Raw genomic sequence first — 225236 nt, 5'->3', positions numbered from 1 at the left:
TGGGTGGGCAGCGGGTTTGGAGCGCCGAAAACGATGTCGCCACCCATGCCCGCGGTCAGGTTCAGCACAACATCCACATCGGCGGCGCGGATGCGGTCGGTGACCTCGCGGTAGAGCTTCAAATCACGCGAGGGCGCACCCGTCTCCGGGTCTCGCACGTGGCAGTGGACCACCGCCGCGCCCGCCTTGGCTGCCGCAATCGCGCTGTCTGCGATCTGCTTGGGCGAGCGCGGCACATGCGGGCTTTTGTCCTGCGTCGAGCCGGAGCCCGTTACGGCGCAGGTGATAAACACCTCACGGTTCATTTCCAGCGGCATGATATTCTCCCTTTTTCGTGCAGCGGACTGCATCTTGGCAGGCTTTGGCAATCCTGTTTACGCGCGGATATAGCCTGAATACGTCATAGTTTCATCTTGGCAGAAATATTCCCGCCGGAGGCTCCGACCTTTCACCTAATACGGCATCGGATACGATTTGTGCGCGGCGGTGATATCGTCCAGCACCTCTTGCCCCAACACCAGATCCTTGCCTGCGATAATGTGCTCAAGCTGCGTCATCGTCGTCGCGCCGAAGATCGGGATCACCGGAAACGGCCGTTGGCAGCACCATGCCAGTGACATATGCACCGGGTCGAGCCCATGCTTGGCGGCGATATCCAGATAGGCCTGCGCCGCCTCCAGAACGCGATCGGAATTGCGCCCACCCATCTTGTCGTTGATTGACATGCGCGATCCTTCGGGGATTTTTCCACCCTGATATTTGCCGGTCAGGAACCCCACGGCCAACGGCGAAAAGGCCAGCAGCGAGATATCCTCGTTATGACCCAGCTCGGCCAGATCGGTATCGTAGAGACGGCAAAGCAGCGAGTATTCGTTCTGGATGCTCTCCACCCGCGGCCCGCCCATCTGCTCCGCGATTTGCAGCCACATCATGGTGCCCCAAGCGCTTTCATTGCTCAGGCCGAAATGGCGAATTTTGCCTTCCTGCACCAACGCCTTCAGGGCCGCCAGCACCTCCTCCATATGCGCAACGGTCGCCGCGCGATCCTGCGAGGACGGATCATAGGTCCAGTTCTGGCGAAACATGTAGCTGCCACGATTGGGCCAGTGCAGCTGGTACAGGTCGATCACGTCCGTTTGCAGCCGCTGAAGCGAGCCCTCGACAGCTTCGCGGATGGTCTTGGCGGAAATCTCCTCGCCATCGCGGATGTAGTTGCCCTTGCCTGCCACCTTGGTGGCCAGCACCACATCGTCGCGGCGTCCGGTCTTCGCGATCCAATTGCCGATGATTTGCTCGGTGCGGCCTGCGCCCTCCTTGGTCATCGGGTTGACCGGATAGGCTTCGGCGGTGTCGATGAAGTTGATACCGGCCTCAAGGCTGGCATCGATCTGGGCGTGCGCGTCGGCCTCAGAAGTCTGGGTACCCCATGTCATGGAGCCAAGGCAAAGCTGCGATACCATCAATTCGGTGCGGCCAAGGCGAACTGTTTTCATTGTCTGGGTCTCTCGCATTTAAACTCTCGCGAGACTAACGGTGGAGCCAGCGAGGGCAACCTCAAAACCAATCCCTCCGAACCGCGATCCCATCAGATATTCTTGGTATCGACCTTCGACAGAATCGTCTGGTTCAACTCGCGGAACGGGCGGATGTAGCAGGTCACCACGGCCCAGCCGCGCTCCATGTCGGTCAGGAAAGAGGTGAAGGAATGCGGCGACGCCGTCGGCATGTTGCGCACCTTCTGGGCCATGGCCTGATGGGACTCGTCATCGTTCCAGCCACGGTTCGACGTGCCGCCTATCCGGCCAAGCGCAAGAAAATCTGCCCCCACGCCTTTCGAGCGCGGCAGCAGGTGGTCCACATCCTGCCCGTCCGAAGTGCGCGGCATCACGTCGTCAAATGCGGCGCGGTAACCGGTATAGGCGGGATTCACGTACACCGTGGCCCATTTCTTGCGCACCAGCACGAATGTATTGGACACGCTGCGCCCGCCGATCTGATAGATGGAGACTTCGGGTTGCTTTATATCTGCGGTGCCGATTGCGGGGGCGGGCCAAAGAACGCCCTGTTGGCGCATCATCGCGCCATATTGCCGTGCGGTAATCATAATCGACCTCTTGGAAATTTTGTTAATCAATGCTGCGAGTATTTCCGATCCCGTCCCCCGAATCCAGCGAATTTGCTCCGCATGCGACGCGGACTGACGCAAAACGGCTTGCAGCCCATTACGGTTGAGGCGAGCGTGAAACAACCTAAAGGGTCGATTTATGCGTCTCATGATTTCCTTCGCGGCCCTGTTCCTTTCGGTCGTTCTATTGCAGTTGTCCTCCGGCGGCGTCGGCCCGCTGGACGCATTGTCCGGATTGGCGCTCGATTTCAGCACGGCAGAAGTCGGCTTGCTGGGCTCGGCGCATTTTATGGGATTTTTCATCGGCTGCTGGTGGGCACCGCGCGCGATGGGGTCGGTCGGCCATTCCCGCGCCTTCGCGGCATTCACCGCCACCGGAGCCATCGGCTTGCTGGCGCATATGCTGATCGTCAACCCTTACGCCTGGGCGCTGATGCGGGTTGCAACAGGCCTGTGCGTTGCCGGTTGCTACACGGTGATTGAGGCATGGCTGCAAGCCAAGGTCACCAACGAGACGCGGGGCCGCGCCATGGGCACCTATCGCGGCGTGGACATGGGCGCGTCATTGGTCGCGCAACTGCTGATCGGCGTGCTGGAGCCTGCGTCCTACGTCTCCTACAACCTGCTGGCTTTGCTGTGTTGCGCAGCGATCCTGCCGCTGACCCTGACCACGGCCCGCCCGCCCGAGACCCCCTCCGCGCCGCGCTTGCGGCCGATGCTTGCCGTGACACGCTCGCCCCTCGCGGCGGCGGGCGTGATCGTGGCGGGCCTGAACAGCGCGGCCTTCCGGATGATCGGTCCAGTCTATGGCCAAGAGGTCGGGTTACGCCCAGATCAAATCGGCCTGTTTCTGGCCGCTTTCGTCGCGGGGGGCGCGTTGGCGCAGTTCCCGTCCGGCTGGCTGGCGGACAAATATGACCGCCGCTGGGTGCTGATCTGGCTCTCGGTCGCCGCGATCGTCTCAAGCATGTTCACCGTTCTATCGGCCTCTGGCGGCACCACCATGGTGATGACAGGTGCCGCGGTGTTCGGCTTCACCACCTTCCCCATATATTCTGTCGCCGCCGCCCATGCGCATGACTTCGCATCGTCCGAGGAGCGCGTGGAGCTGTCTGCCGCACTGATGTTCTGGTACGCAGTCGGTGCCATTGCCTCGCCGCTCGGCGCATCGAAGCTGATGGAGGGCTTCGGCCCCACCGCTTTATTCATGCTGATGGCCATCGGTCATGCGGTTCTGGTTATTTTCGGCCTCACGCGGATGCGCGCCCGTGCCACCCCGAGAAAACGCACATCCTATGTCTACGCGCCTCGCACCTCGTTCCTGATCGGGCGGCTGCTTCGACGGAAAAGGGAGCGCAAATAGGTCTTCATCTTGGCAAAAATATTCAAAATCCGTCACTGGCAGGACGCGCAGCCTTAGGCTAAACCAACGCAGCACCTGCCAAGGACGATCTAATGACCCGTATCCTCATCACCTCTGCCATTCCGTATATCAACGGGATCAAGCATCTTGGAAACCTCGTCGGCTCGCAGCTGCCTGCGGACCTCTACGCCCGCTACCAACGTGCGCGCGGGGCCGAGGTGATGTTCATCTGCGCCACCGACGAGCACGGCACCCCCGCCGAACTGGCCGCCGCGAAAGCGGGTAAACCGGTGGCGGAGTTTTGCGCCGAAATGTATGAGATTCAGGCGGACATCGCCAAGCGGTTCGGGCTGTCGTTCGATCACTTTGGCCGATCGTCCAGCCCGCAAAACCATAAGCTGACCCAGCATTTCGCAGGGCGCTTGAAGGCGGAAGGCTATATCGAGGAAGTTTCGGAAAAGCAGGTCTATTCCAACGCCGACGGTCGCTTTCTGCCCGACCGCTATATCGAAGGCACCTGCCCCAATTGCGGCTATGACAAAGCCCGTGGCGACCAGTGCGAGAACTGCACCAAGCAGCTGGACCCGACCGATCTGATCGAGCCGCGCTCGGCGATCTCCGGCTCCACCGATCTGGAGGTGCGCGAAACCAAGCATCTGTATCTGCGTCAGTCCAAACTGAAGGATCAGCTGGACGACTGGATCAACTCCAAGACCGACTGGCCTGTGTTGACCACCTCGATTGCCAAGAAGTGGCTGCATGACGGCGACGGGCTGAGAGACCGCGGGATCACCCGCGATCTGGATTGGGGCGTGCCGGTCAAGGACGGCGAGAATGACTGGCCCGGGATGGAGGGCAAGGTATTCTATGTCTGGTTCGACGCCCCTATTGAATACATCGCGGCCACCAAAGAATGGGCCGACGCACGCGGGCTGGACGACAGCGCTTGGGAACGCTGGTGGCGCACCGACAAAGGCGCGGACGACGTGCGCTATGTGCAATTCATGGGCAAAGACAATGTGCCCTTCCACACGTTGAGCTTCCCCGCCACGATCATGGGCTCTGGCGAGCCGTGGAAGCTGGTCGACTACATCAAATCGTTCAACTACCTCAACTATGACGGCGGGCAGTTCTCGACCAGCCAAGGGCGCGGCGTGTTTATGGATCAGGCGCTTGATATCCTGCCTGCCGATTACTGGCGCTGGTGGTTGCTCAGCCACGCGCCCGAAACATCGGACAGCGAATTCACGTGGGAGAATTTTCAAAGCTCGGTCAATAAGGATCTGGCCGATGTGCTGGGCAATTTCGTGTCCCGCGTCACCAAGTTCTGCAACTCCAAGTTCGGGCCTGCGGTGCCGGAAGGCGGCGCATATGGCGAACGGGAACAAGCGTTGATCGTGGACCTCACGACGAAAATCCGCGCCTATGAAAACCACATGGCGGCAATGGACGTGCGCAAGTCGGCGGCGGAGTTGCGGTCCATCTGGGTGGCGGGGAACGAGTATCTTCAGGATGTGGCCCCTTGGACCACATTTAAGGAAAACCCCGAACAGGCCGCCGCGCAAATCCGGTTGGCGCTGAACCTGATCCGCGTCTACGCCGTGCTATCCGCGCCGTTTATCCCGACCGCGTCCGCGCAAATGTTGTCGGGCATGAACACGCTGGATATGAGCTGGCCGGATGACGTCGAAGCGGCCCTTGGTGTTTTGCCTGTGGGGCATGAGTTCACCGTGCCGGAGGTTTTGTTTGCCAAGATCAGCGACGATCAACGCGAAGAATGGGCAGAAAAATTCTCAGGCGTGCGCAGCTAAGCACTAAATCCACGCGAGCGTTGCCATAGCCAGCACAAGGTAGCGCCCAAGCTTCGCCACGGTCACCAGCAATAGGAACGGGCCGAGCGGTTCACGCAAAACCCCGGCGACAACCGTCAGCGGATCGCCGATGACAGGCAACCAGCTTCCGAGCAGCGACCAGCGTCCATAGTGGCTGTACCAGCCCTCGGCGCGGGCAAGTTGTCTGTCGGAGGCAGGAAACCAGCGACGGTCGCGAAACCGGAGCAGGAAGCGCCCCAACCCCCAGTTGATGACGGCACCTAACACATTGCCGACGGTTGCGACCAGCAGGAGCAGCGCCACCGAGTAGTTGCCAGTGGCCAGAAGGCCAACCAGAACCGCCTCGGACTGCATCGGCAGGATTGTCGCCGCAATCAAAGCCGAGGCGAACAAACCCAGATAAGCAATCACACGTCATCCCGCATGTCGCTCGCGGTCAAAACTGGCTCGCCCGCCCGCGCGGCCATGATCGGTATCAGCACGCTCAAAACCAGCAACCGGCCCACATGGCAGGCGGCAACGAAACCGGGATTGGCCCCCAACACCGCGCCCATGACGATCATCGTCTCCAGCCCACCCGGCGCGAAGGCGACAAGGACATGGGGCAGCGGCATCTCCAAAAGCATGGACACCGGCACGGCGAAACTGATGGCGAGTACCGTGGTCAATGCGGTGATCGCCACCCCACCGCCTGCATAGCGAAACATCATGGCAGGGCTGGTGCCGCTGAAACGAGAGCCGATAAGCGTCCCCATGGCCACGAGGCAGGCCATGGTCACCTTGGGCTCCAAAACACCGGGGGCGAGGTCTGACAAGTGGCCCGCTCCTGACACCAGCATCGCACCAATCAGCAACGGCGCCGGCACGCGGAGCTTCTCCAGCAGCCACCCCGCAAGGATCGCCAGCACGACCAGAACCGCGATATGCCCGAGGCCCAATACAGAGCCCTGCGGTGCCAGCCCTTGCGACATGTCCAACCCCATGAGGGCCGCTATCGCGGGGACCGTTAAAGTCAGCAGCAACACGCGCACAGATTGGGCGACGGTCACGCGGGTCAGGTTCACGCCGTAGGTCTCACCCAACGCAATAACAAAGCTCAGATGACCGGGGGCGGATGCCAGTACCGCGCTGCGTCGGTCGAAACCGAATACTCTGATCAGCAAGGCGCGGCATAAAACCATGGCCACGACCAGCATCATAGCCAGCGCGACGAAGGCCAACGGCCAACGCAGCATTGCCGCCGCAGCCTCCGCATTCACGCCGGCCCCGATGCCGATACCGATAAACAGAAATGCGATGTCGCGAAGGAATGGCGCGATGCCAAGGCGCAAGCCACATAGCGACAGCACCGACACCAGAACCGCAGGACCAGTCAGCATATAAAGCGGCAGGTTCACGACATATCCCAAGGCCGCCCCGACACCGCCCACGGCAAGCGAGAGCAGCGAAAGCCAGAGGGCAGGTAAAGTGGGCAGGGTAAACATGGGCAATCGCTATCACCCCTGCGTACGGATGTGGAGAGCGGCCACTGCATTTCCGCGAATACAGCAGATGTGCTTGACCTGCGCTGTCAAAGGTGCACCGCTCGGCAATGCACATGTTGCTCGTTCTTGCCCTGATAGCTTCGTCTTCTGCGCTCGCAAATTGCCCCGACTACGCCGAGGGTTACAATCGACGCAGCTTCGTGAGTTTTATCCGTGAGGACTATAAGGCCGCGCCGAAGTGTTTGGACCGTGCGGTTGCCCTGACGCCGGATCATATCCGCGCAATCGTCGGGCGGGCCTTGGCGTTGATGTCGAACCCGTGGTTGCCGGAACGCAACCGCGTGACGCCGTTGCTCTCCCCCAAGAAAACGCGTCCGAGACCGACCTTTGATCTTTAAGCCCGAGCGGCACACCGTTATGGTCCGCCCACCCCTCGTGCCCGCGTGGTGGAATGGTAGACACATGGGACTTAAAATCCCTGGACCTTACGGTCGTGCCGGTTCAAGTCCGGCCGCGGGTACCATCTTCCTGACGCTTGATCTGCCATAAAAAAACGCGCCCCAGATGGGACGCGCTTCAAAATTTCTCTTGGGTCCGACCTTATGCGGCTTCGGCCTGGCTGCGGCGTTCGCTTTCTTCGCGAGACAGGGCGACAGAGGTCCGTACGCCGTTGCCGACAAATGCCATCAACCCCGATACGACACGTTCGTTCGGGTCGATGCCAGCACAACTCAGCACTTCGCGGCCATCGCGGGAGCGCGCCCAGCGAGCGATCTGCTCGGGGCCATTGCCATATTTTTTGTCATCCGCAATCGCGTCATCGAGTGCGGCCAAGACCACGGCGGCAAACAGTTTGCGTGCGCGTTGACCTTGTTCAAAGTTGAAAGCGTTGCCATCAACGAAATCAGCAGCCATTTCGTTTCCTTTGTTTTTGCTCTTGTATCTTCGGGCGTAAGCACGGTTGTGACAGATATTTTCCGATTCGTCATTGCGTATTAGGAATACCACCCATGCGACAGGCGCATAACTCTACATCACCATTAACCGTATCTAGTCTTCTTGCCTCCCCATAACTCCCCAGATATAGGATTGTTCCAACTTGTATCAACCTTTTGTCAAGGAATCGCCACAATGCCTAAAATCAACGGAAACGAAATCCGCGGTGGCAATGTTCTGGAACATAACGGCGGCCTCTGGGTCGCGGTGAAAGTGGACCACGTGAAGCCCGGAAAGGGCGGCGCGTTTGCTCAGGTCGAGATGAAAAACCTGCGCAACGGCTCAAAACTGAACGAGCGTTTCCGCAGTGCCGACAAGGTTGAGCGCGTTCGTCTGGAACAAAAAGACCAACAATTTCTTTATGAAACAGATGGCATGCTGACCTTCATGGACACCGAGACCTATGAGCAGATCGAACTACCAGCTGACCTACTGGGCGACCGCCGCCCCTTCCTGCAAGACGGTATGGTCGCGGTGGTAGAGTTCCACGAATCCGAAGCGTTGAACGCCACATTGCCTCAGAAGGTTGTCTGCAAGGTGGTGGAAACCGAACCTGTGATCAAAGGTCAGACAGCCTCCAAGAGCTTCAAGCCTGCGGTTCTGGACAACGGCGTGCGCATCATGGTGCCGCCGTTTGTGGGCGTTGACGAAGACATCATCGTCGACACCGAGTCGATGGAATATTCGGAGCGGGCTTAAACACCTAGATGGCGATCCAGCGCTCGGGCAGGATATCTGGATTAACCAATTTCGGGTTGTTGAACCATTTCGCAGGCCCGACCACCCGCGCCTCGGGCCTGCGGTCAAGCCAGCCGCCCCACCACGAAAACGTGGAATTGGCGATTACGTGATCCGAACAACATGACATAAGCCGCAAGTCCTCGTGAGGCTTGTCGGGTCCGTTATGACCAACTGGCGTGGTGTCATATGGCAGCTTCAGGTTGTCGCGCACCCATTCGGGATCGTCCGAGAAGACGAAGACCTTGAGGTCGCTTTTGCCCTCGGATAACCGCGCTAACGCGCGCAGATAATACGCCTCATCACATGTCGCGTGGGTGGAGTTGGACTTTGACGTCTCCACATAGTCCCCCCGCCGCACATGCAGCGATACGGTGTGCCCTGCGCTGGCAATCCGGTCCGCGTATTCAGCGTTTCGTGTATCCGGGGGCGTGACGATACGCAGCTCGTTTTCAAGATGGTCAAGCACATCTGCGAAGTAGCGCTCGGATTGGAAGTAGCCGTGCAGATAGGTGCCGTCAGGTGCCTGTGCGATGCGGCTCTGATAACCGAGCCCCCTTTCGCGCATGAAGGCCGGATCATGCCCGAAAGCCCGCCACATCACATACTTGAAGAAATTGTCCTTGGAAGGCGGCAACTCGGACGGCTCGGCGATACGCGCGGAGATATTGAAGTGATCGAGTCCAAACGCCCAATGCGAGCCCGGAGGCGCAAGGCGTGTATCCAAGACCAACTCGACGCCTTGCCGAAGCGATACGGCACGGGCCGTGGCATATTGGAACAGTTGGTTGCCCAAACCGCCGAAAATTCTGCTGTAGATCATGTCCTGCCCCATGGCCGCAAAGCTTGCACTGCTCCACCGCGTTTTCCAAATTATGCGCCCCAATAGCTCAGATCTGAGCGGACCTGAATTGTAAATTTCCGTCAAGCGGACCGGGCTCGATCGATTTTGCTTGGTTGGAGATCGTTCAGACGCAGTTTCACCAAAAGACGGGACGCTACCCGACAGCGAGCGGAGCGATTTGGTGAAGGCTCACCAAGAGGCGTGGTGTTACCGGTTCGTCTAAGAAGAATGGCACCGCTCTCAGGCGTAGTGGCAGGCTTTACCGCTTTGGACCGTCAGGGCGGCACGTTCTAGGTAGTCGGCATAGAATTTCGCCCGCCGGGCGTTTTCCTCGATGGCGATGCTGCGGGCGGCGTAGTCCTCAGCATTGACGCGCTGCAAAGCGTCGCGGACCTGCTCCTCGGTTTCGCAGATCAGAATGCCGTCCGTATCGAAATAATCACCGATATTAGGACATCCCCAGTAAATCGGTACAGTTCTGCACAACGCGGCATCGACGATCTTTTCGGTGAAGTAATGCCGTTCGCGAACATTCTCGATGATCAGTGAGAAACGATAGCTCTCCAATCCATCGGCCTTGCGCTCGAACGGCTTGTAGCCGCGTCCCATGACATCGACATCCAGCCCTTTTTCCCGCACGAAATCAATCATACGGTGGCGAAGTTGATGCCCCTCAAGGTCACGTTTACCTGACGCAATCAGTGACATATGGCGGGACTTTTCGGGGTTGATGCCGGAAATATCGTCAATGAACGTAGAACCAAAATAGAAGAAAATTCCATTGTCGATCTGTGCCAGCAAACTCTCCGATTTGGTTAAAATCGAACGAAATGATTTACGCCATCGGTAAGCGCGTTTCAGGTTTTTTGCGTGAACCGCATCGGGCTCTACGATCATCACTGAAACCTGAGCCCGAATGCCCAACCAGGGCGCGTAGAACAACTCTGAGTTGGGATAGGCAATCAGGTGATCTTGAGGCCCCATGTCCCGCACGGTACCGCGCGCCAACCGCTCGGGCCGCCCCAGCGGCCAATGCAGACTATCGAGTGGCGTGTTCGCCATACCGACCGCGGGCCAGCTGTTATAGGGGACGACGGCATAGGCAGGATTGTCGTTCATTTGCGTCTCCGCACGGAAGGAATGGAGGAGCGGTATTTTGCCTCGGGGTGTGGCGGATGTCCGTCGGTCACCTTCCAGTAACGCGCGCCGCCGCGTTTAAGCCATAGCGGCAGGCACAACAGCAGCCCGATCACGAAACCGCCTGCATGCGCCCAGTAGGCGACGCCGACGCCATCCGCACCGAAGTTTGCGACGCCGTTGAACACTTGCAGGCCAAACCAGATGCCTAGCATGGCCCATGCAGGCACCGGGAATATTTTGAAAAAGATCACGAAAATGAAAATGATATCGACCTTGGCGCGCGGGAAGAGCAATAGGTAGCCGCCCATGACGCCCGCTATCGCTCCTGACGCGCCCACTACGGGAACCGGACTGTAGGGATCTGCCAGAAGTTGCACCAGATCCGCACCAACGCCAGCAGCAAGATAGAACAAGGCGAAGCCGACATGACCCATCTGGTCTTCCAGATTGTCGCCGAAAATCCACAAAAACAGCATGTTCCCAGCTAAGTGCATCAGGCCGCCATGCAAAAACATGGAGGTGACGAGCGTGTAAGTCTGCGCGCCCGAGCTTACCTCGACCGGGCGCATGGCCCATATGTTGAAGAACGCGGCCAGGGCGCGTTCGTTGTCGAACAATGGCCAGTAGCTGACGAAGATCACGACATTCAGCGCGATCAGTGCGTAGGTCACATAGGGCGTGCGCTCGGACGGGTTGTGGTCGCGGATTGGAAACATGGCGCGACGCTGACCGATTGAGCGAAGGGGGTCAAGCGCCCACCTCCGCCAACAAAGCCGCGTTGCCACCCGACGCAGTGGTGTCGATGCAAACGTGCCGCTCGGCCAGCGTATCGCAGGGGCGCGGGGCTTCGGTGATTAGCTGCAAGATCGGGCCGTCGCGGCTTGCCAAGTCCTGCCGGATGCGGCGGGCGGTGTCCGCGTCTCCAAACCAGAGCACCCCCGAGATGTCGGGCGTGGTCGCGACCTCCTCGATCATGCCTTCGCGTGCGGTGCCGCCTGCGGCCTGCACAGCCGCGATTTGGGCAGCGGGGTCGGGCCCAAGACACAGGAACGGCGCGCGGGAATGGGTGGACAAACGGTTTGTCTCCCCGGTTGGTCCGGGCATGTCCTGCACCTCCGGCATCACAGGCGCGCCGTTGCTTTGGGTGAACTTGGTCAGATAAAGCGGCCCGCCCGCCTTGGGGCCGGTGCCCGAAAGCCCTTCACCACCAAAAGGTTGAGAGCCGACGACCGCGCCGATCTGGTTGCGGTTGACATAGATGTTGCCCGCGTGGACGCGGTCAACGACCTCTTGCACCCGGTCGTCAATGCGCGAGTGCAGGCCGAAGGTCAGCCCGTAGCCGGTGGCGTTGATCTGGTCGATGACCTGCTCAAGCTGGTGCGACTTAAAGGTTGCGACATGGAGGACGGGGCCGAATATCTCCTCCTTCATCTGGGCGATGCTGTCGACGCGCAACATGGTCGGCGCGATGAAGGTGCCGGATTTCGGGGTCTGAAGCTCGTGGATCACCCTGCCCTCGGCGCGGGCGATGTCGATATAGGCCGCAATCTTGTCGCGGGCGGCGGCGTCGATGATCGGGCCGACATCCGTGCTGACGTGCCACGGGTCACCGACATTGAGCGCGTCCATCGCACCTTTGATCATCTCGATCAGACCTTCGGCCACGTCTTCCTGCACATATAGGCAGCGCAGAGCGGAGCAACGCTGGCCTGCGGACTGGAAGGCGGAGGCGACGATGTCGCGCGTCGCCTGTTCGGGCAGCGCGGTGCTGTCGACGATCATGGCGTTGAGGCCGCCGGTTTCCGCAATCAGCGGTGCGGTGGCGTTGCCATCCTCCGCAAGGCTTCGGTGAACGCGCATGGCGGTGGCCGTTGAGCCGGTGAAGCAGACACCATCCACGTCTGGTTGCGCGGTCAAGGCCGCGCCCACCTCGCCGCCGCCGGGAAGGAGTTGCAGGGACGCGAGCGGCACCCCTGCCTCGTGTAGCAGCGAGGTCGCCAAGTGCGCGATAAGCGGGGTTTGCTCGGCAGGCTTGGCGAGGACCGCATTGCCTGCGGCCAAGGCTGCCGCAATCTGGCCAGTAAAAATCGCCAGCGGGAAGTTCCATGGCGAGATGCAGACGAAGCGCCCTCGCGGCGCGCCAGTGAGTTTGCCCGCCTCGCCCGCATAATAGCGCAGGAAGTCGACCGCCTCGCGGACCTCACCAATACAATCGGGCATGGTTTTGCCGGCTTCGCGGGCCAGCAGGGCGAAGATGGGGCCAATGTTGGCCTCGTAGAGGTCGGCGGCTTTGAGCAACACCTTGGAGCGCTCCGACGCGGTCGCACTCCATGGCTGCGCCGCTTTCACCGCTGCGGCAGCGTCTTCGGTGGAGGCGAGGTGCACGGTGCCCACGTGATCATCCGGCGTGGCGGGGGCATGCAGCTTGCGTTGGTCGGTGCCTGACTTTGCCGACACGATCAAAGGCGCAACCTCGGTCTGGCCGTCGCGGAATTTGTCGCGGACGGCGTCGATTGCGCCCATGTCGCGCGGGTCGGTCCAGTCCCAACCTTGGGAGTTCTTGCGGCCCGGGAAGATGTTGGCAGGCAGCGTCACAGCGGGAAAGCTCAACCCTTCGAGCTCAGCAAACGGGTCGGATGCCACTTTGGAGGCAGGCACGTCCTCGTCCACGATCTGGTTGACGAAGGAGCTGTTCGCACCGTTCTCGAGCAAACGGCGCACCAGATAGGCCAGCAAGTCACGATGCGCACCCACGGGGGCATATATCCGGCAGCGGGTCTTTTCGCGGCGCAAGACGATGTCATGAAGCCGCTCACCCATTCCATGCAGACGCTGGAACTCGAACGCATCGTAATCGGTGGCCATATCAAGGATCGCGGCGACCGTATGGGCGTTGTGCGTCGCAAATTGTGGATAGATGCGGTCGGTCAGACCCAACAGCTTGCGGGCGTTGGCGATGTAGGACACGTCGGTCGCTTGCTTATGGGTGAAGACGGGAAAACCGCTGAGACCCATGACCTGCGCACGTTTGATTTCAGTGTCCCAGTACGCGCCTTTCACGAGGCGCACCATAATGCGGCGATCAAGGCGGCTGGCGAGTGCATAAAGCCAGTCGATGACAAAGCTGGCGCGGGGCCCGTAGGCTTGCACCACGACGCCAAAACCGTCCCAACCTTTCAATGTGTCATCGGACAACGCCGCTTCGATCACGTCTAGCGACAAATCAAGGCGGTCGGCCTCCTCAGCGTCGATGTTGAGGCCGACTCCACCTTCGGCGGCCATGTGGCAAAGCTGCGACAGACGGGGGACCAGCACATCCATCACCCCGCCTTTGTGCGGTGACTCATAGCGTGGGTAGAGCGCGGACAGCTTGACAGAAATGCCGGGGTTGGAACGGATGTCGCCATGGGTCGCAGCCTTGGTGATCGCGTCAATCGCGTTGCGATAGGCGTCGAAATAGCCCCGTGCGTCGGCGTCGGTGCGTGCGGCTTCGCCGAGCATGTCGTAGGAATAGGTGTAGCCCTCCCCCTCGCGGTTTTCGGCGCGCGACATCGCTTTGGCGATCGTCTCGCCCAGTACAAACTGGCGACCCATCTCCTTCATCGCACGGGCTACGGCGGTTCGGATCACCGGCTCGCCCAACCGCTTGACCATGCCGCGCACCTGCCCTGCGATACCGCGCGACTCCTCCTCAAGAACCTTGCCGGTCAGCATCAGCGCCCATGTGGACGCGTTAACCAAGGAGGACGCCGAATGGCCTAAATGGCGGCCCCAGTCGGACGGCGCGATCTTATCCTCGATCAGCGCGTCCATCGTGTCGGCGTCTGGCACACGCAGCAAAGCTTCGGCCAAGCACATCAGCGCGACGCCCTCGTCGGTGGACAGGCCGTATTCGGCGAGGAATACCTCCATCAAACCGGGTTTGGCGGAGCTGCGGATTTGCTTGACCAGTGCGGCACCCGCATCGGCAATACGCTGGCGGTCCTCGGCGGACAGGTTGGCCGTGGCTATCAACTGGTCCAGCACGTCGCGTTCGTTAGGAAGCATATGGGCGCGCATTTCCTCGCGCAGGTCGATAGCGGTTTCACGGGTCATGGCAGGCTCCAGTATGCAGGACATTATACCACTGTACTCGCCCCATTGCCAAATTGAAGCCTGTGGTTCAGATTTGCAGCAGATTCCTTCCCGTAGATTCGAGAAATATCGGGCAAAATGACTGACGAGCTAGACACCTATGACACCGCCATCCTGAAAGCGGTTTCCGCCAACGGGCGGATCACGGTGACCGACCTCGCCGAGCGGATCAACCTTTCCAAATCCCCGACGCAAACGCGGCTTCGAAGGCTGGAAAAAGCCGGATATATTCGCGGCTACACGGCGCAGTTGAACCCGATCAAACTTGGGCTGGCGCACATCGCGTTCGTTGAGGTCAAGCTGGACGATACTCGCGAAAAGGCTCTCAAGTCATTCAACGAAGCGGTGCTTCTGGTGCCCGAGATCGAGCAATGCCACATGATCGCGGGCAAGTTCGACTATCTGCTAAAAGTGCGCACCTCCGATATGCAGACCTATCGCCAGATTCTGGGCGAGCGCGTCAGCGCCCTGCCCCATGTGGCCCACACCTCAACCCATGTGGTGATGGAAGCGGTAAAGGAAGAGGCGATCTGAGCATCGCCCTTTACTTCGCGCGCCTTTCGCGGCACCTCGGCAGGGCGTGGTGAACGGAGAGACGATGACCAAGGCGATTATGATACAGGGCGCGGGCTCTAACGTGGGCAAGTCGATGGTCGTCGCCGGATTGTGCCGCCTGTATGCGCGGCGCGGCCTGACAGTGCGCCCGTTCAAGCCGCAAAATATGTCGAACAACGCGGCCGTGACCTCTGATGGCGGCGAAATCGGGCGTGCGCAGGCCTTGCAAGCGTTGGCCTGTGGCGTGGCTCCACATACAGACATGAACCCTGTCCTGCTGAAACCGGAAAGCGATGTGGGGGCACAGGTGATTGTGCAGGGGCAGCGGTTTGCGACGCTGAAGGCACGGGACTATGCGAAGGCAAAGCCGACGCTCTTGGCTAAAACGCTGGAGAGTTTTCACAGGCTGTCGGGCAGCGCGGATCTGGTGATTGTCGAAGGAGCAGGCAGCCCGGCCGAGATCAACCTGAGGGCGGGCGATATTGCGAATATGGGGTTTGCCGAGGCCGCAAACGTGCCGGTGGTGCTGGTGGGTGACATTGATCGCGGTGGGGTTATCGCGCAGATCGTAGGAACCCATGCAGTGTTGGACGCCGAAGATCGGGACCGCATCAATGCTTTCATGATCAACAAGTTTCGCGGTGACGTCAGCCTGTTTGACGATGGTCTGGCTGAGATTGCCAAGCGCACGGACTGGCTCTCGCTCGGCGTGTTGCCGTGGTTTCCGGAGGCGTGGAAACTACCGGCGGAGGACGTGATGGACATCACCTCGACCGCTCGGGCGGGCGAGGTTCTGAAAATTGCGGTACCGAAGCTGTCGCGCATTGCAAATTTCGACGATCTCGACCCGTTGGCGATGGAGCCGGACGTCTCCGTAGAAATCATCGAACCCGGGCACCCCCTGCCCGGCGACGCGGACTTGGTGCTGATCCCCGGTACGAAATCCACTATCGGCGATCTGGCGTTCTTCCGCGCGCAGGGCTGGGATATTGACCTTTTCGCGCATGTGCGACGGGGCGGGCATGTGTTGGGTATCTGCGGCGGGTATCAGATGCTGGGTCGGGTGATCTCCGATCCGGATGCCATCGAAGGTGTGGCGGGCTCGGTCGCAGGTTTAGGGTTGCTGGACGTGGAAACCACGATGGCGCCGCTGAAGCGGCTTGCAGAGGTGACAGGGTCACACCCCGCAACTGGCGCGATGGTATCCGGCTATGAAATCCATATCGGAGTGACGGACGGACCCGACGCCGCCCGTCCATGGTTGCAAATGGACGGCGAGATGACCGGCGCTGCCTCTCCCGATGGCAGGGTTGAAGGCTGCTATATCCACGGGTTGTTCACCTCGGACACTTTTCGACGCGGTTATCTGGAACGCTTGGGTGGCAGGTCTCAGGTCAGCGATTATTCCGGCTCGGTCCAAGCGGCATTGGACAGTCTGGCTGACCATCTTGAGGCTAATCTGGACGTGGATGCACTGCTGGATCTAGCGCAAGATGTGCGCTAGCCGCTACTCGAATTCGCGGGTCACCAAAGCGCGATGGATTTCGCGGCGCACGAGTTTGCGGACGTTGCGTGTGATGCGTTCGCCCAGCTCCCCTGTCAGTTCCTGCCGCACGATCTCTGCAACCAAATCGCGCAAGACATCTTCATCAATCGTGCCGTCGTCCAGATCACCAAGATCAACTTTTTCAGCCGGCTCCGCATCATCAATAGATGTTTCGCCAACAGAGGCTGCTGCGGCAGTCGCGAATATAGTTTCTTGCTCGAATACGTCGGTTTGGACTTCTTCAGAGTCGAAGTCTTCGTCGTCGACACTTGTGTCGGAGGGGGGCACCGTCCAAGACTCTAACGATGCTTCGGCTTCCAACTCAAGGGCTTCGTCGGGATGCGCTTCTGGTTCATTGTCTTCGTCGTCAACCCGCTGTTGTAGCTGACCTTCATCCTCCACGGTCTTAGCCTGAGCGTCCACAGGCTGCGTCTTCTCATCAACCTCGTCCATCTGAGGCTGCCATGACGTCTGCTCGTCCGCGAACTCGGTGACCTTAGTGACCTCAGCCCTGCGGTTGTGCCTAACGAAATCTATGACAGGTGTTTCGGGGGGCTGCTCTTCATCCTCGTAGTACTCGTCATCTACGGGTGACCGCCAGTCGGACCGATTGGTCAATGCCCCTTCAGATTGCTCCGCGTCGTCCGTGGTCAGAACACTGCGGAAATTCGACATCTCTGTATGACGGAATTCCGGCTTGGGTTCTTCTACTGGTTGATTTACCCGCAGTGCTGACGTGAGGATCAAGGCATCCGCTGGCTTGGTTTTTTTGTCATCGTCGCTGTCGGACGCGCTAGGCCTGCCTTCACAGGTGTCTTCCCCTTCTTCCGTAGCACCATCGTCAGAGCTGGAATCCGACGATACAAGCCTGCGAATCGACGACAGAACGTCTTCCACATCTGCGTTGGATACCGGATCGGACATATGCTCAGCCTCTACATTTTACAGGTAAGATAACGGCCGTGCGCCGACGTGACAACAGATCGTTAAACTGCTCAGTTCTTTTGATAACGCTCGAGAATGCGATCCAGCTTCTTACCCGACTTGGAAATCGGAACAGGCGCGTTTTTCACGGCATTGTAATACTCGGAAGGATCGTAGCGCTCGACGTTGAGTTTGAGAGCGTCTGTGGTCAGCAACCCCATGGCGGCCAAAAGTCCATAGGCCGCCGAATAAACTTGCGTCTCTGATACGACGCGTGTCGTTCTCGCGTCAAAGAGAACCTGCTCGGCATCAAGCACATCCAACGTGGTCCGCGCACCCAATTTGGCCTCCTCGCGCACACCGTCAAAAGCGATTTGCGCGGCGCGTATCTGACGATCCGATGAAGTGACCTGAGCATTGGCGACCGCCAAGCGTGACCAAGCGTTCGCGACATTCTGATCTACTACGAGCGCCGTTTGATTCAGGACTGCTTTCGAGGCATGAACCCCGGCAAGCGATTTGCGGACCAATGCAGACAACTGACCACCCTGGTAGATCGGGACGTTCATTTGCAGGCCGACGCTCGAGTTGTTATCGGTCACCGAAGAATGGGAAAGGCTACCGCTTAGACTGATGCGGGGGCGCGTCGCAGCTTTGGCAGCGGCGTAGTTCAACTCATTAGCTTTGATCTGGTGCTGCACCTGATTGATCAGGGGGCTTATCCGTTTGGCCGTCGCCTGCGCTGCGTTAAGCGACTTCGGCAAGGAAGGCAGTTGCGAGATTGCCTGCAAATTGGATGGGGCGCGACCAACTGCCACCTTATAGAGTTCACGGCTGATCTGGAGATTGCCCTGTGCTTCCACCAGTGCACCGCGCGCTTGGGCCAGTCTGGCTTCCGCCTGCGCGACATCGGTCCGCGTGACCTCGCCCACTTCGAAACGGTCACGGGCAGCCCGCAACTCCTGCGTAATCAAACGCAGATTGCTTTCGCGAAGTTGCACGACACGTTGGTCCCGCAACACCTGCACATAAGCAGTCACCGCATCCAGCAACACATTTTGTTCCTGCTGCGTCAGGTCGGCTCGCGCCGCGAGAACGGTTTCTTTGGCGGATTCCACCGCCAATGCCGAGCGCCCAAAATCCCACAAAAGAAGCTCAAGAGTAAGGGAGACCGTGGCGGTTAGGTTGTCCCGTGCCTGCGCCGGGTCGGTATAATTGATGCTGGACCCCGCGTTGATGTTAGGTAGCAGCGACGAGAGTGCGATCGCGACATCCTCGTCCTCCGCGCGCAACAGAGCCCGGTTTTGTTCCAGCAGGTTGGAGTTGTTGTAAGCCGCAGTCAGCGCACTGGCGAGCGTTTCCGCCGTCGTCTTCAATGGGACCAAGGACAGACCTGCAACTATAAAGACAATGCCGAGATAACGTCGTTTCATGCGAACTTACCAACTCCTTGAAGCTCTGAAGAGCGGACTTTGCACCGAAGCAGGTTGCCCTGCCTACTATCCCTTACAGAGCAAATTGCCGCTCGGTCTCAAAGCCAGGAAGGACCGGAGCCCCGGCGTTGAACATTGCGTTCCAACTCACCTTGCCGTCAACCATGCGACCCAAACGCGCCTCGCCGACGGCTCCCTGCGCGAAAATCGCCAAGATGCGCCCGTCTTCCTTGAGTTGCGCCAAGATCTCATCCGGCATTTGCTCGACCGCGCCTTCGACGCATATCACGTCGTAGGGTCCATGCTTCGCCGCACCCTTAGCCAACGGTCCGGCAATCACCACCGCGTTGTCGATTCCCTGGTCCGCCAGAGCGGCCTCAGCGTCACGAGCGAGGGTTTCAATCTCCTCAACCGCGACGACAGCATCAGCCATATGCGCCAGAATAGCCGCCGAATACCCAAGTCCACATCCGATATCGAGGACGACGTCACTGCGCTGGATATCGAGAGCATCAAGCATTTTTGCAAAACTGCGCGGCTCCAAAACGACGCGGTTACCGCCGAGATCAATATTTGCGTCAGCGTAAGCCACGATGCGCTTGTTCTCGGGCACAAACGCCTCACGCCGCACTCTCAGCATCGCATCTATAATAGGGAACTTCGTAACATCTGACGGTCGCACCTGAGTGTCCACCATCATTACCCGGTTCGCAGCATTGTCGTACATACTAAACTCATCAGTCTAGTTTCAGTTATCTCGTGTTTGTCATATCTCACCCGTCTCGGCAACGACCAAGTTGCCGCGACGCCTTGCAATCCCGGCAATCGTTTCGCCGATTGCGGCCTTCAGTTTCCAGATTAGGCGCTTCGCACGTGCAAAGCATGTCTCTTTTTGGACATGTGCCAGCCGACCGGCAAAGACGCCAGCAAGGCCCTTGCAAGGCTCAAAGGCTTGGTCTAGAGAACCCCAACACCATACGGCGAGTTGGCGGAGTGGTGACGCAGCGGATTGCAAATCCGTGTACACCGGTTCGATTCCGGTACTCGCCTCCAATAAAATCAATGGGTTGCTTCTTTGGCGTCTCATTGGGGTATCACTCCTGGTATCAGTTTCATGATTTGGTCTCGTTCCGTTCCGAGCGTGAGCGCTTCTCATTTGCACGCTTGGCTCGCATCTCTTGCCGCGCCTCACCCGCGTACTTCAGGATCATGGACTTCGACATGTGGCCGGAGTAGCTGGCGATCTCATCGTCATCGCAGCCCGCATACAGCTTCATCCATTTGTACAAAGAATAGCTGCTGACGCCCAACCGCTCAGACATCTCTTGAACGGCATACCCGCGAGATGCGATGTGATGCACCGCATATCGCTTGAAATCTTCACTGGAATCCGGCTTCCACATGACGGCTTCTTTCCCTCAAAATCGGGGAAGAAGGCGTTTACAGCACCGGGGGCTAATCAGTCAGATCAATCCATACCAAGTATAGCGGCCAGATCATCCTGAGGTTCCTGCCGAGATTCCATATCAAGGCCGCTCTGAATGTGGTTCAGGTGGGATATGAGAAGCTGTTCGGCCAACTCTGCGTTTTTTGTCTGGATCGCCTTCAGGATGTTGTTGTGTTCATCATCTGGACAACTCGCGTTTTGTGACGACCCGAAGAGGCCCACGATTAGCGATGTCCGTGTGACCAACTCGCGCATCATTCTAAAGACGAATTTGTTCCCCGATGCCTGAGCGAGTTTTGTGTGAAATTCTCCAGATAACCGAATGATTTCAGTGCGTTCATTTTGTATGCGAGCGGCGTCTTCAAGGGCAATGTGATCAACGAGAACCGTCAAATCTATATCACTAGAGCTTTGAGCCAATTGCCGAACAAGCGGTGGTTCAATGAGCATCCGAGCCGCAAATACATCGTTGGCCTCGGACTTGTCAGGACAAGCGACATAAGCACCGCGATTTGACTGGAGCTCAATCAACCCTTGGCTCGAGAGTAGTAGAAGTGCCCTTCGAACCCTCATACGGCCAACACCAAAGGTCTCGCACAGCCGCGCTTCACTCAATTTGGTATTGGGTGCCAAACGTTGTTCCATGACCGCCTTGTAGATGCGCTCGACAATGAAACTTTCATCTGATTCCGGTTTCGGGTCCGACTTTCCTGTACTGTTTTTCTGAGGAATTGAGGACACGAGAGTGCTTTCAAGATGGGTTATTTATGCGGCTTTGCTGGCAGGGAACACTTAACCTTCAATCAGTTTAAGGCCAAGCTCTCGGATTTGTCGACCAAAATACCAAATATGTTGACAAAGATTGTTAACAATCGTCAAGTTACCTAGCGGCAAGCATGGAGACCCCATCAAACTGCCCGCCAAGAATGGCGCAACATGCGTCGAAATTGAATTCAACGGGAGTTAAGAATGCAACGTAGAACACTTATGAAAGCGGCTTTGACGGCCGTGACCCTGACCGCCCTTCAAACAACAACGGCACTTGCAGAAAATCCGGTTCTGAAAATTGGCTTTGTTGGTGTGACCAGTGGCCCCGCAGCGGCCTGGGGCATTTCCAACCAGCGTTCAATGGAAACCCGCGCCGCATGGATCAACGAAACCGGCGGATACGAAATCGGCGGTACCACCTATGACATCGAGATCGTGTCTTTCGACGACCAGAAAGACCCCAAGCGCGCAATTGCGGGTATGGAGAAGATGGCGCAGGAAGGCATCCACTACGTCGTCGGGCCGAACGTCGATGACGGTGCGGCGGCTGTGCGCCCCGTGGCCGAGGCCAGCGACATCATGTACTTCCCATACGCGTTCCCGAAGGAGCTGTATACCGCACCGGCCTCCAATGCTGTCCTGGGCATGATCGCAAACTACCAGTCCGGTCCCGCGATCTACAAACACCTGATGGAAAACGAAGGTGTCAAGACGGTTGCGTTTATTGCTGCCAACGAATCTGATCCGTTGAGCCAGCGCGACGGCGGTGTTGCCGCAGCCAAGGAACTGGGCCTCGACGTTGTGTCTGACTCGGTCACATATCAGGTCGACACAACAGACTTCACGCCTGTCTTGACACCGATCCTGCGCTCCCGTCCTGACCTTCTGGTCCTGTCCGGTGTGTCACCTGCAAATGCGCCTCAGTTGATCCGCTCTGCACGCGAACTGGGCTTTGAGGGTCTGATCTCGACCGAGACGGCCCAGGACGCCGGTGTTCTGGCAGAAGGTGCCGGTGATCTGGCCAACGGGTTTATCTCGGTCGGTGGCGCGTCCACACCCGAGCTGGCCTCGCCGATGATGAACGAATTTGTCGATCGCTATACCAAAATGTTTGGCGAGTATAACGACGAATCCAACACCAAGGTCTACGCGCTGGAGTATATCCTTGAAACGCTGAAAGCTACGCCCGAAGCCATCGACGATGTTTCGGCATTCAAAGCATCGATGGATAGCTTTTCCGCACCGAACCCCTACATGAACGGCGACGAGCAGCTGACCTATGTGGGCATGACGTCGTTTGGCCAAAAGCGCCAGATCGCGGTGCCTTTGGTGGTCAATGTCTATCAAGACGGCGCATTCGAAACGATGTTCATCGCGCGCGTCGACTAAACCCAACAATGTGACTGACTGCTTCCGGATGCGTCCGGGGGCAGTTTACTCCGGCGGCACAGACCGGGTTTGCCAAAGAAAGTAAAAGCTCATGGAACAGATACTGGCCAATGGGGTCTATCTGGGGTCCCAATATGCGATGATCGCCTTGGGATTGACCCTGATATTTGCGTTGATGAACGTCCTGAACTTTGCCCACGGGCAGATGTATGTCATCGGCGGCTTCGTCACCTACACGCTCTACGGGCAATGGGGCATTCCCTTTGTTCTGGCGCTACTCATGTCCTGCATAACGCTTGCGATCATTGGGGCATTGATTGAAAAATATCTGTTCGCGCCTGTCATCAAAGGGTCATCCCGCGAGGAGAGCACCATGTTGCTGGCCGCAGGGATCGCCTTTTTGCTCGATGCGCTGATCCTGCTGGTCTTCGGCGAAAAGCAGCGCGGTGTGCCCAAGATCGTGGACGGTGTCTTCAACTGGGATTTCCGGGTGATTATGCCGTATGACAGGATCCTGATCTGTGTTCTGGCGATCCTGTCGATCGTCGCTTTTATCGCCCTGATGCAATACACCAAGACAGGACGCGCGCTGCGCGCACTGGCGCAGGACCGGACGGCCGCCCAACTGATGGGTGTCAACGTCGACCGCTATTCGATGATTGGCTTCGCCCTGGGTGCGCTGTTGGCCGGCCTTGTGGGTGGCCTGCTTGTCACCATCACCGGCATCAATCTTGGCATGGGTGGTCCGACATCCATCAAGGCCTTCATGATGGTCATGATCGGCGGCGCAGGTGTGATTTCCGGTGCCATCTGGGGCGGGTTCATCCTTGGTTTCCTCGAGGCGTTTGGACTGGCCTACCTGTCGCAATACGGCGACATCACATACCTGCTGATCTTTGTCTCGCTCATGATCTTTCTAGCAATCCGGCCGCAGGGCCTGATGGGCAAACCGTGGGGCTGAACCAATGATGAACCTTTCCGCAAAACATGTCCTTGGCGTTGCCATATTTCTGCTCGTGATTTTTGTTGGGGTGCCGCTCTTTATCGCCGCGACAGGACGCTGGGACTTCTACTTCACACTTACCTCAGTGGCGCTGCTGGCCATCGCGAGTGCCGGGGTGTGGCTCACCTTTTACATCGGTCGGATCAATATCGGACAGGGTGCCTTTGCGTTGGTCGGTGCCTACGTCTCGGCCATTCTTGTGGTCAAGGCGGGCTGGTCCTTCTGGCTCTCCCTTCCGGCAGCGGGGCTATTCGCGGCTCTGGTTGCCGCATTGTTGGGCCTGCCGATCTTGCGCCTGCGTGGTGTCTACTTTGCCATGATCACCCTTGTTTTCACGCAGGTTGCGACGCTGACTGCACTGGCGTTGCCCATCACCAACGGGGCCAAGGGTATCACGAACATCCCGCTTCCTTCCGGAGTGTCTCTCTTTGGAATAACTCTGATCCCCGACTTTGGTGAGATTGAAAACGCGCGTATGGCGTTCTACTTCACCGCCTGTATTTTGATGGTCATCACATATGCCACGCTCTACCGTTTGGTGAATTCGCGGCTTGGGCATCTGTGCCGCTCGATGCAGCAGAACGAAGAGCTTGCGAGCTCTATCGGGGTGAACATCACTTATATCCGTATCCTGATCTTCTCAATCTCGAGCTTCTTCGGCGGGATTGGCGGTGCCATGTTCGGGTCCATCTCGCAATCGGTCTATCCGGCAACCTTTGTCGTCAAGGATTCCGTGGATTTCATGCTGAACTGCTTCCTCGGAGGGCTGGGATACGTCTTCGGCCCAATGCTGGGCACGCTGGTGATCTACTTTGGCTGGGACCTGCTTTTCGAGTTCGGCAAATACCAATTGTTGATCTATTCGATCATCCTGATCGTTGTGATCCGCTTCTTGCCTGACGGTTTGCTGAGTATTCGCTTCAGCAAGGGGGGCAAAAAATGAGCCCCCTTCTTCAAGTCAAGAATGTCACCAAGAAATACGGTGGCCTCACCGCAAACAACGACATCAGCTTTGACGTCTCCGAAAATGAAATCCTGTCAGTGATCGGGCCAAACGGAGCGGGCAAATCCACTTTGTTCAAGATGATCTCCTCATTTGTACCGACGACATCCGGCGAAGTGCTGTATCGCGGGGAACGGATCTCCAACCTGAAACCGCACATGGTGGCCCGAAAAGGCGTCGTGCGCACGTTTCAGGAAACGACGATCTTCAAAAGCATGACCGTCCGGGAAAGCGTGGTCGTCGCGCAGCACTTGCGCGCCAAGGCGTCGCTGGCAGGATATTTCTGGGGCTCAAAAACAGCGCAACAGGATGTGGATTCCTTTGGGCGATACGCCGATGAGCTACTCGCGTTCTTGGGCATGACCGCCATTTCCGACGAGCTGGCAAGTAATCTGCCGCAGGGCAACCTGCGTGCACTTGGCATCGCAATCGGGCTGGCGACAGACCCCAAGGTGCTTTTGCTGGACGAGCCTTTTGCGGGCATGAACCATGACGAGACCATGCGCATGGTGGATCTGGTGCGGTCCGTCCGGGACGAGCGCGGCGTGACCGTCATGCTGGTGGAACATGACATGCCTGCCGTGATGAAAATCTCTGACAGGATCGTGGTCTTGAACTTTGGCGAAAAGATCGCCGAAGGCACGCCGTCTGAAATCCAGAACAACGAAAAAGTCATAGAGGCCTATCTGGGCAGCGCCGACGACGAAATTGGGATGTAAGCCATGACGGTTATGTTGGATTTCAAAGATGTCGAACTTTACTACGATCACGTCTACGCCCTGAAAGGGGTGTCGCTGACGGTAAATGAGGGAGAAACAGTTGCCCTGATCGGGGCCAATGGGGCAGGCAAGACGTCAATCTTGCGTGCGATTACGGGCCTTGCGAAACCGGTGAAAGGGTCCGTCACCTTCGAGGGCACACGTGTCGACGGCACCGACCCCTCAAGCATCGTCGGGCGGGGGATTGCAATGGTTCCCGAAGGCCGCCGTGTATTCCCCTATATGTCGGTCAAGGACAACCTGATGATGGGGGCCTTCACCCGCAGCAACAAGGGCGAGATTCAGGATACGCTCGACAGCATCCTGACCCGTTTTCCACGGCTGAAAGAACGCTACAGCCAAGCGTCGGGAACGCTGTCCGGTGGCGAGCAGCAGATGATGGTGATCGGCCGCGCATTGATGGCCAAGCCCAAGCTGTTGCTGCTGGACGAACCAAGTTTGGGGATCGCGCCAAAGCTGGTGCAGGACATTGCGCGGTCCATCGTTGCCATCAACCGAGACGAAGGCGTATCCGTTTTGCTGGTCGAACAAAACTCCCGCATGGCGCTCAGCATTTCTAACCGCGCATATGCCATGGCAACCGGCAATGTGGTAATCGAAGGCAACTCGAAAGAGCTGCTGCATGACGACCGCATCAAGGCCGCCTACCTGGGAGGTGATGTCTAAATGAAAATCCTCGTCGTGAATCCAAACACCACCACGTCAATGACCACCAAAATCGGGGCGGCGGCGCGCGCGGTTGCCCGACCCGACACCGAGATCGTGGCGACCAATTCTCGGAACGGTCCGGCAAGCATCCAGGGGTTTTTGGATGTCGCCAATTGCGTGCCCGGCTTGTTGGAAGAAGTGGGTCGTCACACGGATGTTGATGCCATCGTCGTTGCCTGCTTCGATGACACCGGCGTCGACGCGGTACGTACACTTTCGTCTTTGCCTGTTCTGGGCATCGGAGAGGCTGCGTATCATGCAGCCAGCATGATCGCGAATAAGTTCAGCGTGATCACAACCCTGTCTCGTTCGGTGCCAGGCTTGGAAAACAACCTTCAGCGGTATGGGCTTGCTCAGAAATGCGCGCGTGTTCGAGCAACTGAAATCCCGGTCCTGAAGCTGGAAGAGGGAGACCCGGCGACTCTGGACAGGATCCGATCTGAAATCCGTGCGTCCATCGAACAGGACCACTCAGAGGCAATCGTTCTTGGCTGCGCAGGAATGGCTGACCTGATGGCGAAGTTAAGCGACGAATTCGGTTTACCCGTCATAGATGGAGTGGCTGCTGGGGTTACATTTGCTGAGGCCTTGGTGAACAACAAACTTAGCACGTCGAAAATCGGAGCCTATTCTAACAGCTAGCAGTATCAATGCTCTTGGATAACCGATTGAATTTGGAGCACGTTAGGTCTTCGCGAGGTGCCAATTGCCGACCTCGGTGCAGCCGCAGCGAATTGGTGCTTTGTCGGCCAGCACCTTGTCCGCCACAAGGTAGCCAACCAGACCTGCGCCAAGGAGGTTTTTTCAGGTTCAATGGTAAGGTTCGTGTATCCGCCTGAGAATAACCCTGTCTCAACGCTGGGACGCTCCCTCTGTTTTTTGAGACGTTTCCGCCTGTCTCATTTTGCGACACAACCCCGTTCGGACCGCTGTCCCCACCCTTCGGACACGCACCGGGGCCAAGATTGACATCGAGTTGCAATTCATAATGGTTGGACCGCATCTGCCATCGCATCCCAACGGGCATGACGCGTGACAAGGCCACATTCCGCTAACTTCATCATATGCCAAAACAGCATTGCACACGTCATTTCGAATTCATCGGCCAACCGCTTCGCACTTGGATTACATTGGCCGGATTCTTTGTCGTGGAAATCCACCAGCTGGATCAGCACGATATTGGCAGCGGGCTTCAATCCTTTGACGTTCGCAGCCACATCAATGCCGTGCCGTTCATGGTTTTGAGCCTGCAAAAGCGACGAAATCAGGTTCACTTCTTGCTCGCCAAATATCCTGATACGTTTCCACTATAAGATTCTGTTCTTATGTATAAATAAACTGAATTTCAAATTCGTGTTCGGGCGTTCGATTCTTCCACTCGCCTCCAGAACTTTTCAATCCAACGTATTTCTTCAAACGGATAGGATCCGGAGCCTGTCGATTAGGTCCAGTTTGGAATCTCCCCTCCCGGCAGAAGCTGCCGTGCGATCATAGGCTGGCGATAGTCCAAGTCGTTTGAGTCGCAGAATGCCACGACCCAGCTGTCATCCATCAGCAGAAAATCTAGAACCGAACCCAAGAAGGCAGGGTCTGCCGCCTGAGCCCGCATCGTATCTAATGACGACCCCGTAGCCCCCATGAATACGCCGATCAGGTCGTCGGATGCCGCGATCCAGCCGAGTGCGGAGAGTGCGAGTGCTTCGGCTGTCTGCGGTGTCATCATGTGGCTCCAGTGAAGTAAATGTTTCTTAACTCTTGGCAGATGAAACTGCTGTTCATCAATAGGCGATTCCCCGCAAACAGGAGAACTCCCATAAATGGCCGGCCGCGTACTCATATTGGACCCTGTTCCGACCAATCGTATGGTTTTGAAAGCAAAACTGGGACACGCCCACTATGATGTATGTGTCGCAGACAACGTCGAACAGGCCCGCAGCATGGCCAAAACGCAAATTTTTGAGGCGGTACTGATCTCCACCGCCCTATTGTCAAAGCCCGCTGGATGCGTACTGAAGTGGTTGCGAGAAACGCGTGCCGAAGCGGTTGTGCGTAGCACGGTAGTGTTCATGCAGGATGGTCGCTCAGACGAACACGGCATCGTTGATTTGCAGCGGTGCCTAGACGCTGGCGCCGATGATGTGTTGATCCGCCCATTTTCGGAAGAGGTGTTGCTTGCACGCTTAAGAAATCTCATGCGTGAAAATGCGGTAATCAGCGAAATCAATGGGCTAAACCTACCAAATAGCTGCGATACCCGAAAGGAGAACACATCGCGGTCTTCGACCGCCAAGGTCGTCGTTGCACAGGTGGGTCAGAGCTCTCAGTACGATTTGATTTCCGACGCCCAAAATCGATTGGATCAATGGAACGAATTATGCCAGCAAACCTTTTACGCAGAAGCCGCGAGTTTATCGGTCCTCACTCAGGCTGACGCAATTGCGCGGGAGCCAGATATTGTACTTCTTGTCGCCGAAACCGGCGCAGCCGAGAGAGCGCTCTCGATCATGTCACAAATGCGGTCGCGGTCACGCATGCGCGACGTTCGCGTCATTTTGATGCTAAAGGAGCCCAGAGCAGCGCAGGTTGCCCGCGCGTTTGATCTTGGTGCCCATGATGTCGTCTCGCAAGATGTCACACCTTTGGAACTTGTAAGCCGCATCAACAAGCAATGTTTCGTTCAAGGCGCAATCCAGCGAACGAAGCAAGTCGTGCACGACAGCCTGTTGCAGGCCGTCACCGACCCGCTGACGGGTCTTTATAACAGGCGTTTTGCAGCGACCAAACTTGCGCAAATGAAAGCTGATAGCCTGGCATCGGGTGAGCGTTTCGCCGTTCTCGCCTTTGACGTTGATCATTTTAAAGAGGTTAACGACCGGCATGGTCACGCAATAGGTGACGCTGTTCTGACAACGCTTGCGGACACGCTAAAAAGAAATCTGCGCGACGACGACTTGATTTGCCGCACGGGCGGTGAAGAGTTCCTTGTAGCATTGCCAAAGACAAATGACGAAGAGGCGACGGCGACTGCAAACAGGCTTCGCAAGGCCGTAGGTGAGCTCGACATCCAAGTCCATAAAAATGACGTAAAGCTGCGCGTCACAGTAAGTGTGGGGCTGTCGGTGCAGAACGGCCAAATGGCAATTTCCGACATGCTCGAACAGGCAGATCGCGGGCTCTATCTTGCCAAGGCTCGCGGGCGCAATGCCGTGGCGGTGGCCGCTGCTGCGTAGTTCCAGCGTTCTACGTCATCACCTTGCCCTACTTTCGCCGCGCTCCAATATTTCCATAAGTCGGTTCGCATAGGCGACCCGGTCGGCTTGGCTCATCAGCGCGACGTGCTCAGTCAAAGCGATCCGCATAATCTCGGATCGACCATTGATTACAGTTTGTTGGCGGTCAAGAATGTCTGCAAATGCACCTTTATCAAAGGGCGTACGCCGTAGCACATCAGCCGCTTCCAATGCGAGACCGCGCAATTCGGTCCGCGTTTCACGGCCCGCAGACTGACGCACAGTTCGCAGTCGCTGTCCAATCTCGCGGCGATCGGCCCTATCAAGGGCATGACCGTATATGCCAACCGCTCTCGCGTCTGCGGATCGCACCGAATTGGCTCGATGCCCCCGCTCTCCGCCAAGCCAAACGGCACCGACAACCGCGCCCAGAACCAGCAGGTTCAATGCCAACGATACGACCAGCACCACTTTTACACGGCGGGGAGTGCCCCCCGGGTTCTCACTCATCCGCGTCACCCTTCCTCAATCCAATATAGATCACCAAGCAACGCAGCGCTCATCACTACGTCCGTTTCCAATGCTTCGTTGATACTTGCCTCGCCCGGACCGAGAGCAAAATCAGGGTTAAGGAAACCCAAATAAATCCCGACGCATGCAGAAGCCACCAATCCGCCCGCGGCAGGCACACCACCGATATCGTTAAGAAACTGCCTCCACCAAGGCAATCTCACCTCTGGGTTCGGCTGACTCGCGTCCAGTATTTCCGCTTGTGCCAGCCTCGCGTCCTCAACTATGCGCGCCAACAAAGCCGCTGAGGGCAGCGGCGCTTCGCTACGTGCTTGAGCAAAATAAACATCGACATCACTCTCGACACCTTCAACCAAATCAGCATCTTTTTTCATAGCGACAACTCTTTCTTCTGTGGGGCAAGTATAACTGCAAGCGCCCGTCTTCCGCGCGCGGTCAGGCTTTCGACGGCCTCGACGCTGGTTTCCATGACCAAGGCAATTTCGGGGTTCGCCAAGCCTTCGATATGTCTAAGAACCACCGCTTGGCGTTGCCGGTCCGGAAGCTCCGAGAGTGCTTCATCCAAAACGGCGATGCGGTCAGCGTGAATTAGTTTCGCTTCGACCGACGGCGTGGGGTCCGCAGGCTCCGTGACATCATCCAGCCCAACGTTTGCACGCTCGCGTTTGCGGATCCTGTCAATGCATAAATTGTTGACCACTCTGTAGAGCCAAGTTGACACCCGTGCTTCACCGGGTCGCCAGTCGGGTGCTACGCGCCAAAGTTTCAACATCGCTTCCTGAACCACATCCTCGGCCTCGGCCAGATCACCCAGCATACGCCGTGCAAAACTCAGAGCTTGCGGGGCCAAACGGATGGTCAGCGTAGCGGCGGCCGCACTGTCACCATTGGCGAAGAGCACGAGCAGCGCATCATCATCAAGCTGATCCGATTGATCCAGAGCCATTTCCATCCAGCGTCACGCTACCCGAAAGCTGTATGCGGGGCGACATCAAAGCGCGCCGCCCCGTGATACATTACTTGTAGTGATTGCCGCCGTGGCGCTTGCCACCACGCCGCATCCCGCCGCGCTGCTCGAACTCCGCCTTCGTGATCACGCCGTCGCCGTCTGCATCCATACGCGTGAAGCCGCGCCCACGACGCTCGCCACCCATCTCCGCAATTTCAGCTTGGCTCAGTGACCCATCTTTGTCCGTATCAAAGCGCTCGATCATGCGGTCAAACCGTTGTGCTCGACGGCTCTCGGCAGCGGCTTGCAACTCATCGCGTGACAGCAACCCGTTTCCATCGCTGTCAGCTTGGGCGAAGCGAGCCTCACGATGGGCAAGCATCTCAGCTTCGGTAATGCGGCCATCTCCATCGGCGTCAAATTCCTCGAATGAGGCACGTGGGCTATGTGCCCCCTTCGCCTGAGCAATCATTGGCGTCACCGCAAGAGCTACGCCCAGCCCCGCCAGAAGTAGTTTCGCCTTAAGGTTTACGTTGAGTAGTGACATTCCAAATCTCCGTTATATTTTTGTCGTTCGGCCCTCATTGCCGCCGATACACATCTTTAACGTGGCAGAAGCTGCCTTCCGTCGCTGGAAACGGAATTTTTCTGGTGAACCAAGGATTGAACCCCGAGACATCCTGTCACCCTGCATTACCGCGCGACTGAATCTAAACTGTGCGCCTGTGACAAATGCATAAGTATAGTGAGAGACATGGTGGCCGAAGAATCTGAACGCGAACTCAAGCCCGCATTGCTACGCGGATGGTGCCGCCGCTGCCCCAATTGCGGGCAAGGCCCGATGTTTTCAAGCTACTTGAAGGTGCGGGACGAATGCGCCGTTTGCCAGGAACACATGAGCCATCACCGCGCGGATGACGGCCCGGCCTACCTGACGATCTTGATTGTCGGACACGTGATGGCACCCTTGCTGCTGTGGACGTTCTTCAAGTTTGAACCCGATCCGCTCGTCGTTGCTACGATCTTTACAATCGGATGCGTCGCCCTTTCGCTTTACCTGCTGCCCCGCCTCAAGGGCGCGATCGTCGCCCTTCAGTGGGCGAAGCGGATGCACGGGTTCAAACTGCATAGTGTATTGTAGTCGCCACGGGCTGTTTCTTTAATGACAGCGCATGAAAGGTCCGCATCATGTCCATGACACAACCTCCGATCCGGGACGCCGCAAGCGTGGTGCTCTTGCGAGATGCACACAGCACGCCGAAGGTGCTTATGGGTCAAAGGGGCAAGAACGCCGCATTCATGCCTGACAAGTTCGTGTTTCCGGGCGGCGCGGTGGATCCGGAAGATGCGTCGGTGGCTCTGCCGGGGGCACCCTCGCCGAAATGCCTTGCGCGGCTGGGGGGACACGGTTCGGCATTGCTCGCGGCTGCGTTGCGCGAGACTTGGGAAGAAACCGGGCTCACGCTCAAGCAATGCAACGGTCTGATATATTTCTTCAGGGCTATCACCCCCCCTGCCCGGCCACGTCGTTTTGACGCGCGGTTCTTTCTGGCTGATGCCGACAATATGATCGAAACTGATCTCGACGACTTTTCTCAGGCCAGCGACGAGTTGCGGCACCTGCATTGGGTGCCGTTAACCGAAGCGCGGTCTTTGAACCTCCCATTCATTACCGAGGTCGTTCTGGCCGAAGTCGACGCACTGGCCCGAACGATGGAGGCACCTTCAAGTGTGCCGTTCTTCGACAACAGTTCGGGCACTTCCCGGTTCTTGAGGATTGAATAGAACCGGTAGGACTAACCGTCCGTTCTGAATACGCAGCCGTCTGATACCAATTCGGGCGGCGAGAGGCACATTCCCTTGGCGACCTTCCATGCGGCAAGAACCTTCGGGACGTAGTTGCGCGTTTCCGCATACGGAGGCACGCCGCCATGTTTCTTCACGGCATTTTCGCCGGCGTTATATCCGGCAAGCGCCAGAATCGGATCGCCTTTGAATTCATCCATCAGCCACTCAAGATAAGCCACCCCGCCTTTAATGTTCTGCGCGGGGTCATTGCTATCCGTCACCCCGAAGCGCGCTGCCGTATCGGGGATAAGCTGCATCAAGCCCTGCGCGCCCTTGTGGCTTTCAGCGCTGCTGCGACCCCCGGACTCCACCGAGATGAGCGCAAGGACGAACGCGGGCGATATCCGCTTATTCAAAGTCTCCAGAAGGATCGTAGTGCCGTACTGGGATGCAATTGACTGCATGGCCTCCAGTCTGGGAGCCGCTACCCCCTTGCCTTTGGGCGCTTTGCCCAAGCTATCTACCGCGTTGGTAAAGCGCCCTGGCGCAGTCGCCTCGATAGATGGCGACACGGCTTGCCAAAACCAGTCTATTTGTGAAGGTGCAGGTGAAGGGGTCACAGCATCGGGGGCTTTGGCTGTTTTACTTTCCGCAGGCTTCGACTCGATCTGAATCGTGATCAGTTTTTTCGCGCCTTGCTTCGGGGGGCCAATCTTTTTGAAAGTGAAGTTACCGCCGAATGCTGGTTTCGCCTGCTCTGCAACTGCCGGGTAGGCCATGCTAACGCATAGCGAGATGATGAGTACGCGGATTAATGTCGACATTCGCCTGCCCGACTTGTCGTTAACTTATATATTTTTAGTGAACTTGGCAGAAAAGCCGCTCCGATACTACTGCATGCAAGCAACAATCGCGATAGCTGCGCCCGAATTGACGCAAATCCTCCAACAATTTTACGCCCAGAGATCAAATATATTAACATATTTTATATAAAAATCATATGCTTATAGATTTTTAGCTAGATTTCGCGCCCTGCTCTGAAAAGGAACCATTCGCGCCCAATTCTCGCCCCGATTGAGGGGGATACATACTGCATACCAAGACGGCGACACGGTCTAGAACAGAGGCTGGCCGGGTCGAACTAGCGTCAAGGTTAACTTGGAAACTGAACTTAACTTACATCCTTGGAGGGATACACTATGAAACTGAACACACTGATCAAGAATTTCGCAGCTGACGAATCTGGCGCCGTGACCGTTGACTGGGTTGTGCTGACCGCAGCCATCGTTGGCCTGGGCATCGCAGTTATGGCTTCGGTCTCCGACGGTCTGGAAGATCTGTCCGGCGACATCGAAAACCAGCTGACCACGCAAGGTGTTGCAGCCGCGTTCTAAGCGCAACTGCCATTACTTAGCGACTACAGAGATGAGGCCGCGTTCTTCGGGGCGCGGCCTTTTCAACGCGACTTGCAACTCGTGAATGATTCTTGAGAAAAATTCGCATTCGCATGCCGCCGGTCTTCGCGCCTGTCCTCTCAGAGGGGATGGTTAATATAGTCACGACAGCGACATAGCCTGGAGCAGAGGTTGAACGCGTTGGACAAGCTTCACGAGTGACTGAGAAACTAAGCTTATACCCTTGGATGGGATGCACTATGACACTGAACACATTAATCAAAAAATTCGCAACTGACGAAGCTGGCGCCGTGACCGTAGACTGGGTCGTGCTGACCGCAGCCATTGTCGGTTTGGGTGTCGCCGTTATGGCCCCCGTTTCCGAAGGTATGGAAGACCTGTCTGGTGACATTGAAACCCAGCTAACGACCCAAACTGTTTCGACCTCGTTTCAGTAAGGGGATGCGTATCTGAACTGAGCAGCGTCAATCGCCGCTTAACAGAACAGCCTTTTTAGCTGGTAGCATTCCGAAGGACGTGAAAGCCGACGCAAATCAGTATCTTGTTAGCAAAAAACTTGAGGAACAAACCATGACACTGAAAATACTCATAAAGAAATTCTTCCGAGAGGACGCGGGAGCGATAACTGTCGAAGTTATGGCAATGGGTGGGGTCCTTGTGGTTTTCGGTGTCTTCGCAGTGGCCGGGATCGTCGACGGCGTAGAAGAGCTGGAAGAAGAGCGAGGCTACCGGTTGGAAGCCCAAGATAAAATCTCCACATTCTGATTACGCCACCAACACGTAGACCCTGTGCCGCGCTTTCACCAGCGTGGTCTGTCTGGGTTATACTAGGCGCTTTAGCGCACTGCTTATGCAAAGCGGGAAACGGTTCGTTTCCGCGCGCCCGGCGGAATGTGGCGCAAGCGCCTTAATTTTTCTAATTTTTGCCTTATTTGCCTGCGATATGTCATAATATCGTGGTAAGATTTCTTAGATCTATGCTTCTGGAGAGTAGTATGGCGTGTTTGGCGTATAAAGTTTGGGAAGATGAGAGCGGGGCTGTAACCATCGATTGGGTTATCCTCGCAGCTGGCGTCATAGGCTTGGCTCTTGCGTCAATGGGTGTCGTCATCGACGGAACGGACGACCTGAGCGGTGATATCGAGGGCGCTCTTAGCAGTCAATCCATCAGCACCTCATTCTGATCGTCGATTTTCGGACAATGCCGTCGTAAATTCACGTCTGCTCCACCCTTTTGCCGCAATCTCCCTGCATCAAAGCTACATACGAGTGTGCCTGCACCACGCGAGCGGCAGGACGTGTTGAATAAACAAGGGGCAAAAAATGCGAATGGTTTTTGGGTTGGTACTTGTCATCGGGGTCGCGCTAGCGGGCTTCGCGGCATATATGGCAAAGAACAGATTTGATCAGTATCAGGCGAAGGTTGCGGCGCAGGAAAAGCTGCTGAAAAGCAACGTCCCGCTAGAGGCAGTGTTCACTGTCAAACGGCAGATCGCTTACGGTGAAACGCTGACCAAGGAAGATGTCCAGATCGTCTCATGGCCCAACAACGCGATTCCAGAAGGCGCGTTTCAAAAGGGTGAGGATTTGTTCCCGCCTACCGGCGCACTGCGCACCGTGCTTCGGGTAATGGAAAAAGATGAGGCTGTGTTGATCTCCAAGGTAACTGAACCCGGTGAAGATGCCGGAGTGTCGTCACGCCTGGAGAAGGGTATGCGGGCTTTTGCGTTGCGGGTGGACGTATCCTCCGGCGTTTCCGGCTTCTTGCGTCCCGGCGATCACGTGGATGTTTACTGGACAGGTGCTAGCCAAGGACGCGAAGTCACCAAATTGATTGACACGCGCCTCAAACTGTTGGCCGTTGACCAAATCGCTGACGGCGATCGCTCGGCTCCTACGATCGCGCGCACCGTAACCGTGGCCGCGTCCCCCGCAGAGGTCGGCGCACTTGCGCAAGCCCAGTCGTCAGGGCGTCTTTCCTTGTCCTTGGTCGGCGCCGGTGATGACACCGAGGTGGCCTCTGTCGAGATTGACCAGAATCAGCTTTTGGGCATTCTCGAAGAGAAGACCGTAGAGGCGAAAGCCGAAAAGGTTTGTACCATCAAAACGCGCAAAGGTGCCGAAGTGGTCGAGATCCCGATCGCTTGCAACGAATAAGCATAATATGACTCTGACGAAACTCAAGACGGCACCCTATATTGGGTGCCGAGCCTAGTTGAACACCACAATTTGCGTTGTGTTGCGACAGGCCCACATAAACGTCACGCTATAAACACCTGATTCTTGCAATAAAAACAGAATTCGCGCATGGTTCAGGAGAAAATGGGCAAAAGACCCGTTCCCCTTAGTGATCAGAGAGGCAGGATCACAATGAAATTGAAGCAGTATTTCTGCGCAGGCTTGTTCGGTCTCGCACTCACCACTTTCGTCCCGGAAACCGGCTTTGCACAGCAATTGAAGGTGACCAACCAGTCGACCGCCCGCAAACTCAATGTCGCGATCAATAGCGCGGTTGTGGTCGAAAGTGATGTGCCGTTTGCCGAGCTGTCGGTCGCAAACCCCGCCATTGCAGACATCGCCACCCTCTCCGATCGCACTATATATGTGCTTGGAAAATCGCCGGGACGGACCACACTAACCCTGCTGGGCGCCGATGGGCGCCTGATTACCAACGTGTCGGTGCGAGTGTCTCCGGACCTTTCGGAATTCAAGGAACGCCTTCGTGAAATCCTTCCGGGTGAGCAGATCGAGGTACGCACCGCAAATGACGGGCTCGTTCTTTCCGGAACCGTGTCCAGCATCGCCAAACTTGATCGCGCCTTGGACCTAGCTGAGCGTTACGCCCCTGAAGCTGTATCCAACTTGATGAGCGTGGGTGGCACACAGCAAGTCATGCTGAAGGTGCGCTTCGCAGAAATGCGCCGCTCTGTATCAAAGGACCTTTCCGCAAGCTTGGGCTTTCAGACGGCCGGAGGCTCTTTCGGGTCAAACGGCTTTACAAACACTCTTTCAAACTCAAGTAACCAAGCTGGCTCCCTTGGCTCCGGAAGTACGCCCGGCACTGTCAACTCCGCGCGTGAGCGTAACGGGGTCTTCTCGTTCGGCTTCGGCAGCGGGTCGCTCCGCGCGCTGGTCGTGCTGGAAGCCCTTGAAGAAAAAGGCATGGTACGCACCCTTGCAGAACCGAACCTGACCGCCCTTTCTGGCCAAGAGGCCACGTTCCTTGCAGGTGGCGAGTATCCGATTCCTATCGAGGACGACGGCTCGGTGCGGATCAGCTACAAGCCGTTTGGTGTTGAATTGAAATTTACGCCGACCGTATTGGACGAGGACATCATCAACCTCAAGCTTGATACTGCGGTATCTGGCTTGGATCCAACCGTCGTAGTCCAGAACAACGGCTTCTCGGTAAATGCGTTCTCGAAACGGGCATCGTCCACAGTCGTGGAAATGCGTGACGGCGAGAGTTTTGCAATCGCCGGGCTTCTTGAAGACGATTTCCGCGACGTCGCGGGCCAGGTTCCTTGGTTAGGTGACATTCCGGTTTTGGGCGCACTATTCCGCAGTGCGAACTATGAGCGTCGCCAGTCCGAACTGGTGGTGATCGTGACCGCACACCTTGTCTCCCCCACGCGTGGCAACGCACTCGTCGTCTCGACCGACCGTGTTCGTCCGCCAACCGAACGTGACTTCTTCCTCAACGGAACAGTTGCACGTGAAGTACGGACCCGCCGCACCACCACGGGCGAAGTGGCCCGCCAGGACTTCTCTGGCTCCTACGGCTATGTTTTGGAGTAATATCAGATGCTTAAAACTACTTCTCATCTCGCTATGATCGTCGCAATGACGGTTAGCCTATCGGCATGCTCCGGACCCAGCGACACGTTTGCCCGTGAAGCTGGAGGTAGTCTTGATGAGGGCGGCTTCGGCAACCCCACCATGACGAATACACTTGTCGGCAACGGCTCAATCGCGGTCGCCGAGACTCTAGGTCACCGTTTCGCATCCGATGTGAACACTCAGGTGAATTTCGAGTTCAACTCGGCAGCTCTGGACGCAAACGCGCGTGCTGCCCTGCTTGAGCAGGCAAACTGGATTAGTCAGTTCCCTGAAGTGCGGTTCCGTGTTTACGGCCACACGGATCTGGTTGGCTCGAATGCGGCGAACAAAGCACTAGGATTGCGCCGCGCGCAGGCTGTTGTCGCGTTCCTGACTTCTCAAGGCATCAGCCGTTCGCGTTTGGAAGCTGTCGCTTCATTCGGCGAAACGCGCCCGATTGTTCTTACCGAGAACCGCGAACGGCGCAACCGCCGGACGGTGACCGAGGTGACCGGCTTTGTGAAGAACCACCCAATGCTGCTCAGCGGCAAATACGGGATCCTCGTGCATCGCGAATATGTGCAAACCGCAAAGAGCGCAGAAACCCTCGCGAGAGAGAGAATAGTTCAATAACGGAAATAATACCTCAGTTTTTCGCTAATTTAGCCCCATTCTCGCCCCTTTTCTTAAGCATTCCTTGTCATGAGATAAGCCACAATCCGCTTAAAGTCGGCATGTTGGTTTAAATACCGCAAACAGTTGGCGGGGGCGCTAACCCTTAAGAAAGGTACCCTCGTTAACACGAACCCGGCCCTGTTTTGGCCAAATGGGATTCTAAGCATGACGAGCAGTGTAGCTTTACAAACCGAACCGGCGCCGATCACCGCCTGTACCGTCGCCCGCGACGTGCAGAACTTCGATCTTTTGATCGAAGACATGGAAACGGAGCTCGGCGAAGCTTGGGGTGACCTTAGCTTTGAGGATGCCAATGCGTACCTGTCACAACCGGATGCCTCGCAGCTGGAATTCATCGCAGTCGCTGTGGACAGTTCCGACGAGGACGCGTTAACGCTGGTTGGCGACGTCATTGGCCGCGCAAAAGAGGTCGGCGTCAAAGTCATCCTCATCGCCGAAGACGTCTCCCCCATCGCGCTACACCAGCTGCTAAAACTGGGCGCGGACGATTTTGTCCCCTACCCGCTTCCCGAAGGCGCGCTCCACGACTCGATCGAGCGCATCAAGAAGCCAGTTGTGCTAGCAGAAGTCGCCCAGACACCTGCCGAACCGCAAACCGCGCACGTAGCCACCGGCAAAGTCGGAACAAACGACGGCGTCGTGCTTCCCATTCACGGGTTGGCCGGCGGCTCCGGCGCGTCGACCTTTGCGGTCAACCTCGCTTGGGAACTGGCGACCGTTGACAAGAAGTCAGACGTGAGTGTCTGCCTGCTTGATCTTGACTTTCAGTTCGGCTCTGCATCGACCTACCTTGACCTGCCTCGACGCGACGCCGTTTTGGAGATGCTGTCGGACATCGAAAGCATGGATGACGACGCCTTCCGCGCGACACTTCTTACTTTCAACGACAAGGTGCAGGTTCTGACCGCTCCGGCTGACATGATCCCGCTGGATATGATCGGACCTGATGATATTGAAAAACTTGTCGCGACGGCGCGGCGCAACTTTGACTATGTGATCATCGACATGCCGACCACGCTCGTTCAGTGGACCGAAACTGTTTTGGGAATGTCGGACGTTTATTTCGGTATGCTGGAACTCGATATGCGGTCGGCTCAGAATACGATCCGTATGATCCGCGCGCTGAAATCCGAGGACCTTCCGTACGAAAAGATCCGCTACGTGCTCAATCGCGCCCCGAAATTCACCGATCTCTCAGGCAAAAGTCGCGCCAAACGCATGGCAGAAAGCCTTGATATTTCAATTGAATTGCACATGCCTGATGGCGGAAAGCAGGTCGCCCAGAGCTGCGATCACGGTCTTCCTTTGGTCGATACGGCGGCAAAGAACCCGCTGCGTAAAGAAATCGCCAAGCTGGCTTTGTCTCTGCACGAGACGAACCAGGCGGAAGCCACAGGATAACGAAAGGTTACCAGCATGTTTTCGCGCTACAAAAAAACTGATGCCGCCGCGAATGCGCAAGGCAAACCGGCGGCTGCGCCCGCAGCTCCTGCACCAAAGGCGTCCAGCTCGCAATCCATGCGAAAGGCGGAGACCAAGCTTCCAATCGCACCTGCGGAAGTGATTGCGCAGGACAAGGAGCTCAAGCGCCGTCAGCGTCTGGAAGAAGTCCGGTCGGAGCTTCACCACCGATTGCTCGACAACCTCAACCTTGCTGCACTGGAAAACGCGCCTGAGGCTGACCTGAAAGCCGAGATCGTCGCAATTTGCGCCGAAGGCCTTGAAGAAATGGCCGTAATCCTGACGAAGGACGAGCGGCAGACCCTGCACGCGGAACTGTTCGACGAAGTGACGGGTCTCGGCCCGCTCGAGCCGCTTCTCAAAGATGATACCGTAAACGACATTCTCGTGAACGGACCCAACCGCGTGTTCGTCGAGCGGGACGGTAAACTGACGCTAACAAACACGCGTTTCAAAGACGAACGGCATTTGCTGCGTATCATCGACAAGATCGTATCCGCGGTGGGGCGTCGTGTGGATGAATCCAACCCTTACGTTGACGCGCGTCTAAAAGATGGTTCTCGCTTCAACGCAATGGTGCCGCCAATTGCCGTGGACGGCTCCTTGGTTTCAATTCGTAAGTTCAAAAAAGAAAAGCTGGCGATCGATGACCTTGTCCGCTTTGGCGCATTTTCGGAAGAAATGGCAGCCTATCTGCAAGCAGCAGTCGCTTGCCGCTTAAACGTGATCGTCTCGGGCGGTACCGGCTCCGGTAAAACCACGACGCTCAACGCGCTTTCGTCCTTCATCGACAATTCCGAACGCATCCTGACCATTGAGGACACGGCAGAACTTCAACTTCAACAGGTCCATGTCGGTCGGATGGAAAGCCGCCCCGCCAACGTTGAAGGCAAGGGCGCGGTGTCCCAACGGGACTGCCTGAAGAACGCCCTTCGGATGCGCCCGGACCGCATTATCGTGGGTGAGACACGTGGCGAGGAAGTGATCGACATGCTTCAGGCCATGAACACGGGCCACGACGGCTCCATGACGACAATCCACGCCAACTCTGCGCGCGACGGTGTTTCCCGTCTGGAGAACATGATCGCCATGGCCGGTATCGAGATGCCGATCAAAGCTGTGCGGGCACAGATCTCTTCCGCTGTGAACCTGATCGTGCAGGCCTCCCGATTGCAGGACGGCTCGCGCCGAATGGTGTCCATCACGGAAATCACTGGCATGGAGGGCGACGTTATCTCCATGCAGGAGGTGTTCCGCTACCAACGCCTGGGCCTGCAACCAGATGGAAAGATCATTGGCCAGTTCACGCCAACCGGCGTTCGCTCGCACTATTCCGACCGGTTCAAGCAATGGGGCTATGACCTGCCCGCGTCAATTTACGAACCAGTCGCAGCGGAGTAACCAGTTATGGAAATCAGTTTTGAGCCACTTCTCTACGGCATAATCTTCGTCGCCGTACTGATGCTTATCGAAGGCATCTATCTGGTGGTGTTCGGGAAATCCATTAGCCTGAACAACAAGGTCAACCGTCGCCTGGACATGATCTCGAAGGGCGGCTCGCGAGAAAAGGTGCTGGAGCAACTCCGCAAGGAGATGAACCAGCATATGAACTCTGGCGGCATCCCGTTCTATTCGATGCTTGCCGACAAAGCGCTGCGCGCGAATATCGCATTTTCGCCGATGGCCTTGATCGCGATGATGTTCGTTCTGGCCGGAGTCGTTTTTGCTGTTCTAACGCAGATGACGGAAGCTGCGGCACCGGTTAGGGGCGTGATCGCTCTCGCCATGGGCATCGGGGCGGTTTATGTTTGGGTGAATAACAAGGCCAAGAAGCGCCTTGCATTGCTTGAGGAGCAGCTACCGGACGCGATCGAGTTGATGGTGCGGTCCCTGCGTGTGGGTCACCCGTTCTCGTCGGCAATCAACATCGTCGCCAAAGAGGTCGCAGACCCGCTCGGCACCGAATTCGGCGTTATCGCAGATGAATCGGCCTATGGTCGCGACGTATCGGAAAGCCTCAAGCATCTGGCAGAACGGATGGACATGCAGGATTTGCGCTTCCTCGCTGTCGCCGTGACGATCCAGCAGACTTCGGGCGGTAACCTAGCCGAAATTCTTCACGGACTATCTCAGGTGATCCGAGCCCGCTTCAAGCTGTTCCGCCGCGTAAAAGCCATCACCGCCGAAGCAAAATGGTCAGGCATGTTTCTGTCCGTGTTTCCGTTGCTCGCATTGGTCGGCATCAACATCATGGAGCCGGATTACTATACCGAGGTAAAGGATACCGAGTTCTTTATCCCCGCCTGTATCGTCGTGGGCGTATTTCTGGTGGTGAACATGGTGTTCATGCGCATCATGGTCAACATCAAGGTGTAATGAGATGCAGTTTATCGAGTCCATAAACCTGTTCCTTGTCGAGCGTTTCGGCGAGTTAGGTCCCCTGCTGGCCGTTGGCCTGCTTGGCTTCATCATGGTGCTGGTCACGCTGCCAACCATGTTGAAGAAGCAAAAGGACCCGCTTGACCGGATCCGCGAAGAAGCGCAACGCTCAACCGCGCGGGGTTCCAAACGCGGTGACGGATCGCTTCGCAATGCGAGCGGCACCGACAAACTCGACAAATTTGCGAACTTCCTGGAGCCGCAAGACGTCGAGGAACTGGCTGGTATGAAGCTCAAGCTTCTGCAAGCCGGGTACAAGCAGAAGTCGGCAGTGCGCACGTTTCACTTTGCGCAGTTCGCCCTTGGCCTTTTGTTCCTCACACTGGGCCTGCTTTACGTGTTGATCTTGGGTGGCGACGATATGTCGACGCGCGACCTCATCCTCGCAATCGTGATTCCGGGCGGCGCTGGCTACTACCTGCCCAAATACTGGATCGAACGGCGGCGTCAGGAGCGTCAAAGCGAGATCGAAAGCGGCTTTCCCGACAGTCTTGACCTGATGCTGGTCTGTGTCGAAGCCGGTCAGGCCCTGGATCAGTCGATCATCCGCGTCGCCGCGGAAATACGCGCGGGCTACCCTGCTCTGGCTGACGAGTTTCAAATGGTCGCCAATGAGATGAAAGCCGGTAAAGACCGCATCACCGTGCTCCGCGACATGGCCGAACGCGCTGGCGTGCCGGACGTTTCCAGCTTCGTTACGGTGTTGATCCAGTCGACGAGTTTCGGCACCTCGATTGCCGATGCTTTGCGGGTCTATGCGTCTGAAATGCGCGATAAACGCGTCATGCGCGCCGAGGAAAAGGCGAACGTGTTGCCCACCAAACTCACCCTCGGAACAATGATGTTCTGTCTGCCGCCGCTTTTGATTATTTTGATCGGCCCATCGATCTACGATATCTATAAGAATCTGAACGGCGGTGGGTAAACATGCGAAAATGGGTGGGTGCGATAGCAATAGGAATTGGCCTCGCCGGGTGCGCGGCTAAGCCCTCTCCACTAGGCGAAGGCGCCGATCCCTTCCCTCCCACCGGTGATGTTACACGCTTGCAATCCGTCGACGGACTAAGCGTTGGACACAGGCTCATGGCCGCTGGTCAATTCGAGCTGGCGTTGAAAGCCTACCTGCGCGCCGCTGGCGAACAGGGGACTAATGTTGATGTCCTAAGCGCCTTGGGATCGGCCAATCTGCGGCTGGGTCGGTTAGGGCAATCGGAAAAGCTGCTTCGGCGCGCCATCAAGGTAGATCAGACCTTCGTGCCGGCATGGAACAATCTGGGCGTCGTCCTGATGGAAACCGGCCGGGTCGGCGAGGCAAGCCGGGTCTTCAAGACCGCCTTCGCGCTGGATAGTGGCAAATCTGACGAGATTCGGGAAAACCTTCGACGCGCACTCGCAAAATTGGAAAACCCTGCCTATAGTTCAGAAAAAGACGAAAGAGCTTTTGACTTGGTGCGACGCGGCAACGGCCGCTACCTGATCTTACAGGCACCCTGATCAAACGCCATTGAGAGCAGAGTAGAGGACGCCCCATGCGCCACATGAAGACAGGAATGCTGTGTCTTATCAGCGTCATTGCCCTTACCGCGTGCGAAAAACGTGGCAATGGCGAGTTCAGCAAGACCCTCAAAAACGTCAATGTTATCGATGAGAGCAATCTCAACGACATCATGCTTACGGTCGCGGATCCTAACGAAGCGGTCACCTATTTCCAGAAAGCGACCCAAGATAATCCAGACCGGCTCGACCTTCAACGCGGTTTGGGAACTTCACTCCTTCGGGCGAAACGCGCTACCGAGGCGGCTGTGATCTGGGCAAAAATCACCAAGCACCCCGAAGCAACCAACGACGACCAGATTTCCTACGCCAATGCGCTGGTCCGCCAAGGCGAATGGAAGAAGGCCGAAAAGGTCTTGGACGGCGTCCCCCCCACCTTCGAGAACTTTGAGCGCTACCGGTTGGAGGCGATCATCGCCGATACCAACAAGGAGTGGAACAAGGCAGACAGTTTCTACCAAACCGCAGTCGGGCTAACGACGACTCCCGGTTCTGTGTTGAATAACTGGGGTTTCTCGAAACTCACCCGCGGCGATTATGACGAAGCCGAACGGCTGTTTGGCGAAGCGATCACCTATGATCCCAGCCTCTTCACCGCCAAGAACAACATGATTTTGGCTCGCGGCGCGCGGAAGAATTACACTCTGCCGATCATCCAAGTGACGCAGACCGAACGTGCCCAGTTGCTTCACACGATGGCGCTGACGGCCATCAAGCAAGGTGACGTGGAAATCGGCAAGACACTTCTGGAAGAAGCTATTGAGACCCATCCACAACACTTCGAGGCTGCCATCCGGTCGCTGCGCACGCTGGAAAGCTAACTGATGGCCATGTTCGCGCTCTGGGTCCTGCCCCTTGCGACCCTGATTTCGCTTTGGGTCGCATGGAGCGATCTTGCCCGAATGAAGATTCCCAACAAAGCCGTGCTGGCGTTGATGGCGTTATTCATCGTTGTCGGATTACTAACTCTACCGCTCGAGGCTTACCTATGGCGCTACGCACATTTCGCGATTGTGCTGGCGATAGGCTTTCTCATGACGATAACTGGCATCGTTGGTGCGGGTGATGCAAAATTCGCGGCTGCAATGGCACCGTTCGTTGCGACCACAGACGGCACCTCGGTCGCGGCAATCTTCGCCGTTACGACAATTATAGCCTTTGTTCTTCACCGGTTAGCGAGGATCAGCCCGCTCCGTACACTCGCGCCCCATTGGGAAAGCTGGGAGCGGACCCGGGACTTCCCCATGGGCCTACCTTTGGGCGTTACCCTGATCATCTACCTCGTTCGCACGGCTTTGCTCTAGGGACGCTCGTAAAGCGTATAGAGCTCGGTGCGGCGTATCTCTTTCAACTCCTCACCACGCGCAGCAACATCCGCCAAAATGGACCGGTAGGCCTGCGGTGTAGTCGGGCATGCAGGAATCAGGAAGTAGTCCGCGTTCTCGTATCCCTTGAGCTGCCCGTAATACCAAGGTGCAGCGCCCGACGTGGGCTCCAGCCCCCCGAACATCCAGAAATTCCCGATCGTGTCGGCCACAAAAACAGACTTACCCTCTGAGAGTCCGGCGGTGTCCATATCCCGCGCTATGGCGTGTGAAACACCGATCATTCCCAACTGTTGAACACAATGCGTCAGCTTCTCGCCTTGAAACTCCGGCAGCGGTGAATGCTCCGCGCGTTCATTGAGATATGCGAATTCCTCGCTGCCAAAAACCATTGGGGTGCGCACAAGAATATTGTCCGCCCGATCCGTCTTCGTAAAGAAGTCCCCATGCCGCTCGGCATAGAGCGTGTCTGCGAACAAAGCAGTGTAACCCGCCCTATCCGCGACAAGATGACGGACAGCGCTCGTGGCCATGTTGTAAAAGGAAGGGGCGATTAGAGTGCAAGCTACGACGGCCAACGCGATGATCTGCGGTGTTCGAGACACCGCAAGCACCATCACGGCAAGAAGGGCTAACCATTTCGGATCGTTGCCGTAATTTTGGTAGGTCACGTAAATCATACCCGGGCCCAGTAGCATCAGCACCAGCCCCAAAGTTGGGTTCACCCCCCGCCGCAGAACCACCACGCAGAGCACCAGCACCACGGTGCCCAGCACATATTGCGGGGCCGTCAGTAAAGTAGCCAAGTCTTCACCCGCACGCGGACGAATGTCGGAACTAGCAACAAGGGCAAGATCAGCCAGATATGCCGGCCAGAGTGCGGCACCTGCCATTAGAGTAAGCGCTAATCCAACAACGGCAACGACCCCGATAGCGACCACAATCGCACGCCATTGTCCGCGCAAGATCAATGCAACCGCAACACCCGGCGCGAAGGCGACGCCAAAGGTGATCTTGCCCATGACGAAAAAACTGAATGCTATGCCAAACACGATCCCGTCCGCCCACTGGTTCGGCGCACGCTTCGGATCCAGCACGGCGATCAGGATGGACGTGAACGCCAGGGCCCACGCCCATCGGTTGTAGTGCATCGAAAGCGATATAGAGGCCGTCGCCTCGCCATGAATCATGGCCAAAACAAGAACCATAACCAATGCCCCGACGCCGTAAGCCATGCCGCGCGAGAGTCGGCTGTATCCAAGCCACCAAACCATCGGAACAAGCAGCAACGCGACGCTGATCTGCGCCAGCAAAATCGCCGTACCTACGCCAAAACCCGCTTTCACAAATCCGACGATAGGCAGAAAACTCAATGCGCCCAAGGGGGTTACGAAATCTAGATGCGGCCATTCACCGTCGGCCATTCTCAACACTATCTCGATCAAGTGGAGGGTGTCACCCTCGTGACGGTCCACATAGAGCCCGCCCTTTGCCAAGCTCAGCCCGCCCAAAAAAGCGACCAATCCAAGCAGATAAACAAGAAAAAGCCTTGCTCCGGCCTTATCCATACCGTCGTCCATGCTCATCATCCCCATGTCCCGCTCTGTTGGCGGTGTTCATTATTCACGGAGGCTAGCCCAGCTGGCCTGCTTTTTGAAGCGAGATCGGTTTTTGTTGTTTGGATCCGGCAAAATCAGTAACCTATTTGGAAGGATGCCGAACAATCGGCGCGCGAGGCAGAGCACATGAATATGCACACGACCACTGGCGTTCAGGCGCCGGTTCCCCCGAAATCATTGAAGGATACCGGTCTTAGCATCGTGATGATGCGCGACATCCTGTTGAAGACGATCTTTCGCAAAAACCTCGAACACGTCTCGCAGATGGCAGAGGCGATATGCCTCTCGATGCCCCTGACCCAACAACTGGTCGAGATCACCCGCGAACAGAAACTGATCGAGGCGCAAGGTACGCTGCACGCAGGCTCCGGTTCCGAGATGGCATTTCAGTTGTCAGACGCCGGCAAATCCCGTGCACTGGATGCGCTGTCGCAGTCCGAATATTACGGCGCGCTGCCCGTGCCGCTCGAAATGTATAAAGAGCAGGTAAAACGCCAGTCCGTTCGCAACATCCAGATCACACGTGACAAGCTGCTGGGCTCCATGGGGCATCTGATCCTGCCGGAACATCTGCTGAATGATCTTGGGCCCGCCGTCAGCTCTGGTCGCTCAATCTTGCTCTATGGCCCTCCCGGCAACGGTAAATCGGCGATCTCCAACGGTATCCGCGACGCACTTGGCGACATGATCTACATCCCGCAATGCATCGAATACGCGGGGCAAGTGGTGACGCTGTACGACCCGATCGTACACACACTGATTGAGGATGATGCCGTTCAGGTGTCCTCGCTACGCCGCACCGACAACCGCTACGACAAGCGCTACCTGATGTGCGAGCGCCCCACCGTTATGACCGGTGGTGAGTTGATGCTGAACATGCTCGACCTGAACTACAACGCCACCTCGCGCACCTATCAGGCTTCGCTCCAATTGAAGTCGACCGGTGGCGTGTTCATCGTGGACGACCTTGGCCGTCAGGAAGAACCGCCGCAGGCATTGATCAACCGCTGGATTGTTCCGATGGAGGCAGAGTACGACATTCTGGCTTTGCAATCGGGCGAGAAGTTCGAGGTGCCGTTCGACACGCTGGTCATTTTCTCGACCAACTTCCACCCGAACGAAATGTTCGACGGCGCGGCACTGCGCCGTATCTTCTTCAAGATCAAGATCGACGGCCCCACGCAGGAAGAATTCCTCAAGGTGTTCGCCATGGTCGCGAAAAAGAAGAAGATGCCGCTCAACGAGGCCGCGTTGATCCATCTGTTGAAGGTCAAATACCCGACAATCGACAACGTCTATGCCAACTATCACGCGAACTTTCTGATAGATCAGATGATTGCGGTCTGCGAATATGAGGGCATCCCTTACCAGATGACACCAGAGCTGATCGACCGCGCGTGGGCCAACATGTATGTGAAAGACGAAGAGATTAAGCACTGACCATCTCTTCAGGCCGGGCTATATCTGGGGCATGACTGACCTGCCCCAGCCCATCACCGATTGGTTTACCAGCCGTGGCTGGGCTATCCACCCGCATCAGCAAGACATGCTCGACGCGGCGCAATCGCCGTCGACCTTGCTGATCGCGCCAACCGGTGGCGGCAAAACCATGGCGGGGTTCCTGCCAAGCCTTGCAGAACTTCACACCGCACCGCGCGATGGGTTGCACACGCTCTACATCTCGCCGCTGAAAGCCCTCGCAGCCGATATCAAACGCAACCTGCGCACGCCCGTCGAGGAAATCGGTCTAGACATACGCATCGAGGACCGCAGCGGGGACACCAGCTACACCCAAAAGCGCCGCCAGCGCGCGGCACCTCCACATATCTTGCTAACGACCCCTGAAAGCCTTGCTCTGTTGTTAAGCTACGAGGACGCGCCACGCATATTCGCCGGGCTGCAACGGGTGATCGTCGACGAAATTCACGCGCTGGCCGATAGCAAACGTGGTGTTCAACTGGTCCTGGGGCTTAGCCGCCTACAATCACTGGCCCCCGATCTACGTCGTGTCGGCCTGAGTGCCACCGTTGAAGACCCGAAAGCCATCGCCGCATTTCTCGCACATCACCCGCAGCCGACAAAAATCATCAACGCCGACCCGGGCCCGGACCCCGATATTACCATGCTGCAAACCGAAGAGGCGCCACCTTGGTCGGGAGGCGGCGGGCGCTACGCTATTCCCGCGGTGTTGGAGCAGGTCAAGCAGCACAACACGACGCTGATCTTCCACAATACCCGGGCGCAGGCAGAACTGTTCTTCCACCACCTCTGGCTTGCGAACGAGGACAAATTGCCGATTGGAATTCATCACGGCTCGCTCGCTCGCGAACAACGGGTGAAGGTGGAGCAGGCCATGGTCGAGGGCCGTTTGAAGGCGATCGTTTGTACAGGAAGTCTGGATCTCGGCATAGACTGGGGGGATGTCGATCTTGTCATCCAGATCGGCGCTCCGAAGAACGTCAAACGGCTGGTTCAGCGCATAGGGCGTGCAAATCACCGCTACAATGCGCCGTCCAAGGCGCTTCTGGTGCCCGCGAACCGCTTCGAAATCGTGGAATGCAAAGCCGCGCTGGATGCCGCGAAGGAGCATGATCTGGACGGAGACCCGCGCGGCCCCGGCCCCCGGGATGTTCTCTGCCAACACATTCTGGCTTGTGCAGCCGCAGGTCCGTTCATCGCCGAAGAGCTGTTCAACGAGGTCACAACCGCGGGACCTTACGTGAACCTCTCACGCGCCGACTTCGACCGATGCCTCGATTTTTGCGCCACAGGCGGCTACGCGCTTCGTGCCTATGACCGGTATCAGCGCATCATTGAGCGCAACGGGAAATGGCAGCTCCGCGACCCGCGCAGCGCACTACAAATCCGGATGAACATCGGCACTATTATTGACACCGAGATGCTTAAGGTGCGGCTCAAGAGCCGACGCGGCGGGGCGCCGCTGGGCGAGGTTGAAGAAGGCTTCGCCGCGACCCTGACGCAAGGCGACACCTTCCTGATTGGCGGGCAGATCGTTCGCTACGAGGGCCTGAACGAGATGACGGTCGAGGTGACGCGCCGTGCCTCCGACAACCCTAAGATCGCGACATTCTCCGGAACCAAGTTTGCCACGTCGACCCAACTCAGCCAGCGCATCCTGCGCATCTTTCAACAAAATGACTGGCCAGACTTGCCTGATCACACGTCGGAATGGCTTAAGCTACAACGCAAGCGCTCCAAACTTCCCGAACCCGGTCGCCTCTTGATCGAAAGTTTTCCGCAAGACGACCGTCATTATACTGTCATCTACGGCTTTGCCGGTCGCAATGCGATGCAAACACTGGGGCTGCTACTAACGCAGCGGATGGAGCAGCAGGGGCTGGAACCCTTGGGCTTCCTGTCCACGGACTACGCCACAATGATCTGGAGCTTGCAGCCGGTGGTCAATCCGGCATCCTTGTTCGTTCTCGACAATCTGCGAGAGGGGCTGGAGGACTGGCTGGCCGGAAATGCAGTCATGAAACGCACATTCCGGGCATCTGCCATCATAGCCGGACTGATCGACCGCATGACACGCGGCCAGCGAAAATCCGGAAAACAGGCCACGTTCTCGTCCGACATCCTTTATGACACGTTGCGCAAATACGATCCCGATCACCTCATGCTCGACATCACCCGAGAGGAAGCCATGAAGGGACTGATCGACTTTGGCCGAATAGAAGACATGATCGCGCGGACACACGGCGCGATAGATCACCTTCAACTAGACCGCGTCACTCCGCTGGCCGCGCCGCTGTTTCTGGAAATGGGCCGCGTGCCCATTAAAGGTGCCGCCGAAGAACGGCTCCTGGTCGAGGAGGCTTCAGCCCTCATGGCAAAGGCAGGCTTGGAATGAGATCTTTCGGCTTTTGTGGCGCCGAACTTATCGCGCTTGGTTCCGGCGCACTGCTCTGGCCCGAACAGAGTCTGTTGGTGGTGTCCGACCTGCACCTTGGAAAGTCCGAACGTATCGCCCGGCGCAGTGGGCAAATGCTGCCCCCATACGAGAACACCGAAACACTGACGCGCCTAGAGGCGGACATCGACGCGCATGCGCCGTCTAACGTGTTATGCCTGGGCGACAGCTTCGACGACTTGAACGCAGGCCACGCCTTGTCCGATCCTGTCACCGAATGGTTGACTCGTTTAATGGCTGGCCGAGTATGGACATGGATTGAAGGCAACCACGACCCCGGCCCGCTGGAGCTTGGCGGGACGCATCTTGCGCAGCAGAGCGTCGGAGCGCTCACCTTCCGCCATATTGCGGATCTTGATGCGTGTACCGGCGAAGTCTCGGGGCATTACCACCCAAAAGCCAGTCTGCACTCTCGCGGTCGCACCGTGACTCGTCCCTGCTTTTTATATGACAACACCCGCCTCATCCTTCCAGCCTATGGTACCTACACCGGGGGCTTACGCTCCAGTTCGGCTCAGTTGCAAACACTCATGCAGCCCGACGCACGGGCAATCCTGACCGGCGCATCCACGGTGGAAATCCCGATGCCACGCGTCTAGGCTTTTGACAAAATCCGGAGCATCCATGTCCCTCACCCCGCGCAACCCCGACTTTGAGACCACCGTCCGCGAGAGTTTCGCCCGTCAGGCCATGATGGCAACCGCTGGCGCATCACTGGTGGAGGTCACGGCAGGACATTGCGTCATTGAAGCCCCGATCCAGCCAAACCTGACCCAGCAGCACGGATTCGCCCACGCCGCCCTGACATTCGCCCTAGGCGACAGCGCCGCAGGATATGCGTCGCTCACGCTAATGGAGCCCGGCCAAGAAGTCCTGACATCGGAGATGAAGATCAACCTTCTCGCTCCCGCAAAAGGCGAGCGGCTGAGAGCAGTAGGTCGCGTATTGAAGACCGGGCGGCGACTGATCGTCGTGCAGGCCGATGTCTACGCGCATGAGGGCGAAGTGATCAAACACATCGCCGCCCTGCAAGGCACCATGGTGCCGGTTTAGGCCGTCAGTCCCTCCGGCTCGTCCAGACCATTCGCGCGGCAGCAGGCGGTCAGAGTGTTCGCCAGCAAGCACGCAATAGTCATCGGCCCCACGCCCCCCGGAACGGGCGTAATGGCACCGGCAACTTCTGACGCGGACTCGTAGTCCACATCACCGACAAGGCGGGTCTTACCCTCACCCTTTTCCGGCGCGTCCAGACGATTGATGCCGACGTCAATCACGGTGGCCCCGGGTTTGATCCAGTCACCCGGCACCATTTCTGGCCGCCCCACAGCAGCCACCACGATATCGGCGCGCCGAACCACATCCGGCAAATCCTTGGTACGCGAATGGGCAATGGTCACAGTGCAACTATCACCCAACAGCAATTGCGCCATGGGCTTTCCTACGATGTTCGAGCGCCCGATCACGACCGCATCCATGCCCGACAGAGAGCCATGGTGATCGCGCAACATCATCAAGCACCCCAAGGGCGTGCAGGGAACCATCGACTTCTGCCCCGTTCCCAGCAGACCCACATTCGAGATATGAAAACCGTCCACGTCCTTGGCGGGGTCTATCGAGTTGATCACCAGATCTTCGTTTAAATGTTTGGGCAAAGGCAGCTGCACCAAAATCCCATGGATGGTGGGGTCTTCATTCAGTGACTTGATGATGGAAAGCAGGTCGGCTTCGCTGGTGTCAACATCCAGACGGTGCTCCACCGACTTCATGCCAACCTCGACCGTCATCTTGCCTTTGGACCGAACATAGACCTGGCTTGCAGGATCTTCGCCCACCAACACCACCGCTAGCCCGGGTACCAGATCATGCTCGGATTTCAGCTTTCCAACTGCGTCCGCGACCTGCGCACGCACCTTAGCCGCAAAGGCCTTTCCGTCAATTACCTGTGCGCTCATACCGATCATACCCTTGCTTGCGTCTTTTAGAACAGACCTTCAATCTGGCCATCCTCATTAAGCATGATGGCCTCAGCAGATGGAACCCGTGGCAGGCCCGGCATCGTCATGATCTCGCCGCAGACCACAACTACAAAGCCTGCACCGGCGGACAGACGCACCTCGCGGACCGGCAAGGAATGCCCGACAGGCGCGCCGCGCAGGTTCGGGTCGGTCGAGAAGGAATACTGCGTTTTCGCCATGCAGACCGGCAGGTGGCCGTAGCCCGCCTCTTCCCACTGGCGCAACTGGTCGCGGATTTTCTTGTCGGCCAGCACCTCGTCCGCACGGTAGATGCGCTTCGCGATGGTCTCGATCTTCTCCATCAGGCTCAGCTCGTCTTTGTAGAGTGGCGCGAATTGTGACGCGCCGCTATCCGCTATCTCAGCCACGCGGGTTGCCATCTCCTTGACGCCTTCCGAGCCATGCGCCCAATGCTTGCAAAGGATCGCCTCCGAGCCCTGCTTTTTCACGTAGGTTTGTACGGCCTCGACTTCCGCATCGGTATCACCGGAGAAATGGTTGATCCCGACAACAACAGGCACGCCGAAAGATTTGAGGTTTTCGATATGGCGGCCAAGATTGGCGCACCCTGCGTTCACCGCATCGACGTTCTCGGCAGCCAGGTCGGTTTTGGCAACGCCACCGTTCATCTTCATCGCGCGAACGGTCGCCACCAGCACCACGCAATCCGGGGCCAGACCAGCCTTGCGGCATTTGATGTTCATGAACTTCTCGGCACCCAGATCGGCACCGAAACCCGCTTCTGTGACGACATAATCGGCCAGCTTCAGCGCCGTGGTGGTCGCAATGACGGAGTTGCACCCGTGTGCGATGTTGGCGAAGGGGCCGCCATGGACGAAGGCCGGATTGTTTTCCAGCGTTTGAACCAAGTTTGGCTGCATGGCTTGTTGCAGCAATACGGTCATTGCCCCATCGGCCTTGATGTCGCGGCAATAAATGGGGGAGCGATCGCGGCGATAGGCAACGATGATGTCGCCCAAACGCTTTTGCAGGTCGTCCAGATCCATAGCGAGACACAGGATCGCCATCACCTCGGAAGCCACCGTAATGTCAAACCCAGTCTGGCGCGGGAAGCCGTTGGCGACGCCACCCAGCGAGGTCACGCAATCACGCAACGCGCGGTCGTTCATGTCGAGCACGCGCTTCCATGTCACCCGGCGTTCGTCGATTTCCAGCTCATTGCCCCAGTAGATGTGGTTGTCGATCATCGCCGACAGCAGGTTATGCGCCGAGGTGATAGCGTGGAAATCGCCCGTGAAGTGGAGGTTCATCTCCTCCATCGGCACCACTTGCGCGTAACCACCGCCAGCGGCCCCGCCTTTCATGCCGAAACACGGACCCAGTGAGGCTTCGCGGATGCAAATTGCGGCCTTCTTGCCGATGGCGTTCAGCCCGTCCCCCAGACCGACCGTCGTCGTCGTTTTGCCTTCGCCGGCAGGCGTGGGGTTTATGGCCGTCACAAGGATCAGCTTGCCGTCCTTCTTACCGCGCTGCGCGGCAATGAAGTCCGCCGACACCTTGGCCTTGTCGTGACCAAAGGGGAGCAAGTCCGCTTCGGGAATTCCCAGCTTGGCACCAATCTCCTGGATCGGGCGTTTGGAGGCCTCGCGGGCGATCTCGATATCGGTCTTGAAACTCATGCTTTATCTCCCCTTCGCCGCCGCGATTTGCGCTTCGGCGCGATTGTGTCCCTCCGCCTATATCGGGGATGCGCTGTCGCACATCCTGCATTTCCGACATTTGCGGCGTCGGAATCGGCCTTGCATGGGATATACGTTTCACATGGGAAACCGGAAACGCTGATTATGTCCTTGGCGGTGACCAAACGCGCTGATCGGGAATGTGCAATGTCAGGACGTCACCGACGCGCAATACCCCTTCCCGCTCGACCCACGCCGTGACCCCGCGCCTGCCGTTTGCAGCAGCTTTGAACGCGCGGCCGTGGCCGGGGACATCTTCGTCGATTATGGCCGCAGGTAGATGGCACGGTCGGTTTTCCATGTCGACGGTCAACGTCGTTCCGCTTTCTGTCTGCAAGCGCGACGACGGAGGGATGTGGGTGAAATCCGCGATACCCTCAACGACGATATTTGCGCCGCACCATTCCGGATTGAATGACGCTACCCCGATTTGGTCGGCGATGGCCGCCATTTCTTCCACCGAGATGATACAAAGCTGTCGAGTGTTGCGAATTGTGGTCCCTTTCGGATATTGCGATGTAACCCGGCTGCACGACAAGCGTGTCAGCCCGCCGTGGTCTTCGCCTTCGATCCCTGCGAAACTTGCCTCGACTTGCTTCAGCGGTGTTGAGCGCAAGGTGTCATCGCGGCTCGCTACTTTTCCCAACCAGACAATCTTGCCGGTGTAATTCGTCTTCATCAATGCGGGCATATCTTGGTGTCCGGTTGAAATCAGTCACACCTTCGACGACGCGAACGACCTAGTCCAACCAATATATGTGACCTAGCCATAACGAAAAACGCCCCTCGGGAAAGAGGGGCGCTTGTTCAGATCAATCAGAGTGCCAAGGTCAGGCTGACGGCTCAGGCTCCATACCGCCGTCCGACTTGGGTGTCTTGGGCTTCCGCGTCTTCGGGATCGCCGCAACGGAGGTCTTGCCACTATCAGGCGTATCATCCTCCTCGTCGTCGTCGCGGTTAAGCGGTTGCCCGGCAATCACCTTGGTGATCTCCGACCCGGTCAAGGTCTCGTATTCCAGCAGGCCTTGCGCCAAACGCTCCCAATCATCTTTCTTCTCGGTAAGAATACGCTTCGCTGTTTCGTATCCTTCGTCGATGATCTCTTTCACCTTCTGATCAATGATCTTCTGGGTTTCAGGTGAGTGGTTGGTTCCACCCCCATAAGCACCGAGGTAAGATTGCTGTTCGTTGGCATAGTCCACGTGCCCGAGCTCTTCGGAGAAACCGAACTGCGTGACCATCGCCCGCGCGATTTTCGAGACCTGCTGGATGTCCGATGTCGCGCCGGATGTGACATTCTCCGGTCCGAACTTCAGCTCTTCCGCGACCTTGCCGCCCATCGCCATTGCGATTTTTGACGTGTACTTTGTCTTGGAAACCGACAGTTGGTCACGCTCAGGAAGGCTCATCACCAGCCCTAAGGCACGCCCACGCGGGATGATTGTGGCTTTGTGGATCGGGTCGTGCTGTGGCACGTTCAGTCCAACGATCGCGTGTCCGGCTTCGTGGTAGGCGGTCAGCTTCTTCTCATCTTCGGTCATGACCATGGAGCGACGCTCCGCACCCATCATGACTTTGTCCTTAGCGTTCTCGAAATCTTCCATGGTGACGAAACGACGGCCCATGCGCGCAGCCGTAAGAGCAGACTCGTTCACAAGGTTGGCCAGATCGGCACCCGAGAAACCGGGCGAGCCGCGGGCGATGATGCGCAAGTCGACATCGGGGCCAAGCGGCACCTTACGCGCGTGAACGCGCAGGATTTTTTCGCGGCCTTTGATGTCCGGGTTTGGAACCTGCACCTGACGGTCGAAACGACCCGGGCGCAGCAGCGCCGGGTCCAAGACGTCCGGACGGTTGGTTGCGGCGACGATGATAATGCCCTCGTTGGCCTCAAAACCATCCATTTCAACAAGCAGCTGGTTCAGGGTCTGCTCACGCTCGTCATTGCCGCCGCCGTAGCCCGCACCGCGGGACCGGCCAACGGCGTCGATTTCGTCGATGAACACGATGCACGGAGCGTTCTTTTTCGCCTGCTCAAACATATCACGAACGCGTGAGGCGCCCACGCCGACGAACATCTCAACGAAGTCAGAGCCGGAAATGGTGAAGAACGGCACGCCAGCCTCGCCTGCAATGGCACGCGCCAGCAGCGTTTTACCGGTACCCGGAGGGCCCACCAGCAGCGCACCTTTGGGGATCTTACCACCAAGGCGGGAGAACTTCTGCGGGTTACGTAGAAACTCCACGATCTCTTCCAACTCGTCCTTGGCCTCGTCGATGCCTGCCACGTCGTCGAAGGTCACGCGGCCTTGCTTTTCGGTCAGCAGCTTCGCGCGCGACTTGCCAAAGCCCATCGCGCCGCCTTTGCCACCGCCCTGCATCCGGTTCATGAAGAAAATCCAGATGCCGATAATCACGAGGAACGGCAACAGAGTACCGACATAGGCCAGAATTCCGTTTTGTTCCTGACGCTTGGCCTCAATCGCCACGTCGTTTTCCAGCAAGACGGGGGTCACGTCGACGCCCTCAGGTTTCACTGTCGTGAACTGCTCGTTACCGGAGCGGATGATGATATTTTCACCGTCCAGCGTCACTTGGCTCACGTCACCCGCTTCCACGCGCGAGATGAAATCCGAATACGGTATCACGCGCGAATCCGCAGCCGACTGGCCGCCGTTGAACAGGTTGAATAGAGCGAGGATCAACAAAAACAGTACGACCCAGAAAGCGATTTGTCTCGCATTGCCCAAGAGAATTCTCCTAAATCAGCTCGGCTGGGACGTAGACACCTGCGCCACTTACCGCCTTTGATGTTAAAATAGGGATAAGTGGCGCAGGTTCAATGCGATAAAATGAACTCGCCGAAGTCTTTGGCGTCTCGGAGCAGCGTGACGCGCCACCCGCCGTCCCAACCAGCTAGCGGGGCCGATAGTAATTCTGCACCGTCCCACACTGACGGAGACGCGACAACCGACGCGTACGGCAGCCCAGGCGAGCGCCAGTCACCCGTGCATTGCGCCAAGCCTGCCTCACCCAAAGCGCGTATTTCCGTGGAATTTCCGTGCGGTCCGGCAAACATCCACCGGCTATCCCAGCACGCCGTTGACGGTGTGACACACGACGCCACAGCAGCAAGTTCCCGCCCCACACGCAGCACACCATGCCCAGACGTAATGACGCATCCGTGTAACACCGATTTCTGGCGCAAATCCGCCAGCACCCGCGCCAACTTCGCACCACGGGGCGGGTAATCCTGCCCAGAGACAAATTGCAGCGCGGATTTCAGCGCACGCCTTTGCGACTCAGCCGTGGCCGCGTCGAACCAGTCGAGCTTGAAACACAAATCGCCCTGCTCCATCCAGAATTGGCCGTCGAGGGAGCGTGAAAGCTGGATGTCCAAATCGCGCCGGGTGGAGCGGAGATTTTCCAAGGACTTGGTGATCATATCTCGTGACAGCCCGGCAGCCTCCAGCGCTGTCAAACTCTGGCGCACTAGGACGCGCTGATAGTTGGTATCCTCGTTGCTGGGATCGTCACACCAGGCGATGCCCGCCGCCATCAGGCGGTCTCGCAACATGTCGCGGCGCACGTGCAGCAACGGGCGGTGGAATGTAACCCCTTCCAACTTGAACGACGGCCGCATTCCTGACAGCCCATCTAGCCCCGCACCGCGTCCCAACTCCATCAGGAACGTTTCGATATCATCGTCGGCGGTATGGCCAAGCGCCACGTCGGTGATGTGGCTCGCACGCGCCCATGCCGACAACGCGCTATAACGCCCGCGTCGCGCTTGGTCTTGCAGGTTGCCTTCACCGCCCCAACGCCAGTGCAGCGTATGGTGTGGCACACCATGGGTTGCGCAAAAATCGGCAACCATAGCGATCTCGGCATCGGCCCCGCTACGCAGGTGGTGATGCACCGTCGCGACCGAAACCGGAACGCCACGCTCCAGCAGCAGGTGAAGCAGGGCCATGCTGTCGCTACCGCCCGAGACGGCAACGCCAAGCACGCGGTCAGCGGGCAGTTCGTTCAGGAAATCGTCGGGTAGTTCTGGCGCGCTCACTGGCAGCCAAGTTCGCGCATCGACGAGTTGGCTGGCAACACCTGATCCGATCCGGGATAGCGCACGCCGACCTCTTGCAACATCAGGCAGCCTTCCTGCGACTGGCCCAACTTATGCAACGCCAGCCCCAACCGATAAAGCGCCTCAGGCGCGCGTGGCGCGTCGGGCGAGCCGGAGAAGCTTTCCAGATAGGCCCTCGCGGCGTTGTTCCAGTCACCCAGTTCAGCCAGCGCCTGTCCACGCAGGAAATGCGCGTCAGCGGCTAGAGGCCCCCCCGGGTAGGATTCATTAAAGGCCGCAAACTTGTCAGCGGCGCCGCGAAAGTCACCGGCTGCGAGCGCCTCCTGCGCCCGCTCGTAGTCGGCTTTCTCTGACACCGCCAGTTCCGCGCCGCCTGCATCGGGCGTTGTATTCGGCGCAACGGCAACTGGCGCGGATGACGCGTCGCCGCCGCCCAGCAACGGCGTTTCGCCGATGGAGCCCAGATCGCAGCCTTCCTCCAACTCGCACAGCCGGAATTCAAGATCGCCCACGCGGTTGGTGCCGTCAGTCACAACCCGGTTGATCCGGTTCTCCAAATCTTCGGTCTTGGAGGTCAGGCGCGCGAGCGCCGCCTCGATAATGTCGATACGTTGTAGTGTGTCGCCGGTGATCGTCAGACCACCGGTATTGCCGCCCGACAGTTCGGAGCGCAGTTGCACGATGGCGCCATTAAGCTGGCCCAACTCGGCACGAATATCCGCAAGGCTCGAATCCTGCGCGGCCAAAGGCCCCACACTCAGAGCGAAACTCAAACACATCAGAACCTTGCGCATAATCTTGGCCTATCAGCTACCCAACCCGGCGGAGATCACCGTCACCGCACGGCGGTTCTTGGCATAACACTCCTCGGTTGAACAGACCGCAAGCGGACGCTCCTTGCCGAAGGTCACCGTGCGCAGGCGATTGTCGGCAACACCGTTCGCCACAAGGAAGTCGCGGGCCGCAGAAGCACGACGCGCACCAAGGGCGAGGTTATATTCCCGGGTCCCCTGCTCGTCGGCATGGCCTTCGATGATTGCGGTATAGTTCGCATTATTCGACAACCAGCCTGCCTGCTGTGTCAGGGTCGCGCGGGCTTCGTCGCCGAGCGTTGACTGGTCGACCGCGAACAGCACCTTGTCGCCAATCGTCTCGTTGAAATAGGCGGGGCTGGACGGATCCAGCGAGGAGCTGGAAATTCCGCCGTTGTTCAGGCCGTTTGCACCAGCACCGGCACCATCGCCGTTGCGGTCAAAGGGGCTCTTGGCGCAAGCGGCCAGCGCAATCGTGGTGGTCAGTAGTGCTACCTTGGTAAGCGTCTTCATCGGTTTGATCCTTATGGGTCTTATTGGCTCGATTGCGCAGAACTTAGCATGTGTCTGGCGCAAAGGGAATCTCACGGTTTATTTCAAAAGCGGCGACCAGCTGGGGTCCGACGCGTTGGCCTGCACGGCCTTCAAGTTGCGCCCCGAGATGTCCACGGAATAGAGCGTGGACGACCCGCCGGAACCGGCGGTTTCGCGGGTAAACATGATCACGCGGCCATTTGGTGCCCATGTCGGGCCCTCATCGAGGAAGGACGCGGTCAGCAGGCGCTCTCCCGAGCCGTCAGTGCGCATGACGCCGATGTGGAAGCGGCCACGGTTCTGCTTGGTAAAGGCGATCAGGTCTCCGCGCGGGGACCAGACGGGGGTGCCATAGCGGCCCTGCCCAAAGGAAATGCGCGTCGCCTCACCACCCCCCGCAGGCATGACGTAAAGCTGCTGCGTGCCGGAGCGGTCACTCTCGAACACGATCTGCGTGCCGTCGGGGGAGTAGCTTGGCGCGGTCTCGATTGCCGGGCTGGAGGTCAGTTGCGTGCGCTCGCCACTCGCCAGATTAAGCTTGTAAATATCGGTGTTCGATCCCGTCGTCAGCGAGAACACGACGTCCTGCCCATTGGGCGCGAACCGCGGCGCGAAGCTCATGGTACCAGGCTGGTCTTGCAGCACGCGACGCCCGACGGAAGCCACATCCAGCACGTAAATCTTCGGGAAGCCACTCTCGTAAGAGGTGTAGATCACGCGATCACCATTTGGCGAGAAGCGCGGTGCCAGCACAATCGCCTGCGCGTCGGTCAGGTATTGCAGGTTCGCGCCGTCGTAATCCATCACGCCAAGGCGCTTAAGGCGGGCGTTCTTGGGTCCGGTCTCGGAGACGAACACGACGCGGCTGTCGAAATAGGCCCCCTCGCCCGTGATCCGCGAATAAACCGCGTCCGCCACCTTATGCGCCATGCGTCGCCAGCCGCTGGTGGAGCCTACAAATTGCAGGCCCTCGCCCATCTGGTCCTCGGAAAACACGTCAAACAGACGGAATTTAACGATGATCTGGCCGTCATTGGTCGTGGAGACCGCCCCCGTAATCAGCGCCTGCGCGTTGATCGCTTTCCAGTCGGCATATTGCACGGGGCTATCAAAGCTGGTGATCTGGCTGATATACGCCTCTTGCCCGATTGCGCGGAACAGGCCGGAGCCTTGCAAATCCGACGACACCACAGCCGCCAGATCGCGTGCATATTGATCCGCGCCCGCAGTTTCCGCGATGAACGCGGGGGCCGCGAAGGGCAGCGGCTCGATATTGGGACTGTCCAACTCGATGCGCAAAGGTTCGGCCTGAGCCGCCGAGAATGTCAGGACAACTGCCAGACAGGTGAGAAACATCTTGATCATGGTCTTATCCTTTCACGCACGCAGCACATTGCAAGGCGTTCGCGCCAACCTTAGCCGCACTTGGGCGTATTTGCGCCATTTCGGTCATCTGATTTCTTTTTTCGTCGCGTTGAAGCTGACTTCCACTTCACGCCATTGGTCATATTTGTCGAGGGGAAGATTGTAGCCTTCCACCCCGCAGCGGATGATTGCCCGCCGCGCGGCCTCGTAGGCGCGGTCGACCGCGCTGCCGCTGCCGCCTGTCGACGAGATCAGGTTGATGGAGCTGACAACCGGCTTGGCCGACTGGTCCATCTGGAAGCCCACGACCACAGACACCGCCAAAGCGTCGGTGCCCAAGGCACCCACGTTCCAGCAGCGCTGGATGCCCAGAATGAAGGTCCCCTTCTCCTCGCGCGTGATCGGCGAAGAGGTCCCGCCACCGGGGTTGGCGTTGGTCGCCACGGCCGTCTCTGTATTCGCCTCGGCCACCGCATTCGCGATGCTGTCGGCAAGGCTCGGGGCTTCGGTCGGCGTTTCGACCGGAGCCTGCGGTGCCGTCTCAGTCGGTGTCTCGGCGACTTGCGGTGCCGGTCTCGCGGGCGGTGTGGGCTTGCGGCCCGGGCGTGTCGAAATAGTCGGCGCGGCGGTCGATGGCTCGTCCGCTTCCGTCACGATCTCGGTGGTCGATTCCTCGCGCGCAGTTTCCTCGCGGGCTTCTTCCACCGGCTCGGCACTTGGCGCCGGTGCGGCGGCGGCTTGGTCAACCTCGTCAATGGTCACCTCGGGGTCCGGTTCTTCGACGACCTCCTCCGCAACCCGCTCCGCCGCCCGCGGGGTCGGGCGTGCATCCGGCACGATCACCGTCGCGCCCGGCTCGCCGTCGGTCTCAGGCGCTTCGGGTTGTTCCGGCACGACCGGCGTCTCTACAGGGGCTGCCGGTTCTGGGATGACGGGGTCGGGTTCAGGTGCAACTTCTTCGACCGGTGCGGGGGCTGGCGGCGGAGTGTCGGGAACGTCAGGCTCTACCGCAGGCGCAGGTTGGTCCACTTGTGCAGGCACCTCCGGCGCAGGCGGACGCTCCCCCTCGCCGGGTGATTGGGCCTGCATCGCGGCAAACTCCTCGCCCGAAATGATGGAGACGTTACTCACCTCGACATTCAGGTCCGTTTCACGCGCAACAAAAAGCCCCCCTACGATCAGGTAGAGGATAAAGGCCGCATGGCCCGCTCCGGAAACATATGTGCCGGTATGTGGCGAAAGGCGCATGACGCGCTACCCGCCCTGCCCGTCAAGGGAAGGGCCGCCGGTATCCGTCACCAGACCGATATTGGAGAAGCCGCCCTTGTTGAGCGCCCCCATCACCTGCACGACGCGCTCGTAGGGGATGGAGCCGTCGGCCCGCAGGAAAACCTTGTCATCGTTCCGTTCGGCGGCAATCGCACGCAGGCGGCCAATCAGGGCCTCGTCTTCAATCGGGGTGTTCTGGATCGACAACTGCCCGTCCGCCTCAACCGTGATGGTCAACGGCTCTTCTTGCTCGGTCGGCAAGGCGGAGGCAGCGGTCTTCGGCAACTCCACAGGCACGCCGACAGTCAGCAACGGGGCCGCCACCATGAAGATGATCAGCAACACCAGCATCACATCCACGAAGGGCGTCACGTTGATCTCCGACATCGGCTTGGAGCCGCCCTTACGGCGTTTGCCCCGACGCCCGCCCGAAGACGCGCCTTGTTGAACGCTTCCAACCATCGCTCAGGCGTCCAGCTGGCGCGACAGGATGGTGGTGAATTCGTCGGCAAACGCCTCATAGCCCGACATGATGCGGTCCGAGTCAGCGCTGAGCTTGTTGTAGAAGATCACGGCCGGAATGGCCGCGACCAACCCAAGCGCCGTGGCGACCAGCGCCTCGGCGATACCCGGAGCTACAACCGCGAGGTTGGTGCTTTGTGAAATCGCGATTTCCTCGAAGGCGTGCTTAATGCCCCATACGGTGCCGAAGAGCCCGATGAACGGTGCCGTCGCGCCGGTGGTGGCAAGGAAACCCAAGCCGTAGGTCAGCTTTTCTTCCTGCTTGGAGATCGCCACATCCATCGAGCGGTCGATCCGCGCGGTCGCCCCTGCGATCAGTTGGCCGTCGTCACGATGGGACCGGCGCCACTCGCTCATGCCTGCCGCAAAAATCTTGTGCGCCGCGCCATCGGGGTCGGTGCCGATCTTGTCAAAAAGCTCGTCCAGCGGCTCACCCGACCAGAACATGCGGTCGAATTCCTCGGCCTCGCGGCGGGCCGCGCGGTAGTTGATGAATTTCTGCACGATGATCGCCCAGCCCCAGAACGAGGCCCCGATCAGCATCAGCATGACTATCTTAACAGTTGGTGTTGCCCGCCAAAAAAGCGCCGTGACTGAAAAGTCCACGTCGCTGGCCAGGCCTATTGCCTCAGCTTCCATAAAACCCGCTCGCCTTTTGTTTTTACCGCTTTGTGCGGCTTGATTGGCTGTAGATTAGCCGCAACGGAACTGCATTGCTACAATTCCCGTCCCAAGGGCATAAAAATTCCCGTTACCGTTGCATCAATTGGCGAATATCCGCCGGAAGCCGCGTCGGCCGACCACCTTCACCCAGACAAACAAGCGTCACGACCGATTTGAACAGCGTATCATCGCCCCGACTGACATCTTGCGTGAGCGTAATCCGTGCCGCAGAGATGTCCCGAACCTGTGTGGAGATCGTCAAAACGTCGTCAAATCTGGCCGGAGAGAGGTAATCCGCCTCCACCCGCCGCACTGCAAAAACGATCCCTTCGTCGGCCTTTAAGGCCGACTGGTCGACGCCCAGTTCCCTGACCCACTCGCTGCGGGCACGCTCGATGAACTTCAGGTAGTTGGCATAATAAACGATGCCAGCAAGATCGGTGTCCTCATAATAGACGCGGCACGAAAACAGATGGCTCACGACGCAAGCCCGATCCGTGCTGCAAGCCTTATCGCGTGGGAAGGATCACTTGCCGCGACCGGCATCACCGGATCATAGGCCGCGCGGATCACGGCTGCGACGTCCGGCTTTAGAATTGCCACGTCACCTCCCGTCAATGCCAAGGGCGATGCCCCTAGAAACGCCTCGTCCGACCACAGCAGGATGGATTGCACCACCTGCCCCAGACAGATTGTCTCGGCAGGTATATCCGACATCACCGCATCCATGCGCACAAACACGAAGCAGGCCTTGATGCCGCCTTCCGGGTCGAACCGGAACAGGCGGTACTGGTTGGCGTCCGCTGCCTTCAGTCGCTCGACCAGCGGGCCCAACTCGGGGATCAGCCGGTCCAGATTGGGCGTGTCGACCAATTCCTGCCACTCACGCAGAAAGAATACCATGAAGTTGGACCCCAACTCCGCATCTGTTTCCGCCATCTCGTGACCCGCTAGTTGGCAGACGGCCTCTATCGCGCCTTTAAGGATCGACACCGTGCTGTCCTCCACACCGAACGCCACCGGCGCAATCGGGCGGCCCCAGCGGGCGAACAGGTATGAGCCGTCAGCACGGGTAAACAGCTTGGTCACTGCTTCGGGGGATGTGTCGGGCATCATGGCAGGTTCCACCTCAGCAGCGAAGCGATCACCGGATCGTCGAATTGCTGGTCCCCGGCGAAAACGACAGGGCCGCCGCGATCATAGAAGATCACGAACGGCGCACCGTCACTGATCCTCAGCGCCCATGCAGCCGCAGCGCTGTTGCACTGATGGGCCTGACATGCGCGGCCAACGATCCAGTTGCCTTCCTGTTTGGTGTCACCCGGACCGGACATGCGCCGGTTCAACTCATCCACATTTTCAGGTGTCATCACGCGGGCGAGCCGCGCCTGCTCGCTTGGGTCTTGCGTCAGGTGTTGTGGATGCTGTCCCAGCCAGCGCGTCACATCCTGACCAGCACCTGCGGCGGGTGCCGTCCCCTCCGACACGGCCACCTGAGTCAATTGCGACCCGTCGAAGCGGAAAGTCTGATAGGCAACACGCGGCGCAGGGTCGGAGATGTCGATCTCGACTGCCTCCGGCGTAACCCGTAAATCAGTGGGACCACCACGGCAAACCCCGAACTCGTCAGTGCGCACGGCCGCCCCGTCCCGCAGCATAATCGCGATCTGCGAAGCTCCACCGCACATATTGCCGCCATGCCGGGAAGTCAGCACCGCCCAATCCTGCGCGCCACCTTCCACGGCCCAGACCCCGTCGATGGAATAGGCGTGATTTTCTATGCCGAGGTCGGAGCCGTTGAAAGTCACCCGCTGTTGCCCAAGCGGCCCAACCACCTGCAACACGCCGAACCGCGTCTGCGCTTGGGTGAACCCGCCCGCCGTGTAGTCGGCCCAAGCGGCCCCACCCCAAATCGCTGCGAGAACAAAAAACAGGTGTCGCATGGTCTCAGTCTCCGAACAGGTCCGCGTCGCGCCGTGGTGCATCGAGGCCCAGATGCGTCCACGCCTTTTGCGCCAGCATCCGCCCGCGCGGCGTTCGCTGTATCAAACCTTGCTGCAAAAGGAACGGCTCGATCACCTCCTCCAGCGCATCGCGGCTTTCCGACAGGGCCGCCGACATGGTCTCTATCCCAACTGGGCCGCCTTGGTAGTTCTCTGCGATTAGCCGAAGGTATCTCCGGTCCGCGCCATCAAGGCCCAGATAGTCCACGCCCAGACGTGTCAACGCGCTGTCCGCCAAGGCGCGGGTTATCTTGCCGCCACCTTCAACCACCGCGAAATCCACGACCCGCCGCAACAAACGCCCCGCAATCCTCGGTGTGCCCCGCGCGCGTTTCGCGATTTCCAGCGCCCCGTCATCTTCGGTCGGCACGCCCAGCAGCCGCGCCCCGCGCCGCACGATCTCGTGCAACTCGCTTTGGGTGTAAAACTGCAACCGCGTCGGGATGCCGAAGCGGTCCCGCAGCGGTGTGGTCAAAAGCCCCAGCCGTGTGGTCGCCCCCACCAGAGTGAAGGGTTGCAGCTCGATGCGCACGGTGCGCGCCGCAGGCCCCTCGCCGATCACCAGATCCAGCTCGAAATCTTCGAGCGCCGGATACAGCACCTCTTCCACCACAGGGTTAAGCCGGTGAATCTCGTCGATGAACAACACGTCGCGGGCTTCCAAGTTGGTCAGGATCGCCGCCAGATCGCCCGCCTTGGCCAGCACAGGGCCAGAGGTCATGCGAAAGTTGACGCCCAACTCCCGCGCCATGATCTGCGCCAGCGTCGTTTTTCCCAAACCTGGCGGCCCGTGGAACAGCGTATGGTCCATCGCCTCACCGCGTGTCTTGGCGCTTTCGATGAACACCCGCAGGTTCGCCCGCGCTTCGGCTTGTCCGATAAACTCGTCCAGCCCCTGAGGCCGCAACGCACGGTCGCCATCCTCGGCCAGCCGCTCGGGGCGCAATGTTGGGTCAGGTTCGCTCATAGACATCTCTATGCCGCACAGGCGGCGCTTCTTCCAGAGGAAGGTTCATCACTCCCTCGGCGCCAGCAACTTCAACGCGCCCCGGATCAGGGCGGGGGTTTCTGCCGCACCATCACCTGCGGCCTGCGCGATCGCGCCCGCCGCATCGCCATGGCTGTATCCCAGATTGACCAGCGCCGACAGAGCCTCTGCCTGCGCCGAAGCAGAGGGCATGACCACCGGCTCCAGCACATCATCGCCAGCGGGTGCAGCAGGCACGGAGCCCTGCGCCGCCGCCAGCGTGCCACCCATCGCCATCACGTTCGGTGCCTTGTCCTTCAATTCCAGCACCACTTTCTGCGCGGTCTTGGGGCCGACGCCCTTGGCCGCCTTGATTGCGTTCCAGTCGCCCAGGGTCACCGCACGGGACACACCATCCGCGCCCAAAGTCGACAAAATCGCCATCGAGGCCTTCGCACCGATCCCCTGCACGGACATCAGCAACCTGTGCCATTCTTTTTCAACCAGCGTGGTAAAGCCGAACAGTTGCAACAGGTCCTCGCGCACCAGCAACTCGGTGAAAAGCGACACAGCCTCGCCCGGTCCGGGCAAGGTGGCCATCGTCCGGTCAGAGCAATACACCATGTACCCGACCCCGCCGACGTCGATCAGCACGTGATCCGTTGCGCGGTAGTCGAGCCGTCCAGATAGTTTGCCGATCATGCCCCTGCCCTCGCCAATGCTGCGCTTAACGTGTTCCCTGCGCGGGCGTGAAACGCGTGGCACAGCGCGATTGCCAACGCATCTGCCGCATCCGGCCCCGTGATCACCACTCCCGGCAGTTGCATCTTCACCATATGCGCCACTTGCGTCTTGTCCGCATGGCCCACGCCCACGACGGTTTTCTTGATCTTGTTGGGGGCGTATTCGCCAATGCTCAGCCCCGCTTGCGCCGGAACCAGCATCGCAATCCCACGCGCCTGGCCCAACTTGAGCGTTCCCGCCCCGTCCTTGTTGACGAAGGTCTGCTCCACGCCGGCAGTGTCGGGTGCGTAGCCGGTGAATATCTCGGTCAACTGGGTGTGAAGGCTCAACAGCCGCGCCGCCAAATCAGTGCCTGTGGAGTGGCAGGTGCCGTTCGCAACATGGGACATGCGCACGCCGTCCGTGTCGATGATGCCCCATCCAAGGTTCCGCAAACCCGGATCAATCCCTATGACGCGCATGCCCTGCTCAACTTTTTGTTGTTCTTTTGCGACAGGTAGCACGAAACGCGAACATTTGCCAAGATGCTACGTGAATGTCGTTTTCCGATCACAATGTCGCTAACGGCCAAAATTGCCTCTTATGTGGTCCAAAATCGTCGCCTTGGGGTCCATTTGCGACCCCGTCACATTCGCATTTTTCCTATATTTTTAAGGCGTTTACCTGCCGTTAGCACATATGCGAAAACCGCATAGGTGGCATGCAATAAATATCCTTGTGAGACATCAGGGGCCGTCCTAGATGCGGCTAAGACATTCGCAAACTGCTCAAGGATTGGGCGCACTACAAAAAGGACGACTCGCATGGCTGTATATGAAACCTCCCGCTCGCTGAACGAAGGCGTCCGCGCCGATGCTCGTGGCTTCTTCTCCTCCCTGATCGGTGCTGTTGCAGCATGGAACGATCGCCGCGTAACGCGCAACGCCCTGTCGGCACTGACTGCGCGCGAACTGGATGACATCGGCCTGACCCGTGGCGATATCTACAACGTCTAAGCTGCCCTGCATCTTACGTAGACACATCAAAGCCACCCTCGCGGGTGGCTTTTTCGTTTCGGGAAACCCGGTATTCAGTTGCGAGGCAGAACCACGCTCAACCCCCGTGCCGTCACACGGGTCGCGCCATCGGCATCCAGCAGGAAAGCCGCCAAGACGTGAGGACTTTCCCCCTTTTTCAGTGTGTCGATGCGGCTGACATACTCGTCCTCACCCAGCTGGGCAAACACGAAGCCTTTGAGCATGACGAAGATCAATGCCATGGTCGCAAGGCTTTTGACGGGGACGAGCTTCTTCCGGCGACGTTTGACAACGTCAACCACAAGGCCATCCTTGGTGACCCTCTTGACGACCCGCTTGTTCGGGTCGCTCTTTTGCTGAATTGCATTCAACCGCTCAGCAAAGCGGTCTTTATTCACATCTGCCAAAACCGTTTTCCAGTGCTTATGAGTTGCACGTTTCCAACGTCAATTAGCAGAATTCCGCCTATTCACCTACAAAAAACGCGGTTTCTTGCTCATTCGGAGTGCACTCCACTCGCCGATGTCACGTCTTTGCGACAGTTGGAAACCGGAATTCTCATATACAGCTTGCACTTCGGCGGCTTGATCGGTGAGCAGCCCCGACAGAATAATTGTACCATTTTCGGCACAATTTGCCGCCATATCGGGGGCCAAGTCAATCAAGGGGCCTTTCAGGATGTTGGCAAAAATCAAGTCGAACGGTGCTTTTGCAGCGATCTCGTCATGTCCGAACCCGACGGCCTCAAGGCAGTTGATCTTGTCCGTCATGCCGTTCGCCTGTGCATTGACCTCCGCTACCTCGACGGCCACCGGGTCGATATCCGAGGCGATCACGACCTGATCCCAAACCGCCGCGGCCGCCATCGCCAGAACCGCCGTGCCGCAGCCCACGTCAATCACGTTCGTCGCGCGCCCGCCTTCGGCGAGATAGTCCTCCAGCGACAGCAGGCAGCCCTGCGTGGTCCCGTGGTGGCCGGTCCCGAACGCCATAGCTGCCTCAATTAACAATGCCACCTTGTCTTCAGGCACCTTATCCGCGTCGTGGCTGCCATAGACGAAGAAGCGGCCTGCCTCGACCGGTGCCAGTTCGCGGCGCACATGGGCGACCCAATCCGTCTCTGGTATCTCGGACACCACAAACGGCTTCGCCCCATGCGCCGCCGTCAGCAGCGCCAGTTCAATGTCGTTCGGCGCGTCCAGAAAGTAGCCGCCGACCTCCCACAGGCCGGAGCCGTCTTCCACCTCGAAAACCCCGACGCCGGTGGGCGCGGGCTCCAGCGTTTCCAGCGCCTCGCCCAAGGCTTGCGCGGCGTGCTCGCCCATCAAAGTGGTCAATGCGGTATATGTCGGCATGGGGGGCTCCTTCGGTCATTGCCGTTCGCTTAGGCCGCTGCTTGCACGGGCGCAACCCCTGCGGGCTACTCCGCCGGCGCGGGCTTGAAGCGGGCGAAAATCGTCTCATGGCCCGGCTCGGGATGGCGCGGGATCAGCATCGACAGCACCAGTGACGTCACCGCCATGCAGGCGGCCGCGACGAAGACCGACGCGGGCGAGTTGATCCACATATACCCCAGCACGACCGGTAGAAACACGGCGGCTATGTGGTTGATTGTAAAGGCCACCGCAGCGGTGGGCGCGATGTCGGCGGGGTCCGCGATCTTCTGGAAGTAGGTCTTCAGCGCAAAGGCCATGGAGAAGAACAGATGGTTCACGACGTAAAGGCTCGCCGCCAGAACGACGCCCCAGCCGAAGTAGTAGATGCCGCCATAGGCCAGGAAAACAAGTGTCAGACCGACATACTCGACAATCAGCATCCGGCGCTCGCCATAGACACCAATTGCGCGTCCGATCAGCGGGGCGAAGATCATGTTGGCGACGTAGTTGATCAGGAAAAGTGCTGTGACTTCATGCACTTCGAAGCCGAACCGCTCCACCATCATGAAGGCCGCAAAGACCACGAATATCTGCCGCCGCGCGCCGGATACAAACTGCAAAGCATAGTAGAGCCAGTAGCGCTTGCGTAGCACCATGGTCTTGTTCTGCGGGTTCGGCGTCTCGAACTGCGGGAAATAAACAAGACAAAACAACGCGATAAGAACCGTGATGCCGCCTGCGGTGAGGTAGACGAACTCGTAGCTCAGATCCAGCGTCTTCCACGTCAGCACCAGCAAACCGTAGGCGATCAGCGACGCGAAACTGCCCGCTGCGGTCAGCCAGCCAAGGGTTTGCGGGGCCTTCGCCTTGTCGATCCATTGCAGTTGAAGCGACTGGTTGACCGTCTCGTAATAGTGGAACCCGATGGAGGAGAGCAGGGTCAGCATCAGGATGCCACCGAACTGAGGGAAGTAGGCTGTGAGCGCGGTCGCGGCGCCGAGCAGGATCAGGGAAATCAGGCCAAGCACTTGTTCCCGAACGAAAATTATCAGGAAAATCACGCCGATAGCCAGAAAGCCGGGGATCTCTCGGACGGTGTGGAGCCAGCCGATTTCGACGCCGGTGAAGCCTGCGGCCTCGATCACGAAGTTATTGAGCAGTGCGGACCATGTGGCGAAGGCGATGGGCATAGCGAAGGCCATGAGAAACAACAGAAAAACCGGCTGCCGGATAAAAGGAAGCCGCTTTGCCTCGTCAAGATCGAGCCGTCTGATACTGTCGCCGAACATGGTTCAGGCTTACGCCTGCGCGGCTCAAAAGGCGAGAGGAAATAGGCGTCTGCAAAGCGTCGGCAAAGTGTCGGCAAAACGTATGGCAAGGTGGCCGGATATGAGAGGCTGGATGGCCTGCACGTCATGCCATCTCGGAAAACACTTGAACGGATGATCCACTGACGGACATTGATGCCGCGTTCGCGGCTGGGGTTTTCACATGTCGATGCGGGTGCGGGATTGGAACACCCTTCGCCACCATCAAAGGCGGCGAAAACACCGGGGCGGCGTCGCAAGTTCCGACACCGTCTTGTTGCGAAATTACGACATTTTTCGCCCAGTTTACGCAGCGTCGCCTCAAAAAACTCGATCTTCTTGGATTTTTGCTACTTTCGAGCGGTCAACAAGCAGCGAGATGTGGCGCGTATTATGAAAAGTAAGTCTTTAGTGTTGCCCTTTGCCGCAACAGTCCTTTTAGCGTCCTGCACTGTGGGGCCGGATTACAGCGAACCACGGATCGAGCTTCCGGCGCGGTTCGTCAACGGGCAATCCTCCGCGCTTGCGGATGCGTCGCAAACCGCTTGGTGGACCGCCTTCGGCGACCCCGTGCTGAACCAGCTGGTCGATATCGGCCTGCGCCAGAATCTGGATGTTCTCGCCGCGGTCCAGCGGATCGAGACCGCCCGCGCCTTTGCCGGTGCCACCGGCGTTCCGGCCCAGATCGACGGCGGCGCGTCGCTGGATACGCGCCGGGCCAAGGGACCCAACGGCCAGATCACCGAACCCAACACAGCGACGGCCGATGCGTTCTTCGTCTTTGACCTGTTCGGCCGCTACCGGCGCGAACGTGAAGGTGCCCTTGCCAATATCGAGGCCGCGCAGTTTGACGCGGGGACGGTGCGACTGGCTTATATCGCGGAACTTATCGACGCGTATAATCAGGCGCGCTTCTTCCGCGAAGCATCCGCCATTACCCAGCAATCCATTGCAAGCCGGCGCCGCAGCCTCGGGTTTGTCCAGCGCAAGGCGGACGCGGGCGAGGCCACCGATCTTGAACAGGCGCAGGCCCGGTCGCTTCTGGCCACTGCGCAGGCCGGTGCGCCCATCCTTCAAGGTCGCTACGAGCAGAACGTCTTTCGTATAGCAACGCTGGTCGCGCAACCGGCTGACGTGGTGTTCCAGCATATGAAGCCAAGCCGCGGGCAGCTTAGGCCCCGCGGCGCGACGCCGACCGGCGTTCCTGCGGATATCCTGCGCAACCGGCCCGACGTTCGCAGCGCGGAGCGCAACTTTGCGGCGGCAACAGCGCGGGTTGGCGTGACAGAAGCGCAGCTTTACCCGTCGCTCAGCCTCGAAGGTGCTGTTACCGGCGGTTCCGTGGATACGTGGTCGTTCGGGCCATCGCTGGTTCTGCCTGTCCTGAAACGCCCCCTGCTTCTGGCCAACCGCCGCGCGGCGATGTCGAGCGCCAAGGAGGCGGAACTTGTCTGGCGCAACTCGGTCCTGCAAGCGGTCGAGGAAACGCAGTCCTCCCTCGCGCTGGTGCGCCAGTGGGCGCGGCAGGTCAGCGCGTTTCAAAGGGCGGCCAATGCGGCGAGAGAGGTGCAGGGGCTGTCACGGGAAAGCTACGAGATCGGCGGCTCCAGCCTGCTTGATGTGATCGACGCCGAGCGGCTCAGCTTCGAGAACCGGCTGTCGCTTGCTACGTCGATCCGGGACTGGACGTCCAGCTATGTCAGGTTGCAAGTGTCCACCGGCAAGGGATGGCTGGTCGGGGTCGACAAGTACTACGTCATCAAGCGTGACGGTCGCGCGACCAACTGATCACTGCTCCTTGAAGGCGCGCGTCATGCTGTCCACCACCGGCTTGGCGATGTACTGGGCAAATGTGCGCTCCGCCGTCTGGATCATGACCTCCGCAGGCATCCCCGGCGTCGGGACGAAATCGTCGACCCGTGCAAGCTCTACCGGTGATAGCGTCACGCGGGCCACGAAGACCTCACGCACGACGCCAGACGTGGAATCCGTGATTGCGTCCGCCGAGACGTAGTCGATGACCCCATTCAGGATCGGTGTGGTGCGCGCGTTCAGCCCCGATAGCCGGACAACCGCAGTCTGACCCAGATGCACGCTGTCGATGTCGGTGCGCGGGATGAGGGTTTCGACGATGAGCGGCGCGTCCTTGGGCAGGATCTCGGCAATCGGCTTGCCGGTTTCGATGACCCCTCCGGGGGTAAAGTAATGCAGCCGAACCACGGTGCCTGCGACAGGGGCTGTCACCTCTGACCGGGTCAGGACGTTTTCGGCCTTGCGGTATTTTTCCCGCACGCTTTCAAGCTCCGACTGGATGATCTGCAACTCGTCGAGGGCGGTCTCGCGGTAGAGGCTACGTGCCTTGAGAATTTGCGTCTCGTGCTTGAGGATCAACTCCTCGTTCTCGCTGACCTCTGCCTGAAGCCGCCCGATCTGGCCCTGCGCCTCGACCTTGGCACGCAAGAGCGCGTTTACCTCCGACTGGCGGATCAGGCCGCTTTCGAACAGGTCCTTCTTGGTCTGGTGTTCCTCTTCCAGAAGGCCGACCAGTTTGCGGTGCGAGGCCAGTTGAACACGGTATCCTTCCGCGCGGATTTTGAGCGCGTTCATGTTGCGACTGAGCAATGACAGATCGTTCTCCAGAGAAGACCGCGCCACATTGAAGGACAGGCGCTGCCCGTCAAGGATCGACGCGATCTCGTAGTCCTCCTTTGCCCGCTCTTGCAGCTCGGCGGGAAATTCCAGCCTCTCCATCTCGCGGTACTCGGATATCAGCCGGGCCGCCGTTGCCTCCAGCCGCGACTTGCGGACGTCGAGTTCGCGGCGGTTGGCCAGCGCGGCGGTCTCGTCGAGCACCACCAGCACGTCGCCCGCTTCGATCTTGTCGCCCTCGCGCACCGTTATTTCGCGGATGATGCCCCCTTCGAGGTGCTGCACGATCTTGTTGCGCCCCGTGGCGACGAAGCTGCCTTGCGCGATCACGGCGGCGGCAAGGGGCGCGCGGAACGCCCACGCGCCAAAGCCCCCGAACGCCACCAGCATGAGGCAGAGGCCGAAGATGGTGTGCCGCGTGATCGAGCGCGGCACGTCGTCATACCATTCCTGCACGGTCAGTGCGGTTGTCTCGCTATTGCCCATTGCCCGGCTCCTCGATTGGTTTTGGCGGACGGTTGCGGTTCTGCTGATCCTGTTTGATGCGCTGCATCACGACATCGCGTGTCCCGAACAGGGCAATCGTGCCGTCTGTGAGCAGCATGATCTTGTCCACGACATCCAGAAGCGCCGGTTTTTGGGTGATGACCACCACCGTGATCTTGTTGCGGCGCGCATGTTCGACCGCGCGGGCCAGTGCCTTGTCACCGGCGGTGTCGAGGTTGGAGTTCGGCTCGTCCAGCACCACCAGCTTGGGGTTGCCGAAGAAGGCCCGCGCCAGGGCGATGCGTTGCTTTTGCCCGCCGGATAGCGGCGAGCCGTCGGCGGCCACCATCGTCTCGTAGCCTTGGGGCAGGCTGGCGATCATCTCGTGGACATCGGCCAGACGTGCGGCCTCATAAATGTCTTCGTCGCTGGCATCCTTGCGCATCCGGCCGATGTTGTCCTTGATCGAGCCGGGGAAGAGTTGGACGTCCTGCGGCAGGTAGCCGATGTTTTCACCGAATTGCCGTGGCTCCCAGTTCCGCAGGTCCATGAGGTCGAGCCGGACATTGCCCGACGTGGGCAGGATGGAGCCGACCAGCATCTTGCCCAGCGTCGTTTTGCCCGCCCCCGAGTTGCCGATGATCGCAAGGGTCTCGCCGGGGTTGAGGTGGAAGCTCAGCCCGTTCAGCACGACCTGCTTGGTGCCGGGAGGGACGAATAGCAGGCGCTCGACGTCAAGCCGGCCTTCGGGGCGCGGCAGACGCAGCTTTTCGAACTGGAGCTTCGAGTTCTGCAAAAGGGTCTGGATCCGGCCATAGGCACTGCGGGACAGGATAAACGCGTTCCACCCCTCGATGGAGCCCTCGATCGGGGCCAGCGCCCGGCCTGCGATAATCGAGGCCGCGATCACCATACCGCCGGTGATCTCGCCCTGGATTGCCAGATAGGCGCCCCAGCCCAGCATCGCGATCTGGGTCAGAAGGCGCACGCCACGCGAAAACGCCGACGAGATGATGTTGCGGTCCTGCGCGCGCACCTGCGCGGTCAGGGAAGCGGCGGTATCCTTGCCCCAGATCGAGACCGCCTCCGGGATCATCGCCAGGGCGTTGATGATCTGGCTGTTGCGCGACATCGAGTCGAGATGCATGTTCGCACGGGACTGCGCCATGTTGGCCTCGGCGAAGGGTTTTGCGGTGCTGCGCTGGTTGATCAGGGCGATGACCAGCAGCAGCAGGGATGTCACCACCACGATCATCCCCAGATGCGGATGCACCAGAAAAATGGCGAAAATGAATAGCGGGGCGAACGGCACGTCGAGAAACGAAATCAACGTCCCCGACGTCAGAAACCCGCGAAGTTGCTGTAGATCGCCAAGCGTCTGGTATTCGCGGCCCGTGCCGTTCAGCGACGCGGCCGCCGCGGCGCTCAGGATCGGGGCGCCAAGCTGGGCCGCCACCTCGACAGCCGTTCGCATCAGGATGAACCGCCGCACGGCATCGAACACGGCTTGCAGGATGACCGCCCCTGCAATCACCACCGTCAGCATGACGAGCGTGTCGATGGAGCGGCTGGTCAGCACCCGGTCGGATATCTGGAAAAGGTAGATCGGGATGGCAAGGATCAGCAGGTTGGTCGCGCAGGTCATCACCATCACGATTCCGAGGTTGTGGCGAACCGCCTTCAGCCCCCGCTTCAGGGTTTGCGAATAGTCCTGCGGCCCGACGCGCTTGTGGAAATTGGCGCCGCCGCCACCGCCACCGCCACCGCCGCCACCTGTCCCGTTGGAATTTCCGGGGGGTGAGGCGTCCTGACTGGGGATCGGTTCGTTGGCTTTTGCCTCAAGGGTCACGCCCAGACGCACGGGCTTGGGTTTATCGGCTGGCCGCGCCTTATCGTCCACGCGATCCACGGGCCTCAGAACCAGCCGCGGTCGCGTCTTGGTTTGTGTCTCCGGCGGGCAATCGGTCATATCTTTCATGAAAATACCAATATTAAACTACTTGTTAAGCTGTCATCGTTTGCATCACATCGAGGGCGCTACCACCCGCGTGTGCGTCGTAGGTCATTCCTTCGCCTTCCAGCGCCTCGGAAAGCGAGGTCGACACCATGTCATCCGCAAGGAAGGCTACCGCTTCATTGGTCAGAGCGGACATGCTCACCCCAAGCGGGTTGGCGTCTGTCTCGATGAGTTCCGCCTGATAAAGCAGGGCTTCGGAGTAATACTCACCGTCGGTCATGATATCGGAGTCGTAGCCGGTTTCATGGATCAGGGCCGTGTTGGTCAGAAGGTTCGATCCGCTGGTGATCGTCACCGGCCCCTGCATCATCGCGGAGGCCATCGCTTCCTGCGCCATGTGCATCTGGTCCTGATCGCCCAGATAATTGACCTGGTCGACGATGTTCATCTGGATCAGGTCGCCCTCGATATACAAAGCCCGCACGGCATCCAGACCTTCGAACATCTCGCTCTGCGCAACCGCGCGCGCCAACTCGCTGGCCCCTTCGTTGAGGTCGCGGAGCGCGTCCTTGAACTCCTGCAACATCTCGACCTGCGCGTCTATTCCGTCCCGCTCAATTCTGGCGTCGTTGCGCAGCAGGTTGTCGCTTCCCGAAACGATAGCGCCGCCCAGCCCCTCGCCGGAGAAGTAGTCGCCATCCAGAAGGACGTTGGTCTGGCTGATCGTGTTCAGAGATACCATCGCGCCGCCGACAAGGATCAGGTCGTAGCCGAAGCCGAATTCGCCGGCATGGACGGAGTTGAAGCTCTGGTTCTCACCAGTCACGATAGAGGTTGTGTTGGCCGAGAAGGTCAGCTCCAGCCGGTCGTTATCCGTTCCGAAGGTGAGTTGCTTGATCAGGTTCGTGACGGAGACATCGCCCTCTATCCGCTCCAGGTTCCAGGTGGAGGGGAAGGACAACGGTGCCTCTGTTTCCGCCTGTGTTTCGTCTGTCGGCTCGTTGCGGTAACTCACCAGCATCGAGGCGAGGTTGTAGGCCTGCGACGGCGTGGAAGGATCGCTCCAGAGATGGCCCTGATAGTGATCCATATCGGACAGGATATTGATCTGCGAAATCGCATCCAGCTTGATGACGTCACCGCTTACGGCAATGACCCCGGCGTCGATCCAGCTTGTCTGGATGTCCACCATGTTGTGGGCCTCATTCGCCCCCGTGGAGACCGAGTGGTCTGACACCATGGTGGTCGCAGGCCCCTCGCCCACCCCGTCCAGCACGGACCACGGGTTCTTGGAGTGGCCTGCCAGCTGGTCGGTGTCCGTTGTGTTTTCTTCTTCACCATTGCCGCGTTTGGCGCGGATGAACATCGGCAGTTGGTCGTCTATGTCGGGCAGTTCCTCGGCGACGGTGCCGTCCACATGAACGCCATGCACGTCCTCGCCGGTCTCAATCGTAACGGCGAGCCCCTCGACCTCCGGCGCGGTCAGCGCCTTCAACGCGTCGCGCAGGGCAAGGGCTGCGGAGGCAGGGTCGTCGAGGCCCTCGTTGAGAATACTCTGGAAGGACCACGGTTGCAGGGCCTCGGCGAGGCCGATCACCTCGTAAAGCGCCTCGTGGAAATGTTCGACCGAGATGAAGCCTGCCGAACTGATATCACCCAGAACATCGTCGTCCAGCAACGTGATTGATTGCAGGGTGATGGTGATGACCGATGACGGGATCGGGACGTAGGGCAGCACCATCGTCGAGAAATACAGGACGGGCGCGCCGTTGCCCAATACCTCCGGCGTGGGAAAGTCGGGACCGAACGCCGGCCCGCCATACATGCCCGAATGCGACGCAGGCACCGGAAGCGCCGGACCGCCCACGGAGGGGTTTGCATCCGGTTGGGGTGTATATTTCGTGTTGGGATCGTAGCCGTCAGTTTCATGCGGTGCGCTGATCCGGACCGGCCCGGTTTCATATGCGACCTCCTCGTCGGCTTGCGCCTCGATGGCCTTGAATTCGTTGTAATCCTTCCGAATGCGTAGTTCTTCGGTTGCTAAATGAAATATGCCAATAAAATGGGCAATGGACTCTGTGGTTGTGTCGAAGCTCATAGCAACGCCATCTCCTTGCGAAATCCAGTCACAGGCAGAAATACCACCTGCATGAGGGTGTCCGGGGCCGAAATAATGGCCCCGGACGTTGGTATATTACGCGTCGTTGTCGTCTCCGACGTAGTTGGAGCTCATCGATCCGCCGACCACGGTCATGTCGACCGTATTGCCGAGGACGTTAGCGCCCATCACGATGCTTTGGTTGAAGGCGGCTGTGTCGACAACCGCTGCGGCCGAGGCATAGGACTCGCCGGTGACATAACCGTCATCACCGTTGTTGGAGCCCCAGACACCGTTGTCGGCTGCGCCACCTGCGCCATTGGTAGCAGTGCCACCCATGCCGCCCATGACGTCCCCGACATCTGCCGCGCCGCCGGTGGACATGCCACCCATGGCGTCACCGGTCATACCGCCGGTTGCAGTTCCGTCGCCGGCATTTCCGCTTTCGCCGCCGGTTGCGGTGTTGGTGCCGCCGGTGTTGTTGCCAGCGTTGGACGTCGCCGTCTGCTCGCTGTCAGCCGCACCACCGTAGCCGGAGATGGCTTCCGCCCAACCTTCGGCAGAGCCGTCGGTGTCGGATTGGGAGAAGACGTCGGCAAGGCCGCCGTCACCGCCAGTGGAATTTGCGGTCGAGGTGCCGTCAACGTCGTTGGACGCGTCTGCACGTCCGTCAGCATCACCGCCGTCGCCGCCGTCACCGGCTGCACCGTCACCGGCGTCACCCATGGCACCGTCGCCTCCGGGGCCTTGGCCACCGTCACCGCCGTCACCCATGGCACCATCGCCACCAGGACCTTGGCCACCGTCGCCACCGTCACCGGTTGCACCGGCTCCGCCAGGACCTTGACCACCAGCAGCACCGTTGGCTGCTGCGCCAGCTCCGCCGGGTCCTTGCCCGCCTACGCCGCCGTCGCCGTCGCCGCCGTCACCCATGGCACCATCGCCACCCGGGCCTTGACCGCCACGCGCACCGGCACCGTCGCCGCCGTCGCCGCGGGCTCCGTCACCGCCGTCGCCGCCGTCACCGTCGCCGCCTGCTCCGGCACCGCCGTCGCCGCTGGCATCGGCATCGCCGTTACCGCTGCCGTCACCGTCAGCTGTCGAGCTGCCACCAGCATCGGAGGCACCTCCGGCATCAGCCGGGCCGTTTCCGGCTGCGGCATCTGCTGCGCCTGCTCCGGCATGAGCAGCAGCAAGGTTCAGAAGACCCAAGCCCGCTGCAGCACCTGCGGCCGCACCTGATCCGGCACCGGCATCACCGCCGCCCCCGGTTGCGTCATTGTCGCTGGACGCGGAGTTGGCCGCATCGGCATCATTGTCGCTGAAGCCGCTGTTGGCCGCGGTCGATGTTGCGTCGCCGTCGCCGCCGTCACCGCCGTCACCGTCGCCGCCGTCGCCGTAGCCGCCATCACCGCCGTTGCCGCCGGATCCGTCACCACCCGTAGCGTCGCCGCCAGTGCCGCTGCCGCCGTAGCCGCCGTAGCCACCAGAGCCGTTACCACCGGTGCCATCGCCACCGGTGCCACTGCCGCCTTCGCCGCCGTCGCCCGTGGTCGAGTCGCCACCGGTGCCACTGCCGCCGTAGCCGCCGTCACCACCAGAGCCATCGCCCCCGGTGCCACTGCCGCCGTAGCCGCCGTCACCACCAGCGCCGTCGCCGCCGGTGCCGCTGCCGCCATAGCCGCCGTCGCCACCGTCACCGTCGCCGCCATCGCCACCGTCACCGTCGCCGCCAGTCGCGTCGCCATCACTGTCAGCGCTCACAGCGCCGTCATTGGCATCGCTATGGGAGTCGGTGTTGCCGCTGTCGCCACCCGTCCCGTCGGTCGAGTTGCTGCTGTCGGCATTGCCGGTCGTATCGTTGTCGGTGTCAGCGTTTCCGCTAGCCCCGCCATCCGTGTCGGCGTGGTTGCCGGACAGGCCGAGACCAAGGCCGAGCCCGATCGCTCCGGCTTCACCTCCATCGCCGCTGTCACCGCCAGTCGCGTCAACGTCACCGTTGTCGCCGCTGGTGCCGCCACCGGAATGAGCCATGCCGCCCAATGCGAGGCCACCATGGCCGCCGCCGCCGCTTGCATCGGCACCGCTGCCGCCCGCGCCGCCGCTGTTGTTGGCGTCGATGCCTTCTTCGGCATAGGCCGAGCCACCATGTGCGCTACCGCTATTGTTGAACTCGCCGCCGTTGCTGACTGTGGCCGCTCCAAGATGGTCGTTGTCCGTCAACGCAGCTTCCTGAATGTTGACGATGCCGGTGTCGTTGCCGGCACCACCAAGGGCGTCGCTGAGGATGTCACCGACATTGACGTCGTCACCGGGATCGTAGTCGATGTCGATGTCGCCGCCAGCGGTGACCACATTCTCGACCGAGCCGTCGCCTTCCAGATCAATATCAACGATATCGTCGTCGCGTGGAATCCACTCGCCGCCGCCAAAGTCGATATTCACGGAGTTGGAGTTGTCGTTGCTATCATCGCCGCCATTGGTCTGCGACTGATCGGAGTTGGAACTGGTCTGCTGCTGCTGACCCTGTTCCTGACCTTGGCCCTGATCCTGCCCTTGGCCCTGGTCTTGCCCCTGGCCTTGATCGTTGGAGTTGTCGTTGCTGTCGGATGTGTCGACCTGCTGCTGCTGTTGCTGCTGCTGGTTCTGTTCATCCAGATCAATGTCGGCTTCCCGGACGTTGATGTCCGCGTCGACGTCCATGTCCAACTGTTCCACTTCAAGGTCGTCAAAGACGATCTGAGTGTTGTTGTGACCTCTGTCCTTACTCATGAGTCTATTCCTTTACTGGTACCCACGGACACCACCAGTCTATCCAAAAGTGGCAAATCCCCGGGTAGGTTTCGGTTTCAGATTTTCTTGAGATCGTTCGGGGCGAGGGCTGAAAAACAGCTTCGCCTCACCCGCTGATACACAGCATTTGTAGGGCCACACCTCCCCTCGTTACTAAAGCCAGGTGACACTGGGCCTGCCCCTGTCGAAGAAGGGGCGCGATCCGAACACTGGGTCGCTTTGACCTGGCGGTTACACAACGTACTAACTAACAACGCCGCATACCGGCGCTCAGAGAGGGTGCTCTTTCCAGTATTTGAAAAATAGATGGACGTTGGATTAGTCCGACCTAAGTAAATGACTTCACGAAACAAAATTTCCGTTTTCGCCACTTGTCAGCAAGATTCGCCCCAAAATGCGACATCTTTGGCCCACCACGCTCCCGATTCTAACTAGATCGGCGGTCGCAAAGTAGAGAAAACTACATCGTTAGTATTAGAAATAAACCCTTCGGCTAATGCTAAAGTCCTATTCGCCCCTTCAAATGAACAAAAATTGGCGGGACTTCGGTTTACGTGGTATTAACAAATTACAGCACCACCAGTTGCTTTAGATCAAAAGGTGTTCGGAATTCTTAGTGTTTAATGAGTGTATCAAGATACGGCCGTTCGGAGATTGCCCCTCGAAGTAAATTCGAGCGACAACCCAGTTTAAGTTCGGACCGGTACTTGTAAGTATGGGGTGAATTTTGATCGTGAATTTCCAATCATCAAAGTCGCATGGCGACGGCTACAAATCGGCAGGTCGCTCGTTCGAGTATGCGCAGAATACCAGCAGCGCGATCATCGTTTTTCTGGGCAGTTGCGTCACCTTTTCCGACCGGCTCTTGCGCACCGTCGCGTTTGAATTTGATGACGTCGAAGTGTTGCGGCTTCACAGCCTCGACGAGATGCACGGGCTTGACGAACGGACAAGACGCGCTGTGCGCCTCGTTTTGGTGGATGAGGACACCGTAGGGCTGCTGCCCCAGACCGCCGATGGCATAGATCAGGCGACACTCGGGGTCGGCGCGGTGCTGGCCTACCGGTCCCGAAGCAAGGCCCGCAGGGTGCTGAAAGCGGCCTATGAGGCCGAAATCGACAACCAACTGCGGTTTCTGCCGATGAAAGCACCTCTCGATGCGTGGCTGGCAGCGCTCAGGCTCCTGATCCTCGGGGAGGCGTTCATGCCGTCTGAACTGTTCGAGCGCCCCGGAAACCGCCCGACGCCCGCCGTGGGCGATATGCACGACGCGGCGACTGGCGGGACTGCACCGCAAAAGATCAGCGTCGAGCCCCCGACCACACTCACCGCGCGTGAACTTCAGGTGTTGGAGCTGGTGGCGGACGGTTTGCCGAACAAGTCCATCGCCAAGAACCTCGGGCTTTCGGAGCATACGGTGAAGCTTCATGTTCACCACATATTCGGCAAGCTCGGCGTCCAGAACCGCACAAGCGCGAGCACATGGTTTTTGGCGCATTACGGAAATTCCGGCTAGCTGGAGGATCGCAAAATGCCCCCCGTGGATACTGACACCCCGCTTTCTAGTGCCGCAACAGGTCAGAGCGAGTTTGACCGGTTTCTGCTTTTGCTCGGTCGGCTGAACTACAGCTGGACCAACACCGAGAGCCTGCTAATCCACCTGATTGCCGGGCTGTCGAAGACGGACAAGGAAACCGCCGTCGTCATCTTCCTGACGCTCAACACCACCCGCGCGCGGATCGGGCTGGTGGAGCGGCTGTCGAAGCTGCCGCGCATCTCGCAGATGGAACGCGAGGCGGTGTTGGGTATTACCCGCGCGGTCCAGCAACTGTCAGGGCTGAGAAACCAGTATAATCACTGCATCTATTCTTTCGATACGAAAAGCGGGGACCTGTCGACAATTCGCATGCGTGTGGCGGATCGCAAGAACCAGATCAAGGTCGGAGAAATGACGGCACTGGATTCAAAGACCATCGACGGAATTGAAAGCTCGCTGGTGGATTTGGCAAAGCTGAATACCGAAGTTTGGGCGTTGATAAAGACGTATGGCTACCCTGCGTGAAAAAAGGAACAGCAAGTTGATTTCAGCCGCGGGTCAGCCGCGGAAAGTTGTAGGTTAAATGGTTAAAACTAAAGCTGCCGCGTCGGCAGGTGCATTCAAGACATCGACGCCGGAATACGATTACTGGAGCGAGGCCCATACTCTGGCAGCCGAGCAACTGGCATTCGCGGTCCGAAGCATGATCCTGCTGACGGACTTCACCGGCGAGCCTGGCTCTGGCAAGTCCACGGTTCTGCGAAAGGTGCTGGCCGAGACGCAGCACAAGCAGCTTGTCGGTGTCATTTCCCACGACGTGACCGTCTACACCAATCCGGCGCTGGCCATCTTGCAGGCCCTCGGGGCCGAGGTTGATCCCGACGCCGACCGGCATGTTCATGAAGCCCTGCTGCGGCACAGTCTGCGAACGGCAAACACCGACCTTGGACTGGCCACGATCATTGTCGACGACGCGCATCGCTTACCGACCGAGGTGATATCGAACATCTTTGAACTGGCGGGTTTCCGGAGCGATGATGACGCCGCGCTGTTCAAGATCATTCTCATCGGGCAGCCGGACCTGCGTGACCGGCTGAGCCAGAGCATCCATGACCTGCTGGGGCCGTCGATCGAGCTGGAGCCGATGTCCGAAGCCGACACCGCCGGCTACATCAAGCACCGCCTCAAGACAGCACATGCCGACGGCGTGCCGTTCACGAAAGACGCCCTGAAGGCGGCCCACGAGCGGACTGGCGGACGCCCTTCGCTCATCAACCTGCTGTGCAAGTCTGCCCTGATCGCGGCCAAGACGCTTGGGCTGGATAAGGTGGACGCGAAACTGGTGGGCGACGGAGCCTCCTTAGAGGGGCATGCGGCTGATGACGGGCCCGAGCGCATCGCCCCGCCGGTTGCAAAAACCCCAAAGCCCGCAGCGCCAAAACGGGTGATCAAGCCTGAACCGGTCGTTCTGGACCTGCGTCCCAAGGCCGCCGAACCGGACGCGACACAGCCTGCACGCACCCTCCCTCCGAGTTTTCGCAGCAAACGAAATCCCGAAAACGGCAGGACGACGGCTCCCCCGCCACAGCCCATGACCGACACCGCAGCGGTGACGCCGCCTGACGGTCACGTTGCCCGCAGCCCGGACGCCGGACCCGCCGTGCGCCCTGCGACAGCTCGCAAAAAACCCATCGGCACTTGGGTTCTTGGCGCGGGCGCTGCCGCGTGGCTTGTGATCGCCGCTTACCTCTTTTTGTTGGCCGCAGAACCGCCGGTGACCGACTTGGAACTTGCAAGCGCAGACGAGAAGGTCATCGCCGCCGCCCCGATCCAAACCGCCCCCGAGGACACGGCGCTGCCGGACACAGGTGCGGAAGTCGCGCCAGCCATCGTGGCAGACCCCGCCACGACAGAGTTGATGCGTAGCGTGATGGCAGCAATCGGGAGCAGACCGGAAGGGGCCAACGGCTGGTATCGACGCGGTATCTCGGTCGCGGACAAGAACCCCCTTGCCGCCGTTGCGGCCTATGCGCTGGCCGCGCAGGAAGGTCACGCGCGGGCGGCGTATTACCTTGGGCAAATGTACGAAACCGGCGAGGGCATTCCCGCCGACATGGTTCTGGCGCGTCATTGGTACAGGCAAGCAGGCGAACAGATCGCGCCCGCTATTGACCGGATGAACGCCCTTCCCGCCCCCGAAAGTGGCGGGGCAATCGGCGCGGCAATCCCGCTTTTCGCGATTACGGAAGAGGGCCGTGAGACCAGTATCGGATGGACAAGTGCGACCGGCGCGGACCCGGTGGCCTATGAGGTCGAGTTTGTGGATGCAACGGGAAGTGCGCTTTCAACGACCGACCGGCTTGAGTCGTCGGTGCTGCGGGTGGCGCTGCCAAAGGGGGCGGCTTATTGGCGTGTCAGACCCGTGGGATCAGATGGCAGGCCGCTTGACCCGACGGGTTGGGTGCCGGTCGACCTCGCGGCGAACGGTAACTGAAACCCGCCGGCAACAACCTTACGCCGCTGATGAAATTACCGCTCAGCAGGTGCCGATCTCGCGGACGAGAGCGACAAGCGTCTGGCGATTGACCACCCCAAAGACCGTTCGCAATGCATCCAGCGGGCACGCGCCGCTCTCAAGCTCTGCCGTGAGCTGTGCCAGTTCGGCGGGGGCTGCGGCTGCCAGACCCGGCGCGGTGTCGAGAACCGCGCGGATTTTCTGGCCCGAACGCGGCTGACCGGCCCTCACCTGCCGAGGCGCTTGTGGTGGGTCTGCCTGCGCGTCGGGGGAAGGCGAGGTCGCGGGAAGGCTGACCAGTTCAGGCTCCGGCTCTTTCGCCACAACATCCGCGTCCGGCACGGCAGCCTGCGCTTCAGGTGCGTTGCCGACGAGCCCCGACAGTGTTTGCGTCAACTCTTGCAGGCTACGACGGACCCCGTCGCGGCTGGCGCTCACGCGGGCAAGCTCCGCATTTACGACTTCAAGCTTGGCAATCCGCTCGGATCTGGCTTGCTCCAGTTCGACAAGCTCTTGTTCGGTCTCTTCCACCCGGGTGCGTGTGTCGGACAGTTTCGCCAACAATTGCTCGCTGTCGGTGATCGTGGCCGTGCGGGCGGCCTCGGCCTCGGCCGCCATCGCCTGCAAGGTGTCCACCTCGCTCAACATCTCGTCGCGTTGAGCGGCCAGAGCCGCCAGCTCCGCCGTCAAGTCACTTGCGGCGCGTTCCAGTTCTTCGGTTCGGGCGCGTTGGTCGTCCAGCTCTTTGGCGGTGGATTCGCCTTGTGCGCGGGTCGCGGCAAGCTCGTCGCGCACCTCGGTCAGGTCCGCTGTCGCCTGCGAACGGTCCTGCAAGAGGGCGGCGAGTTCCGTTTCCACCCCCTTACGGTCCTTCTGAACCTGGGCAAGCGCGGCCTCGGCTTGCCGTAATCCCGTGCGCATTGCATCCAGTTTCGCTGCGTCGGCCTCCGCGGTCTCCGTCTCCGACCGCAGGACCGCGAGGGTTGTCTGGTTGGCCTCGATGGCATCCCTGACCCGCGCCGCTTCCGCAACGCGTTGCTCCGCTTGCGCTTGGATGTTCTCAAAATCGCTGCGTGCCTTCGCAAGCTCGTCACGGGCCAGTTGCAGCGATTGCTCGACCTGCGATTTCTCGGACTTCAACGCGGCAACGTCGGCCTCCAGAGCGCTGGTTTTCCCTTGCAGCGCCAGCGCTTCCGCAACCGCCGCCTGACGCGCCTCGACCTGCTCATTGAGGTCAGCCAGTGTCGCGCGTGTGGCGACCGCCTCCTCGTCCAGCTTGTCATTCTGTGACCGCTGGACGGCAAGTGCTTCGATAGCTGCCGCAAGTTCTGCCTTCATCGACGACAACTCAGCCTCGGTGGCGGTCTTCTCATCCAAAGCCGCCTCAAGCCCGGACTGCACATTGTCCAATTCGTCCCGCGCCGCCGCAGTGCGTTCGGCGGCTGTCCGCGCGGTCGCAATCTGTTCCGAGAGCGTGGCCAGCGTTTCTTCAGCCGCCCTCACTTCGTCTCTCGACCGTATTGCTTCGGCCCTTGCAGTGTCTGCCTCTTGCGTGGCGGCGGCCAGCGTAGCCTGAGCGTCCTGCAACCGTGCTGCGACCACTTCATAGTCGCTCATGGCATCGTCGCGCAGGCGCTCGGCATTCGAAAGTTTCTGCCGTGTCTCGGCGATTTTGCCGGTCACAGCCTCGGCCTCGACAAGGGCAGCCTGTCGGTTCTCTAACGCCGCTTCTGCCGCCGATACCTCGGCCTGCAAGGCCGCCAGTTCCGATGTGCGCGTGGCGATCAGGCCCTCTTTGTCGGCCAGCTCGCTTTCGGCGGCAGCCTTGTTGGTGTTGGCAAGGTCGAGGTCCTCGCCGACCTCCTTCACGCTCGCCTGCAACTCTGCCAAGGTTCGAGCCAGTTCCTCGTTTTCCGAGCGGATTTCGTCGGACCGCGCAGCAACCTGTTCCGCCTCTTCGATCTGGTCGGTCAGGGTTTGGAATTGTGATCTGGCGTCGGCCAACTCTGCCTGCGCGACATCGAGCGCGGCGGTTTCCGAGGCGACCTTGCCGGTGATGGCGCCAAGCTCCGCGCGGGCTGCGTCGGTCGCGGTCGCCAGATCAGCGACTTCGGCGCTCAGCGCGATTTGGGCCTCACGGTCCTTTTCAAGTGCCTTGGCAACGGCGTCGAGGTCGGCAATTTCGGCCTGCAATCCGGCAAGCTGGTCGTTGGCGCGGGCAATGTTGTCAGCCAAAGCCGCCGCTTCGGACTGGCGGTCTGCGATCTGCTCCGCCAACGCATCCGCCTTGGCGGTTTCGTCGGTGAGACTCTCTGCAACCTCAACCAGCTCTTCCTCGAGTTCGCGCTTGGTCAGCTCGATTTCGCCTGCCAGAAGCAGGTCAGTGCGGCGCTGCGCGCGGCTCTGCTCAAGTTCTTCGCTGATGGTGGCAAGTTCTGCCTGCGCGTCCTGAACCGCGTTCTCCAACTCGTCGCGCTTTTCGGTGAACTGGGCGATCTCGTCCTCGAGAAGCACCAGAATTTTCCTCAGTGAAGCGGGCGACGATGTCTCCTGCTCCGCTGAATCCGATACCGCCTGAGCGGTGGCGAGTGATGGAAAACTCGCCAGAAGCAGACACATGAAAATGGTGCAGAAGACAGACTTCACTGGATTTACCGACTATAAACACAACCCTTTACGACGACTGAAACTTGCACAATTTAGACGAAAAGTCGATTCTTATCGTTAATTTGCTTATCCCGTGCCGACTGGATGAACCGGAATCCTATGCCCGACAGGGTCATGCAAGGCACTACCCCGAGACGGGATCACATCAGTTCACTGCACTGCGAAGACGCTGCGCGGTGCTCGTTTCTAGTCCGCAATCACGACGTCATAAGGCACCCGCACGGACGTGCCTTCGGCGTCGGGCCGCGACAGGTCGGTGAGGACCAGCTCCACCAGATATTCACCGGGGTTCGTCAGCGAAAACCCGGCGGTCACGAAGTTGGAGAAGTAGTCGTCGGGCACCGGAATGCGGTGGGTGCTTTGGCCGGTATAGGTGTAGGCGTTCTCCATCACCTGCTTGCCGTCGCCATCCTTTCGGGTGACTTCCAGATCCAGCCGGATCTCGTAGCGGGCCTTGGAGGTGCCGGGATCGAAACGACCGACATTCAGGATATTGGCGTGGAAATCCATCTTTTCGCCCGGTTTGTAGACATTGCTGGCGCGGCGCACGGGGCCGTTGGCGGTGTTCGGATCGCTCGGGTCGATCAGCGCCTTGGAACTCACCGCCATCGGCGGCAGGTTGGTCTGACGCTCCGCCGCGCCTACGTCGATCTGCTGGTCGAACGGCGTGCGCGGGCCGAATTCATCGAGATTGTTCATCGCATAGGTGATCGCCGCCGCGTAGCAATCCACCCGCGCTTGCGGGTCGTTTATGGTGAGGATTGTGTCCGTATGGATAAACTCGCGCCCGGTCAGGGGTTTACGCACCAAAGCGCAGCCATCGCTTTGCAGCATCGCGAAAGAGCCATCCAGAAGCGGCGCGTCGGGGTTAGGGGTGGTCAGGGTTTTAATGACCTCGGCATGTTTTGCCGGGTCGGTGGTGCCAAGATTACCCGTCACCATGAACACCACGGTGCCGTCACCCTCGGACTTGGCTTTCTCGATAGTGCGGTCGATGGCGTAGAAATCCGTGTCGATCACGGTCTGCACCTGATCCTCGACGCCCGCCTGTGTCAGGGCTTGCGACCATTCCGCGTCGACGACGGTGCGTCCCGCGCCTTGGTTAATCAGAACAAACCACGCCTTGGTGTCCTGCGCCGCAGCGGATGTGGCGGTCAGGGCGAGGAGAAGGGCCGCACAATATTTCATCGAAAACACCTGAGATTAAAGAAACTAGCCCCAAGCGTAACAAAGGGCGCAGCAGGTGCGCCCTTTATTATTTCTACCCGCAGGAGATCGGCGGAAACAGGCTCAGGCCGACACGCGGCTCACAATCGCGCCCAGATCGGCGGCGATTGCCTTGATGTCGCCCATCGCGACGACGCGGACCAATACACCCTTGCCATCGTAGTAGTCGATCAGGGGTGCGGTCTGCGCGTGGTAAGCCTCCAGCCGGGACGCCACGGTTTCGGCATTGTCATCGGCGCGGCGCACCATGTTGATGGAGCCGCATTTGTCGCAAGTCTCGGCAACAACCGGAGCCTTGAACGTGTCGTGATACCCCTCGCCACAACCGCCACAGGTGAAGCGGCCCGCGATGCGCGTGACCATCTCGGCGTCATCCACATCCAGCGAAATCGCGGCGTTGATGCGCTGGCCGTTGGCGGCCAGCAAATCGTCCAGCGCCTCGGCCTGCACCGTGGTGCGCGGGAAGCCGTCGAGGATCACGCCCTTGGCGCAATCAGGCTCCGCCAGCCGGTCCTTGAGGATCGCCAGCACGATCTCGTCGCTGACCAGCCCGCCGCTTTCCATCACCGCCTTGGCCTGCTTGCCGGCCTCGGTGCCTGCGGCCACGGCTGCACGAAGCAAATCGCCGGTGGACAGTTGCACAAGGCCGAAGCTGTCTTCGAGCATCCGCGCCTGCGTGCCCTTCCCCGCGCCCGGAGGCCCGAGGAGGATCAGAACCGGCGCGGCCGAAGGATTGTTGGAGCCGTCCATCACGCGTCCTTCCGGTTCATGCGGTTGTCGACAAGATCATCGACTACGGCAGGTTCCGCCAGCGTCGAGGTGTCACCCAACGCGCCGAAATCATCCTCGGCAATCTTGCGCAGAATGCGGCGCATGATCTTGCCGGAGCGGGTTTTCGGCAGGCCCGGCGCCCATTGGATCAGGTCCGGCTTGGCAATCGGGCCGATCTCGGTGCGGACCCATTTTTCCAGCTCCTTGCGCAGCTCCTCGGTCGGCTCCACACCGTTCATCAGGGTGACATAGGCGTAGATGCCCTGCCCCTTGATGTCATGCGGGTAGCCGACCACAGCGGCCTCCGCCACCTTCTCATGCGCGACGAGGGCGCTTTCAACCTCGGCGGTGCCCATGCGGTGACCCGACACGTTGATCACATCGTCCACGCGGCCGGTGATCCAGTAGTCGCCATCGGCATCGCGCTTGCAGCCGTCGCCGGTGAAGTAGTAGCCGGGGTAGTCGCTGAAATAGGTCTTCTCGAACCGCTCGTGGTCGCCCCAGACGGTGCGCATCTGGCCGGGCCACGAGTTTGCGATGACAAGGACGCCTTCGACGTCATTGCCCTCGATCACTTCGGCCGATTGCGGGTCCAGAACCAGAGGCTTGATCCCGAAGAACGGCTGCTGTGCGGAGCCGGGCTTGAGGTTCGTGGCACCCGGCAGCGGGGTCATCAGGTGGCCGCCGGTTTCAGTCTGCCACCATGTGTCCACGATCGGCACTTTGCCTTTGCCCACGACGTTGTAGTACCACGTCCACGCCTCGGGGTTGATCGGCTCGCCCACGGTGCCCAGCACCTTCAGGTCGCTCAGGTCGTATTTCTCGACGAACTCGTTGCCCTGCCCCATCAGCGCGCGCAGCGCGGTCGGCGCAGTGTAGAACTGGTTTACCTTGTGCTTTTCGCAAACCTCCCAGAAGCGGCCCGCGTCAGGATAGGTCGGTACGCCCTCGAACATGATGGTGGTCGCGCCGTTGGCCAGCGGGCCGTAGACGATGTAGCTGTGGCCGGTGACCCAGCCCACATCCGCAGTGCACCAGAACACGTCGCCGTCATGGTAGTCGAATGTGTATTGATGCGTCATCGCGGCATAAGCCAGATAGCCGCCGGTGCTGTGCACCACGCCCTTGGGCTGGCCGGTCGAGCCGGAGGTGTAGAGGATGAACAGCGGGTCTTCGGCGTTCATCTCGACCGGCTTGCTGACGTCGTCGGCCTCCATCGCCATGTCGTTATAGTCGTAGTCACGGCTGGTCCATGTGGTCTGCCCGCCGGTGCGCTTGACCACCAGACATTTGACGCTGTCCTTGCAATGCAGCAGCGCCTGATCTGTGTTCGACTTCAGCGCGGTCTTGCGGCCACCGCGGGGGGCTTCATCGGCGGTTATGACCACCTTGGCGTCGCAGCCGTTGATCCGCGCACCAAGCGCGTCGGGCGAGAAGCCCGCGAATACGATGGAATGGATCGCGCCGATACGCGCGCAGGCCAGCATGGCGTAGGCGGCTTCGGGGATCATCGGCAGGTAGATGACCACGCGGTCGCCTTTGCGCACCCCGAGGGTTTCCAGCACGTTGGCCATCTTGCACACGTCGCGGTGAAGCTGCTTGTAGGTGATGTGCTTGGCGTCATCCTTGGGATCGTCCGGCTCCCAGATGATCGCGGTCTGGTCGCCACGGGTTTCCAGATGGCGGTCGATGCAGTTGGCGGCAACGTTGAGGGTGCCGTCCTCGTACCACTTGATATGCACGTTCCCCAGATCGAAGCTCACGTCCGACACTTTGGAGAACGGCTTGATCCAGTCCAGCCGCTTGCCCTGCTCTGCCCAAAAGGCGTCCGGGTCGGCCATGGAGGCCTCATACATTTTCTCGTAGCCGGCGGCGTCCACATGCGCTGCTTTCGCGAACGCGGGATCAGGGGCGTAGGTCTTGTCTGGATTGGAATGTGTCGTCATGTGGTCCTCCGCAAAATCTGGGGCAGGGAGCGTGTCGGCGGCGCAGAAAGAGCCGTGCGCCATCGTCGGGTATGGCCCCCCTTGAGGCGGTTATAACACGCCGTTTCAGGAATTTCCGCCAAGCGACGGGTATTGAATGAAAATCTTGTAAATTTATTTGTCTGGGACAGCAGGTTGCAGAAAAGAACTATGTAAATTCAGTAAATATTACTGCGCTATATGGGCTTGCTGCAAAGCAGCGAAGCTGCCAACCACCCCTGCTTGAGGAGGATTTTATGCTGTGCCGCTTGCACTCGCGCCCCCGCAGCGCGCACGCATGGAGCGCAAAATGACGCAGCGGCAGGCAAGCCGCCCAAGAGCGGGCGACCTGCGATTCTTTAACTGGCGAGCACGTTGCGGAACTGCCAGGGATCGCTCTCGTCGATGTCTTCGGGGAAATGCTGCCAGCGGTCCTGCAAAGGCGTCCAGTCTGTGTAATGCCCCTCGACCGGTCCCAGATAGGGCCGCTGCACCTCAAGGCACCGCGCATGGTCCATCTCGTCGGTCTCGACAATCCCCGCATTCGGGTTCTCCAACGCCCAGACCATGCCCGCCAGCACCGCTGACGTGACCTGCAATCCCGTCGCGTTCTGATACGGGGCCAGCTTGCGCGTTTCGGCGTTGGACAGGCGCGAGCCGAACCACAGCGCATTCTTCTCATGGCCGTAGAGCAGCACGCCCAACTCGTCGATGCCCTCGACGATCTCATCCACGTCGAGGATTTCATGCTCGACCTGTTGGCGGCCGGAGCCGAACATCTCGTGCAGCGACAGCACCGCGTCGTCGCAGGGGTGGTAGGCATAGTGGCAGGTCGGGCGATACTCAGGCGCATCCGCCGCGCCGACGGTGTAGTAATCCGAGATAGACACCGCCTCGTTATGGGTCACCAGATAGCCGAATTGCGGACCCGGCGTGGGGCACCATGTATGCACCCGGGTGATCGCACCCGGGCGTTCCAGCCAGATCGCCGACTGACAGCCCACATCATAGCTATGCGCGTTCTCCGGCATCCACGTCTCGTGCGTGCCCCAGCCCAATTCAGCAGGCTGGAAGCCTTCGGCGATGAAGCCTTCGACCGACCATGTGTTCACGAACACATTTCGCGGGCGTGGCAGGCGGCGGGCCTGCGTGTCGCGTTCGGCAATGTGGACGCCTTTGACACCGAGTGATTGCATCAGCTTGCCCCACCCTTCGCGGGTCGAAGGCGCGGTCGCGTCCTTGCCGGTGTCCTGCGCCAGCATCAGCAGCGCCTCCTTGACGAACCAGCTCACCATGCCGGGGTTGGCCCCGCAGCACGACACCGCCGTCGAGCCGCCGGGGTTCGCCGCCTTCTCGTCGCGCACTTTCTGGCGCAGGGCATAGTTGGTCCGCTCCGCGTTGCTTTCGGTCTCGAAATAGAACCCGTCCCACGGCTCCACCACGGTGTCGATATACGGCACCTCCATCTCGCGGCAGAACTTCATCAGGTCCAGCGAGGACGTGTCCACCGACAGGTTCACCACGAAGCCGCGACCCCGCTCCAGCATGCCCCCCAGCAACTCGCGGTAATTGTCGCGAGTCACCGCGTCCGGCACGAAGCGGATGTTGTGCTGCTTGAGGAAGTTGTGGTTGTCGGCGTTCGGCTCGATCACCACGAACTTGTCGGCGTCATACTCGAAATGCCGCTCGATCAGCGGCCATGTGCCCTTGCCGATAGAGCCGAAGCCGATCATCACGATGGGGCCGTCAATACGCCCGTAGACTGGGTGGGTCATTTATCTTCCTCCAAAGCAAAAAGACCGCCCCGAGGGGCGGCCTTTGGGACTGAATGCCGCAAGAACCTTAGTTCTGTGCGTAGTATTCGATCACGAGGTTCGGTTCCATCATGACAGGGTAAGGCACATCGCCCAGACCCGGAGTGCGCACGAAGGTCGCTTTCATTTTGGAGTGGTCGACTTCCATGTAGTCGGGAACGTCACGCTCCGGCAGTTGCGATGCTTCGAGCACCAGCGCCATTTGCTTGGACTTCTCGCGGACTTCGATCACGTCGCCTTCCTTCACACGGTAGGACGGGATGTTCACACGCTGGCCGTTCACGGTCACGTGGCCGTGGTTGACGAACTGGCGGGCCGCAAAAACGGTCGGCACGAACTTGGCGCGGTACACGACGGCGTCCAGGCGACGCTCCAGCAGGCCGATCAGGTTTTCACCGGTGTCGCCTTTGACGCGGGCAGCTTCAACGTAGGTACGCTTGAACTGCTTCTCGGTCAGGTCGCCATAGTAGCCTTTCAGCTTCTGCTTGGCGCGCAGTTGCAGACCGAAGTCGGACAGCTTGCCCTTGCGGCGCTGACCGTGCTGGCCGGGGCCATATTCACGACGGTTGACGGGGGATTTCGGACGGCCCCAGATGTTTTCACCCATCCGGCGGTCAATTTTGTATTTGGCAGCAGTACGTTTCGTCACTTGCTGATCTCCTTCTTTCGGTTTCAGAAGGGCGTTGTCCTCTCTGCGGATTTTGCCGCAGCGACAGGGCATCCCCTTGCGGGGGCCACCAACACCAATGAAGCCGCGCTTATAGACGGGTTGCAGAGGGAGTCAATCGGCTTTTGTGGCCTGCCGAAACACGATGTTGCTGGGTGCCCGCAAGCCGTATCGGAGGCTGGCCCCGATCGCCAGCACGCTGAGTATGAGCCACAGCCCGCCCCACAGCACCGTGGCCCCGCCGAACTCCTGCGCCATCATCCGCGCGTCCGATTGCAGATGCGCCCGCGCGATGGTGTCGGAGAAGATGTCGAACGGCACATAGATCATCGAGGTCAGCCCGATCACGCGCAGCACCAGATCATTGGCGCGGTGGTCCAGCCAGCGCGCCATGGCCAGCAACACCACCGCCAGCCCGACGCAAAACACAAGTGCAAACAGGTCGCGCAGATACAGCGCGGACACCAACAGCAACGCGACCCCCAGCCCCGCAACAACCGCGCGGTCGGCGGTGCTGCGCAACGCCGCGAACAACAGCGCCATGCCGAACAGCAGCGAGCCGAGATATCCGGCGCTTAACGTCAGGAACCGCGAGCCGCCACGTATCATCGCCTGCCCGCCCTGCTGGGGTGAGATGGTGATCTGCTCGATGGAGCCACCAGTCAGCACCGCCGCCAGCCCGTGGGACAACTCGTGCAGCAAAACAACGATGATTTTCAACGGCACCATGACCGGTGTGGACCACAGCGCGAAGATCACCGCGACGAGCGCCAGCAATTGCCAATGGCCCTTCACGAAGGCCACGCGGCTACACCATGTCGTGGGTCAGGATTGCGGCCTCGGACCGGTCCAGATTGCGACGTGCAAAGGGGCCGTAGCTATGCAGGTCGGCTTGCAACTCGGGAAACAACTCCAGCAGGCCCGCCCGCTGGTGGTCGTCGACCGTCTTCAGCGTGGTGTTGGCCGGATGATAGCTTTCCGTCTGCACGCCGTTCGCCCACAGCACCTGATGGCGCGACAGCAGCAGGTGGATATAGGTCACCTCCTTGACGGTGTGGTCCACGAAGACGCTGGTGTCGTTGATCAGGTCGGAAGCCGCGACCAGCACCTCGGGCTGGTTGAACAACGCCTGCGCCTTGGGGCCGGAAAACACGATCCGGTGATGCGGGGACACCAGCAGGTCGGCATCCGGCACGTCCTGATCCAGCGCGGCCGCGCGAAGCCGCACGGGGCGCAGTTCGGGCATGGCATACAGGCGGGCGCCGGACATGCGGCGTTGGCCGATCCAAAGGATCTCTTGCGGGCCGTCATCCTTGGTCTGCACCATGTCGCCGACAGCGAGCTGGTCAACGAGCGCGTCGCCATCCGGCGTGCGGATACGGGTGCCTTGGGTGAAGCAGATCACGTCACCACCGAAATCACTTGAACGGTGCTGGACCGGTCGCGCCCCCGGCGTGGAGGTCACGCGGTAATCTCGCCCCGCGAGCGGAACGCCATCTGCGCACCACCATAAGACCGCCTCCAAGCGGGGCGACCGTATCGGCACCAGCGTGAAATGCACCTCGCCATCCGACAGGACGTAGCCGTCGGGGCCGGTCGGTGCGCGGTCATCGCCGATCTTCAGATCGCCGCATTCGGGCAGGTCGAACCTGCGCTCCACCACCTGCGCGACACGACGGCGAAACTCGTCACGCCCGATCTCATTGGTGAGGATCAAAGGAGAATGCGCCCCGTCCAGACGCACGGCGTCCCCGTGCCATGACCAGACCTGACCGGCCTGAGGCAGCTGATCCGGCGCACATCGCGCACCATCCAGCTGGATTTGGTCTGACGTGAGGACATACGTGCCTGTAAAGCCCGTGTTCATGTCCGTTACCTGCTCTAGTCTTTTTATCGTTGGTCGTCTTTTTCTGAGCGGTAGCACGAAAACCGGAGTCTGGATAGATACGCGTTAACAATTTGTTAACGCATGAAGCTAACCTGTTGCATAGAGGCCTCCCTCCGGCGGGCTAGAATTCGAAGCGCGCGCTTAGCGAGCCGACAAACTGCCCTTCGGGCTGGGTCTCGTATTCCTCGCTCAGATAGGTCGCACCGTAGAACAGCGCCCCGTGCTTGAACTGCTGGTGCAGCCCCGCCCGAAACCGCGCGCGCATGTCCTTTTTGGCGATGCCCGGCGTGTCCAGATACCGGCTGTCGGCCACATAGGCGACGTCACCGCCAAGCATGAGCGACAGGCCGCCCGGGCGGTCGCCCCTGATGCCGGTGTAGAACTGCCCCGTGGTGCTGTCGCGCAGCAGCAAAGCGCCCTGCCCGACGCCGCCGAAGGTCACATCCGCCCCGATCCGCGCGAGCGTTTCCGCACCGGCCTGCATTTCCACGAACGGGCGAAGGTTGCCTGACCCGCCGAGAGCATATTCGCGCCCCGCTTCAAAAGTGACGGTCGGGTAAACCGCGTTATCCACCTGAAACCCGTCCACATTCACGGGGCTGGGGCCAAAGATGCCATGCAACTCGTCCTGTAGCTGGTCCAGCTTGGTTTGCGGGCCGACAAAGACCAGATCGAGCCCGAGGCTCATCTGCGTCGCACCCTTCCGGAAATGGGTGTGCGCACCAAAGGATAACGCGCCCACATAGCGCCGGTCCGACGCGCGCGGCGCGGCCACGTTGACCGGCGTGATCATCTCGGCACGGATGCGGTATTCGATCAACTCCCCGAACCGCACAGGCCGCTGGCCGGACCAGTCCGACCCGCGCAGATGAGACACCACAAAGGACGCGCTGCGCCAGCGGTCCTGATTGTCGCCCAGCGCGTCGTTGTTGGTCAGGATGCCCCAGCCGAGCGACCGGTGGCCATCCGCCATAGCGCTTGCCGTCGCGCCCAGCAGGAACGTCAGCACAAGAAGGACGCGGGGAAATGTCATTGCAGGCCTCCGGGGCGTGAAAGTTGGCGCGTTTATCCGCAAAGCGGTGGAAGCGCACAAGAAGCCGTTGCGCACGTTTCGGGCAATCGGTCTTTTCGGCAACAGGGCTACGTGCTGCCACGCCCGCCCATATCGGTCGGTGCCACGGAGACCGATTTGATCACCGCGTAGCAATTCAGCCCCGCCCGCAGCCCCATCGCCCGGGCCGACCGGCGCGTCACCCGCGCCATCAGATCGACTGAGCCAGAGCGTAGCGCAACCGCCACGCCGGGGCCGTGGCCCTCGTGCAATTGCGTCACCGAACAGGGCAGAATGTTCAACGCCGACAGCCCATCGGGCTTGTCTTTTGACAACATTACGTCACTGGCACGAATACGCACGCGCAGGGTTTCGCCGTCCGACGCTTGCACTTTTGGAAGATAAAGCCGCCCCGCGCCGCAGGACAGCTCGCTCAGTCCGTCGCCCGCGTCGGACCGCGCCACGGTCACGTTCAAAATCGCCCCTGCCTCACGCACGCCTATGTCGGCGACGGCAGCGGGATCGGACAGGATCTGCGCCAACGGGCCGGAGCGCACGACCCGCCCGTCGCGCATCACCACCAGATGATCTGCCAGCTGGGCCACCTCCGCCATGGCGTGGCTGACATAGAAAACCGGAATGCTGGTCCGCGCGACCAAGGCTTGCAGGTAAGGCAGAAATTCGGATTTACGCGCATCGTCCAGCGCTGCCAGCGGCTCGTCCATCAGCAAGACTTTGGGCTGGCTCATGATGGCGCGGGCGATCGCCACCCGCTGCGCCTCGCCGCCGGACAAATCGCGCGGGCGGCGCTCCATCAGGTGGTCGATGCCCAGCGCGGCCAAGCCGCCATCCATTGGCGTGGAATGCGACTGCATGGGGCGCCCGTATTCTATGTTCTCCAGCACGCTCATATGCGGAAACAGGCGCGGCTCTTGGAACACATAGCCGATCCGGCGTTTGTGCGGCGGCACGAATATGCCCTTGGAACTGTCGAACAGCACATGCCCGCCCACGCGAATGTGGCCCGCGTCCGGGCGGCTCAGTCCCGCGATCGCGTTGATCACCGATGTTTTGCCACAGCCCGACGGCCCGAACAGCGCGGTGACGCCGCCCTCGCCTTCGAACCCCGCGTCCAAGGTGAACCCGCCAAGGCTCTGCGTGATCTGGACGGAAACGCTCATAACCGCCGCCCCGCGACTTTACGCGCAATCCACTCGGACACGGCGACCGCACCCAGCGCAATCACCAGAGACACCAGCACCAACCGCCCCGCTTGGCTTTCGCCACCGGGCACTTGCAGGAACGCATAGATGGCCGAGGGGATGGTCTGCGTCTGCCCCGGAATGGCGGCAACGAAGGTGATTGTCGCGCCGAACTCGCCCATGGCCTTGGCGAAGCCCAGAACCGCGCCTGCAATCACCGACGGCAAGGCGGCGGGCAAGGTGATCGTGCGAAACACCCGCCACGGCGACGCGCCGAGGGTGGTGGCGGCCTCCTCCAGCCTGCGGTCGCTGGCCTCGAACCCCAGCCGGATCGCCCGAACCATCAAAGGAAACGCCATGATCGCGGCGGCCAGGGCCGCTCCCGTCCAGCGGAAGGCGAACACAATGCCAAGATTGCTGAGGAAGCCGCCCACCGCGCCTTGCGTGCCGAAGGTCAAAAGCAGCAGGTAGCCGGTGACCACCGGAGGCAGCACCAGTGGCAAGAGCACCAGCGCGTTCAACACGCCCTTGCCCGCGAAGTCCCGTCGCGCCAGCAGATGGGCCACCCATATGGCAAGTGGTAGGATCGCCAACGTCGCCACGATGGACACGCGCAGCGACAGCGCCACCGCGCCCCATTCCTGTGGCCCCAGACCCAGCATCAAGGCGTCCCGAACCCGTGCGCGGCATAGATCGCCCTTGCGCGGTCGCTTTGAAGCGCTTGCAGAACGGCGTCGGCCGCTGGTCCCGCGCTGGCTGTCAAGGCCACGGGATAGCGGATCGGCAGGTCGGGCAATTCGGGCAAGGCGTGGATCACATGGATCGCAGGCTCCGCCACGGCGTCGCTGGCATAGACCACCGCAAAGGGCACCTCGCCACGGGCGGCCAAGGCCAGCGCCGCGCGGGCGTTATCGGTTTCAACCAGACGCGGGGAGATGGTGTCCCAGTGGCCCGCGCGTTCCAGATAGGCCTTCGCGTAGATGCCAACGGGCACCGAGGCGACCAGCCCCGTCGCGACGCGGCCATCGCTTGCGAGCATATCTTCGAAGGGCGCCGCCTCATGGCCGACAATCACCAGCGCGTTCGACAACAGCTCCACGCGGCTCTCGGCTCGGATCGCGCCCGCATCTTGCGCCGCGTCCATCCAGACCTCGTTGGCGGAAAAGAAGATATCCGCCGGTGCGCCTTGCATGATCTGCCGCGCCAACAGCCCGCTGCCGCCGTAGGAGATGCGCACGGGCAGGCCCTCAGTCACCTCGTCCAGAGCCGTCTTCAGGCTGGAGGCGGCGAAGATCACCACGTCCTGCGCCCGCACGGGCAGCGCGGCAAGGCAAAACACCAAAGCTATGAAAAGACGACGGATCATGGCGGGTGATTGTGGGCAAAGAACAGGCGGGCGCAAGGCCAAATGCCGCTTGCAGCACGGCGCAGGCCCGCTAGGCTGCGCGTCATGATGACATTCACCAAATCCGAGCTTGAGGACGCCTGCGCCCTCGTCTACCGCCACATGCCCGCCACGGCGCAGTATAGCTGGCCGATGCTGAACGCCCGCACGGGCACCCCCACTTGGGTGAAGCATGAAAACCACGGGCCCACCGGCGCGTTCAAGATGCGCGGGGCGATCACCTTCATGGACTGGCTGACCCGCACCCACCCGGGCGTGCCGGGCATCTGCACAGCCACAAAGGGCAACCACGGGCAAGGCCAGGCGCGGATGGCCACGGCGGCGGGTCTACGCGCGTTGATCTACGTCCCCCACGGCAACTCGGTCGAGAAAAACGCCGCCATGCGCGCTTTCGGGGCGGAGCTGGTGGAGCACGGGCAGGATTTCGATGAGGCCAAGGCAGAAGCCTTCCGCGTGGCCGAAGAACAGGGCCTGTTCATCGTGCCGCCTTTCCACAAAGAACTGGTGCGCGGCGTGGCGACCTATGCGTTCGAGTTGCTCTCCGCCCAGCCCGATCTGGACACGATCTATGTCCCTATAGGCTGCGGCTCCGGCATCTGTGGCACCATTCTGGCGCGGGATGCCTTGGGACTGAAAACCAAAGTGGTGGGCGTGGTGTCGGAGAATGCCCCGACCGCAAAACTATCGGTCGAGGCGGGCCGCATGGTCGAGACCGACAGCGCCAACACATTCGCCGACGGCATGGCCGTCCGCCTGCCCGTGCAAGAGGCCTATGACATCTACTCCAAAGGCGCGGAGCGGATCATCACCGTCAGCGATGACGAGGTCGCCGAGGCGATCCGCGCCTATTACACCTGCACCCACAATCTGGCCGAAGGTGCAGGGGCCGCGCCTCTGGCGGGGTTGTTGCGGGAGAAAGAGCGCATGGCGGGCAAGGACTGCGCGGTGATCCTGTGCGGCGGCAATATCGACACGGACTGGTTCTTGCAGGTTATGGCGGGCAAAACGCCGAAGGTTTAGCCCTCGTTAATACGACGCCTTCAACCGTGCGGTCAGCATATCCAGCCGCGTGCGCAGCTCGTCGCCGATCGCGCCCTCTCGCGGGGTGTCGGTCAGGGTGGTGAACCAATGCTCCGGCGGGTTGCGGCCGTGGCGGTTGCCCTCGAAACTAAGCGCCCGCAGGACCGCTTCGGCCTCGGGCGGCAGACGGTCGGGCGCCTCATGCCCCGCCAATTCGCCCCAAACAGAAGTCCACAACCGCCCCACGCTCCACGGGTTGTAGCCGCCACCGCCCAGCACCAGCAGACGCGGGGCGAGCGGCCGCAATGCCCGCAAGACGCGCAGATGCGCGTTGTTGGACAGGCTCAGATGCGACAGCGGGTCTTCCTCCACCGCGTCCGCCCCGCATTGCAGGACAATCGCGTCGGGGCGATGTGCCGTGACAACCGGCAGGATCAGGCGGTCGAGGATCAGCGCCATTTCCGTGTCGTTCAATCCGCGTGGCACCGGCAGGTTGAAGGCCGAGCCACTAGCGTCGTCCTCCACCGCCCCCGTGCGCGGCCACAGGCCTTCCTCATGCACCGAGACCATGATGGTGTCGGGATCCCCTGCGAAGCCATGCTCGACCCCGTCGGGATGATGTGCGTCGATATCCACATAGGCGATGCGCTGCACGCCTTGGCGGCGCAACGACAGCATCGCCAGCACCGGATCGTTGAGGTAGCAAAATCCCCCCGCACGGTCGGGAAAGCCGTGATGCGTGCCGCCTGCGGGGCTGTAGACCACGCCGCCGTCTGCCAGCAACTCGCCTGCCAGCATGGCGCCCCCGGCGGAGGTCGCCGGGCGGCGGAACATCTCGGGGAAGACCGGATTGTCCAGCGTGCCGATGCGGTGGCGGGCGCGGGTTTCCGCGCTGACATGCTGCGCGTCCTCCGCCGCCTGCAACGCGGCGACATAGTCGGGGCTGTGCCAGATTTCCAGCGCCTTGGGCTTGGCGCGGGGCGAGTTGACGAACTGCGCGGGCGGCAGCCATCCCAAAGCACGGCTCAGGTCCATCACGGTCGACACACGCGGCACGCGCAAGGGGTGCTTCTTGCCATAGGACGAGCCGCGATAAATCTCGGAGCCGATGAAAAGCGGTTGGGTCAACATGGGCCACATACCTAGCGGCTCTGCGCCGAAGGAACAGGGGGTTCGGCGCAATCCTCTTTAATTATTCATTATTCGCGGCTAGTTTAGGGAAAAGGCGTGTAATCGCGCCACCGGAGCAGAGCATGTCGCTGATCAAGATGAAACACCCCGCCCTCCGCATGGAGGACGCCCAGAAACGGGATGTGCGCACCCAATTCGGGGCGTTGTGTTTCCGTGTGCAAGACGGCGAGACGCAGGTGCTTTTGGTGACGTCACGCAAGACGCGGCGCTGGATCATCCCCAAGGGCTGGCCGATGGAAGGCCAGTCCCCCGCGCAGGCCGCCGCCATCGAGGCGTTCGAGGAAGCGGGCGTCGAGGGCAAGGCCTACAACATCTGTCTGGGCCTCTATTCCTACACCAAAATCATGGACAAATCGAACGACCTGCCCTGCGCGGTCTCGGTGTTTCCGCTGAAGGTTCAGAAGACCCACAAGGTCTGGCCTGAAAGCAAGGAGCGGACCCGCAAATGGTTCAGCATCAAAAAGGCCGCGGCCCGTGTGCGCGAGCCCGAATTGCGCAAGATTATCAAGAATTTCGACGCGGCTTTGCTGAAGGGCTAGACCGACAGGGCCTTGCCTTCGCCCCGCGCGTGCCTAAATTTATATGACGCAACAAGGACCTTAGACCCCAATGATCCGCTACGCCCTCACCTGTGCCAAAGACCACAGCTTCGACAGCTGGTTCCAGTCGGCAGACGCCTTCGACAAGCTGTTGTCGGCGGGCATGGTGACTTGCGCCGTGTGCGGCACGGACGAGGTTAAGAAGTCCATCATGGCCCCCCGCGTGCGCACATCGGAGGACAAACCGCTCTCCGCCCCCGCCTCCCCCGCCGAGCAGGCGTTGAAGGAGTTGCGCGCGAAGATCGAGGCTAACTCGGAGAATGTCGGCAAAAATTTCGCCAAGGAAGCCCGCGCCATGCATGACGGCACCGCGCCGGAACGCGCGATCTACGGCGAGGCGAAGCTGAAGGACGCCAAGGCGCTGATCGACGACGGCATTCCCGTTGTGCCCCTGCCGTTTGGACCGAACCGCAAGAACAACTAGCGGGGGCACCTCAACCGGCGCTATAGATTGTCGCTAATTATTGGCGTTCGGGTTCTTGGAACTGAACTAAGGAGAGCTTGGCAATGCCAAATGATGCGCGCCCTGTCCTGTCCATCATCGTTCGGCGGTTTGAGGACGAATTCAAAGATGACATCATGCAGTCCCTCGAACAATTGCAGAAAGCCGCGGCCAATGAGGAAGGATATCTGGGTGACCACAACAGCCTATCGAAGCAGGGTGATTGTTATGAACTCGTAAACGTTTTCTCGTTCGACTCGCGAAAGAACCTCGAAAGGTGGGAAAGCTCGGACCTGCGGAAAGACTGCCTTGCGAATTTGGACCAGCATCCACAAAAGGTAACGAAGCATCCCCATGTCGACGAATTCTCCCTATTTCTAAGTCCGAGGTCGCGGGTGAGCAAAATCGAAATTGTCGTAATTCTGATCTTCTGGATTCTCGTTCTAGGCGCGGCATTGTGCTATTTCGCCGATTTGCTATTACCTGAAACCTTCCCCGCAGCAGTGCGGTCGGTCTTGCTGATTTCAATCAACGTCGTGCTCATCAGCTACGTTTTTCTTCCTTGGACAAGCAAGTTGCTGACACGGCTCAAGACCCGTCCCGCCCACAAGAGGCCCGGCACATGAGCCACCCCCTCTAGCAGCAAGGTGCCTTACTGGCCCCGCGCCCCTTGCCCTTCGTGCCGCCGCGTCATAAGAGGCAGCACGATACGACAAGGGGCAAAACCCATGCCAAGACTGGTTATGAAATTCGGCGGCACGTCCGTCGCCAATCCGGACCGCATCCGCCGCGCCGCAAAGCGCGTGGGCGTCGAGGTGGCCAAGGGCTACGAGGTGATCGTGATCGTGTCGGCCATGTCCGGCAAGACCAACGAGTTGGTGGGCTGGGTCGAGGACGTTTCACCGCTTTATGACGCCCGCGAATACGACGCGATTGTCTCGTCCGGCGAGAACGTGACCGCCGGCCTGATGGCGCTGACCTTGCAGCAAATGGACGTGCCCGCACGCAGCTGGCAGGGCTGGCAGGTGCCGGTGAAGACCACCGACGCACATGGCTCCGCCCGCATCGAGGAAATCCCCACCGCCAATCTGGACGCAAAATTCAACGAGGGCATGAAGGTCGCCGTGGTCGCGGGCTTCCAGGGCATCAGTCATGAGGGCCGCACCACCACGCTGGGGCGCGGCGGCTCCGACACCACTGCCGTCGCATTTGCCGCCGCGTTCGGGGCGGAGCGGTGCGACATCTATACGGACGTGGACGGGGTCTACACCACCGACCCGCGCATCGAGGACAAGGCCCGCAAGCTGGACCGCATCGCCTTCGAGGAAATGCTGGAACTGGCCTCGCTGGGCGCAAAGGTTCTGCAAACCCGCTCGGTCGAGCTGGCCATGCGCTACGGCGTGAAGCTGCGGGTTCTGTCAAGTTTTGAAGAAATGGACGACAACGCGGGCACACTGGTCTGTGCCGAGGAGGATATCGTGGAAAGCAATGTGGTTTCTGGTGTGGCCTTCGTCAGGGACGAAGCCAAAATGACCCTCATCTCGGTCGCCGACCGTCCGGGCATCGCCGCCGCCATTTTCGGGCCGTTGTCCGAGGCGGGCGTGAACGTGGACATGATCGTGCAAAACATCTCGGAAGAGGGTCGCACGGATATGACCTTCTCCTGCCCCGTCAACGAGGTTCCCCGCGCCGAGAAGGCGATGGCGGACGCCAAGGCCGCCGGTTCCATCAACTACCACGATCTGGTGGCCGACACGGATGTGGCCAAGGTGTCCGTGGTGGGCATCGGGATGCGCAGTCATGCGGGCGTCGCGGCCAAGATGTTCTCCGCGCTTCAGGCGGAAGGCGTCAACATCAAGGTTATCACCACCTCCGAGATCAAGATTTCGGTGCTGATCGACCGCAAATACATGGAACTGGCCGTCCAAGCGCTGCATGACGCGTTTGATCTGGACAAAGTGGCCTAAACCTACCGGCGTTTTCACACTTACGCCGGGGAAGACCTCTCCCCTTCCGTCAAAAACCCCGCTATAGCGGAAATGAAGGACCACGGGGAGAGCCTGCCACATTGCCCGATAATTACGAAAGCGAAAGCCGCAAGCTGCTTGGCCGCCTGCGCGACACCCTTGCCGAAGAAGGCGCGGGACAGGAACGGCTTGACCGCATCACCTCCATCATCGCCGGGTCCATGCGGGCGGATGTGTGTTCAATCTATCTGTTTCGCGACCCGGACACGCTGGAGCTTTGCGCCACCGAGGGCTTGAAGCAAGAGGCCGTGCACCAGACCCGTATGCGCATCGGCGAAGGGCTTGTCGGCCGCGTGGCCCGCACCTCGACACCGGTGAACACGTCTGATGCCCCTTCGGCCAAGGGCTTTCGCTTCATGCCGGAAACCGGCGAGGAGAAATTCTCGTCCTTTCTTGGCCTTCCGATCCAGCGACTGGGCGAGACGCTTGGCGTGCTGGTCGTCCAATCGAAGGACGCCTACGTCTACACCGACGACGAAGTCTACGCGTTGGAGGTTGTGGCCATGGTGTTGGCCGAGATGACCGAGCTGGGTGCCTTTGTCGGTGAAGGCGCCGCCATGGGCGCACGCCATACGCAACAGGCCATGTTCCGGGGCAGTACAGGTCAGGAAGGCGCCGCCGAAGGCTACGTCTACCTGCACGAGCCGCGCGTCGTGGTGACCAACCCGATCGCCGACGACCCGCATGAGGAAATGCGCAGGCTGGAGGAGGCAATGGCCACCCTGCGCGGCAGCGTTGATGACATGCTGGGGGCCGTCGGCAAAAATCCCGACAAAGAACAGATGAAGGTGCTCGAAGCCTACCGGATGTTCGCAAACTCCAAGTCCTGGGGAAGGCGGATCGAGGAGAATATCGGGCTTGGCCTATCCGCCGAGGCCGCCGTGGAGAAAGAACAATCCGCCACCCGCGCCCGCATGCAAAGTGTGCCAGACGCCTATCTGCGAGAGCGGCTGCACGATCTGGACGACCTGTCGAACCGGCTTTTGCGTCTGCTGACCGGTCAGGGCAGCGACACCGGCGCGGAAATGCCGGAAAACCCCATACTGGTTGCCAAGAACATCGGACCGGGCGAATTGTTGGATTATGGCAAGAAGCTCAAGGGCATCGTGCTGGAAGAAGGCTCTGTAGGGTCGCACGCTGCCATCGTGGCGCGGGCCTGGGCCATTCCGCTGGTCATCAACGCCAAACGCATTCTGACGGAGGCGCTCAACGGCGACCATATCCTTGTGGACGGCGATCAGGGCGTGGTTCATCTGCGCCCCGAAGACGCGGTCGCCTCTGCCTTCCGCGACAAGATTGCGATGCAGACGCAAGCGCAGCAGCGCTATGCCTCGATCCGTGACAAGCCAGCAACCACTGTGGACGGCAAGACGATCTCGTTGCATATGAACGCCGGGCTGATCGCCGATCTGCCGTCGCTGATCGGCTCGGGCGCCGAGGGCGTCGGCCTGTTCCGCACCGAACTACAGTTCCTGACCCGCGCCCATGTGCCCCGCCGCTCTGAACTGGCGGCGATCTACAGCTCCGTGATGGATGCGGCTCAGGGCAAGCAGGTGGTGTTCCGCACGCTGGACATCGGCTCCGACAAGGTGCTGCCCTACATGAAGCCCACCGAGGAGCCGAACCCCGCGATGGGGTGGCGCGCGATCCGTGTGGGACTGGACAAGAAGGGCGTGATGCGGATGCAGTTGCAGGCGCTGATCCGCGCTGCGAACGGTCGGCCCTTGTCGGTGATGTTCCCGTTTGTCGCCCAGTTCGACGAGTTCCGCGAGGCACGGCAACATCTGCTGGACGAATTGGACCGGGAGCGGAAGCTGGGCCATGCCCTGCCCGCCGACGTCAAGATCGGCGCCATGCTGGAAACCCCGTCGCTTGCCTTCGCGCCCAAGCAGTTCTTCGAACTGGCGGATTTCATCTCGATCGGCGGGAACGACCTCAAGCAGTTTTTCTTCGCTGCCGACCGCGAGAACGAGCGGGTGCGCAAGCGCTACGACACGCTGAATGTCAGTTTCCTGACATTTCTGGAGCAGATCGTCGCCCGCTGCCAAGACACCAACACACCGATGAGCTTCTGCGGCGAGGACGCGGGTCGACCCATCGAGGCGATGTGTTTCGCCGCCATCGGGATGCGGACTCTGTCCATGCGGCCCGCTTCTATCGGGCCGGTCAAAAGCCTGCTGCGTCGCGTTGATCTGGGTGAGGCAAAAGCGGTCATCGACGCGGCACGCGCGTCGGGTGCGCAATCGGTGAGACCGGCGGTCATGGATTGGCTGACGGGCCGGAACAACAAATCCTGAGCCCCCTGACAATAAAAAAGCCTGCCGTCCGGTTTGATCCGAACGGCAGGCCGAGCCAACAGGAGGGAAGACCCGTCAAAATAAACTGGTTACCTGCATTGACCCGAGATCGCGAATAATGCGGCCGCAGGTCACTTACCCGTCCAGATAACTGCTAAGGTCTTACAAATCGGTTAACCCTAACCGGATTTTTGCGAAACTTCCTTGCGGAACATCTCCACCAAGGCCGCGCGGTCGGTGCCTGTCTCCTCGGCCAGTCGACGCAGGCCGAAACTGATCTGAGCCATTTCCTGATAATAGCTCGTGAAGCTGTAATTGATCGCCGCCCCCGTGACCGCGCCCAGAACCGGAATCGTCTGTGCGGCAAGCTTTTGCCCCATCACCATGGCAAGTTTAGGCGCGATCTGCTTGATGACGCCGTGAAGGGTCGCTCCGGTGACGCTGAGCCGGAGGGTCAGGAAGTTGAGATCGGTGCTGTCATCCTCTGCCAGCGGGCCGGCGGAGGCGAAGACCTGCAAACATTCGGCCCGCGTATCGGGGTGAGTGGTGTCAAAGCCGTTCTCCTCGGCGATGGTCTGGATCGCGCGGAGGATCACGGTGGTGGTCACCGGCAGCTCGGCCAGCGCGGATGGCAGCCCGCCGAACCCGCCAGCGGCCCCGGTGCCCATCGTCAGTGCGCGTGTCATCCACTGGCCGGAATCCGGCACATTGGCACGGGTCTTTGCCGCCGCCGTGAAACTGAACTCCAACGCCTTGATCGTGGCCCCGTCCAGCCCGTCGCGCGCGCCTTTCGGCAATCGCTCCAGCAGGCCTTCCGCCTGTGCGCCAAGCGCGTTCAACACCTTCAATCCGATGCCGCGCGAGTTGCGGTAGCGGGCGGCAAGATGCTTGATTTGCGTCTCCAAAGGAGGATCGGCGGGTCTGACTGGCGGCAAAACTGTCTGGCTCATCTTGAATAAATGCGGCTTTCCGCTGCGGTTTTCAAGGATGTGACCTGTCCTTTGACTCCGTTCCAGTCCCACAATCCCAACACGCGGTCGGGGTTCGTGGGCGGCGGCATCTCGACGCCGTCGACCTTCTGGAACCCGAATTTCCCGTAATATGGCGCGTCGCCGACCAGCAGAACCCGTTTCCAGCCCAGCGCCTCCGCGCGGGCCAGACTGTCGCGCACCAAAGCCCCGCCAAGGCCCTCGCCCTGACGGGTCGGGTGGACAGCAACCGGCCCCAACAGCAGCGCATCATGTGTGCCCACAAGAACAGGCCAGTAGCGGATGGCGCCGCCGATGATGCCCATATCGTCGCTTGCGACCAAGGACAACTCCGGCACCGGATCGACCCCGTCGCGCAAGCGATAGGACGACAGCGCGGTGCGCCCGGGCGCGAAGGACAGGTCATAGAGCGCCTCGACGGCCCACCAGTCCTGCGGAGTTTCGATTCTGAGTTCCAAGCACCCTGCCTGTTTTTGTCTTTCGGCGCAGTCTACATGGCGCTACCTCTTGGGCAACCAAGAAGGAGACGCCAGAGATGTTCTACCGCCCCGAAGACGGCCACGGTCTGCCGCATAACCCGTTCAACGCCATCGTGACGCCGCGACCGATCGGCTGGATATCCACCCGCGGGTCTGACGGGTCCGAGAACCTTGCGCCCTATTCCTTCTTCAATGCGGTGGCCTATGTGCCGCCTCAGGTCATGTTCGCCTCGACCACGGCCAAGCCGGACCGTGACGGCACCAAGGATAGCGTGTCCAACATCCGCGACACGGGCGTGTTTTGCGTCAACGTGGTGGAATACGCGGCGCGCGACGTGATGAATGTGACGTCGGGGCCGTGGGACAAGGAGGTTGACGAGTTCACGAAAGCGGGGATCGAGCGGGCGGAGTGTGACACCATCCCCTGCTCGCGCGTGGCGAACACGCCTGCCAATCTTGAGTGCAAACTGACCCAGATATTGCAACTGCCCGGCGAGGCGAATTTCGCCGTGTTCGGAGAGGTCACCGGCGTGCACCTGCGTGATGACTGTCTTGTCGACGGCATGTTCGACGTGACCAAGTTCCAGCCATTGGCGCGGCTGGGCTATCGTGACTACAGCCGTGTTGCGGATCTATTCAGCCTCAAGCGACCGGGCGAATAGCACGCCAAACGCCCCGAGCCGCCGGAAAGCGGCGCGGGGTGATGCGGTCATCTCTATCTGGGGATAAACGCCCTAAAACTGGCGCTGGAGACATAGGTGGCGGCGCCGCCATTTCGCGGGTTGAGCCAGACAGGGGGGTTAGGCCCTGCATCTTTGAACGCATGCGTCAGTCAGATTGCCCCATGGGTACGGGGCCTGATTTCCACGAGCTATGTTTCGACGTCGAGGGGCAGGTTCTAGCCGCCCCCCGTTAATCTTTTCCTAGGCGAGCGTGCGTTGCTAATGCCCGCCCGCCATGACGCCGGTCTTGACCGAGTAATCCACGGCGATCTCGTAGTCGGGGTCGTCGTCGCTGTCGATCATCAACTGGCCCGCCTTGGTCAGCAACTGGTGGCAGTCACGGCTGAGGTGGCGCAGATGGACGGACTTGCCCTCTGCCTCGTACTTACCGGCGATGGCCTCAATGGCTTGCAGGGCCGACTGGTCGGCCACGCGGCTGCGTGCGAAGTCGATGATGACCTCGTCAGGGTCGTCCTTCGGGGTGAACAGCTCGGAGAACCCTTCGGCAGAACCGAAGAACAGCGGGCCTTCGACCTTGTAGACCTTGGTGCCGTCTTCCATAATTTCGGTGTCGGCGTGGATGCGGCGGGCGTTCTGCCACGCATAGGCCAGCGCCGACACGATGACGCCCACGACCACCGCGATGGCGAGGTCATACATCACCGTAGTGATGGTCACCAAGACGATCACGAACGCGTCCAAACGCGGCACCTTGCGCATGATGTTGAACGAGTTCCACGCGAAGGTGCCGATCACCACCATGAACATCACCCCCACCAATGCGGCCAGCGGGATCTGCTCGATCAGCGGCGAGGCGACCAGAATGAACGCCAACAGGAAAAGCGCCGCTGCGATACCCGCCACGCGCGTGCGGCCGCCGGATTTCACGTTGATCATGGATTGCCCGATCATCGCGCAGCCGCCCATGCCGCCGAAGAAGCCGGTGACGGTGTTGGCCACACCTTGGGCCACACATTCCTGCGACGCGCCACCGCGCTTATTGGTCATTTCGCCTACAAGGTTCAGCGTCAGCAGGCTTTCGATCAGACCAATGGCAGCAAGGATCACGGCGTAGGGGAAAATGATCCAGAGCGTCTTGAGCGTGAACGGCGCCAGCATGTCGCCATAGAGCCCTGTGCCACCCTCGCCGCCGAAGCTGAACGGGATGTGGAACGGCGGCAAGCCGCCCTTGATGGAGGCCAGATCACCTACGCGAGGCACGTCAATGCCAAAGCCGATAACCAACAGCGCGACGATGCCGATACCTGCCAGAGGCGCAGGGATCAGGTTCGTTACCTTGGGGGTGGCCCAGATGATTGCCATGGTAAGAACGGTCAGCCCTAGCATGATCGCCAGAGGCCATCCCGTCATCCATTGGCCACTGGCAATGCCATGTCCGCCGCTTGTGGCGGTGCCGGGCACCTGAAACTGGCTCATTTGCGCGAGGAAAATCACGATGGCGAGGCCGTTCACGAAGCCCAGCATCACCGGATGCGGCACCAGCCGGATAAACTTGCCCAGCTTGAAGATACCCGCCGCGATTTGCAGCAGTCCCATCAGGATTACCGTGGCGAACAGATACTCGACCCCATGCGCGGCCACCAGCGACACCATCACAACAGCCAACGCACCAGTGGCACCGGAGATCATCCCCGGACGCCCGCCAATACACGCGGTGATCAGGCCGACGATGAACGCCGCATAGAGCCCCACCAGCGGGTGAACCCCCGCCACGAAGGCGAAGGCCACGGCTTCCGGCACCAAGGCCAGCGCCACGGTCAGGCCGGACAGGATCTCGATACGCCAGCGCGCGGCACCCATGGGGCCGGAGGGCGCAAGGCTCAATTCGTTCAGAATAGGATTTTTGGCGAGGGACGCCATCAGCTTGTTGGTCACGCTGCTGCCTCTTGTCAGGTCACATATGTCGATGAGTTGCGGGCCTGTTAGCGCACACAGTCGCGGAATGCACGGAATACTTGAGCATACGGTTGCGTGATGTCGCGTCCGGTGCATTTCCATCCGGGACACCTTCCGCCAATATGCCGCCAAACACTGCAATTCACAAATGAAGGATACCAAATGGCAGATGCGATGATCGGCGTGATCGGCGGCTCCGGCCTCTACGAGATCGACGGGCTGGAAGGGGCGGAGTGGCAAAAAGTGGAGACCCCGTGGGGTGCGCCATCAGACGCGATCCTCACCGGCACATTGGACGGCGTCAAAATGGCCTTCCTGCCGCGCCACGGGCGCGGGCATGTGCATTCGCCCACCACGGTTCCCTACCGCGCCAATATCGACGCGCTGAAGCGGCTGGGTGTGACGGATGTGATCTCCGTCTCTGCCTGCGGGTCATTCCGCGAGGAAATGGCCCCCGGTGACTTCGTGATCGTGGACCAGTTCATCGACCGCACCTTTGCCCGTGAGAAGTCCTTCTTCGGCACGGGCTGCGTGGCGCATGTCTCCGTCGCGCACCCGACCTGCCCCCGCTTGGGCGCAGCCTGCCTTGAGGCGGCCAAAGACACCGGCATCAACGTCCACAACGGCGGCACCTATCTGGCGATGGAAGGCCCGCAATTCTCGACGCTGGCCGAAAGCAAAATGTACCGCGACAGCTGGGGCGCGGATGTGATCGGCATGACCAACATGCCCGAGGCCAAGCTCGCCCGCGAGGCGGAGCTTTGCTACGCCTCCGTCGCCATGATCACCGACTACGACAGCTGGCACCCTGACCACGGCGAGGTTGACGTGACCCAGATCATTGCCACGCTGATGGGCAACGCGGCCCATGCCCGCGACATGGTGGCCAAACTGCCCGCCCTGCTGGGGGCGGAGCGCGCGCCCTGCCCCCATGGCTGCGACCGCGCGCTGGAATACGCCATTCTGACCGCGCCGGAGGCCCGCGACAAAACCGTGATGGCCAAACTGGATGCAGTCGCGGGGCGCTTGCTTTAGGAGATCGAAATCAGGTCCAGAAAGTCCTTTACCCGCGTCACCCATCGGGCGTCGTAATAGTCGACCGATACCTGTTCAAAATCGCAGTCCGCTGCATTGGCAGCCGGATCGCAATAGTTGAACGTGATTGGCTTCGGGTTGAACCCGACCATCTTGCCTTCAGGAAGGCCGGTGCTTTCGTTCTCGGCGAAATACACATTTGTCACCATGAGCACCAGATAATCGGGATGAGCGGCCGTATCCACGACGTCCTGAAGGCAGTATTCTAGATAGGCGGTTTGACTGGTCGTGGAGAACTGCTTTTCAAAGGGCATCACCAGCGAAACAGCCTTCACCTCGAACCCGCCATCGCCAGACACGCCGAGGGTGCCTGTGACATAGGCCATCGCCTGCGCGAACTGGAGACCCAGCTTGTTATGCGCCTCGACCGTTTCAGGCAGCTTGGAGATAGACACCTCTGTCTGTTCCTTGCTGCATAACGGCGTCGACACGAATTGCCCTGTCGGCTTGTAGTAGGCATAGGCCTTACCCGGCCAGGGCGCGTTTAGATGACCCGCGTGGATTTGCTTTTTCTTGAGCAGCACATCCTCGAAGCTCACGGTCAAGAACAAGGTGGTGGCAAAGGCCACCAGCACGCCGGTCAAGAAAATCCCGAGCGGCCATAGCAAAAGTTTCAGTTTCATGACGACCTCCTCAATTCGGACAGCATAAATTGCCACCGCAATTGTAGTATCCGTTGGGACACTCTTTCGCGGCGACAGGTCCAGCCATAGCTATGCCCAGAATGACGGCTAATAAAACGCGCATTAGACAAACTCCTTTTGATAAAATTAAAAGAAAGTGGACAAAGTTTACCACAGAATTACCCCGCCCAGCCGTGAGAAAACCGTGACAGAAAGGTGGGAGTATTCCGCTTTTTTATATTATTTACAGCATCTTACGATTTCACTCACGCGGCGGCTTACGCTGACGTAAACTATACTTATTTCAACCACAAAAATAACAAACAGGAGGATTTCCGCATGGACACTGCTGCAATCAAGCTTGTGCAATCCAAGCTCAAGGATATGGGCCATTATGCGGGCCGCATCGACGGGGATCGTGGCCCCATGACCCACGACGCAGTTAAGAAGGGCATTCCGCAGATCGGGGGAACACCCCCCGCCGGTTGGAAAGACCTCAGCGACAAACGGCAGACCATCATGTTTCTGCAACTCTACTGCCATGCCAACGACATCGACGCGGGCACCGTGGACGGATTCTGGGGCCCGCAAACCTCTTGGGCCGCCGACGCGCTGGAGGAGAAGCTGCGCAACGGCTTCGTCCATGCGTGGCGGGATGAGGAGCCGATCGACGCCAACCCGCACCAGTTCCCCAAGCAATCGCAGATGACCAGTTTTTACGGCCCCCACGGCATCCCCGGTGGGCGGTCTCCCGAACTGGTGTCGGTTTCCTGCCCGTGGCCTCTGAAGATCGCGTGGAACAAGTCGCAGCGCCGCTCCGGCTTCAAGGTGCACAAGAAGGTGGCCAACAGTCTGGGCGAGATCGTGGAACAGGTGCATGACCACTACGGGCTCAAAGAGATCGAACGCCTCGGCTTCGATCTGTTCGGCGGCGACTACAACCCGCGCAAGATGCGCGGCGGCAGCAGTTGGTCCACCCATAGCTGGGGCATCGCCATCGACTTCGACCCCGAACGCAACCGCCTGAAATGGGGCCGTGGCCGCGCCAGCTTCGCCCATCCCGATTGCGCCGACTTCTGGCAAATCTGGGAGCGTCAGGGCTGGACCTCGCTGGGCCGCGTCAAGAATTTCGACTGGATGCATGTGCAGGCCGCACGGCTCGGCTAAAGCCTTTCCACGCCCCCGCCGCTGGGGTATCCGGAGATGCACGCAATTTCCGGAGCACATATGCCCAACCGTAAGCAGGTCAAAGACTACATCCGCACCATCCCGGACTTCCCCCATGAGGGGATCATGTTCCGCGATGTCACCACCCTGTTTCTGGATGCGCGCGGGTTTCGCATGGCGGTCGACCAACTGCTGCACCCCTATGCGGGCATCCGGTTCGACAAGGTGGCCGGTCTGGAGGCGCGCGGCTTCATCATGGGCGGCGCCATTGCACATCAGTTGTCCACCGGCTTCGTTCCGATCCGCAAAAAAGGCAAACTGCCCGGCAAGACTATCGAACAAACCTACCAGCTGGAATATGGCGAGGCCACGATGGAGCTGCACGAGGACAGCTTGCAGCCGGGCGAAAAGGTGCTTTTGGTCGACGACCTGCTCGCCACCGGCGGCACCGCCGAGGCGGGGATCAAGCTGATCGAAAAGCTGGGTGCCGAGGTCATCGGATGCAGCTTCATAATCGACCTGCCCGATCTGGGCGGCCGTACCAAGCTGGAGGCGATGGGGCAGAATGTCCACGTGCTCTGCGAATTCGAGGGCGACTGACCTCCAACCACATCCTCCCCCATCATTGCTTCAAAAATACCTCGGGGTGTGGGGCAGAGCCCCACTAAAATCGGGGGTGCGGGGGCAGCGCCCCCGCTCTGGCGATGGCCGAAGGCCAGCGCAATCCCTACCCCGACACCACCGCACCGGGGTTCATGATCCCCTTGGGGTCCAGCGCCGCCTTGATCGCCCGCATCGCCGCCAGCTTCGTGGGGTCGCCATACAGGTTCAAATCGTCCACTTTCAGCCGCCCGATGCCATGTTCGGCTGAAATCGACCCGTCCAGTTCGGCCACAAGATCATGCACGATCCGTTTCACCTCGCCGCGCTGGTGGTCGTGATCCACCCGCGACTTCCCCGCCACCGGAAAGACGTTGTAATGCAGGTTCCCGTCGCCCACATGCCCGAAGCAGTTGATGCGGAATGTATCAAGTCGGGCCAGAGCCTGCCCCCCGCGTGCGATGAATTCAGGAATGCGTCCGATCGGCACCGAGATGTCATGCGAGGACACCGATCCGATCCGCCGGTTCGCCTCGGGGATGCTCTCGCGGATCGTCCAGAACGCATCGCGCTGCGCGCCCGATTGGGCGATCACGCCGTCGCTCACCAGTTCCCGCTCGGCGGCGGCTTCGAACAGGCGCTCCAACGCCTCTGACGGGTCCAAACCTGCTACACAGCCGACGTCGATCAGCACCATCCATTCCGGCACGTCCGTGAAGGGCGCACGCACCTCCGGTCCTACCTCGGCCAGAAAATCCAGTCCCATGCGGTTGATCAACTCGAAGGCCGAGACCTGATGGCCCAGCAGATCGCCCGCCAGCGCCAACAGGTCCAGCGCCGCCTGCGGGTCCGGCACGACCATAAGCGCCGCCCCTTCGCCTGCGGGTTTCGGAAACAGTTTCAGCGACGCCGCGGTGATGATCCCCAGCGTCCCTTCCGCCCCGATCAGCAGGTGGCGCAGGTCGTAGCCGGTATTGTTCTTTTTCAGCCGCGACAGCCCGTTCAGGATGGACCCGTCCGGCAGCACCGCCTCCACCCCCAGACACAAATCCCGCGCGTTGCCATAGCGCAGCACGTTCACGCCGCCCGCGTTGGTGGCCAGATTGCCCCCGATGCGCGCAGACCCTTCGGAGGCCAGCGACAGGGGAAACAACCGGTCCACGGCTTCCGCCGCCTTCTGCACGGACGACAGGATGACCCCCGCCTCGGCGGTCATCACGCTCTCGGTCGGGAACACGTCACGGATCTCGTTCATCCGCTCAAGCGACAGGATGACCGGCACAGGCCCGCTCTCGGCAACTTGGCCGCCAACCAACCCGGTGCCGCCGCCATAGGGGATGATCCCCACCCCCGCCTCGGCGCAGGCGCGCACCACCGTTGCGACATCTTCCGTGCAATCTGGGGCGATCAGAAAGCCGTCACCGCCGTGATAGCGCCCGCGCGGCTCTTGCAGATAACTCTCGGTCAGCTCGCGGAACGCAGCTTCGGGAAGTTTCGATTTCAGCTCGGCCCGAAAGCCGTCGGTCACAGAATTCAACATGGCATCTTTATTGCGCGGGTTCGGGACAGGGGAAAGCCTATTCAATCGGTTCGCGCAAATAGGCGGGACGCAAAGTCACGACCGTGGGGCGTTTCGGCAGCGTACGCAACGACACCTCCAGCGAACTGTCAGTGCGGCGATCAATGGCGAACTCGTCCGACATGCCCGCCACGAACCGCCCCAGAGAGCCGTCCGCCCACCAGTGCATCGGGATCACCACCGAAGATTTCAGCCGCTTCAGCACCTTCACCATCGTTGGCAGGTCCAGCGTCAGCCCGCCATCCACGGGGGCCATCACCACATCCAGCCGCCCGAGTGCCGCATATTGCGCCTGATCGGGCTCGTGGTGCAAATGCCCCAGATGGCCGATGCACAGCCCCGCCACCTCGAATACGAAGATGGAATTGCCGTCCGCCTCCACCTCGCCGCCAAACCGCCCGCGAATGTCGGTGAGGACGTTGCGCACCAGCATGTCGCCGAGGTCCAGATGATGCTCCTGCTGCCACCCCTGCAATACATGCTTGATGCGCGGATCGGGGTTCGGCGTCCAGTGGCTGGAATGGGCGTGGTTCATGGTCGCGACGTCCGGCACGAAGTCCCGCACGCCGAAAAATCCGGTGTAATCCGTAGCCGCCGTCAATCCGCCAGGCGTTTCCAGAATGAAGGTGGCATGCGCAATGTAGCTGAGCCGCACGGTATAGTCGTCTAGCGCCTCCCCGACTGAGGCGCGGTGGATATACTCGATCCCCGGAGCGTCGGCCAAGGCGATACAGTGGCTCGGCCTGCGGTCCTGAGCCATCGCCGCGAGCGGCATCATCAAAAAGAGAAGCAACCAACGCATAGCTCAAAGCTAGAGCATACGGTTCTCAGGGCAAAATCAAATGGACTTCATCTTGGCAAAAATATTCAAATCCCGCGCCAGCAACAGCTAACCCACCTCTGTTTTGCCCCGCCGGTCACCACGCAAACTGGCGAACAACACATGGTTGCGCCAGCGTCCGTTGATCTGCAAATAGCTTTGTGCCACGCCCTCATATTTGAAGCCGGACTTTTCCAGAACCCCGCGCGACGCGGTGTTCTCCGGCAGGCAGGCCGCCTCGATCCGACTCAGGTCCAGCGTGGTGAACGAATAATGCACCAAAGCCAGAATGGCCTCCCGCATGTAGCCGTGCCGGGCGTAGCGTTGCCCCATCCAGTAGCCCAGCGTGCCCGCTTGCGCGGGGCCGCGCCGGATATTGTCGAGCGTGATCGCCCCCAATAGCGCACCATCCTTGCGGCGTTCCAGAAACACCGGGACCGCGTTGCCGTTGTTGACGGAGCGTTGCGCCCAGTAGACGCGATTGGTGAAACTCTTGCGCGTCAGGTGGTCGGAGGCCCAGGACGGCTCCCATGGCGTCAGAAACTCGATCGACGACGACCGCAACGACGCCCATTCGCGGTAATCCCCATGCTGGGGCAAGCGCAGCGTCATCCGTTCCGTCTCGATACGGACCTTGCGCTTGCGCCCGAGCATCAGGCGGCGAGCCTGCGGGTGATATGCGCCAGATCGCGGGCTTTTTTCACAGGGCCATAGAGCGCCATGGCCGCATCTGCGGTGGCCAGCTTCGCGGCGAAGTCGCGCACCTGCGCCACATCCACCGCGTCGATCTTGTCGATGGTCTCGGACAATGGCGGCACGCGGCCCCAGATGCCGACCAGCCGCGCCAGACGTTCGGCCCGCGAGGACGGGCTTTCCAGCCCCATCAGCATACCGGCCTTCATCTGCGCCCGCGCACGGCTCACTTCCGCGTCCGACATATCGTCGGCGGCCCGTTTCAACTCATCCACGGTAATGTCGGCCAACCCCGCAATGTCGTCGCCGGACGTGCCTGCATAGACGGTCATCATACCGGTGTCGGAATAGCTGCCGATGGAGCTGTAGATCGTATAGCACAGCCCGCGTTTCTCGCGGATTTCCTGAAACAGCCGCGAGGACATGCCACCGCCGAAAGCGGACGCAAACACCTGCGCGGTATAGAAATCGTCGTCGCGGTAGCCCGGTGCCTCTAACGCCAGCGTGAAATGCGCCTGCTCCAGCTTTTTGATTTCGCGCCGCTCCCCCGCAGCGAAGCTGGCCTGCTCGGTCTGGAATGCGGCCCCCTGCGCCATATCGCCAAACATATCCTCGGCCATGCGCACGATCTCGTCGTGATCCACGGCGCCAGCCGCCGACAGAATCAGATTTTGCGGGCCGTAATGCTCCGCCACGAACCCTGACAGGTCGGCGCGGGAGAAGTTCGAGACCCGCTCCGTCGGCCCCAGAATGGTCCGCCCGATGGGTTGCTCCGGATAGGCCGCTTCTTGCAGCCAGTCGAAAATCACGTCGTCGGGCGTATCCAGCGACATGCCGATCTCTTGCAAGATTACGCCGCGCTCGACCTCGATCTCGCGGGGGTCGAACACCGGATGGCGCACAATGTCACCGATCACGTCCATGGCCAGTGGCACGTCGTCTTTCAACACGCGGGCATAGTAGGCCGTCACCTCGCGCGAGGTGTAGGCGTTGATATAGCCGCCCACGTCCTCGATCGCCTCGGCGATCTGCAAAGCGCTGCGCCGCTTGGTGCCTTTGAACGCCATATGCTCCAGAAAATGGGCGATGCCGTTTTGCTCGATACGCTCGTGGCGGCCGCCCGCATTGACCCAGATCCCCACGCTGGCGCTTTCCAGCGACGGCATGTGCTCGGTCACGATCCGGAACCCGTTTGGCAGGGTGGTAAACTGTTGCGTCATGCGTTGATACGCTCGCGGATCAGGGCTTTGATCTTCTCGATGTCATTTGGCAATTCGGTCATGCGCTCCTCGCGCTCGAACAGGTCCGACATGCGGTCGGGCAATTCAGGATGGTGGCCGGACGCAGCTTCGACGGCGGCCGGGAATTTCGCGGGATGCGCGGTGGCAAGCGTGACCATCGGGGTGCTGCCCAGATGGTCCATCGCCACTTTCACGCCCACGGCGGAGTGCGGGCAAAGCAGCTCGCCCATCGTCGCATTGGCGCGGGTGATCATGGCGGAGGTCTCTTCTTCGCTGACACGGCCCGACGCGTAGGTTTCCTTCAGCGCCTCATAGGCGCCTTGGCTGACCTTGAATTCACCGCTGGCTTTGAGTTCGTCCATCTGCTCCGACACCGCTGCGCCATCTTGGCCGTAGGCATAGAACAAGGCGCGCTCGAAATTCGACGACACCTGAATGTCCATCGACGGGCTGATCGACGGCTTCACGCCGTCAGTGGTGTAGGAGCCAGTTTCCAGCGTGCGGTGCAGGATGTCGTTCTGGTTGGTGGCGATCACCAACTCGCCAATCGGCAGGCCCATCTTCTTGGCGATGTAGCCCGCGAAGATATCGCCGAAATTGCCTGTCGGTACGGTGAAGCTGACCTCGCGGTCGGGCGCGCCGAGGCTCACGGCGGAGGTGAAATAATACACCACCTGCGCCAGCACCCGCGCCCAATTGATAGAGTTGACCCCGGCAAGGCGCACCCCGTCGCGGAAGTCGAAATCGTTGAACATATCTTTCACGGCAGCTTGGCAGGTGTCGAAGTCGCCTTCGATAGCCAGCGCGTGGACGTTATCCTCGCTTGGCGTCGTCATCTGGCGGCGCTGCACATCGGAGACACGGCCCTGCGGGAACAGGATAAACACGTCGACCGCGTCCAGCCCACGGAACGCCTCGATCGCAGCCGAGCCTGTGTCACCGGAGGTGGCCCCTACGATGGTCACCCGCTCTCCGGAGCGTTTGAGCGCCGCTTGGAACATCTGACCGATCATCTGCATGGCGAAATCTTTGAACGCCAAGGTCGGGCCGTGGAACAGCTCCAGAAGGTAGTGGTTTGACCCCAGCTGCACCAAAGGCGCGCGGACGTCGTGGCCGAAACCTTCGTAAGCCTTGGCAATGATCTCGCGGAACTCGGCGTCAGTGAACGTGTCGCCGATAAAGGGGCGCATCACGGTGAAAGCCACATCCTCATAGGACGCGCCGCGCATGGCGCGGATAGCGTCATGGTCCAGCGTCGGGATGGTCTCTGGCAGATACAGGCCACCGTCGCGGGCAAGGCCGGTCAGCATGGCCTGCTCGAATGTCAGGACAGGGGCTTTGCCGCGGGTCGAGATGTAACGCATGGGGTGTTCCTTCAAACGGTCCGCTGCCTGATACGCCAAAGCAAAAAGACTGTCATCCCAAACCATATGACTGCCAGCGAAAACCATGTGATCGCGTAGGACAGGTGGTCGTTCGGGATGCCCGCGCGACTGACAGGAAGCGGAGTGATCTGCGGCGTGGCGGGTGTGGCGTTGCGCAAGATAAGCAACACCGGCTCGGTTCCAAGTGTCGCAGCCATCCGGTCAACGTCACGCGCGAACCAGATGTTGCGCGCCTCGTCCGGCTCGGGGGTGTAGCTGTCTACCTCTTGCGGCCAATGGATGTTGCCTGCGACCACCACCTCGCCCGTGGGTGCAGGGGGGGGGGTGTCCTCCTCGATGGGCAGGATACCGCGGTCCACCATGATGGTGCGCCCGTCCGTGACGAACGGGCTGATGATCCGGTAGCCCGCGCCGATTTGCTTCTGGCTGACCAAAACGCGAATATAGTCCGTGCCATAGGTGCCGGTTGCCTGCACCGGCAGGAACGTGTGCGCGTCGGGGTCCGGATTGTCGGGCAGCGCCACCGGAGCGGTCGCAATGCGGGCGTCGATTTCCGACAGCATCGCCTCTTTCCATGCGAGACGGTTGACTTGCCAGACCCCCAGACTGATCAGGATCGCGCAGCCGATGATGCCGAACAGCAAGGGCAGGATCATTCGCTTGGTCATGTCACCTCAATGAAGAAGCGCGGAGGTTTCCCCCCGCGCCTATTGCCTGTCAATTGCTCGGAGGGCTTAGCTGCCCCAGATGTAGATCGACGCGAACAGGAACAACCAGACCACATCGACGAAGTGCCAGTACCAGGCGGCGGCCTCGAAGCCGACATGCTGTTCTGGTGTGAAGTGGCCCTTGTAGACGCGGATCAGGCAGACCAGCAGGAAGATGGTGCCGACCAGAACGTGGAAGCCATGGAAGCCGGTCGCCATGAAGAAGTTGGCACCATAGATGTTGCCCGAGAAGCCGAAGGCTGCGTGGCTGTATTCATAGGCCTGAAAGCCCGTGAACAAAACGCCCAACGCAATCGCAAGGATAAGGCCGTTTTTCAGGTCTTTGCGGTTGTTCTCGTGAACCAACGCGTGGTGCGCCCAGGTCGCCGCCGCACCGGAGCACAGCAGGATCAGCGTGTTGATCAGCGGCAGGTGCCACGGGTCGAACGTCTCGATCCCTGCGGGCGGCCACTGGCCGTCAATCGCGGGGCTGTCGGGGCCCATGGGGTACATGGCGTGTTTGAAGAACGACCAGAACCACGCCACGAAGAACATGACTTCGGACATGATAAAGAAGATGAAGCCGTAGCGCAGGCCGATGCGCACGACCGGCGTGTGATCGCCTTGCTGGCCTTCGTCGACCATCTCGGACCACCAGCTGAACATGACGTAGAGCACGGCGGCAAGGCCGATTGCGAACATCCATGGGCCGCCATCATGCATCCACACCACCGCGCCGGTCAGCATGACGAATGCCCCGATTGCCCCTAGGAACGGGTTAATCGACGGCGGCAGGATGTGGTAGTCGTGGTTCTTGGCATGTGCCATCTTATTGGGCTCCCTCGTGGTGGGCTTAGTTATATTCAGTTGTTTTTGCGGGCTGCTCGGGCGTCAGGGCCGCTTGGGCCGCAGGCTCGGGCAGGTCGATTTCGTAGAAGGTATAGCTCAGGGTGATTTCCTCGACAAACTTTCCGTCAGGATCGTCGACGATTTCCGGATCAACGAAGAAGGTCACCGGCATCTGTACCCGCTCGCCGGGCTGCAACACCTGTTCGGTAAAGCAGAAACACGCGATCTTGTTGAAGTAGCCGCCCGCCGTGAACGGGAACACGTTGTAGCTGGCTTGGCCCGCAATCGGGCGGTCGGTCGGGTTGTATGCCTCGTAGAAGGCCAGACCGGTCTCGCCGATGCGGACGGTCATTTCGCGCTGAACCGGCTTGAATTCCCACGCCATGTTCGACGACAGCGACCCGTCGAAGCGCACGTTGATGGTACGCTCCAGAATGGTGTCGGAGCCGGCATCTGCCTGCGCCGTCGTGCCGCCATAGCCGGTGACGCGGCAGAACAGATCATAAAGCGGCACGGAGGCGAAGCCGAGACCGCCCATGGTCAGCACCACACCGACCAGGATCGCCATCGTGCGTTTACGGGGATCGAGATTGCGCAGCATCAGTTGCCCTCCCCTTCCTGCGGGATCAAAGCGGGGCGGGACACGTGGTCATAGCCCTCGACAAAGCCGGTATTCTGCACCTTGACCACGGTCAGGCCGAATACGATCGCCACAAAGCCCACGAGCAACAGCCCGACGCCCAGATTGCGCCCGAAGCGGCGCTTGTGCAGTTCATGTTCAACACGCAATGCCATCGCTTACCAGGCCCCCATGCCGAATTTGACCCAGACCGACTGCGCCAGCAGGGCGCAGAAGCTGGCGAACAGATAGACCAGCGAGAAGCGGAAATACGCTTTCTCGGCGGCGTAGATATCGGCCTCCGCGTCGGCCTCGTCACGCTTCCACAGCTTCCACGCGCCCCAGACGAACTTTGCGTTCAGGTAAAGCGCAGCGGTCAGGTAGATCCAGCCGCCGATCGAGGTAAACGCCGCGCCGACCGCCAGCGGGGCGAGCAGGGCCGCGTAGATGAAGATTTGCTTGCGGGTCTCGCGCTTGCCGTGGGTCACGGTCAGCATCGGCACGCCCGCGTTGGTGTAGTCATTGTTCATGAACAGCGCCAAAGCCCAGAAATGGGGCGGCGTCCACATGAACACGAGGCAGAACAACAGCACGCTTTCAATCGACACGCCGCCAGTTGCCACGGCCCAGCCGATCATCGGAGGGAAGGCGCCCGCCGCCCCACCGATCACGATGTTCTGCGGGGTCCAGCGTTTGAGCCACATGGTATAGACGACGGCGTAGAAGAAAATCGTGAAGGCCAATAGGCCTGCGGCGACCCAGTTGGAGGCCAGCCCCAGCATGGTGACCGAGATAAACGACAGCCACAGGCCCAGTGTCAGCGCCTCGCCCGGCGCGACCCTGCCTGCGGGAACAGGGCGGTTGGCGGTGCGCTTCATGATCGTGTCTATGTCGTGGTCATACCACATGTTCAGCGCGCCCGACGCGCCGCCACCCAAGGCGATGAACAGGATGGACACCATGGCGATGAACGGATGGACGCTGACGGGAGCCACGAACACGCCGACCGCCGCCGTGAACACGACCAGCGACATGACGCGCGGCTTCAGCAGCGCCCAATAGTCGCCGAACTGGCCTTCGCCAGTTGCAGTGCCGATATTTTGCGTCGCGTCCGTCATGCGCTGATACCCAAACTCCCGAGAAGCGGTAGGGCGGGGTTCACCCCGCCGCACCAGTTAGTCTGCCGAAGCAACCCGAACAGGTAGCGGTGTCCCCGCATATTCCTCGATCGCGCCTTCCAGCCATTCGTCATAGACCTCCTGGCTGACGACTTTGACCGTGATCGGCATGTAGGCATGAGCCTGACCACACAGCTCGGAGCACTGGCCAAAATAGACGCCCTCTTTCTCGGCGTTGAACCACAACGCTGCCAGACGGCCCGGAACGGCGTCCTGCTTCACGCCAAACGCGGGGATGGTCCAGGAATGGATCACGTCCGCACCGGTGACCTGCATCACGATGGTTTTGCCGACAGGCACGACAACGGCGGTGTCGGTGGCCAGCAGGAATTCATCCTTGCTGTAGCCCGCCTCGACCAGTTCGGCCTCGACCTCTGGGGTCAGGCGGTTTTCGCCAGCGCCAATCATCAGGCTGTCGAACCCGAACCCGTGGTCGACATACTCATAGCCCCAATACCACTGGTAGCCGGTTGCCTTGATGACGATGTCGCCTTCGGGAATGCGCTGTTGCTTGAACAGGACAGGCACCGAGAATGCGCCGATGATCACAAGAATGATGACGGGCACCATGGTCCATGCCACTTCCAGTGTGGAATGGTGGGTGAAGGTCGCCGCAGTCGGGTTGCGTTTCGCGTTGAAGCGGAAGATGCACCACAGCAGCAGAGCGGTGACAAACAGCGTGATAACGGTGATGATCACCAGCACGAAGCTGTCCAGCCAGTGCAAATCGCGGGCGAGTTCGGTAACGGCGGGCTGGAACGCCATGGAGTCTTCTGCACGTGGAGTGCCGATAATTTCCAAGTCGTCCAGCGCGGCCTGCGCGTGTGCACCTGTTGCGGCGAAAAAGCCTGCGAAGGCAGCAAATAGTTTTGCAATTCTCATCTGTTGTTCCCGTCGTTGTCAGGGTCGTGTTCTTTTGGCACGCGGCGGCCCGCTTGCGTCTGGCCTGTGAGAAACCATATTACCATGACAGGAGCAAGCGCAGACACCAAGAAAGCGCCACCATGCCGCACACTATTTTGCGCTAGATCAAGGGAATCGACCATGACTTCAGCTAACGCCAGCCGCTTCAGGCCCTTCGAGACGATGCTGGATCAGGATCGCGCCTTGCAGATTCTGTCCGACGCGACCCGTGGCGCGGATGATGGCGAGCTGTTTCTGGAGCGCAAGCGCGGGGAGATGTTCGCCTTCGACGATGGCCAGTTGAAGACCGCCAGCTATGACGCCTCCGAAGGGTTCGGCCTGCGCGCGGTGCGGGGCGAGACCGCCGGATACGCCCACGCGACCGAGATTTCCGAACAGGCGCTGACCCGCGCCGCCAAAACCGCCCGCCTTGCCGTAGGCGCGGGCGGCGGGACGCTCTCCCCTGCCCCGGCGCGGACCAACGCCAAGCTCTATTCCGACATGGACCCTATGGAAGGCATCGCCTTTGCCGCCAAGGTCGACACACTGCGCGAGATCGACGCCTTTGCCCGCGCTCTCGATTCGCGGGTGGTGCAGGTCTCGGCCTCGCTGGCGGCGTCACAGCAGGAGGTTGCGATTCTCCGGCCCGATGGCACGCTGGTGACAGATGACCGCCCGATGACCCGCATCAACGTCTCGGTCATTGCTGAAAAAGACGGCCGCCGCGAAAGCGGTACCGCGGGCGGCGGCGGGCGCACCATGTTGGACGGGCTGCTGGAGCCGACGCACTGGCAGGGGCTGGTTCGCGAGGCCTTGCGTATCGCCTTGGTCAACCTCGACGCCGAACCCGCGCCTGCTGGCGTCATGGACGTGGTGCTTGGCCCCGGCTGGCCCGGCATTCTGCTGCACGAGGCCATCGGCCATGGGCTGGAGGGCGATTTCAACCGCAAGAAGACCTCCGCCTTCGCAGGGCTTATGGGCCAGCAGATTGCCGCCAAGGGTGTGACCGTGCTGGATGACGGCACGATCCCCGACCGGCGCGGCTCCCTCACGGTGGATGATGAAGGCACGCCCTCGCGCAAAAACGTCCTGATCGAGGACGGGGTGCTGGTGGGTTATATGCAGGACCGCCAGAACGCCCGGCTGATGGGGCGCGAGCCGACCGGCAACGGGCGGCGCGAAAGCTACGCGCACACGCCAATGCCCCGGATGACAAACACTTATTTGCTGGGTGGCGATGCAGAGCCGGAGGCAATTCTGCGAGACCTGAAGGACGGCATCTACGCTGTGGGGTTCGGCGGCGGTCAGGTGGACATTACCAACGGCAAGTTCGTGTTCAGCTGCACCGAGGCCTACCGCGTCAGGAACGGCAAGATCGGTGCTCCGGTGAAAGGAGCCACCCTGATCGGCGACGGGGCGACGGCGCTGAAGCACATCCAAGCCATCGGCAATGACATGGCGCTGGACCCCGGCATGGGGAATTGCGGCAAGGCAGGTCAATGGGTGCCGGTGGGAGTCGGGCAGCCGACGCTGAAAATCGGCGGGCTGACGGTGGGCGGCTCGGCGACCTAAACGGGTGGGTTCTTACGACATAAAGCGCGGAAGAACCCCATTTTAGTCAAATTTTATCAATGTGTTGCAGGAAATTTCTAAACTTATTTCCTGTATTCACCTTCCTTTAACTCCGACGGGTCAGATTGAGGTCACTGATTAGACGGAGCGAAGAATGGCCAGCGACCTGCTGTCTACCCCACCCCCCCTCGCACCCCCAAGACTACAGGGCGATACGGTCTCTTGGCTTCGTCTGATCAGGTCTCACCGTGTCGGTGTCAGCACGTTTTTCCGTCTCATGGACGAACATGGCAGCGCGGAAGCTGCGCTTGAGGCGCTTCCGGGCATCGCCTCGGCTGCGGGGGTTGCCCGCTACACCCCTTGCACGCTGGAGGCCGCGCAACATGAGCTGGCGCGCGGCGAACAGCTTGGCGCGACCTTGCTGCTCCATGGCACTCCCGACTACCCGCAAGCCCTGATGGATATCGACGACGCCCCGCCATTGCTCTGGGCGATGGGGAATATTTCGCTCGCGAACCGTGCCTCCATCGCGATGGTCGGTGCACGTAACGCTTCGTCGCTTGGCACACGGATGGCACATGGTCTGGCAAATGATCTGGGTAACGCCGGCTACATGATCACTTCGGGTCTTGCGCGCGGCGTTGATACCGCCGCGCATATCGCCGCCCTGCCCCACGGCACGGTTGCGGTGGTCGCAGGCGGGCTGGACGTCGTCTACCCGCGCGAGAACGCGAAACTGCATGACGACATTGCCAAACGCGGCCTCATCCTGTCCGAACGCCCCTTGGGGCTGCAACCGCAGGCTCGCGACTTCCCGCGCCGCAACCGCATCATTTCAGGCCTGTCCCGCGCCGTCGTGGTTGTCGAGGCCGCCGCGAAATCCGGCAGCCTCATTACCGCTCGCAATGCGCTGGATCAGGGGCGTGACGTCATGGCTGTACCCGGTCACCCGCTGGATCCCCGCGCTGCGGGCTGCAACATGCTGATCCGCGACGGGGCGGCTTTGGTGCGCTCACCTCAGGACGTGCTTGCCAGTATCGGTGCGCCGCAACCTCCACTTTTGCCGGAACGCGCCGCTCTTCCCGCCAGACCGCCGGTGCATCCACATGGCCCTGCGCACGCGCAGATTCTAGGACTGCTTGGCCCGACACCTATGGCAGAGGATCAGCTGCTGCGCGATCTGAAGGTGGATGCCGGAACGCTGGCCCCGCATCTCACGATGCTGGAGCTTGAGGGCAAGATCGAACGGCAGCCCGGCGGGCTGCTGACCCGCCTAATCTAGCCCGTCCGTCGCAACGCCAGAGCGACGCCGCCCAGCACCAACACGCTTGCCAACACGAAGCGGATAGTCAGGTCCTCGCCCAGAAAAACCATGCCCCCTGCAAGCGCAATGACGGGGACCGTCAATTGCGCAATTGCGGCCGTGGTCGTGGGCAGTTGCGGCAGCACGCGATACCAAAGTGCGTAACCCAGCGCCGACGTGATCGCGCCTGATAATACCGCCGCGGCTAAGCCTGTCGGCGTCCCTGTCGGCACCCCGGTGACGAACATTAGCACCGCGAGCGCGATTGCGGCATAGCGGAAGTTGCGCTCCGTATGCTGTAGAGGGGCCGCCGCTCCGCGTCCGATCAGGGTGTATACCCCCCAGCCGAGACCAGCCGCTGCCATCAGCGCAGCTCCCGAAGCATCCGGAGGCTTCCCGCCAACAGGCCAGAGCAACGCAGCCAAACCCGCGAAGGCCACGGCACAGCCCACGTAGCGCAGGACGGGAATACGCTCCCGCGCGACAACGGCAGCACTGAACATAGTGATCTGAACGACACCGAACAGGATCAGTGCCCCCACACCGGCATCAAGCGTGACATAGGCCAGCGAGAAGCCAAGCATGTAGACAAGCAGAGACACTGTGCCCGCAGCCGTGCCTTTGACCGTTGCGGGGGAGCGCCGCGCCCATGTCAAGGCAAGCAGCATTAGCGCGCCGGACCAAACCCGCACCATGGCGAAGTCCAAAGGCTCCATCCCGCCATGGGACACGCCCAGCTTGTTCAGGACAGAATTGGCGGCAAAGGCCAGCATGGTCGCGGCGGTGAGAAGAAACAAGCGCATGCGGGACGCTTAGGCCGATCAGGAAAAAATGGAAACTCACGAAACGGAAAAGGGCCGCCCAGTCGGGCGGGCCTTGATTGTTTGTGACGGTTTGGCTCTCGGCAGATCTTGCCGTAGCAAAATCGCCTTACCCTTGCGTGACAAAGGCCCCCACGAGGGAGGCCTTTGCACTGACGGATTCCGTCCTTTTGCCAGTGGCAAAAGGTCTTACATCATGCCGCCCATGCCGCCCATGTCGGGCATGCCGCCGCCGCCAGCACCTTCTTTGGAGGGCTTGTCGGCAACCATGGCTTCCGTGGTGATCAGCAGCGAAGCGACAGATGCCGCGTCTTGCAGAGCAGTCCGAACCACTTTGGCAGGGTCGATCACACCGAACTTGAACATGTCGCCATATTCTTCGGTCTGAGCGTTGAAGCCGAAAGTGGGGTCATCGGATTCGCGGATCTTGCCAGCTACGACAGCGCCGTCGACGCCAGCGTTCTCTGCGATCTGACGCAGAGGAGCCTCGATGGCCTTGCGCACGATGTTGATGCCGACGTTCTGGTCGTTGTTGTCGCCCTTGAGCCCTTCGAGCTTCTTGGACGCCTGAACCAGCGCAACACCACCACCCACAACGATGCCTTCTTGAACGGCTGCGCGGGTTGCGTTCAGCGCGTCGTCGACACGGTCTTTACGCTCTTTCACTTCGACTTCGGTCATGCCGCCGACGCGGATAACGGCAACACCGCCTGCCAGTTTGGCAACGCGTTCCTGCAGCTTCTCACGGTCGTAGTCGGAGGTAGTCTCTTCGATCTGCTGACGGATCTGGGACACGCGTGCCTCAATCTCGGCTTTCTCGCCCGCGCCATCAACGATGGTGGTCTCGTCCTTGGTGATCTGGATCTTCTTGGCGGTGCCAAGCATGTCCATGGTCACGGACTCAAGCTTCATGCCGAGATCTTCGGAGATCACCTGACCGCCGGTCAGGATCGCGATGTCTTGCAGCATGGCTTTACGGCGGTCGCCGAAACCAGGTGCCTTGACAGCCGCGATTTTCAGGCCGCCGCGCAGCTTGTTCACAACCAGAGTTGCAAGGGCTTCGCCCTCGACATCTTCCGCGATGATCAGCAGGGGTTTGCCGGACTGAATGACAGTCTCCAACAGCGGAACCATCGGCTGCAGCGACGAGAGCTTCTTCTCGTGCAGCAGGATCAGGCAGTCTTCCAGCTCGGTGGTCATTTTCTCGGGGTTGGTCACGAAGTAAGGCGACAGGTAGCCGCGGTCGAACTGCATGCCTTCGACAACATCGGTTTCTGTTTCCAGACCTTTGTTTTCCTCGACGGTGATGACACCCTCGTTGCCGACTTTCTGCATCGCGTCAGCGATTTGACGGCCGATTTCGACTTCGCCGTTGGCAGAGATGGTGCCGACTTGCGCAACTTCGTCGCTGTCATTGACCGGGCGGGAAGCCGCTTTGATCGCTTCGACGACTTTGGTCGTCGCCAAATCGATGCCGCGCTTCAGGTCCATGGGGTTCATGCCAGCAGCAACCGACTTCATGCCTTCGCGAACGATGGCTTGAGCCAGAACCGTAGCGGTCGTGGTGCCGTCACCGGCTTCGTCATTGGTACGCGAGGCCACTTCTTTGACCATTTGTGCGCCCATGTTTTCGAACTTGTCTTCCAGCTCGATCTCTTTGGCGACCGTCACACCGTCCTTGGTGATACGCGGAGCGCCGAAGCTCTTGTCGATAACGACGTTACGGCCTTTGGGGCCGAGGGTAACTTTCACCGCGTCAGCCAGAATGTTGACGCCTTTCAGCATCCTGTTCCGGGCGTCGGTGTCGAATTTGACATCTTTAGCAGCCATTTTCATGTGCTCCTTATAATTTCAGTTGTTGGGAAAGCGTAAAGGCGGGCTTCATCCCGCCAGACAGATCAGGACAGGATGCCCAGAATGTCGCTTTCTTTCATGATCAGCAGTTCTTTGCCGTCGATGGTGACTTCCGTGCCGGACCATTTGCCGAACAGGATCTTGTCGCCTTCCTTGACGTCCATCTCGATCCGGTCGCCATCGTCATCCTTCGCGCCGGCGCCAACGGCGACCACAAGGCCTTCCGCAGGTTTCTCTTTTGCGCTGTCGGGGATGATCAGCCCGCCTTTGGTTTTCTCGTCACCTTCAACACGTTCTACGAGAACGCGGTCGTGCAGCGGTTTCAATGCCATCTTGTTGGTGCTCCTTAGCTCCAAAGTTGTTCCCATGACCCCGTTTCGCGGGGTCGTTAGCACTCAACCGATGTGAGTGCTAACGATGGATAGCTAAGGAGCGCTGCGAAGCGAGTCAACCACTACTTGCGGCAATTTTTTGCGGAAAGTTCAAACAAGCAGATCGCCGTAATCAGAAAGCCCCTTCCGGCCCTCGGCGGACAGTGTGTAGACGCCCTTGCTGACCTTTTCAAACCAACCATAGTGATTGTCGCGCATCAGCCGCGTGGCGGTCGGCACCTCGGCCCAGCCCGCCACCTTCGCACCCTTGGACGGGCCATGCACCGCAAGAAACCGCGCGCAGCGCAGGGCGTCCTGACGGTAAGCGGTAATGATCCCGTGGCGTGTTGCACCGCCGTCATTCGGGTCACCCACCCGACGGGCAAACTCCTTGAGCAACTGCCCCTTGCGCTTCTTCGACTTTCGGGGCGCATAGGGTGCGGGGTCCGTATGGACCTCCACCAGCTTGTCAGACAACCGGACGGTGATCAGCCCCAGCCCCAGCCTGCGGCAAAGCTTGGTGTTTTCCTTCAGTGCCTTCTGGAACGGCTTTCCGGTCTTGCGCGGCACGGCGATATAGACGTCATCGGTCACCGACAGTCGCGCGACCCCTTGGTGAAACAGGCTTAGCGAGAACGCGGTCTTCAACTCGACGATCACCGGATCGCCCCCGTCGCGCACCGCCACGACGTCACAGGCCCCGATCTCGCCTTTGACCTCGTAGCCCTGCCGCTGGAGAAAGGCCTTAACAGGGCCGTAGAGTTCCGTCTCTTTCGTCATGGCGCGACGCTACACGGGGCAACAAGGTTTTGCCAAGCACCCGACGGATGGTATAACGTCGGGACAACAAGAGCAGACCAAAAGAGCCCCAAATCAGGAGCCACCCGACATGCTGACCGCCCCCCTTGCGGCCCATATGGCCTGCGACGCGGCGAAATTCGATTTCGCCCGCACCTTTCGCGGACAATTCACCCTGAGCCGCTCCTCCGGTCTGGTGATCGACGGATACCGCGTGACCGAGATGGGGGACGGCTGGCGTCTGCACCATTGCAGCTCCATCCCCTATGCCCGCCTCGAGCATGACAACGGTGATCCCGCCGGACTGGTGCTGGGCATTGCGGTGGATGACGCGGGACAACTGGTAACGGATGGCTACACGCTCGGCGCGAGTTTCGAGAAATTCGTGACGGATGCCGCCGGTCGCTATGTGGCGTTTGACGCGCAAGGCGCGGTCTACGCCGACCCGTCAGGCTCGATGGGCGTAGTGTTTGACGCGCAAACCCGCACCGTTGCCTCGACGCCGCTGATGTGTGTCAACCGCCCACTGATCGACACACCCCGCTTCGATCCCGGGGCGATACAGGCGGGTCAGGGCACTTATGCGCTTGGATATACCCGCGACGCCCATGTGCGCGGGGTGATGCCGAACCACCGGCTTGATCTGGCGACATTCACGCTTTCACGGTTCTGGCCGCTGGCCGATGCCCAGTTCGCCATAGAGAACCCGGAGCAAACAGTCGCCGCCATGGGCCAACGCCTGAGCGATGTTATCGGCGCTATCGCCAAGGGCCACACAACCTTGCTGCCCCTGACAGGCGGGCGGGATAGCCGTAACCTTGCCGCTGCGGCCAAGCCGCACCTGTCGAATGTCACGCAAAGCTTCACCCTCGTGTCCAACTGGCAGGGCCAGATCGACGCCGAACTGGGTGAGCAGATTGCGAAGACACTTGGGATCGACCATGTCACCTACGCCTCCTATTTCGGCGATGCGAGAAACCGCAAGACCCCCGGCAAGCTTGCCTGCCGCCGGATAAAGCGGTCCTTCAGACTGGCGACGGGATATGTCGGCGACCCCAATAACGATGTGATGGACGGGCTGGCGCGGAAGGTGCCCAAAGGGGTGGTCCTGCGTGGCAACGTGATGGAGTTGTTCAAGGCGAACCACTGGAAGCGCGGGCTGGCCCATGACGCCGCGCACCCTGACGGCCACGATGCCGACTATGCGACCGAGCGGTTGGCGATCCTGCCTGCAGGCGGCGAGAAAACCGTGGCGACGTTCAAGCCCGACTATCTGGCGTGGAAAACCACCTTGCCCGAGGCCGCGCAGGCGCTGGCCTATGACTTCGCCTTCATTGAGAGCCTGCTGCCGGGGTGGCAGCCGAAATTCTACGGCTACACCCGCAACTTTCTGGTGAATCCGTTCAACGATCGCGCCCTGATCGAAGGGTGCCTGCGCCTGCCGGTGGCGGAGCGTCAGGCGAATGTCTACAACGACGCCTTGCTGGCGCATCTCGCCCCGGAGTTGAAGGATATCCCGTTCCTGCCCGAGGTGAAGCTGGCCCGCGCCACCGCAGCATAATTCGCCGCATCGCAGCTGACGTGACAAGGCAATCTCTGCCTCCTATAAGGCGCGCAAAGACCACCTCCATCGCAAGGACGCTTCTTCAATGACCACTTTCGTTTTCGGCCACAAATCCCCTGACACCGACAGCACCGGCTCGCCGTTGATCTGGGAATGGTATCTCAACCACACCGGCGGAAACGCCACCGCCAAGCTGCTGGGCGAGCCCAACACCGAGGCCGCGTTCGTACTTGAACGCTGGAGCCTGCCGAAGCCGGAAATCATCGACAACGTGGCCGACGGGCAACCTTGCGTAATCGTCGACACCAACAACCCCGCCGAATTGCCCGACAACATCAACAGCGCGGATGTGCGTGCGATCATCGACCACCACCGGCTGGTCGGCGGGCTGCAAACCGCAGCCGCCATCGACATCAACATTCGCCCCCTGGCCTGCACCGCGACCATCATGCACGACCTGATGGGAGAAACCGCCGCAGAAATGCCCGAGGCTATCAAGGGCGCTATGCTGTCCTGCATCCTGTCCGACACTCTCGAGTTCCGCTCCCCCACCACCACCGACACGGACCGCGTCCTCGCCGAAAAACTGGCGGGCGAGCTGGGCGTGGATATTGCGGACTATGCGGCCGAAATGTTCGCGGCAAAATCCGACGTGTCGGCGTTCTCGGCGGCGGAGTTGCTGCGGATGGACAGCAAGGAATACGAAGTGGACGGCGTGAAGTTCCGCGTCTCGGTGCTGGAGACGACCAGCCCCAAAATGGTGCTCGACCGCAAGGCCGAACTCATGGAAGCCATGCCCACCGTCGCCGGTGAGGACAAGGTGAACGAGGTTTTGCTGTTCGTCGTCGACATCCTCAACGAGGAAGCCACGATGCTGATCCCCAACGATCTGTCCAAGCGCGTGGCGGAACAATCCTTCGGCGCAAACGTTTCAGGTGACAGCGTCGTGCTGCCCGGCATTATGAGCCGCAAAAAGCAGATCATTCCTTCCCTGAAGGTCTGATCCATGGCGGGCGGGCGTCCACGCAGCGCCCGCCGCCACACCCTAACCCAGAGGCCCCCATGACCCAGATCATCACCAACCTGTCCGAGATTTCCGACCGCTATGACGCGCTGTTCGTGGACCTGTGGGGGTGCATCCACAACGGGCTGGAGCCTTTCGCAGACGCAGTGACCGCGATGCAGGAGTATCGCGGCAAGGGCGGGAAGGTGGTTTTTGTCACCAACGCGCCGCGCCACCGCGGGTCTGTGGCCAAGCAGCTCGACAAGATCGGTGTGGCAGACGACAGCTGGGACGTGATCGCCACCTCCGGCGACAGCGCGCGGTTTGCGATGTTCAACGGGGCGGTCGGCTCGAAGGTCTATTTCATCGGCCAGCCGCACGACCAGACCTTCTTCGACCCGCTGGAAATCGTGGAAGACCCCGTCGCCATCGAGCAGGTTCCGCTGGAAGAGGCCGAAGGCATCGTCTGCTGCGGCCCGTTCGACCCGCAGGCCGACCCTGCCGTCATGCGACCGGAATTCCTTTACGCCAAGCAGAAGGGGCTGAAGCTGCTCTGCGCCAACCCCGATATCGTGGTGGATCGCGGTGATACCCGTGAATGGTGCGCTGGTGCTTTGGCCGCACTCTATACCGAAATGGGCGGCCAGAGCCTTTATTTCGGCAAGCCTCACCCCCCTATTTACGACCTTGCCCGCCGCAGGCTGGCTGCCTTGGGCAAATCCGTCCCGGACGACCGCATCCTGTGCATCGGCGATGGCGTGTTAACGGATATTCGTGGCGCGATGGGCGAGGATATTGATTCCCTGTTCATCTCTGGCGGTCTTGCCGCCGCCGAGACCAAAACGTCGCAGCAACCCGACGCAGACGCGCTGGAGGCCTATCTGGCAAAGGAAATGGTGTCACCGACCTACACGATCGGCTTCCTGCGCTAGGACAAAAAGTCTGGACTTTTCTGCGCCTGCAAAGTAATTATCTTTCAAACCTGTCAGTTCTCTTGTTTGAAAGTTACGCGCCATGCTCGACGTTCATCGCACAGACAACCTTCCCCGCGGCACCATCTGCATCGAGGATATTGAAATCGGCATGAAGCGGCATCTGCGCAAGCAGGTCACCGACCGCGACATCGAGTTGTTCGCCGAAATTTCAACGGACCACAATCCGGTGCATCTGGATGACGACTACGCGCAGGACACCATCTTCGAGGGCCGCATCGCCCACGGGATGCTGACCGCCGGACTGATTTCCGCCGTCATTGGCGAGCAACTGCCCGGCCACGGCACGGTTTATCTGGGCCAGTCGCTGAAGTTTCTTGCCCCCGTGCGCCCCGGCGACATGGTCATGGCCGAGGTTGAAGTGACCGAGATCGACCACGCCAAACGCCGCGTGACCATGCACACGCGCTGCGAAGTGGACGGCAAGAACGTCCTAAAGGGCGAGGCCGTGGTCCTGGCCCCCTCACGCAAGTTCGACTAACGCTTGCACCCCTGCCGCACGGCGTTTACCTCGGACGCCATGAGGATTATCCGAGACTACCAGTTTGTCAGACCCGAAGACCGTGGTGCGACCGCAGCCATCGGCAATTTCGACGGCGTCCATATCGGGCATCGCGCGGTGATCGACATGGCGCGCGAAGCCGTGCCTGACGCGCCGCTCGGCATTGTCACCTTCGAGCCGCATCCGCGCGAGTTCTTCGCCAAGGATGCCCCCCCGTTTCGCCTGATGAACGCAGAGGCCAAGGCACACCGGCTTGAGAAGCTGGGGGTCGAACGGCTCTACCAGCTGAATTTCAACACCAACCTGTCCAGCCTGACCGCCGAGGAATTCGCCCGCGATGTGATCGCCAAGGGACTTGGGCTGACCCATGTGGTCGTCGGTGCCGATTTCTGCTTTGGTAAGGGTCGCGCAGGCAACGCTGACATGCTGGCGGAGTTCGGGGCGAAACACGGCTTTGGCGTCACCATCGCCGATCTGGTCACGCAAGACACCGCGCGCATATCTTCGACCAATATCCGCACCGCTCTGTCCGAAGGTCGCCCCCGCGATGCCGCCGAAATGCTAAGTCACTGGCACCGCATCGAGGGTGAAGTCATCCAAGGCGCACAAAGGGGCCGCGAATTGGGCTACCCCACCGCAAACATGTCCATCGACGGGCTGCACCCGCCAAAATTCGGCGTCTACGCCGTGCTGGTCGACGTGCTGACCGGCCCGCATAAGGGCAGCTATCACGGCGCGGCCTCTATCGGCGTGCGCCCGATGTTTGGCATCAATACGCCAAATTGCGAGAGTTTCCTGTTCGACTTCAAAGGCGACATCTACGGTGAAACCTTGTCCGTCGCGCTTGTGGACTATCTGCGGGGGGAGTTGAAATTCGACAGCGTCGACGATCTTGTCACTCAGATGGACGCCGATTGCGCCCGGGCACGTAGCATTCTGGCGGCGCTATGAAAGACCCGATCCAGCGCGACGGCCTGCGCCACAAGTTCTGGGAGAAAGTCCCGCTAAAGAACATGGCGCCCAAGGAATGGGAGGCGCTTTGCGATGGCTGCGGGCGCTGCTGTCTGAACAAGCTCGAAGACGAAGACACGATGGAAATCGCGTTTACCCGCATCGCCTGCCGTCTGCTGGACGGCGAGACCTGTCGCTGCGCGCAATATGACATCCGCAAGCAGTTCGTGCCCGACTGCGTGGTCCTGACCCCGAAGAATATCGACGAAATCGGCTATTGGATGCCGCCCACCTGCGCCTACCGGCTGCTCCATGAGGGCAAGGCGCTGTATGACTGGCACCCGCTGATCTCCGGCACCGCGCAGAGCGTCCATGACGCCGGTATTTCCGTGCAAGGCTGGACGGTGCCGGAATTCGAGGTACCGGAGGACGAGTGGGAAAACTATATCATCGAGGACTAACCCCATGAATTTCGCCTCCGACAATGCAGGCCCGATGCATCCGAGCGTGCTGGACGCCATCGTAAAAGCGAATGCGGGCTACGAGATGCCCTATGGCAACGACACGATCATGCCGCGTGTCCGCGATCTGATCCGCACCAAGTTTGAAGCACCCGAGGCCACGGTTTATCTGGTCGCCACGGGCACTGCCGCCAACGCGCTGGCTTTGGCCACCTATACAAACCCGTGGGAGACGATCTTTGCCCACCGCGTCGCCCATGTCGAAGAGGACGAATGCGGCTCACCAGAGTTTTACACAAATGGCGCGAAACTGACCTTGGTCGAGGGCGCGGGTGCCAAAATGGACCCCGATGCGCTACGACAGGCGATCAAAGGCACCGGCCAGAAAGACGTGCATAGCGTCCAGCGCGGGCCGGTGACGATCACGCAGGCCACCGAGGTCGGCACGATCTACACATTGGAGGAAATTGCGCGGCTCACCGCAATTGCGAAGGAGTACGGCCTCAAAACCCATCTCGATGGCGCCCGCTTTGCCAACGCTTGCGCCGCGCTCGGCTGCTCCGCTGCTGAAATGACGTGGAAGGCGGGCATCGACATGGTGTCCTTCGGAGGCACTAAAAACGGCTGCGCGGGCGTCGAGGCGGTGATCTTCTTCGAGCCGGAGAAAGCATGGGAGTTTGAGCTGCGCCGCAAACGCGGTGCGCATCTGTTCTCCAAGCACCGCTACCTGTCCGCCCAGATGGAGGCTTATCTGACAGGCAACCTGTGGCTGGAGCTTGGTGCAAAGGCCAACGCCAATTGCGCGCGGCTGGTTGAAGGGCTCGAAACCGTCGCAGGTGCCGTAATTCCCGACACGCCCGAGGCCAACATGGTCTTCGCGCACCTGCCGCGTGCCGCCCATCGCCGCGCGATGGATGCCGGGGCGCAGTATTATCTCTTCCCATCCGACGCCCCACTTGACGGCCCTGACGGCGAATTGATCCGCTGTCGCATGGTCTGCGACTGGTCGAAATCCGCCGCAGAAATTGACCAGCTTACAGCCCTTCTGCGCGGCTAGGCCATAAACCCAGCAATATGCGCCGCCAGTTGCGGGCCATGGGTGACGGGGATCATGTGGCCAGCATCGTCGATTTGGACGCTGGTGCAATTCTCGAAACGGTTCTCCAACCCGCGCACGATTTCAGGCATCACGGGGTCGGACTTCCCACCGGTGACGATTAAAACGGGACATGTCACGTCCGGCAATCGCGGCCAGATGCGCCCTGTGTCCTTTTCCAGACCGTCAGCGGTAACGGCTATCAGGGGCATACGCGCGGCAATGGCGTCGCGGGCGTCTTCAGGCATTTTTGCCCAGCCGCCTTTCACACCCCAGTCTGCTAAAAACAGCTCTGCGGCGCGCATGTTGTCGCCCGCTGCAATGGCGTCCAGAACAGGCACTGCCCGCGTGGCATAGTCGGCGAACAGCTCTGGCGCGGCCTGTTTGGCCGCGTAGAAGAACACCGGCTCCACCAGCGTCAGGCTGCGCAAGAGTTCAGGTCGTTCGACAGCCAGCCGCAGCGCAACGGTTGCCCCGTAAGAATGGCCGATCAGGTGCAGGGGTGCGTCGAATGCGGCTTCAGCCATGCGAAACGCCTGCGTCTGATAATCGCCGCCGTCCCAGTCAACGGCGGCCCCATGTCCGGGCAGGTCCATCGTTGCGCAGTCCAAATCCGGAAATTCCGCGATCACCGACCGCCATACCCGCCTGTCGGCGAGCATGCCGTGCAAAAGCAGCGCGTCAGGCATCTAGAGTTTGCCCGCCAGATGCAGGTCCAGATCCTCGATCCGGTCCTGCCCCCAGAAGCGCTCGTCGCTATCGGTGATATAGGTCGGCGCACCGAATACACCGGCCAGCACCGCGTCTTCCAAATTGCGCCCGTATTGCTCCGCCCCTGCCAGCAGCCCCTTATCGGCCAGCGCGGGATCAAAACCGCAACTCTCCAGCACCTCGCGCACGACGCCATCATCGGCAATGTCGCGATCCTCGGCCCAACAGGCGCGGGTAAACGCATGAACCAGAGCACCGACATCGCCCCCTGCCGATTGCGCGGCGATAATCGCGTAGGAAGATGGCGCAGGGTTCGCAGGCCAAAACGCAGGTTTCAGGTTGATCGGCAGGTCCAGTTTCTTGGCTGTCCTGCGCAACTCCTGCAACCGCCATTCCTGCCGGTTTGGGTGCCGTTGCGGTGGCGGTGTGCCGCCCGTGCGGGCAAACAGCGCCATGATGTCGAGCGGCTTGTAGGTGATCGTCGCACCATGCTTGGCAGCCACATCCTCCAGTCGCGTGCCTGCCATGTAGGTGTAGGGAGACAGCGTCGCGAAATAGTAATCTATATGTGGCATTTGGACATCCTCTCGGGGTTAAACCTTTGCGCGAATCCTAGTCGGGTGTTACGGGGTGCGCAACGCGGGCCGGTTGGGGAACACAGGTCCGTGATAGATGCCAAACGGGGACTGCATATGCCAATCAACACCGATCCGAAACTCATCGCGGGTAACTCGAACAAGCCGCTGGCCAATGCTATCGCCAGGCGCATGTCGATGCATCGCGGTCAGGCGGTCAAGCCGGTAGACACGCGGGTGGAGCGGTTCAACGATGGCGAGATTTTCGTGGAGGTGTTCGAGAACGTGCGCGGCGAGGATATGTTTATTATCCAGAGCACGTCGAACCCGGCCAATGACAACCTGATGGAACTCCTGATCATGACCGACGCGCTGCGCCGCTCGTCGGCCGCGCGCATCACCGCCGTGATCCCCTATTTCGGCTACGCGCGCCAGGACCGCCGCACCAAGGCCCGCACACCGATTTCCGCGAAACTGGTCGCCAACCTGATTGCGGAGGCGGGCGTGGAGCGTGTCCTGACAATGGACCTGCACGCCGCACAGATTCAGGGCTTCTTCGATCTGCCGGTGGACAACCTCTACGCGTCACCGATCTTCGCGCTAGATATCCTGCACCACTTCAAGGACATGGAAGACGTCATGGTCGTCTCACCCGATGTAGGCGGCGTGGCTCGCGCCCGCGAACTGGCGCAGCGCATCAAGGCCCCCCTGTCGATCGTCGACAAGCGCCGCGAAAAGGCGGGCGAAGTGGCTGAAATGACCGTCATCGGGGACGTCAAAGGCAAGCGGTGCATTATCGTGGACGATATTTGCGACACCGCCGGCACCCTTTGCAAAGCCGCCGAGGTCCTCATGGCTGCGGGCGCGACAGAGGTGCACAGCTACATCACCCATGGCGTCCTCTCCGGTCCTGCGGTCGAACGCATCACCAATTCAGTGATGAAAAGCCTGGTGATCACCGACAGCATCGAGCCCACCAAAGAGGTCAAGGCTTGCAAAAACATCCGCATCGTGCCGACCGCCCCGATGTTCGCTCAGGCGATCCTGAACATCTCCGGCGGCATGTCCGTCTCCTCGCTGTTCGATAATGAGACGTTGGAGCCGATCTACGAAAGCCTCTACCCAAGCAACTGACCCATCATTGCTTCACAAATACCTTGGGGGTTTGGGGGCGAAGCCCCCCATCAAATAATAATGGGCCGCAGGCACAATTGGGTCAATTCAATATAGCTCCCAGTCGTCCTCGTTGGGCAAGGACCCGATCACGATCCAGTTCGCACGAACACGAGCGACGCGGCTATCACCCCACGTCCTGAACACAAGATCAAACCCGGCCTCTGTAATCTCCTCGGCAGAAATATCCATGCGCTGGTTGGTTTTCGTATCGCTGTCCCACATCGCAATTGACACCATCACGTTCGGTGGCGCCACGTAGGCCTCCTCGAATGTCACCTCAAACCTGTGCTCGCGGGGGCCGGTTCCGGTCCACATGGGGCCATCGTCGATATAGTCGGAAAACAGCACCCGAGATCCTTGGGTTATCCCGATGTTATTGCTGGTTAATCGCTGCATTCCTGACCCTTACGCGGACGTGGTACTTGTCAATTTCGACGACACTATGACGGCCTTCCTTAAGCTAACCCTTATCGGTTGAGCACACATAAAAAAAGCCCCGACGATCCGGGGCTTTCTCTATTCTCAAAGCAAACGGCGCGTTCGCCTATCAGCCTCAGGCCGAAATCTGGGTGCTCGCGGCAACCAGATCGTCGGCGTATTTCGCCGCCATGTCGGTATTGGCTGCGTCACGTTGCATGTTGGCCTCTTTGATGAGGTCCTCAAGCAACTCGGGTGTAACATCCGCCTTGGCATAAGCGCGTTCTGCCAGCACAGACGTGCCGGCGGCGCCGACCTCGGCGAAACCGCCTGTCACCAGATACTCGTCGGTGCCGGACGGCGTCACGACCTTCAGCACGCCGGGGCGCAGGGTGGTAATCACCGGCGCGTGGAGCGCCATAGCGGTGAAGTCACCTTCGGCCCCGGGGATTTGCACCTCGGAGGCCTGCACGGAAGCCAGACGCCGCTCGGGCGAGACCAGATCGAATTGCATCATCTCAGCCATGAAAGGCCTCCTTGAGTTTAGGCTGCGTCAGCGGCCATTTTCTCGGCTTTGGCAACCACTTCATCGATGCCGCCAACCATGTAGAAGGCGCCTTCGGGAAGGTGGTCATATTCGCCAGCCACAACAGCCTTGAACGACGCGATGGTTTCTTCCAGAGGAACCTGCTTGCCGTCGGAGCCGGTGAAGACTTTCGCCACGTCAAACGGCTGCGACAGGAAGCGCTGGATCTTACGCGCACGTGCCACGGTCAGTTTGTCCTCCTCGGACAATTCGTCCATGCCGAGGATGGCGATGATGTCTTGCAGCGACTTGTAGCGTTGCAGGATACCTTGGACGTCACGGGCCACTTTGTAGTGCTCTTCGCCCACAATTGCCGGGTCCATCAGACGCGAGGTGGAGTCGAGCGGGTCAACAGCCGGATAGATACCCAGCTCGGAGATCGCACGCGACAGAACCGTGGTTGCATCAAGGTGGGCAAACGAAGTTGCAGGTGCAGGGTCGGTCAAGTCGTCCGCAGGCACGTAAACGGCCTGCACGGACGTGATCGAGCCGGCTTTCGTGGAGGTAATGCGCTCCTGCATCTGGCCCATATCGGTGGCCAGCGTCGGCTGGTAGCCCACAGCGGAGGGGATACGACCCAGAAGTGCGGACACCTCGGAACCCGCTTGGGTAAAGCGGAAGATGTTGTCCACAAAGAACAGAACGTCGGTACCGGACTGGTCGCGGAACTGCTCGGCCAGCGTCAGGCCGGTCAGCGCCACACGCATACGCGCCCCGGGAGGCTCGTTCATCTGGCCGTAAACCAGTGCCACTTTGGACTCTTCGAGGTTGTCGGGGACGATAACGCCGGATTCGATCATCTCGTGATACAGGTCGTTGCCTTCACGGGTCCGCTCGCCAACACCGGCGAACACGGAGAAGCCCGAGTGCACTTTTGCGATGTTGTTGATCAGTTCCATGATCAGAACGGTCTTGCCCACACCGGCACCGCCGAACAGGCCGATCTTACCGCCCTTGGCGTAGGGTGCCAGAAGGTCGATAACCTTGATCCCGGTGGCCAGCACCGTGGACTCGGTGGACTGCTCCACAAAGGCTGGCGCGTCCTGGTGGATCGAGCGCTTTTCTTCGGCGTTCACAGGCTCGCCCTCGTCGACGGGCTCGCCCACGACGTTCAGGATACGACCCAGCGTCGCGTTGCCTACGGGCACCATGATCGGGCCATCCGTGTCGGTCACTTCCTGTCCGCGCACGAGACCTTCGGTGCCGTCCATAGCAATGGTCCGGACCGTGTTCTCGCCGAGGTGCTGCGCCACCTCCAACACCAGCTTTTTGCCGTTGTTGTCGGTGGTGACAGCGTTAAGGATCGCCGGCAGGTGATCGTCGAACTGGACGTCGACAACAGCGCCGATGACCTGTGTAATCTTGCCTTTTGCATTGGCCATGTTGAGGTTCTCCGGGTCTAGAGCGCTTCAGCGCCCGAAATGATTTCAATAAGCTCGTTGGTGATGACGGCCTGACGCGAGCGGTTGTACTCGATTGTCAGCTTGTCGATCATCTCGCCTGCGTTGCGGGTTGCGTTGTCCATGGCGGACATCCGGGCCCCCTGCTCCGAGGCGCCGTTTTCCAACAGAGCCGAGAAGATTTGCGTGGCGACCGCGCGCGGCAGCAGATCGGCCAGAATGGCCTCCTCGCTTGGCTCGTAGTCATAGATCGTGTTCACCTCGCCGGTATCGACATCGCTGAAATCGGCGGGGATGATCTGATGCTCGGTCGGGGTCTGGCTGATGACCGACTGGAAGGTCGAGTAAAAGATCTTCGCCACGTCGAACTCTTCGGCGTCAAAACGGCTCAGCAAATCTTGAGCGATGCGCGACGCATCCTCATAGCCCAGCTTTTTCACGCCCGAGAGGTCCACATGCCCGATGAAATGGTCGCCCAGATCACGCTTCAGAGCCTCACGGCCCTTCTTGCCGACGGTAAGAATTTTCACCGTTTTACCTTCGGCCAACAATTTGTTGGCAGCCACGCGGGCCAGTTTTGCGATGTTGCCGTTGAAGCCGCCGCACAGGCCACGCTCTGCGGTCATCACGACCAGCAGATGTGTCTGGTTGGAGCCGCTGCCGACCAGCAGCTTGGGGCCACTGTCGCCGGACACGCCACTGGCCAGCTGCGCCATCACGGCGTTGAACCGTTCGGCATAGGGACGGCCAGCTTCCGCCGCGTCCTGCGCACGGCGCAGTTTCGCGGCGGCGACCATTTGCATCGCCTTGGTGATCTTGCGGGTCGATTTGACCGACTCGATCCGGTTTTTAAGGTCCTTGAGGTTTGGCATCTGCCTAAGCCCCCCTTACGCGAAGTCTGCGGCGAACGCGTCGATTGCAGCTTTGATCTTGTCCTCGGCTTCCCCTTTGACCTTCGGGTCTTCCTTGGTGATGAAGTCCAGAACATCGGATGCCTTGCCACGCATATGCGCAAGCAGACCTGCTTCGAAACGACCCACGTCGGAGACGGCGATCTTGTCGAGGTAGCCATGGGTCCCTGCGTAGATCACGCAGACGATCTCGGCGTTGGTCAGCGGCGAATACTGCGGCTGTTTCATCAACTCGGTCAGACGGGCACCACGGTTCAGCAGCCTTTGCGTCGCGGCATCCAGATCGGAGCCGAACTGCGCGAACGCCGCCATCTCGCGGTACTGGGCAAGCTCCAGCTTGACCGGACCGGCCACAGACTTCATCGAGTTGGTCTGGGCGGAGGAGCCCACACGCGACACCGACAGACCGGTGTTCACCGCAGGACGGATGCCCTGATAGAACAGCTCGGTTTCGAGGAAGATCTGACCGTCGGTGATCGAAATCACGTTGGTCGGGATAAATGCCGAAACGTCGCCGCCCTGGGTTTCGATGATCGGCAGCGCCGTCAGGGAGCCGGAGCCGTTGTCTTCGTTCAGCTTGCAGGACCGCTCCAGCAGACGGGAGTGGAGGTAAAAAACGTCACCCGGATAGGCTTCACGTCCTGGTGGGCGGCGCAGCAGCAGCGACATCTGACGGTAGGACACGGCCTGTTTTGTCAGGTCATCATACACGATCAGAGCGTGGCGACCGCTGTCACGGAAATGCTCGGCCATCGTGGTCGCGGAATATGGGGCAAGGAACTGCATCGGAGCCGGGTCGGATGCGGTCGCGGCCACGACGATCGAATACTCGATCGCACCGGTTTCTTCGAGCTTCTTGACCAGCTGCGCCACGGTGGAGCGCTTCTGACCGATCGCGACATAGACGCAGTAGAGTTTCTTGCTCTCGTCGTCGCCAGCGGCATCGTTGTAGGATTTCTGGTTCAGGATGGTGTCGAGCGCGATAGCGGTCTTACCGATCTGACGGTCACCGATGATCAGTTCGCGCTGGCCGCGGCCAACGGGGATCATGGCGTCAACGGATTTCAGGCCGGTTGCCATTGGCTCGTGAACCGATTTACGCGGGATGATGCCCGGAGCCTTACGCTCCGCCACTTCGCGTTTTTTCGTCTTGATCGGACCCTTGCCGTCGATCGGGTTACCCAGACCGTCGACAACACGTCCCAGCAACTCGTCACCCACAGGAACGTCCACAATGGAGTTCGTGCGCTTGACGGTGTCGCCTTCTTTGATCTGACTGTCGGAGCCGAAGATAACCACACCGACGTTGTCGCTCTCGAGGTTCAGGGCCATGCCCTGAATGCCGCCGGGGAATTCGACCATCTCGCCAGCTTGGCAGTTGTCGAGACCATAGACGCGGGCGATACCGTCACCAACGCTCAATACGCGACCAACTTCGGCAACTTCGACTTCTTTGCCAAAGTTCTTGATCTGGTCCTTCAGGATCGCAGAGATTTCTGCAGCTTGGATCGCCATGTTATCCGACCTCTTTCATGGAATTCTGGAGGGAAGCGAGCTTCGAGCGGATCGACGTGTCGATCATCTTGGAGCCCACCTTTACAACGAGACCGCCGATGAGGCTTTCATCGACGGCCATTTTAATTTTCACATCTTTGCCGACGCTGGCTTTCAGCGTCTTGGCAAGTTTGTCCTGTTGCGCCTTGGTCAGCGCCTTGGCGGCAGTGACGTCAGCGGTCACCTCGCCTTTTTCATCGGCAATCAGTGCGCGCAGACCGGAGACCAGTTGCGGCAGCACGAAGAGGCGCCGCTTGCTGGCCATCAGGTTCAGCGTATTGGCCACCACCGGCGACAGCTTCATCTGCTTGGACAGCGCCGCGATGGCACCCGCCTGCTGGTCCCGCGAATACAGCGGGGACGAGATGAGGTCGCGGAAATCGGCGCTTTCGGTCAATGCGGCATCCAGCGTGTCAACGTCGGTTTCCAACGCCTTCAGCTTCTTGCCTTCCTTGGCCAGTTCAAACACAGCGGTCGCATAGCGCCCGGCAATGCCTGTGGAGATCGAGACTGGTTCGGACACGTCCACCCTTCCGTTACGAGGCCCGGACTTTGGAAGATGTCCGTTTGGCCGTTGCAAGAAAGGCCGCGAACCCCGCAGCCTTCAAAATCAGTGGTGATCTAGCAAAGCGGGGTGCCCACCGCAACAGGGAAGGCTAATATAATAGTGCATAAGGATGTCGGCCGATCCCCTTCTTTTACAGGGCAACGGGAGTTTGCGCCGCGAGGTGCGACCGATTGAAGCCAAAAAAATCTACGACCCGCAAGCGGAACAGTCGTGATTTTCGCCCCGATTCACGCCAAGAGGCTCGTTTAATCCTGCTCGGGCAACCGCCGCCCCGCAACAGGATTCGCGGCCCCTTCCAAAATGCGCAAAGGTGCGCGCATATCGACCGCCATGCCTTTCTTCTTCGGCGCGTAGACTTGCTTGCTCGCCTCGACAATCAACACCCCGCCCGCGTAATAGGATGACAGCCTGCGCCCGACATTCTCGAACGAGTTCGCCCATTTCAGCCACACTTTACGCTGACTAGGCGGCGCAAACAGCGCCGCACGATGACTTTCGGGCGTGAACGAATGACGCTTCAGCTGCGATTCCAGCTGCGACAATGAATAGGGACGCCCGAAGCCGAACGGCGTTGCATCGCGGCTTGACCAAAGCCCCGCGCGGTTTGGAACGACGAATATCACGCGGCCGCCCGGTCCCAGCACGCGGTAGCATTCGTCCAGCAGGTCCGCCGGATTGCCCGATGTCTCCAGCCCGTGCAGGATCACCAGCCGGTCTACCTGCCCCGTTTGAAGCGGCCACTGCGTTTCCTCGCATAGCACCGACATATTATCCTGCCCCGCAGGCCAGTGCATCACCCCCTGCGGCCCCGGCATCAGGGCCATCACCCGACGCGCCTCGCCGATGAACGGGCGCAGCAATGGCGCGGCGAATCCGTATCCCACGACTGTCTGTCCCTTGGTGTCCGACCACAGCGCGCGGACCTGATCGCGCACCGCGCGTTGTGCAACGCGGCCAAGCCCCGTGCGGTAGTAAAATTTCTTCAGATCCTGAACATCGAGATGCATGGAAAGCCCCTTCACGCGTCGCGCGCAGTCTGCATTGCTTTTCGCCCACTTGCAAAGGTGCCGCGCCAACTTACGTGATGAGCAACGGTCGGAGTTCACTTCGACGCAATCATCTCTTTCTTTTCGGGCCGATCACGCTCATTGTGAAAAGAAAAGACTTGAAGATCGGCGCTATAAACCGAACTGTAAGGTCTAAGAGGCAATGGTAGAGACCGGGTCCTCAGCCCGGAACCTGCCCTCGATAATAAAGGAGCATAGGGTGCCGTCATTCTCTGACACTCTCGAAAAAGCCATTCACTCGGCGCTGGCGCAGGCCAACACCCATCGCCACGAGCTTGCGACGCTGGAGCATTTGCTGCTGGCGTTGATCGACGAGCCGGACGCCGCCAAGGTGATGAACGCCTGTGGCGTCGATCTTGATGTGCTGCGAGCCACGCTCACCGAATTCATCGAGGATGAATTGTCCACACTGGTCACTGATGTCGAAGGCTCCGAAGCGGTTCCAACCGCCGCCTTCCAGCGCGTCATCCAGCGCGCGGCAATTCATGTGCAATCATCCGGTCGCACCGAAGTGACCGGCGCGAATGTGCTCGTCGCCATCTTTGCGGAACGCGAAAGCAATGCCGCGTTCTTCCTGCAAGAGCAGGACATGACGCGCTACGACGCGGTCAACTTCATTGCGCACGGCGTCGCCAAAGACCCCGAGTTCGGTGAGGCGCGACCAATCACCGGCGCAACCGACTTCGAGGAGGACACGTCCTCCAACGCGACCGAGGTCGAAGGCGACGGCAAGGAATCCGCGCTCGACAAGTATTGCGTGGACCTGAACGCAAAGGCCCAGAAAGGTGATGTGGATCCGCTCATTGGACGCGCGGACGAAGTGGAGCGTTGCATTCAGGTGCTGTGCCGCCGTCGCAAGAACAACCCGCTACTGGTGGGTGATCCGGGCGTGGGCAAAACGGCGATTGCCGAAGGGCTGGCTTACAAGATCGTGTCGGGCGAAACACCTGAAGTGCTGGCAAACGCCACGATCTTCTCGCTCGACATGGGCGCGCTGCTTGCCGGCACGCGATACCGTGGCGACTTTGAGGAACGCCTGAAGGCCGTGATGACGGAAATGGAAGACCACCCCGACGCTGTGCTGTTCATCGACGAGATTCATACCGTCATCGGCGCTGGTGCGACATCCGGCGGGGCGATGGATGCCTCCAACCTGCTGAAGCCTGCGCTTCAGGGCGGCAAACTGCGCTGCATGGGCTCCACCACCTACAAGGAGTTCCGCCAGCATTTCGAAAAAGACCGTGCCCTGTCGCGCCGGTTCCAGAAAATCGACGTGAACGAGCCATCCGTGGATGACACCATCAAGATCCTCAAAGGCCTCAAGCCTTACTTCGAGGAACATCACGATATCAAATACACCTCCGACGCGATCAAGTCGGCGGTGGAACTGTCGGCGCGCTACATCCACGACCGGAAGCTGCCGGACAAGGCCATCGACGTGATCGACGAGGCCGGGGCCGCGCAACATCTGGTGGCCGAAAGCAAACGCCGCAAAACCATCGGTGCCAAGGAAATCGAGGCTGTCGTTGCCAAGATCGCCCGCATTCCACCGAAAAACGTCTCCAAAGACGATGCGGAGGTGTTGAAGGATCTGGAAAAGGCGCTCAAGCGCGTGGTCTTCGGTCAGGACCAGGCCATCGAGGCACTGTCGTCGGCCATCAAGCTGGCCCGTGCAGGTCTGCGAGAGCCGGAGAAACCCATCGGCAACTACCTGTTCGCAGGCCCCACCGGCGTCGGCAAAACCGAAGTCGCCAAGCAACTGGCAAGCACGCTGGGCGTGGAGTTGCTGCGCTTCGATATGTCGGAATACATGGAGAAGCACGCGGTCTCCCGTCTGATCGGTGCGCCTCCGGGCTATGTCGGCTTCGACCAAGGCGGCATGTTGACCGACCAAGTGGATCAGCACCCGCATTGCGTGCTGCTGCTCGACGAGATGGAGAAGGCCCACCCCGACGTCTACAACATCCTGTTGCAAGTGATGGATAACGGTAAGCTTACAGACCATAACGGGCGCACTGTCGACTTCCGCAACGTGATCTTGATCATGACCTCCAACGCGGGTGCCATGGAGATGTCCAAATCGGCCATCGGCTTCGGTCGTGACCGCCGCGAGGGCGAGGATACGGCAGCTATTGAACGCACATTCACGCCGGAATTCCGCAACCGTCTGGACGCGGTCATCAGCTTCGCTCCGCTCAGCCAGAAAATCATCACCCGCGTGGTGGAGAAATTCGTGCTGCAACTCGAAGCGCAACTGATGGACCGCAACGTCACAATCGAGTTGACCCCTGCCGCAGCCGAATGGCTGGGTGAAAAGGGTTATGACGACAAGATGGGCGCCCGCCCCTTGGGTCGTGTCATTCAGGAGGAGATCAAAAAGCCGCTGGCCGAAGAACTCCTGTTCGGCAAGCTCGCCAAGGGTGGTGTGGTCAAGGTCGGCGTGAAGAAGGGCAAGATTGACCTTACAATCCTTGAGCCTGAAAACCCGCGGATCACCTCCAAGAAGAAGCCGCCGCTGCTCACCGCCGAGTAATGCGCGCAGCGTATCTTGCGCTATTGATGACAACTTTCGCGGCCCCCGTGGCCGCGAAAGACCCCCTCTTCTCCCTGCCCATTGATTGCGATCTGGGCGAGACCTGCTTCATCCAGAATTACGTAGACAGCGATCCGGGACCCGGCGCGCGGGATCACGCTTGCGGCCCGCTCTCCTATGACGGCCATAAAGGGACCGACATTCGTGTCGCGACACTGGCCGAGATGGAAGCAGGCGTCTCGGTCCTTGCTGCCGCCCCCGGCACCGTCCGTGCGACCCGCGATGGCATGCCCGACATTGCGTCCGACCACCCCGACGCGCCCGATCTGGGCGGCAAGGATTGCGGCAACGGGCTGGTCATAGACCATGGCGGAGGATGGGAAACCCAGTATTGCCATATGCGCAACGGCTCGGTGTCCGTTCAAAAAGGGCAGCCGGTCGCAAAGGGGGCCGTACTTGGTCTCGTCGGCCTCAGCGGCAAAACGGTCTTTCCCCACATCCATATGTCGTTGCGCCATGACGGTGAAGTGGTGGACCCGTTCGCCCCCGATGCAGAGGGAACCTGCGGCCCGTCCGAGGTCACGTTATGGGAAGACCCAATCCCCTATCAGGCTGGTGCATTACTTGATGCGGGCTTTTCAAACGGTCTGCCGGAGTTCGATGATATCAAGGCAGGGCTCGCTGATCCAGCGACGCTGCCGTCCGACGCGTCCGGCCTTGTGCTGTGGGGATACGCGTTCGGCACCCGCGCAGGCGACATGATGAAGTTTGAGATCATCGGCCCCGACGGCTGGCGGCACGATCAGATCGTGGAGTTCACCAAGCCGCAAGCGCAGGTGTTCCGCGCCTCTGGCCGCAAACGCCCCGCTGGTGGCTGGCCTGAAGGCACCTACAGCGGCACCGTCACGTTCAAACGCGGCGACACCGTGCTGAGCGCCGAGCGCCTGAGCGTCACTATTTCTCGGTAAGTTTCAACTCGATCCGGCGGTTCTGCGCACGCGCTTCCGGCGTGTCCGCCGTGTTGACCGGCTGGTATTCCCCGAACCCGTTGGCCGCCAGACGATCGGGGGGTATGCCCAACTCGTCGCTCATGTAGCGCACAACCGACAGGGCGCGGGCCTGACTCAACTCCCAGTTGTCTTTAAACTGGCCAAAGCCGGATAGCGGCACGTTGTCGGTATGCCCGTCGACACGGATCACCCAGTCCAGCGTGTCGGGGATGTCGTCGGCTACCCGCGACAGGATCGCGGCAACCTTGGCGACCTCGTTCCTTCCCGCCGGTGACAGCACCGCCTGACCGGGTTGAAACAGCACCTCGGACGAGAACACGAAACGGTCGCCCTCAATGCGGATTCCGTCCTGATTGCCCAAAAGTGCGCGCAACTGGCCGAAAAATTCCGAGCGGTAGTTTTTCAATTCCTTCGCCTCGGCCTCCAGCCGCAACCGCTCCGCCTCTTCCAGCTTGGCGCGGGCGCGCTGCTCCGACGCCACCAGCGCCAGTGCCGAGTTCAACTCCGAGCCGAGATTTTGCACCTGCACACTCGCCGCCTCACGCCGTGCGTCGGTCTCGTCCAGTATCGCCTGCAATGATCCCAGCTGTGTGCGCAGCGCGGCGACCTGCTGGTTCAACGCCTCAACCTTGCGCTGGCTTTCAAGGCTCACAGCCTTCTCATCTGCCAGTTCGTCGCGTGCCGCTGCGAGCAAGGCCGCGCGTTGCTCGGCCTCGGTCAGCGCGTCGCCTGCGCTGTTTTCCGCCGCCACTTTCGCGGCCAACGCGGCCATCAATTGCTCTCGCAGGTCGTCCTGCGCGGCTTTGGTCTGTTCCAGATTAGCGGTCGTATCGGCATTTGCAGCCAACGCAGCCGCCAGCTTTTCTTCCAGCGTAAGCTCGGAGGCGCGTGTCGAGGCCAGTTCTTCTTCAAGCGCCTTCTCCGCAGCGCGGGCCGCCGCGAGTAACGTGAGGGTATCCTCGGCGTCCTGCCGCTGCTCTTCCAATGCCAGCGTCATGGCGGTCAACTCCGCATCGGCATCTTTCAGGCGGTCACGCAGGGCCTCCGCTGCCGCTGCATCCGCCAAACGTGCGGTCTCAGCCTCGCTCAAAGCCTGCGCTTGAGCGTCGCTCTCCGACCTAAGATCAGCCACCAAGGCCTCCAGTGCCTCGCGTCGCGCGGCGGCCAGACGCGCGGCCTCCGTGCTTTCGTCGATCTCGTCACGCGCCGCTGCCAGCGCCAGTTGCGCGGCCTCTTTCTCGGAAATCTCCCGTGCCAACCCTGCTTCAATATCCTCAATCCGCGCGCTTAATCCGGCAGCGCGTTCTTGCGACGTCTCTAGATCGTCAGACAGGCTCGCCACCTGCCCGCGTAGCCCCTCACGGTCGCGCAAGAGCCCGGCGACCTGTTCCTCGAAACTGGCGATACGCCCCGCCTGCGCATCATTGCGCGCAGTGAGCGACGCGATCAGGGCGGTTTGCTGCGCGGCGCGGGCGTCGCGTTCTTCAATGTCCTGCTCCAACCCAAAGCTGCGCTGTTGCTCCAGCCCCAACGCCTCGGCCAAGGTCGCGACCTCGCCCGTCAACTGGTCCAGTTCGCTGTCTTGGGAGGTGATGGTTTCGCTCAGCATAAATTGCACGATCATGAAGATCGACAGCACGAACACCAGCACCAACAGCAGCGCAGTCATGGCGTCGACGAAGCCGGGCCAGATGTTGGCCTCGAACCGTTTGCCACTGCGTCGGGACAGTGCCACGGGGCTACTCCTCCTGCTCGCGGTCCGGCAGCCTGCGCAGGTTTGACGGGCGGCGATCGCGGGTCAGCTGTCGCACCGCTTGGGTCACCTGAGACAAATCCCCATGAAGCTGTGACATGCTTTCCTGCCGCCCCGAGGACATCTCTTCGAGAATTTTCAACAACTGCACGTCGATGGACCGCAGCCGCATCCGGCTCTCGGGATCGACGCCGTCATCATTTGTCTCCGATAGTTTCGCCAGCAGCCGTTCCTGCCCGTCCGCCACACGGTTCAGCGCGTCGGTCGGATCTATCGACATATCCAACCGCTCGGTCAGAGTGCGCACCGATGCGGTCAGCCCGTCCAGTTTATCTGCGGTCACCGCGCGGCTGGCCTCTCCCTGAACAAACAGGCCTTGCAGGCTGTCGATCTGCTCGACCATGTGATCCAGCACCGTTGCAACCACACCTTGGTCAAATGTGCCGCTACCGTCACCCTCGCCCGATGAAAAGCCCACGCGCGTGATCGTCGACAGCCACTCTTCCATTTCACGGTAAAAGCGGTTCTGTCCGTGGCCTGCGAACAGCTCCAGCAGGCCCACGACCAGCGATCCCGCAAGCCCCAAAAGAGACGACGCGAACGCAGTCCCCATGCCTGCCAACTGGCCTTCCAGCCCGTCCATCAGCTGCCCGAACACCGTCGCGCCGCTTTCGCCCTCGGCCACATTGAGCGACCGGATCGTGTCCACGACGCCGGGAATGGTGGTCGCCAACCCGTAAAACGTGCCCAAAAGGCCCAAAAAGATAAGCAGGTTGACGATGTAGCGCGTAATGTCGCGCGCCTCGTCCATGCGCGATGCCACGGAGTCAAGAATGGTGCGGGCCGAGCCGGAGCTGATCTGCATCCGCGCCCCGCGCGACCGCAACATGCCAGCCAGCCCGGCCAACAGGCGCGGTGCGCGAAACTGGTCATGATCGACGCGATCTTGGGCGAAACTCTCGATCCAGGACACGGAGGACGTGAGTTGCAACACCTGCCAAAAGCACGCCAGAACGCCAAATACAAAGACCGAGAAGATCACGCCATTGAGGTAAGGGTTTGCCAGAAAGACCGGTGCCACTGCCGGATACGCCAGATATCCGCCCGCCACGACAAGACCAAGGATCAGCAGCATGACGATGATCTGCCGCACCGGTTGGGTGAATTGCGGCGTGCGTTCCCGCTCGGCTGGGATATCCATCAAATCGGGGCCTCTGACATGCTCGGACTTCTTTTTATGCAGGATATGATACGGGGCCGAAGGCGCTTTTCAAAGGGGAAACTACCCCGCCAGTTGCCGTACCCGCGCGACCAACCACGCCATATCGGCGTCCTCGATACCAAACGCATCGAGTTGCTGCGCGGTGTTATACAGATATTCGGTGTTCAACCCGCGGCCACCGACCGCCTTGGAAATCACCTGCGCCTGCCGCTCCAGATCCAGCCCGCCACAATATTGAACGTGGTCCTGCTCGATCACATAGCACACCGCAGGCACCTCCCGTCCGTCGCGCAATTCCAGATCATGCACCTGCTCGACATAGGCCGCCGAAATCAGTTCCCGCTCCCGTAGATATTCCAGCACACGGTCCCGCTCAGCATCCGCCACGCGCATCGCGACGCCTTCGCAAGCCGCATCCGCTTCGTCCAAGGCAAGCACCAGCCCCGGCTCATCTTCCGAGCCGCGGTGGTGGATCGACCACATGCAAAACGAGCGGTGAAACCCGTTCAGCCGCGCAAGCACCTGTTCCGCAGGTTCGAAGCCCGGATTCCACATCAGCGATCCATAGCCAAAGACCCAAAGGGGGGTGTCACTCATCATCTGGTCCTTCCATCTGCGGCCCTGTAAACAGCATCACGGGTTTCGGGAAAAGGACAAACCACATGCGCAAGCTCTTGATCGTCGTTGTGGTCGCCGCCACCGCATGGGCCGCCTACTGGGTGGTGGGCGCAACCGCATCGCAAAAAGCGACCGAGGGCTGGCTGGACGCGCGCCGCGCCGAGGGCTGGCAGGTGGAATATTCCGACCTCAAGGTGCGCGGCTTTCCCAACCGTTTCGACACCACGATCACCGATGTGCAACTGACCGACCCCGACACGGGACTGAGCTGGTCGGCCCCGTTCTTTCAGATATTTTCACTTAGCTACCAACCTAACCATTTGATCGCAGCCTGGCCCAATACGCAAACACTGGCGACGCCGTTTCAGAAAATTAACCTTGAAACCAGCAAGATGACGGCTTCCCTTAAAGTTCTACCCAATAGCAGACTGGAACTCGACAGCGCGACTGTTGTGGTCGAAGGGGCCAACCTGACGTCGACCCAAGGCTGGACATCTGCCGCCGACAAGGTGAATGCGGCCATCCGCCGGACCGTCGGAAAGGAGATGACATACGACATCGCGGCGCAGGCTGACACGGTCACCCCCGGTGACGCCTTGCGCGATCTGGTCGACGCGGGCGGCACATTGCCAGACGTGATCGAGGGCTTCACCTTCGACAGCGAAATCGCCTTTGCCAGCCCGCTCGATATCCGCGTGATAGAAGACAGACGCCCCGACATCACCACGCTCGCGGTCAAGGACGCCAGCGGCACCTGGGGCGAATTGCGGCTCCGCGCAAAGGGCGACCTGACCGTTGATTCTGACGGCTACCCGTCCGGCGAGATCGCACTGAACGCCCGCAACTGGCGCGAGATGCTGACGCTCGCCGTGAGCGCGGGCGCCGTCCCGGCAGAGGCCGCGTCCGCCGTGGAACTGGGTCTGGGCTTCCTCGCCAAGCTGTCGGGGTCCGAAAACTCGCTCGATGCACCCCTCACCTTTTCAAACGCCCGGATGTTCCTTGGCCCGATCCCCTTGGGACCGGCACCGACGCTCAACCTGCGCTAACGACAGTATCTACCGGACCGATACCGCGCGGTGTCGAAATGGAAGTGGTCCTGATGATAGCGGTCGGCATTGGGGCCCAGAACCGTGCCAAACGGCCCACAAGCTGCCTTGTGCATCTTCTTCAGGGCAGGCCCGTTCTTGGCGCTGCGCCAGCCTTTCAATACCGTCATCGACGAGCCGTCCTTGAGGTTGATCGCGGCAATATCCACCGCCCGCCCGCGCCCGTGCTCCGAGATCTTCCCGCCGCGCTTGTTGTTGCGGGTCCGGCAAGCGTAGTGCGCCACGACTCTCAGCGACTTTACGCCACCGCCACGTCGCCCAACGACCGGCTTCACCCCCTGCTCCACCCACGCATTCAGCGCCTTTGCCGTCGTGCAATCAATCGTCGCATGCTGCGTCAACGCCACGCCGGACACCGCGGTGACCTTCACCCCACTATCCAGCCCGCAGCCCCTGATCTTACCCGGAATTCGGCTGATCTTCACACCACGAATGTTAGGATCGCCACAGACCGAGCCTTGCAGCCCCTTCGCAACCCGCTTCGATCCTTTGCGCGTTGCAGGGGCGATAGCGCCCTGAGCTTTCGGCTTCTGCCGGAAAGCTTCTCTCAGTTGCTGCCCGAACGTGTTGCGCCGTGTGCCACTTCGCGCGCCTGATCCGCGCCGCTTGTCAGGGCGCAGTGACCGTCGCGGGGCAAGCTGCGAGTCCGAGACATCGACGATCACCGCCCGCGCCGGGGCCGGGGCTGCAATCGGCTCGCGTGGCGCAGGCCGCAGCGACGTGCCTGTATTCGCCTGCGCCATTCCGGCCAACAAGGCTACTGCCACCGCCAGCCACCTCATTTCGCGTTCCGCCCGAAGTTCGGCGCGTCGGTGTCCTGCCCCGCCTCAATGATGCCGCGCCGGATGGCGCGGGTACGGGTGAAGTAGTCGTGCAATTGCTCCCCGTCGCCGGTTCGGATAGCGCGTTGCAGGGCGAACAACTCCTCGGTGAAGCGGCCCAGAATTTCCAGCGTCGCGTCCTTGTTCGCCAGAAACACGTCCCGCCACATGGTCGGGTCTGACGCCGCGATCCGCGTGAAGTCGCGGAAACCGGCGGCGGAATATTGCACCACTTCGCTGTCGGTCACGCGCCCCAGATCGTCCGCCACGCCGACCATCGTATAGGCAATCAGGTGCGGCGTGTGCGAGGTCACCGCCAGCACCAGATCATGGTGCGGTGCGTCCATCTCGTCCACGTTCGAGCCCATCTGCCGCCACAACTCTTTGTATCGTTCCAGCACTTCCGGGTCGGTCCCCTCCAAAGGCGTCAGCAGGCACCAGCGGTTGTCGAACAGTTCCGCAAAACCGGAGCGCGGACCGGACTGCTCCGTCCCCGCCAGCGGGTGCGCGGGAATGAAATGCACGCCCTCGGGCAAATGCGGGGCGACCGCCTCGATCACTGCGCCCTTGGTGGAGCCGACATCCGACACCAGTGCGCCCTGTTTCAAATGCGGCGCTATCTCGGCGGCCACTGCCCCCATGGCGCCAACCGGAACGCACAGGATCACCAGATCAGCACCCTCGACGGCCTCGGCCGCGCTGTCCACAACGCGGTCGCACAACCCGATCTCCCGCGCGACATCACGGGTCTCGGCCGAGCGTGCGTAGCCCACGACTACTCCTGCCAATCCGGCGCGTTTCATCGCGTAAAACAGCGACCCCGCGATCAGCCCCAACCCGATCAGGGCCACGCGGTCATAGAGTTGTGCCATTCAGAGCACCTCCTTGATGGCCACGATTACGCGCTTGCACGCGGCCTCGGTCCCGACGGTGATGCGCAGGCAGTTTGGCAGGCCGTAGCCTGCCACCATCCGCACGATCAGTCCCTTGGTTTTAAGATGCGCGTCAACTGCCTGCGCCTTGGCCTGATCCTCGAACCGTGCCAGCACGAAATTCGCCTGCGACGGGTCCAGCGCGACGCCCATCGCTTGTAGTTCCCGTTCCATCCAGCCGCGCATCCGCGCGTTCTCGGCGCGGCACCAGTCGGTGTAACCCACATCCCGCATCGCCGCTTCCGCTGCCTTCAAAGCCGGTACCGACAGGTTGAACGGCCCGCGCACGCGGTTCAGCGTATCGACGATATCTTGTGGGCCGTAGCCATAACCGATGCGCAAGCCGCCCAGCCCGTAGATCTTGGAAAATGTCCGTGTCATGAACACATTGTCCCGCGCGTCGATCACCGCCTTGCCCGCGTCGAACCCGTCGACGAACTCGGCATAGGCCCCGTCCAGCACCAGCAAACAACCCTCCGGCAACCCGTCCGCCAACCGCGCCACTTCCACCTCGTCGATCATCGTTCCGGTCGGGTTGTTCGGGTTGGCGATAAACACCAGCCGCGTCCGCTCCGTCACCGCGGCCAGCAGCTTGTCCACATCGGTGGTCCGTTCGGTCTCAGGTGCTACGACCGGCGTGGCCCCCGCAGCCAGCGCCGAGATACGGTACATGGAAAACCCGTGTTCCGTATACAGAACCTCGTCTCCCGGCCCCGCATAGGCGTAGCACAAAAACGAGATAATCTCGTCCGAGCCAACCCCGCACACGATCTGCGCAGGGTCCATCCCCTGCACCTCGCCAATCGCCTCGCGCAAGCTTGCGTGGTCGGTGGAGGGATACAGGTGCAACTCCCCCGCCGACTGCCGGAACACATCCAAAGCGCGTTTCGACGGCCCGTGCGGGTTCTCGTTTGATGACAGTTTCACGACATCCGATACGCCCTCGATCTTCGAGGCACCGGATTGGTAAAGCTCGATCTCCATGATCCCCGGCTGCGGCGTGATCGTCATGTCAGTCATCCCCAAAGTTCCGCCCGTTTTAACCAGCCCGAACGCCCTTGGAAAGACGCAACCTCATGCTTCATTGCTTCGATAAATATTCCCCCCGGAGGGTCGTTCTCAAAAGAAGCTCTGCGGGTCGATGTCGATCTGCAACCGCAAATCGCCTTTCAGCCGCACCGGCTTGATCCAATCCGCCAGCGCACCCTGTAACGCGGCCCCTTTCGGGGCCTTAACCAGCAGCCGGACACGATGCCGCCCGCGAATCCGCGCGATCGGTGCGGGCGCAGGCCCGTAGACCTGAGCACCCACGCGCTTTAAAGCCCCGTCATTGCGCGCCAGCGCGTTGCCCAGATCGAACACCGGCCCGACCTCCGGCCCCGACAGGATCACCCCTGCCATGCGTCCGTATGGCGGCATCCCCGCCTGCTCTCGCTCCGCCGCCTCGGCCCGCCAGAACGCCTCCTCGTCACCGTTCAGGATGGCGGTGATGACCGGATGCTCCGGCTGGAAGGTCTGCATCAATGCAACCCCGCGCTTCTCCGCACGTCCTGCCCGACCGGCCACCTGCCGCATCAACTGGAACGTCTTTTCCGCCGCCCGCAGGTCGGAGCCCTGCAAGCCAAGGTCGGCATCAATCACCCCCACCAAGGTCAGGTGCGGGAAGTTGTGCCCCTTGGCCACAAGTTGCGTGCCGATGATGATATCCGCGCCACCCTCGGCAATTGCTTCGATATGCGCTTTCAATTCGCGCGAGGTGCCGTAGAGGTCCGACGACAGCACCACGACCTTCGCGTCGGGGAACAGCTCTGCCAGCTCCTCGCCCATGCGCTCCACACCGGGGCCGATGGGGGCCAGCCGGTCCTCCGCCTCGCAGGAGGGACAGGCGGTCGGCATCGGTTTCGTCTCGCCGCATTGGTGGCACATCAGGCGCTTCAAGAACCGGTGCTCCACCATCCGGGCGTCGCAATGGTCGCACATGATCTGATGCCCGCATGCGCGGCAGATCGTCATCGGCGCGTAGCCGCGACGGTTCAGGAACACCAGCGATTGCTCGCCCTTCTCGATCCGCTTGGCGATCTCTCGCTGCAAGGTAGGCGACACCCAGCGCGAACCGGGCAGGTCCTCGCGCCGCATGTCGATCGCCCGCATCTCCGGCAGCACCGCGTCGCCAAATCGCGAGGTCAACTCCACCCGCGCATATTTCCCCGCCTCCGCGTTGGCCCATGTCTCCAGCGACGGCGTGGCCGAGGCCAGCACCACCTGCGCCCCGCACAAGGACGCCCGCAACACGGTCATATCACGGGCATTGTACAGCACACCGTCTTCCTGCTTGTAGGAGCTGTCGTGCTCCTCATCCACCACGATCAACCCAAGATCGCGGTAGGGCAGGAACAGCGCCGAGCGCGCGCCCACGACCAGTTCCGCCCCGCCATCGGCGACCATACGCCAGACGCGGCGGCGTTCGGTCATCGTCACACCGGAATGCCATTCCGCAGGCCGCGCGCCAAAGCGTTCTTCCACGCGGGTCAGGAATTCCGAGGTCAGGGCAATCTCCGGCAACAGCACCAAGGCCTGCCGTCCCCTTCGCAAGCACGCCGCCACCGCTTCCAGATACACCTCCGTTTTGCCCGACCCCGTCACGCCTTTTAGCAATGTCGTGGAATACCCGTCACGGTCCAAAGCTGCGACCGCCGCCGCCTGATCGTCGGTCAGTTCCTTGCCGGGCCGTGACGGGTCCAGCCGTGCGAAAGGTAAATCGCGCGGGCTATCCTCCTCGCGCACAGCCCCCTGCGCTGCCAATCCCTTGACCACGGACGGTCCCACGCCCGCCTGCTCCGCCAGTTCTTTCAACGTAAACGACAAGCCGCCGAACTCCTCCAGCACGGCCAGCACCTTTTCGCGGGCGGGGGTCATTCGGTCGACCTCGCCTGTGCCCATGCGGAACACCTTGCGCATCGCGGGCGGGTCGCCCAATCCGGGCGAGCGGGTCGCCAGCCGCACCATCGCGCTCAGCGGGGTCAGCGTGTATGCCCCCGCGCGGGTCAGAAAGTCCTTCATCTCGTCGCGCATCGGTGGCACGTCCAGCACCCGTATGACCGAGCGGACCTTGGCATAGTCGAAATCGCCCTTGCCCGGCCCCCAGACCACGCCCAGAACCTTGCGCGGGCCCAGCGGCACCTCGACAAACGCGCCCAAGTGGCAACCGCCCTCCGGCGCTTTGTAGTCGAGCATGCGGTCCAAAGGCTGGGTGGTCACGACCCCCACCAACTCGCCTTCATGGAAAAACCCGCTCACGACTGCCCCTTCACCGTTTGCTCTCACCTACGCAATTGAGGTAAAGCCACACTTAACGAGACCAACCGCCCACCGAAAGGCATACCCAATGAAATTCTTCGTAGACACCGCCGAAATCGACGACATCAAGGAACTGAACGCACTGGGCATCGTGGACGGGGTGACGACCAACCCCTCGCTGATCGCCAAGTCGGGCCGCGACATTCTGGAAGTGACCAAGGAAATCTGCGACATCGTCGATGGCCCCGTCTCCGCCGAGGTCGTCGCGTTGAAGGCCGACGACATGATCGCCGAGGGCCGCAAGCTGGCCAAAATCGCCGAGAACATTGCCATCAAAGTGCCGCTGACATGGGACGGCTTGAAGGCCTGCAAGGTGTTGACCGGCGAAGGCAACATGGTCAACGTCACGCTGTGTTTCTCCGCCAATCAGGCGTTGCTGGCCGCCAAGGTCGGCGCGACGTTCATCTCGCCCTTCATCGGCCGTCTGGACGACCTGAACCTCGACGGGATGGAGCTGATCGCCGACATCCGCGAGATCTACGACAACTACGGCTACGAGACCGAAATCCTCGCCGCGTCCATCCGCTCCGCCAACCACATGTCGGATTGCGCCAAGGTCGGCGCCGACGTGGCGACCGCTCCGCCTGCGGTGATCCGGAACATGGCCAACCATGTGTTGACCGACAAAGGGCTGGACGCCTTCATGAAAGACGCGGAAAAGGCTGGTATCAAGATCGTCTGATCCTCTGGGAAACTTGTATTGAAAAGGCCGCGTTTCGCCTTGAAGACGTGGCCTTTTTTCTAAAACGGGAGCATATATGAGCGGACTTCTTGCCCTTCTGGACGACGTCGCCGGTATCGCCAAAGTCGCGGCCGCGTCGGTTGATGACGTGATGGGCCAAGCCGCCAAAGCAGGCGCGAAAGCCGCCGGTGCGTTGATCGACGACGCCGCAGTGACGCCCAAATACCTGCACGGGTTCGAGGCGTCGCGCGAACTTCCCCTCGTCTGGCGCATCGCCAAAGGGTCGCTCAAGAACAAGCTACTCTATCTGCTGCCCATTGGTCTGCTGTTGTCGAACTTCGCGCCGTGGGCGATTACCCCGCTGCTGATGCTGGGGGGCGCATATCTGTGTTTCGAGGGTGCCGAGAAGGTCGCGCATCTGTTTACCAAGCATGACCATCACGCCGACCAGCCCGAAGATCTGCCGCAAGACCCCGCCCATCTGGAGGAGGAGAAAGCCACAGGCGCAATCAAGACCGACCTGATCCTGTCCGCCGAGATCATGACCATCGCCTTGGCAGAAATTCCTCCAAGCTCATTCGCAATGGAGGCCGCGACCCTTGCCACCGTCGCTGTCGGCATCACCGTGCTGGTGTATGGCTCCGTCGGGTTGATCGTGAAAGCCGACGACATCGGCCTGTCCATGGCCAGGAACGCGACTTTCGCCGCGACCCGCTCGGTCGGGCGCGGCATCGTCAAGGCTATGCCGGGCTTCCTGAAAATGCTGCTGATCGTCGGCACCGCCGCAATGCTCTGGGTCGGCGGGTCCATCGTGATCCACGGGCTGGACGTGCTCGGCTTCACCTTGCCCGAACACATCATCCACGACATATCCCACGCCGCGGGCGAAGCGGTGGGCACGGCGCAAGGTGCGGTGCAATGGATCACCAAGGCCACGCTGGACGGCCTATTCGGCCTTGTACTTGGCCTTGTGCTGATCCCCGTGGCCACCAAGGGTCTGGTCCCCGCTTGGCGCACGCTGCGCGGCAAGTAACGGTTTGACGCTGGACCACACCCGCACGCTGTCCTAGCGTCGCGCGATGAAGCTGTCCCCCGCAACCCTTGGCCCGATCTTCGCGGCCATAGCGGTCACATTGTTCTCGCTGAACGACGTGACGATGAAATTCCTGTCCGGTGGTTATGCGCTGCACCAGATCGTGCTGATCCGCTCGCTGGTCGGCATGGTCGTCGTGTTGCTGTTCATGGTGCCATTCCAAGGTGGCTTCGCCGCGCTGAAGACCCGCCGCGTCGGCGCGCAAATGGCACGGGCGAGTATGGTGTTCTTCGCCAACATGACGTTCTTCCTTGGGCTCGCTGCCCTGCCCCTGGCCGACGCCGTGGCGCTGTTCTTCGTGTCACCCTTCGTCATCACCATCTTCTCGGTGCTGTTTCTGGGTGAAACTGTCGGCCCCCGCCGCTGGGCCGCCGTGGGCGCGGGGATGGTGGGCGTCCTTATCATCCTGCGTCCCGGCACGTCAGCGTTCCAGCTGGCCTCTCTGCTGCCCATCGCCGCCGCCTTCGGCTATGGCGGCCTGCACATCATGACCAGATACCTGCGCACGACCGAAAGCACCGTGTCGATGGTGTTCTACATCCAGCTGATGTTCATCCTCGCAACCTGCGTTCTGGGATTGGTCATGGGCGACGGCAAGTTCGCCACGACCGCCGACCCGTCACTCGAATTCCTGTTCCGCCCGTGGACCACACCCGAGGCCAGCGACCTGCCCTATATCCTGATCCTCGGCGTCTTCGCCTCGGTCGGCGGCTACTTCATATCGCTGGCCTACCGTCTGGGAGAGGCGGCGCTGGTCGCCCCGTTTGAATATCTTGCCCTGCCACTGTCGATCATCCTCGGCATCACGCTGTTTGACGAATGGCCCGACGCAATCGCATGGGCGGGCATCGCGCTGATTCTCGGCTCCGGACTTTATACCGTGTGGCGCGAAAACCAGCTGGCCAAGCCACAAACGCCCAAGCGCCGGGGCTAGGTGCTTCCCATTTGCGACACCTCGCGCATCGCGCAATCTCTGCGTGGAAAAAGAAAAGCCCATAGGCTATAGTCCTGCAAAACAACGCCATAAACAAAGGCATCGAGCATGATTGAGCAGGCCGAAGTGCTGGACGCGCTACGCTCCAAGATTCTGACGGACCCGGAGGTTATCCTTGAGGATCAAGACCTTATGCGGGCCTTGATCAGCGCGAACGAGCGATCTTTAGGCGGCAATATCGTCGATCTGCGCGGCATCGCGATGGAGCGGCTGGAAAGCCGTCTGGACCGGCTGGAGGACACCCACCGCTCTGTCATTGCTGCCGCTTATGAAAATCTGGCAGGCACCAACCTGATTCACAACGCCGTTTTGAAGATGCTGGAGCCTACGGATTTCCCTGCCTTCCTGACCTCGCTTTCGGGCGACATGCTGGAGGCGCTGCGCGTGTCCCGCCTGCGGCTGATCCTCGAGTCGAAAGAACATGACAGCCCCTCCATCGGGTTCGAGGAAGTGTTGTCCATCGTGGAGCCGGGCGTCGTAGATTACTACATCACCGCTGGCCGCGATATTCCCGTGCGCCCGGTCAGCCTGCGTCAAGTGTCGCCCGCGTCCGAGGACGTCTATGGAGACAACGCCTCCTACATCAAATCCGAAGCCCTGCTGCGCCTTGATCTGGGCGAGGGCCGCCTGCCCGGCCTGTTGGTCATGGGCTCGGAAGACCCGCACCAGTTCCGGCCCAATCAGGGCATGGATCTGCTCACCTTCTTCGGCTCCGCCTTCGAGCGGGCGATCAAGCGCTGGCTGGCTTGATGCTGATCTCGCCCGCCTGCCGCGATGCGCTGGAAGGTTGGCTGATCCATCGAAAATCGCTCGACGGCGTGGCCGACAATACGATCGAGGCGTATCGTAGCGACGTTCTGGGCTTTCTCAATTTCATCACCGGCCATTTCGGCGATGCCACCGGCCTGAAACCGTTGGAGCGCGTGAAGCCGACCGACATGCGGGCGTGGATGGCAAGCGAGCGCAAGCGCGGCGTCGCTGCGCGGTCGCTGGCCCGCGAGCTGTCCTCGGTCAAAAGTTTCTACCGCTGGCTGGCGGAGCGCGAAGGCTTCGAGCCGACCGCCGTGCTCGCCACCCGTTCACCCAAGTTCCAGAAGAAGCTGCCCCGCCCGCTGGCTGTTGATGCCGCTCGCGCCATGATCGACACCGTCGAGACGCAGGCCAGCAGCGACTGGATCGCCGCCCGCGACGCCGCCGTGCTGACGCTGCTCTATGGCTGCGGGCTGCGGATATCGGAGGCGCTTGGCCTGACCTTCGCCCAAGCCCCGCTGCCCGACGTGTTGCGCATCACCGGCAAGGGCGGCAAGGAACGTATCGTCCCCGTCATCGCCCCCGCCCGCGTAGCGGTGGACCAGTATTTGGCGGTGCAGCCGCATTCGTTGCTGCCTGACGACAAACTGTTTCGCGCCGTCCGGGGCGGGCCGCTGAGCGCGCGGCAGATCGCCAAGGCGATGGAAAGCGCCCGTATGCAACTGGGTCTGCCCGCCACCGCCACACCCCACGCCATGCGCCACTCCTTCGCGACGCATCTGCTGGAGGCTGGCGGCGACCTGCGGGCCATTCAGGAACTGCTCGGCCATGCCTCCCTGTCGACCACGCAGGCCTACACCGCCGTCGACACTGCGCGGCTGATGGAGGTCTACGACAACGCCCACCCTAAGGGGCGCAAGCACGGCTAGCGCCTTCAGACACTCACGCGTTCGTGTGAAATCGTTGGCAAACTTGTATTGGCAGCGCGGCCCTCATGCTGCGACAAACTGTCCATAACAAGACTTTAGGGAGAGAGTAACCAATGACCATCCGTACCTTCATCGCCGCGACCGCCGCAGCCACCGCCCTCATGGCGACAGGCGCCCATGCCGCCGACTGCGCAATCGACGTCGAGGACCCGTTCGACCTAGAGGCCGCCCAGATCACTGAAATCTACGACTGCCTGAAGGACACCATGGCCGAGGGCTATGCGAAAGAAGGTGACGAGGTCGCCGTGAATTATCGCGCTTGGACCGTCAGCTCCACCCGCCCCGCCGTTGCCGGGCCGCATGGCAACCGCCTTCTGCAAACCTTCGCCAATGATGTCGCCGCAGAGCAGTATTTGAAGTTCGCCGAAGAGGGCGTGAAGATGCCCGCAGGCTCCGTGCTGGCCAAGGAATCTATTACCATCTCCACCAAGAAGAAAGAGGCGCGCACCGGCCCGCTGTTCATCATGACAAAGATGGAAGACGGCGCGATCCCCGAGACCGCCGACTGGCTTTATGCAGGCATCCAGCCCAACGGCAAGGTGATGAAGATCAAGCAGGCCTTCTGCCATGACTGCCACGCCAACTACGCCGAGCAGGATATGCTGGCCTACCCGCTGGAAGAGGTGCGGGTCGCCAACTAGGCCACATCAAACAGGAATTGTGCAAGGCGCGTCCGCTTGACCGCGCCTTGCACTTTACAATTTGCGTCACTTTGGGCCATGAGGGGCCATGACACCTCAGATCAAAGCCCTAAATGTCCATCTTCTGACCGCCACCGGGGCCGTGTTCGCCATGCTGGCAATGCTTGCCGCCGTGGAGCATGAATGGGCGATCATGTTCGTCTGGCTTGTGGTGGCTTTTGGTGTGGACGGCATCGACGGCCCGCTGGCGCGCAAATATCACGTTCAGAAATACGCCCCGCAATTCGACGGGGTGCTGCTGGATCTGATCATCGACTACCTGACCTATGTGTTCATCCCCGCCTTCGCGCTGTTCCAATCAGGGCTGTTTGAAGGCTGGACCGGCTGGTTCGTCATCATCGTCATCACTTTCACATCGGCCTTGTACTTCGCCGATACACGGATGAAAACAAAGGACAATTCCTTTTCCGGCTTCCCCGGTTGCTGGAACATGGTGGCCATCGTCGTCTTCGCGTTGCAGCCGAATTTCTGGATCATTCTGGTGCTCGTAAGTGCGCTTGCCATTGCCATGTTCCTGCCGCTGAAATTCGTCCACCCCGTCCGCACCGAGCGTTGGCGCTCCGTCACCCTGCCCGCCGCACTGGCGTGGACCTTCTTCGCAGGCTGGGCCGCATGGGTGGATTTCGACCCGCAAAGCTGGGCGCATTGGGGGCTGGTCGTGACGTCCATCTACCTGCTGTTTGCCGGCGTTGCCCAACAGCTGGTTTACGGCAAAGACGGCTAGATCAGCAGCGACGCAGCCCCTTCCAGCTTCAGCAGCGCGACCTTCGCCTCGACCCCGCCCGCGCCGGAATAGCCGCCCAATCCATTGGCCGCCAGAACGCGGTGACACGGGATCAGTATCGCAATCGGGTTCGCCCCACAGGCCTGCCCGATGGCTTGGGCAGACACGCCCAAGGCGTCCGCCAGATCGCCATAGGTCCGCGTCTCGCCATAGGGAATGGCGCAGAGCGCGGCATAGAACTTCTGTTGAAACTCCGACCCTTGCGGCTTCAGTGGCAGGTCGAACGCCTGCCTGTCGCCCGCGAAATAAGCCTTTAGCTGCGACACCGCATCGCCCAGAACGCCCTCTGCGACATTGCTGCCGGAGCGGTCCCAATCCAGTGAAACAATCGCCCCGTCCCGCTCCGTCAGGGAGAGCGGTCCGACGGGGCTGTCAAGCCATGCTCGCGCCCCGTCGCCCATCTTATTCCAGCGCCGTATCGCAGCGCTGGCACACACCTTCATGAGTGTGCGTCCCCACATCCGGCAGGATCTTCCAGCAGCGCTGGCACTTATTGCCCTCGGCCTTGTCGAACACCACGGCCACGCCGTCGGTATCCTCCAAGGCGAAGGCTCCGGCGGGTGCAGGGTCGGTTGTGACCGTGATGCCGGAGGTGATGCACATATCGTCGAAGTTCACCGTGCGCAGAACCTCTGCGGCACCCTCACTGACGTACACAGTCGGCGCCGCTTCCAGCGAGGAGCCGATGACCTTCGCCGTCCGCTCGACTTCCAAAGCACCCGTCACCACGCGACGCACGCGGCGCACCGTCGACCATTTGGCGGCCAATTCCGCATCGCGCCATGCGGCGGGCGTCTCGGGGATATCCACCAGATGCACCGAGGACTCGTCGCCCGGGAAGCGTTCCAGCCAGATTTCCTCGCAGGTGAACACCAGAACCGGTGCAAGCCATGTGGTCAGGCGGTGGAACAGGATGTCCAGCACGGTACGGGCCGCGCGGCGGCGCACAGTGTCGCCGTCGCAATAGAGCGCGTCCTTGCGGATGTCGAAATAGAACGCCGACAGGTCCACGGTGGCAAAGGTAAACAGCGCCTGGAAGACCCCTTGGAAGTCGTATTTGGCGTAGCCTTCGCGCACCACTTCGTCCAACTCGGACAGGCGGTGCAGCACCCAGCGCTCCAGCTCCGGCATTTCCGCAGGCTCGATCCTGTCGGCTTCCGTGAAGTCGTTGAGCGAGCCCAGCATATAGCGCATCGTATTGCGCAACCGGCGGTAGCTGTCTGCCACGCCTTTGAGGATTTCATCCCCGATCCGCAGGTCCGCCGTATAGTCGGATTGCGCGACCCACAGGCGCAGGATGTCCGCGCCGTACTGCTGCACGACCTTTTCGGGGGCCACCGTGTTGCCGACCGATTTGGACATCTTCATGCCCTTCTCGTCCAGCGTGAACCCGTGGGTCAGCACGCCACGGTAAGGCGCGCGCCCGATGGTGCCGCAGCCCTGCAACATGGACGAATGGAACCATCCGCGATGCTGGTCGGTGCCTTCCAGATACAGATCCGCCAACCCGTCTTCCGAGCCGTCCTCGCGGTCGCGCAAGGTGAACGCATGGGTGGAGCCGGAATCGAACCAAACATCCAGAATATCCATCACCTGGTCGTAGTCGTCAGGGTTCACGATGCCGCCAAGGAACCGCTCCTTCGCACCGTCCTTGTACCACGCGTCCGCGCCCTCGGCCTCGAAGGCCTCCAGCACGCGCGCGTTAACCTCTTCATTGCGCAGCAGGAAGTCGTCGGCATCCGGCAAAGCGCCTTTCTTGGTGAAGCAAGTGAGCGGCACACCCCACGCACGCTGGCGCGACAGCACCCAGTCGGGCCGCGCCTCGATCATCGCGTGCAGCCGGTTGCGGCCCTTTTGCGGCGTCCACGTCACCAACTCGTCGATGCTGCGCAGCGCCCGCTCGCGGATGGTCTTGCCATAGGTGTCCTGCCCGTCGCCCACTTCACGGTCGATGGCAGCGAACCATTGCGGCGTGTTGCGGTAGATCACCGGAGCCTTGGAGCGCCACGAATGCGGATAGCTATGCGTCAGCCGCCCGCGGGCCATCAGCAGGTTGCCCGAAGCCAGCACGTCGATCACCGCCTTGTTCGCGTCGCCCTCCTTGCCGTTGGGCTTGAGGATACGCTTACCGCCAAACAGCGGCAGGTCGGCACGGTAAGATCCGTCCTCGATCACGTTATACGTCATTGGCAGGCCGTATTTGAGGCCGATCTGGTAGTCGTCGTCACCGTGGCTTGGTGCGGTGTGAACGAAGCCCGTGCCCGCCTCGTCGGTCACATGATCGCCCGGCAGCAGTGGCACGTCGTAGTCCCACTCGCCCTGACCATCCGGCACGCCGCGCAGCGGATGCTTCAAGGTCAGTGCTTCCAAAACAGCCGGAGACGCGTCGCGCAGACGCTCGTAGGCGTCAACACGGGCTTGGCCAAAGATGTCTTCGGCAAGCGCATCTGCCATCAGGTATTTCTCGCCGACCTTGGCCCAGTTGTCCTCGGCGGCCTCAGTCACCTTATACAGCCCGTAGCTGATCTTAGGCCCGAAACACACCGCACGGTTTTGCGGGATGGTCCAAGGCGTCGTCGTCCAGATCACCACGTTGGTGTTGGCAAATTCCGCGCCGATCTCCTGCGCGGCGGTGGCGGTCTTGCTGTCGTCCCCGCCGGTGATTTCCGCTACCAGCGCCTCGGTTCCGGCCAGACCCACCACGGGGAACTTCACCCAGATCGTGTGCGACTGGTGGTCGTGATACTCGACTTCAGCCTCCGCCAAAGCGGTCTTCTCAACCGGCGACCACATCACCGGTTTCGAGCCTTGGTATAGCGTCCCCGTCATCAGGAACTTCTGGAACTCCTCCGCGATCACCCGTTCGGCGTGGTAGTTCATCGTCAGATAGGGGTCGTCCCAGTTGCCGGTAACACCCAACCGCTTGAACTCCTCGCGCTGGATATCCACCCAGCCCGCAGCAAATTCGCGGCATTCCTGACGGAACTCCACCACGTCCACGGCGTCTTTGTCGAGGCCCTTGGAGCGGTACTTCTCCTCGATCTTCCACTCGATCGGCAAGCCGTGACAATCCCAGCCGGGGATGTAGCGCGCATCACGGCCCATCATCTGCTGCGAGCGGACAACCATGTCTTTCAGGATCTTGTTCAGCGCGTGGCCGATATGCAGATGCCCGTTGGCATAGGGCGGGCCGTCATGCAGCGTAAACGGAGCCCGCGTCTCGGCTTTCGCCTTTTCGCGTAACTTCTCGTAGACGCCAATCCTGGCCCATCGTTCCAGCCAGCCCGGCTCGCGCTTGGGCAGGCCCGCGCGCATCGGGAAGTCGGTCTTGGGCAGGTTCAGCGTGTCTTTGTAGGAAACGGTCTCGGTGGTGTCGGCGCACATGTCAGGCGTCCTTTGTCGTCGGATTTGCAAATCTGATTGGGGTCGGTGCGAGCATCTCAAACACCTTTGCCCGGCGTCTCATCTCGATCAGAGCGCCGGGGATATAATTCGAATGATGACACGAATGTAGGTCATGGGGCGCTTATAGACTTGGGCGAGCCGGTTCGTCCAGTGCGCTTGACACCTCCAGCCCCAAGAGCCGCGCCAAGGCCGGTCCCTGCCCGCTGACATCTTCCAGGCTGTAGCCGTCCAGCACCGCGAAAAACGCATCCTGCGCCTCGGCCAGCGGCCCGCGCAACCCGCAGGCCGGCATGATCGCACATGCGCCATTGCCCGCGAAACACTCTGCCACGGAAAGGTTCCGCGTCAAGCTGCGCACAACCGCGCCGATCCGAATGTCTTGGGCGGGTTTGGCGAGGCTCAACCCCCCCGCCCGGCCCCGCGTCGACCGTGCAAAACCCTCCGCCACCAGCGCCGTTGCCACTTTCGACAGGTGATGTTCCGACAACTCGAACTTCGCCGCGATCTCGGCCACGGAGGCTTTCCGCGCGCCGCACAGACGCAGGTAAATCAGCACGCGCAGGCCGTAATCGGTGAACTTGTCCAGTTGCATGGGCTTTAATTAGCATTTGCAATGCGCAATTAAAAGCGTTAGATAATCCGCATCCGCAATACGCATTATAGAAAGCGCAGCAATGGCACAAAAGTCCACAGCAGACAAAATAGCGGACGTCCTTCTCTGGCCCGGCACCAAAATCTGCGAGATGATGGGCGTGCCGCCCGCCGACGACATGGGGCTGATCCGCTCCATGTTCAACATGCTGGTCTACCTGTGTATCCTGCTTCCCATCCTATGGATTATTCTTTGACTGCCCAACCACCGCGTTTTGACATCACGCCCGCCCAAATCGACCAGGTCGTCACGAAGTTCTACGCAAAAGTCCGCACCGATCCGGTGATCGGTCCAGTATTTGCTGCCCATGTACCAGCGGATGGCTGGCCTGAGCACGAGGAAAAGATCGCCCGCTTCTGGCGCAACGCGATCCTTCGCGAGCGCAGCTATGACGGCAACCCGATGCAAAAGCACATGGCCGCCCGCGACGTGAAGGGCGAGCATTTCCCCCATTGGCTCTATCTGTTCGACACCACCCTCGCGGCAGAACTGCCCCGTGACACCGCCCGCGCCTTCTCGGCGCTGGCGCACCGCATCGCACGCGGGCTGCGCATGGGGGTCGAGGATTTGCGTGCCCCCGCAAACGCGCCGCCCAGCCTCTGACTGCGCGCATTTATCCCATGACGCCCGCAACTTAACCGCATAGGTTGCGCGCCATGAGATATAAAATCGCCATCGTCGGCGCCGGTATCGGCGGCCTGACTGCCGCCGCCCTTCTGGCCCGCCAAGGCCACGACATCACTGTTTTCGACCAGTTCGCCGCGCCGCGCCCAGTGGGCTCCGGTCTGGTGATCCAGCCCGTGGGGCAAGCAGTGCTGGCAGAGATCGGCGCGCTCGACGCCGCTCGTGCCAAAGGCAACCCGCTGCGCCGGATGCTCGGCCACGAGGCCAACAGCGGCCTCCGCGTCCTCGACGTCACCTATGACCACGATCCCGAGGGGGCAAATTTCGGCCTCGCCATCCACCGCGCCAGCCTGTTTGACGTGATCCACCAGGCCGCGCAACAGGCAGGCGTTACAGTCACCCCGTCGCATCGGGTTACGAGTTACAAGAACGCCTACTTGCATTTCGACGCACATGACCCGCACGGACCTTTCGATCTGGCCGTCGACAGCTCCGGCGTGTCCTCCCCGCTTTCGCCGATCGAGGCCAAGCCGCTGCCCTATGGCGCGATCTGGGGCACCGTACCGTGGGTCGAGTGCGGGTTGCCGCAAGATCAGCTCACCCAAACCTACCGCCGCGCCAACCGGATGATCGGCATCATGCCGTCCGGCACCCTGCCCGGCTCCGACATCCCGCAAGCCGCGATCTTCTGGTCCATGCCGCGCGATGCCCATGCGACGTGGCGTGAAACCCCGCTTGACGAGTGGCACGCCGAAATCGCCAAACTCTGGCCCGAGGCCACCCCAATCTTCCGGCAAGTCACCCGCCACGACCAGATGACCATGGCCCGCTACGCCCACGGGACCCTGCGCAAACCCTACGCCGAAAACCTCGCCATCATCGGCGACGCCGCCCACAAGGCGTCGCCGCAACTGGGTCAAGGGGCCAATATGGCGATGCTCGACGCCTCCGCGCTGGCCAAAGCCCTCGCCCAGCACGGCTTGCAAGACGCCCTGCCCGCCTATGCTATGGCGCGACGGTGGCATGTGCGCATCTATCAGGCGATGTCGTGGGCCTTCACGCCGCAATACCAGTCCGACAGCCGCTGGCTCCCCACTCTGCGCGACCACGTCCTGTTCCCCGTCAGTCAACTCCCGCCGGTCCCGCGCCTGCTGACCCGTCTGGTGCGCGGAGACATGATCCCGCCCATGGCTTCACTCACCCCACGCGTCTGACACTTCTTTTTTCGATAAATACCTCGGGGGTGCGGGGGCAGCGCCCCCGCTCTGGCGACTGACCGAAGGTCAGGCGCAATCCCTCAAGACGTCGGGAACAAGCCCGTCAACGCCCGCCGCACCAGCCCCGTCACAGACGGTCTGTCTTGCGTCCCGTAGGGCAACGGTCGGCACACATCCATCGCCGCCACCCCCACGCGGGCCGTCAAAGCCCCGTTGATCACGCCCTCGCCAAAGCGGCGCGACAGTTTCGACAACACGCCGCCGCCCGCGACCGAGCCGATCAGGTCGTCGCCCACGGCCACCGCCCCCGTGGCCACCAGATGCGTCAGCACTGCCCGCGTCAGCCGCCAGCTTCCCAATGTGCCGGAGCGGCCGCCATACACTTCCGCAACCCGGCGGATCATCCGCAAATTGGCCGTCAGTGCCGCGATTAAATCGGCCAAGGCCAGCGGCACAATCGCCGTCACCGTCGCCACCTGCCGCGCCGCCGCTTCGACTTCCAAGCGCGCCAGCGCGTCCAGCGGGGCCAGCAAATGCGTCTCCGCCTCACCCAGTACCGCATCCACATCGAACCCGTCGCCGTCCCGCGCTGTCACTGCCGCACGACCCGCCTCCAACTCGGGCCGATTGGCGTATAAAACCAACAACTGCGCCGACACCCCACGCGCCGCTTTCAAATCGCCCGTCGCCAGTGCCGCCTCCGCCTCCGTGCGCAGCCCGTCGATCTTCTTCAGCCGCCCGATGGCCAGCCATTCCTTGCCCGCGACAAGCAGCAAGGCCAGCAAGAACAGCCCCGTCAGCCCCACCGCAATCGCGCCCAGAACGGGGCTGCGCGCCAGCAATCCGGTGACGAAATCCCATGCAGCGACGCTTGCCACGAAACTGACCAAGGCCAGCAGAGCCGACCAGAAGAACCGCGCCAGCCGCGACGGGCGGCGCGCCGCCAAGGCCGCCACGGACCTCATCGCACGGCCTTGCGGCATCTCGTCGGCGATTACCGGCGCAGTCGCAGGCGTCACATCGGCAGGCTCGTCCAGTTCGATCAATACAGGGCGTTTGCTCATCTCAAGCGGTCTCCGATCAGGAATTCTGCGGCGCGGTCCAGCCGTATATGCGGCGGGCCTTCGCCCGGTGCCAAGTTCAACTTCGCAGGGGCAAAATTCATCACCGAATACTCCGCATCCAGCCAACGCTCCGCCCCGCCCCGCGCGGCCCCGATGATCTTGGCAGGGTCCGAGGGCAACTCGCCGGGATAAAACGCCGCCTGCTTGCCGGTCTCCATCAGCCGCCCGCGCACCACGTCGAGCCCTTGCAAGTGGTCCTCCGTCGTCGCCCGCAAAGAGGCAATCGACATGGCTTGCGTCTTGGCTCCGGCGAAATCCGCGCGGTCCCGCGCCTCGCGCAACAGCGCTTCCATGATCGCCGTCAGCCGCCCGTGTTGCGAGTGGTGCAAATGGTCCGCCTTGGTTGCCGCGAACAGGATTTTCTCCACCCGCTTGCCGAACAGGATCTGTGACAACCACGCATTCGCGCCGGGCCGGAACGCGCCCAGAATATCCGCCATCGCGCTGCGCAGATCGCCTACCGCCTGCGGTCCCGCATGGATCGCGCCCAACGCGTCCACCAGCACCACCTGCCGGTCGATGCGCGAGAAATGGTCGCGGAAAAACGGCTTCACCACCTTGGATTTATACGCCTCGAACCGCCGTTCGAACTCACGATACAACGATCCGCGCTTCGAGACCTCCGGCACCGGCATCGGCGCAAAGGTCAAAACCGGAGAGCCTTCCAGATCACCCGGCAGCAGGAACCGACCCGGCGTGTAATCCGAATACCCCGCCTCCCGAATGGCCGCCAGATAAGCGGTGTAGGCCTCCGCAAACCGCTTCGCCTGCGGCTCGTCCAGCTTCACGCCGCCGTCGGTCGACCGTGCCAGCGCGACAAAGGCCGCGCCTGCGTCCCGCCCGTCGGCACGGCTCAAAGCCTCCTCCGACCACTCGGCATAACTCTTGTCCATCAGGCCCAGATCCAGCAGCCATTCGCCGGGATAGTCCACAATATCCAGATGCATCGTGCGCGGCCCCGACACCATGCCCATCAGCCCCGTCGGCTGCACCCGCATTGACAAGCGCAACTCGGAAATGGACCGCGTCGACACAGGCCAGTGCGGCTCCGCCCCTGTCAGCGCGGCAAGATGTGTCTCGAAATCGAACCGCGGGATCGTGTCGTCCGGTTGCGGGTGCAGATACGCCGTCTGGATACCCCCATCGGCCGCCGCCCGAAGCTGCCCCATGCGGGCGCGGTCCATCAGGTTGGCAATCAGCGAGGTGATGAACACCGTCTTGCCCGCACGGCTGAGGCCAGTCACACCCAGCCGGATCGTCGGTTCGAACACGCCTGTCACAGTCTGGGTCGCGCCCTCCACCGTGCGGCCGATGCCATCCACAATATCGTAAAGTATCAAGTGCGTCCCTCGGGTTGTTCATCCCTACATAGGACGCGCGCGAGCCCATGTGTAGGCCCTTGGCACCGCGCCGCAGTCAGGCTACCTGAGGGCCATGCCCCGTTACGCAATGAAAATCGAATATAACGGCCAGCCTTACAACGGCTGGCAACGCCAAGACGGCCAACCCACCGTGCAGGGCGCGATCGAGGATGCCTTGCGCAAGCTCCAGCCCGATTTCGACAAGATCGCCGCCGCAGGGCGCACCGACACGGGCGTGCATGGCTTGGCGCAGGTGGCCCATGCGGACCTGACACGCGACTGGGAGGTCTTTCGTCTGAACGAGGCGTTGAACTACCACCTCAAGCCACACCCGATTTCCATTCTTGAGGTTGCAAAAGTCTCCGACGACTGGCACGCTCGCTTCGACGCGACCGAGCGGCGCTACTGGTTCCGCCTGCTCTACCGCCGCGCCCCTGCGACCCACGACAAAGGCCTCGTCTGGCAAATCAACTACCCGCTGGACGTCGCCCCCATGCGCGAGGCAGCGCAGCATCTCATCGGCCAGCATGACTTCACGACCTTCCGGTCGTCGACCTGTCAGGCGCTGTCGCCGGTTAAAACCCTTGACGAGCTGACTATCGAGGAAGTCGCCGTGCCCTACGGTGCCGAATACCACTTCTCCATCCGCGCCCGCAGCTTCCTGCACAATCAGGTGCGCAGCTTCGTCGGCTCGCTGGAACGTGTCGGCTGCGGCTCATGGAAGCCGATCCAGATGAAGCACGCGCTGGACGCCGGCGACCGTGCGGCCTGCGGGCCGGTCTGTCCGGCGGCCGGGCTGTATCTGGCAGGCGTGGGCTATGCGCAAGACCCGTTTACGGGTGCTGCACCGATCAATACCGGCGGAAAACGCTAAACGCTGCCATGCCGCTTCAACGGCACCACATCCTTGCTGGGCTTCCAACCCGCCAGCGCGGCATCTTCCTGACAGCCTGCCACATAGCGTTTCAACAGGCCGATGAAGAACTTCAGTTCCTCCTGTTGTGCGGCCACCTTGTCCAGTCGCGCCGCGATGGCGTCTGCATGCAGGTTCAGCACGTCACGCCCGCCCATATCGGCCAGCGCCAGCATGTCGAAAATCGGCGAGATAATGTCTTCGAGCACATCCACCGCGATCCGCTCCCGCATATCTGCGGGTGACAGCTCTGTTGACTGCTCAAATTGCAGCACCCTTCGCATATCGCCAACATAGCGCTTGAAGCGCATGACTATCACTCGCCCGTCCGGTTCCGCGTGAAGGCTCAGGCCCGACAGGCCGATGCCTGTGTGCGAAAAGGCGAAATCCGGCATTAGCACGGCCTCGTCCTCGACAGGGGTGCGTAGAAGAAGGGTCAGCAGCGTGCGCGCAAATTCCGGGACAAACACGACATCCAACGGCCTGCCCTTGCGGAAGGAGTAGCTGTTGGCGATATCGTCGGACACCAGTTCGAGCGACGATACCCGAAAGCTGTCAAAGCCCTCTTTGACCACTGTCACCGACAGGCTTTCATTGGGTGTAAGGCTTGTAGTCGCAGCAGTTGGCATGGCGTCCTCACTCTCGAAATCATCGCACAAAGGCGAACTTGTTAATACTTGGCTTCCAATCTTTAAGCTGACTTAAAGGTCAGCCTAAATGATTAATAAAGCGTTTACGTTTCCTTAACGCCCCACGCATCCCAACCGCACGCAGGCCGAAGTCGGGGATATCGAAATACTTTTTTGTATTTATTATCAGCATGTTGACCCGCAAACCACATCTGCCCGGTCACTCCACACCCCATAGGCGAACTTCCGCCACGTTAAGGATTTCGGCCCCGCCATGCGGTTGCTTGCATCACAGAATCGCCACGCGCCCTAGCTTTTCAGCCTGTAGCCCGTCTTGAATATCCATCCGATCACCGCGATGCAGATGCCGGTGAATAGCGCGATGGCGAGCAGGCTCAACCCGATGGACACATCCGCAGTTCCGAAAAACGCCCAGCGAAAACCGGAGATCAGATAAACGACGGGGTTGAACATGGTGATCGTCTGCCACACCGGCGGCAGCATCGACACCGAATAGAAAGACCCCCCAAGGAACACCAAGGGCGTAATCACCAAAAGCGGGATCAGCTGCAGCTGCTCGAAATTCTTTGCCCAGATGCCGATGATGAACCCCAGCAGCGCAAAGCTGAAACACGTCATCACCAGAAACGCCAGCATGGCGACAGGGTGCGCAATCGTCAGGTCCACGAACAGATGCGCCGTGCCGAGGATAATCAACCCCACCAGAAACGCCTTGCTGGCGGCGGCGCCCACATAACCGATAACGATCTCCAGAAACGAAATCGGCGCCGACAGCAGTTCATAAACGGTGCCGATGAACTTGGGGAAGTAGATGCCGAACGACGCGTTCGCCGTGCTCTGCGTCATCACAGTCAGCATGATCAGCCCCGGCACGATGAACGCGGCATAGCTGACGCCTTCCACCATGTTGATCCGCGACCCGATGGCCGTGCCGAACACCACGAAATAAAGCGAGGTGGACAGCACCGGTGACACGAAACTCTGCAACAACGTCCGGAAAAACCGCGTCATCTCAAAGACGTAAATCGCCTTGATCGCCGTGAAATTCATGCCGCGCCCTCCACCAAGCCTACGAAAATATCCTCCAGCGAGGATTGCGAGGTCGACACGTCCTTCAGCACCAGCCCTTCCGCCGCCAGATCGCCAAGCAGCGCGGTGATGCCGGTCCGCTCGCCCTTGGTGTCGTAGGTGTAGATCAGGCTCCGCCCGTCCGGGCCGATCTCCAAATCATAGGACGCCAGCGCCTCCGGCACCTTACCCACAGGCTCGTGCAGGTCGATCCGCAACTGTTTGCGTCCCATCTGGGTCATCAGTTCCGCCTTGTCGCTGACCAGCAGGATTTCCCCGCCATTGATCACGCCCACGCGGTCGGCAATCGCTTCCGCCTCTTCGATGTAATGCGTGGTCAGGATGATCGTCACCCCATCCGCGCGCAGTCCGCGCACGATGTCCCACATGTCCTTGCGCAACTCCACGTCCACGCCCGCCGTCGGCTCGTCCAGAAACAGCACGCGCGGCTCATGGCTCAGCGCCTTGGCGATCAGCACCCGCCGCTTCATCCCGCCCGACAGTTCCTTGACGCGGGCGTCCTTCTTGTCCCACAGCGACAATTGGCGCAGGATGTGTTCGATATGCGCGTCGTCTCGCGGTTTGCCGAACAACCCGCGCGAGAACCTGACCGAGTTGATCACCTTCTCGAACGGCTCCAGCGCGATTTCCTGCGGCACCAACCCGATCAGCCGCCGCGCCGCGCGGAAGTCGTCCACGATGTCATGCCCGCCCACGGTAATTTTCCCCGAGGTCGCGTTGACCATCCCGCAGATCACCGAAATCAGCGTGGTCTTGCCCGCGCCGTTCGGCCCCAGCAGCGCCAGAATTTCGCCCTGCTCGATATCCAGCGATACGCCCTTCAGCGCCTCGAACCCGCCGTCATAGATTTTTACCACGTCTTTGGCAGATACGATTGCAGGCATATGTCCTCCGGTAACATTCCCGTGCAGTTGTAGGCAGCGCGACGCGCAAGGGAAAGGCGGAGTTCTGCGCATCAGATCAGATTCGCTGTGCATCGCGCCTAACCCCATTGATTTGTTTCAACATTCGGATAAGTTCGCGGCATTGTCCCGTGAGGGAAAACAGATTTGTAATGCTTCGCTGTCACGCATTGGGCCGGTTGGCCGTGAGCGCACACGGCTTTTGACGATTGGAATACCACCCCCGTGAGCCTTGAGCAGATCGACACAATGATCGACTTTGCCATTGCGCAGGTCTCCGACACGCCCGACGGCTACCGCGCGGTGGTGCGCGATATGGCAAAGCAGTGGCCCGACGCGACGGGCGCACAAATGATCTTCGTGCTCGTCAGCGCGTCCCATGCGATAGAGCGTGTCTTCGGCGACAACCCCGACGGCCATCCGGAAGTGCAAAACACGCTACGCGTTGCGGCCCTGTTGGGCAGCGACCTATTCGCGTTGCAACTGCGGGGCAACTTCGCGCCCACCGGCCGGGATCTTGGGCGCTACTGGGCCGACAGCGACCCGTTCTTTCTACATCTCTAGGCGTAGGATGCGCGGATCGCGCGGATATTCTCGCCATAAGGCGCGGGATCGCTGACCGAGCCGCCCTTGAACACCGCCGAGCCTGCCACCAGCACATCGGCGCCAGCCTTAACCAAGCCCGGAGCCGTCTGCGGCGTCACGCCGCCATCCACTTCGATATGCACCGGACGGTCGCCGATCATCGCGCGCAACTCCGCCACTTTGCCTTCCAACGGAATGAAGCTCTGCCCGCCAAAACCTGGGTTAACCGTCATCACACAGATCATGTCCGCCACGTCCAGCAGATGCGCCACCGCCGAGGCCGGTGTGCCGGGGTTCAGCGCCACGCCCGCCTTCGCCCCCGCTGCGCGGATCGCCTGCAAGGTGCGGTGAATATGCGGCCCCGCCTCGACATGGGCGGTGATGATATCCGCGCCTGCCTTGGCGAACTCGTCGATATACGGATCGACAGGCGCGATCATCAGATGCACATCCATCACCGTCTTTATATGCGGCCGGATCGCCGCGCAGGTCGCAGGCCCGAAACTCAGGTTCGGCACGAAATGCCCGTCCATCACGTCCACATGGATCCAGTCCGCGCCCTGCGCCTCCACCGCGTCGATCTCGGCACCGAAATTGGCGAAATCCGCTGCCAGAATGGAAGGCGCGATTTTTACGGTTCGGTCGATGGTCATGGCAGAATCCCCTAGTGCTATTCCAGCCCTGTCCTACCGCGCAGGCTCCCGCTTGGGAAGGCTCGCAGCGACTTGCAACCAATGCCCTCCCGTGCCACGTTTCGAGCTTCACATCCGCGAAGGACGCTGCCCGTGAGCACCCTGACATCGACCCAGACGCAACTGCCGCAACTGCATCTGCCCCGCAATCCAGGGCTGCCGCTGGACCTTGACCGGGTCGCGCGGGTGCAGGCCAACACCTCCGCCATCGAGCGCCGTGCCGCGACCCTGCCCGGCCGCCGCAGCGTCAAGAAGGACTATCAGGCCGCGTGGCTTTTGAAGGCCGTGACCTGCATCGACCTGACCACCCTGTCCGGCGACGACACCGAGGGCCGCGTGCGCAGGCTTTGCGCCAAGGCCCGCCAGCCGATCCGCGCAGATATCCAAGACGCCTTGGGCGTCAGCGGCATCCAGACAGGCGCCGTCTGCGTCTATCACGACATGATCGAAACCGCCGTGGACGCGCTTCAAGGCTCCGGCATCCCTGTGGCTGCGGTGTCCACGGGTTTCCCCGCCGGCCTCTCCCCCTTCCACCTGCGCGTGGCCGAGATCGAGGAGAGCGTGAAGGCCGGTGCGCGCGAGATCGACATCGTCATCTCCCGCCGCCATGTGCTGACGCAAAACTGGCAAGCGCTCTATGACGAGATGAAAGCATTTCGCGAAGCCTGCGGCGACGCCCATGTGAAGGCTATTCTGGCAACTGGTGAGCTGGGCTCCCTTCGGAATGTGGCGCGCGCGTCGCTGATTTGCATGATGGCCGGTGCGGATTTCATCAAAACATCGACGGGTAAAGAAAGCGTCAATGCGACCCTGCCCGTCAGCCTCGTGATGATCCGCGCCATCCGCGACTATTTCGACGCCACCGGCTACCATGTCGGCTACAAGCCCGCAGGCGGCATCTCCAAGGCCAAGGACGCGATCACCTATCTGGCCCTGATGAAGGACGAGTTGGGCAACCGCTGGCTGCAACCGGACCTATTCCGTTTCGGCGCGTCGTCGCTGCTAAACGACATCGAGCGTCAGCTAGAGCATCACATCACCGGCGCCTACTCCGCCTCCTACCGCCACCCAATGGGCTAAAAACATGACCGTAAAAAACATTCTAGAGACGATGGACTATGGCCCCGCCCCCGAAAGCGCGTCCGAGGCGATGGCATGGCTCGACAGCAAGAACCGCCAGTTCGGCCATTTCATCGACGGCGAATTTACCAAGCCCACGCAGGACTTTACGTCGAAAAATCCAGCCACCGGTGAGGTGCTGGCAGGCTTGTCCCAGGCCCGCCCTGAAGACGTGGACGCAGCCGTAAGCGCGGCACGTAAGGCACAAAAATCATGGGAGAAATCCGGCCACACCCGCGCAAAATACCTCTACGCATTGGCCCGCGCGTTGCAGAAACATTCGCGCCTGTTCGCCGTTTTGGAGACACTTGACAACGGCAAACCCATCCGCGAGTCCCGCGACATCGACATTTCTTTGGCACAACGCCACTTCTACCATCACGCAGGCTTCGCCCAGCTGATGGAAACCGAGTTGCCCGACCGCGAACCATTGGGCGTTTGCGGCCAGATCATTCCATGGAACTTCCCGCTGCTGATGCTGGCATGGAAGATCGCCCCCGCTTTGGCGATGGGCAATACCGTGGTGCTGAAGCCAGCCGAATACACCTCGCTCACAGCGCTGCTCTTTGCAGAGATTTGCGATCAGGTGGGCCTGCCCAAAGGCGTCGTGAACATCATCACCGGCGACGGCGCGGTGGGTGAAATGATCACCGCATCGGATGTGGACAAACTGGCCTTCACCGGTTCCACCGAAGTGGGCCGCATCATCCGCAAAGCTACGGCAGGCTCCGGCAAGGCACTATCGCTGGAGTTGGGTGGCAAGTCCCCCTACATCGTCTTCGACGACGCCGATCTGGACAGCGCCGTCGAAGGCTTGGTCGACGCCATCTGGTTCAATCAAGGTCAGGTCTGTTGCGCAGGCTCACGCCTGCTGGTGCAGGAAGGCGTCGCCAACACCTTCTACACAAAGCTGAAATCCCGCATGGACGGGTTGCGCATCGGCGACCCGCTGGACAAATGCATCGACGTCGGCGCTATCGTCGACCCGATCCAGCGCGCCACGATCGCCGATATGGTCGCCACCAATGACGAGGGCGAGACCTACCAGACCACCGCCCCCGAAGGCTGCTTCTACCCGCCGACCCTGATCACCGGCCTGACGACCTCGTCAAAGCTGATGCAGGAGGAAATCTTCGGCCCCGTGCTGGTCTCCACCACCTTCCGCACCCCGGCCGAGGCGGTCGCCATGGCCAACGACACCCGCTACGGGTTGGCGGCAACTGTCTGGACTGAAAACATAAATCTGGCGCTGGACGTGGCGCCAAAGCTGGTCTCCGGCATCGTCTGGGTGAACTCCACCAACCTGATGGACGCCGCCGCAGGCTTCGGTGGCGTGCGCGAAAGCGGCTTCGGGCGCGAAGGCGGATGGGAGGGGCTGTCCGGCTACAGCAAGCTGAAGGGTACTCCCAAACCGGCCAAGCCAGTCACGGCCTTTGAGGGCAAGGGCGGCTTGTCCGATCCCATTGACCGCACCGCAAAGCTCTATATCGGCGGCAAGCAGGCGCGACCTGACGGCGGCTATTCCCGCGTGGTCTACGGCCCCAAGGGCAACGCCTTGGGCGAGGTCTCGCTCGCCAACCGCAAGGACCTGCGCAATGCGGTGGAAGCCGCGCATGGCGCGAAAGGCTGGTCCAAAACCACTGGCCACCTGCGCGCGCAGATTCTGTATTACATGGCCGAAAACCTGTCTGCCCGCGCAGGCGAGTTCGCCGACCGCATCAAGACGATGACCGGAAAGCAGGGCAAAGACGAGGTCGAAGGCGCAATCCAGACGCTGTTCACCTACGCCGCTTGGGCCGACAAGTTCGATGGTCAGGTGCATGGCGTGCCGATCCGCGGTGTGGCCTTGGCGATGAAAGAGCCCGTCGGCGTGATCGCGGCCCTATGCGACCAGCGCCCCTTGGCGGGATTGGTCGAGGTTATCGCCCCCGCGATGGCGATGGGCAACCGTGTGATCGCCGCCGCCTCCGAGGTGTTCCCGCTGGCCGCAACAGATTTCATTCAGGTACTGGAGACTTCTGACGTTCCCGCTGGAGTCGTAAACTTGCTGACGGGCGACCACAAGGACGTCGCGCAACATATGGGCGCGCATATGGATATTGACGCGGTCTGGAGTTTCTCCGACCCGAGCCATGCGGCAACCATCGAAGCCGCATCAGCCGGCAATCTGAAACGCACCCTGATCGCGCCTGCGCCCGCCTCCCCAAAGGCGATGCTGGAAGCGGCGACCGAGGTCAAAAACATCTGGGTGCCCTACGGCGAATAGCGCAGCGTCAAACTTTCACCGAAAGTTTGACCCCAAAGTCTCCCGGAGACTTTGGCCCCGCGCTGCTACCTACGCGGCTTGCCCTTCCACGTGTCGAGCCACGCCCGAAAGCCTGACCGCCGCTCGTCCGCATAGTCATCCACTGAATCCCAAGTCTCGCCGACGCTCTCGGCGATCGGATCGATCTTGGAGCGCTTGAACCATTGCAGCAGGCGGAACAGCCCCAGACAAATGCCAGCCAATATCACCAGAATAACGATGTTCAACCACGGGATCAGCGTCGCGTCCGGGTCGTCCGTCGCACGAATGCCAACAGCGTTCGGGAAGATCGAGTAGAACTCGTTGCGCCAGCCGTAATGCGTCAGCACCGCCCATTGCGGGTCCGCCTTGGTCGAGATCAAATCCGCCGCTTCGGTTTGCAGGTTCTTGGTGTCGAACTTGAAATAGGGCGGCCAGCCCCAGCTGGTGTCCTCGTTGCGGTAAACCATCGGCTTGCCATTTTGACGGATCGTCTGGATGAACAGCACGTCGCGGTTGGTGCCGGTCACATCGCTGCCGGAGTCGCCGGAGGCCCAGAACCATGAATTCTCGCCATAGTCGATCCGCTGCTCGAACGTGCCGACCACCCGCACGACATCGCGTTGCGGCAAGGTGTAATGCAGCACGGAGGCCACCAGCAGCCAGAACAGCACGACGATTGTGTATTTGACCCAACGCAACATCTGCAGGTTTCCTTATTGAAAGTTGACCACGTAGACCAGCACGCCGATCACGAGGTATGGCACCACGAAGACGCCCAAAATCAGTTTGCGCCGCAGCGAGCCGTCATATTCCGCCAGCCCCTTCTCGATGAATTCATCGCGGTCCCCTGCGCGGATTTCTTCGTCCCATTCCTCCGCCAACTTGCCGCGCCGGACGGAGCGCGACCATGCCGACAGGATGAAGTAGACGATCAGCATCACGATGAAGGCCATCACCGTCAGACGTAGTAGCGCAAAAATCATCGCGTTCTCCTCACCGCGCCCCATGGCCCGACCCTGGCGACGACGTCGCGCGGCTCCTCGGGCTGGAGCGGCTCCTCCATAGGCGCGTCGCCGCTGCCGAACAAGGCTTCGCGTGCGCCTGCCTTGTCCACCATATACTCACGCGCAAGGAAATCGGCCACAAAGGTCTTCTTCTGGTCCGGCCAGCCACGATAGCGGGCGTAGAACAGCTCCTTATGGCAGATGAACAACTGGCGCACATCCAGCGGCGCCAGTTCCGCCAAAAGCATATTGACCAGATCACGGTCGGGGTGCGGCTTGGCCCTGAGCGTGTAGAAATAGGCGGGATCATTGGACGAGATGCGCGGCCACGCCCCGCCCCCCTCCGCCCAGCGCAAAAGCTTGCCCAGAGTGTGAAACTCCGGCGGAAGCAGGTCCGAATAGCGCCGCGCCAAGGAACGCAGGTCGGTCCGGCGCACTTGGCTCAGGTCGGCCTCCATTGTGGCGGCCACATCCACAACAATGAAATCCAGCTTCTGGCGCAGGATCGCCACCGCATCCACGCCGCGCGCCTTGACGATGGGCTCGACCAGTTCGTTGTCGTTTAGAAACTTGGCAATCTTCGTGCGCTCCGACGCGCCGATGGCCGCCCCGCCCTGGCCCACGGGCAGATTGCCCAGATCATCCTCCGACATGGAAATCACCGCGGGTTTCTCCACATCACGGAAGGCGTAAAGCCCGCCGAAATGCGCGGTCCAGAAGTTCCCCTGCTCGTATTCGGCATGGCCCAGCTTGATCGGCACGCGCGTTACGTCGCCGGTCTTATGGGCCAGCTTGATCATATCCGCGATCAGCACATCGTCCCACCACGCGTCGTCACGCTCGCGGAATTCCGCGATCATCCCGTCGAGCTTGCCCGCATCCGCCACCACACCGGAGGTCGTGTCGGCCTCCACCCGTATCTTGCGAATGTCGAACAAATGCGCGGGCTTGGTCACGCTGTAGACCGAGTTCACCAACTCCCCCGCCACCGCATCCCGCGCGGTCAGGGCGAACAACTGCGCCTCGTTGGCGTCGATGAACTGCCGCAATATTCCGCGCGAGGTGGAGAACTTGGCCTCCAGTAACGGCGCGGTTCTTTGCTCGGTCGAGAGCAGGATAAACTGCCGGTTGCAGCCCTTGGGGTTCAGATACAGATGGTCGCCCAACTCCTCCCCCACCTCCGGCGCGTAGCCGGAGATATCGACGTGGAAATCCGTCAGCGCCGTCTCCTTGCCCGTCAGATGCTTGAGCGCCCGGTTGTAGCGGTCCGCCATCGCCTGCCCATTCACATGGAACAGGTTGCCATACATCAGGCCCTTTTCGATCAAACGCATCATTGGTCAGGCCCCTCCGTCCCATCGCCGCGGCGATAGATTAACAAGTAACTAAACAGCGCCCCTACCCATATGGCGATGCAGAACATGATCGACAAGCTCAGGAACATCTCCCCGAACCCCTCCGTATGCCCCGCATAGTTCGCGCCCGAGGGCGTAAGCGCGCCGAACAGGTAGGCCGTCACCGCCCATGCGAGCAGGATGGGGGCGATGAGGATCGGGAGGAGGAGTTTACGCATGGGTTTAGCAGTCTATTCGCGTAAACGCAGATGTTTGGCGATTAATCTTCATTCTTTGATTTCGCCAGCTGGCTCATATTTTTCAGTGAATGCCAAAATTGAGCCATATGTCTCAGCCACATGTCTTTGAACCGATGGCATCATTTTAACACCGCGCTCTGGCCAACCATGGCTTTCAAACATTTGCGTCCAGCCACCAAAATGCTCTTTCGCAATGCGAGAAATCGCCTTCGCATCCCAACCAGGCGTATAATCACTAGCCATTCTTCCCCTCCAAATACCGCCGCTTCGCTTCCTCATTCAGCCCGAATTCCCGCACCATATTGGCAATCGCCACCTCGTCGGACTTGTCGGCATAGCGGAATTCGCTATCGGCGTAGCGGTTGATTTCCTGGATCACCATGTCGACTGTGATCGGCTGGCGTAGCTCCTCGATCATGCCCTTCTTCTCGTCATAGGATTTGAACAGGAACAGGTCCGGCTCCTCCATCCATTCGTCCGGCAGCTCAAAGTCCATCGCCCGCACCTTCACGGCGTCGGTGATGTTCTTGATCGCGCGGCCGGTGAAACGGTGGTCGGCCTCCTGGATGCCTTTGAGATACGTCCCCAGCTTGGCAATCGTATCCAAGCTGCCGATGTCTTTCGACACCCGCTCATAGACCCTGAGCAGCCCGTCTTCATGCGGCTTCGAGTGCCCCTCGAACGATGCGGCGACGGCCTTCTTGATCTCTTGCGCGGCGAAGACCGTGTGGTCGCCCAAGGGGATGTCGTGGTTCTTGCCCATTAGCAGCGCCAGAATGTCGATGTAGTCGTCCCGCGTGATCGGCCCGTCCACAAGGAACCGAGCGCCTGCCCGCTGGCGCAGGGCGTCGTCGACATTTTCGGGGTAGTTCGAGAACATCCCGAAGGTGCAATTCCCGCGCACTACGGTGTTGGCCCCCGCAAACGACTCCATCAGCACGGCGGTGATCTCCAACTGGCCCGCGCTCGACTGCCGGTCACCGCGCTTGCCCGCCAACTGGTCAATGTCGTCGATGGTGCCGAACCCGATCACGTTGGGGTCGATCACGTTGTTGATGAACGCCTTGGCGTTCTGGCCGGACTTGCCCTGATAGCTGTCGATGTTATCGGTCGAGAGGTTCTGATAGCGGAACGGATAGCCCGCCGTCTCGCAATAGCCCGAGATCAGCCCCGCCATCATCTGGATCAGCGTCGTCTTCCCCGTCCCCGGCGCGCCGTCGCCCATGAAGGTGAAGATGAAGCCGCCAAGCTCCGCAAACGGGTTCAGCTTGCGGTCGAAGTCGTAGGCCATCAGCATCTTGGCCAGCTTCATCGACTGGTATTTTGCGATATGGTTGCCGACAACCTCGTTCGGCTTCTTGAAGGTCATCGTCAGCTTGGTGCCCTTCGCCGCGTGCGCAGGGGTGAAGCCGTTGATTGTCAGATTGTCCGCCTCGACGCGGTAGGAGGCCGAGTTGAACGCCTGCAAGCGCGGCGTGTTCTGCGCGCGCAGGGCGACCTTTTCCATCATCTGCTCGGCATATGCCAGCACGGTTGCGACCAGCTTGGCGTCGTCGCTGGCGAACAGGGTCAGGTCTTGGTCCAGCTCCCACAACGCGCCGTGCAAGGCGAGTTGCGCGTTGTCTGACAGGATTTCCTCTACTCCGCCAATCTCCACCGATACCTCGCTGGCCTGTGACGCCAGCAGGAACGAGGTGGCATTGGCGAAGGTAAACAGCACCGCCAGCGCTTCCGCCGCCAGCAATTCCCCGAACTCCGCGCGGCGGGCTTCCGCGACGCGGCCTGCGAGGTTTTCCTTCTTCAATTCCGCCAGACCCGTAGCCTCCGAAAACGCCTCGCCCGCCGCCAAGGCAATCGCCAAGGCGCGGCGGAGGCCGCGCAACACACTGGCCTGAACGGCGGAGGGCAACACATCCTCGCCCACGCCTTCCACCCGTTCGATCAAACGCACGCCCTCGGGTCGCGCGGTGGAGCGGGTCACCAGACCGGGCGTGGTCGACCGAAACCGGCGGCGCGTCCCCAGCCCTGCGGATTTCTCCGCCTGCGGGGCCTCTTTCGCCTTCGCGATGCGCGGCGTGTGGTCCACGCCCTCCAGCATCGCCACCGCCGCCGCGTAATGCTTGCGGATGTCCTCTTCGGTCAATTCCATCAAATCGGCTGATTGGCTCATTCTATCTCCGTTGGCGGGTAAACCCCCGCGCTATCTGTAAGAAACAACACGCCCCGCAGGGCTGACGACGAACTTGCGCACGTCATGAAATCCGGCGGGGTTCTTCTCGGCCAGCACCTGAAACGGGCGTTGCGGCAGAATGATCGAGCGTTCGATGCTCGTCGTCCCCGTCTCTGCCCCGCGCCCGCCAAACGGGTCGAGCTTGAAAATCTCGCGCTCAACAGTGCTGAACCAGCCCTTCTTCTCCATCTCCGTGCGCTCGGAATGCAGGTCCTCGACCGTCCAGGCCAACGTCCAATCCTCACCCACAGGGCCTTGCGCCTCTTCCAGCACCTCGCGGATCGGGCCGGTCTGCATGGTGAACGCAGAGGAATACATCGGCCCCACATGAATGCGCCGCAGCCGCTTGGGGTGCAGGTCGTCGAAATCGCGGTCGAACCCTTGGGCAATGGTCAACAGCTTCAACCCAGCCGAGCCTTGCGCCATCAGATGCGCCTGCGCCGACGGCCAGCGCCGCGCGTCTTTGGGCAGCGCCACTTCGCCGGTGTCCTCGACATCCATCAGGTAGATCGTCGGCACGTTTTGCTGGCTGTCATAGACCGCCCAATGCAGCAGATAACTGCGCCGCTCGTCCGTGTTTCCGGTCCACAACGCCTGCGGATCATTGGTCGCCCAGAACAGCCCGCCCTTGGCCAACGCCTCGTAATACAGCCGCTGCGACATGGCGTATTGCAGCTTGGTCGGCACGGTCAGGTCGCCCACAATCTGGCGCACCATCTCGTCTTTCAACTCCTCGACCGAGCGCATGCCCGACAGATGCGCCTTGGCCTGCTGCGCGTCGTTGGCCATCTTCATCGGCTCTGCGAAGACCGGAAACCCGCTCTCGTGGCGGTCAATCGACAGCGAGCCGAAGAACACGCCGGTATCGCGCCCCGTCAGCAAATACTTGTGGCTAAGCGCCCGAAACGTCTGCGCAATCCGCGCCACATATTCCGAGATGATGCCAACATCCGCTTTGGAGAACGTCCGCTCCACCTCCATCTCGGCGGCCACGCGGGCCAAATGGCCGGTGATCCGTTCGAACTTGGCAAAGTAGCGCCGCGCCGCGAGGTCATCGGTCAAGCCGGAGTGGTCGGCGGTGAGGTTGAGGTCTTCAGTCATTATCTCGCGCTTTAATCCTCATCACCACTTCAAAAATCGCCATAACACCCCCGACTACGAACATTACCGCTCCAGCGATCCCCGTAAGCATCGACAATACCCAGAATGTAAAACCAACAGCCATCACCAGAAAATATAGCCCGAACGGCAGTGGAGTTGAAATTGGCAGCAGTGAAGACGTCATCACCAAGGGAAAAATGCCTGCTACCGCCATGCAGCCTAAACCTATCAGGCAAATTTTCCTCCAGCCCGTAAGCTCAAGCCCCATACAGGTTCTTGTCGTGCTTCTCGACGATCTTCTCGAAGCGCCGCGCAAACCGCTCGTCGGCCTTCGCCTTCTGTTCCAAAACCTTTCTGGCGAAGACCATCTGGTCCTCGTGGGCCTCCATCATCTCGGACATGCGCGCGTTGGTGGCGGCACCGATGCCGGCCATGGCGGATTGCGCCTCTTGGTCGGTTTTCACGCCAATCTCGTTGATCTTGTGCGCCACATCCTGCTGCTGCGCCGTTTTCAACGACTTGGTCAGCGCGTCATAGAGCACCACACGTTGCTTGGTGTCGGTCTCCAGCTTGTTGATCAGCACCATCTGCGTCGCCGCCTGATTTTGCAGCGAGTCGATCCAGGTCTTGCCCTGCTCGATATAGCGCTCCAGCGTCTGGCTCTTGGCGAGCTTCACCTGCTCCGCCTGCACCTTCTCGTTGTATTTGGAGTTCATCTCCGCCAGTTGCGTTTCCAGCTTGGTGCGGGCGGCGGCGTCCTGCTCGACGGAGATCTTGTTCTCCAACTCGATGATCGCAGGGTCCATCGCCACGATCTCGGCCCGCAGGGCCTCCAGCTCGCCCACGGTAAATTCGCGGTCGTCCAGCGTGGCGGTGAGGTTGGTTTCCACCTTTTCCTTTTGCTCGTTGAGCAAAGCCAGCTGCCCTTGCAGCAGTGCCACGATGGTGTCGGACTTGCCAATCAGGTCTTGCAGCTTGTCGTCGATCGACGCCGTGCGCATACGCTCCTGACGCAGGCTCTCGGATTTACCCTTAGAGAAGATGCCGACGAAGCTCTCCCAGCCGGTTTTCTCGCGCATGGCGGAGAAATCTTCGGAAAAGCCCGAGGTCACGTCGTCCAGCCCCATGATCAGCTCGGCAATGTTCGCGTCCATGGCGGCGGTGTGCGCGTGGACGTCTTCCAATGACGCGTTCTCGATGTCCAGTTCCAGCACGTCACCCGCTTGCAACTTGGCGCGGGCGCTTTCGATCTTGCTGGTCATTTCCGCAATTTTTGATTGCGCTTCAGCGACTTGCTCTTGGCTTTCACGGACTTGGGCATCGAAATCGGCCATATAAATCTTCCCTCGTTTGAATGTTATTACCATTTACTTAATGGCAGGAATTTCAGTTTTAAAGAGTTTGCCACGCCAGACCTGCCCCGCGCCATAGCAAAAAGGGCTCTGCGGGGGATTTTAGCCAAGCGCCGCTTGCATCATCGGGCTTTGCGCGTCACGTAGCCCGTCGATGACGTCAAAATGATGGCGTCCGGGCAAAATGATCTGCTCCGCGCCCCAAGCCTCCGCCAGCCAGCGGGCCTGATCGAGGAAGGCCGGACGCTCGCTCCCGCCGACCACAACCGTCACCGGCACGCCCAGCGGCTTGCCCAAGGCGGGGCTTTCCGCCGCCGCCTCTGCCGCATCGAGGCGCAGCGTGTCGTTCATGGTCAACTCCAGCAACGGGCGCAGGTCCGACACGGGCGAGATCGACAGCACATGCGACAGTCGCGCGGCCACCGCGTCGGGCAACACGCCCGCCATCGCCATCCGCGCCACCAGATGCCCACCTGCTGAATGCCCTGCCAGTACGATCGGCCCTTCTACCCGTGCCGCCAAAGCGGTAACCGCCTGCGCAATATGCGCGGTGATCTCGCTGATCCGCACCTCCGGCGCCAGCGGGTAGCCCGGATGCGCAATCGCCCAGCCCGCGCTCAACGCGCCTTCGCCGTAGCAGGTCCAGTCATCCTTGTGCCGCTGCAGCCAGTAGCCGCCATGCACAAAGACGAACAGGCCCTTCGGGGTGCCTTCAGGGCGGATCAGGTCGAACTTCGCCCGCGCGTGGCCCCCGTAGGAGACGTCATACTCCCCGTCATGCGCCGCCCGAAATTCAGCCGAGGCCGCTTCCCATGCGTCCGCATAGCTCTGGGCGTCCAGAATAAATGCCCCGTTTTCATAACCTGAATCAAGCTCTTGCCGGGTTTTCGTCATTTTTCTCAACTTTTTTCCAAGGATTGACGCCGCCCATGCGTCCTACCATCACTATGCGTATGAAAACCAGCGACGAGGCCTTGGCGCAAGCCGCCAGTGACGGGGACAGCGAGGCATTCGGCCTGCTGGCACGCCGCCACTACGACCGGCTGTTTCGCCTGTCATGGCGGCTGACAGGGCATAAGGCCGATGCCGAGGACCTGACCCACGACATCCTCGCCGCCCTGCCCGCCAAGCTGCGGAGCTTCCGCTCCGACGCGCGGTTTACCACATGGCTCTACCGCGTCACGCTGAACGCCGCGACCGACCGCGCCCGCAAGGCGCAACGTCGCCGCGCCGCCCGCGAGGGCTGGGGGCAGGACTACACCCGCCGCGCAGCCGAGGCCGCGGACGCTGCGCAGGCTCAGGATTGGTTAACCACCGCCATGCGCGCCTTGCCAGCGGAGCTGCGCGAGACCGTGGCGCTGACCTTGGGCGAGGATTTGACCCAAGCCCAAGCCGCCGAGGTCATGGGCCTGTCGGAAGGAACAATCGCGTGGCGCATGTCGGAAGTGAAGCGCCACTTGCGCGAAATGGCCACAGAGGAGGCCGGATAGATGGATGAACTAGACAAACTCCGCGCCGCCCTGCGCGACGCACCTGCGCCGAACGAGGCTAAAAAGCAGGCCACACTGCGCGAGGTCGAAGAAAATTTCGCCAGCCTCCAAGGATCAGGCCCCGCCGCACGTCCTACAGAAACAAGCCCCGAGCGGGCTGGATTTCTGAAAGGACTTGGACAGATGTTTACGAAACCGAATTTGAAACCAATGATGCTCGCGACTTCGTCGCTGGTGATTATTGGTGTGGGCGTGGTGCTGGTAACCGAGCAGCCCGCCCCCTCAACGATGCAACCCGCGCCGGTTGCCGAGGAAATCGCTATGGAGCCGCCCGCGTCGCCCCCTGTTGCAGATCTGGAACTGGACGACGACGCCACCGGACGTCTCATGTCCCGCTCATCCGAAGCGAAACGAATCCCATTGGATGCGGCACCGGCGTCCGAACCCGCCTCTGTCGCGAGACAACCCGCGCCACAGGGATCGGTAGAAAGCAACCAACCTGTCGCCAATAGCGGCGCATTCCGCGACCGCCTGCCCCAACCACAGATCGCGCAGTCGCGCGACCAGTTTCCCGACGCGACACCCAACCCGCTGAAGGTGACGTCCGAAGAACCCGTCTCCACCTTTTCTATCGACGTCGACACCGCAAGCTATTCCTGGGTCCGCTCCAGCCTGTCGCGTGGACAGATGCCTGACCCGCAATCCGTGCGCGTGGAGGAGATGGTGAACTACTTCCCCTACGCCTACCCCGCGCCCGACGGCGACGTGCCGTTCCGGCCGACCGTGACGCTAAGCGAGACGCCATGGAACCCCGACACGCAGCTGATGCACATCGCCATCCAGGGCGCACAAGTGACCGAGCGGCCGCCGCTCAACCTGGTATTCCTGTTGGACACCTCCGGCTCAATGCAGGACGCAAGCAAGCTGCCCTTGCTGGTGCAAAGCTTCCGCTTGATGCTGGGCCAGTTGCGCCCCGAGGACGAGGTCGCCATCGTCACCTATGCAGGCTCCGCCGGAACGGTGCTGGAGCCGACCAAAGCGACGGAGCGTAACAAGATCGAAGACGCCCTCAGGCGCCTGTCAGCAGGCGGCTCGACCGCTGGCGGCGAAGGCCTGCGCGCCGCCTACGCGCTGGCAGACGAGATGCGCCGCGACGGCGAGGTGTCCCGCGTGCTGCTGGCGACCGACGGCGATTTTAACGTCGGGATGCAGTCTGATGCCGAGTTGAAGGGCTTCGTCGCCGACAAGCGCAAATCCGGCACCCACCTGTCAGTGCTGGGTTTCGGACGCGGCAACGTGAACGACGCCCTGATGCAGACGCTGGCGCAAAACGGCAATGGCCAAGCCGCCTATATCGACACACTGGCCGAGGCGCAGAAGATGCTGGTCGACCAGCTCTCCGGTGCGATGTTCACCATTGCGCAGGACGTCAAGATACAGATCGAGTTCAACCCGGCCACCGTCGCCGAATACCGGCTGATCGGCTACGAAACACGCGCGCTGCGGCGCGAAGACTTCAACAATGATCGCGTTGATGCGGGAGAGATCGGCGCGGGCCACACCGTCACCGCGCTGTATGAGGTGACGCCCGTAGGCTCGCCCGCCGTGCTCACCGACCCGCTGCGCTTCGGGGCGGGAGCAGAGGCAGGCAACACCACTGACCTCGCCTTTCTGCGCCTGCGCTACAAGGAGCCGGGCGCGTCAGACAGCAAACTACTGGAACAGGTGGTGTCCACGCAGATCGCCGAAACCGGAACTGAGGCCGGTTTCGCCACCGCGATCGCGGGCTTTGGTCAACTGCTCCGCGGCAACACGGCACTGGGCGAATGGGGCTATGCCGATGCCATCACGCTGGCGAATGCGAACAAGGGCGATGACCACTTCGGCTATCGCGCCGAGGCTGTGCAGTTGATGCGACTGGCGCAATCTCTCTCTGGCGGTTGAGACGTGGCGAGCCGACCCTCCGGGGGAGGTATTTTTGGAAAAAAGAAGCCGGGGTAACGCTTTGTTAACTTGGCTTCCGCTATTCGATCCCTGCGGTACAGGCGGAGGCGCCGATGGCCGTGGAAGAAGAAGTCGCTCCGTCGTGTGCCCGTTGGCTGCGGCGGGGCGCATCTTCGACATTGGCCAAGCCTCCGCCGTCCGCACGAGTGTTCCCTGTCAGCAGCGCGTTAAGGTTAACGTTCCGATATCTTAACCAAGCAGCACTTCTCCCTGATTTCTTTTTTCCGAAAATACCTCCCCCGGAGGGTCGCTCGGCAAACAGATCCGCGATCAACCGATGGCATCACGCTTGCTCAGCAATAAAGGAATAAAGAAAAGCCCCGGGGCCGTCAGGCACCGGGGCTTTACAACTTCTTCACTGTCGCTGGCTTAATGCAGCTTGGCCTGCACCTGAGCGATGGCATCGTCGATCAGGCCGTTCTGGTCCGCAGCAGAGGTCTTGGCAGCGACAACATCAGCAGCAGCAGCGATAGCAATCGAGACGGCGCGGTCGCGCACTTCACGCACCGCATTGGCCTCTGCACTGGCGATCTGGTCTTCGGCGGCTTGCAGACGGCGGGCGATGGAGGTCTTCAGATCCTCTTTAGCCTGCGTCGCAGCAGCTTCTGCCTCGCGTTTGGCTTCGGCAACAATGCGGTCAGCTTGCGCAGCCACTTCCTTTTGCTTGCGCTCGTAGGAGGCCAGCAGGGTCTGCGCCTCTTCACGCAGCGCCTTGGCCTCGTCAAGCTCGGCCTGAATGGTCTCGGCACGCTTGTCGAGCATACCGCCCAGCATCCCCGGCACCTTGAAGTAAAACAACACCGCGATGAATAGCAGGAAGGCCAGCAGCACAATGAAGTTGGTGTTGTGCAGCGAGAAGAAAGGGCCGGTTGCAGCCAGCGCAGGCGCGGGCAGAACGGCCGTAAGAGCGAGGAGCTTCTTCATCCCTTATCCCTTCATCTTGGCGTTGACGGCGGCGGTGATCGACTTGGCGTCGATTTTCCCGGGTGCCACAGCGGCGACGATGTCTTTGGCGATATCCTTGGCCACAGTCGCGGCACTTTCAGCGGCGCTGTCACGGATGGCCGCGATTGCCTTTTCGCCTTCAGCGGCGCGGGCCGCAATCTCGGCATCAGCCTTGGCGATGGCCTTGTCCAGATCCACCTGAATGGCAGCTTTGGTCTCGCCAACGATCCGGCCGGCTTCGGCGCGGGCGTCGACAAGGGCCTTCTCGTAGGCAGCTTCCGCGTCGATTGCCTGTTGTTTCAGGTCTTCGGCGGCGGCAATGTCGTTGGTGATCGTGCCGGCACGTTCCGCCAGAACCGATCCGATGCGCGGCAGCGCGACGCGCGACAGCACAAAGTAGATGACCACCAAAGTGATCAGCAACCAGACGATCTGGTTGTCAAAGCTCGAAAAATCGAGCTGTGGCATACCCGCCGAGGCGCCGGCGTGATCGCCGTCAACCCCAAGCGCATCGGCCATGCCCTGCGCTTCTGGGCTAAGGTTATGTTCAGCCATGCTGACCTCCGAAGTGCCTTGTTACACCGGACGAGCCCGCATGGGACCCGTCCGACCGTAAGGATGGTATAGCTTGGTTCTTAAACAGCGAACATCAGCAGAAGAGCGACGAGGAACGAGAAGATCCCCAGTGCTTCCGCGAATGCGATGCCGATGAACAGGGTTGCAGTCTGCGACGCAGCTGCGGACGGGTTGCGCAGCGCGCCGGACAGGTAGTTACCAGCCACGTTGCCCACACCGACGGCTGCGCCGCCCATGCCAACAGAAGCCAGGCCTGCGCCGATGAATTGACCCATTTGTGCGATATCGCCTTCCATGTCTTTTCTCCTTACGATGGAATTGAGGTGATTGGTCTTCGTAACCTTAGTGCGCGGGATGCAGCGCATCTTTCAGATACACGCAGGTTAGAATTGCGAACACGTAAGCCTGGATGCCGCTTACGAGAATTTCGAGCCCGTACATGGCGGTGATCGCCAGAATGGACAGGGGTGAGATCGCCGCGATGGCAGCGAAGGCTGCGAACACTTTGATAACGGCGTGGCCGGCCATCATGTTGCCTGCCAGACGAATGGAGTGGCTGACGGGGCGCACAAAGTAGCTGATGACCTCGATCAGCGCCAGAATGGGGCGTAGTGCCAGCGGCGCGGACGAGACCCAGAACAGGCCCAGAAAGCCGATGCCGTTCTTGACAAAGCCAAGAATGGTGACCGCGAGGAACACCATCATCGCCAAAACGCCGGTGACGGCGATATGCGACGTGGTGGTGAACGCCATCGGCAGCAAGCCAAGGAAGTTCGACACCAGAATGAACATGAACAACGTCATGATGTAGGGGAAATACTTGACGCCGTCCTTGCCGGTGACGTCTTCGACCATCTTGTAGACAAAGCCATACATCATCTCGGCGATGGACTGGCTACGCGACGGCACGATGGCGCGGCGCGAGGTGCCCATGACGAGAAGCAGGATGATACAAACGACCGTCAGGGCCATCCACAGCGTCACGTTGGTGATGGTGAACGCCCCCACCTCGCCCATGCCGAACAGCGGCTTGACGATGAACTGATCCATCGGGTGAAAAACCAGACCGCCTTCTTCCGCACCTTGAGCTTCTGTCGCCATCTCTTCAGTCCTTCTTGCGGGCCTCTTTGGCCTCATGTTCGTTTTGGACCTCTTTGGCGGTGCGAAGCATGACGTTCACCCCGGCCGCGAAGCCCAGCAATGTGAAGATCACCAGAAATATCGGCAATGTGCCGAACAGCCAGTCGAGGCCGTATCCGATGGTCAGACCGATCCCCAGACCGGCAACAAGTTCCGTCACCATGCGCCAGCCCTGCTGGGCCCCCGAATAGTGCTCGTCCCCTCTCGGCTTTTCGGCCTGCGAGGTTTTCTTCAGTCCGTCGATCCGGGCGCTCAGCGCGTCCAGCTGGGCCTTGTTCGGGTCTTCGGACATCAAAATCACCCCTCTGGAGGTTTGCAGGAGGGATAGGCCGACCCGTGCGCGGAGTCAATTGCGACACATCGCAACCCGAAATCCGGACAAGCTATTGATATATATTGAAAAAGAGAATTTTTCCCCTCGACAGAATACCCCATACGAGCGTCAGGCTTCCCAAAAGCATATTCAACCATTCGGTTGACGATCGGCCAGCACCGCGCCATTACGTCGCCATGAGCACAGCCCTCGACATGACATTTGCCGCGCTGGCGGACGGGACCAGACGCGCAATTCTGACAATGCTGTTGGAAGACGACATGGCGGTCACCGATGTGGCAGAGCCGTTCGACATGTCACTGGCAGCGATCTCCAAGCACTTGGGCATACTGACCCGCGCCGGCCTGATCTCTCAGGAAAAACGCGGGCGCGTCAAATGGTGCAAACTGGAGCCTCAGGCGATGCGCGAGGCGATCGTCTGGATCGAGAGCTTTGGCCAGCTCGAGGCGCTGAATTTCGACGCCTTCGAGCAGTTTTTGAGTAAGGAATTGGGCGGTTAAACCAATCCGGCAAGCCGCAAAACAGCAAGAACAACCACGATAAGACCAATCACATAAATAACACTGCGCATAAGACGCTCCTTGTATTTGGGCCGCATCAGGAACGGCGGCTTGTGCTAGTGAACGCAAAACAGGCGCGGTTGGTTCCCTGCCATCAATCCCGCAGCAACAGCAGCAGCGCGAGAACCGTCATCGCCACGCCGACCAGCACCAGCGCGGGCGGGGCAGTGCCGCCAAGCGCCAGCTCCCACAAGATTACCCAGCTTGGCACCAGATAGGTATAGGCCATGACCTTCGAGGACGGCAGCCTGAGCGCCGCGTATTGCAGCAGCACGAAGGTCATCGCAGAGGCGGCGATTGCGACATAGAGGATCGTCACCCAGACGATCACCGGCAGCGCCACCCAGTCGGTCGCCCACAGGTCGGACCAGCCCCAGACCACCAGCACCCCCAAACCACCCAGCAGCGTGAAGAAGGAAAACACCACCGGCGGCTCGCCCCGGTTCAGTTTGCGCACCAAGGGCGTATAAAGCGCGTGAGCCGCGCAGCCGACGAAATACACCGCCTCGCCGCGGCCCACCTCGAACGCGAGTGCAGCTTGCAAGTCGGCACGAAAAATCACCCAAAGCGCCCCGACGGCGCCAAGGCTCAAAGCCACCGCCATGCGCCCCGTCAGGATCTGGCGCAAAAGCAGATACCCCGCCCCCGCCGTCAGCACCGGCGTCAGCGTAAACACCGCTGCCGCGCTGACCGGCGCTGCGGTCTTCAGCCCTTCGAACATCAGCACGAAATAGGACGCGAATATCCCGCCCAGCAGCAGATAGCGCCACGGCGCCACCAACGCGCTGCGCGGCAGGCCTGTCGTCGCCAACGCCGCCACGCCGATCACCAGACCTGCGATCGCAAAGCGCACGGTGTTGAGCGCTGCGGGCGAAATCTCGTTGGCCGCCAGCGAACCGAGCGAAAAAGACCCTGCCACCAGAACCGAAAACAGCAGCATCGCCGCATGACCGCGCAGCGACGGCACCATGACGCGCACCCGTACAGCTTCATCTTGGCTCAAATATTCATCCCCGCTCAATTCCGGACGCATGGCTCACGCCTTTGGGCTCGCGTCGCCCCACAGCACCAAACATGTCGCGCGCCGAAGGCGCTCAATCAGGTCACGCCGCGCTAGAGCGTGGCCCAACCCTTGGCCTCTTCCTTCAGAAAGGTCACGAAGGAATGCACCTTGGCGGTGCGATGCAGGTCCACATGGGTCACGCACCAGAAGGTCGAGGACCAGCTCTGCTCTGTGGGTAGCATCTCTTTCATATCCGGGTGCGAATTGCCGATATAGGCGGGCAGGAACCCGATCCCGGCACCCGCGATCACGCCATCCTGCACCGTATTGGTGTCGGAGGATTTGTAAACCACGTTCTCCTCCGGCACGTTTTCACCCATCCAGCGCATGAAAGGGGCGCGCAGGTTCAGCGTGGACATGCGGCAGAAACGGTGGTTGGGAATGTCCTCGATCCCCTTCAGCGGACCGTGACGGAACACATAGTCCTTGTGCGCATAGAGCCCCATGGGCATCTTCGCCAGTTCCTGCACGATATTGTCCAGATCATCCCCGGGCGCACCCGCGCGCAGCGCCACATGCGCCTCGCCATATTCCAGCCGCAACGGGCGCGTGTCGACGATCAACTCGGCACGGATTTCGGGATTGTCGCCCTGATACTTCGTGATGGTCCGTGCCATCAGCTGTGACATCTGCGGCAGGCAGGTGACGATCAGATCGCCCGACACCGACGCCCCGCGCCCGTGAATGCGGCCCGCAAGCTGGGTCAGCTGGTCCTCGGTCGCGGCGGCCACGGTCAGCAAATCCTCCCCGGCTTCGGTCGGGGTGTAGCCACGGGCATGGCGCTGGAACAGCTTCGCGCCCAGCTTGCCCTCCAGGCTGTCGATATGCCGGATAACGGTTGCATGATGGACGCCCAGCACCTCGGCCGCGGCGCTGACCGTGCGCAGGCGGGCGACCTGATAGGCGGTGCGGTATTCGTCCCAGTTGTCGATTTCCATCTCGCGTTGTCTCCCTTGTGCGCAGATGCGCAAACCTGCGAGAACCATTCCAGATCAGTTCGATATTGCAAGAGGAAAGCGGGATGCCTCCCCTTTTCAATTCTGAAGGACCCGCTACGCTCCGCCCCATGAAAGTCACCCGCAATCTGCCCGAGCAGCTTATCATCGAAAACCGGCCTTGGGTCATCTCGCTTGCGCTGGTCGCTGGCTGGGCGCTGTTCTTTGCAATCGGCCTGTCGATTTTCCTAAGCGGTCAACCTATGGGCCTCATCTTCATGGCTGCAAGTGTCATACCCCTGATCCTGATCTACTTCTTCGCCCGCCGCACGCAGGTGCTGTTTCTGCGCCCTGAAGGCCGGCTTATCTTCCGGCGCAAAACGCTGCTGGGCAGCTCTCAGGTCGTGCATGAGCTGAACGAGGTGGACCAAGCCATCGTGCAGCAGAGCAGCACGAAAGACGGCGGCGCAACCTACCGCGTGGCGCTGGTCTTTCCCGAAGGCCAAAGCGCCGGCACGCACCCGCTAACGCTGGCCTACAGCAATTTCAGCGACCATCACGGCATGGCAGACACGATCAACGCTTGGCTTGACTCACAGCAGCCCACGGCGTAAATCGCCCCAACATCCGGAAGCACCAGACTTCCGGTCCCCGCCATGAGGCAGGGATCGCCCCCCATCAGCGCGTCGCGCCCGTGGGGGCCAAACTGCTTGTTTGGACTCCACTTGTGATGAGTGGCGGGGGCAATTGTCGTTTAGCCGGTCCGACCTTAGGTATGGGCCAACCATGAGGAAGAAAAAGGAGCCGAGAGCCCATGTTTGAGAATCTGTCCGAACGCCTCTCCGGCGTCTTTGATAAGCTCACAAAGCAAGGTGCGCTGTCCGAGGACGACGTCAAGACCGCCCTGCGCGAGGTGCGTGTCGCCCTGCTCGAAGCCGACGTCTCGCTGCCCGTGGCCCGCGATTTCGTCAAAGCCGTGGCGGACAAGGCCACCGGCCAGAACGTCACCAAGTCGATCACCCCAGGTCAGCAGGTCGTCAAGATCGTCCATGACGAGTTGAAGCATGTGCTGGCAGGCGACGACGACACGCCGGGCGAGTTGAAAATCGACAGCCCCCCAGCCCCGATCCTGATGGTGGGTCTGCAAGGCTCCGGTAAGACCACGACCACCGGCAAGCTGGCCAAGCGGCTGAAAGAGAAGAACAACAAGCGCGTGTTGATGGCGTCGCTCGACGTGAACCGTCCTGCGGCCATGGAGCAGTTGGCGATCCTCGGTGCGCAAATCGGCGTGGACACCCTGCCGATCGTCAAGGGCGAGAAGCCCGTCGACATCGCCAAACGCGCCAAGCAACAGGCGACCTTGGGCGGCTATGACGTCTATATGCTCGACACCGCCGGCCGCTTGCAAATCGACGAAGTGCTGATGCAGGAAGTCGAAGACGTCCGCGACATCGTCAAACCGCGCGAAACGCTGCTGGTCGTCGACGGCCTGACAGGTCAGGTCGCCGTCGAGGTCGCGGAAGAATTCGACGGCAAAATCGGCATCTCCGGCGTCGTTCTTACCCGTATGGATGGCGACGGTCGCGGCGGTGCGGCCCTGTCCATGCGCGCGGTCACCGGCAAGCCGATCAAGTTCGTCGGCCTTGGCGAGAAGATGGACGCGCTGGAGACGTTCGAGCCGGACCGCATCGCGGGCCGCATTCTTGGCATGGGCGATATCGTCGCCTTGGTCGAAAAGGCGCAGGAAACCATCGAGGCCGAACAAGCCGAGAAGATGATGAAGCGCTTCCAGAAGGGTCAGTTCAACATGAACGACCTGAAAAACCAGCTTGAGCAGATGCTCAAGATGGGCGGTATGGAAGGCCTCATGGGCATGATGCCCGGCATGAAGAAGATGGCAGGTCAGGCCAAAGAGGCCGGCATGGACGACAAGATGCTGAAACAGCAGATTGCCCTCATCCAGTCGATGACCAAGCGCGAGCGCGCCAACCCGCAGCTTTTGCAGGCGTCGCGCAAGAAGCGCATCGCCAAGGGCGCGGGGATGGAGGTCTCGGACCTCAACAAACTTCTCAAGATGCAGCGCCAAATGGGCGACATGATGAAGAAGATGGGCAAAGGCGGGATGCTGAAACAGGCCATGAAGGGCATGTTCGGCAAGGGCGGCATGCCCGACATGAACGACCCCGCCGCCATGGAAGCCGCCGCCAAAAAGCTTGGCGGAATGGGCGGCATGCCCGGTTTGGGCGGCGGTGCCCAACTGCCGCCGGGTCTGTCAGGGTTCGGGAAGAAAAAGTAATGGGCCACCGCGACATCCCCGTGCTGGAAACCGAACGTCTGGTCCTCAAAGGGCCGGAGCCGCAGGACTATCCCGACTTCAAGGCGACGTTCACCAGCTTCCGCGCCCGCTACATGGGCGGGCCGTTGAACCCTTACGAGTCGTGGATGCTCTATGCTGCCGAAATCGGCCACTGGGAAATTCGCGGCTTCGGTATGTGGATGATCCACGACAAGAACAGCGACGCGACGCTGGGCATGGCAGGCGGCTGGCAGCCCGCGATGTGGCCGGAGCGCGAGATCGGCTGGATCATCTGGCCGGACGTTGCAGGCAAAGGCTATGCGCTGGAAGCCGTCGACGCCGCGCGTCGCCATTTCTACACCACTGGCTGGGATGGGGCCGTCAGCTATCTGGACCCCTACAATCTGAACTCGGTCCGCCTGGCCGAACGCCTTGGCTGCGTCAAGGACAAGGACGCCAAATCCATTGGCGACGACGACGCCGTCTACCGCCATCCTGCGCCCGGCGCGTTGCAAGACACGCAGCTGTCCCACGGCATCGCCATGGAGATCAGCCACTACCAAGACCCCGCCTTCAAGCCGAAAGGGTTCCCCCTTGACTGATGCCGTGACCCGCGCCGCCGAAATCCTGAAGGAACACCGCGCCAGCATCGACCGGCTGGACGCGATCCTTGTCTATACGCTGGGCGAGCGCTTCAAGCACACCCAGGCCGTCGGCAAGCTGAAGGCCGAGCACGACCTGCCGCCAAGCGATCCCGACCGCGAAGCGCAGCAAATCAAACGACTAGAGGATCTGGCACAACGCGCCGACCTCGACCCCGACTTCGCCAAATCCTTCCTGAATTTCATCATTCGGGAAGTCATCCAGAACCACAAGAAAATCCAATCGTAGGGCGGGGTTTACCCCGCCAACCAAGCCATCCTAAGGAGAACCAAACAATGGCAATGAAAATCCGTCTGTCCCGTGGTGGGTCCAAAAAGCGCCCCTTCTACCGTGTCGTTGCAGCTGACACCCGCATGCCGCGCGATGGCCGCTACGTCGAGAAACTGGGCACCTACAACCCGCTGTTGCCAAAAGACAGCGAAGAGCGCGTGAAGCTCGACATGGAACGCGTGCAGTACTGGCTGGATCAGGGCGCTCAGCCGTCCGACCGTGTATCGCGTTTCCTCGAAGCCGCTGGCGTTATCGAGAAGAAAGAGCGCGCCAACCTGAAAAAAGGCGAGCCGGGCAAGAAAGCGCAGGACCGCGCTGAAGAGAAAGCCGCGAAGGCTGCTGCCGCGGAGGAAGCCAAGAACGCTCCTGCCGAGGAAGCACCAGCTGAAGAAGCTGCCGCCGAGCAGTCCGCAGAGTAATCTGCGCCTCTGGCTATGCGTGACTTCGAACCGGCTTTCCGGGACGAGCTATATGAGTTGATGCGGTGGCGGCGCGACGTGCGCCACTTTCGCACCATACCCGTGGACGAGGCACTGCTGATGCGGTGCCTCGACGCATTTTCGCATGCCCCCTCGGTGGGGCTGTCGGAGCCGTGGCGCATCGTGCGGGTCGAAAGCCCGTCTGCCCGCGCCGCAGCCCGCGACAATTTCGAGATCGCCAATGCCAAAGCCCTGGCCCGCTATGACGGCGACAAGGCCGACAATTACGCCAGGCTGAAACTGGCGGGCATGGACCGCGCGCCGGTGCAGCTTGCGGTCTTCTGCGACGACGCTACCACGAAGGGGCACGGCTTGGGCGCAGGCTCGATGCCGGAGATGCGGCGCTACTCGGTCGTTTCGGCGGTGACCCTGTTCTGGCTCGCCGCCCGCGCCGAAGGGCTGGGGCTGGGCTGGGTGTCCGTGCTGGACCCCGCGCGGCTGTGCCGCGATTTAGGTGTGCCGGAGAATTGGGCCCTGATCGGATATTTCTGCATCGGCTACCCCGAAGGCGACCATGACACGCCGGAACTGGCCCGCGAGGGTTGGGAAGCCCGCGCCGCCGCGCTCGACATCCGCCGCGCATGAGCCCGCGCTATGTCATAGGTGTCGTCCACTCCGCCCATGTGGCCGAGGGCAAACGGCAGGGCTTCGTCGCCTTCAGCCACGGCAAGGAAGCCGCCGTGCGCAATCTGGATGTGGGCGACAAAGTGATCTTCTACGCGCCCAGGACCGGCTTTGACGGCGATCCGGTGCAGGCTTTTGTGGGCCATGCCACGATCACCGGCGATGTGCCGCGGCAGATGGACTACATGACCGGCATGCCCGCGTGGGTCCGCGACGCGGTGTTTGACGACGTGACGGAGGTGCCGGTGCGACCGCTGCTTGAGCAGCTGTCCTTCGTCACCCGTCCCAGCCATTGGGGCATGGCCTTCCGGCAGGGCAAATTCACCATTCCAGAAGTCGATTACCGGCTGATCGCGGATGCGATGGGGCTGGACGTATGATCCGGCGCATGATCACGCTGGTGCTGATGGGACTGGCGTTCTATGGCGGCCTCAAGGTAGAGCGCGGAGTGTGGCAAGACCGCTGCCTTGACGCAGGGGGCGCGATTGTAGGCAAGGTTTGCACAGGAGCACGAGGCGGATGAGCAAGGAACAGATTGTTGTAGGTGCCATCGCAGGCGCGTTCGGCGTCAAGGGCGAAGTGCGGCTGAAGAGCTTTTGCGCCACGCCGGAAGACATCGCACTCTATGCGCCTTTGAAGGGCGATAACGGCGTCGAATACACGTTGAAAATCACCCGCGCCATCAAAGGCGGCTTCGCCGCGCGGCTGTCCGGTGTGCGCTTCAAGGACGAGGCGGACGCCCTGCGCGGCGTCAAGCTGTCGGCGGCCCGCGACCTGCTGCCCTCGCTGCCCGACGACGAATACTACCACGCCGACCTGATCGGGCTGGAAGTGCTGGATACCGGCGGCAAGCTGCTGGGCAAGGTGGCCGCCGTTCTGAACCACGGCGCGGGCGATATTCTGGAATTGCGTGGTCCCGCGCTGAAAGGCTCGGTGCTGCTACCATTTACCCGTGAGGCGGTGCCGACGGTGGACCTTGCGGCGGGCCGCGTCATCGCAGATCCGCCGGAGGGGCTATTGGACTGAGGGATTGCGCCGGGCCTCCGGCCCGTCGCTACGGCGGGGGCGCTGCCCCCGCACCCCGATTTTAGTGGGGCTCTGCCCCACACCCCGAGGTATTTTTGAAGCAATGATGGGGCAGCCTAGCGGTATGGGGCGAGAAGGCGCGTCATGTCGATGCGTGCCTTGAGGCGCGAAGCGAGCAGATATGTTCCCGCGAGTTTGCGTTGGATGAACATCATCTCGACAGGTGGCGGCGTCACAGGCAGATCACCGGATCGGGCAAAGTCCATCCCTGCCGCGCGCAGGCGAGCGGCGGTCGTGTCGGTGGCGAAATCTATCGGAACAGTCGCGCGCAGCGGAGCGAAGGCGAGTTCCATCATATCCAGCATACGCAACTGATGATGCTTGGCGGTCGTCGCTTCCCAGTAGCCCGTCGCGATGGCCGCTTCGCGCATGTCTTCCCGCGTCCCGTGGAGCCCTGCCCCCAGCAGGGCGCGAAGGTTGTCGACCAGCGTCGCGGGCAGTTCGCGCGTCGCACCGAAGTCGAGCAGGACCAGCTTGCCCGTGTTCCTGTCATAGCGGTAATTGGCGAAATTCGGGTCGCTCTGGATGAGGCGGAACTCGAAAATTTCGCGAAGCGTCAGGGTGATGAGGCGCGTCATCACATCGTCGCGCAAGGCCTGCGGTGCATCCGCGAGCGTGTCTATCGCGTCGCCGGGAGTGTAGCTCATGGCAAGGATGTCGGGCGTGGTCAGATCGGGGTGGAGTGTCGGCACGGTGAAGCCTTCATCCCCCGCCAGCAAGGTCGCGAAGCGTGTTAGCATGGTGCCTTCCCTGAGGTAGTCAGCCTCATCGTGCAGCTGGCGACGGGCCTCTTGCAAAAGAGGTTTGATGTCGAGGCCACGGGGCAGCAGGCCCGACATGCGGATCAGCGTGGCGACGTTCGACACATCGGCGTCGATGCTGCGGCGCACGCCGGGATATTGCACCTTCACCGCCAGATCGCGCCCGTCCATGGTTGTGGCGCGATGCACCTGCCCGATGGAGGCGGCGGCAAGGGGTCTTACATCGAAGCTCTTGAACCGTTTGAGGAAATCCGGCCCCCAGTTGGCGACGAGTACCTTCTTGAGCTGCGTGGGCGGCATGAAATGCGCGTCGGCACGAAGCTGGGCGAGGATCGCTGCCAGTTCTGGTGGCAACAGGTTGTCGGCCTCCATCGACATGAGTTGGCCCATCTTCATGGCCGCCCCGCGCATCTGGGCAAGCTGTCCCGTCAGCCGCGACGCGTTGGCCGGAGTGAGCAGCAGATCAGCCACTTGCGGACGCTTGCCGGACAATAGCTCGCGCGACCCGTTGAGGGCCGCCGACCCGGCAACACCTGCGGCGAGCCCGCCGAGCCGCGCCAGACGGGACAGGCGGCTGTCCGGCACCGCCAGACCGCGCGGGGTGTGTTTGAAGCGCGTCATGGAAAGGAAGCTAGCACGGGATCGCGCTTTGCAAAGGCGCACGGTTTGGCGTAGATGGCGCGGATGAGCACGCCGTCGAAATCCCATGGTCGCAAGACCATCGCCGCCTCCCTGACCCCGCGCGACTTGATGGCGGAACCCACCCGCTTGAAAGGCGCGTGGTGCGCCAAGATCGTGACATTGTTTCCGGAGGCCTTTCCGGGCGTGTTGGGGGCATCCTTGACGGGCAAGGCGTTGCAGGAGGGCAAATGGACGATCGACCCGATCGACCTGCGCATTTTCGGCGAAGGCAAGCACCGCAACGTGGACGACACACCTTACGGCGGTGGCGCGGGCATGGTGCTGCGGGCGGATATCGTGGGCAAGGCACTGGACTTTGCGGCCCGTGGCACGTCTGAGCGGGCCAAGTGGCCGGTGATCTACCTGTCGCCGCGCGGTGCGCCGTTTACGCAAGCCAAAGCTGCGGAATGGGCGCAGGCGGATGGGATCACACTGCTGTGCGGGCGGTTTGAGGGCGTCGACCAGCGGGTGTTGGATCACTACGAGATTGAGGAAGTTTCTCTTGGTGACTTCGTGCTGACCGGCGGCGAGATTGCGGCGCAGGCGATGATCGACGCCACGGTGCGGCTGTTGCCTGATGTGCTGGGCAACGCGGCGTCGACCGAGGAGGAGAGTTTCTCCGACGGGATGCTGGAGCATCCGCAATACACCCGCCCCGCCGAATGGCGCGGGATGGGGGTGCCGGAGGTGCTGACCTCCGGCGACCATGGCAAGGTTGCGGATTGGCGGCGTGCGCAGTCGGAAGCGCTGACCAAAGCGCGCCGGCCCGATTTATGGGCCAAGCGCGAGGGTGGCGAAGGCTAGACCTTCACCACCATTTTGCCGAAGCTGCGACCTTCGAGCAGGTCGTTCAGCGCCTTCGGCGCGTTCTCCAGACCCTCGACCACCTGCTCCTTGTATTTAACCTTGCCGTCTTTGAGCCACTGGCCCATGTCACGGGCGAATTCCTTGTAGGTGTCCGGCCCGAAGCTGTCGAAGATGATGAAGCCCTGCACCTTGACCTTCATGCGCAGGATTGTCCCCATGATGACCGGCCCCATGTCCGGGGCGTCCGGCAAGCCCGGCAGGTTGTACCAAGCCACCATGCCGCAGACCGGCATCCGTGCGAACGGGTTGAGCAGCGGCAATACACCGTAGAGCACCTTGCCGCCGACATTCTCGAAATAGACGTCGATGCCGTCGGGGCAGGCTTGTTTCAACTGGTCGGCGAAGTCGTCTGCCTTGTGGTCGATGCAGGCATCGAAGCCGAGGTTGTCGACCACATGGGCACATTTCTCGGGACCACCGGCGACACCCACGACGCGGCAGCCCTTGAGCTTGGCGATCTGGCCAACGGTGGCGCCTACGGGGCCGGAGGCGGCGGCGACCACGACGGTTTCGCCCTCTTTCGGCTCACCGATTTTCAACAGGCCCGCATACGCGGTGTAGCCGGGCATACCCATGATGCCCAAGGCCCAGGACGGATGGTCGGGGTCGGACCCGAGGTTGAGCACCTGCGTGCCGTCCGACACCGCGTAGTCCTGCCAGCCGCTGCCCGCCAGCACGTAGTCACCTTCAGCGAAGCCTTTGACGTCGGAGGTGACGACTTGTGCGACCACCTGCCCTGTCATCACCTCGCCCAGCTTGACCGGCTCGGCATAGGACTTGGCATCGTTCATCCGGCCGCGCATGTAGGGATCGAGCGACAGGTAGACCGTGCGGAGCAGCATTTCGCCCTTGCCTGCGGTGGGAATATCGGCCTGCTCCAGCCGCAGGGTGTTGTCATCCGGCAGGCCCTGAGGGCGCTCTGCCAGAACGATACGGCGGTTGGTGGTGTCTGATTGTGTCATGTCGCGCTCCTGAGGTAAGGTTCCTTCAAGGATGGGCCGCACGGGACCGGTCTTCAACCGTTCCGCTGCGAAAAGGCCGAATTTAGGCGCGGGCGGCGATGGCCGCTTGATCTGGGGGGCGATCCCTCCTATACCCCGCCAATCTGGAATCAGAATACTGACCGGAGCCTTTGTTTCATTGACCATCTGATGCGCTTTCTTCGGCGCCTGCGGCAGATGCGGAAGCGGCGGCATATAAGCAACGACGACCTGATCTCTGGCGGGCGCTACGGCGGACCCGGAAGAAGACCGAGAGCTCTTGGGACGCGAGACACATTCACCGGGCAAACCGGGATCATATAAGGAGCGTTTCAGATGAACCTGATCGCAGAATTGGAAGCGGAACAAATCGCCGCTTTGGGGCATGACATCCCCGACTTCAAAGCGGGTGACACCATCCGCGTGGGCTACAAGGTGACCGAGGGTACCCGTAGCCGTGTTCAGAATTACGAAGGCGTCTGCATCGCCCGCAACAACGGCACCGGCATCGCCGGCTCGTTCTGCGTGCGCAAGATTTCCTTCGGTGAGGGTGTGGAACGTGTGTTCCCGCTGCACTCCACCAACATCGACAGCATCACCGTCGTGCGCCGTGGCCGCGTGCGCCGCGCCAAGCTGTACTACCTGCGTTCGCGTCGCGGCAAGTCCGCCCGTATCGCAGAGGATTCCAACTACAAAGCGCCCAAGGCGTAAGGGGAACCGTCATGAAAAAAGATACTCATCCCGAATATCACGTCATCAACGTCAAAATGACCAATGGCGACGTTGTGCAGATGAAATCAACCTGGGGCGCCGAAGGCGACCAGCTGTCTTTGGATATTGATCCGTCCGCGCACCCTGCATGGACCGGCGGCAACCAGCGTCTGATGGACACGGGCGGTCGTGTTTCCAAGTTCAAGAACAAATACGAAGGTCTGGGCTTCTAACCCCTGCCTCTCTTGTATCGCAACAAAAGCCGCCCTTGTCCGGGGCGGCTTTTTTCGTTGCACACACCAAACGCCGTGTCAGGCGGACCTGACACGGGTTGGAGGGCGCTCTGTCTGGGAATTTCCAACGTAGCGCGCCCCGAAGGGCGCCGGACGGGGATTTCCCCCGCATCCTCGCCGGTTTTTCCGGCGGAGAGGGGTATTTAGCCCCTGTCTCATGCATGATTTTCGGATGCCCCCAGTATCCTTGCAGACCTGTGACAGCCAGCAACGAGGGGGCCCGGAACCATTTGGGATCGACGTCGATATGCGGGGGTTTACGCCTCGAATGTTTACGCGCGCTTAACCTTGCGTTCGCAGCCTGCAAACTTTGCGGCAGTTTCGCTTCCCCTCGCCCCGCCGCGTGCTTATAACCGCCCCGAACCCCGGCAAGGGGACACGCACTAGAATACGGGACAGAACATGGCCGCGCATATTATCGTCTTTGGCAACGAAAAAGGCGGATCGGGCAAATCCACCAACTGCATGCATGTGGCCACCGCGCTTGTGCGGGCGGGTTTCACGGTGGGGGCGCTTGATCTGGATTTGCGACAGCGCAGCTTCTCGCGCTATTGCGAGAACCGGGTCCGGTTCTCGAAGAAGAACGGCTTGAGCCTGCCCTGCCCTGAGATCGTTGAACTACCGGAGGTCGATCCCGCCAGCCTTGGCGCGGGGGAAAACATCTATGACCGCCGTCTGACCGAGGCTGTGGCGGGGATGGAAGGCCGGTTTGACTTCATCGTCATCGACTGCCCCGGCTCACACACGCGGTTAAGTCAGGTTGCGCACTCATTGGCCGATACGCTGGTGACGCCGCTCAATGACAGCTTTATCGACTTCGACCTGCTGGCGCGGATCGAGCCGGAAACACAAAAGATCATCGGCCCCTCGGTTTACGCCGAAATGGTCTGGCAGGCGCGCCAGCTACGCGCGCAGGCGGGACTGACGCCGATCGACTGGATAGTGGTGCGCAACCGCGTCGGCACCCAGCGCATGCATAACAAGAAAAAGATCACCGACGCCGTGGAGGCCTTGGCCAAGCGCATCGGTTTCCGCGTGGCGCCTGGCTTTTCGGAGCGAGTCATTTTCCGCGAGTTGTTCCCACGCGGGCTTACGCTGCTGGATCTGGGTGATCTGGGGGTCAAGAACCTCAACATCTCGAACATTGCAGCCCGTCAAGAGGTCCGCGAGTTGGTCAAATCGCTGCGCCTGCCCGGCGTCGAGGTGAATTTCTAGCCGCCGGTCGGCACGTCGCTGTTTGAGGCGACCTGCCGTTGCCGATGTTTCAACGCCTGCAAACTGTCGTCCGCCACTTGCGTCGGGACAGTACCCGGGATGAGCGCCATCAATGCCGGACTAGATGTGATGTGGGATGCCAGTGTGGCGGCCAAGCCGGTATAGACTTGGCCCCGTTCCAGCTTTCCAGAGGCCAATCCGATAAACATCATCGAACTTGCGGCGAGGGTAAACGCAAAGAAAAAGAGCTGTAGTCTGTTGAATATTCCGGCAAGCACCCTCATCCGCGCCCCCGTTGGTCGGAGCGGTCGGGCGATGTGACGTTTGGCGATACGGGCATAGGTCAGTCTTTCGCGAGTCGGTTTAACGCGAGGTAAAAGTCGCAGGCGATTGAGGCATTTCTCGGGCAAATGGCTTCAAACCGGACAAGTCGTGTCTGATTCTTCGTGACGAGCGCGATCCCCACACCCGTTCCGGAGCCTTAAGAAATATCGCGTACGCCGCTTGTCCGGCTAACGAGAACAGCGACGTTACCCTACGTTAACTATCAAGGCCTTGACCTTGTTCGGATTTTCCGCACCGGTAGCAAGGAAATTTACAAAATATTTGAGATGCGGACAGTTTGTTTACAAAATTACCACCTAACCACAAAGAGATAGTTACTCATGAAAAACCAATCGGATAAAAGAATTTACTAAGGGGGCCGTTTTCCATTTGTCGTTCTGTCCGGTTTCGCCCTCTCGAGTATGATCTTGAGGAAAACCGCATGACACCAAGCCACGCATTTGCAGACGACACCGCATTTGTTGGCGACACCGATGCGACACCGGATGGTTGGCGTCACCCTGTTGAGGCCGGACATCGCGGTCGACACGCGCGAGCAAGATATAACGATCACTAAAGGAGGAGCGCCAAATGGCGGATCTAAAACCAACGACCAAAGCGGCCCGGGACGGCGACGGCTACTGGTCGGCAAACATTCGTATCATCTACATCAGCCTTATCATTTGGGCACTGGTCTCCTTCGGCTTCGGCATTCTGCTGCGCCCGATGCTTGCCGGTATTCAGGTCGGCGGGACTGATCTGGGGTTCTGGTTCGCCCAGCAGGGTTCCATTCTTGTCTTCCTCGCGCTGATTTTTTTCTACGCGTGGCGCATGAACAAGCTGGATCGTGAATTCGGCGTGGAAGAGGACTAAATTATGGATCAGTTTACAATTAACCTGCTGTTTGTCGGCGCGTCTTTCGCGCTCTACATCGGCATCGCGATCTGGGCCCGTGCGGGCTCCACGTCGGAATTCTACGCTGCCGGTCGCGGCGTGCATCCGGTCACTAACGGCATGGCGACGGCAGCGGACTGGATGTCTGCGGCGTCGTTTATCTCCATGGCGGGTCTGATCGCCTTCACCGGCTACGACAACTCGTCCTACCTGATGGGCTGGACCGGCGGCTACGTGCTTCTGGCGCTGCTGTTGGCGCCGTACCTGCGCAAGTTCGGCAAATTCACCGTCTCCGAGTTCATCGGCGACCGGTTTTATTCCCCGACCGCGCGTCTGGTGGCGGTGATCTGCCTGATCGTGGCCTCGACCACATACGTGATCGGCCAGATGACCGGCGTGGGTGTGGCCTTTGGCCGTTTCCTCGAGATCTCCAACACCTCCGGTCTGCTGATCGGTGCATGTGTGGTGTTTGCATACGCCGTGTTCGGCGGCATGAAGGGCGTGACCTACACGCAGGTGGCGCAGTATGTCGTGCTGATTCTGGCCTACACGATTCCGGCCGTGTTCATCTCGCTGCAACTGACCGGCACGCCGATTCCGGCTTTGGGCCTGTTCTCCGAGACTACGGCTACCGGTGGCGAGAGCAGCGTCTACCTGCTGCAAAAGCTTGACCAGATCGTGACCGAGCTTGGCTTCGCCAGCTACACCGAAGCACACAAGGACAACCTTAACATGGTGTTGTTCACATTGTCGCTGATGATCGGTACCGCAGGTCTGCCGCACGTCATCATGCGCTTCTTCACGGTGCCGAAAGTGTCCGACGCTCGCTGGTCTGCAGGCTGGGCTCTGGTGTTCATTGCGTTGCTGTATCTGACCGCCCCTGCGGTTGGCGCCATGGCACGTCTGAACATCACCGAGTTGATGTGGCCAAACGGCACCAGCGGCGAAGCCGTTTCGATTGAAACGATCGAAACCGCGCCTGAGTATGACTGGATGCTGACCTGGCAGAAGACCGGTCTTCTCGACTGGGAAGACAAAAACGGCGACGGCAAGATCCAGTACTACAACGACGGATCCGACGCGATGGCCGAAAAAGCTGCGGCGAATGGCTGGGAAGGCAACGAGCTGACCAACTTCAACCGTGACATCCTTGTGCTGGCGAACCCCGAGATCGCAAGCCTGCCAAGCTGGGTAATTGGTCTGGTGGCCGCTGGTGGCCTTGCGGCCGCGCTGTCGACCGCTGCCGGCCTGCTGCTGGCGATTTCGTCGGCGGTGTCGCATGACCTCGTCAAAGGTGCGATCAACCCCGGCATTTCCGAGAAGGGCGAGCTTTTGTCCGCCCGGATCGCGATGGCGGTGGCGATTGCGGTGGCGACATGGCTGGGGCTGAACCCACCGGGCTTTGCGGCGCAAACTGTGGCGCTGGCGTTCGGGCTTGCTGCGGCCTCGATCTTCCCGGCGCTGATGATGGGGATTTTCTCCAAGCGCGTGAACAACGTGGGCGCGGTTGCGGGCATGTTGTCGGGTCTGGTCTTCACGCTGGTCTACATCTTCCTGCATAAAGGCTGGTTCTTCGTGGCAGGCACCAACTCGTTCCCCGACACGGTCGACGGCTCACTGTTCGGGATCCAGTCCACCGCGATCGGTGCGATCGGTGCAATCATCAACTTCGCGGTGGCTTATGCTGTCTCGATGTCGACGAAAGACACCCCGCAAGACATCAAGGACCTTGTCGAAAGCGTGCGTGTGCCAGCAGGCGCAGGCGCTGCGGTCGACCACTAAACCCAGCGGGCTGGCGGAGACACTTCGCCAGCCCGACACCTTCCGAGCAAGGACATCCCCATGCCCGACGAGCGCCTGTCTTTCCTGTCGCGCCTCCACCCCTACAACCTGCTTTCCGACGCGGAGCGCGAAATCCTTGCGACGCAGGCGAAGTGGATATCGGTAGCCGCAGGCGACGACATTTACCGGCGTGGCGACGTGCTGGAAGGCCTCTACATCATCGTAGACGGCAAGGTCACTGTAACCGACCAGAACGACAACACCATCTCGCTGCTGGAGCGGGAAAACTCTTTCGGCGAACGCGGATTGCTGCGCGACGGCATCGCCGTCACCTCCGCAAAAGCAGATAGCGACACCCGGCTGTTGTGTCTTTCCCCCGCCACCTTCCATCAGTTGCGCGAGGACCACGACGCCTTTGCGCGCTTTTTCAACCGCTCTCGCGCGGACGCCAAGCCACCATCGGGACTGGCCAGCGTGCTGGTGGACCGCCTCATGGTCGCGCCGCCCGTCACCTGCCCGCCGGACACCACTATTCGGGAAGCCGCACAGATGATGCGGGACAGGCACATCTCGTGCCTCTGCATCTGCGAGGGCGACGTTCTGACGGGTATCGTAACGCTCCGCGACCTATCGGGAAAAGGGCTGGCGGACGGGCTTGCCTATGAGACGCCGGTTCAGGATATCATGACGCGAGACCCGCGGGTTTTGCCGCCCTCTGCTCTTGGCTCCGACGTTCTGCACATGATGATGGAGCACCGGCTGGGCCATTTGCCGATTGTGGCATCCGGCAAGCTGGTCGGCATCGTCACCCAAACCGACCTGACCAAGTTTCAGGCGTCCAATACCGCCGGTGTGGTGTCGGATGCGGCGGTTGCCGCAGACGCCAACGCGCTTCGTGATGTTACGGCCCGCATTCCCGACTTGCTGGTGCAGCTGGTCGCGGCTGGCAACCGTCATGATGTCGTCACCCGCATGATCACCGATATTGCGGACGTGGTCACCCGCCGCCTGCTGCATCTTGCCGAGGAGAAGTTCGGCCCGCCCCCCGCCCGCTATCTGTGGCTGGCCTGCGGCTCGCAAGGGCGTCAGGAGCAAACAGGCGTGTCGGATCAGGACAACTGCCTGATCCTTGAAGACGGGCTGAGCGACGACGCTGCGGCTTATTTCGAGCCGTTCGCGCAGTTCGTCAGCGACGGCTTGAACACCTGCGGCTATGTCTATTGCCCGGGCGATATGATGGCGACCAACCCGCGCTGGCGGCAACCCCTGTCAGTCTGGCGTGACTACTTCAGCGGATGGATCGCCAATCCCAGCAAGGAGGCGCAGATGCTGGCGTCGGTCATGTTTGACCTGCGGCCCATTGGCGGCGACACGTCCCTTTTTGAAGGCTTGCAAGCTGATACCCTGCGCGCGGCGGCGGGGAATTCCATATTCACCGCACATATGGCGAGCAACGCCCTGACCCACGCCACGCCGCTGGGCCTGCTGCGGGGCTTTGCCACGGTCCGCTCCGGCGAGCATCGCAACACGATCGACATGAAACTGAACGGTGTCGTCCCCGTCGTTGACCTTGGCCGCATGTACGCCCTTCAAGGCCAATTAGACGCGGTCAACACCCGTGCGCGGCTGGAAAGCGCTGTCGCGCGCAAGATCGTCAGCGAAAGCGGTGGTCAGGATTTGCTGGACGCCTATGATCTGGTGGCGCAGACCCGTCTGGAGCATCAGGCCAAACAGATCAAACAAGGCAAGGCGCCGGATAACTACCTGTCGCCTGCGTCCCTGTCCGGCTTCGAGCGCAGTCATTTGCGCGACGCGTTCGTTGTCATCAAGACCATGCAGTCTGCACTGATGCAGGGGCGCGGTATTCTCGGCTGATCTGTCGAGGACACAAAGGAAGGAAGAGGCCATGTTCTTCGAGCTGATCGGAACACTCGTTGCCGGTGCCGCGGTCGCGCTGATCGTTTGGGCCGTCAACCGCACCTTGAAAGGCCGCCTGCCCTCATGGCTGGTGCCGGTCTCGGCTGGCGCTGCGATGCTGCTCGCCACGATTTCCAGCGAATATAGCTGGTTCTCGCGCACGCAGGCGTCGATGCCCGGCGGAATGGTCGTTGCCGACAAGGTGGAGGAGCGTGTGTTCTACCGCCCGTGGACCTATGCCAAACCCTTCGTCAGCCGCTTCGTCGCAGTTGACCGCGCAAGTCTGCGCACTCATCCAGAGCAGCCCGAGCAGAAACTCGTCGATCTGGTGTTCTATGGGCGCTGGACGCGCACCGCCAAGATACCCGTCCTGTTCGATTGTGCCGCCGGAAAGCGTGCCGACATCGTGGACGGCATCGAATTCGGCGATGAGGGGGAAGTCACGAATGCGCAATGGCGCGATCTGTCCTCCGAAGATCCTATCTTGAGGGCTGCTTGTAAGGAGACCTGAAATGAAAAGCCTCAGCCTCAGGCTTCGCGTGTTTTTGTTCTTCTGCCTTATTGCATCGGGCAGTACGGCAGTCGCGCTTGTCGGGCTTTGGCTTGGATACCGGCAGCTTGGCGACCCTGCGGCGATGTCTGCCTTCATGACCAGCGCGATCGTATCTGGGTTCGGCATATCGGGCCTCGTCGTGCTGATCTGGCTGCTATTCGACGAAAATATCAGCAAGCCCATCGAGTCGATAACCGCCCTGATGCGCCTGCGCGCCCACACGGACGTCGCGGCCGGTATGGATGAAAGCAAGGCCCGATACCTTGGCGATCTTGCTCCGGCAGTTACAGCATTCCACCAGAAGCTGGCGGCATCGTCACAGGCGACCTCGGAGGCCATCGCGCGGCAGACCGAACGCCTCAAGCGACAACGCCAGCAGCTTTTGCAAATTCTGTCAGACATTCCGATTGCCGTGATCGTTGCAAAAACGGATCATCAGATCGTGCTGTATGATGGACAGGCTGCCGCGCTGATGGAAAAGGAAGCGCCAGCGCGCCTTGACGGCTCGGTCTTCGACTATCTTGAGCGGGAGGGGATCGAGCGAGCGCTGGAGCAAGTTAAGCAACACGAAGCGCGCCGCATTGAAATCGCGTTGAAAGGGCATTCCGGGGCGCTGTATTCAGGACATATCCGGCTACTCGGTGAACGCGGCGACTACACTTTGATGCTGGAGCCGCTAAGTCCCGACGCCGAGCGCCCGCTGGTCTATGATTTCGACCTGATGAACAAGCAGCGGTCTTCGGCGTTGGACGACACCGCCCTGCGCGATCTTTGCTTTGTTGTGTTCGACAGCGAGACGACGGGCCTCAACCCCGAAAAGGACAAGGTCGTGCAGCTTGGCGCGGTTCGGGTGATAAATGGCAAGCTGGTCCCCGGAGAGGTGTATGACAGCCTGATCAATCCCGGTGTGCCGATCCCTGCCAGTTCCACCAAGGTTCACGGAATCGATGATGCGATGGTCGCGGATGCGCCGGATTTTGCGCAGGGCTGCCGCGCGTTTCACCGCTTTGCCAGCGACGCGGTCATCATCGCGCATAACGCCCCCTTCGACATGGCGTTCATTCATCGGCAGGCCAAAGACCTTGGCCTGTGCTTTGACCATCCCGTGCTGGACACCGTGCACCTGTCGGCAATCGTGTTCGGCGGCTCGGCGGAGCATACGCTGGATGCGCTTTGCGAGCGGCTCGACATTGTTATCCCACCCGAGAAGCGCCACACCGCGTTGGGGGATGCTCTGGCAACCGCAAAAGTGCTGGTCGCGCTATTACCCATTCTGGAAGCCAAAGGCCTGACCTCGCTGGGCGCGCTAAAATCCGAGATCCGCAAGCACAGCCGCATCCTGAAAGTGCAGGACTGAAGGTCGATTTTTAGTGTGTCGCCTTCTCAATGCTTCACTAAGGGCGACAAAGCCAAAGCGCTTATTCGGTCGCTGGCAGAACTAGCCAGCCATAACGGTGTGTTGGATGTCGCTGTGCCGCGCCCCCGCAATTATCAGTCCCATCGTTCGTCTCCTTTGCTGTAATAAATGCTATCAAAGGAGCGGCATCAAACCGTGACGGTCCACAGTGCACCTGAACAACGTCCTTGGCCAAATCCAGGCCCACGGTCTTTACTGTCATTGGGTGGCTCCTTTCCTGGCAGTCGATGACAACTGCACTTTGGCACATTCGATGCCGGCGGAGCAGGAGCCATCCACCTCATCCGCTATTGGGATGTACCGGCTACTTCACCCAGCAGGTTAGGCTTGACCTATTTCACCTGCAGATAGGATAAGTAGCATGGCGAAGACAACATTTGATGAGCTGATGTCGATTGGCATTGATATCGGTAAGGACATATTCCACATCGTGGCATTCGACCCCGAAGGCCATCTGGTAATGCGCAAGCAGATCAAGCGATTGGCGCTGGTTGCGACGTTTGATAAGCTGCCCCGGTCCGTGGTCGGCATGGAGGCGTGCCTGAGTGCGCGTTTTGTCAGCCGTACACTACGCAAGATGGGCTTCGAGCTGCGGATCATTCCTGCGATCTACGTGAAGCCTTTTATTAAAGGACAGAAGAACGATTACAACGATGCGGAGGCAATCGCCGAAGCGGCATTGAGGCCAAACTTGCAGACTGTTCCTGAGAAGAACCAAGAGCATCTCGACCTTCAGGCGCTTAATCGCGTTCGGTCACGCCGGACGGCAACGATCAACCAGATCCGCGCGTTTCTGATTGAGCAAGGCATCACGGTGCGCAAAGGGCTGAGGGCGTTGAAGAACTCGTTTGAGAAGATCCTGGAAGAGCGCAAGGACGAGGTATCACCGCGCATGCGGGAAATCCTGATTGGCCTCTATGGTGCTTGGCTGTGGCTGGATGATCGCATTGACACTGTCTCGAAGGAAATCGAGCAGATCAGCCGAACCGAAGAGAACTGCGTCAACGTCATCACGATCTCTGGCATCGGGCCAATGATCTCGACGGCCATGGTTGCCGCAATTGGAACGGGTGAAGCGTTTGGCCGAGGGCGCGACTTTGCGGCCTGGGTTGGCCTGATACCACGCCAATACAGCAGAGGCGGTCGCACCGTCCTCGGACGCATCACCAAGCGCGGCAGTTGGTATCTGCGAATGCTCTTCGTTCAAGCCGCCAAGGTCATACTGATGCGAACCAACCGATGGCCGGACTTCAGCTTCGGCGCCTGGCTGACTAAAGCGGCAGAACTGATGAACCGAAATAAGCTGGCGGTCGCCCTGACTAACAAGCTGGCAAGGATGGCCTGGAGCATACTTCGACACAAGACGGCGTTTGACGCGCCACGAGACGAGGCCGCTATCGGCGTTTAAAACGGATCGACCCATAGGAGTTTGCGACTGACATAATGCATGGAACGGAACAATTACGCCCCTGAGTTTGACGGCCCATTCGGTCATCTTTGACCTTGCCGCTAATTAGACCACGGCGCGTGCGTAACCCCAACAAGGCCACGACCCGCGTGTCGACCAGTAGGCCGGATACATATGAGCGACTTCCGAGAACATACGAGAAATCATTTGCGAACGGCAGCCGGTACATACAATTGGACCGGAGGAGGACCTGTTTGAGGTGCAATTTGGATTTGTAGACGCTTTGCCCCCTACTTTAAAGCGAGGAGGCCGACATGGGCACAAGCAATTGCAGCGACGAGTTCAAGCGGAAAGCGGTGCATCAGATCACGGTGCGGGGGTATCCGGTTCGGGAGGTTTCGCGGCGCTTGGTCGCGAGCAGGCATTCCCTTTGCAAATATGTGAAGCTGTTCGGGGAGACGATGCGGAAGCTCGGTGAGATCATGAAGTTGAGAACCGGCAATTGAAGCGCGAGCTGGCCGGCGTGACGGAGAAGTGACACGTGGCACAGGAGGCTGCAAAAGAACCGGAATGGGTGAAAAAAAGCTGGAGCGCCACAGGAAACCAAACGGGAAACCCATCGCGACCGAGGGTCCGAAGCCATCGGTCACGCAGTCGATGAGGGTTGCACTGCGCCCCTCATACGGTACCATATCCGCATTACATTATGTAGCATTACATAGGCAGCAGCATTGAACGCGAATACCGACGTAAACGATTACTGGACCCAACAATGCAGCGATCCGGAAACACCGTCAGAGCCTTTTCTTAGCTTTAAGACCATCGAAGGCGTTGAGCCACTTGATGCGCAGTTTGGCGTGGCGAGCCCGAAGACCGTGCCAGATGTGCTCTATGATCTGTTGTTTGGCCAGCCAAAGCAGACAGAGAGTGAGCTGGAACCAGTCAGGGGCAACGCCACAAAGGCGTCGCCTCTGTACACCCACGCCATCCTCGACGCCACGAAGGTCAGCAACCTCCCCGAGTTACTGGCGGCTTCCGGCTTGGAGCACCGCTGCCTGTTCAAGGGTGAAGCCTACGAGGACATGAAGGACGTGGCGCCTTGGATTGTTCGGCTGGAAGACGGCCACGGTTTCACTTGCAGCCTTTTCACTTGCTCAGACGCGCCTTGGCACCTTTGGAACAGTGCGCCGGGGATCTATTTCCGCTCGAGCGGCAAGCTCGATGAGTTGTGGGGACATTTCCGCAAGTTCACGAAGGTGCAGGATGACGACGGAAAGTGGTTTTATTTTAGGTTCTGGGAGCCCTCCATGTTTTTCGGTCTCGTCGAAAATGCAACCGCGATCGCCACACAGATTTGCGCTCCGCTACACTCTGTCGTAGCTCCCATGGACGCACATACGGTCGGCCACGTCCTAAATCCTGAACCGAGTTTCGAGCGGCCTGAGCGACCGGTTCTATCGACGCAGACTAAAATTGTTCTCTCAAAAGTTCGCCGACACAAGATGCTGATCGACATAGCGGAAGATATCTATTTGAGTGAAACCGCTGCGAAAAGCACAATCGACTGGCCTAGCCAAAGGGATCAGACGGTGAGGCGAGGCACGCATGCGCTTCAAACCTATGGGCTGCGAATGCGCAAATCGCTGCACAGCTACCTGATGATCCGCAATGCCATGCCAGAGGTGTTTGACGATAACGCTCTGCAGATAAATGAAATCCTTATGACATCCGACTCTGAATCTACTAAGTTAGACAGATTGATCAGCTATTTGAGAACTGTTTGATTATGACTTTTTCTCGTTTGACTTTGGTGACGACGATATGGGTTTGCGTGGCCTTGAGTGGTCAGGGGATGTCGCGTAGCAATGTGCCTGCGACGGTGGTGCTTGAAACTGGCGCATGGCGTGCTTGGCCGGTAATCTACCAGTTCACCATCAACAATTTGACGATTGGGTTCGTAAATGATGCCCTCAGCGGTGCTGATAAGATTCCACCAACGGATGGTGCATCTTACATAACGACCGTGCCTCGCCTGAAAAGCCCGCGTAGCTATATACTGGACACCACAGTCAATTGGACCGAGCTGTCCACGGGTCGTCATTATGCTACTGATTTCGAGGTCGATGAAAATGCCTATAGTTGGTTCGACGGTGAGGGAGTACCGCTATATGTTACGTTTGGGCAGCACGGCGCATTTACGGTGCGCACCCTGTCAAAAGCCCGTGTAATAGGACCCGTCACAGACGCGATTGCGCTGGATGATCTGGACATCATCGCGCAAGGCTGCGCTCAGCGAACGGCTACAAAGGCGTGGACGGAGGAGCGGCTTAAGATGCAATTACAACAGGTATTTGCTCATGATGCTGCATTTGTTGAAAAGCATCGGGGCGATCCACTTCCGGCACCGCAATGCCCTGATCCGGGCAGATAGCAGATGGCAGATGGATCCAACCCGAATTCTGTTCTCGATTACGCTCAAGCCGTCAACGCGGATAGCTCGACAAGTGCGAACGCACAGGTGGATGCGGCAGTGTCGACCTGCCCTGATGTTGCGCTGAATTTCGGGGTCTTTTTCGACGGCACTTACAACAACCGCGCTAATGTCGCCTCCTTTAGTGCCGGCACCACGATGCAGACCGGCGGAAGTTACGACAATTACATCACCAATGTGGCCCGGCTGAGCGAGCTGTATTTCACCAGAGACAATGATGTCCCTAATAGCTGTGGCAATACTGACGAAGCCTATCGTTCTGTCTATATAGACGGGATTGGGACCTCTGCGGGGCAGTCAGATGATGGGGCTGCTGCCGCAACTGGGTTTGGCAAATACGGGGTTGAAGAGGCTATCCGGAACGCCACCGCAAGGCTGGAACGGGCAACTAAGGAGTTTGGCGGGATAGATGCAATCCGCTCCATCAAATTTGATGTGTTCGGGTTTTCACGTGGGGCCGCCACCGCGCGCATCTTCGCCAATCTCATTGCCGCTGGTGAGGTTCCAAATGCGCAAGTGCGCTTCTTAGGGCTTTACGACACCGTCGGCTCCTTCGGTATCCCAGGCAACCAGCTTGAAATGTCGCCCCAGGATGAGGCACGGTATTATGCTTGCTTCATTCCTTCGATCCGGCTGCAGCTGAACCAGCGGTGTCATACTGTGCCCACAAGCGACACGCTTGATATGGAAGTCAGGACCAACTCCGCCGAACACGTCTACCATATCGTCGCCGACGACGAATTCCGTGCCTTCTTCCCGTCATCCAGCGTAAAGCCCAGCCATGGCGTCGAGGTAATTATGCCCGGAAATCACGGCGATATTGGCGGCTCCAGCCCGCCCGCGAAGTTTTTCGAAGAGACAATGAACCCACCACGTTTCCTGCGCGACCGTGGATATTGGGATACTGCTTACCGCCAAGACATCGCTCCCACCAACAACGTCGATCGCCTGATGCGTAACTGGGATCACAACTATCGCCGCATGATTGAGCCGGGCATCTGGACGGTCGGCTATACGGCGATGCTCGCGCGTGCTCGGCAGGCAGGTGCGCCTTTGCGCGACGCCCCGGTCGAGGTTCCACCTGAACTGCACACCTTGACGAAGACCATGATTGGCGGCGGTAGCCTGCCCGAAAGCGCACGCCGTCCGATCCGAACTAAATTCGTGCGCATGTCGCATGACGGTATTGGATCCAACATGCTGGACATCAATAACGAGCGCGAAAGCTACCCAAACCAACCTTAACCTCGTCGCTGTCTCGCATCTGGGCTTATTCGAATTTTTGAGACACTAACGATCGATATCGCCGGGTCCACTGCCGCTCGTTTGTGCCGCCCTTTTCCTTGACACGTGTAGTCAACCACATGGCCCTAAGAAACATTTGCGGCAACACCCAATTGGTTCAATCAGGAGTTTGCCCAAGAAGACTTGGCTTGTTCACCAGCAATGGCGAACCCGCGTTAATAATAGATGTCTGCTTCGGGGAAGCCGCGCTGTATCGTTGGATATCTTGGCGAAAGGCCGGCTTGGGCCGCCCGTGTGGGCGGTCCAAGATTTCAGATTTCAATGGCTTCCGCGATAGCCAGTGCATCGTCAAGCTCGACGCCGAGATACCGGACCGTGCTATCAATATTGGTGTGACCAAGGAGTAGCTGCACGGCTCGGAGATGTCCCGTCCTTTATAGATCTGCGTAACCCTAGTGCGACGCATCGAACGGGTTTTATAGGCCGTCGCTTCAAGGCCGAACGAAGTTACCCAGTCTCGAACGATCCGTGCGTATTGCCTTGTCGAAATGTGAAGTCGCTCATGAAACCGGCCTGGCCAAAGATATTCGGATCCGACCATCAGCTCGTCTTCCATCCACTTATCAACTGAGGCCCGGGTGCCTTCCGAAATTTCGAAGCGGACTGGTTTCTGCGTTTTGCTTTGCAGAACAGAAGCGCGCTCTTTGATTTGACCCGACGCCATGACGTTGACCACTTCATCTTCACGAGATTGCAACCTCGAAGTTTGCTGTCGTTTGCCATGTTGAACATGGCCAGGTCGCGGTGGTTCTCCGCCAGCTCCAGTCTCACGCGGATCGCCCAGACATGTTTCGGTTTCAGTGGTCGCTCTTGTCCAACGAGCCGGCCTTTGTTCCAAGCTGGGCGCAGAGCCCGAATGGCAGGTAAATTTGGTGTTTCCATGACTTATCCTCCGATCCGCCATGCCCTCCCACAACGACAACCCGACGTTGACCAGGCCAAAATATCACATGGTGCTGCGCCGCTTCTAAGGTCCGTTGCGAGCCCAATGTAACGAATGCTGCGTCGCGCTCAGATGTCGGCTTCGCGCGGGAAGCCAACATTTGCGGCGGGTGCAACGAATTGGCCAGATGCAGGATGATTTCACTTAAAACGGGAGTGCTCGCCGAAGCGGCGTTGCTCAATGTCTGAGGCTGCTCAATCTGGCAATGTGATCCTATTCAACCTGCACAATTGCGTCCTCCCACTGGCGGACGAAGGCTTCTCGTTTCATTTGATCCAAATATGTCATCAAGGCGGGGTCCAGGTTGATCGTTCGTTGTGTTCGAAAATCCTGGGATCCCGATAGCGGCGGCAAGGGAAAAACGCGCGGATCAGCTATCGATTGAAGCTGCAAGAGATGACGAACGAAGAGATCCGCGCGTTGTGGGTCTGGCGCAGCGGTGGATGCAAGAATTGTCCGCATCATAGTTGTCGGAAATTCCGACGGCAGGATGACAATCAGGTCATCGGATGTCTCAGCCTGCGCCCGCGCGTAGCTGCCCAGAACGTTGTAGGCCATTATCAAATCGCCCGTCCGCAGATCGTCAATCATCTGTCCCGAACAGCAGTACAACTTCGCACCAACGCGCGCCATCACTTCCGTCAAACGCCAGTAAGTCTCGGTGGCGCGGGCATCTTGCGTTGCAAAAAGATAGCCCAAGCCCGACTGCCGTACATCATAAGTGCCAACCCGCCCGTGAAATCGGTCTGGGTAGTCGCGCATCAACTGGATCAAGTCTTGTCGGCTGCCTGGAACAGGAAGGTTGTTGAAGGCCTGGCGATTGAGAACAATCGCAGCAGGTTCGGAAGTGAAGGCGAACAGGCTGTCGTGCCATTGTGCCCACTCGGGGTGGTCAACGTTCAAGACGGGTTCTGAAAACCCATCGTTCGCCAGCTTCAGCTGCAAGTCCATTGCGCTCGAGATCACAATGTCGAAATCCTCTGGCGCGGCGCGAAACAGCTGATCAATGTCCACTGTTCCCGTGACGAGATACTCGACAGAAGTATCCGGCGTCACCGCAATGAAATTTTCGATGATTGGTGCGAAAAACGATGTGTTCGTGCTGGACAGAATGCGCAGAGCTGGGCTGCTTGAAGTTCCGAATATCTGGCGGTCTTCCCATTCTTGCGTGGCGCCCGCAAACGGAAGCAAGAGCGCGATCAGAAATAAAAGGTAACGCATGCGCCGCCCTCAGGTGTGTTGCTTAGGTTCATCTCACCGCCATGGGCGACGGCAACTTCCTGTGCAATCGTCAGCCCAAGTCCCGACCCGACTTTGTTGTCAATGCCCTTGCCGCGCACGAAACGCCCCGAGAGTGTCTGAACTTCATCGGCTGCGAATCCCGGGCCCTCGTCCATGACGCTGACGGCCAAACGAGGTGCGCCCGAGACCTTAACCGTAACGACCGTTTCGTCAGGGGCATATTTGAGAGCATTGTCTATAAGGTTGCGCATCGCGTTCTGCAGCAAGATGTCCGTCTTCAGAGATAATGGTCTTCAGAGCGGCCTGA

Annotated in this window: 225 protein-coding genes, 2 tRNA genes and 2 pseudogenes (1 of these 229 running past the window's edge); 102 read left to right on the top strand and 127 right to left on the bottom strand. The window is 60.5% G+C overall.

The genetic code is table 11. From position 1 onward, the window contains the following. From THALAR_RS01175 to THALAR_RS01165, 3 genes are all read right to left on the bottom strand, one after another. Positions 1-317, bottom strand: the start of a protein-coding gene (locus tag THALAR_RS01175) for a BKACE family enzyme (RefSeq protein ID WP_021099625.1). Its footprint begins 592 nt before the window's first position; 317 of the gene's 909 nt are visible here — the first part of the coding sequence; it begins with the start codon at positions 315-317; its stop codon lies off the left edge, out of view. Positions 318-452: 135 nt separating this feature from the next. Beyond that, positions 453-1493 carry an aldo/keto reductase gene (locus tag THALAR_RS01170; protein ID WP_021099624.1) on the bottom strand — a complete coding sequence of 347 codons (1041 nt, stop codon included), beginning with the start codon at positions 1491-1493 and terminating at the stop codon, positions 453-455. A gap of 92 nt (positions 1494-1585) precedes the next feature. Then, complete coding sequence (locus tag THALAR_RS01165) at positions 1586-2104, bottom strand: hypothetical protein (RefSeq protein ID WP_021099623.1); 519 nt, start codon at positions 2102-2104, stop codon at positions 1586-1588. A gap of 160 nt (positions 2105-2264) precedes the next feature. On the opposite strand from THALAR_RS01165, the gene THALAR_RS01160 reads away from it, so the two are divergent. Then, entirely contained in the window at positions 2265-3488 is a 1224-nt protein-coding gene (locus THALAR_RS01160) for an MFS transporter (RefSeq protein WP_021099622.1), read from the top strand. Positions 3489-3580: 92 nt separating this feature from the next. Continuing rightward, positions 3581-5299, top strand: a complete 1719-nt coding sequence (gene metG / locus THALAR_RS01155) for a methionine--tRNA ligase (protein WP_021099621.1) — start codon at positions 3581-3583, stop codon at positions 5297-5299. 3 nt (positions 5300-5302) lie between these two features. Here metG and THALAR_RS01150 read toward each other — a convergent pair whose 3' ends face one another. Then, complete coding sequence (locus THALAR_RS01150; RefSeq protein ID WP_021099620.1) at positions 5303-5731, bottom strand: YqaA family protein; 429 nt, start codon at positions 5729-5731, stop codon at positions 5303-5305. Beyond that, on the bottom strand, positions 5728-6804 hold the full coding sequence (locus THALAR_RS01145; RefSeq protein ID WP_021099619.1) for an AbrB family transcriptional regulator: 1077 nt from the start codon (positions 6802-6804) through the stop codon (positions 5728-5730). The genes THALAR_RS01150 and THALAR_RS01145 overlap by 4 nt, the downstream gene beginning before the upstream one ends. A gap of 113 nt (positions 6805-6917) precedes the next feature. On the opposite strand from THALAR_RS01145, the gene THALAR_RS01140 reads away from it, so the two are divergent. Together THALAR_RS01140 and THALAR_RS01135 are read left to right on the top strand one after the other, a co-directional pair. Continuing rightward, positions 6918-7202 (top strand): tetratricopeptide repeat protein, encoded by a 285-nt coding sequence (locus tag THALAR_RS01140; RefSeq protein ID WP_154666725.1) that lies wholly within the window; start codon positions 6918-6920, stop codon positions 7200-7202. A 39-nt stretch (positions 7203-7241) separates the two neighbouring features. Continuing rightward, positions 7242-7327, top strand: a tRNA-Leu gene (locus THALAR_RS01135). A gap of 77 nt (positions 7328-7404) precedes the next feature. Here the strand turns inward: THALAR_RS01135 and THALAR_RS01130 are convergent. After that, positions 7405-7719 carry a DUF6280 family protein gene (locus THALAR_RS01130; RefSeq protein ID WP_021099617.1) on the bottom strand — a complete coding sequence of 105 codons (315 nt, stop codon included), beginning with the start codon at positions 7717-7719 and terminating at the stop codon, positions 7405-7407. A 216-nt stretch (positions 7720-7935) separates the two neighbouring features. Between THALAR_RS01130 and efp the strand changes: the two genes are divergently transcribed. Then, positions 7936-8499: an elongation factor P gene (efp, locus tag THALAR_RS01125; protein ID WP_021099616.1), complete on the top strand. Its 564-nt coding sequence runs from the start codon at positions 7936-7938 to the stop codon at positions 8497-8499. Positions 8500-8503: 4 nt separating this feature from the next. On the opposite strand, the gene THALAR_RS01120 is transcribed toward efp, so the two are convergent. From THALAR_RS01120 to putA, 4 genes are all read right to left on the bottom strand, one after another. Further along, on the bottom strand, positions 8504-9361 hold the full coding sequence (locus tag THALAR_RS01120; protein ID WP_040817456.1) for an alpha-1,2-fucosyltransferase: 858 nt from the start codon (positions 9359-9361) through the stop codon (positions 8504-8506). A gap of 261 nt (positions 9362-9622) precedes the next feature. After that, on the bottom strand, positions 9623-10501 hold the full coding sequence (locus tag THALAR_RS01115) for a glycosyltransferase family 10 domain-containing protein (protein ID WP_021099614.1): 879 nt from the start codon (positions 10499-10501) through the stop codon (positions 9623-9625). After that, complete coding sequence (locus THALAR_RS01110; protein WP_021099613.1) at positions 10498-11238, bottom strand: rhomboid family intramembrane serine protease; 741 nt, start codon at positions 11236-11238, stop codon at positions 10498-10500. The genes THALAR_RS01115 and THALAR_RS01110 overlap by 4 nt, the downstream gene beginning before the upstream one ends. Positions 11239-11269: 31 nt before the next feature. Then, complete coding sequence (gene putA / locus THALAR_RS01105) at positions 11270-14617, bottom strand: bifunctional proline dehydrogenase/L-glutamate gamma-semialdehyde dehydrogenase PutA (RefSeq protein ID WP_021099612.1); 3348 nt, start codon at positions 14615-14617, stop codon at positions 11270-11272. Positions 14618-14734: 117 nt separating this feature from the next. On the opposite strand from putA, the gene THALAR_RS01100 reads away from it, so the two are divergent. Both THALAR_RS01100 and THALAR_RS01095 read left to right on the top strand, forming a co-directional pair. Beyond that, positions 14735-15190 carry an Lrp/AsnC family transcriptional regulator gene (locus THALAR_RS01100; protein WP_021099611.1) on the top strand — a complete coding sequence of 152 codons (456 nt, stop codon included), beginning with the start codon at positions 14735-14737 and terminating at the stop codon, positions 15188-15190. 64 nt (positions 15191-15254) lie between these two features. Continuing rightward, a complete protein-coding gene (locus THALAR_RS01095; RefSeq protein WP_021099610.1) occupies positions 15255-16715 on the top strand; it encodes a cobyric acid synthase in 1461 nt (486 codons plus the stop codon). A 3-nt stretch (positions 16716-16718) separates the two neighbouring features. Here the strand turns inward: THALAR_RS01095 and THALAR_RS01090 are convergent, their stop codons facing one another. From THALAR_RS01090 to THALAR_RS01080, 3 genes are all read right to left on the bottom strand, one after another. Next, positions 16719-17681: a hypothetical protein gene (locus THALAR_RS01090; protein ID WP_021099609.1), complete on the bottom strand. Its 963-nt coding sequence runs from the start codon at positions 17679-17681 to the stop codon at positions 16719-16721. Positions 17682-17752: 71 nt separating this feature from the next. Beyond that, positions 17753-19114, bottom strand: coding sequence for a TolC family outer membrane protein (locus THALAR_RS01085; protein ID WP_021099608.1), 1362 nt, complete (start codon positions 19112-19114; stop codon positions 17753-17755). A gap of 73 nt (positions 19115-19187) precedes the next feature. Next, a complete protein-coding gene (locus THALAR_RS01080) occupies positions 19188-19841 on the bottom strand; it encodes a protein-L-isoaspartate O-methyltransferase family protein (RefSeq protein ID WP_040816960.1) in 654 nt (217 codons plus the stop codon). Between the two features lie 252 nt (positions 19842-20093). Between THALAR_RS01080 and THALAR_RS01075 the strand changes: the two genes are divergently transcribed. Then, positions 20094-20167, top strand: a tRNA-Cys gene (locus THALAR_RS01075). A gap of 59 nt (positions 20168-20226) precedes the next feature. Here the strand turns inward: THALAR_RS01075 and THALAR_RS18910 are convergent. Beyond that, positions 20227-20517: a transposase gene (locus THALAR_RS18910; protein WP_021099606.1), complete on the bottom strand. Its 291-nt coding sequence runs from the start codon at positions 20515-20517 to the stop codon at positions 20227-20229. A gap of 65 nt (positions 20518-20582) precedes the next feature. Beyond that, the gene (locus THALAR_RS01065; protein WP_040816957.1) at positions 20583-21302 is read right to left on the bottom strand and encodes a GntR family transcriptional regulator; all 720 of its coding nucleotides are present in this window, start codon (positions 21300-21302) and stop codon (positions 20583-20585) included. Between the two features lie 228 nt (positions 21303-21530). Here THALAR_RS01065 and THALAR_RS01060 point away from each other — a divergent pair, with 228 nt between their 5' ends. The 6 genes from THALAR_RS01060 to THALAR_RS01035 all read left to right on the top strand — a co-directional run bounded on the left by THALAR_RS01060 (position 21531) and on the right by THALAR_RS01035 (position 26853). Continuing rightward, the gene (locus tag THALAR_RS01060) at positions 21531-22718 is read left to right on the top strand and encodes an ABC transporter substrate-binding protein (protein ID WP_040816955.1); all 1188 of its coding nucleotides are present in this window, start codon (positions 21531-21533) and stop codon (positions 22716-22718) included. A 91-nt stretch (positions 22719-22809) separates the two neighbouring features. Beyond that, entirely contained in the window at positions 22810-23679 is an 870-nt protein-coding gene (locus THALAR_RS01055; protein ID WP_021099602.1) for a branched-chain amino acid ABC transporter permease, read from the top strand. 4 nt (positions 23680-23683) lie between these two features. Further along, positions 23684-24664 (top strand): branched-chain amino acid ABC transporter permease, encoded by a 981-nt coding sequence (locus THALAR_RS01050; protein WP_021099601.1) that lies wholly within the window; start codon positions 23684-23686, stop codon positions 24662-24664. Then, positions 24661-25443, top strand: a complete 783-nt coding sequence (locus THALAR_RS01045; protein ID WP_021099600.1) for an ABC transporter ATP-binding protein — start codon at positions 24661-24663, stop codon at positions 25441-25443. Before THALAR_RS01050 ends, THALAR_RS01045 begins: the two co-directional genes overlap by 4 nt. 3 nt (positions 25444-25446) lie before the next feature. Continuing rightward, a complete protein-coding gene (locus THALAR_RS01040) occupies positions 25447-26169 on the top strand; it encodes an ABC transporter ATP-binding protein (RefSeq protein ID WP_021099599.1) in 723 nt (240 codons plus the stop codon). Further along, positions 26170-26853 (top strand): aspartate/glutamate racemase family protein, encoded by a 684-nt coding sequence (locus tag THALAR_RS01035; RefSeq protein ID WP_021099598.1) that lies wholly within the window; start codon positions 26170-26172, stop codon positions 26851-26853. It begins immediately after the preceding gene. Positions 26854-27194: 341 nt separating this feature from the next. Here THALAR_RS01035 and THALAR_RS01030 read toward each other — a convergent pair whose 3' ends face one another. Together THALAR_RS01030 and THALAR_RS01025 are read right to left on the bottom strand one after the other, a co-directional pair. Beyond that, positions 27195-27485 (bottom strand): helix-turn-helix domain-containing protein, encoded by a 291-nt coding sequence (locus THALAR_RS01030; protein ID WP_211264780.1) that lies wholly within the window; start codon positions 27483-27485, stop codon positions 27195-27197. A 167-nt stretch (positions 27486-27652) separates the two neighbouring features. Continuing rightward, positions 27653-27931 carry a DUF3572 domain-containing protein gene (locus THALAR_RS01025; RefSeq protein WP_040817448.1) on the bottom strand — a complete coding sequence of 93 codons (279 nt, stop codon included), beginning with the start codon at positions 27929-27931 and terminating at the stop codon, positions 27653-27655. Positions 27932-28028: 97 nt separating this feature from the next. Here THALAR_RS01025 and THALAR_RS01020 point away from each other — a divergent pair, with 97 nt between their 5' ends. Continuing rightward, complete coding sequence (locus THALAR_RS01020; protein ID WP_021099595.1) at positions 28029-29441, top strand: diguanylate cyclase; 1413 nt, start codon at positions 28029-28031, stop codon at positions 29439-29441. A gap of 18 nt (positions 29442-29459) precedes the next feature. Here the strand turns inward: THALAR_RS01020 and THALAR_RS01015 are convergent, their stop codons facing one another. The 4 genes from THALAR_RS01015 to THALAR_RS01000 all read right to left on the bottom strand — a co-directional run bounded on the left by THALAR_RS01015 (position 29460) and on the right by THALAR_RS01000 (position 31468). Beyond that, positions 29460-29951 (bottom strand): periplasmic heavy metal sensor, encoded by a 492-nt coding sequence (locus tag THALAR_RS01015; protein ID WP_040816953.1) that lies wholly within the window; start codon positions 29949-29951, stop codon positions 29460-29462. A 5-nt stretch (positions 29952-29956) separates the two neighbouring features. Then, a complete protein-coding gene (locus tag THALAR_RS01010) occupies positions 29957-30346 on the bottom strand; it encodes a hypothetical protein (RefSeq protein WP_021099593.1) in 390 nt (129 codons plus the stop codon). Then, positions 30343-30924: an RNA polymerase sigma factor gene (locus THALAR_RS01005; protein WP_021099592.1), complete on the bottom strand. Its 582-nt coding sequence runs from the start codon at positions 30922-30924 to the stop codon at positions 30343-30345. Before THALAR_RS01005 ends, THALAR_RS01010 begins: the two co-directional genes overlap by 4 nt. Before the next feature lie 64 nt (positions 30925-30988). Beyond that, a complete protein-coding gene (locus THALAR_RS01000; RefSeq protein ID WP_021099591.1) occupies positions 30989-31468 on the bottom strand; it encodes an EF-hand domain-containing protein in 480 nt (159 codons plus the stop codon). Positions 31469-31675: 207 nt separating this feature from the next. Here THALAR_RS01000 and THALAR_RS00995 point away from each other — a divergent pair, with 207 nt between their 5' ends. Both THALAR_RS00995 and THALAR_RS00990 read left to right on the top strand, forming a co-directional pair. Next, on the top strand, positions 31676-32062 hold the full coding sequence (locus THALAR_RS00995; protein ID WP_040816951.1) for a DUF983 domain-containing protein: 387 nt from the start codon (positions 31676-31678) through the stop codon (positions 32060-32062). Positions 32063-32109: 47 nt separating this feature from the next. Next, positions 32110-32706: an NUDIX hydrolase gene (locus THALAR_RS00990; RefSeq protein WP_021099589.1), complete on the top strand. Its 597-nt coding sequence runs from the start codon at positions 32110-32112 to the stop codon at positions 32704-32706. 11 nt (positions 32707-32717) lie between these two features. On the opposite strand, the gene THALAR_RS00985 is transcribed toward THALAR_RS00990, so the two are convergent. After that, positions 32718-33488 (bottom strand): lytic transglycosylase domain-containing protein, encoded by a 771-nt coding sequence (locus THALAR_RS00985; protein WP_021099588.1) that lies wholly within the window; start codon positions 33486-33488, stop codon positions 32718-32720. A 420-nt stretch (positions 33489-33908) separates the two neighbouring features. Between THALAR_RS00985 and THALAR_RS00980 the strand changes: the two genes are divergently transcribed. The 13 genes from THALAR_RS00980 (at position 33909) to THALAR_RS00915 (ending at position 45397) form a co-directional block, all read left to right on the top strand. Then, positions 33909-34103 carry a Flp family type IVb pilin gene (locus tag THALAR_RS00980; RefSeq protein WP_021099587.1) on the top strand — a complete coding sequence of 65 codons (195 nt, stop codon included), beginning with the start codon at positions 33909-33911 and terminating at the stop codon, positions 34101-34103. Between the two features lie 260 nt (positions 34104-34363). Continuing rightward, a complete protein-coding gene (locus THALAR_RS00975; RefSeq protein ID WP_021099586.1) occupies positions 34364-34561 on the top strand; it encodes a hypothetical protein in 198 nt (65 codons plus the stop codon). Between the two features lie 133 nt (positions 34562-34694). Continuing rightward, entirely contained in the window at positions 34695-34889 is a 195-nt protein-coding gene (locus tag THALAR_RS00970; RefSeq protein WP_021099585.1) for a hypothetical protein, read from the top strand. Between the two features lie 558 nt (positions 34890-35447). Next, positions 35448-36281 carry a Flp pilus assembly protein CpaB gene (gene cpaB, locus THALAR_RS00960; protein ID WP_021099584.1) on the top strand — a complete coding sequence of 278 codons (834 nt, stop codon included), beginning with the start codon at positions 35448-35450 and terminating at the stop codon, positions 36279-36281. 213 nt (positions 36282-36494) lie between these two features. Beyond that, positions 36495-37922: a type II and III secretion system protein family protein gene (locus tag THALAR_RS00955; protein ID WP_021099583.1), complete on the top strand. Its 1428-nt coding sequence runs from the start codon at positions 36495-36497 to the stop codon at positions 37920-37922. Between the two features lie 33 nt (positions 37923-37955). Next, positions 37956-38576: an OmpA family protein gene (locus THALAR_RS00950; protein ID WP_021099582.1), complete on the top strand. Its 621-nt coding sequence runs from the start codon at positions 37956-37958 to the stop codon at positions 38574-38576. A gap of 207 nt (positions 38577-38783) precedes the next feature. Then, a complete protein-coding gene (locus tag THALAR_RS00945) occupies positions 38784-40040 on the top strand; it encodes an AAA family ATPase (protein WP_021099581.1) in 1257 nt (418 codons plus the stop codon). A gap of 15 nt (positions 40041-40055) precedes the next feature. Beyond that, positions 40056-41501, top strand: coding sequence for a CpaF family protein (locus tag THALAR_RS00940; RefSeq protein ID WP_021099580.1), 1446 nt, complete (start codon positions 40056-40058; stop codon positions 41499-41501). Between the two features lie 6 nt (positions 41502-41507). Next, entirely contained in the window at positions 41508-42476 is a 969-nt protein-coding gene (locus THALAR_RS00935) for a type II secretion system F family protein (RefSeq protein WP_021099579.1), read from the top strand. Positions 42477-42480: 4 nt separating this feature from the next. After that, positions 42481-43464 carry a type II secretion system F family protein gene (locus tag THALAR_RS00930; RefSeq protein ID WP_021099578.1) on the top strand — a complete coding sequence of 328 codons (984 nt, stop codon included), beginning with the start codon at positions 42481-42483 and terminating at the stop codon, positions 43462-43464. A gap of 2 nt (positions 43465-43466) precedes the next feature. Further along, on the top strand, positions 43467-44033 hold the full coding sequence (locus THALAR_RS00925; RefSeq protein ID WP_040816943.1) for a tetratricopeptide repeat protein: 567 nt from the start codon (positions 43467-43469) through the stop codon (positions 44031-44033). A gap of 35 nt (positions 44034-44068) precedes the next feature. Further along, positions 44069-44914 (top strand): tetratricopeptide repeat protein, encoded by an 846-nt coding sequence (locus tag THALAR_RS00920; protein ID WP_021099576.1) that lies wholly within the window; start codon positions 44069-44071, stop codon positions 44912-44914. 9 nt (positions 44915-44923) lie between these two features. Continuing rightward, positions 44924-45397: a prepilin peptidase gene (locus THALAR_RS00915; RefSeq protein ID WP_322786907.1), complete on the top strand. Its 474-nt coding sequence runs from the start codon at positions 44924-44926 to the stop codon at positions 45395-45397. Here the strand turns inward: THALAR_RS00915 and THALAR_RS00910 are convergent. Beyond that, positions 45394-46998: a hypothetical protein gene (locus THALAR_RS00910; protein WP_154666723.1), complete on the bottom strand. Its 1605-nt coding sequence runs from the start codon at positions 46996-46998 to the stop codon at positions 45394-45396. The genes THALAR_RS00915 and THALAR_RS00910 overlap by 4 nt on opposite strands. A gap of 165 nt (positions 46999-47163) precedes the next feature. Between THALAR_RS00910 and THALAR_RS00905 the strand changes: the two genes are divergently transcribed. From THALAR_RS00905 to THALAR_RS00890, 4 genes are read left to right on the top strand one after another with little or no spacing between them, the layout of a single operon-like run. After that, positions 47164-48477: an ATPase with chaperone activity, associated with Flp pilus assembly gene (locus tag THALAR_RS00905; RefSeq protein WP_021099573.1), complete on the top strand. Its 1314-nt coding sequence runs from the start codon at positions 47164-47166 to the stop codon at positions 48475-48477. Positions 48478-48508: 31 nt separating this feature from the next. Continuing rightward, positions 48509-50911, top strand: a complete 2403-nt coding sequence (locus THALAR_RS00900; protein WP_021099572.1) for a ligase-associated DNA damage response DEXH box helicase — start codon at positions 48509-48511, stop codon at positions 50909-50911. Further along, complete coding sequence (pdeM, locus tag THALAR_RS00895) at positions 50908-51570, top strand: ligase-associated DNA damage response endonuclease PdeM (RefSeq protein ID WP_021099571.1); 663 nt, start codon at positions 50908-50910, stop codon at positions 51568-51570. Before THALAR_RS00900 ends, pdeM begins: the two co-directional genes overlap by 4 nt. Positions 51571-51595: 25 nt before the next feature. Next, positions 51596-52024 (top strand): PaaI family thioesterase, encoded by a 429-nt coding sequence (locus THALAR_RS00890; RefSeq protein WP_021099570.1) that lies wholly within the window; start codon positions 51596-51598, stop codon positions 52022-52024. Here THALAR_RS00890 and folD read toward each other — a convergent pair. The 17 genes from folD to ruvC all read right to left on the bottom strand — a co-directional run bounded on the left by folD (position 52021) and on the right by ruvC (position 68110). Continuing rightward, complete coding sequence (folD, locus tag THALAR_RS00885) at positions 52021-52923, bottom strand: bifunctional methylenetetrahydrofolate dehydrogenase/methenyltetrahydrofolate cyclohydrolase FolD (RefSeq protein ID WP_040817438.1); 903 nt, start codon at positions 52921-52923, stop codon at positions 52021-52023. The two genes, THALAR_RS00890 and folD, sit on opposite strands and share 4 nt — an antisense overlap. A gap of 26 nt (positions 52924-52949) precedes the next feature. After that, the gene (locus tag THALAR_RS00880; RefSeq protein ID WP_021099568.1) at positions 52950-54626 is read right to left on the bottom strand and encodes a formate--tetrahydrofolate ligase; all 1677 of its coding nucleotides are present in this window, start codon (positions 54624-54626) and stop codon (positions 52950-52952) included. A gap of 163 nt (positions 54627-54789) precedes the next feature. Next, positions 54790-55377, bottom strand: a complete 588-nt coding sequence (locus THALAR_RS00875; RefSeq protein ID WP_021099567.1) for an MOSC domain-containing protein — start codon at positions 55375-55377, stop codon at positions 54790-54792. Positions 55378-55516: 139 nt separating this feature from the next. Then, positions 55517-57436 carry an ATP-dependent zinc metalloprotease FtsH gene (ftsH, locus tag THALAR_RS00870; RefSeq protein WP_021099566.1) on the bottom strand — a complete coding sequence of 640 codons (1920 nt, stop codon included), beginning with the start codon at positions 57434-57436 and terminating at the stop codon, positions 55517-55519. An 89-nt stretch (positions 57437-57525) separates the two neighbouring features. Further along, on the bottom strand, positions 57526-58749 hold the full coding sequence (tilS, locus tag THALAR_RS00865) for a tRNA lysidine(34) synthetase TilS (protein ID WP_021099565.1): 1224 nt from the start codon (positions 58747-58749) through the stop codon (positions 57526-57528). Further along, on the bottom strand, positions 58746-59564 hold the full coding sequence (ybgF, locus tag THALAR_RS00860) for a tol-pal system protein YbgF (protein WP_021099564.1): 819 nt from the start codon (positions 59562-59564) through the stop codon (positions 58746-58748). The genes tilS and ybgF overlap by 4 nt, the downstream gene beginning before the upstream one ends. A 12-nt stretch (positions 59565-59576) precedes the next feature. Further along, the gene (gene pal, locus THALAR_RS00855; protein ID WP_021099563.1) at positions 59577-60095 is read right to left on the bottom strand and encodes a peptidoglycan-associated lipoprotein Pal; all 519 of its coding nucleotides are present in this window, start codon (positions 60093-60095) and stop codon (positions 59577-59579) included. 78 nt (positions 60096-60173) lie between these two features. Further along, entirely contained in the window at positions 60174-61481 is a 1308-nt protein-coding gene (tolB, locus tag THALAR_RS00850) for a Tol-Pal system beta propeller repeat protein TolB (protein WP_021099562.1), read from the bottom strand. Positions 61482-61565: 84 nt separating this feature from the next. Further along, positions 61566-62729: a hypothetical protein gene (locus tag THALAR_RS00845; protein ID WP_021099561.1), complete on the bottom strand. Its 1164-nt coding sequence runs from the start codon at positions 62727-62729 to the stop codon at positions 61566-61568. 6 nt (positions 62730-62735) lie between these two features. Then, the gene (tolR, locus tag THALAR_RS00840; protein ID WP_021099560.1) at positions 62736-63212 is read right to left on the bottom strand and encodes a protein TolR; all 477 of its coding nucleotides are present in this window, start codon (positions 63210-63212) and stop codon (positions 62736-62738) included. 3 nt (positions 63213-63215) lie between these two features. Then, entirely contained in the window at positions 63216-63911 is a 696-nt protein-coding gene (gene tolQ, locus THALAR_RS00835; protein ID WP_021099559.1) for a protein TolQ, read from the bottom strand. Between the two features lie 112 nt (positions 63912-64023). Then, positions 64024-64416, bottom strand: a complete 393-nt coding sequence (gene ybgC, locus THALAR_RS00830; protein WP_021099558.1) for a tol-pal system-associated acyl-CoA thioesterase — start codon at positions 64414-64416, stop codon at positions 64024-64026. After that, positions 64413-65051: a hypothetical protein gene (locus THALAR_RS00825; protein ID WP_021099557.1), complete on the bottom strand. Its 639-nt coding sequence runs from the start codon at positions 65049-65051 to the stop codon at positions 64413-64415. Before THALAR_RS00825 ends, ybgC begins: the two co-directional genes overlap by 4 nt. After that, positions 65048-65878, bottom strand: coding sequence for a hypothetical protein (locus tag THALAR_RS00820; RefSeq protein WP_021099556.1), 831 nt, complete (start codon positions 65876-65878; stop codon positions 65048-65050). The genes THALAR_RS00825 and THALAR_RS00820 overlap by 4 nt, the downstream gene beginning before the upstream one ends. Before the next feature lie 4 nt (positions 65879-65882). Then, the gene (gene ruvB / locus THALAR_RS00815; RefSeq protein WP_021099555.1) at positions 65883-66905 is read right to left on the bottom strand and encodes a Holliday junction branch migration DNA helicase RuvB; all 1023 of its coding nucleotides are present in this window, start codon (positions 66903-66905) and stop codon (positions 65883-65885) included. Between the two features lie 48 nt (positions 66906-66953). Further along, a complete protein-coding gene (gene ruvA / locus THALAR_RS00810) occupies positions 66954-67607 on the bottom strand; it encodes a Holliday junction branch migration protein RuvA (RefSeq protein ID WP_021099554.1) in 654 nt (217 codons plus the stop codon). Then, entirely contained in the window at positions 67604-68110 is a 507-nt protein-coding gene (gene ruvC / locus THALAR_RS00805) for a crossover junction endodeoxyribonuclease RuvC (RefSeq protein WP_021099553.1), read from the bottom strand. Before ruvC ends, ruvA begins: the two co-directional genes overlap by 4 nt. A gap of 342 nt (positions 68111-68452) precedes the next feature. Here ruvC and THALAR_RS00800 point away from each other — a divergent pair, with 342 nt between their 5' ends. Beyond that, positions 68453-68644, top strand: a complete 192-nt coding sequence (locus THALAR_RS00800; RefSeq protein ID WP_021099552.1) for a DUF1127 domain-containing protein — start codon at positions 68453-68455, stop codon at positions 68642-68644. Positions 68645-68718: 74 nt separating this feature from the next. Here the strand turns inward: THALAR_RS00800 and THALAR_RS00795 are convergent, their stop codons facing one another. From THALAR_RS00795 to THALAR_RS00785, 3 genes are all read right to left on the bottom strand, one after another. After that, positions 68719-69072: a hypothetical protein gene (locus THALAR_RS00795; RefSeq protein ID WP_051153546.1), complete on the bottom strand. Its 354-nt coding sequence runs from the start codon at positions 69070-69072 to the stop codon at positions 68719-68721. A gap of 66 nt (positions 69073-69138) precedes the next feature. Next, a complete protein-coding gene (locus tag THALAR_RS00790) occupies positions 69139-70020 on the bottom strand; it encodes a 50S ribosomal protein L11 methyltransferase (RefSeq protein ID WP_021099550.1) in 882 nt (293 codons plus the stop codon). A 65-nt stretch (positions 70021-70085) separates the two neighbouring features. Then, complete coding sequence (locus THALAR_RS00785; RefSeq protein WP_021099549.1) at positions 70086-71330, bottom strand: MFS transporter; 1245 nt, start codon at positions 71328-71330, stop codon at positions 70086-70088. Between the two features lie 174 nt (positions 71331-71504). On the opposite strand from THALAR_RS00785, the gene THALAR_RS00780 reads away from it, so the two are divergent. Next, a complete protein-coding gene (locus tag THALAR_RS00780; RefSeq protein ID WP_083483369.1) occupies positions 71505-73136 on the top strand; it encodes an efflux transporter outer membrane subunit in 1632 nt (543 codons plus the stop codon). On the opposite strand, the gene THALAR_RS00775 is transcribed toward THALAR_RS00780, so the two are convergent. The 4 genes from THALAR_RS00775 to THALAR_RS18515 form a co-directional block, all read right to left on the bottom strand. Next, positions 73137-74483: an HlyD family type I secretion periplasmic adaptor subunit gene (locus THALAR_RS00775; RefSeq protein WP_021099547.1), complete on the bottom strand. Its 1347-nt coding sequence runs from the start codon at positions 74481-74483 to the stop codon at positions 73137-73139. Then, positions 74473-76452, bottom strand: coding sequence for a type I secretion system permease/ATPase (locus THALAR_RS00770; RefSeq protein ID WP_211264788.1), 1980 nt, complete (start codon positions 76450-76452; stop codon positions 74473-74475). The genes THALAR_RS00775 and THALAR_RS00770 overlap by 11 nt, the downstream gene beginning before the upstream one ends. A 34-nt stretch (positions 76453-76486) precedes the next feature. Beyond that, a complete protein-coding gene (locus THALAR_RS00765; RefSeq protein WP_021099545.1) occupies positions 76487-78538 on the bottom strand; it encodes a hypothetical protein in 2052 nt (683 codons plus the stop codon). Between the two features lie 96 nt (positions 78539-78634). Then, positions 78635-81310: a hypothetical protein gene (locus tag THALAR_RS18515; RefSeq protein ID WP_021099544.1), complete on the bottom strand. Its 2676-nt coding sequence runs from the start codon at positions 81308-81310 to the stop codon at positions 78635-78637. A gap of 754 nt (positions 81311-82064) precedes the next feature. On the opposite strand from THALAR_RS18515, the gene THALAR_RS17970 reads away from it, so the two are divergent. From THALAR_RS17970 to THALAR_RS00745, 3 genes are read left to right on the top strand one after another with little or no spacing between them, the layout of a single operon-like run. Continuing rightward, entirely contained in the window at positions 82065-82847 is a 783-nt protein-coding gene (locus THALAR_RS17970) for a helix-turn-helix transcriptional regulator (protein WP_154666722.1), read from the top strand. 15 nt (positions 82848-82862) lie between these two features. Next, positions 82863-83393 carry a hypothetical protein gene (locus THALAR_RS00750; protein WP_021099541.1) on the top strand — a complete coding sequence of 177 codons (531 nt, stop codon included), beginning with the start codon at positions 82863-82865 and terminating at the stop codon, positions 83391-83393. A 58-nt stretch (positions 83394-83451) separates the two neighbouring features. Then, entirely contained in the window at positions 83452-85362 is a 1911-nt protein-coding gene (locus THALAR_RS00745) for an AAA family ATPase (protein ID WP_021099540.1), read from the top strand. 42 nt (positions 85363-85404) lie between these two features. Here THALAR_RS00745 and THALAR_RS00740 read toward each other — a convergent pair whose 3' ends face one another. From THALAR_RS00740 to modA, 12 genes are all read right to left on the bottom strand, one after another. Then, positions 85405-87897, bottom strand: coding sequence for a coiled-coil domain-containing protein (locus THALAR_RS00740; RefSeq protein WP_021099539.1), 2493 nt, complete (start codon positions 87895-87897; stop codon positions 85405-85407). 339 nt (positions 87898-88236) lie between these two features. Beyond that, positions 88237-89238 (bottom strand): hypothetical protein, encoded by a 1002-nt coding sequence (locus tag THALAR_RS00735; RefSeq protein WP_021099538.1) that lies wholly within the window; start codon positions 89236-89238, stop codon positions 88237-88239. 102 nt (positions 89239-89340) lie between these two features. Beyond that, positions 89341-90027, bottom strand: a complete 687-nt coding sequence (locus THALAR_RS00730) for an adenylate kinase (protein ID WP_021099537.1) — start codon at positions 90025-90027, stop codon at positions 89341-89343. Further along, the gene (gene acs, locus THALAR_RS00725; RefSeq protein ID WP_051153610.1) at positions 90027-91994 is read right to left on the bottom strand and encodes an acetate--CoA ligase; all 1968 of its coding nucleotides are present in this window, start codon (positions 91992-91994) and stop codon (positions 90027-90029) included. Before acs ends, THALAR_RS00730 begins: the two co-directional genes overlap by 1 nt. Before the next feature lie 377 nt (positions 91995-92371). After that, positions 92372-93787, bottom strand: coding sequence for a homospermidine synthase (locus tag THALAR_RS00720; RefSeq protein ID WP_021099535.1), 1416 nt, complete (start codon positions 93785-93787; stop codon positions 92372-92374). Between the two features lie 67 nt (positions 93788-93854). After that, on the bottom strand, positions 93855-94475 hold the full coding sequence (gene rpsD, locus THALAR_RS00715; protein ID WP_040817416.1) for a 30S ribosomal protein S4: 621 nt from the start codon (positions 94473-94475) through the stop codon (positions 93855-93857). Positions 94476-94607: 132 nt separating this feature from the next. Continuing rightward, entirely contained in the window at positions 94608-95297 is a 690-nt protein-coding gene (locus THALAR_RS00710) for a M50 family metallopeptidase (protein WP_021099533.1), read from the bottom strand. 4 nt (positions 95298-95301) lie between these two features. Further along, entirely contained in the window at positions 95302-96360 is a 1059-nt protein-coding gene (locus THALAR_RS00705; RefSeq protein ID WP_021099532.1) for a Hint domain-containing protein, read from the bottom strand. Between the two features lie 142 nt (positions 96361-96502). Then, positions 96503-97414: a lipid A-modifier LpxR family protein gene (locus THALAR_RS00700; RefSeq protein WP_021099531.1), complete on the bottom strand. Its 912-nt coding sequence runs from the start codon at positions 97412-97414 to the stop codon at positions 96503-96505. 107 nt (positions 97415-97521) lie between these two features. After that, positions 97522-98613, bottom strand: a complete 1092-nt coding sequence (modC, locus tag THALAR_RS00695; protein WP_021099530.1) for a molybdenum ABC transporter ATP-binding protein — start codon at positions 98611-98613, stop codon at positions 97522-97524. Beyond that, positions 98610-99296, bottom strand: coding sequence for a molybdate ABC transporter permease subunit (gene modB / locus THALAR_RS00690; RefSeq protein ID WP_021099529.1), 687 nt, complete (start codon positions 99294-99296; stop codon positions 98610-98612). The genes modC and modB overlap by 4 nt, the downstream gene beginning before the upstream one ends. Beyond that, on the bottom strand, positions 99296-100000 hold the full coding sequence (gene modA / locus THALAR_RS00685) for a molybdate ABC transporter substrate-binding protein (RefSeq protein WP_021099528.1): 705 nt from the start codon (positions 99998-100000) through the stop codon (positions 99296-99298). The genes modB and modA overlap by 1 nt, the downstream gene beginning before the upstream one ends. Positions 100001-100084: 84 nt before the next feature. Between modA and THALAR_RS00680 the strand changes: the two genes are divergently transcribed. After that, positions 100085-101059, top strand: a complete 975-nt coding sequence (locus tag THALAR_RS00680) for a threonine dehydratase (RefSeq protein WP_021099527.1) — start codon at positions 100085-100087, stop codon at positions 101057-101059. Between the two features lie 6 nt (positions 101060-101065). Here the strand turns inward: THALAR_RS00680 and THALAR_RS00675 are convergent, their stop codons facing one another. Then, positions 101066-102190, bottom strand: a complete 1125-nt coding sequence (locus THALAR_RS00675; protein WP_021099526.1) for an acetoin utilization protein AcuC — start codon at positions 102188-102190, stop codon at positions 101066-101068. 122 nt (positions 102191-102312) lie between these two features. Here THALAR_RS00675 and THALAR_RS00670 point away from each other — a divergent pair, with 122 nt between their 5' ends. The 5 genes from THALAR_RS00670 to ptsP all read left to right on the top strand — a co-directional run bounded on the left by THALAR_RS00670 (position 102313) and on the right by ptsP (position 107615). Next, positions 102313-102789: an NUDIX hydrolase gene (locus THALAR_RS00670; protein ID WP_021099525.1), complete on the top strand. Its 477-nt coding sequence runs from the start codon at positions 102313-102315 to the stop codon at positions 102787-102789. 70 nt (positions 102790-102859) lie between these two features. Then, positions 102860-103273 (top strand): DUF1178 family protein, encoded by a 414-nt coding sequence (locus THALAR_RS00665; RefSeq protein WP_021099524.1) that lies wholly within the window; start codon positions 102860-102862, stop codon positions 103271-103273. Positions 103274-103356: 83 nt separating this feature from the next. Continuing rightward, positions 103357-103917 (top strand): hypothetical protein, encoded by a 561-nt coding sequence (locus THALAR_RS00660; protein WP_021099523.1) that lies wholly within the window; start codon positions 103357-103359, stop codon positions 103915-103917. A gap of 102 nt (positions 103918-104019) precedes the next feature. Then, entirely contained in the window at positions 104020-105258 is a 1239-nt protein-coding gene (locus THALAR_RS00655) for an aspartate kinase (RefSeq protein WP_021099522.1), read from the top strand. 101 nt (positions 105259-105359) lie between these two features. Further along, a complete protein-coding gene (ptsP, locus tag THALAR_RS00650; protein ID WP_021099521.1) occupies positions 105360-107615 on the top strand; it encodes a phosphoenolpyruvate--protein phosphotransferase in 2256 nt (751 codons plus the stop codon). A gap of 179 nt (positions 107616-107794) precedes the next feature. Here the strand turns inward: ptsP and THALAR_RS00645 are convergent, their stop codons facing one another. Beyond that, positions 107795-108565 carry an EcsC family protein gene (locus THALAR_RS00645; RefSeq protein WP_021099520.1) on the bottom strand — a complete coding sequence of 257 codons (771 nt, stop codon included), beginning with the start codon at positions 108563-108565 and terminating at the stop codon, positions 107795-107797. Next, positions 108562-109062: a GNAT family N-acetyltransferase gene (locus tag THALAR_RS00640; protein WP_021099519.1), complete on the bottom strand. Its 501-nt coding sequence runs from the start codon at positions 109060-109062 to the stop codon at positions 108562-108564. Before THALAR_RS00640 ends, THALAR_RS00645 begins: the two co-directional genes overlap by 4 nt. A 77-nt stretch (positions 109063-109139) precedes the next feature. On the opposite strand from THALAR_RS00640, the gene THALAR_RS00635 reads away from it, so the two are divergent. Beyond that, a complete protein-coding gene (locus THALAR_RS00635; RefSeq protein ID WP_021099518.1) occupies positions 109140-109745 on the top strand; it encodes a flavin reductase family protein in 606 nt (201 codons plus the stop codon). Positions 109746-110024: 279 nt separating this feature from the next. Here THALAR_RS00635 and THALAR_RS00630 read toward each other — a convergent pair whose 3' ends face one another. Next, positions 110025-111701, bottom strand: a complete 1677-nt coding sequence (locus tag THALAR_RS00630) for a SulP family inorganic anion transporter (protein WP_021099517.1) — start codon at positions 111699-111701, stop codon at positions 110025-110027. Positions 111702-111884: 183 nt separating this feature from the next. Between THALAR_RS00630 and THALAR_RS00625 the strand changes: the two genes are divergently transcribed. Next, the gene (locus THALAR_RS00625) at positions 111885-112757 is read left to right on the top strand and encodes an S-methyl-5'-thioadenosine phosphorylase (protein ID WP_021099516.1); all 873 of its coding nucleotides are present in this window, start codon (positions 111885-111887) and stop codon (positions 112755-112757) included. Here THALAR_RS00625 and THALAR_RS00620 read toward each other — a convergent pair. Then, positions 112754-113440 (bottom strand): hypothetical protein, encoded by a 687-nt coding sequence (locus tag THALAR_RS00620; protein WP_021099515.1) that lies wholly within the window; start codon positions 113438-113440, stop codon positions 112754-112756. The genes THALAR_RS00625 and THALAR_RS00620 overlap by 4 nt on opposite strands. Before the next feature lie 339 nt (positions 113441-113779). Between THALAR_RS00620 and THALAR_RS00615 the strand changes: the two genes are divergently transcribed. Further along, positions 113780-114607: a M15 family metallopeptidase gene (locus tag THALAR_RS00615; RefSeq protein ID WP_021099514.1), complete on the top strand. Its 828-nt coding sequence runs from the start codon at positions 113780-113782 to the stop codon at positions 114605-114607. Between the two features lie 60 nt (positions 114608-114667). After that, on the top strand, positions 114668-115207 hold the full coding sequence (locus THALAR_RS00610; RefSeq protein WP_021099513.1) for an adenine phosphoribosyltransferase: 540 nt from the start codon (positions 114668-114670) through the stop codon (positions 115205-115207). 127 nt (positions 115208-115334) lie between these two features. Here THALAR_RS00610 and THALAR_RS00605 read toward each other — a convergent pair whose 3' ends face one another. The 11 genes from THALAR_RS00605 to coxB all read right to left on the bottom strand — a co-directional run bounded on the left by THALAR_RS00605 (position 115335) and on the right by coxB (position 125160). Continuing rightward, complete coding sequence (locus THALAR_RS00605) at positions 115335-116747, bottom strand: FAD-binding oxidoreductase (RefSeq protein ID WP_021099512.1); 1413 nt, start codon at positions 116745-116747, stop codon at positions 115335-115337. Positions 116748-116784: 37 nt separating this feature from the next. Next, entirely contained in the window at positions 116785-117588 is an 804-nt protein-coding gene (locus THALAR_RS00600; RefSeq protein ID WP_021099511.1) for an MBL fold metallo-hydrolase, read from the bottom strand. An 87-nt stretch (positions 117589-117675) separates the two neighbouring features. Next, positions 117676-118260, bottom strand: coding sequence for a GNAT family N-acetyltransferase (locus THALAR_RS00595; protein WP_021099510.1), 585 nt, complete (start codon positions 118258-118260; stop codon positions 117676-117678). Beyond that, on the bottom strand, positions 118260-119519 hold the full coding sequence (locus THALAR_RS00590; protein ID WP_021099509.1) for a M16 family metallopeptidase: 1260 nt from the start codon (positions 119517-119519) through the stop codon (positions 118260-118262). Before THALAR_RS00590 ends, THALAR_RS00595 begins: the two co-directional genes overlap by 1 nt. Further along, the gene (gene thrC, locus THALAR_RS00585) at positions 119516-120904 is read right to left on the bottom strand and encodes a threonine synthase (RefSeq protein ID WP_021099508.1); all 1389 of its coding nucleotides are present in this window, start codon (positions 120902-120904) and stop codon (positions 119516-119518) included. The genes THALAR_RS00590 and thrC overlap by 4 nt, the downstream gene beginning before the upstream one ends. Positions 120905-120915: 11 nt before the next feature. Further along, positions 120916-121593 carry an SURF1 family protein gene (locus tag THALAR_RS00580; protein ID WP_021099507.1) on the bottom strand — a complete coding sequence of 226 codons (678 nt, stop codon included), beginning with the start codon at positions 121591-121593 and terminating at the stop codon, positions 120916-120918. 66 nt (positions 121594-121659) lie between these two features. Beyond that, complete coding sequence (locus THALAR_RS00575; RefSeq protein ID WP_021099506.1) at positions 121660-122460, bottom strand: cytochrome c oxidase subunit 3; 801 nt, start codon at positions 122458-122460, stop codon at positions 121660-121662. Between the two features lie 25 nt (positions 122461-122485). Then, a complete protein-coding gene (locus tag THALAR_RS00570; RefSeq protein ID WP_021099505.1) occupies positions 122486-123082 on the bottom strand; it encodes a cytochrome c oxidase assembly protein in 597 nt (198 codons plus the stop codon). Further along, positions 123082-123276 (bottom strand): hypothetical protein, encoded by a 195-nt coding sequence (locus tag THALAR_RS00565; protein ID WP_021099504.1) that lies wholly within the window; start codon positions 123274-123276, stop codon positions 123082-123084. Before THALAR_RS00565 ends, THALAR_RS00570 begins: the two co-directional genes overlap by 1 nt. 3 nt (positions 123277-123279) lie before the next feature. Further along, positions 123280-124218 carry a heme o synthase gene (gene cyoE, locus THALAR_RS00560; RefSeq protein ID WP_021099503.1) on the bottom strand — a complete coding sequence of 313 codons (939 nt, stop codon included), beginning with the start codon at positions 124216-124218 and terminating at the stop codon, positions 123280-123282. A gap of 57 nt (positions 124219-124275) precedes the next feature. Further along, positions 124276-125160 (bottom strand): cytochrome c oxidase subunit II, encoded by an 885-nt coding sequence (coxB, locus tag THALAR_RS00555; protein WP_021099502.1) that lies wholly within the window; start codon positions 125158-125160, stop codon positions 124276-124278. Between the two features lie 162 nt (positions 125161-125322). On the opposite strand from coxB, the gene tldD reads away from it, so the two are divergent. Beyond that, positions 125323-126753: a metalloprotease TldD gene (gene tldD / locus THALAR_RS00550; protein WP_021099501.1), complete on the top strand. Its 1431-nt coding sequence runs from the start codon at positions 125323-125325 to the stop codon at positions 126751-126753. 154 nt (positions 126754-126907) lie between these two features. Further along, complete coding sequence (dprA, locus tag THALAR_RS00545; protein WP_083483368.1) at positions 126908-128035, top strand: DNA-processing protein DprA; 1128 nt, start codon at positions 126908-126910, stop codon at positions 128033-128035. Here dprA and THALAR_RS00540 read toward each other — a convergent pair. From THALAR_RS00540 to THALAR_RS00525, 4 genes are all read right to left on the bottom strand, one after another. Next, complete coding sequence (locus tag THALAR_RS00540; protein ID WP_021099499.1) at positions 128032-128859, bottom strand: DMT family transporter; 828 nt, start codon at positions 128857-128859, stop codon at positions 128032-128034. The genes dprA and THALAR_RS00540 overlap by 4 nt on opposite strands. Positions 128860-129066: 207 nt before the next feature. Then, positions 129067-130707 carry a chaperonin GroEL gene (gene groL / locus THALAR_RS00535; protein WP_040817408.1) on the bottom strand — a complete coding sequence of 547 codons (1641 nt, stop codon included), beginning with the start codon at positions 130705-130707 and terminating at the stop codon, positions 129067-129069. A gap of 68 nt (positions 130708-130775) precedes the next feature. After that, positions 130776-131063, bottom strand: a complete 288-nt coding sequence (gene groES / locus THALAR_RS00530) for a co-chaperone GroES (protein ID WP_021099497.1) — start codon at positions 131061-131063, stop codon at positions 130776-130778. A 150-nt stretch (positions 131064-131213) separates the two neighbouring features. After that, positions 131214-131882 (bottom strand): DUF2161 domain-containing phosphodiesterase, encoded by a 669-nt coding sequence (locus THALAR_RS00525; protein WP_021099496.1) that lies wholly within the window; start codon positions 131880-131882, stop codon positions 131214-131216. Positions 131883-131991: 109 nt separating this feature from the next. Between THALAR_RS00525 and THALAR_RS00520 the strand changes: the two genes are divergently transcribed. The 7 genes from THALAR_RS00520 to THALAR_RS00490 all read left to right on the top strand — a co-directional run bounded on the left by THALAR_RS00520 (position 131992) and on the right by THALAR_RS00490 (position 138430). Beyond that, the gene (locus THALAR_RS00520; RefSeq protein ID WP_021099495.1) at positions 131992-133461 is read left to right on the top strand and encodes a hypothetical protein; all 1470 of its coding nucleotides are present in this window, start codon (positions 131992-131994) and stop codon (positions 133459-133461) included. An 88-nt stretch (positions 133462-133549) separates the two neighbouring features. Then, positions 133550-134467, top strand: a complete 918-nt coding sequence (locus tag THALAR_RS00515; protein WP_021099494.1) for a manganese-dependent inorganic pyrophosphatase — start codon at positions 133550-133552, stop codon at positions 134465-134467. Positions 134468-134526: 59 nt separating this feature from the next. Then, a complete protein-coding gene (locus tag THALAR_RS00510) occupies positions 134527-135399 on the top strand; it encodes a TIGR01459 family HAD-type hydrolase (protein WP_021099493.1) in 873 nt (290 codons plus the stop codon). Positions 135400-135481: 82 nt separating this feature from the next. Further along, positions 135482-135940, top strand: coding sequence for a MaoC family dehydratase (locus tag THALAR_RS00505; RefSeq protein ID WP_021099492.1), 459 nt, complete (start codon positions 135482-135484; stop codon positions 135938-135940). A 39-nt stretch (positions 135941-135979) separates the two neighbouring features. Further along, positions 135980-136912 carry a bifunctional riboflavin kinase/FAD synthetase gene (locus THALAR_RS00500; protein WP_021099491.1) on the top strand — a complete coding sequence of 311 codons (933 nt, stop codon included), beginning with the start codon at positions 135980-135982 and terminating at the stop codon, positions 136910-136912. Then, the gene (locus THALAR_RS00495) at positions 136909-137373 is read left to right on the top strand and encodes a YcgN family cysteine cluster protein (protein ID WP_021099490.1); all 465 of its coding nucleotides are present in this window, start codon (positions 136909-136911) and stop codon (positions 137371-137373) included. Before THALAR_RS00500 ends, THALAR_RS00495 begins: the two co-directional genes overlap by 4 nt. 4 nt (positions 137374-137377) lie before the next feature. After that, entirely contained in the window at positions 137378-138430 is a 1053-nt protein-coding gene (locus THALAR_RS00490) for a threonine aldolase family protein (RefSeq protein ID WP_021099489.1), read from the top strand. On the opposite strand, the gene THALAR_RS00485 is transcribed toward THALAR_RS00490, so the two are convergent. Continuing rightward, positions 138427-139158 (bottom strand): alpha/beta fold hydrolase, encoded by a 732-nt coding sequence (locus THALAR_RS00485; protein ID WP_021099488.1) that lies wholly within the window; start codon positions 139156-139158, stop codon positions 138427-138429. The two genes, THALAR_RS00490 and THALAR_RS00485, sit on opposite strands and share 4 nt — an antisense overlap. After that, positions 139159-139755 (bottom strand): 2-hydroxychromene-2-carboxylate isomerase, encoded by a 597-nt coding sequence (locus THALAR_RS00480; RefSeq protein ID WP_021099487.1) that lies wholly within the window; start codon positions 139753-139755, stop codon positions 139159-139161. Between the two features lie 117 nt (positions 139756-139872). Here THALAR_RS00480 and THALAR_RS00475 point away from each other — a divergent pair, with 117 nt between their 5' ends. Then, positions 139873-140889 carry a ribose-phosphate pyrophosphokinase gene (locus tag THALAR_RS00475; protein WP_021099486.1) on the top strand — a complete coding sequence of 339 codons (1017 nt, stop codon included), beginning with the start codon at positions 139873-139875 and terminating at the stop codon, positions 140887-140889. 87 nt (positions 140890-140976) lie between these two features. Here THALAR_RS00475 and THALAR_RS00470 read toward each other — a convergent pair whose 3' ends face one another. The 7 genes from THALAR_RS00470 to THALAR_RS00440 form a co-directional block, all read right to left on the bottom strand. Further along, complete coding sequence (locus THALAR_RS00470) at positions 140977-141279, bottom strand: H-type lectin domain-containing protein (RefSeq protein ID WP_021099485.1); 303 nt, start codon at positions 141277-141279, stop codon at positions 140977-140979. A gap of 205 nt (positions 141280-141484) precedes the next feature. Next, positions 141485-141874: a F0F1 ATP synthase subunit epsilon gene (locus tag THALAR_RS00465; RefSeq protein WP_021099484.1), complete on the bottom strand. Its 390-nt coding sequence runs from the start codon at positions 141872-141874 to the stop codon at positions 141485-141487. A 17-nt stretch (positions 141875-141891) separates the two neighbouring features. Next, entirely contained in the window at positions 141892-143316 is a 1425-nt protein-coding gene (gene atpD / locus THALAR_RS00460) for a F0F1 ATP synthase subunit beta (protein WP_021099483.1), read from the bottom strand. Between the two features lie 17 nt (positions 143317-143333). Further along, positions 143334-144206 carry a F0F1 ATP synthase subunit gamma gene (locus THALAR_RS00455; protein ID WP_021099482.1) on the bottom strand — a complete coding sequence of 291 codons (873 nt, stop codon included), beginning with the start codon at positions 144204-144206 and terminating at the stop codon, positions 143334-143336. Between the two features lie 15 nt (positions 144207-144221). Then, on the bottom strand, positions 144222-145760 hold the full coding sequence (atpA, locus tag THALAR_RS00450) for a F0F1 ATP synthase subunit alpha (RefSeq protein ID WP_021099481.1): 1539 nt from the start codon (positions 145758-145760) through the stop codon (positions 144222-144224). A gap of 1 nt (position 145761) precedes the next feature. Then, positions 145762-146322: a F0F1 ATP synthase subunit delta gene (locus THALAR_RS00445; RefSeq protein WP_040816920.1), complete on the bottom strand. Its 561-nt coding sequence runs from the start codon at positions 146320-146322 to the stop codon at positions 145762-145764. A 290-nt stretch (positions 146323-146612) separates the two neighbouring features. Continuing rightward, positions 146613-147374 carry a class I SAM-dependent methyltransferase gene (locus tag THALAR_RS00440; RefSeq protein WP_021099479.1) on the bottom strand — a complete coding sequence of 254 codons (762 nt, stop codon included), beginning with the start codon at positions 147372-147374 and terminating at the stop codon, positions 146613-146615. Between the two features lie 259 nt (positions 147375-147633). Between THALAR_RS00440 and clpA the strand changes: the two genes are divergently transcribed. After that, on the top strand, positions 147634-149967 hold the full coding sequence (gene clpA / locus THALAR_RS00435) for an ATP-dependent Clp protease ATP-binding subunit ClpA (RefSeq protein WP_021099478.1): 2334 nt from the start codon (positions 147634-147636) through the stop codon (positions 149965-149967). A 26-nt stretch (positions 149968-149993) separates the two neighbouring features. Beyond that, on the top strand, positions 149994-150935 hold the full coding sequence (locus THALAR_RS00430) for a M23 family metallopeptidase (RefSeq protein WP_245622326.1): 942 nt from the start codon (positions 149994-149996) through the stop codon (positions 150933-150935). Here the strand turns inward: THALAR_RS00430 and THALAR_RS00425 are convergent. The 3 genes from THALAR_RS00425 to THALAR_RS00415 form a co-directional block, all read right to left on the bottom strand. Further along, positions 150922-152712 carry a peptidoglycan -binding protein gene (locus THALAR_RS00425; protein WP_021099476.1) on the bottom strand — a complete coding sequence of 597 codons (1791 nt, stop codon included), beginning with the start codon at positions 152710-152712 and terminating at the stop codon, positions 150922-150924. The genes THALAR_RS00430 and THALAR_RS00425 overlap by 14 nt on opposite strands. Before the next feature lie 4 nt (positions 152713-152716). Then, positions 152717-153931 (bottom strand): hypothetical protein, encoded by a 1215-nt coding sequence (locus THALAR_RS00420; RefSeq protein ID WP_021099475.1) that lies wholly within the window; start codon positions 153929-153931, stop codon positions 152717-152719. A gap of 81 nt (positions 153932-154012) precedes the next feature. Next, positions 154013-154549: a gamma-glutamylcyclotransferase gene (locus THALAR_RS00415; protein WP_040816917.1), complete on the bottom strand. Its 537-nt coding sequence runs from the start codon at positions 154547-154549 to the stop codon at positions 154013-154015. Between the two features lie 65 nt (positions 154550-154614). Between THALAR_RS00415 and THALAR_RS00410 the strand changes: the two genes are divergently transcribed. Continuing rightward, complete coding sequence (locus tag THALAR_RS00410) at positions 154615-155616, top strand: DUF2125 domain-containing protein (RefSeq protein ID WP_021099473.1); 1002 nt, start codon at positions 154615-154617, stop codon at positions 155614-155616. On the opposite strand, the gene THALAR_RS17965 is transcribed toward THALAR_RS00410, so the two are convergent. The 4 genes from THALAR_RS17965 to THALAR_RS00390 all read right to left on the bottom strand — a co-directional run bounded on the left by THALAR_RS17965 (position 155613) and on the right by THALAR_RS00390 (position 160726). After that, on the bottom strand, positions 155613-156458 hold the full coding sequence (locus THALAR_RS17965) for an extensin-like domain-containing protein (RefSeq protein WP_021099472.1): 846 nt from the start codon (positions 156456-156458) through the stop codon (positions 155613-155615). The genes THALAR_RS00410 and THALAR_RS17965 overlap by 4 nt on opposite strands. Further along, positions 156455-157369 (bottom strand): prephenate/arogenate dehydrogenase family protein, encoded by a 915-nt coding sequence (locus tag THALAR_RS00400; RefSeq protein WP_021099471.1) that lies wholly within the window; start codon positions 157367-157369, stop codon positions 156455-156457. Before THALAR_RS00400 ends, THALAR_RS17965 begins: the two co-directional genes overlap by 4 nt. Further along, positions 157370-158440 carry a histidinol-phosphate transaminase gene (gene hisC / locus THALAR_RS00395; protein ID WP_040817400.1) on the bottom strand — a complete coding sequence of 357 codons (1071 nt, stop codon included), beginning with the start codon at positions 158438-158440 and terminating at the stop codon, positions 157370-157372. A 108-nt stretch (positions 158441-158548) separates the two neighbouring features. Continuing rightward, positions 158549-160726 carry a primosomal protein N' gene (locus THALAR_RS00390; RefSeq protein ID WP_021099469.1) on the bottom strand — a complete coding sequence of 726 codons (2178 nt, stop codon included), beginning with the start codon at positions 160724-160726 and terminating at the stop codon, positions 158549-158551. 88 nt (positions 160727-160814) lie between these two features. Here THALAR_RS00390 and fsa point away from each other — a divergent pair, with 88 nt between their 5' ends. The 7 genes from fsa (at position 160815) to THALAR_RS00355 (ending at position 166719) form a co-directional block, all read left to right on the top strand. Further along, positions 160815-161468, top strand: a complete 654-nt coding sequence (gene fsa / locus THALAR_RS00385) for a fructose-6-phosphate aldolase (RefSeq protein ID WP_021099468.1) — start codon at positions 160815-160817, stop codon at positions 161466-161468. 76 nt (positions 161469-161544) lie between these two features. After that, positions 161545-162501, top strand: a complete 957-nt coding sequence (locus tag THALAR_RS00380; RefSeq protein ID WP_021099467.1) for a DUF808 domain-containing protein — start codon at positions 161545-161547, stop codon at positions 162499-162501. Between the two features lie 46 nt (positions 162502-162547). Then, positions 162548-163495, top strand: coding sequence for a DMT family transporter (locus THALAR_RS00375; protein ID WP_021099466.1), 948 nt, complete (start codon positions 162548-162550; stop codon positions 163493-163495). A 108-nt stretch (positions 163496-163603) separates the two neighbouring features. Beyond that, entirely contained in the window at positions 163604-164305 is a 702-nt protein-coding gene (locus tag THALAR_RS00370) for a DUF484 family protein (RefSeq protein ID WP_021099464.1), read from the top strand. After that, a complete protein-coding gene (locus tag THALAR_RS00365; RefSeq protein WP_021099463.1) occupies positions 164305-165234 on the top strand; it encodes a tyrosine recombinase XerC in 930 nt (309 codons plus the stop codon). Before THALAR_RS00370 ends, THALAR_RS00365 begins: the two co-directional genes overlap by 1 nt. 113 nt (positions 165235-165347) lie before the next feature. Then, positions 165348-165935: a cytochrome P460 family protein gene (locus THALAR_RS00360; protein WP_021099462.1), complete on the top strand. Its 588-nt coding sequence runs from the start codon at positions 165348-165350 to the stop codon at positions 165933-165935. 88 nt (positions 165936-166023) lie between these two features. Beyond that, the gene (locus tag THALAR_RS00355; protein WP_021099461.1) at positions 166024-166719 is read left to right on the top strand and encodes a CDP-alcohol phosphatidyltransferase family protein; all 696 of its coding nucleotides are present in this window, start codon (positions 166024-166026) and stop codon (positions 166717-166719) included. Here THALAR_RS00355 and THALAR_RS00350 read toward each other — a convergent pair. From THALAR_RS00350 to THALAR_RS00340, 3 genes are all read right to left on the bottom strand, one after another. Further along, entirely contained in the window at positions 166716-167222 is a 507-nt protein-coding gene (locus THALAR_RS00350) for a methylated-DNA--[protein]-cysteine S-methyltransferase (RefSeq protein ID WP_083483367.1), read from the bottom strand. The genes THALAR_RS00355 and THALAR_RS00350 overlap by 4 nt on opposite strands. After that, entirely contained in the window at positions 167182-170163 is a 2982-nt protein-coding gene (gene ileS / locus THALAR_RS00345) for an isoleucine--tRNA ligase (RefSeq protein ID WP_021099459.1), read from the bottom strand. Before ileS ends, THALAR_RS00350 begins: the two co-directional genes overlap by 41 nt. Before the next feature lie 142 nt (positions 170164-170305). Continuing rightward, the gene (locus tag THALAR_RS00340; protein ID WP_021099458.1) at positions 170306-170776 is read right to left on the bottom strand and encodes an RrF2 family transcriptional regulator; all 471 of its coding nucleotides are present in this window, start codon (positions 170774-170776) and stop codon (positions 170306-170308) included. Positions 170777-170858: 82 nt separating this feature from the next. On the opposite strand from THALAR_RS00340, the gene THALAR_RS18510 reads away from it, so the two are divergent. The 3 genes from THALAR_RS18510 to THALAR_RS00330 are packed head-to-tail and all read left to right on the top strand — an operon-like array spanning position 170859 to position 172674. Further along, entirely contained in the window at positions 170859-171032 is a 174-nt protein-coding gene (locus THALAR_RS18510) for a hypothetical protein (protein WP_021099457.1), read from the top strand. Continuing rightward, positions 171017-171439, top strand: a complete 423-nt coding sequence (locus THALAR_RS00335) for a group III truncated hemoglobin (protein ID WP_040816910.1) — start codon at positions 171017-171019, stop codon at positions 171437-171439. The genes THALAR_RS18510 and THALAR_RS00335 overlap by 16 nt, the downstream gene beginning before the upstream one ends. Positions 171440-171492: 53 nt before the next feature. Then, complete coding sequence (locus THALAR_RS00330; protein ID WP_021099455.1) at positions 171493-172674, top strand: FAD-dependent oxidoreductase; 1182 nt, start codon at positions 171493-171495, stop codon at positions 172672-172674. A gap of 83 nt (positions 172675-172757) precedes the next feature. Here THALAR_RS00330 and THALAR_RS00325 read toward each other — a convergent pair whose 3' ends face one another. Both THALAR_RS00325 and THALAR_RS00320 read right to left on the bottom strand, forming a co-directional pair. Further along, positions 172758-173741, bottom strand: coding sequence for a YcjF family protein (locus THALAR_RS00325; RefSeq protein ID WP_021099454.1), 984 nt, complete (start codon positions 173739-173741; stop codon positions 172758-172760). Then, positions 173738-175141 (bottom strand): YcjX family GTP-binding protein, encoded by a 1404-nt coding sequence (locus tag THALAR_RS00320; RefSeq protein WP_021099453.1) that lies wholly within the window; start codon positions 175139-175141, stop codon positions 173738-173740. Before THALAR_RS00320 ends, THALAR_RS00325 begins: the two co-directional genes overlap by 4 nt. 94 nt (positions 175142-175235) lie before the next feature. Here THALAR_RS00320 and truA point away from each other — a divergent pair, with 94 nt between their 5' ends. Continuing rightward, complete coding sequence (truA, locus tag THALAR_RS00315; RefSeq protein ID WP_021099452.1) at positions 175236-176036, top strand: tRNA pseudouridine(38-40) synthase TruA; 801 nt, start codon at positions 175236-175238, stop codon at positions 176034-176036. Here the strand turns inward: truA and THALAR_RS00310 are convergent. From THALAR_RS00310 to THALAR_RS00300, 3 genes are all read right to left on the bottom strand, one after another. Further along, a complete protein-coding gene (locus THALAR_RS00310; RefSeq protein WP_021099451.1) occupies positions 176033-176704 on the bottom strand; it encodes a hypothetical protein in 672 nt (223 codons plus the stop codon). The genes truA and THALAR_RS00310 overlap by 4 nt on opposite strands. A gap of 309 nt (positions 176705-177013) precedes the next feature. After that, on the bottom strand, positions 177014-177775 hold the full coding sequence (locus tag THALAR_RS00305; protein ID WP_021099450.1) for an ABC transporter permease: 762 nt from the start codon (positions 177773-177775) through the stop codon (positions 177014-177016). Beyond that, a complete protein-coding gene (locus tag THALAR_RS00300; protein ID WP_021099449.1) occupies positions 177772-178698 on the bottom strand; it encodes an ABC transporter ATP-binding protein in 927 nt (308 codons plus the stop codon). Before THALAR_RS00300 ends, THALAR_RS00305 begins: the two co-directional genes overlap by 4 nt. Positions 178699-178941: 243 nt before the next feature. On the opposite strand from THALAR_RS00300, the gene THALAR_RS00295 reads away from it, so the two are divergent. Further along, positions 178942-179280, top strand: coding sequence for a hypothetical protein (locus tag THALAR_RS00295; protein WP_021099448.1), 339 nt, complete (start codon positions 178942-178944; stop codon positions 179278-179280). On the opposite strand, the gene rpe is transcribed toward THALAR_RS00295, so the two are convergent. Continuing rightward, the gene (gene rpe / locus THALAR_RS00290; RefSeq protein WP_021099447.1) at positions 179277-179954 is read right to left on the bottom strand and encodes a ribulose-phosphate 3-epimerase; all 678 of its coding nucleotides are present in this window, start codon (positions 179952-179954) and stop codon (positions 179277-179279) included. The genes THALAR_RS00295 and rpe overlap by 4 nt on opposite strands. 132 nt (positions 179955-180086) lie before the next feature. On the opposite strand from rpe, the gene deoC reads away from it, so the two are divergent. Then, positions 180087-181073 (top strand): deoxyribose-phosphate aldolase, encoded by a 987-nt coding sequence (gene deoC / locus THALAR_RS00285; protein ID WP_021099446.1) that lies wholly within the window; start codon positions 180087-180089, stop codon positions 181071-181073. Positions 181074-181077: 4 nt separating this feature from the next. Continuing rightward, on the top strand, positions 181078-183378 hold the full coding sequence (locus tag THALAR_RS00280) for an aldehyde dehydrogenase family protein (RefSeq protein WP_021099445.1): 2301 nt from the start codon (positions 181078-181080) through the stop codon (positions 183376-183378). A gap of 65 nt (positions 183379-183443) precedes the next feature. Here THALAR_RS00280 and THALAR_RS00275 read toward each other — a convergent pair whose 3' ends face one another. The 10 genes from THALAR_RS00275 to THALAR_RS00230 all read right to left on the bottom strand — a co-directional run bounded on the left by THALAR_RS00275 (position 183444) and on the right by THALAR_RS00230 (position 191574). Continuing rightward, positions 183444-184100: a DUF1523 family protein gene (locus THALAR_RS00275; RefSeq protein WP_021099444.1), complete on the bottom strand. Its 657-nt coding sequence runs from the start codon at positions 184098-184100 to the stop codon at positions 183444-183446. A gap of 12 nt (positions 184101-184112) precedes the next feature. Next, positions 184113-184382 (bottom strand): hypothetical protein, encoded by a 270-nt coding sequence (locus tag THALAR_RS00270; protein ID WP_021099443.1) that lies wholly within the window; start codon positions 184380-184382, stop codon positions 184113-184115. Then, a complete protein-coding gene (locus THALAR_RS00265) occupies positions 184379-185740 on the bottom strand; it encodes a DUF6638 family protein (RefSeq protein WP_021099442.1) in 1362 nt (453 codons plus the stop codon). The genes THALAR_RS00270 and THALAR_RS00265 overlap by 4 nt, the downstream gene beginning before the upstream one ends. After that, on the bottom strand, positions 185737-185976 hold the full coding sequence (locus THALAR_RS00260) for a hypothetical protein (RefSeq protein WP_021099441.1): 240 nt from the start codon (positions 185974-185976) through the stop codon (positions 185737-185739). Before THALAR_RS00260 ends, THALAR_RS00265 begins: the two co-directional genes overlap by 4 nt. 48 nt (positions 185977-186024) lie before the next feature. Next, complete coding sequence (locus THALAR_RS00255) at positions 186025-186240, bottom strand: hypothetical protein (RefSeq protein WP_021099440.1); 216 nt, start codon at positions 186238-186240, stop codon at positions 186025-186027. Next, on the bottom strand, positions 186233-188167 hold the full coding sequence (locus tag THALAR_RS00250; RefSeq protein ID WP_021099439.1) for an ATP-binding protein: 1935 nt from the start codon (positions 188165-188167) through the stop codon (positions 186233-186235). Before THALAR_RS00250 ends, THALAR_RS00255 begins: the two co-directional genes overlap by 8 nt. A gap of 30 nt (positions 188168-188197) precedes the next feature. Then, positions 188198-189328 (bottom strand): hypothetical protein, encoded by a 1131-nt coding sequence (locus THALAR_RS00245; RefSeq protein ID WP_021099438.1) that lies wholly within the window; start codon positions 189326-189328, stop codon positions 188198-188200. After that, on the bottom strand, positions 189321-189596 hold the full coding sequence (locus THALAR_RS00240) for a hypothetical protein (RefSeq protein ID WP_040816905.1): 276 nt from the start codon (positions 189594-189596) through the stop codon (positions 189321-189323). The genes THALAR_RS00245 and THALAR_RS00240 overlap by 8 nt, the downstream gene beginning before the upstream one ends. After that, positions 189586-190662: a coiled-coil domain-containing protein gene (locus THALAR_RS00235; protein ID WP_021099437.1), complete on the bottom strand. Its 1077-nt coding sequence runs from the start codon at positions 190660-190662 to the stop codon at positions 189586-189588. Before THALAR_RS00235 ends, THALAR_RS00240 begins: the two co-directional genes overlap by 11 nt. 120 nt (positions 190663-190782) lie before the next feature. After that, complete coding sequence (locus THALAR_RS00230; RefSeq protein WP_021099436.1) at positions 190783-191574, bottom strand: alpha/beta hydrolase; 792 nt, start codon at positions 191572-191574, stop codon at positions 190783-190785. Positions 191575-191633: 59 nt separating this feature from the next. Here THALAR_RS00230 and THALAR_RS00225 point away from each other — a divergent pair, with 59 nt between their 5' ends. Continuing rightward, positions 191634-192170, top strand: a complete 537-nt coding sequence (locus tag THALAR_RS00225) for an RNA polymerase sigma factor (protein ID WP_040817393.1) — start codon at positions 191634-191636, stop codon at positions 192168-192170. Next, on the top strand, positions 192171-194114 hold the full coding sequence (locus THALAR_RS00220) for a vWA domain-containing protein (protein ID WP_021099434.1): 1944 nt from the start codon (positions 192171-192173) through the stop codon (positions 194112-194114). A gap of 429 nt (positions 194115-194543) precedes the next feature. Here the strand turns inward: THALAR_RS00220 and THALAR_RS00215 are convergent, their stop codons facing one another. The 5 genes from THALAR_RS00215 to THALAR_RS00195 form a co-directional block, all read right to left on the bottom strand. After that, positions 194544-195098, bottom strand: coding sequence for a F0F1 ATP synthase subunit B (locus THALAR_RS00215; protein WP_021099433.1), 555 nt, complete (start codon positions 195096-195098; stop codon positions 194544-194546). Between the two features lie 3 nt (positions 195099-195101). After that, positions 195102-195638 (bottom strand): F0F1 ATP synthase subunit B', encoded by a 537-nt coding sequence (locus THALAR_RS00210; protein ID WP_040816903.1) that lies wholly within the window; start codon positions 195636-195638, stop codon positions 195102-195104. 116 nt (positions 195639-195754) lie between these two features. Further along, positions 195755-195991: a F0F1 ATP synthase subunit C gene (locus THALAR_RS00205; protein WP_021099431.1), complete on the bottom strand. Its 237-nt coding sequence runs from the start codon at positions 195989-195991 to the stop codon at positions 195755-195757. 46 nt (positions 195992-196037) lie between these two features. Further along, a complete protein-coding gene (locus THALAR_RS00200; RefSeq protein ID WP_021099430.1) occupies positions 196038-196796 on the bottom strand; it encodes a F0F1 ATP synthase subunit A in 759 nt (252 codons plus the stop codon). Positions 196797-196800: 4 nt separating this feature from the next. Next, the gene (locus THALAR_RS00195) at positions 196801-197127 is read right to left on the bottom strand and encodes an AtpZ/AtpI family protein (protein WP_021099429.1); all 327 of its coding nucleotides are present in this window, start codon (positions 197125-197127) and stop codon (positions 196801-196803) included. A 218-nt stretch (positions 197128-197345) separates the two neighbouring features. Between THALAR_RS00195 and THALAR_RS00190 the strand changes: the two genes are divergently transcribed. Next, a complete protein-coding gene (locus tag THALAR_RS00190) occupies positions 197346-197669 on the top strand; it encodes an ArsR/SmtB family transcription factor (RefSeq protein ID WP_040816901.1) in 324 nt (107 codons plus the stop codon). Between the two features lie 154 nt (positions 197670-197823). Here THALAR_RS00190 and THALAR_RS00185 read toward each other — a convergent pair whose 3' ends face one another. After that, positions 197824-198699 (bottom strand): DMT family transporter, encoded by an 876-nt coding sequence (locus tag THALAR_RS00185; RefSeq protein ID WP_021099427.1) that lies wholly within the window; start codon positions 198697-198699, stop codon positions 197824-197826. Between the two features lie 143 nt (positions 198700-198842). Continuing rightward, the gene (locus THALAR_RS00180) at positions 198843-199730 is read right to left on the bottom strand and encodes a LysR family transcriptional regulator (protein WP_021099425.1); all 888 of its coding nucleotides are present in this window, start codon (positions 199728-199730) and stop codon (positions 198843-198845) included. A 128-nt stretch (positions 199731-199858) separates the two neighbouring features. Here THALAR_RS00180 and THALAR_RS00175 point away from each other — a divergent pair, with 128 nt between their 5' ends. From THALAR_RS00175 to rimM, 9 genes are all read left to right on the top strand, one after another. Next, positions 199859-200341: a hypothetical protein gene (locus tag THALAR_RS00175; protein ID WP_021099424.1), complete on the top strand. Its 483-nt coding sequence runs from the start codon at positions 199859-199861 to the stop codon at positions 200339-200341. A gap of 200 nt (positions 200342-200541) precedes the next feature. Then, positions 200542-202023: a signal recognition particle protein gene (ffh, locus tag THALAR_RS00170; protein ID WP_021099423.1), complete on the top strand. Its 1482-nt coding sequence runs from the start codon at positions 200542-200544 to the stop codon at positions 202021-202023. After that, positions 202023-202625 carry a GNAT family N-acetyltransferase gene (locus THALAR_RS00165; protein WP_021099422.1) on the top strand — a complete coding sequence of 201 codons (603 nt, stop codon included), beginning with the start codon at positions 202023-202025 and terminating at the stop codon, positions 202623-202625. The genes ffh and THALAR_RS00165 overlap by 1 nt, the downstream gene beginning before the upstream one ends. Beyond that, complete coding sequence (locus THALAR_RS00160; RefSeq protein ID WP_021099421.1) at positions 202618-202914, top strand: chorismate mutase; 297 nt, start codon at positions 202618-202620, stop codon at positions 202912-202914. The genes THALAR_RS00165 and THALAR_RS00160 overlap by 8 nt, the downstream gene beginning before the upstream one ends. Before the next feature lie 47 nt (positions 202915-202961). Then, positions 202962-203375 (top strand): 30S ribosomal protein S16, encoded by a 414-nt coding sequence (gene rpsP / locus THALAR_RS00155; RefSeq protein WP_021099420.1) that lies wholly within the window; start codon positions 202962-202964, stop codon positions 203373-203375. A gap of 15 nt (positions 203376-203390) precedes the next feature. After that, positions 203391-204020 (top strand): 5,6-dimethylbenzimidazole synthase, encoded by a 630-nt coding sequence (bluB, locus tag THALAR_RS00150; RefSeq protein ID WP_021099419.1) that lies wholly within the window; start codon positions 203391-203393, stop codon positions 204018-204020. Further along, positions 204017-204439, top strand: coding sequence for an EVE domain-containing protein (locus THALAR_RS00145; RefSeq protein ID WP_021099418.1), 423 nt, complete (start codon positions 204017-204019; stop codon positions 204437-204439). Before bluB ends, THALAR_RS00145 begins: the two co-directional genes overlap by 4 nt. Beyond that, the gene (locus THALAR_RS18265; protein ID WP_021099417.1) at positions 204436-204582 is read left to right on the top strand and encodes a hypothetical protein; all 147 of its coding nucleotides are present in this window, start codon (positions 204436-204438) and stop codon (positions 204580-204582) included. The genes THALAR_RS00145 and THALAR_RS18265 overlap by 4 nt, the downstream gene beginning before the upstream one ends. Next, the gene (gene rimM / locus THALAR_RS00140) at positions 204579-205085 is read left to right on the top strand and encodes a ribosome maturation factor RimM (protein WP_021099416.1); all 507 of its coding nucleotides are present in this window, start codon (positions 204579-204581) and stop codon (positions 205083-205085) included. Before THALAR_RS18265 ends, rimM begins: the two co-directional genes overlap by 4 nt. A gap of 116 nt (positions 205086-205201) precedes the next feature. Here the strand turns inward: rimM and THALAR_RS00135 are convergent, their stop codons facing one another. Beyond that, positions 205202-206527, bottom strand: coding sequence for an ABC1 kinase family protein (locus THALAR_RS00135; RefSeq protein WP_021099415.1), 1326 nt, complete (start codon positions 206525-206527; stop codon positions 205202-205204). Positions 206528-206590: 63 nt separating this feature from the next. On the opposite strand from THALAR_RS00135, the gene trmD reads away from it, so the two are divergent. Further along, the gene (trmD, locus tag THALAR_RS00130; RefSeq protein ID WP_040817387.1) at positions 206591-207391 is read left to right on the top strand and encodes a tRNA (guanosine(37)-N1)-methyltransferase TrmD; all 801 of its coding nucleotides are present in this window, start codon (positions 206591-206593) and stop codon (positions 207389-207391) included. Here trmD and THALAR_RS00125 read toward each other — a convergent pair. After that, the gene (locus THALAR_RS00125; protein ID WP_040817385.1) at positions 207388-208416 is read right to left on the bottom strand and encodes an NADP-dependent oxidoreductase; all 1029 of its coding nucleotides are present in this window, start codon (positions 208414-208416) and stop codon (positions 207388-207390) included. The genes trmD and THALAR_RS00125 overlap by 4 nt on opposite strands. Before the next feature lie 354 nt (positions 208417-208770). Here THALAR_RS00125 and rplS point away from each other — a divergent pair, with 354 nt between their 5' ends. The 3 genes from rplS (at position 208771) to THALAR_RS00110 (ending at position 210653) form a co-directional block, all read left to right on the top strand. Further along, positions 208771-209145, top strand: a complete 375-nt coding sequence (gene rplS, locus THALAR_RS00120) for a 50S ribosomal protein L19 (RefSeq protein ID WP_021099412.1) — start codon at positions 208771-208773, stop codon at positions 209143-209145. An 11-nt stretch (positions 209146-209156) separates the two neighbouring features. Further along, positions 209157-209378 carry a 50S ribosomal protein L31 gene (rpmE, locus tag THALAR_RS00115; RefSeq protein ID WP_021099411.1) on the top strand — a complete coding sequence of 74 codons (222 nt, stop codon included), beginning with the start codon at positions 209157-209159 and terminating at the stop codon, positions 209376-209378. A gap of 462 nt (positions 209379-209840) precedes the next feature. After that, a complete protein-coding gene (locus THALAR_RS00110; RefSeq protein ID WP_021099410.1) occupies positions 209841-210653 on the top strand; it encodes a division plane positioning ATPase MipZ in 813 nt (270 codons plus the stop codon). On the opposite strand, the gene THALAR_RS00105 is transcribed toward THALAR_RS00110, so the two are convergent. Next, positions 210650-210862 carry a hypothetical protein gene (locus tag THALAR_RS00105; protein ID WP_169788505.1) on the bottom strand — a complete coding sequence of 71 codons (213 nt, stop codon included), beginning with the start codon at positions 210860-210862 and terminating at the stop codon, positions 210650-210652. The genes THALAR_RS00110 and THALAR_RS00105 overlap by 4 nt on opposite strands. 706 nt (positions 210863-211568) lie before the next feature. Here THALAR_RS00105 and THALAR_RS00100 point away from each other — a divergent pair. From THALAR_RS00100 to THALAR_RS00055, 10 genes and pseudogenes are all read left to right on the top strand, one after another. Then, positions 211569-211850 (top strand): DUF4212 domain-containing protein, encoded by a 282-nt coding sequence (locus THALAR_RS00100; RefSeq protein WP_021099408.1) that lies wholly within the window; start codon positions 211569-211571, stop codon positions 211848-211850. Between the two features lie 3 nt (positions 211851-211853). Continuing rightward, entirely contained in the window at positions 211854-213653 is a 1800-nt protein-coding gene (locus tag THALAR_RS00095) for a sodium:solute symporter family protein (protein WP_021099407.1), read from the top strand. 60 nt (positions 213654-213713) lie between these two features. Next, entirely contained in the window at positions 213714-215528 is a 1815-nt protein-coding gene (locus THALAR_RS00090) for a DUF294 nucleotidyltransferase-like domain-containing protein (protein WP_021099406.1), read from the top strand. A 31-nt stretch (positions 215529-215559) separates the two neighbouring features. After that, positions 215560-216081: a hypothetical protein gene (locus tag THALAR_RS00085; protein ID WP_021099405.1), complete on the top strand. Its 522-nt coding sequence runs from the start codon at positions 215560-215562 to the stop codon at positions 216079-216081. A 1-nt stretch (position 216082) separates the two neighbouring features. Beyond that, positions 216083-217480, top strand: a complete 1398-nt coding sequence (locus tag THALAR_RS00080; RefSeq protein WP_021099404.1) for a 3'-5' exonuclease — start codon at positions 216083-216085, stop codon at positions 217478-217480. A gap of 421 nt (positions 217481-217901) precedes the next feature. Continuing rightward, entirely contained in the window at positions 217902-218948 is a 1047-nt protein-coding gene (locus THALAR_RS00075; RefSeq protein WP_021099403.1) for an IS110 family RNA-guided transposase, read from the top strand. A gap of 314 nt (positions 218949-219262) precedes the next feature. Beyond that, positions 219263-219483, top strand: a pseudogene (locus THALAR_RS00070) (transposase); the annotation flags it as partial. A gap of 196 nt (positions 219484-219679) precedes the next feature. After that, a complete protein-coding gene (locus tag THALAR_RS00065; RefSeq protein ID WP_021099401.1) occupies positions 219680-220732 on the top strand; it encodes a DUF4123 domain-containing protein in 1053 nt (350 codons plus the stop codon). A 2-nt stretch (positions 220733-220734) separates the two neighbouring features. Beyond that, on the top strand, positions 220735-221379 hold the full coding sequence (locus THALAR_RS00060) for a hypothetical protein (RefSeq protein WP_040816893.1): 645 nt from the start codon (positions 220735-220737) through the stop codon (positions 221377-221379). A gap of 3 nt (positions 221380-221382) precedes the next feature. After that, the gene (locus tag THALAR_RS00055; RefSeq protein WP_021099399.1) at positions 221383-222684 is read left to right on the top strand and encodes a T6SS phospholipase effector Tle1-like catalytic domain-containing protein; all 1302 of its coding nucleotides are present in this window, start codon (positions 221383-221385) and stop codon (positions 222682-222684) included. A gap of 311 nt (positions 222685-222995) precedes the next feature. On the opposite strand, the pseudogene THALAR_RS18735 reads toward THALAR_RS00055, so the two are convergent. The 3 genes and pseudogenes from THALAR_RS18735 to THALAR_RS00040 form a co-directional block, all read right to left on the bottom strand. Next, positions 222996-223626 (bottom strand): annotated as a pseudogene (locus THALAR_RS18735) (tyrosine-type recombinase/integrase). Between the two features lie 274 nt (positions 223627-223900). Continuing rightward, positions 223901-224908 (bottom strand): ABC transporter substrate-binding protein, encoded by a 1008-nt coding sequence (locus THALAR_RS00045; protein ID WP_021099397.1) that lies wholly within the window; start codon positions 224906-224908, stop codon positions 223901-223903. Next, positions 224887-225195, bottom strand: coding sequence for a sensor histidine kinase (locus tag THALAR_RS00040; protein ID WP_040816886.1), 309 nt, complete (start codon positions 225193-225195; stop codon positions 224887-224889). Before THALAR_RS00040 ends, THALAR_RS00045 begins: the two co-directional genes overlap by 22 nt. Between the last annotated feature and the right edge of the window lie 41 nt (positions 225196-225236).

It is taken from the genome of Litoreibacter arenae DSM 19593, assembly GCF_000442275.2.
Taxonomy (GTDB): domain Bacteria; phylum Pseudomonadota; class Alphaproteobacteria; order Rhodobacterales; family Rhodobacteraceae; genus Litoreibacter; species Litoreibacter arenae.
The sequence above is the reverse complement of the archived record's forward strand: the minus strand, read 5'-3'. Positions and strand labels throughout refer to the sequence as shown.

Coding starts and splice junctions, on each gene's coding strand:
- THALAR_RS00635 (WP_021099518.1), top strand. CDS start 109,140: ATGTTCTACCGCCCCGAAGACGGCCACGGTCTGCCGCATAACCCGTTC.
- THALAR_RS00175 (WP_021099424.1), top strand. CDS start 199,859: ATGAAAGTCACCCGCAATCTGCCCGAGCAGCTTATCATCGAAAACCGG.
- THALAR_RS00075 (WP_021099403.1), top strand. CDS start 217,902: ATGGCGAAGACAACATTTGATGAGCTGATGTCGATTGGCATTGATATC.
- THALAR_RS00700 (WP_021099531.1), bottom strand. CDS start 97,414: ATGACATTTCCCCGCGTCCTTCTTGTGCTGACGTTCCTGCTGGGCGCG.
- tldD (WP_021099501.1), top strand. CDS start 125,323: ATGACTTCAGCTAACGCCAGCCGCTTCAGGCCCTTCGAGACGATGCTG.
- THALAR_RS00245 (WP_021099438.1), bottom strand. CDS start 189,328: ATGACTGAAGACCTCAACCTCACCGCCGACCACTCCGGCTTGACCGAT.
- THALAR_RS00135 (WP_021099415.1), bottom strand. CDS start 206,527: ATGACGCGCTTCAAACACACCCCGCGCGGTCTGGCGGTGCCGGACAGC.
- atpD (WP_021099483.1), bottom strand. CDS start 143,316: ATGGCCAATGCAAAAGGCAAGATTACACAGGTCATCGGCGCTGTTGTC.
- THALAR_RS00365 (WP_021099463.1), top strand. CDS start 164,305: ATGCTGATCTCGCCCGCCTGCCGCGATGCGCTGGAAGGTTGGCTGATC.
- THALAR_RS00280 (WP_021099445.1), top strand. CDS start 181,078: ATGACCGTAAAAAACATTCTAGAGACGATGGACTATGGCCCCGCCCCC.
- THALAR_RS01090 (WP_021099609.1), bottom strand. CDS start 17,681: ATGTCCGATCCGGTATCCAACGCAGATGTGGAAGACGTTCTGTCGTCG.
- THALAR_RS01015 (WP_040816953.1), bottom strand. CDS start 29,951: ATGAGTGAGAACCCGGGGGGCACTCCCCGCCGTGTAAAAGTGGTGCTG.
- groL (WP_040817408.1), bottom strand. CDS start 130,707: ATGGCTGCTAAAGATGTCAAATTCGACACCGACGCCCGGAACAGGATG.
- pal (WP_021099563.1), bottom strand. CDS start 60,095: ATGAAGACGCTTACCAAGGTAGCACTACTGACCACCACGATTGCGCTG.
- truA (WP_021099452.1), top strand. CDS start 175,236: ATGCCCCGTTACGCAATGAAAATCGAATATAACGGCCAGCCTTACAAC.
- THALAR_RS00275 (WP_021099444.1), bottom strand. CDS start 184,100: ATGTTGCGTTGGGTCAAATACACAATCGTCGTGCTGTTCTGGCTGCTG.
- THALAR_RS01035 (WP_021099598.1), top strand. CDS start 26,170: ATGAAAATCCTCGTCGTGAATCCAAACACCACCACGTCAATGACCACC.
- THALAR_RS17965 (WP_021099472.1), bottom strand. CDS start 156,458: ATGAGGTGGCTGGCGGTGGCAGTAGCCTTGTTGGCCGGAATGGCGCAG.
- THALAR_RS00915 (WP_322786907.1), top strand. CDS start 44,924: ATGTTCGCGCTCTGGGTCCTGCCCCTTGCGACCCTGATTTCGCTTTGG.
- THALAR_RS00360 (WP_021099462.1), top strand. CDS start 165,348: ATGACCATCCGTACCTTCATCGCCGCGACCGCCGCAGCCACCGCCCTC.
- modC (WP_021099530.1), bottom strand. CDS start 98,613: ATGAGCGTTTCCGTCCAGATCACGCAGAGCCTTGGCGGGTTCACCTTG.
- THALAR_RS00260 (WP_021099441.1), bottom strand. CDS start 185,976: ATGCGTAAACTCCTCCTCCCGATCCTCATCGCCCCCATCCTGCTCGCA.
- THALAR_RS01100 (WP_021099611.1), top strand. CDS start 14,735: ATGACTGACGAGCTAGACACCTATGACACCGCCATCCTGAAAGCGGTT.
- THALAR_RS00800 (WP_021099552.1), top strand. CDS start 68,453: ATGGCTGTATATGAAACCTCCCGCTCGCTGAACGAAGGCGTCCGCGCC.
- THALAR_RS00580 (WP_021099507.1), bottom strand. CDS start 121,593: ATGACCAAGCGAATGATCCTGCCCTTGCTGTTCGGCATCATCGGCTGC.
- THALAR_RS00145 (WP_021099418.1), top strand. CDS start 204,017: ATGAGCCCGCGCTATGTCATAGGTGTCGTCCACTCCGCCCATGTGGCC.
- rimM (WP_021099416.1), top strand. CDS start 204,579: ATGAGCAAGGAACAGATTGTTGTAGGTGCCATCGCAGGCGCGTTCGGC.
- THALAR_RS00730 (WP_021099537.1), bottom strand. CDS start 90,027: ATGGACGGCTCCAACAATCCTTCGGCCGCGCCGGTTCTGATCCTCCTC.
- THALAR_RS00475 (WP_021099486.1), top strand. CDS start 139,873: ATGCCAATCAACACCGATCCGAAACTCATCGCGGGTAACTCGAACAAG.
- THALAR_RS00080 (WP_021099404.1), top strand. CDS start 216,083: ATGAAAAGCCTCAGCCTCAGGCTTCGCGTGTTTTTGTTCTTCTGCCTT.
- rpsP (WP_021099420.1), top strand. CDS start 202,962: ATGGCAATGAAAATCCGTCTGTCCCGTGGTGGGTCCAAAAAGCGCCCC.
- metG (WP_021099621.1), top strand. CDS start 3,581: ATGACCCGTATCCTCATCACCTCTGCCATTCCGTATATCAACGGGATC.
- THALAR_RS00620 (WP_021099515.1), bottom strand. CDS start 113,440: ATGAAACTGAAACTTTTGCTATGGCCGCTCGGGATTTTCTTGACCGGC.
- THALAR_RS00305 (WP_021099450.1), bottom strand. CDS start 177,775: ATGAATTTCACGGCGATCAAGGCGATTTACGTCTTTGAGATGACGCGG.
- THALAR_RS00675 (WP_021099526.1), bottom strand. CDS start 102,190: ATGTTGACCCAACCGCTTTTCATCGGCTCCGAGATTTATCGCGGCTCG.
- THALAR_RS00350 (WP_083483367.1), bottom strand. CDS start 167,222: ATGAAGGTGTGTGCCAGCGCTGCGATACGGCGCTGGAATAAGATGGGC.
- THALAR_RS00230 (WP_021099436.1), bottom strand. CDS start 191,574: ATGACGAAAACCCGGCAAGAGCTTGATTCAGGTTATGAAAACGGGGCA.
- THALAR_RS00655 (WP_021099522.1), top strand. CDS start 104,020: ATGCCAAGACTGGTTATGAAATTCGGCGGCACGTCCGTCGCCAATCCG.
- THALAR_RS00410 (WP_021099473.1), top strand. CDS start 154,615: ATGCGCAAGCTCTTGATCGTCGTTGTGGTCGCCGCCACCGCATGGGCC.
- THALAR_RS01005 (WP_021099592.1), bottom strand. CDS start 30,924: ATGGAAATGGCTCTGGATCAATCGGATCAGCTTGATGATGATGCGCTG.
- THALAR_RS00940 (WP_021099580.1), top strand. CDS start 40,056: ATGTTTTCGCGCTACAAAAAAACTGATGCCGCCGCGAATGCGCAAGGC.
- THALAR_RS00880 (WP_021099568.1), bottom strand. CDS start 54,626: ATGAGTTTCAAGACCGATATCGAGATCGCCCGCGAGGCCTCCAAACGC.
- putA (WP_021099612.1), bottom strand. CDS start 14,617: ATGACCCGTGAAACCGCTATCGACCTGCGCGAGGAAATGCGCGCCCAT.
- THALAR_RS01060 (WP_040816955.1), top strand. CDS start 21,531: ATGCAACGTAGAACACTTATGAAAGCGGCTTTGACGGCCGTGACCCTG.
- rpmE (WP_021099411.1), top strand. CDS start 209,157: ATGAAAAAAGATACTCATCCCGAATATCACGTCATCAACGTCAAAATG.
- THALAR_RS00845 (WP_021099561.1), bottom strand. CDS start 62,729: ATGCGCCTTTCGCCACATACCGGCACATATGTTTCCGGAGCGGGCCAT.
- THALAR_RS00565 (WP_021099504.1), bottom strand. CDS start 123,276: ATGGCATTGCGTGTTGAACATGAACTGCACAAGCGCCGCTTCGGGCGC.
- THALAR_RS01025 (WP_040817448.1), bottom strand. CDS start 27,931: ATGACACCGCAGACAGCCGAAGCACTCGCACTCTCCGCACTCGGCTGG.
- tolB (WP_021099562.1), bottom strand. CDS start 61,481: ATGATCAAGATGTTTCTCACCTGTCTGGCAGTTGTCCTGACATTCTCG.
- THALAR_RS00540 (WP_021099499.1), bottom strand. CDS start 128,859: ATGCGCTTGTTTCTTCTCACCGCCGCGACCATGCTGGCCTTTGCCGCC.
- ruvA (WP_021099554.1), bottom strand. CDS start 67,607: ATGATCGGCAAACTATCTGGACGGCTCGACTACCGCGCAACGGATCAC.
- THALAR_RS00055 (WP_021099399.1), top strand. CDS start 221,383: ATGGCAGATGGATCCAACCCGAATTCTGTTCTCGATTACGCTCAAGCC.
- THALAR_RS01115 (WP_021099614.1), bottom strand. CDS start 10,501: ATGAACGACAATCCTGCCTATGCCGTCGTCCCCTATAACAGCTGGCCC.
- THALAR_RS01160 (WP_021099622.1), top strand. CDS start 2,265: ATGCGTCTCATGATTTCCTTCGCGGCCCTGTTCCTTTCGGTCGTTCTA.
- THALAR_RS00625 (WP_021099516.1), top strand. CDS start 111,885: ATGGCAGATGCGATGATCGGCGTGATCGGCGGCTCCGGCCTCTACGAG.
- THALAR_RS00995 (WP_040816951.1), top strand. CDS start 31,676: ATGGTGGCCGAAGAATCTGAACGCGAACTCAAGCCCGCATTGCTACGC.
- THALAR_RS00525 (WP_021099496.1), bottom strand. CDS start 131,882: ATGACGAAAGAGACGGAACTCTACGGCCCTGTTAAGGCCTTTCTCCAG.
- THALAR_RS00210 (WP_040816903.1), bottom strand. CDS start 195,638: ATGGCCGATGCGCTTGGGGTTGACGGCGATCACGCCGGCGCCTCGGCG.
- THALAR_RS00735 (WP_021099538.1), bottom strand. CDS start 89,238: ATGAAATATTGTGCGGCCCTTCTCCTCGCCCTGACCGCCACATCCGCT.
- THALAR_RS01140 (WP_154666725.1), top strand. CDS start 6,918: ATGTTGCTCGTTCTTGCCCTGATAGCTTCGTCTTCTGCGCTCGCAAAT.
- THALAR_RS00590 (WP_021099509.1), bottom strand. CDS start 119,519: ATGACGCAACAGTTTACCACCCTGCCAAACGGGTTCCGGATCGTGACC.
- THALAR_RS00975 (WP_021099586.1), top strand. CDS start 34,364: ATGACACTGAACACATTAATCAAAAAATTCGCAACTGACGAAGCTGGC.
- coxB (WP_021099502.1), bottom strand. CDS start 125,160: ATGAGAATTGCAAAACTATTTGCTGCCTTCGCAGGCTTTTTCGCCGCA.
- THALAR_RS00090 (WP_021099406.1), top strand. CDS start 213,714: ATGCCCGACGAGCGCCTGTCTTTCCTGTCGCGCCTCCACCCCTACAAC.
- THALAR_RS00195 (WP_021099429.1), bottom strand. CDS start 197,127: ATGTCCGAAGACCCGAACAAGGCCCAGCTGGACGCGCTGAGCGCCCGG.
- THALAR_RS00440 (WP_021099479.1), bottom strand. CDS start 147,374: ATGCATCTCGATGTTCAGGATCTGAAGAAATTTTACTACCGCACGGGG.
- atpA (WP_021099481.1), bottom strand. CDS start 145,760: ATGGCGATCCAAGCTGCAGAAATCTCTGCGATCCTGAAGGACCAGATC.
- efp (WP_021099616.1), top strand. CDS start 7,936: ATGCCTAAAATCAACGGAAACGAAATCCGCGGTGGCAATGTTCTGGAA.
- THALAR_RS00420 (WP_021099475.1), bottom strand. CDS start 153,931: ATGGATATCCCAGCCGAGCGGGAACGCACGCCGCAATTCACCCAACCG.
- THALAR_RS00920 (WP_021099576.1), top strand. CDS start 44,069: ATGCGCCACATGAAGACAGGAATGCTGTGTCTTATCAGCGTCATTGCC.
- THALAR_RS00180 (WP_021099425.1), bottom strand. CDS start 199,730: ATGGAAATCGACAACTGGGACGAATACCGCACCGCCTATCAGGTCGCC.
- folD (WP_040817438.1), bottom strand. CDS start 52,923: ATGAGCGCACAGGTAATTGACGGAAAGGCCTTTGCGGCTAAGGTGCGT.
- THALAR_RS01080 (WP_040816960.1), bottom strand. CDS start 19,841: ATGTACGACAATGCTGCGAACCGGGTAATGATGGTGGACACTCAGGTG.
- groES (WP_021099497.1), bottom strand. CDS start 131,063: ATGGCATTGAAACCGCTGCACGACCGCGTTCTCGTAGAACGTGTTGAA.
- THALAR_RS01050 (WP_021099601.1), top strand. CDS start 23,684: ATGATGAACCTTTCCGCAAAACATGTCCTTGGCGTTGCCATATTTCTG.
- rpe (WP_021099447.1), bottom strand. CDS start 179,954: ATGACCATCGACCGAACCGTAAAAATCGCGCCTTCCATTCTGGCAGCG.
- THALAR_RS00745 (WP_021099540.1), top strand. CDS start 83,452: ATGGTTAAAACTAAAGCTGCCGCGTCGGCAGGTGCATTCAAGACATCG.
- THALAR_RS00955 (WP_021099583.1), top strand. CDS start 36,495: ATGAAATTGAAGCAGTATTTCTGCGCAGGCTTGTTCGGTCTCGCACTC.
- THALAR_RS00980 (WP_021099587.1), top strand. CDS start 33,909: ATGAAACTGAACACACTGATCAAGAATTTCGCAGCTGACGAATCTGGC.
- THALAR_RS00950 (WP_021099582.1), top strand. CDS start 37,956: ATGATCGTCGCAATGACGGTTAGCCTATCGGCATGCTCCGGACCCAGC.
- THALAR_RS00790 (WP_021099550.1), bottom strand. CDS start 70,020: ATGCCGACATATACCGCATTGACCACTTTGATGGGCGAGCACGCCGCG.
- THALAR_RS01165 (WP_021099623.1), bottom strand. CDS start 2,104: ATGATTACCGCACGGCAATATGGCGCGATGATGCGCCAACAGGGCGTT.
- modA (WP_021099528.1), bottom strand. CDS start 100,000: ATGATCCGTCGTCTTTTCATAGCTTTGGTGTTTTGCCTTGCCGCGCTG.
- ileS (WP_021099459.1), bottom strand. CDS start 170,163: ATGTGCGCCGACACCACCGAGACCGTTTCCTACAAAGACACGCTGAAC.
- THALAR_RS00045 (WP_021099397.1), bottom strand. CDS start 224,908: ATGCGTTACCTTTTATTTCTGATCGCGCTCTTGCTTCCGTTTGCGGGC.
- THALAR_RS00910 (WP_154666723.1), bottom strand. CDS start 46,998: ATGGACGACGGTATGGATAAGGCCGGAGCAAGGCTTTTTCTTGTTTAT.
- THALAR_RS00415 (WP_040816917.1), bottom strand. CDS start 154,549: ATGAGTGACACCCCCCTTTGGGTCTTTGGCTATGGATCGCTGATGTGG.
- THALAR_RS01085 (WP_021099608.1), bottom strand. CDS start 19,114: ATGAAACGACGTTATCTCGGCATTGTCTTTATAGTTGCAGGTCTGTCC.
- dprA (WP_083483368.1), top strand. CDS start 126,908: ATGGCCAGCGACCTGCTGTCTACCCCACCCCCCCTCGCACCCCCAAGA.
- THALAR_RS00505 (WP_021099492.1), top strand. CDS start 135,482: ATGCTCGACGTTCATCGCACAGACAACCTTCCCCGCGGCACCATCTGC.
- THALAR_RS18910 (WP_021099606.1), bottom strand. CDS start 20,517: ATGTGGAAGCCGGATTCCAGTGAAGATTTCAAGCGATATGCGGTGCAT.
- THALAR_RS00570 (WP_021099505.1), bottom strand. CDS start 123,082: ATGCTGCGCAATCTCGATCCCCGTAAACGCACGATGGCGATCCTGGTC.
- THALAR_RS00610 (WP_021099513.1), top strand. CDS start 114,668: ATGCCCAACCGTAAGCAGGTCAAAGACTACATCCGCACCATCCCGGAC.
- THALAR_RS00330 (WP_021099455.1), top strand. CDS start 171,493: ATGAGATATAAAATCGCCATCGTCGGCGCCGGTATCGGCGGCCTGACT.
- THALAR_RS01040 (WP_021099599.1), top strand. CDS start 25,447: ATGACGGTTATGTTGGATTTCAAAGATGTCGAACTTTACTACGATCAC.
- THALAR_RS00380 (WP_021099467.1), top strand. CDS start 161,545: ATGAGCGGACTTCTTGCCCTTCTGGACGACGTCGCCGGTATCGCCAAA.
- THALAR_RS18510 (WP_021099457.1), top strand. CDS start 170,859: ATGGCACAAAAGTCCACAGCAGACAAAATAGCGGACGTCCTTCTCTGG.
- THALAR_RS01170 (WP_021099624.1), bottom strand. CDS start 1,493: ATGAAAACAGTTCGCCTTGGCCGCACCGAATTGATGGTATCGCAGCTT.
- THALAR_RS00215 (WP_021099433.1), bottom strand. CDS start 195,098: ATGAAGAAGCTCCTCGCTCTTACGGCCGTTCTGCCCGCGCCTGCGCTG.
- ruvB (WP_021099555.1), bottom strand. CDS start 66,905: ATGAGCGAACCTGACCCAACATTGCGCCCCGAGCGGCTGGCCGAGGAT.
- THALAR_RS00125 (WP_040817385.1), bottom strand. CDS start 208,416: ATGACACAATCAGACACCACCAACCGCCGTATCGTTCTGGCAGAGCGC.
- hisC (WP_040817400.1), bottom strand. CDS start 158,440: ATGACGATCACGCCGCAGCCGGGGATCATGGAGATCGAGCTTTACCAA.
- THALAR_RS00220 (WP_021099434.1), top strand. CDS start 192,171: ATGGATGAACTAGACAAACTCCGCGCCGCCCTGCGCGACGCACCTGCG.
- THALAR_RS00355 (WP_021099461.1), top strand. CDS start 166,024: ATGACACCTCAGATCAAAGCCCTAAATGTCCATCTTCTGACCGCCACC.
- THALAR_RS00575 (WP_021099506.1), bottom strand. CDS start 122,460: ATGGCACATGCCAAGAACCACGACTACCACATCCTGCCGCCGTCGATT.
- THALAR_RS01145 (WP_021099619.1), bottom strand. CDS start 6,804: ATGTTTACCCTGCCCACTTTACCTGCCCTCTGGCTTTCGCTGCTCTCG.
- THALAR_RS00085 (WP_021099405.1), top strand. CDS start 215,560: ATGTTCTTCGAGCTGATCGGAACACTCGTTGCCGGTGCCGCGGTCGCG.
- bluB (WP_021099419.1), top strand. CDS start 203,391: ATGCGTGACTTCGAACCGGCTTTCCGGGACGAGCTATATGAGTTGATG.
- THALAR_RS00615 (WP_021099514.1), top strand. CDS start 113,780: ATGGACACTGCTGCAATCAAGCTTGTGCAATCCAAGCTCAAGGATATG.
- trmD (WP_040817387.1), top strand. CDS start 206,591: ATGAGCACGCCGTCGAAATCCCATGGTCGCAAGACCATCGCCGCCTCC.
- THALAR_RS00820 (WP_021099556.1), bottom strand. CDS start 65,878: ATGCGACACCTGTTTTTTGTTCTCGCAGCGATTTGGGGTGGGGCCGCT.
- THALAR_RS01110 (WP_021099613.1), bottom strand. CDS start 11,238: ATGTTTCCAATCCGCGACCACAACCCGTCCGAGCGCACGCCCTATGTG.
- THALAR_RS00240 (WP_040816905.1), bottom strand. CDS start 189,596: ATGGGGCTTGAGCTTACGGGCTGGAGGAAAATTTGCCTGATAGGTTTA.
- THALAR_RS00780 (WP_083483369.1), top strand. CDS start 71,505: ATGCCGCGTTCGCGGCTGGGGTTTTCACATGTCGATGCGGGTGCGGGA.
- pdeM (WP_021099571.1), top strand. CDS start 50,908: ATGAGATCTTTCGGCTTTTGTGGCGCCGAACTTATCGCGCTTGGTTCC.
- acs (WP_051153610.1), bottom strand. CDS start 91,994: ATGACGACACATTCCAATCCAGACAAGACCTACGCCCCTGATCCCGCG.
- THALAR_RS00600 (WP_021099511.1), bottom strand. CDS start 117,588: ATGCGTTGGTTGCTTCTCTTTTTGATGATGCCGCTCGCGGCGATGGCT.
- THALAR_RS00430 (WP_245622326.1), top strand. CDS start 149,994: ATGACAACTTTCGCGGCCCCCGTGGCCGCGAAAGACCCCCTCTTCTCC.
- THALAR_RS00925 (WP_040816943.1), top strand. CDS start 43,467: ATGCGAAAATGGGTGGGTGCGATAGCAATAGGAATTGGCCTCGCCGGG.
- ruvC (WP_021099553.1), bottom strand. CDS start 68,110: ATGCGCGTCATAGGGATTGATCCGGGTTTGCGGAACCTTGGATGGGGC.
- ffh (WP_021099423.1), top strand. CDS start 200,542: ATGTTTGAGAATCTGTCCGAACGCCTCTCCGGCGTCTTTGATAAGCTC.
- THALAR_RS01095 (WP_021099610.1), top strand. CDS start 15,255: ATGACCAAGGCGATTATGATACAGGGCGCGGGCTCTAACGTGGGCAAG.
- ybgF (WP_021099564.1), bottom strand. CDS start 59,564: ATGCGCAAGGTTCTGATGTGTTTGAGTTTCGCTCTGAGTGTGGGGCCT.
- THALAR_RS00300 (WP_021099449.1), bottom strand. CDS start 178,698: ATGCCTGCAATCGTATCTGCCAAAGACGTGGTAAAAATCTATGACGGC.
- THALAR_RS00930 (WP_021099578.1), top strand. CDS start 42,481: ATGCAGTTTATCGAGTCCATAAACCTGTTCCTTGTCGAGCGTTTCGGC.
- THALAR_RS00250 (WP_021099439.1), bottom strand. CDS start 188,167: ATGAGCCAATCAGCCGATTTGATGGAATTGACCGAAGAGGACATCCGC.
- THALAR_RS00770 (WP_211264788.1), bottom strand. CDS start 76,452: ATGACCGATTGCCCGCCGGAGACACAAACCAAGACGCGACCGCGGCTG.
- THALAR_RS00670 (WP_021099525.1), top strand. CDS start 102,313: ATGTCGCTGATCAAGATGAAACACCCCGCCCTCCGCATGGAGGACGCC.
- thrC (WP_021099508.1), bottom strand. CDS start 120,904: ATGCGTTACATCTCGACCCGCGGCAAAGCCCCTGTCCTGACATTCGAG.
- THALAR_RS18265 (WP_021099417.1), top strand. CDS start 204,436: ATGATCCGGCGCATGATCACGCTGGTGCTGATGGGACTGGCGTTCTAT.
- THALAR_RS00680 (WP_021099527.1), top strand. CDS start 100,085: ATGATGACATTCACCAAATCCGAGCTTGAGGACGCCTGCGCCCTCGTC.
- THALAR_RS00270 (WP_021099443.1), bottom strand. CDS start 184,382: ATGATTTTTGCGCTACTACGTCTGACGGTGATGGCCTTCATCGTGATG.
- THALAR_RS01055 (WP_021099602.1), top strand. CDS start 22,810: ATGGAACAGATACTGGCCAATGGGGTCTATCTGGGGTCCCAATATGCG.
- THALAR_RS00750 (WP_021099541.1), top strand. CDS start 82,863: ATGCCCCCCGTGGATACTGACACCCCGCTTTCTAGTGCCGCAACAGGT.
- THALAR_RS00935 (WP_021099579.1), top strand. CDS start 41,508: ATGGAAATCAGTTTTGAGCCACTTCTCTACGGCATAATCTTCGTCGCC.
- THALAR_RS00165 (WP_021099422.1), top strand. CDS start 202,023: ATGGGCCACCGCGACATCCCCGTGCTGGAAACCGAACGTCTGGTCCTC.
- THALAR_RS00775 (WP_021099547.1), bottom strand. CDS start 74,483: ATGGGCAATAGCGAGACAACCGCACTGACCGTGCAGGAATGGTATGAC.
- cpaB (WP_021099584.1), top strand. CDS start 35,448: ATGCGAATGGTTTTTGGGTTGGTACTTGTCATCGGGGTCGCGCTAGCG.
- THALAR_RS00335 (WP_040816910.1), top strand. CDS start 171,017: ATGGATTATTCTTTGACTGCCCAACCACCGCGTTTTGACATCACGCCC.
- THALAR_RS00455 (WP_021099482.1), bottom strand. CDS start 144,206: ATGCCAAACCTCAAGGACCTTAAAAACCGGATCGAGTCGGTCAAATCG.
- THALAR_RS00375 (WP_021099466.1), top strand. CDS start 162,548: ATGAAGCTGTCCCCCGCAACCCTTGGCCCGATCTTCGCGGCCATAGCG.
- THALAR_RS00905 (WP_021099573.1), top strand. CDS start 47,164: ATGAATATGCACACGACCACTGGCGTTCAGGCGCCGGTTCCCCCGAAA.
- THALAR_RS00060 (WP_040816893.1), top strand. CDS start 220,735: ATGACTTTTTCTCGTTTGACTTTGGTGACGACGATATGGGTTTGCGTG.
- THALAR_RS00340 (WP_021099458.1), bottom strand. CDS start 170,776: ATGCAACTGGACAAGTTCACCGATTACGGCCTGCGCGTGCTGATTTAC.
- THALAR_RS00510 (WP_021099493.1), top strand. CDS start 134,527: ATGACCCAGATCATCACCAACCTGTCCGAGATTTCCGACCGCTATGAC.
- THALAR_RS00100 (WP_021099408.1), top strand. CDS start 211,569: ATGGCGGATCTAAAACCAACGACCAAAGCGGCCCGGGACGGCGACGGC.
- THALAR_RS00900 (WP_021099572.1), top strand. CDS start 48,509: ATGACTGACCTGCCCCAGCCCATCACCGATTGGTTTACCAGCCGTGGC.
- THALAR_RS00465 (WP_021099484.1), bottom strand. CDS start 141,874: ATGGCTGAGATGATGCAATTCGATCTGGTCTCGCCCGAGCGGCGTCTG.
- THALAR_RS00190 (WP_040816901.1), top strand. CDS start 197,346: ATGAGCACAGCCCTCGACATGACATTTGCCGCGCTGGCGGACGGGACC.
- THALAR_RS00665 (WP_021099524.1), top strand. CDS start 102,860: ATGATCCGCTACGCCCTCACCTGTGCCAAAGACCACAGCTTCGACAGC.
- THALAR_RS00485 (WP_021099488.1), bottom strand. CDS start 139,158: ATGCCTGACGCGCTGCTTTTGCACGGCATGCTCGCCGACAGGCGGGTA.
- THALAR_RS00490 (WP_021099489.1), top strand. CDS start 137,378: ATGAATTTCGCCTCCGACAATGCAGGCCCGATGCATCCGAGCGTGCTG.
- THALAR_RS00370 (WP_021099464.1), top strand. CDS start 163,604: ATGATTGAGCAGGCCGAAGTGCTGGACGCGCTACGCTCCAAGATTCTG.
- rplS (WP_021099412.1), top strand. CDS start 208,771: ATGAACCTGATCGCAGAATTGGAAGCGGAACAAATCGCCGCTTTGGGG.
- THALAR_RS00110 (WP_021099410.1), top strand. CDS start 209,841: ATGGCCGCGCATATTATCGTCTTTGGCAACGAAAAAGGCGGATCGGGC.
- THALAR_RS00890 (WP_021099570.1), top strand. CDS start 51,596: ATGTCCCTCACCCCGCGCAACCCCGACTTTGAGACCACCGTCCGCGAG.
- THALAR_RS00400 (WP_021099471.1), bottom strand. CDS start 157,369: ATGGCACAACTCTATGACCGCGTGGCCCTGATCGGGTTGGGGCTGATC.
- THALAR_RS00970 (WP_021099585.1), top strand. CDS start 34,695: ATGACACTGAAAATACTCATAAAGAAATTCTTCCGAGAGGACGCGGGA.
- modB (WP_021099529.1), bottom strand. CDS start 99,296: ATGCTGGGTCTGGGGCCACAGGAATGGGGCGCGGTGGCGCTGTCGCTG.
- THALAR_RS00095 (WP_021099407.1), top strand. CDS start 211,854: ATGGATCAGTTTACAATTAACCTGCTGTTTGTCGGCGCGTCTTTCGCG.
- THALAR_RS00765 (WP_021099545.1), bottom strand. CDS start 78,538: ATGAGCTTCGACACAACCACAGAGTCCATTGCCCATTTTATTGGCATA.
- THALAR_RS00945 (WP_021099581.1), top strand. CDS start 38,784: ATGACGAGCAGTGTAGCTTTACAAACCGAACCGGCGCCGATCACCGCC.
- THALAR_RS00520 (WP_021099495.1), top strand. CDS start 131,992: ATGCTGACCGCCCCCCTTGCGGCCCATATGGCCTGCGACGCGGCGAAA.
- THALAR_RS00515 (WP_021099494.1), top strand. CDS start 133,550: ATGACCACTTTCGTTTTCGGCCACAAATCCCCTGACACCGACAGCACC.
- THALAR_RS00105 (WP_169788505.1), bottom strand. CDS start 210,862: ATGTTTATCGGATTGGCCTCTGGAAAGCTGGAACGGGGCCAAGTCTAT.
- THALAR_RS01010 (WP_021099593.1), bottom strand. CDS start 30,346: ATGAAAAAAGATGCTGATTTGGTTGAAGGTGTCGAGAGTGATGTCGAT.
- tolQ (WP_021099559.1), bottom strand. CDS start 63,911: ATGGAAGCTGAGGCAATAGGCCTGGCCAGCGACGTGGACTTTTCAGTC.
- THALAR_RS01020 (WP_021099595.1), top strand. CDS start 28,029: ATGGCCGGCCGCGTACTCATATTGGACCCTGTTCCGACCAATCGTATG.
- THALAR_RS00225 (WP_040817393.1), top strand. CDS start 191,634: ATGAAAACCAGCGACGAGGCCTTGGCGCAAGCCGCCAGTGACGGGGAC.
- THALAR_RS01000 (WP_021099591.1), bottom strand. CDS start 31,468: ATGTCACTACTCAACGTAAACCTTAAGGCGAAACTACTTCTGGCGGGG.
- THALAR_RS00255 (WP_021099440.1), bottom strand. CDS start 186,240: ATGGCTAGTGATTATACGCCTGGTTGGGATGCGAAGGCGATTTCTCGC.
- THALAR_RS00720 (WP_021099535.1), bottom strand. CDS start 93,787: ATGACCCACCCAGTCTACGGGCGTATTGACGGCCCCATCGTGATGATC.
- THALAR_RS00605 (WP_021099512.1), bottom strand. CDS start 116,747: ATGTTGAATTCTGTGACCGACGGCTTTCGGGCCGAGCTGAAATCGAAA.
- THALAR_RS00265 (WP_021099442.1), bottom strand. CDS start 185,740: ATGATGCGTTTGATCGAAAAGGGCCTGATGTATGGCAACCTGTTCCAT.
- THALAR_RS00645 (WP_021099520.1), bottom strand. CDS start 108,565: ATGAGCCAGACAGTTTTGCCGCCAGTCAGACCCGCCGATCCTCCTTTG.
- THALAR_RS00480 (WP_021099487.1), bottom strand. CDS start 139,755: ATGCCACATATAGATTACTATTTCGCGACGCTGTCTCCCTACACCTAC.
- THALAR_RS01120 (WP_040817456.1), bottom strand. CDS start 9,361: ATGATCTACAGCAGAATTTTCGGCGGTTTGGGCAACCAACTGTTCCAA.
- THALAR_RS18515 (WP_021099544.1), bottom strand. CDS start 81,310: ATGAGTAAGGACAGAGGTCACAACAACACTCAGATCGTCTTTGACGAC.
- THALAR_RS00985 (WP_021099588.1), bottom strand. CDS start 33,488: ATGGCCTACCCGGCAGTTGCAGAGCAGGCGAAACCAGCATTCGGCGGT.
- THALAR_RS00310 (WP_021099451.1), bottom strand. CDS start 176,704: ATGCCAACTGCTGCGACTACAAGCCTTACACCCAATGAAAGCCTGTCG.
- THALAR_RS00785 (WP_021099549.1), bottom strand. CDS start 71,330: ATGTTCGGCGACAGTATCAGACGGCTCGATCTTGACGAGGCAAAGCGG.
- THALAR_RS00185 (WP_021099427.1), bottom strand. CDS start 198,699: ATGGTGCCGTCGCTGCGCGGTCATGCGGCGATGCTGCTGTTTTCGGTT.
- THALAR_RS00205 (WP_021099431.1), bottom strand. CDS start 195,991: ATGGAAGGCGATATCGCACAAATGGGTCAATTCATCGGCGCAGGCCTG.
- THALAR_RS00235 (WP_021099437.1), bottom strand. CDS start 190,662: ATGGCCGATTTCGATGCCCAAGTCCGTGAAAGCCAAGAGCAAGTCGCT.
- THALAR_RS00595 (WP_021099510.1), bottom strand. CDS start 118,260: ATGCTCGGGCGCAAGCGCAAGGTCCGTATCGAGACGGAACGGATGACG.
- fsa (WP_021099468.1), top strand. CDS start 160,815: ATGAAATTCTTCGTAGACACCGCCGAAATCGACGACATCAAGGAACTG.
- THALAR_RS01130 (WP_021099617.1), bottom strand. CDS start 7,719: ATGGCTGCTGATTTCGTTGATGGCAACGCTTTCAACTTTGAACAAGGT.
- THALAR_RS00825 (WP_021099557.1), bottom strand. CDS start 65,051: ATGATGCCCGACACATCCCCCGAAGCAGTGACCAAGCTGTTTACCCGT.
- cyoE (WP_021099503.1), bottom strand. CDS start 124,218: ATGACGGACGCGACGCAAAATATCGGCACTGCAACTGGCGAAGGCCAG.
- THALAR_RS00875 (WP_021099567.1), bottom strand. CDS start 55,377: ATGCCCGCATTGATGAAGACGAATTACACCGGCAAGATTGTCTGGTTG.
- THALAR_RS00495 (WP_021099490.1), top strand. CDS start 136,909: ATGAAAGACCCGATCCAGCGCGACGGCCTGCGCCACAAGTTCTGGGAG.
- tolR (WP_021099560.1), bottom strand. CDS start 63,212: ATGGTTGGAAGCGTTCAACAAGGCGCGTCTTCGGGCGGGCGTCGGGGC.
- THALAR_RS00500 (WP_021099491.1), top strand. CDS start 135,980: ATGAGGATTATCCGAGACTACCAGTTTGTCAGACCCGAAGACCGTGGT.
- THALAR_RS00990 (WP_021099589.1), top strand. CDS start 32,110: ATGTCCATGACACAACCTCCGATCCGGGACGCCGCAAGCGTGGTGCTC.
- THALAR_RS00660 (WP_021099523.1), top strand. CDS start 103,357: ATGCCAAATGATGCGCGCCCTGTCCTGTCCATCATCGTTCGGCGGTTT.
- THALAR_RS00200 (WP_021099430.1), bottom strand. CDS start 196,796: ATGGCGACAGAAGCTCAAGGTGCGGAAGAAGGCGGTCTGGTTTTTCAC.
- THALAR_RS01045 (WP_021099600.1), top strand. CDS start 24,661: ATGAGCCCCCTTCTTCAAGTCAAGAATGTCACCAAGAAATACGGTGGC.
- THALAR_RS00325 (WP_021099454.1), bottom strand. CDS start 173,741: ATGAGCAAACGCCCTGTATTGATCGAACTGGACGAGCCTGCCGATGTG.
- THALAR_RS00705 (WP_021099532.1), bottom strand. CDS start 96,360: ATGAACACGGGCTTTACAGGCACGTATGTCCTCACGTCAGACCAAATC.